We start from the raw sequence: 230,686 nt of genomic DNA, 5'->3' as shown, positions 1-230,686 counted from the left end.
TTTAAACTCAGTCGTTGGTAAAATACGACGCAGGATATCAATTTCTTCCAGACAGGGCGAAAGAAAGTCGTATCCACTTGGTTCCCAGGTAATGGGGCAAGCATTATCTTTTATATAAAACTCGCGGGCCCGTTTTTCGATCAGGCTCATAAGTTCAAGGTCTTGTACTTCTTTTGCATAATCATACGCAAATGTGAGTCCGAATGCCGTATTGGTGTGTTCTCCCACACGAATAGGATACACCAGTTTAGGAAGAAATTCTTTGTAGCGCGCCACAATGAGATCAGATAATGGCTGTAAATTGGTAGCCATTTGTTGCGCTTCAGGATCTTGCCATGTATTTAATTCTTGCTGTAATTTGAGTAGCCAGGCCCACCCATAGGTTCGTTCATAGGATTTATTGATATTTTTTTGAAAATACAGTAGCTCTATTGCAACTTTCTCCTTTGTAAAATTTTCTTTTAATACGCTTTTTGCTTCGGAAGCACGCTCCATTTCGGGGAAGGTTTTTAGTAAAGTAACCATAGACCAATAGCCATGAACGGCGCTATGCCAATCAAAACAACCATAAAATATAGGGTGTAATTGCGTAGGCTCCTGAAGGTCTGATGGACCACTAATGGTTTGCCCTAATTTATTGGGATATTCCGTAGTCACGCAATGTAAGGGAAGTTCAATTAATTTGTTTGCTTCGGAAAGCCCAAAAACGGGGGGCGAATATGTCTTAATTACTTTTTCTTTTTCTGAAGTTTGAACCTCGGCTTTTTTAACTTCCGAAGTACAACTAAGTATTGCAAAACATACTATTGTCAAGGTTATTACTTTTGTCATATGGTGTCATTTATGTTTTAAAGATATTCAATTAAAAACAAAAAGGAGCTGTCTTCCGACAACTCCTTTTATATACAATTTGGATAGTGAAATATTACATCTTCACATCTTCTAATTTTACTTCCTCGCCCTCTTTATCGAGCAAAAGCACTTCATCAAAGCCCATGTTCTTAAACTGAGTATACTGCGTTGCAGCATCTCCTACCACCAAGTAAGCCATTTTAGACTCATCTAGATATTTATTAGCCAAAGCCTTATGTTGTTCTAAGGTCATTCCTTTAATGATCGCCTCTTCCTTTGCAATATAATCTGCAGGTAACTCATAGGTACTCATCTCTTGTAGCATCCCTAATAAGGCAAACTGTGTTTCAAAGCGACGTGCATTTGATTTTACCAAGGCATTCTTTGTAAAATCAAGGTCTTCTTCTGAAATACCATTTTTATACTCTGCGATCTGCTCTTTAAAGATCTCAACCGATTCGCCTGTGGTATTGGTTCGAACACTCGATGAAGCTGTAAACGTTCCTGGCAACTTGCTTCCGCTAAAACCTGTACGGGCTCCATACGTATATCCTTTTTCTTCACGGAGAATTAAGTTGACATTTCCTGAGAAAGAGCCTCCTAATTTATAGTTCATCACTTCAGCGGGGTAAAAATCTTTATCGGTTCTTGGCATAGAGATATACCCAATATTGATCACCGATTGTTTAGCGCCGGGAATATCTACAAAATACAAGCTACTTTTATCACGGTTATTAGCAATAGGATATTCAGGCATTTTAACCTCTTTCGCCGGCCATCTTGATTCAAGATCCTTTAAAGTTGCTAATGCAGCCTTTTTGTCAATTTTTCCAACCACATGAAATTTACTAATACTTGGTGAAAAATTCTTGGTATAGAAATCTTTCAAGTCTTGCATGGTCAATGCTTTAACCGATTCTTCGGTTCCGCTTGTAGGATAGCTAAAGATATGATCTTCTCCATATAATAACTTATTGTATACACGTCCAGCAACAGCGTTCGGATTAGCATCTGAACGTTTAATTTGGTTGATCGTTGCCGTTTTAATACGAGTAAACTCTTCTTCATCCCAACGTGGCTCCAATAAGATCTCTTCAATAAGATCCATTGTTTTATCGAAGTTACGCGTTAATGTATTCCCGCGAATTACAATAGATTCATTGGTAGTATACATATTAATACTTGCGCCAAGCATTTCAATTTCCTCTTCTAATTGCTCTGGTGTTTTGTTGGCTGTTCCCTCCATCATGATGTCGGTCATTAAATTCGCCACACCATTTTTATTTTTGTCGTCTAGTAAGTGACCGCCTTCAATAACAAGACTAAAATTCACTGTAGGAATCTCATTCTGTTCAATTCCGTAGACAACCAAACCATTGGCTAATTCGGCTGTCCAATTTGTTGGAATGTTTAACGCAGGAGCTTCCCCTTGAGCTGGTTCTATAGAACGATCAAAGTTAGAAGGTGTCTTTGCAACCTCTGCCTGCGCATCTTCTACTGTTTTTGTAACATTCTCTTTGATTTCTTCTTCCACCACCGGTGCTTTTGTAGAATTTTCAGCAATAAGATCTAGTTTTCCCTTAGGAACAAAGCTGGTCATGATATACGGTTTCCCTTTAATATAAGTTTCGTATACGCGCATAACATCTTCTTTCGTAACCTTTTTGATATTTTCAATATCATCTTCAATAAATCCTGGATCACCAGTAAATGTGTTATAGCTTGCAAGCTGAAAAGATTTTCCAAGCACACTGCTAATACCATTATAAAAACCGGTTTCTAAACCAGCCTTTACACGTTCAACATCACGATCTGTAATGCCATTGGTTTCAAAAAGAGTAAATGCTTCATTGATACCTGCTTCTACTTCATCTAGATCAACACCGTCATTCGCTGTAATACGAATATGAAACTCTCCAGCAAGTTCTTGTGAGTTATTGTAGGCTGAAGTACGAGAAGTAAGATCTTTATCTTTCACTAACACTTTATACATTGCAGCCTTTTTTCCGCTTGAAAGAATTTCAGCTAAAAAATCGAGTGCATACGCATCTTCAGTGTATTGTTCCACTGTTGGCCAAACCATATTTAATTGAGGAGCAGTTGCAAAATTATCTTCATGATAAAGACGTTTTGTTTCGGCTAAAGTCACACGTTGTGGTTTCATAGGCGCGACTTCCTGACGCTTTTTGATCTCTCCAAAATATTTTTCAACGAGTTGTTTTGCTTCAGAATTTTTGAAATCTCCAGCGATGACCAAGGTGGCATTATTTGGTCCATAAAAACGATCATAAAACTCCCGAACATCCTCTACGGTAGCGCTTTGAAGATCAACCAACTCGCCAATTACTTGCCAGTTATATGGATGTCCTTCTGGATATAAGTTTTTATCTAACACCCAATTTGTGTGACCGTAAGGATTGTTATCAACACGCTGTCTTTTTTCGTTCTGTACTACTTCTTGTTGGTTGTAGAATGCAGATTCTGTCACGGTATTGATTAAAAAGCCCATACGATCGCTTTCCATCCAAAGGATAGTTTCCAGCGCATTGTTTGGCACGATCTCGTAATAAATGGTTCCATCTTTCCATGTACCTCCATTTAGCGTTCCTCCAGCATCTTGTACCTTTTTAAAGAATTGATCCTGCGGAACGTTTTCAGATTCCTGAAAAAGCATGTGCTCAAATAAGTGTGCAAAACCTGTTCTTCCTGTCTTTTCTCGATTTGAACCTACGCCGTACTGAATTGCTACGGAAACAATTGGGTCACTAGTATCTTGATGCAGAATCACATCTAAGCCATTTTCAAGTTCATATTTTTCAAAATCGACTGAAAGCTTCGCGCTTTCGTCGGTGGTAGTTACTTCTTTGTTTTCACATGAAATTATGGTAAGTGCAGATGCAAGAACTCCAGCTGCAATCCATCTTGGAAATTTTTGTAAAGTCATTTTTATTTTTTTTAGGCGAATGTTAAAGATAATATGACCTCTTGTTAGAATTCTTAAAATGGTGTTAAAGTACTTAGTAACTTCCATCTGGACTACCAACATATTTTGCCCGCAAGGTTATTATCACTAATTATAATGATCATTTTAAAAATTAAAAAAGAGACGATACCTATTAAATTAGATGGACGACACATGGATTAAAAATCGTTACGAATTAGTTTAGTACAAGTACTTACCTCATATAACCTCAGGAAAAAACCTTATTAATAACAGGTCTTTTCCTGTTGATTATCAGATAGTTATATCGTACTTTTAAGTATTGCTATTGACAATTTATTCACATCAACGTAATGTGTTTTGTATTGTTCATAAGTACATTTATATAGGTTTTTATAACTATTAAACCTTTCAGTTTGCGCGCAGTGTAATACTATTACACGATGAAAAGTTAGAGGGGAGACTAACTTTTTACTTGCATTTTGGCGGCATTTGATGCCAGATCTTCATACACGTATGTTATCCCCCTTCTTGTTTAGGTGTAAAACCTATGAGGTTAAATCCTCAACATTTAATTATTATTAATTTTTAAACAAACCAAACATGATCAAATTTAAAAATTTACAAAGAACCCTTGTATGTGCTGTAATCTTTTCGGTTACTTATTTTACACATGCACAAGAAATCAATTCTACTGAAGTAAACGAAATTCCATCAGTAATGCTTGAAGGCATGAACGGAAATCGAACTATAAACGGTACTACCACCTATGATGGTTTAAGTGCCGGTACTGTAGGTACAGGAGGATCCTATTTTGGTAACGTTGCCGGAAGAGTCATCACTGCAGCCACTTCCTATAATACCTTTTTAGGATCTTTTACAGGATACTCACAAACTTCAGGTAATAATAATACCTATGTAGGTACTGGAGCAGGTATTTTTGGTACCACTGGTGGTAATAATACAATGATTGGCTTTCTAGCAGGTACAAATAACAGTACTGGAAGTGGGAATGTCTTTTTAGGATATAATGCAGGCTATAATGAGACTACGAGTAATAAGCTCTACATAGATAATTCTTCTACCACAATACCTTTAGTATATGGTGATTTTTCGAGTAATAAACTTGGAATCAACACAAAAAACTTGGTGAATTCTGTTGGAGGTGCCAACACTAGTGCCTATAGCTTATATGTAAAAGGTGGAATTCTTACTGAAGAATTACGTGTTCGAACAGGTTGGGCAGATTATGTTTTTGCAGCTGATTATAATTTAATGCCGCTGAACATGGTAGCAAACTATATTTCTGAAAACGGCCATTTACCGAATGTACCATCTGCAAAGCAAGTAGCAAACGAAGGTATTGAAGTTGGTGATATGACCCGTATTCAGCAAGAAAAAATAGAAGAATTAACACTTTACATCATAGCTCTGGAAAAACAATTGCAAGAACTCGACAAAAAAGTTGATCATTTATCTAAGCAGTAACTGAAGTCTAATCTTAAAAATCAAATGATATGAAAGATTTTATAAAACTTATAAAGTTACTGTCGCTGTGTCTCTTTTCAGTTTCCGTATTTAGTCAAGAAACTATTGACACTAAAATTGACAACTGGAGATATTGGAAGGAAAAAGCCGAACTAGGAATTATACCTCTCAATCCAGATGTAGAAGCGCCGCCTGCTGTATTTGTAGGCGACCAAAATAGAATGATGGATACCCCTGATGTTCTATTAATAGGTGGAGGTTCAACAACACAGAGTGAAAATTCTGTTTTCGTGGACCCTAATAATAATCAAATTGCCTTAAATTCGAATAACTCGACCATTGGAGCATCTGTACAAGGAACAAATGCACTGTTTTCTTTTGACGGCGGACTAACTTGGACTGGCGGTACTGGAGGTGCAGGAGGCAGCAACTCAGGTGATCCTGCAGCTGCCATTAGCTTAGGTGGCACTAGTTATGTTGGTCATATTACGAGCGGTGGCGGTCAAGGTGTCTCCATTTCTAACAATAATGGAACAACATGGAGCGTGTCAACACTACCAAGTAATGGTGGATTTCTTGATAAAAACCATTTATGGGTAGACAATTCTGCTGTTAGTGGATTCCAAGGAAATGTTTATAGCTCATGGACTGCTTTTGGCGGTGTAAACAATAACGACATAGAAATATCTCGTTCTACTAATAATGGTGTAACCTGGTCTACACCTATCAACATTAGTGCCGCAGTTGCTTCTGGTAGTCATGATCAAGGCGTGAACATTCAGACAGGACCCAATGGAGATGTATATGCTGTATGGGCAATTTATGATAGTTGGCCATCACGCGAGAATGCCATCGGTTTTGCCCGTTCTACCAATGGTGGAGTGAGCTTTGGCGCAGCAACCAGAATTCATAATAACATTCAAGGTGTTCGTTGGCAGCCTGGTTTTCCACTAGCAAATCCACATGGTAAAAACATGAGAAGTAATTCCTTCCCAAGTATGGCTGTTGATATTAGTGGTGGCCCAAACAACGGTAAAATCTATGTGGTCTGGTCCAACGTTGGTGTACCTGGCGTTAATACTGGTACGGATGTAAGTGTTTATATCATGAGTTCCACAAATAATGGTGCCACATGGTCTACACCTGTTCGTGTAAATCAAGATCCCGTTGGAAACGTGCAATATTTTCCATGGATAACCTGTGACCCCGCAAATGGTAACCTTAGCGTGATTTTCTATGACGATAGAAACGTTGGTGCGGCACAGGTAGAAACTTGGGTTGCAAATTCAACAGATGGCGGTGTAACATGGGCAGACAACAGAGTAAGCGATGTGTCATTCACACCTACCCCAATTCCTGGTTTAGCAGGAGGTTATATGGGTGACTACTTAGGTATTTCTGCACATGGTGGTATGGTCTATCCCGTTTGGACAGATACACGAAGTGGAACTGCGTTAACGTATACGTCGCCATATATTTTGGGAGGTTGTGCTAATGATCTCGTAATCACAGCTAATGTGCCCAATGGTTCTAGTGATTATCAAGAAGCAATGAATACTATTACGGCTTCAAACACGGTAAACTCTGGCGGAGAAGCTGTGTATCATGCAGGGCTCGAAGTACTATTAGTAGATGATTTCGACGCGCTAAATGGCTCTGTTTTTAGGGCGTATATTGAAGGTTGTACTGGAACATTTCAGAATAGCCCAACAACACTCGTAAGAGCCAATAAGCCGAGATTGAATGAGTACTATAAAGAAGATCCGTTGGCTGTAAGCCTAAATATCTTCCCAAACCCGACTCAAAACATAATCACTATAGCGCTAGATAATAGCTCCTTAATGAATTTCGATGTTAAACTGTTTAGTATGAGTCGTGGCTTGATGTATTCAAACACCTTTGATCAGCAAGATTTGAAATCTTTCCAAATGGATATTTCAAATTTTCCTGAAGGTATCTATATTGTTCAGTTAGTAAATATTAAAACGAACGAAGTTTTCTCTGGAAAAATCATTAAAAATAACTAATGTAATTCTAGTTTAAGTATACTAACCAGTAATGCAAGACCCTTAAAAAAGGGTCTTGTTTTATTTTCTTTCATGACGCAAAACAAGCCCATCAATCTAAGAACGAAGTCATTCATTTACTTCCTCAGAGTTCTCTAGTAGAAACCGATAACTGATCAATGTGATTTTAAAACACTAATTTTTTGTCTAATGTTGAATTATGAACTAATGCAATGTTCTAATCTAACATTATGGGTGAACACAATGTATAAAAACTCAAATCTAAAGATGCCCAATCTATCTTTATACAGCATCCATTAAACGACATCTATCGCATAGGTGCAGAACAAGAATTTTATTTAGTCAATACTAGTTGGCGACCTACGCAGAATTCAGATATGATACTCAAAGCGATTAATGATCCGCCTTTTACCACAGACTTGCCCGCTATAACCTCGAAACTAATGTAGACCCGTATAAATTGGAGGGTAACTGTTTTCAACTACTCGGAAATCAATTAAACACAATAATTGCTAAAACAAGAGAAAAAGCGGAAGCCTTTAACACGAAAGTTGTCCTTACCGGTATTCTACCCACCATCAGTCATGCAGAACTTGAATTTGAGTATATGACACCAAACGCTCGCTATTGGGCACTAAATGACATGCTAAAATCTATTAGAGGTGACAATTATCAATTACATATTCGCAGTGTTGATGAATTATCCCTTTCGCATGATTCTGTACTATTTGATGCCTGCAACACCAGCCTTCATCTTCATTTACAAATTCCGCCCGAAGATTTTATCGCTAGACCGATTACAGTATAACCTCCCTTTTCTTAGCACCATTATTTTATCCATATTTTGATGAATTATGCAATAAAAAAACCAGTTAATAAATCTTTATCTGTCTTAAAGACTTACTAGCTGGCCCTGATATTTTATGTACATCCTAAAAAGATTTTGAAATCGTCAAAAAAAAAACATTTCTTTGTTCTGAAGAACTATTAGCATTCTGCGTCTCTCTTTTTCTGAGCATCTTGTAGTTTCTTTGTTTGTTTTTTAATCGCTGATCTAATATTTGCCATATAATCATCATATTCCTTACTACCCCTTAGAATAATGGTACCATCATCTTTAACTATCTGACCGTCCGTTTTCCATTTTTCTTCTGTAGCTTCTAATCGTGCTAAACTAATAACGACATTGATAATTTCTTGCTGTGCATCAGAACACTCTTTACTTTTAGGTGGTTTGTTACCGCCTCCGCCTGTCTTAGGTGGATTGGTTAGTGTTGGTAATTTTGGAAGTGGTGGCATATCCTGAAAGAACCAATCATAAAACATATAAACTAATCCGGTTCTAAAGCCTTGTTCTACCACAACCACAATATTGGAATCACCAAAATCTACTACATCTTCTTGTGCATTACTCTGGGTAGTCACTCCAAGTAACAAAAGGGATACAATTACTATAAATCTATACTTTTTCATTTCTTTTTGCTTTTTATACATTCTAACGGTTTCATTTTCTTTAATACAGCACCCGTTGTCTTAAAACTGAGGTCCATGGCTTTTTTATATTCTATCTGCGCTGCCATATGTTCTCTACTCCCTGATTTAAAGATTTTAGAGCCAGATTTTGAGACAATCACTAGGTTGGCACCGTTTTTTAGAGCCAGTCCATAATCAACATACATATTAGCAGTATAAATCGTCTGACTGTATAATTCGGTTAAATTCTCACAGTTTACATTCTTAGTATAAGGGATATTCCCTTTACCTAATATCCAATTCGGAATGCCTTCAAGAGACATTAAATAAGACTCCCAATATTTAATGTCGAGCCCTTTTTCCAAGGCTATGACCGATTTGTCTTTTTTACAATCCTGACATTTAAAAACTACTAACCTTTCCTTAATTACCAACTCATCACTCGGTTCTGAAGCATTTAATACATTTATCTTTTTGGGTATTGAAGAAAAATATGTCTTTCCTTCATTTAGAGACATTTTCTTAGTCTTATTGACTTCCGTTTTATGTGTTAGCATAATGGAGAAAAGAAGAAGACCACAACCCAATACAGAGAAAATTAGCGTTCTTAATAATTTGTTTTTTTTCATTATTTTAATATAAAAGATTAAATTTATTTTCTTAAAGCTATTTATAAATACTCACCTATACTAACCTGATAATCAATATGTATGAATTCATCTATATGAATTCATACACTTATATTGTTTTTGTAAAAAGACGGTATTTTACAACAACCTATTTGAAAATAATTAAACATAAAAAACCAGTCAGATTTCTTCGGAATTAACCAAGGAAAAATGACTGGCTTTTAACTTGAACTAAGAGTCTCCGTCTTAATCACATGTAGAATTGCATGTAATTTGAACCTACTAATTTAACAAGCATCTTTGGCTGCTTGCCGTGCCTTCCAGAGCTGATCTGCCAATTTACTTATCTTTCTTTTCAGGTTTGTCATCATATCGTTATACTCTTGAGATCCTGCAGGGACAACGGTTCCATCATCTTTTACAATTTGACCATCTGTTGTCCATTCATGTTCTGTTGCTTCATTTAGTGCAATACTATAAGTAAGATTAACTACCTTCTGCATGGCATCATTACAGGCTTCGCTATCACCGTCGTCGCCACCACCTCCACCACCACCTGACCACGGCGGTAAGTTAAGCACAGGCAATCTTGGAAAAGCGGGTATATAACTATAAAACTCATCTGGGAACCAATAAGCCCATCCTGTTTCCATACCATCACCACTTGCTTCGACTACAATTTCGATTCCCGAATCACCAAAATCAACTACATCTTGAGCATTTGATGAATGTGTTGCCACTAGAAACAACACAGTTACAATTAATAAAGAGATATACTTTTTCATTTTTTCTTACTTTTTATACAGTTAAGTGGTTTCATTTTCTTTAATATAGCCTCTGTAGTTGTAAAACTCAGATTCATAGATCTATATAAGTTTTTCTTTGCTGTTGTATGCTCTGTACTCCCAGGCTTATACGTTTTGGCTCCCGATTTAGAAACCTTCACCAAAGAAGCTCCATTTTTTAAGGCCATCGAATACGTACGATACATATTAGCCGCCATCATCGTCTGACTGTATAACTCAGTTAAGTTTGAACAGTTTACCTTCTTAGCGTAAGGAATAGATCCTTTTCCCAATATCCAAGCTGGAACTCCGTCGCTTTTAAGAATAAAGTTGTTCCAGTCTGCTGTCTTTAAATCGCTTTCTGGAACTAAAGCTACCACATCGGTTTTACAGCCTTCGCATAAAAAGACAACTACCCTTTCTTTGACAAAAGATTCATCATTATAATCTAAACTATATGATGTGTTTAACTCCTTATCTAATGAAGAATACACGTTGTCTTGAAGAATATAAGACATATTCTTAGCGTTGTCTTCCTTGGCGTTATTAAGTAACACCACTGAAAATAAAAAGAGCCCACAACTCAATATCGAGAAGGTGAGAATCCTTAATAATTTGCTTTTTCCCATTGTTATTTTTTTTAAGATTAAACGTACATTTGATTAAAACTATTCATAAATATTCACATGTACTAATCTGATAATCAGAATGTATGAATTCATATACATGAAATCATATACAGAAGAATGTTCAACTGTTTTGCAGGATAAATTTTAATTGTTTTCTATGCGCACATTGGCCAAACTGTTTCTAAATTAGACTCAGTCAAACTTTAAGAAAGTCAGATATTTCAATAGTATTTAACCCATTTCAACTTGTAAAACAGCAGACTACGATATCGCTCTTATATTTAGATCTGCCATACGCGAAACCTCGGGTATTTTACAATTTCGCTTTTGTTATTTTTCTGAAGAAATCAAGAACTGATTAATGTCATTTTAGAAAACTAATTCTTTGTCTATTATTGAGTTATGAACTAATGGAATGTTCTAATCTAACATTATGGGTGAACACAATGTACAAAAACTAGAATCTAAAGATGCGCGTTCTATCTTTATACAGCATCTATTAAATGACATTGAAGCTTTGGAAATAATGCTTCAAAAAAATCTTATCGAAAACGACATCTATCGCATAGGTGCAGAACAAGAATTTTGCTTAGTCGATCAAAGTTGGCGGCCTACGCAGAATTCAGATGTGATACTCAAAGCAATTGATGATCCGCATTTTACCACAGAACTGGCCCGATACAACCTCGAAATTAATCTAGACCCGTATAAATTGGAGGGCAATTGTTTTCAACTACTCGGAAATCAATTAAACACATTAATTGCTAAAGCAAGAGAAAAAGGGGAAGCCGTTAACACGAAGGTTCTGCTTACCGGTATTCTACCCACCATTAGTCATGCAGAACTTGAATTTGAGTATATGACTCCCAATGCTCGGTATTGGGCATTAAATGACATGCTCAAGTCTATTAGAGGTGACAATTTTCAATTACATATTCGCGGTGTTGATGAATTATCCCTTTCGCATGATTCTGTTTTATTTGAAGCCTGCAACACCAGCTTTCAGCTTCATTTACAAATTCCGCCAGAAGATTTTATTGCTAGCTATAATTGGGCACAGGCCATTTCTGCTCCCATTTTAGGCATTGCTGCAAACTCGCCGCTATTACTCGGACGAGAATTATGGAGCGAAACCCGTATCGCATTATTTCAACAAAGTATTGATACCAGAAGTGCTTCTTTTGCCTTAAAAGATCAACAACCTAGAGTAAAGTTCGGAAAAGAATGGGAATCTGGTTCTATCGCAGAAATGTTTAAAGACGAAATAGCCCAACACAAAGTAATTTTATCTAAAGAAATTCCAACAGACTCACTACAAGAACTAGAACAAGGCAGAATTCCGAAACTTCACGCCCTAAATCTACATAACAGCACAATATATCGCTGGAACAGACCCTGTTATGGCGTTGGAAATGGCAAAGCACATATTCGTATAGAAAATAGATATATCCCCTCTGGGCCTTCTACTATTGATGAATTAGCAAATTTTGCATTATGGGTAGGTTTGATGATGGGAAGACCCGCTGAGTTTGACGATATGAAAAAGGTAATGGACTTTCGAGATGTTAAGTCCAATTTCATTAAAGCCGCCAGAACAGGAATAGAAACCATTATTTGCTGGAAAGGAAAAAATATAACAATACAAGAATTAATGCTGAAGGAACTACTTCCTATAGCGCATAACGGACTTAAAAAGGTGGGCATAGATGACGATGATAGGATCCGTTTACTCGGAATTATCGAAGCGAGAGCTAAAACCCAAACCGGAGCTTCATGGATCATCAAGAATTATCGAAATTTAAACAACTCGGTAAGTAAGGATAAAGCTTTACGCCTACTTACAAGAGCTATATATCAAAATCAAACAGAGAATATTCCTGTTCACAATTGGCCAGCCATCGAAAAAGAAGGCTACTTAAAGCAAAACTCACACCTTGTAAGTCATATTATGACCACTGAATTATTCACTGTAAACGAAAATGACCTGGCGAGCTTAGCAACGCAAGTAATGCAATGGAAGGATATTCATCACGTACCCGTAGAAAACGGCTTTGGAAAGCTGGCTGGGCTACTAACCTGGACACACGCACAGAAATTTCAAGAGGATGAAAAAGATCATGCAAATTTTATTGTAGCAGATGTTATGCAAACTGAAGTTACCACTGTTACCCCAACAACGCATATAATTGATGCTATTCGAACCATGAAAAAACATGAGATTGGCTGTTTACCAGTTGTACACAATAAAGATCTTGTAGGCATAATCACTATAAAAGATGTAATCCCCTTCGATAATGACTAAAGATTCAATTACGGCAATAGATTTATCGACCCAAAGACAACGTGTAATAGGCCACTTTAACGGAAGTAATGAAGGCCCTACCCTAGTTTTTGTTGCAGGTATCCACGGAAATGAACCCGCAGGTATCTATGCGCTTCGAAAGGTTTTAGGAAGTATAGAACATTTGAAAAATTCTTATAAAGGTAACTTGTATGCCATAGCCGGAAATTTATCTGCCTTAGAAAAAGGTATCCGCTATAACAAACAGGACTTAAACCGACTTTGGACCAAGGAGAATCTTGAAAATATACAAACCGAAGACAAAACAGAAAAAACTGGTGAACTTCTGGAACTCCATGAGATCTATTTTACGATTCAAGATATATTAAATACAGAGCAAGGTCCCTTTTATTTTTTTGACCTTCATACCACTTCTAGTCAAACCATTCCGTTTATCACTTTAAACGACAGTCTGCTAAACCGAAAATATTCATCACAATACCCCGTGCCTATCATTCTAGGAATAGAAGAGTTTCTTGAAGGTCCATTGCTCTCCTATATCAATGAGTTAGGCTATATCGCTTTCGGATTTGAAGGTGGTCAACATACAGATCCCGCATCTGTAGACCATCATGTCGCTTTTATTTATTTATCCTTAGTCTTCTCAGGCTGCCTTGATAAAACAACTATTAATTTTAAAGATTATTACAATCGCTTGTTTCGATCAACTGAAGGATTTCAGTCTTTTTTTGAAATCATCAAGAGATATGAGATCAAACCTTTTGAGGACTTTGAAATGGCGCCTGGCTTTAAAAATTTTCAAGCTGTAAAGAAAGGAATTCGTATCGCTCAAAGTAATGGAAAGCCCATCTATTCTAACAAGGACAATCGTATATTTATGCCTCTATACCAAGGAAAAGGAAATGATGGATATTTTCTTATTCTGAAAACACCAAAAATATTCTTAAGGATTTCTGCTGTTCTTAGAAAGATACACTTCGACCGAATATTGCCATTACTTCCAGGGGTTAGCTGGTCTTCAGAAACAAAAGATGAACTCGTTGTAAATTTAAAAATAGCACGTTTTTTTACTAAAAACTTCCTTCATTTATTAGGCTACCGAAGCAAACAGCAAGGTAAAACTCATCTGAGGGTCAAAAACAGAGAAGTTGCCTCCAGAGAATCTGAATATAATGGGTATTTTTAGTCTATGTTGAGAAAAAATGGTTTTACTTCTTGACAATACGTTTGGTCATTTGTAAACCGTTTTCTGTATTTATTCTTACAAAATACAATCCGGATGCTAAGTTCGTAAAGTCTAACTTGGTTTGCCCAGTAGCTTCCTTCTGAAACAACAATTTTCCTGTACTGTTATAAATCGATAATCGAAATGCTCCCAAATTAGTCTCCATCCTTGCCGTCGTACTAACAGGGTTTGGAGAAATAGACACAAAGGGCGTTTTATTGCTTTCAGAAATACCCAACGTACCACCAATGATTTGTATCGAGCCGTCTGAACCAAAAGGGTCAGACCATTTTTCATTGGTATAAATATCTGAACCTGTAAGCGTTTTTAAAAAGGCAACAAGCTCTTGCTTTTGATCTTCTGAAAGATTAAGCTGTTGTGGTTCGCCATTGGGCGCTGTTAATCGCACATCCAGATTCGTATTTGCTGGGTCATCGGGAATATTATTATAATGATTAACCACATCCAAAAGACTTGTAAAGCTTCCGTCATGCATCAAAGGCGTGTTTAAACTTCCGTTTGGATTGACAAGGTCTCGAAGTGACGGGGGTTTGGTTACCGATAGATCTATCTCTCCTGGCATTCCAGCAACAGTGATCACCCCGTTGTTTTGAGAGTGTATCTCAATAGAAAATTCTGGTGGTATATGACAATTTACACAACCTACACTGTTTACAAATAATTCCTTCCCCCTATTCTCCTGCGGCGTATAATTTGGAAAAGGTACACTCGTGCTGCTCACTTGCATATACCCTTCATCGAATGGCGAGTCAAAAGATTGTATACTTCTTATAAATTGCGCCAATGCTAATTGCATTCGGTTTTCTGAAATTTCTGAATCCCCAAATGCAAACTCAAAAAGGATATGATAATAGTCAATGCTCTCTAAGTGATTTATTAGGTCTGCCATACTAGGGTCGCCATTGGTTCCACTATACCCCATCTCTATATGATCCTGTATGGGTTGCGTCACTTGAGCTTCTAGAGTTTCAGCGCGTTCATCCCAAAAAAAATGTTCCTCACGTGAAAACCTAGGATTTACAAGCCGCATAGAATGCCGAGCCGTAAGCCCGTTCACTCCAGAACTTTGAACACTCGGATCACTAAAAGCGTTTGCTTGAATATGGCAACTCGCACAGGCAACACTGCCATCGCTAGAAAGATTTTTATCATAGAAAAGCACACGACCTAAGGTTGCAGCCCTATCGTCAATCAGGTTGCTATTGGTATTGTCATGGGAGATATAATCTGGAATATCCTGATTGGCGTAATTGAAAAGGTTATCCAAATCGATGGTCGCACTGATCAAAATCCAGCCTAAAGTCAATAAAAGCAAAAGATTTACTAATCTATTGTTCATAATAGTTTCTTAGTGACAAAGATGGTATTTGTCGACAATATTTGAAATTTCAAGATACTAATTTTAAGACAAAGGAATAAACCGACTCAATAGTAGCAAGTCTAACTCTATAATTCAAGGCATTAACAAGCTATCCCAGCCATCCATCTCTATCTAAGCTTCTATATTGAATCGCTTCGGAAATGTGCGCCCCCGAAACCACTTCTGCACCTTCCAAATCGGCAATCGTTCGCGCAACTTTTAGGATCCGATCATACGCTCTAGCGGACAAATTGAGCCTTTCCATGGCCGTTTTAAGCAATGCCAAGGAAGCTGCATCCAGCTTACAGTATTTCCGAATCTGCTTTACACCCATTTGCGCGTTGTAATGGATATGTTCAAATTCAGCAAATCGTAGCGTTTGTTGTTTTCTCGCTTTGGTCACTCGCTCTCTAATACATAAACTTGCTTCTCCTTTTCGCTCTTCGGAAAGTTTATCGAAAGGCACAGGTGTGACTTCAATATGAATATCGATACGATCTAGCAACGGACCCGAAATTTTACTCAAATACCGCTGCATATCGGCTGGCGAAGACATCACAGGAGCATCGGGATCATTAAAATAGCCACCCGGACTCGGATTCATACTCGCCACCAGCATAAAACTCGCAGGATAGCTTACCGTAAATCGCGCTCTTGAAATAGTCACATCCCTATCCTCAAGTGGTTGTCGCATAACTTCTAAGACACTTCGCTTAAATTCTGGTAGTTCATCTAAAAACAATACGCCGTTGTGCGCTAAGGAGATCTCTCCGGGCTGCGGGTAGGTTCCACCGCCAACCAAGGCCACATCCGAAATGGTGTGATGCGGACTCCGAAATGGCCGTGAGGTCATGACACCTCCTTTGTGCATCGTTCTGCCTGCTACGCTATGGATCTTGGTGGTTTCTAAGGCTTCAGTTAGACTAAGCGGTGGTAATATAGAGGGGAGTCGTTTAGCGAGCATCGTTTTTCCGCTGCCGGGCGGCCCGATGAGTATAATATTATGACCGCCCGCCGCAGCGATCTCCATACAGCGTTTAATAGATTCTTGTCCTTTGACATCAGCAAAATCGAATTCCGGATTCTCGAGATGCTCGTAGAATTCGGCTTCCATATCGATCTGCGTACGCTCCAATGGCTTTTCAGTATTAAAAAAATCGATTACCTCCTTGATGGTCTCAACTCCATAAACTTCCAATCCGTCAACAATAGCGGCTTCTTTGGCGTTTTGCTTCGGAAGAATGCATCCTTTAAAACCATCTTCTTTCGCTTTGACGGCAATGGGTAATGCGCCTCGAATGGGTTGTAATAGTCCATCCAAAGACAATTCACCCATAATAACATATTGATTTAAGGGAAACTTGGCTTCAATTTGTCCTGTAGCAACTAAAATACCAATAGCTAAGGGAAGGTCATAGGCAGCCCCCTCCTTGCGCATATCGGCTGGTGACATGTTGAGAATTAATTTTTTTCCTGGGATTTTGTAGTTGTTGTTCTGAAGGGCAGCCGCAATGCGGTAGTTACTTTCCCGAATGGCATTGTCGGGTAAACCTACCAAATGATAACCTATTCCCTTGTCAACATTGACTTCTACTGTGATGGTTGTAGCATCTACACCAAACACAGCACTTCCATAAACTTTTGTAAGCATGGTTTGCTATTTTACTGGGGGAGTAAAAGCATGCTTAAGATAGTGAATATTTAGAAAATAAAGCGAGTGACTTAAAATTAGAGCCTAGTCCGACCTTCGGCACTATTCCTTCACCACAAAGCTTTCAGAAATTGATACTGGCGCGCCACTATCGGTAAAACCTTCCACTTCCACTACATAGGTTCCTACATTATCTGAAGTGTAAAATGCAAAATCTACTTCCGAAGTATGCATTCTTACATTTGGCATCCAAAGCAACTGATTTCTAAAATCTGGAATTCGTTTGGTCTTATCTTCGTTATCCAACGTATAAACGGGCTTATAGTAGTCTTTTTGGGGTTGTGGTTTAAACAACTCCACTTTCTTTACATAATCCTTATAAACCAAACTTTCATAATCATTTTTGATCGTTTCAAAATCAAGAACACCTTGAAATACTTTAGAACCAAGGTAATATTGATCCTTTAGAATATGTACACGTTGTACTTTTCTTGCGTTGTAATCAACAAAATCATTGTGATCTTGAATATAAACTCCGTCAACTAAAACCAAAGGAAGCGCATTAATATCAAAAGAATTGTCTTGCGCGCGCACTTGAAAAACGCTCTTACCATCGCCTATGTTTTTTACCCATGCATTATCGATAACCTCTAACAACGTCTCCCGAATTGTTGGGAAACGCGTGTAATCATCCAAATTATAACTTACAGAAGGTTTTCCGTAAAAACGATCTACCCTTGGAGCAGGTAAAACGCTGTCCGTCTTAACCGTAAAATAACCGTTCTCTACTTGGTTGTAAATACTGCGTTTCAATAATTTTTCCTGATCCGATTTTTGTAACGTAAATTGATAAAAATCAAGTGTTTTTGTCGCCACAGAAGGAGCTTGGAAAAATAAGATCTCATAGCTGGCTGCCTCTGGATCTAGCACTTGCGCATAAGCATGTGTTTGATCATAAGAGCTATCTAAATTAATATAGAAGGTTCCCGAAGCATCTGTTTCAGCGATCTCAAATAAGTAATTACCTCCTGGAATAGAAAAAGCAATTTCTTTGTTCGGAACTGGCGATCCATTTCGCATTACTTTCCCCGAAATTAGCTCACCCCGTAATTCTGGGAGTGCAATTAAGGTACCTATATTAGGTTTATTCTTTCCATTTTCGGCCGTCACAGCACCGTCAAATGCCGCTGAAATACGCTTCGGAATTCCAGAAATTTCGTCTACTTTTCGTACTGAAATAGAATAATTGCCATTTTCATTTTTTAAGCTACTAAGACTTGCACTCACCAAATTACGGGTTCCGTATTGTTTCGATGACAGTTCCAACTTGATCAAGCTACTTTTTGATTCAGAAGGTACTGATGGCAAGCTATTTTCTTGAGCATTCATCGTTTCCGAAGATTCTACTTTGGGAGCAAGGATGGCCGACTGGTTCTCTTGATACGGATTTATAATACTGATGTCTTGTTGAAAAAAGTTCTTCTTTGAACTATTTGTCATCCATTGCGTATAGCCTAACAACTTATAGTTTCCGGAAGGCAAACTTGGTGGGACAAAAAAATCACCTGACCCCACACCATTGTTCAATAGCACTTTGTGCTTAAAAACTGTTTTTAGATCACTGCCTATTAGCTCAACATATCCAATTTTACTAATGCTTGTAGCTTGTTTCGTTTGTGTATCTAAACAGTAGAGTTTATAATAAAGATATTCTCCTGTAAGCAATAGCGGCGCGTTGTAGTGTACATAGGTGGTTTCCTGCGGAATTGCACTAAAACCAGTAATAGCATCACTTGATTGAAGGGTTGCTTGAGCCTCTGCCTTTAACACACATGCCACACTAAACAAAAGGACTATATAAAATCGTTTCATACTATTTATTTTTATATTATTCTTCCCAAAATTCTGGGACTTCTGGTGTTCCCACCGCAGTACAATCACCACAGAGTCTATACACAACACGATATCCGGTTATTTGCAAAGGCGGTTCTCCAAATTCTTCTTCGTCATAATAAATTAGATTCCTATTACCTACTTGGTAAAAATTATAAGAACAACCTCCACTATCAGATAGCCGAAGGTCAATTGGTGTACAATCTATAAAATATGGAGGTAAAGATTCGCCATAATAGAAATCTGTATAGTTGAAAAATATGCGTTTTTCACTCAGTGTAGCCACCTCAAAAAAACCAATAACCCGTTCTTCAGCATTCGCATCTGCTTTAATATTACCTTCAATATAACCAGTCTGTGTTTGCGAAAAAATACTTCCCCCTTCATCATTGAATTTATCCAGAGTGGCAAAATATGTATTTGCTTCACGTGTTTGAACCAACTGACGAACCAAAATACTATAACGGCTAGCCATCTTATAATTCTCGCTAGAGATAAACCGAACCGAGTGACCAATTATTCGGGAGTCACTAAGGTTACTTACATCCAAAACTCCAGAAGTTTTTCTTGTAGGCGACACAAAACAAGTAAGCTGATCGATCGGTCTTAGAACTGTTCCTACAAAGCAATCTGGAGCATCATCTACTAAAATAATTAAGTCCCTCGTTTTCCACTCAGGTACAATCAACTTATAAGTTTCTTCATACTGAAAACGAAAATATTTGGCCTGATTTGTTGGGTCATTACTATCTACAAAAATTGAAACCCCGTCAAAACCTTGATCATCTGTGATACGGTCTGCGTACACCCTTTCAATGCTCGATACTGCCGGGGTACTTTGAAAACTAGAGGTATACTTTTTACCATCATTAAGGGTGATTTTCAATTGATATTGTCGGTTTGGTTCCACCGCAAATGCATCAACAGCCAAATATGATCCTGCTTCTGTTTCTACAAAAGGATAGGATCTTCCTAGATCATCTATTATCAAAACGGTCGCATTTGTCTCAACGATAGGTTCGTCTTCATCTATGGGATGTGTTTTATACAGAAGCACCTCATGTTGTATCATTTTATCTGTGATCGTGGCTTGAACCACTAAAGCACTTTCAAAGGTTTCGGAATCAAAACTGAACGGCTCAACACATCCTACAAAACAGATGTTTAGTAGAAGGAGAAACATTATACTATTTCTTATCGTTCTTTTCATTTTAGTCTATCCAAAAATTGGGTACCTCACTGTTTCCAAGTGCTGTGCAGTGCCCACAAGGTTTTTGAACCATTAAATACGGTCCGGTTTGATTAGGTATTTGTCCCGTGTTTTCATCCCAATACACAATATCATCCAATATTAAACCCAATATAAGCGAGCCACAAGATGGTGGTAAGCCTGATTGCACAATATTTGGTGCAAAAGGTCTACATGTAGATACATAAGGTGGCAAGTCTTCGTTAGGGTAGAAATCGGTATAGTCAAAAAAGAGTCGTTGTTCACTAACCGTAGTCACTTCAAAAAAGCCAAGAATCTTTTCTTCCGAATTGGCTTCAGAAATCATATTTGTTGGGATATATCCCGCTTGAACCTGTGAAAATAGATTGTCTTCTCCTGCAAATGCCCCTAAAGTCTCAAAGTAAAAGAAGGAATCGGGGTTTTGAACAAATTGTCTAACCAAAATACTATACCGATGTGAAATGATATAATTATCGCTATTAATAAAACGCACTTCATGTTTAGTCACCCGGTCTTCGGTATTGTCATTCAAACTAAATTGGTTGATTGTGTTAGAAAGTACTGTAGCATAGCAAACTTCTTCCCCTGCCGGTCGTGGTACTTCCTCCACCGAACAATCTGGATATTCGGTACCAGTTACTTTTAAGTCAATTTCCTTAAACTCGGGAGCAATGACCTTATAAGTTTCCTCATACATATACCTAAAAAAATCTGCGTTCCCCGTTGGATCAAAACTATCAACATAAATGCCCATTCCATTAATTCCCGCATTATTAGTAGTGCGTTGGGCATAGACATCATCAATTTGAGCAACTTGCGGTGTTTTTTGAGGAGCCGAAATATAACGACGCCCATTTGAAAGCGTTATTTTTAAGACGTATTCTTTACCAACTTGGGCACCGAACTCGATATCTGAACCATATAGCCCCGGAGCTATTTCAGAGAATTCATAAACTAATCCTTCCGTTTCTTCTATACGAACCTGTGCATTCGATTCCATTACAGGGCCTTCGGCATCCAGCATATATGTTCTAGAAAGACGCACTTGCTGTTGTTTCACTTCATTTGTTACTGTGACATCTACAACTAACGCACTTTCAAAAGTTTCTGTTTCAAACTCAAAGGGTTCCACACATCCAATTACGAGCAATAAAATTGCCATTGGCCATAATGAGGTGTGCTTTTTACTAGGTTTTATTTTCATCTTCGGAAACATTAAAACTTAAAGTTATAGGTTATGGTAGGAACAGGTACCGAAAAGATCGAACTCTGATACGCCTTTACTTTTCCTTCTTGTGTCACAAAAAATACGGAGTACGGATTATTTCGACCCAAAACGTTATAAATGGAAATATTCCAAAAACTATGAGCGAATTTTTTGATCTTATGATTACCTTCAATATTAAAACTTAGATCCAAACGATAGTAATCTGGAATCCTAAATTTATTGCGATCACTATAGAAAACATATTCATTTCCATTCAACACATAACTACCAATTGGATATGTTACGGGTCGACCTGTTTGATAAATAAAGTTTAAGGAACCACTAAAGCGTTTCGTAAATTTGTAATTAGACACAAGGCTAAAATCATGTGGCTTGTCAAAATTCGACGGGAAAAATTCCCCATCGTTTACGCGTTCTTCTGGAAACTCGCTGTCTAACTGAAATAAAGCTCTAGAATACGTATAACCTATCCAGCCATTTAATTTACCTTTCGATTTCCGAAGTAATAATTCGGCTCCATAGGCACGCCCATTACCTTGCAGAACTTCCGTTTCAATGCGCTCATTGAGCAATACGTCTGCTCCCACCTTATAGTCAATGATATTTTCTGAAAGCTTATAATAACCTTCCAAGCTCAATTCATAGGTTGCGTCATCTAGGTTTTTAAAGAACCCTAATGAATACTGCTGCGCTTGTTGCGGTTTGATGTTTAGATCCGACAATTTCCATGTATCGGTTGGCGAAACGGTTGTGTTATTAGATAAGGTATGAATAAACTGATACGAGGTATTATACCCTGCCTTTACCGAAAAATCCTTTCCTAAAAGATATCGAAGTGATGCGCGTACCTCTGGACCACCATAATTAGCGATACTTTCATTATTTGCGTAGCTCTTGGTTTCTAAAAGTGTTCCGTCATTCTTAGGCAATCCTTCCTGATAAACATTTTGATCTGAGGGTCCCAAAGCGCTGTAAAATGAATATCTCAGTCCCGCATTTAAGAGCAGCTTATCATTAACCTCCCAAATATCACCAATAAACACAGCAGCTTCCATGGCCTTTTCTTCTGCGAGACTGACCGGCTGAATTATAGACTCTCCTCCGGTTGGCTCTATTGACCCAGGCGAAACATTATAGATCTTTGCCGATGCTCCATAATCAAATTTGTGTTCATTGCTCATGATATACTTCATACGTAACTTCAATTCTGTTTCCGTTACTTTATAGCCTAGCTCAAAATCCTGGTCAAGATCGCCATCGTAATCAATATTAAAACGATATTGACTATTTGACACAATAAGACTTCCTCTATTTTTATCGTTGAACTTGTGATTCCATTGTAGCGATCCCAAACGGTTGCTATAACTATAAATTGAGTCTGAAGTAATGCTGAAAGCATCCCGACTGTAATATGCTGTTGCTTTGATATCATCTTTCTCTCCGATCTTACTATTGAATTTTGCAACTATGTCGAAGAAATTGGCTTTACTATTAGCCAAGGACGGTTCATCCAATTGTTTTAGAATAAGATCTGAATAAGTAGTTCGCCCACCAATTAAGAAGCCGCTTTTCCCTTTTACTATAGGAACTTCAAGTGTAACATTACTGGTCACCGGACCAATAGCTGCCTCTCCCGAAAATTTATCGACATTCGCATCTTTGGTGTTTATATCGAATACTGCAGATAGTCGTCCTCCGTATTCGGCTGGCACACTTCCTTTGTAAATATCAACATCGCCGGTCGTAAATGGATTTAGAGCAGAGAAAATTCCGAAGAAATGCGAGGGATTGTAAATAACACCTTCATCCAATAAAATTAAATTCTGATCTGTCTTTCCTCCACGTACATTATAACCCGAAGAACCTTCTCCTGCAGTGCTAATTCCAGGTAGTATTGTCGCCACTTTTAATATATCACGTTCTCCCAGAACTAAGGGAATGGTTTTGATCTCTTCTACCTTGATCTGCGTAACACCCGTCACTGCCTGTTTGACATTCTGACCTCTGTTAGCCTCCAAAACGATCTCGTCAAGTGACTGAAGATCCTCTCGAAGCTCAAAATTGAGCGTTCCGTCATTGTAAATGATCACATTTTTCTGAATATCTTCATTTCCCAGTGATTTTGTCTCAAGTTGATTGAGTCCTGCTGGAAGTTCGATCTCGTAATATCCTTCGAAATTGGTTGTTGTACCCAAGTTTTTTCCTTTAACCACAATGGCTAAACTAGAAATAGGTTCTCCAGTATCTGGATTTACAGCTACCCCCCTTAAAGTAAATCTTTTTCTTGTATTTGACCTGTCTTCTTTTCCAATACGAACCGTTTGAACTGGTGTGGTTTTACTTGCTTTTTCTTCTTTAACAAATAACGGATTCGTCTTTGTATCTTCTTCATCAATAACAACGGTGCTTTCGTCATTAAAGAAGTTAGTAGGAAGCGAGTCGTAAATAATATTGTTCTGAGTTAAAATAACCTTATTCCCATCCATTACAAAAAAGTTGAGAACAGTATTGGAGAAAAGATCACTTAAGATGGTAGATACATTGGTATCGACATAATTTCCGGAAACGGTTTTATTTGACAGCCATGATGCATCATAAAAAAACTGATAATTTGTTTTTGCTTCAATGCTTTCTATAACTTCTTCAAGACTTTCATCGTTGTAAGCAATTGTGATCTTAGGATCTGTTTGCTGAGCATTGATCCAACCAAAAGTTAAAAGCAATATAAGTGTAATTAATCCTTTCATCTATTTGGTATTAGTTTCGTTAGACAGCAATCCCTTAACCTTTGTTAGGAGATTCTTCAAATAAGTTTCATTGGCATTGGGATCATTCTTGCCGGTTCTTTCCCGAACCGAATTGATCTCCTTTTTATACTGCGGAAAGATCTTGATCAGATCTCTTTTAGAGCTAACTTGCGTAAACTGCCCATTATACTTCAGAAAAAAAACAGGCCGACTGTCCTTGTAAACATAATATGAGCGATCTCCTTCAACTTTATTGCTGCGCCCTTTCTGATATTTTTTATAAAAGGTATAATATGTATTATCCTGAAGAAGTTCATAAAAGCCATTTTTATTGATCGCCTTTACTACACTATCATTAACATGTACAAAATGATGATCACCTATGGTAAAGTTGGTAGTATATGCCTTTACAGGTGTTAAAATTACCTCAGAACCGTCATTTGGGAGTTTAATTACAAGCAGGTCATCCCACACATTGTATTTGATATCCACATTATAATAATGCTGACCACTATACGTCACAGAACCCGTTACAAAACGCGGAGTTTTAAAAAACTTATAATTTTGGGTAGTCGCTCTGTCGAGATCGATATATTCTTTCCCATTAAATAATCCAGAGTTTTCAACGCCCACTTGCGCATCAAACCAATTGTAGTAGCCAATTTCAGTGTTTTGAGATATTCCGAAGACAGGAATCATAAAACAAAGGCATAGCCAGAAAAGTAGATGGTTGGTCTTTTTCATAGATGGTTAGCTTAATGTCTTAAAGGTAGAAAAAAATATGAGGTAGCGAAAAATTCTTGAATAGAATGTGGAATTTCCTATAAACCTTTACCAGATGGCAAATCAAAATGATCTGTAAGTTGCTGCCACTGAGTTCTATTAAAGTCCTGTGTCTTATTAGTTCTCTTTAAAGAAATTTTCTGTGTCCCTAAAATAAGAACTGGATTTTCGGGTCTACGGTCAGGTAAACGGATCGATGTTCCCGCTAACATTGCCATTGCTTTAAACCAAAGATCATCGGCTTTGGGTGCTAAAGCTTTTAACAACTCAACATTTGTAACATCGGCATGTAGTGTTCCAGGAGGATACCAAACGCCAAAAACCCCTAGTTGCATTAAAAAAGTAGCATCTTGTGGCTGTATCTTAACATGCGGCCATTGAACGTAAGGCAAAGGCGTGCCTTCTGTATCAAAACGGATCTCACGTACATGGTTGCTAATTATATCTCTCGGATATTTTTGGTGTGATTCATACAAAAGACGTAAAAAATTGGGAGGATAGATCATATCATCATCTACAGTTACAATATGATCGTTTGGGTATTCCTCTAATGTATGTATAAGCTTTAAGTGCGAGAAGTCGTGAGGTGTATACCTAACTTCAAAATAATCACCTTGTAGTTTCTGCAATGATTTTGGTAGTTTATTCTGAAATCTCTCGTGAAGCCATAAAACAACTTTCTTCGGAAGCAGGTCTTGCGTTAAGATACTTCGAATGGTTATATGAACCACGTTAATCCTACTTTCAATTGTGGTTAGAGAAACAACCACAGGAATTTCGGAAGTCTTATCCCTTTTCTGAAAACGGCTTAGCGGAATGGCTCGCAAACGCAGCGTATGGTATAAATGTGGTGGGATTTCCTTTAACTTCAAACTTGGCTTTTATTGGTTTCTTTTTTCTTCCGAAGAAATCTCATTCAATAATAATAGGAGGCACTAAATTGTTATTGATCGCAAAGATCACCAAACCGGCAATGTTTTTTGAACTGGTTTTATCGAGTAAATTTTTACGATGGACCTCTACCGTGCGCGGACTTATAAAAAGGGCTTCACCAATTTCAGAGGTCTTATACTGTCTACAAATAAGTTCCAGTACATCGCGTTCCCGCGGCGTAAGAAAATCATCATCGAAAACCGTTTTAGATTCAACGGTTCGTTTTGAAACAGACCGTTCATTTAAAACATTTATGACCGTCTTATCATAATAGAATCCATTATAATAAACCTGTTTAATTGTGTGTAACACCTTTTCGGGAGCCGAATTTTTCACCAAATAAGCACTCGCTCCTACGTCGATCATATTGCGAATAAAGGGTTTCGTATTATAGGTAGTAAGCGCAATGATTCCAATTTCTTTATAAGCCTGATTAATTGCTTTGGTAGCTTCTACTCCATTAAGTTCTGGCATCTTAATGTCGGTAATAATAATATCTGGCAGAATCTCAGCCCCCGCTAAATAGTCGAGTAATTCGCGCCCATTACTTGCTTGGAAGACAATATTAATTTCTTCATCTCTCGAAAGTATGTGAGCCATACCAACTCGAAAAAGTTCCTCATCATCAGCAATCGCTAAATTAATTTTCATTATGGTCTGAATTGATTGTAATTAACTGCTTATTTGGTTGCACTAAAAACTATTCTTCTTCAGCGTCTAATTTTACTAGTACACTGAGTTTCATGCCAGCTCCTTCGGAAGTTTCAATCTGTAGGCTTCCATTAAGTATAGCAACACGATTCTCTATCCCGCTCATACCAATTCCCTTTGCTTCCTTTGCCTTTTTAAGATCAAAGCCGCGTCCGTCGTCAACATATTGTAAAGATACAATATCCTCTTGTTTTTCCAACGTAAGTTGTACCGTACTCGCATTAGAATATTTTATAGCATTGCTAAAGAGCTCTTGTGTGATCCTAAATAAGTGTAATTCGCTCGTTTCTGAAAGCGTGTTGTTTGGGTATTCACTGTGATAATCGACTTCAAATTTTTTGGTGTCGGAAAGAGAATCACATAACTCTTCCAAAGCAGATTCGAGTCCGAAATTCTTTAAAGTTGGCGGCAACAGATCATGCGCAATTTGTCTGGAGCTTTCAAGAACTGTTGTTGTCACTTTGAGAATATCGCCCGCTATTTTGTTGGTCTCTTCGGAAGGAATATCGCTCTGCGTTAGCATATTCGCATTTAAAGAAACAATATTAAGTTTTGAACTAATTGCATCATGTAAATCTTGTGCAATACGCTTTCGTTCGGCTTCTTGTGTTATAAGATTGGCTTGAATAACCTCGCGTTGATGTTCAATTTGTAAATTTGCTTTTTCCAGTTCTGATTGAACGATCTTCTTCCGAGAAAAATAGAAAAAAAGCACAACAGCCAAAGCCATAAATATAAGTAACCCTATGGCGCTCAATAAAATATTGAGAACCTGACTGTCTTCAGAAATAATTAAATCCATTCTACAATTTACATATAATTTAGTTCGTCCTTATTTTCGAGATACGATAATTTTTCCACCACTCGACAATAATAAGTATTTCAAAAACGAAATATAATACCGTATTAATATTGGAAAGAAGAGAAGCAATCTTTTTGGCTAAAGCATCCTCAAAAATTAAATTTCCCGCCGCAAAAACAAGTAAACTGGATAAGAAGTAGATGAAAATTCCAATATTTATAATAAGAAAACCCTGGTTATCTGAAAGAGATTTATATAAATAAAGTAGCGAATAGCAAACAATAATAAGGCGTGTAATACTAGATCCTATTGGATTGTACCTAAAATACATACTAGGATCAATGATATACTGCGTTGCAATAAAACCTAGAACCCCAAGAGTGATAATATAAATAGCTTTGAGTTCTAAAAGTTCTTTAAAGAATAATGATAATAAAATAAACTCTGAAACAAAATAATAAATAAAAAAGTGAAGATTTGGCTCCCCTTGATATAGAAAACCATGGATGCGCATACACATTTGCACTAAGGCAACCGCAACTAAATATAAAGTAAAAAATTTAAAGGCTTTGTTATTTACAACAAAGCCTTTAAGATAAAGTATGGGACACAGCACGGAGCCATATACCGTAAGGTCAACTAATACGTTAAGTATTATTTTATCCATAGTTCTAATTCAACGGACTGGTGGTATCACATCTTGGCGGACAAGGATCTGTAAAATCATAGATAGAGCCACCGCCGTTATATTTAGTTCCGTCATCTCCAGTGATCATATCTAGATACACTTGTTGTCCGTTTACAATTCCTCCCGGTTTTGTAGCCACAAGAATTAATTTTTCGGTTTGGGTTGGTGGACTTACATCGTTATTTGTTTTAACTCCAATATACGCTCTAACATAATTAGGGACCATTGAAGGTGGTAATTTATCCATTTCGGCAACTAAGCCCTTTAAATCTGATAATGGAATGATAAACCCACTACACTCATTATATTCATTATAGTCAGATTCTTCAGCGCGCCACGTATTTACCCAGCCTTGAGCTTCGGTTAATCCAATTGTGTTATTAGAGCCGTTGTCGTCTTGTGATTTCATAATTCTTGGTTTTTGATTAATATTCCTTAAAAATAAATAAACCGTATGAAATAATACGCACTCCACTGTAGGATAATTCCAAAAACCTGACAACTAACTGTGTCACAGTTTATTAAACTACAAGCTCACTTACGTATTAAAAGCTAGGAATAAAATTTTTAGCTGTTCTTTACTATTTTTTGAAACAATGCCCGTGTGGAAGGATTATGTAAAATCTCAACATTTTCTGTTTCAATGGCCTTTAGCGTTCCAATCGCAACTTTTTTACCCAACTCAACACCCCATTGATCATAGCTGTAGATATTCCAAATAATACCTTGAACAAACAATTTATGTTCGTACATAGCCAATAAACTTCCCAAATTTTTGGGCGAAAGCTTTTTAATTACCAACGTATTGGTTGGCCGATTGCCTTCAAAATTTCTAAATGCAGATGGGTTATTGTGTTCTGGAGTTCCCTCCATCAACGCTTCAGTTTGCGCCAGACAATTAGCCAGTAATTTGTTTTGATGATCGGTGTCGCCATATAGCGAATCTGCAAAGCAGATAAAGTCGGCTGGAATTAATTTTGTTCCTTGGTGCATTAGTTGAAAGAAAGCATGTTGGGCATTGGTTCCTGTACCTCCCCAAACAATGGTTCCTGTTTGATATGTAACCCGATTCCCGTTCCGATCTATTTGTTTTCCATTACTTTCCATAACGGCTTGCTGCAAATAAGACGTTAGCTTACTCAGATATTCTGTATATGGAATCACGGCTTCACTTTCAGTCTTAAAAAAATTATTATACCAAACAGAAAGCAGCCCAAGAACTACAGGAATGTTTTTATCTAACGGAGTTTCCTTAAAGTGAATATCCATAGTGTGGGCTCCCTGAAGCATCGCTTTAAAATTCTGAAATCCTACACCCAAACAGATTGAAAGTCCGACAGCACTCCATAAAGAGAAACGCCCACCAACCCAATCCCACATGGTGAAAATGTTTGTTGACGCAATACCAAAAGATGCAACAGCCTCTAAATTTGTTGAAACTGCTATAAAGTGTTTTTCGATATGTTTTTCTTCGGAAGTATTACAAAACCAAGTACGTACCGTACGCGCATTCGTTAAGGTCTCCTGGGTAGTAAATGTTTTTGAAACAATCACAAAAAGTGTGGTTTCAGGGTCCACTTTTTTAAGGATTTCGGAAACATGATCCCCATCTACATTCGATATAAAATGAACATTTAAATGATTTTTATAGAATTGTAAAGCTTCCATGACCATACACGGGCCCAGATGACTTCCACCAATACCAATATTTACAACATCTGTGATTGGTTTTCCTGTATATCCCAGATGAGATCCATTAATGATATTTTCCGAAAAACGCTCCATTTTTTCTAGCGTCTCCTGCACTTCCGGTTTCATCTTATCAAAGTCACGTAAGGCAGTATGTAAGACCGCACGATCTTCGGTTTCGTTTATTTTGCTTCCGGAAAATTGTGCTTTAATGGCTTCGGTAAGTCCAACTTCTTTAGCCAGATTCTGCAGCAACTCCATCGTTTTATCATTTACTCTATTCTTTGAGTAATCCAGATAAAAATCTTCCCAACCAATACTCAAGGTTTGCGCACGATCACTTTTTTCGGCAAAAAATTCGCTGAGATGGGTGTGTTCAATTTCAGTAAAATGCTTTGAAAGATTCTTCCAGGCGCTAGTTTCTAAAGGATTAATTTTGGGTAATGACATTGTTATTGTTGAACGGGTTGACTGTTAAATAGTTTAATGGTTCTCCATTCTTGCATCTTCATGCTTCGAGTAACTTTTTTTTGTAATAAGCAATTAAGCCATCTATCGGTCTGCGAATGATCGATCCCAGTTCGAGATGATAGGGTTTCATACAATCCCGTATAATATCCTCACTAAAATGTGCAATTGAGCCAATAAAATGGATAGGAACATGCTGCGCTTCTTTAAAACACAAAATACGATATTCAATAAACTTGAGCATCCCCTCACTTATAAGTTTATAAAAGTAACCATTTACTTCCCCAGTGGAAGAACGTTCTTCAGTTGAATTAAAAATAAATTCGGCAAAGGAGGCCAAATACATATTCGGATTGGGTCTCTGATATAGATTCTGTTTTATTTCATCTGGATCTAAGTTAAACCTGATTTCAAATTCTTTAGATAGAACTTCAGGCATTTTTTTATAGAAATAATCACGAATAAGCCTTTTTCCGAAGTAATTACCACTAGCCTCATCCATTAAAGAATAGCCCAATGCTTCCACACTTTGGTGAATTTCCTTTCCATCAAAATAGCAACTATTAGAACCCGTTCCTAGAATACAAACTATACCGGGCTCACTAGTAGCTGCGTAAACCGCTGCATAGGTATCTTCGCGCACCGAAATCTCAGCCTCCGTAAAAATTTCCGCTAACACTTTTTGTAAGGTCTTAACTGGTGTTTTGGTACCACAACCCGCTCCGTAAAAATGAACCTGCGCTACAGTTTTAAATAAAGGCTGCAGATCTGTGTTTGCTTTAATTCTATTGGAGAGTTCTTCTGCTGGAACAACTGCAGGATTAAGACCAGAAGTTCTTGTTTTTAAAACAACCTCTCCCTTATCATCCAAAAGTATCCAATCGCACTTTGTAGAACCACCATCGGTAATTAAGATCATATTATATGCTTGCTACATGCATGGCTAAGTCGACTAATTTGGCCGAATAACCATATTCGTTATCATACCATGCCACTAACTTAAAGAAATTCTCGTTTAACGCAATACCCGCTTCGGCATCAAAATTACAAGTGTGAGCATCACTAACGAAATCTTGAGACACTACCATTTCGTCGGTATAACTAACTATGCCTTTATAAGCTCCATTGGCAGCATCTTTAAACAATTGCTTGATCTCTTCGGAAGTAGCAGATTTTTCGGTTCGAACGGTTAGATCAACCACAGACACATCTACCGTAGGTACACGAAACGCCATACCCGTAAGTTTTCCTTTTAACTTCGGAATAACTTTGGTTACCGCAACCGCAGCACCCGTACTAGTTGGAATGATATTTACTAAACCACTTCGACCTAAACGATAATTTTTACGAGAAGGCTGATCAACAGTAGACTGAGTAGCAGTAACCGAATGAATGGTTGTCATCAAACCTTCCACGATGCCAAGATTATCATCGATTATTTTTGCCAAAGGCGCTAAACAGTTTGTTGTACAAGATGCATTCGATACAATTGTATCTGTAGCTTTTACATCGGAATGATTTACGCCCATTACAAACATGGGTGCAGTCTTTGAAGGTGCCGAAATAACAACTTTCTTCGCTCCTGCTTTGAGATGTGCGTCTGCCGAATCTAATTCTGTAAAGATTCCTGTACAGTCGAGAATAATCTCAGCTCCCACTTCATTCCATTTTAAATTAGCAGGATCTCTTTCTGCCGAAACACGAATGGTTCTGCCATCGACAACCAATTGGCCATCTTTTACTGATATGGTCCCTGGATATTTTCCGTGAACAGAATCATATTCAAGTAAATATGCTAGGTGATCAACATCGAGTAGATCATTTACGGCTACTACCTCAATATTTTTATTTTGAGATGCAATTCTAAAGGCGATTCGCCCAATACGACCAAAGCCGTTTATTCCTATTTTTATCATATCATTTTTGGCTTAGCGAATTTCGTTTTCGCAATTATTTTTCGTTTTTATATCTACTTACATTTAAATTGATGTAATGTCGGCAACTCGAATTAGATCCTCGTCAATCACATTTTCACCTTTAAGGGATTCTTCAAAAGGAACTGAGATCACTTTGTTGTGTCTAATTCCGATCATAACATCCCGTTCGTTATTTAACAAGGCATCTACAGCCCCAACTCCCAACCTGCTGGCTAGTACTCGATCATAACAACTTGGTGCTCCACCCCGTTGAATATGCCCTAATACAGTTACCTTCACTTCATATTCGCTCATATTTTCACGAATATATTCGGCAAGACCGAAGATATTTTTTCCTATCTGATCACCTTCAGCTACAACAACAATACTTGACGATTTACCTGATTTTTTACTGCGCTTTAAAGATTCTACTAAACGATCCCTTCCCATATTTTGTTCGGGAATCAAAATTTCTTCGGCGCCCGCACCAATACCTGCGTTCAGTGCAATATCACCAGCATCTCGCCCCATCACTTCAACCAAAAACAGCCTGTTATGTGAATTAGCAGTATCTCTGATCTTATCGATAGCTTCTACAACCGTATTTAAAGCTGTATCATAACCAATAGTAAAATCGGTTCCATTAATATCGTTATCTATGGTTCCTGGTATACCTACAATTGGAAAATTGAATTCTTGGTTAAAGACCATAGCTCCAGTAAATGTACCATCACCTCCAATAGCCACCAATGCATCAACTTTTGCATCTTTAAGATGGTTATAAGCAGCCTGTCTACCTTCTTTGGTAAGGAATTCTTTTGATCGAGCCGTTTTTAAAAAAGTTCCGCCACGATTAATAATATTCTTAACAGAACGAGCATCTAATGCCTCAAAATCTCCTTCGATGAGACCTTGATAGCCACGATAAACGCCAACACACTCTAAACCATGGTAGGCGCACGAGCGAACTACAGCACGTATGGCTGCATTCATTCCTGGAGCATCCCCTCCGCTTGTAAGGACTGCTATTTTCTTAATATTTGTATGCATGACCGTAAATATAAACCCTTAATTCTTTAGGCGCAATAGCTTATGAAATCTAAAACGTTTGCGGTTGAAAAATAATTTAAAATTGATGCAAATAAATCCCAATTAAAGGTGTCAAACACCAGCGCTTGTAGTAATTCAAGCAATTTTCAGGCAATTCTACGAAAGAATGTCAATTTGTTATGTTTAGCCGTAATCTCAACCCTTTTTGATTAGTTGAAATACGTTTTGATCTTAATAAGAGTATAAGTTATTGATATATTAAATTGATTTTCAGTAAAATATATACATAAAGACTCGTATACGACTTAAATAAAATTATAGGAAAAATACGTGTTAGCACGTATGGTTTGGCGCGAAGGTGCGTGCTATATTTGAAGTATGAATTAGTGAATCGTATTGAAATTAATTTTTTGTGGGGATAAAAAATTATCGATACATCTAAAATTTACTAAGTTAGGTTTGTTAGAGCGTCCCAAAAAACTTTTTTTGGGACGCTTTTTTTATACCTAAGTCTAAATTATTTCAGCTTTTTAGCCGTTAAAATTTATTTGAAATTTGAGATTCCATCTTCTAGCCAAGCTCTAAAATCTGTAGCTTCTGGCGTATACCCAACAGGCTTGTTTAGGTTTGCTTCTTCGTGATCCATCAACACATAAAAAGGTTGTGCGTTGGCTTTGTAGCGTCTAATTTGAAGATCACTCCATTTATTTCCAATGGTTTTTATTTTCTTTCCAGTTTCTTCACTGGTATACTTCTCGTTTTCTGGTAACGCTCTTTTATCGTCTACGTATAACGATATTAATACCACATCCTTTTTCAGAATATTTAAAATACCATCTTTAGGCCAAACATTTTGCTCCATTTTACGGCAGTTCACGCAAGCCCAACCCGTAAAATCTATCATTACCGGCTTGTTAACTTCCTTTGCATATGCCAAACCTTTGTCGTAATCATTAAACGCTAAAATATCATGAGGTGCTAATAGATGTGCCCCATCTGGCAGATCAGCATGATCTGCAGTTCCTCCCCCACCTAGCTTAGAAAAGCCTACTCCATAAGGAGATTCACTATAATCCTGTGGCGGCGGAAACGCACTAATTAAGTTTAACGGCGCACCCCAAAGTCCTGGGATCATATACACAACAAACGATAAAGTCAATAAACCTAACATTAGACGGCCTACTGAAATATGTGGCAACGGACTGTCATGCGGTAATTTGATCTTTCCGAAGAGATAGAGAGCCAAACCTCCAAATACAGCGATCCAGATCGCAATAAAAACTTCTCTTTCCAAAAGGTGATACTGCATAACCAAATCGGCTTGCGACAAAAATTTAAAGGCTAAAGCTAATTCCAAGAACCCTAGCACCACTTTAACTGTATTCAACCAACCTCCACTCTTAGGAAGCGAATTTAACCAACCTGGGAACATGGCAAAAAGCATAAAAGGTAAAGCAATGGCCATTGAAAAACCTAACATTCCGATCATCGGCGCCATTCCTCCCTCAGAGGCAGAAAGAACAATAATGTTACCTACAAAGGGACCTGTACATGAAAATGATACAATTGCCAAAGCGAGTGCCATAAAAAAGATGCCTACATAGCCTCCTTTATCTGCCTTACGGTCTATTTTATTGGCCCATGAGTTGGGCAACATGATCTCAAATGCACCTAAAAATGAGGCCGCAAAGATCACTAACACTAAAAAGAATATCAGGTTAAAAGCGACGCCAGTAGAGAACTCATTGATAGCTCCTGCCCCAAAAATAGCGACGACAGCTGTCCCTAAAACTACATAGATCACAATAATAGACAACCCATAAATAAGCGCGTTTTTGATTCCAGCAGCCTTGGTTTTACTTTGTTTCGTAAAGAAACTTACCGTCATAGGAATTAGCGGAAATACACACGGCGTGAACAATGCAATCAATCCAGCTCCTAATCCCAGTATAAAAATACCCCAAAGCCCTTTTTGTTCTTCATCTTCAGGAGCGCTTACGTCTTCTGAAGTCGTAGTATTTTCTGAAACCGCTTTAACACCTGGAACTGCAAATTCAAATTCAGCCAACTCAAAAATACATTTTTCATCATCACAGGACTGAAAATCAACCGAAGCAACAATAGTAGCCAACGTAGGATCTACTATTTTAATATTTTGAGTAAAGGTGGCATCATGCTTAAAATAAGACAGATCCATTTCAAAGATCTTATCGTACTTTGTTAGTGATTCGCTTTCAGTAACCTCTCCAACAAGTTCAAATTTTTCTCCAGCTCCTTCAAACGTAAAAGCAGTAGGAATTGGTCCGTCATCGTGAACTTCCTGAGTGTACAAATACCAACCATCAATGATCTCTGCTTTCATGACTAGTTGAAAGGTATCATCACCCGTTTTCTCGATCTTAGATTCCCAAGTAACGGGAACGTCAATTTGTGCGATCGAAGTTAATGTGCTAAAAAAAGTAAAGAGTATGATCAGTCCAGAAAAAAGTTGCTTCATAATGCTGTGGTTACTTGGTCGAAATTTTAAGAATTTGCTTTGTCAGTTCGGTTACTTTAAAACGGTCATCGGCTCTTAGTCCTACTACCCAAACAATTTGGCTAGCGCTACACAAGAGCCAAGTATTCGCTTTAGCCGTTAAAGATAACTTTTCATCTTTAAAAAACTTGCTAATTTTTTTATTTCCTTTCATGCCAAATGGCTGAAAAACATCACCTTCACGCCATTTTCTAAGGGTCAGCGGATAGGTAAGCTTCTCATTGTCAACATAAATGACCTTATCCCCTATTTCACCGATAGAATTAATGATTTGCAGATGTAAATCTATAGGAAAATCTATTCTTTTTGTCTCTTCGGAAATTTTAAAGTTCGTATTGATAGCTTCGGGAGCAATTTTGGTTAAAACGAGCTCGGTTCTGTCCTTCAACAAAGCATGTGTATTTGAAAATACTTGCTTTCCAGATTGCGCCTTTAAGAGCGTTTCAATGGCTCGGAAATCTGTAAATCCGAAACTGTGCAATAACTCGTATAGCAAATCTGAGGTATTGGGGAGATCGTTTAATTTTTCAATATTGAGACGGTAACCTTCCGAAGTTTCAGAAATCACCAAATTATAGACCAATGTCATATAATCGGCAATAAGACGTTCGCTGCCTCGAAGATGTTGTTGCGTATTTTGAAAATTAGCTATAATGGTCTTAGAGATCTTTTTAAAGGGAGGTAATACATTTTTCCGAAGATCATTCCGTAGGTATTTGTCGGAAGCATTACTACTATCTTCCCGCCAGTAAAAGGCTTTCTTTTTGGCATATGCCATGATCTCGTCGCGCGTAAATGGTAGCAATGGACGAATGATATGTTCATTCAATGCTGGGATCCCGGTAAGACCTCGCAGTCCGGTACCACGTGAAAGATTGATAAAAAACGTTTCCAGATCATCATCGGCATGATGTGCAGTCACTACATAATCGTATTTAAAGTTGGTTAGAATTTCAGCAAACCAAGCATATCGAAGTTCACGCGCTGCAACCTGTATAGACATTTTCTCTTCGGAGGCAAACTTTTCGGTATCAAATGATTCGGTAAAAAAAGGAAGATCCAGCCGTTCGGCCAAATGCATTACAAAATTGGCATCTTCATCACTTTCGGAACCGCGTAATGTAAAATTACAATGTGCCAAACCGATCTCGTACCCAAGATCTTTCAGTAAAAAAGAGAGAGAAACACTATCTAATCCGCCGCTACACGCAACAAGAAGACGCTTGCCTTCTAAAAAAGGAAATGAGTTGTCAATATGGCTTTTTAGTTCTTTCTTCATTCGCTTAGGTCATGACCAATGCGCCCAATCCAACGGCGATACCAAAACTAAGCATAGTTCCAATGAGCACGTATTCAGTTTTGAGGGTATCTGTGTCTTTATAACGTAAAACCGATTTGGCAGCGATCAAAAAGCCTACGGCTTGAAATTGCCCAATTAAAATAAAGGTCAGAGTCAAGAGGCGTTCTAAAACTCCTATGATCTTACCCGCGTTGGGCAACTCATGGGTATGAGCTCCTCTACTTTGTTGATCTTTTGCGCTTAGTGCTACGTCGATCTTAGAAACACTAAAAATTTCTTTAATAATGATATTAGCAGGTTTAAGGCATAGCATATAGGCTAAAATGATCAAAAGCGTATGTTCTACTACTGGTGGTTCCCAATAAAAATAAAGCCCATGATATTCAGCAAAAAAATAGGTGACCCCTAGTAAAATAAGCAAATGAAGGCCTTGGTCGATAAAAAAAGCATATAGGCCTAGCTGCTTACTTTTATTTAATTTGGGTTTAAACCCGTCAATTAGATAGTGTGTTATAGCAATAACACCTGCCCCTATAAAAAACTTTATTTGAAATGACAATAGCCAAGACGTTGCAAAAACGATAAGTGTATGCCATACAAGAAACCCACTCTTAAAGCCTTTGTTGTTTTTGTCTACTGCGAGTGCATCTGTTTGGAAGAAGTAATCTGCCAAGATGTGCGCTATGATCTGGAGTATTAAAAATTCAGTAAAACCCATACAATTACGTTAAAGTACTACTATGGAAATATTGAACAGCGGTTTCTATTGCATTCCAGCCCACACTGGTTGAATGGCGGTTTACCACAGATTGATCTATATCCAAGTGTTTTGCAATAGTAGCTTCATCATTTCCTAGTAATTTCAAATATAATACTTCGCTTTGTCTTGAAGTAGCTTTACTAAACAAAACGTCAAGTAAAGCTAGAATGGCTTCCCACTGGGCGTTTAATTTTTCATCTTGAGATGCAAAAAACAAGGTATTTTTTATAACTATTCGCTCTTTATCATAGGTAGAAGTTGCATTATTTATAAGACGTCCCGAAAAATAGATCGCCTCCCCGTCCATTATACCATTTTCAGGTTCATAGCGATCCAGCTCACCGAGGCCAATAGCAAGCCTGATACCGTGTTCTTTGTAAAGTTTAACACGTTTTTTATTTGCGTAGGCACTTATTTCTATTGGAATACTTTTTACAAAACTCTTAATGGCAAGCGCCACCCGCAAGCCTTGTTTAGCATTGGGCACCACACATTCAAGGTAATCACCTTTAATGATCCTTCCGTAGACATCAAAATGTTTTTCAAGATCCTCTAATAGCTTTTTTAAGGAAAGCTCCAGGAGTTGCTTATCTTTAGTATTGAGACTGGTTGACGAAATAATATCACCAGATAATGCCGCATATTTCATAAATACATAATTTAATCAAATATACAAATTTATGCTAAAAATTAAACATAAATATTAAATATGTTCTAAATAGTACATAAAATATATTTATGCTATTTAAAAAACATATTTACGTATTTCCTAATGCCTTTCTCATTGCTTTTCCTTTTAAGAGACATTCTTCATACTCCTTTTCTGGAATTGACTTAGATGTGATCGCTCCACCGACAGAGAAACTAACATACCGTTTTAAAGAATCATACAGTATGCTCCTAATAACCACACTAAAATCGAAATCGCCGCTTGGTGTAAAATAACCAATTGCACCGCTATATACACCTCGTTTCGCATCCTCCAATTTATCTATGATCTTCATGGCCGAAACTTTAGGTGCTCCGGTCATACTCCCCATAGGAAATGTATTTCTAATGATTTGAACCGGGGTGATTCCTTCGTCCACTTTACAACGAATGGTCGATATCATTTGATGTACCTGCTCAAAAGTGTAGATCTTACACAACTCTTCCACTTCTACCGATCCTTTTTTCGCAATTCTGGAAAGGTCATTACGCACCAGATCCGTGATCATAATATTTTCGCTCCGTTCTTTAGGGTCGTTCTCTAAGATCAGCTTCATTTGATCGTCTGCGGCGCTATCCTCTAAACGCCCTGCGGTTCCTTTGATAGGCTGTGAAATAACCACATTTCCTGTTTTCTTTAAATAGCGTTCAGGAGAAGCCGATAGCACATGCCGATCTCCTACTTTTAAATAGCTAGCAAAAGGTGGTGTGGAGATCTCATTAAGATGAAAAAAAGTGTGTAACGGATCAATAGTGGTATCCTCTGCATAAAATTCCTGACAGAAATTAGCTTCATAAATATCACCGCGTTCAATATGCCTAAGCATTTCGTTTACCTTTTCGAAATAAGTATCTTTCGAAGTGCGTAGCTTAATTTTGGGAGGTGTAACGGCTTCGGTAGAAACAGGTGCTTCCGAAGCAATAATCATTTCCCAATCACTTTCTAGTTCGTCATCAATCATATTTAAATAGTGAATATCAACATGATCTTCAGAAAAAAGAAATAACCGTTTTGGTTGAAAAAAATACAAGTCCGGAAATTTAAGTGCATCGTGATTTATTGAAAACAACCGCTCAACATCATTCTTTAGATCATATGTAAGGTATCCGAAGATCCAATCTCCTATAGTTGACTGATATTCCTCTAATTTATCGAAGGCTTTAAAAACGTCGGTTTGAATTACCGTAAAGGCGTCAACTGCCAAAATAGCCTGATAGCTGGTGTGTTTTTGATCATGGGAATTACTATCCAGCCAAGCAACATCATCAAACTGTTGGGCCCAATGCAATAGTTTATGCTTAACATGGGGCGTTAAGCTAACCTCATATTTCTTATGGAAACGTTTCATACAATTAAAAATTCTTAAAAAAAGACTTCAATATGTGCTACCTTTTAAAAACATTGAAAATTCCTACAAAATACAACCATAATTCTATCAAGTATTATTCATTTTATGTATTTCAGCGAATTTAAAGCGTATTTTGGCGAATTTCTTTGATTTGTAAGTGTTTACACGTAGTCCTAATTCAAATTTTTGTCTATTTTTGCGCTAAGATAACCCCAAATTATCTCACTTATGAAAAAAATTACCTACACAAGTATTGTATTGTTCCTGTGCGCCATTGTATCAACATCAGCACAAGTTGGAATTGGAACTACAGATCCAAAGAGTATTTTAGACATTCCAGCAAGCAACACCGCAGCTCCTTCAAATTTAGATGGAATATTAATTCCAAGAATTGATGCTTTCCCTTCAATAGACCCAGGCTCAGACCAAAATGGGATGTTGGTTTTTTTAACCACGCTTAATGGTACAGATGACGTTGGTTTCTACTATTGGGATAACCCTAATACAAGATGGGTTGGTATTGGCGCTGAAGAATGGAAACCCGGCGTAAATTCAACTGGCGATAAATTGATCTATGCTAATCGGGCTAAACTAACAGGAACTGATATGGTTATTACAGATGATGGCCGTATTGGTTTTGGCACGAGTGACCCTATCGAACGGTTCGAATTTAAAGGGCCGGGTGATAACGATATTCAAATAACAAGTGCAAACACCAATCCGCCGAACCTAATTTTTTACAATACGGGAGGAACATTGAGCACTCCTACCAATCTGGCCAATAACGGTGAGATTGGATCATTGATTGTCAAAACTCACGACGGAAATAATATTGTTGAAAATGGTGGATTCCGTTTTTATATGGATGGAATCGCTACTCCAGGAAGCGCTCCCTCAAGATTTGTCATTTCTACAACTCCATCAGGATCTACCTCACAACAACAACGAATTTCTGTGCGAAGCAATGGTAACACAGGGCTTTCTGAGCAAAACCCTACAGCAACCCTTCATATACGAGCTGGAGGCAGTTCAGCTAACTCGGCTCCCTTAAAATTTACAAGCGGAACGAATCTAACGACACCTGAAGCAGGAGCTATGGAATACGACGGCACAAACTTGTACTTTACCCCCGCTACAAATAGTAGACAAGTGTTAATGAAAGGGTACAGCAATACCTCTAGTTTAAATTTTCCATCGATTTCACCGAACAGCTCTGCAGATCTAACAATGACTGTGACTGGCGCAAGCGTTGGAGACAGTTGTTCGTGTTCGCCAAATGGCGGTATTGAAGCTGGTGTTTCCTGGAATTGTTTTGTAAGCTCCTCGAACACTGTTACCATAAGGCTGGCAAATGTTCGGAGTGCAGCTATTGATCCAGCGAACAGAAGTTGGAAAGTGAATGTAATAAAGTAAAAACTATACTAAGATTAAGAAGAAGGTCCCCTGTTAAAAAAAGCCCTCTACAGTAATGTAGAGGGCTTTTATAATTTAATATGTTTCTTAAATTTTAGATATGCAATGAGCGATCATCGGTAGCAGCCAGAGCAGCTTCTTTTACTGCTTCTGCATATGTTGGATGTGCATGACTCATACGAGCAATATCTTCGGCGCTAGCACGAAATTCCATAGCAACCACAGCTTCAGCAATTAGATCGGCTACACGAGCTCCAACCATATGTACACCTAAAACCTCATCCGTTTTTTTGTCGGATAATATTTTTACAAAGCCTTCAGTATCACCGCTAGCCCGGCTTCTTCCTAAAGCACGCATTGGAAACTGACCCGATTTGTATTCAACTTTAGCTTCCTTAAGCTGTTCTTCTGTTTTTCCTACGGAAGCAACTTCAGGCCAAGTATATACAACACCTGGAATTAAATTGTAATCGATATGTGGTTTTTGTCCTGCAATGATCTCAGCGACTAATGTGCCTTCTTCCGAAGCCTTATGCGCAAGCATTGCTCCTTTTACCACATCGCCGACGGCATAAATGTTTTTCACATTGGTCTGTAAATGCTCATTGGTTTCAACCAAACCACGCTCTGTGATCTTGACACCAGCATTCTCAGGTTTTAAACCTTCTGTATATGCATGACGCCCAACACTTACCAAACAATAATCACCTGTAAAGGTAACTTCATTATCTTTTTTATCGGTTGCAGTAACAAACACTTCGTTTTTCTTTCGCTCTACTGCAGAAACTTTATGCGAGACATAAAATTTTACACCTTGCTTCTTCATCGCCTTCATAAGCTCTTTACTCTGAGCGCTATCCATAGTCGGAATAATTCGGTCCATATACTCTATCACAGATACCTCAGCACCTAAACGACGATATACTTGTCCTAATTCCAGACCAATAACACCTCCGCCAATTACAACTAAATGCTTAGGAATCTCTTTTAAACTCAATGCCTCAGTAGAAGTGATCACACGTTCTTTATCAATTTTAATAAAGGGTAAACTCGACGGCTTACTACCTGTTGCAATGATAGTATTTGTAGCCTCAATAGTTTCGTTCTTTTCTCCTTCAATATTGATGTGCGTAGCATCTTTAAACGAGCCAACACCTGTAAAGACATCGATTTTATTTTTACTCATCAAAAACTCGATGCCTTTGGTGGTTTGATCAACAACTGAGACCTTTCGCTCGATCATTTTTTTAAAGTTGATCTTTACTTCCCCTGGAATTTCGATCCCGTGATCCGCAAAATGCTTGATCGCTTCTTCGTAATGATGTGATGAATCTAGTAAAGCCTTACTGGGAATACATCCAACGTTTAAGCAAGTACCTCCCAAGCTATTATACTTTTCAATGAGCGCGGTTTTCATTCCTAATTGGGCGCAACGTATTGCTGCAACATACCCTCCAGGGCCTGAACCAATAACGGCAACATCATATTTTGACATAATTAAGTCTATTTTAAGATTAAAACTGGATCTCCGATTTCTCTTTCTTCGGAAATGAATAACAAAGGTACAATACCCGTAACGAGTTTAAAAGTTTAGACTTTAAAAGTTTGCTATACGTACTGATTTGCTTTGTTAACTTCTTCGGAAACGATTAGGCTTCATAGCCAGGAAACGCCAGCATTTCGCCCATTCCAACTGTAAAGAGCCAATTTCCGTAGAGCGCGTGTTCTATAGTTACCAATGTGGTACTTCGGAATTTTAAATAGGTCATTCCGAAGATAATTCCACCTAAAAAAGTAAGTACTAAAACCAAGGTATTCCTAAAGAACAGATGGGCTAATGAGAATACAATGGCATTGACAAAAATAAGTAGTGACCTACTTTTAAAAAGTGTGTCATACCGCTCAAAGAAAAAAGTGCGGTAGATAATTTCTTGGGGCCAAACTGAGAACACAGAATATACAAATAGTATAAACATGAATAAAAGTGGTTTTGTTTGTGGAACATGAAACAAAACCTTGGGCTGCGTAAACCACACATAGCTTGTTGTTAATAAGCAGATGATCAAAAAACGGATTGCAGTTCTTTTGACAAAAGCCTTCCAATTGATCTTCTTTTTTATTTTAAAGGTGATATTCTCAGCCTTCTTTAACGATAGTATTATGTAGATAAATCCACTGAACGCAAAAACGGCTTTGATCCATAAGGGATAGTCCATGGTAAAACTAATGGGCATGGCAACAAATAGTAGAAAAAATTCAAATCCCAGATTGTAAAATTTACCTTTCATAACGTTAGTGCCGTGGTATATTTAACACGGTTTATAGTGAATGAGCTTTGTGTGCTACCCACATACTGCAAAGAGGTCAACTTATTCACCATAAAAGCACGAAAATGTTCCATGTCGGCTACCACCACCTTTAGCAAGTAATCATATTCACCACTTACGTGAAAACATTCGAGCACTTCATTCAGGTTTGCAATATCTTTCTCAAAATGGGTTATTGCCACTTTAGCATGTTTTTCGAGTTTTACAAGGCAAAAAACGATCAATCCCAAATCAATAGACTTCCCATCAATAATTGCAACATAGCGTTCAATGATTCCTTGACGCTCTAATTTCTTGATCCGTTCATATATAGCAGTAACCGAAAGGTTGAGTTTACTAGATAACTCCTTATTGGTTTGTTTGCAATCGGTTTGCAATTGTTTTAACAGCTCTACATCAATTTTATCTAAGGCCATAAGCGAAATATTTTCGGCAAGATACAAAAGCTTATAAATGTTTTAGAATAGTATTCACTATTTTACATTATTCATAGATTTATTATCTAAATAATATAACATCTATTAAAAAATATACTATGTATTGTTACTTTTGAAAAGTAATCATTCAAACCTAAAATCATGGCTAACAAAGACTTTAAACCCGCAAATAACATTCAAGATCTACAATATTTTGGAGAATTTGGAGGTGTGAACCCATCTATTTCAGACTCATCAACATATACTTTTCTATCAGCAAAGACCATGTTTGACACCTTTGAAGGTAACGCCGACGGTTGCTATCTCTACTCACGTCACTCAACGCCATCTAATCTATATTTAGGTGAAGCTCTAGCGGCTATGGAAGGAACCGAAACAGCAAATGTTGCGGCAAGTGGTATGGGAGCGATCACACCAACGATCTTACAATTTTGCCAAGCAGGTGATCATGTGGTTTCAAGTAGAACCATTTATGGAGGAACTTACGCCTTTCTGAAAAACTTTACACCTCGTTTGGGTATTGAAACATCCTTTGTAGACATTACAAAATTAGATGTTGTAGAAGCCGCCATTACAGAAAATACAAAAATTATCTTTTGTGAATGTGTGAGTAACCCCTTACTTGAAATAGCCGATATTGAAGGCTTATCGAAAATAGCAAAAAAACACGGACTCCAGTTATTGGTAGATAACACCTTTTCTCCTTTGACCATCTCGCCTATCAAACTAGGCGCCGATGTGGTTATGCATAGTCTAACAAAATTCATCAACGGAAGTAGTGACACCATGGGAGGGGTTACCTGCGGAAGTCAGGAGTTAATTGACACCCTTCGCAATGTTAATGATGGCGCCAGCATGCTTTTAGGTGCGTCGATGGACAGCCTTAGAGCGGCTTCAATACTAAAGAATTTACGAACCCTCCACATTAGAATGCAACAACACAGCCACAATGCACTCTATTTGGCCGAACGCTTCGAAAAAGCTGGCTTAAAAACGGTTTATCCAGGTTTGCAATCGCATCCCGGGCATGAATTGTATAAAAGTATGATGAATGAACAATACGGTTATGGAGGAATGCTTACTATTGACGCGGGTGGCTTAGATAAAGCCAATGCACTGATGGAATTAATGCAAGAGCGCAATTTGGGTTACTTAGCTGTTAGTTTAGGTTTTTATAAAACGTTGTTTAGCGCGCCGGGTACATCTACTTCTTCAGAAATTCCAGAAGAGGAACAAGCTGAAATGGGGCTTTCTGATGGCTTGATTCGTTTTTCAATTGGTTTGGATGCCGATATTGAACGCACCTACCAAATGATGAAGCAATGCATGCACGACGTTGGAGTACTATAAACCTATCATCAATGTAACATAAAACCCTCCAAGCCTAGGCAATGGAGGGTTTCTTTTACACTCCTCAAATTGCTGAGCACAGCATCTTCTCATCTCTTGTTGTTTCCTTTAGTTTCCTTCTTTCTCATCAACAGACTTCCTGGCTGAGGACCTTACAGTATCTATAGCATTACTCCATGCCTTAATATTGATCGGACGCTCTTATTTATAAAGCGTTTGAATTTTATTAAATTTTTCAATAGGATTTATACAACGAAAAGGTTCGGTTTAAATAGAAGGCTTTTTCTATCTATTCACAAGTAATTTAGACCTGTTCGCGATCACAGAAAAATGAAATTTGCACAAAGCGTGTTAAAATCGTAACATTACGTTGCCATAAAAATAACACTATGCAGGAAAATAAAAACATGTCCGAAATCGATATCCAGGAGCAACACATTATGGAAAATAAGGAGCTCAGTATTTGGGAAGCTCTTATTCCTGTGGTCATCCTTATGGCACTACTAGCCTATAATATCTTCTTTGTCGACGATCAAGAATGGTTAGGCGGTTACACCAACCAATGGATTCTTTTAATGGGTGGCGGAGTTGCTGCTATTGTAGGTTTTTTTAACAAGGTAAGTATACAGATTATGCTCTCCGAGATCTGGGAAAACTTAAAAAGTATTTTTATTCCTGTTATGATACTATTACTTGTAGGTACACTTGCCGGCACATGGCTAGTGAGTGGTATCATTCCTGCTATGGTATATTACGGATTACAAGTATTGAGTCCTGAAATTTTCCTTCCCGCATCTGTGATAATTGCAGCCATCATCTCTATTGCCACTGGTAGTTCCTGGACCACTTCGGCAACTGTAGGGATTGCCTTGGTAGGAATTGGCACAGCCTTAGGAATCAACCCAGGTATGATTGCTGGTGCCGTGATCTCTGGCGCCTATTTTGGTGATAAAATGTCACCCTTAAGCGATACCACAAACTTAGCGCCTGCCATGGCAGGAACAGATTTATTTACACATATTCGTTATATGGCGATTACTACCGTACCAACGATCTTAATTACTTTGATTGTCTTCGGAATCATTAGTGCTTCGATAGACACAACTGGTGATGCTGATATTAGCGGACTTCTGAATACAATAGACGCTACATTCAATATTACGCCTTGGTTATTTGCTGTACCATTATTGGTTGTTGGACTCATCTTGCTGAAAACAAAACCACTTATTGCACTATCTGTAGGTGTTATTGCTGCAGGAATATTTGCTTTAGTTTTTCAAGCTGATGTCTTAAGCGCTTTAGGCAGCTCAAATATAGGATCTGTATACAATGCTGCTATTTTTGATACGGCGATTATAACCGATAACGATAAACTAAATGATCTTTTTAGTTCAGGAGGATTAATAGGGATGCTTTGGACTATCTTCCTCATTGTTTGTGCAATGGTTTTTGGAGGTATCATGGATGCTATTGGCGCCTTATCGAGAATTACAAAAGTGCTGCTCAAAATGGCTTCTAGTATTTTTGGGTTATTTGCAAGTACAGTTGCAAGTTGTCTCGGACTCAATACTATTGCTTCCGATCAATACTTGGCGATCGTGATTCCTGGCAAAATGTTTAAGCAAGCCTATGAAGATAGAGGTCTTGCGCCAGAAAATTTATCGCGAACCCTAGAAGACAGCGGAACGGTAACTTCGGTGCTGATTCCGTGGAATACCTGTGGAGCATACCAAAGTGGAGTGCTAGGCGTTTCTGTTGCTGAATATTTTGTATTCGCTATCTTTAACTGGCTGAGTCCATTTATGACCTTAATTTTTGCGGCCTTCCGAATTAAAATAAGAATGTTACGCGACACAAAAACCGCCTAATTTAACTTAAGACGCTCGCTTTTAAAGACTTCGGAAAATGCTTCTTCCGAAGACATTTATTTTAACGAAATTTTCATAAAAATTGCTTTCGAAAAGAGGTTTCTTATCGTACTTTTGCACGCTGAAAAAATAATATTAAAATACAGCAATAGTATGGCATTAGTAGGTAAAAAATTTCCAAATTTAGCAGTAGACTCAACCGATAAATCGGGCATAACACAAAAGATCAATATTTTTGACAAGGCAACTTCCGAAGGAAAAAAAGTACTTCTCTTTTGGTATCCGAAAGACTTTACTTTTGTTTGTCCAACAGAACTTCACGCATTTCAAGCAGCGATCGATGCCTTTACTGAGCGCAATACACTTGTTGTAGGAGCTTCTTGTGACACTCCTGAGGTTCACTTCGCATGGTTAAATACACCAAAAAATCACGGTGGAATTGAAGGTGTTACCTACCCTATTATAGCAGATAGCAACCGTAATTTAGCCAATCAATTAGGTATTCTTGACATTACGAACGAGCGCTACGATGAAGAAACGGGTTCACTACTTGTTGACGGTGATAATGTAACCTACAGAGCTACTTATCTTATTGACGAAGAAGGAACCGTATTTCATGAAAGTATCAACCATATGCCCTTAGGTAGAAACGTTGCCGAGTTCATTAGATTAATAGATGCTTACACGCACGTTCAAACCAATGGAGAAGTTTGTCCGGCAAACTGGCAAGAAGGCGCAACTGCCATGAACGCGAACCGCGATGGCGTTGCAGATTATCTTACACAGCATTTGAATTAAGTTAATTCAAAGTTTAGATTTAGTTTTAGTTTAGAAGACCCGTTCGTAACAGAACGGGTTTTTTAATGCATTATCTGAAAACTTGTAACTTAGTTTCGTAATTTTATAACCAAACTAAAAATTAACCATGGCACATATCACCCTAGGTGGAAATCCTGCAGAAACCAACGGAAATCTTCCCAAAACTCATACAAAAGCACCTTCATTTAAATTAACAGCAAATGATCTTTCCACTAAATCGCTATCAGATTATTCGGGAAAACGGAAAATCTTAAACATTTTTCCCAGTGTAGATACAGGAGTTTGCGCTGCATCAGCTCGTAAGTTTAACGAAGAAGCTTCTAAACTTGACAACACACAAGTACTCTGTATCTCTAGAGATCTTCCATTTGCACAGGCGCGTTTTTGTGCTGCCGAAGGGCTTGAAAATGTAGAAATGTTGTCAGATTTTAAACAGAATAGCTTCGGAAATGACTACGGAATTGCCATAACGGAAGGAGCCTTTACGGGTCTACACGCTCGTGCAGTAGTGGTTTTAAATGAAAATGACGAAATAATCTATACCGAACTTGTACCCGAAATTAGTCAGGAGCCAAATTATGCTTCGGCTTTAAATGCTTTGAAGTAATGTGGAACTCTTTTTTAGGAAAGCGCCTTATGGGTTGCAAATATGCTGTAGTAGGTGCTATAAAACTACTTCAAAATGAAGCGAGCATTCAAGTTCAGGCCGTTATTGCCATTTTAATTACTGTTGCTGGGTTCTATTTTGATATTTCCAACACCGAATGGATGATGCAGATCTTTGCCATTGGTTTGGTGATGAGTATAGAAGGCCTTAATACAGCCGCCGAAGAAATTGCAAACTTTGTACATCCCGATTTTCACACCAAAATTGGTTATATAAAGGATGTTGCAGCGGGTGCCGTATTTTTTGCTGCCCTAGCTGCCATAGCGGTCGCTTGTTTTATTTACCTTCCTAAATTGGGTATTATATAATCACCTCGAACGCAAGAGGTTTATCTACTATGATCTATGAAAGCATACCTGCTTATAGTATTTATTTCTTTTTCAATCTTTTCTTGTAAAGAAAAGCAACCGCAAGCTTTTAATAAAGATGGTGTATCCTTTATATGCCCGGAGGATTGGAAAATAACGGACGAGGAAAATTTTGACGACCTTGGGTATTATGTCTCTATCGAAAAAAATGGTTTCGACGCCAGTGGTTTAGCGATTTTCGTCTGGATCAAAGATAGTTTAGATCTTGATGAACATATCATTGAAAATCAAATAGCCTTAAATGAAGATGAAGTTTATAAAAATACAAATTTGACGTTCGAGCCGCTAAAACACAATACTTATAACGGACGCCCTTCTCGATCTTCTCATTATACTTTCAATACAATGGGTATAAAACACCAGGGAACAATGCAGGCTTTTTATGGAGCAAACAGGACGTATTATGTACTTCAACAAGGGGCATTTGAGGATTTAAAGGAAAATAACACAGGTTTTGTTACCTTAGAAACCAGTTTTGAAGAACAATAGACCAACTTAATACGCGCACTATGAAAAAAATAGCCTTACTTCTGGTTTGCTTGATGCTCTCTGGTTGTTCCTATCTCACAGAGTTTTTCATTTATAATAGTACGCTAGAACCCATTTATGTTTCTTATCAGTTTAAGTATCTATGGCACTCAGACGCATTTATTAGCGCTGCTGAAATAAAAAGTTTTAAATCCTTTACCAAAATTAAAGAGGTTGAAGACCAATCGGCATTACGCATTGACAGTATAAGTAAAACCGTTTCCTGTATATTAAAACCAAATGAGGCCCTTTGGATTGGAGCCGATACTAACTTTAGCTTAAAAAACGAATACGATGCCGAAAAACTACGTGCCAATCTTAAATTACTAGAGATTGAGGCCTCTAATCATATTTTCTCCTACGATTCACTTACCGTTCTTCAAAAATTTCAAACTTTCGACTTGAATCATGTGGGCATTTCAGTAGAATAGCGAATGCTATTTTAAATAAAAACCTTGCCGTATTCTTCCGCAGTTCTAAAGAGAGATCAAACACAACCCACAACACAACAGCTTGTCTTATAGTTGTTTATATCTATTTACTTTTGTATTTTCGGAATAACTAACCAAGACTTTTTGGATTAAAATATGCCTTAAGTGTTATTTCTATTTTATGAAAACAATACTCAAACCCGCACGCATTGCCTTCTATTTTTTAATGTTACTTGTTTTTTTTGCCATCGGACTCTACTTCGCGCAATATATTGAAGCTGGCAAAGGTCAAGGACTAGCCGGTGGCGCCATTGTATTGGCCTATGGTGTTGTTTTTGGTGGAATCGCCTTCGTGGCATCTTTTTTTCTTGCCAATATAATACCACATCAAACCTTAAAACGCTCTAACTGGATCTTACTCATGCTCCTTCTAGCCGCTTGGGGCTATAAATGGTATGAACTTCAAGAACGCGATAGATTGCAAAAGGAACGAAATGCACCTTATCAGTCTAAAACCACCGAACCTATATCAACACATCAAGAAAACTACTCACAACCCCTTGCTTTAGCAAACCAAACTTCGCGTTTATTCCTAGCTAAAAATAGTATCCCATTACAGCAAACCGATGAACAAAGTCTCGGGTATTTTAGTCCGAACTTCTTTAATAATCCTACCCTCTATTGCTACGGAAACATCAACCTCGAAAAAAGTTTAATGGATCACCTTCCTACAGACAGCATCACTTTTAAACGCAATCAATTCGATCAATTCGAAATAGCCACGGCCCCTCCTTGGCTGGTTCCAGAGATACAAAAACTAGATTACAATATGCTTTATTTTAAACTTATTGGCATTTCCGAAGATTTTGCAATCATTGTTGGAAATAGTAAAACCGGACAAAAAGTATATGTAGATCGGCATGCGGGAAAAGTGATTTATTGGCCCGATTTTTTACTAACAATCAATTCAGTTGAGTTTCTACCAAATTCAAAGGAGAAAGTTCACATAAAACCAATAACAGCAAGTAGTAACGTTAATGTTGATTATAATTTTATGCGGGTTTTAGCGGTACAGCAAGATTGGGCGCACGTACTTCTTTTAGATGATAATTTTGAAAAGAAAGGTAGTGGCTGGATTCAATGGAAACGTGATGGAAAGCTACTCATTCAATACAATTTATTGAGCTAAGACAAAATAGGCGGTTTTTAAAAATTTTATGTAGATTGAAGCGTTAACAATTTGTACTTTTGTTCAACGACATCTTAACCTTACATGGCCAAAGCAAAGAAAAAACCTACCAAAAAACCAAAAGCACCTCGTAAGCCCATTACGCTAGCGCTGTCTAAACAACAAAAAATAATACTCGGAAGCTTTTTATTCCTTTTAGGGCTGGCTCTTTTATTTTCTTTTGCCTCCTATTTTTTTACATGGCAAGCAGACCAAAGCGAAATAGGATTGATAACCAACCGAGAGGCACCCACCAAAAACTGGCTCAATAAGTTTGGCAGTAACGTGGGTCATTTCTTTATTTATGACGGCTTCGGTATTGCTGCCTTTGCATTGGCTGGTCTCATAACGTTGACCGGTATCTATTTCTTTTTTGATTATACAAAGACACAACTCAAGCGCTTTTGGTTTTGGGGTATTTTATTGATGATCTGGCTTGCTGTTTTCTTCGGATTTTTTACCGAAAAAAACGCCTTACTTAGTGGTGTAATTGGTTTTGAGATCAATGATCTTTTACAAGATTATCTCGGACTCATAGGAGCAATTCTTGTGATGGCTTTTTTAGCGATCATATATTTAGTGGTGCGTTTAAAGGTAACGCCCGAACGTGTAAGTGCTGCTTTTAAAAGAACAAAGGCTGAAGTTGCATCCGATTTTACTTCGGAAACTGCTACGTCTTCGGTTTCTGATGTTTCTTCGGAAGAAAATATCCAAACTAAAAAACCAGTCCAAGAGCAAGTTACATTTGAAGAACCAATGCTCAAAACGATCATTTCCGAAGAGATCGCTTCCGAAGTAATCATAAATCCTTCAGAAAAAATTGTTTTACAATCTTCTGAAGATGATGTTGCTATGGAAGTAGAAGCTGCGGCCGAAGAAGTACCACAGACCGTAAGCGAAAAACTCGTTGAAGATTTTGGTGAGTTTGATCCAACGCTCGAACTGAGTAATTACAAGTTTCCTACCATCGATTTGCTAAAAGATTATACCAAAGGACAAGGCATTACGATCAATCAAGAAGAGCTTGAAGAAAATAAAAACCGAATTGTAGAAACCCTCAATAATTATAAAATTGGGATCGCTAATATTAAAGCTACTGTGGGTCCAACGGTTACGCTTTATGAGATCGTGCCAGAAGCTGGTGTTCGTATTTCGAAGATCAAGAACTTGGAAGATGACATTGCACTATCACTATCGGCATTAGGTATCAGGATCATCGCTCCTATTCCGGGGCGTGGAACCATTGGGATTGAAGTACCAAATAAAAACCCGAAGATCGTATCAATGCGCTCTGCAATTGCTTCGCCTAAATTTCAAAATGCCGAAATGGAACTACCGCTAACGCTTGGTAAAACCATTAGCAATGAAACTTTTGTAGTAGATCTCGCGAAGATGCCACACCTGCTCATGGCTGGTGCCACCGGACAAGGGAAATCGGTTGGTCTCAACGCAATCCTTACTTCCCTACTTTATAAAAAACACCCCGCAGAGGTGAAATTTATTCTGGTTGACCCGAAAAAAGTAGAATTAACGCTCTTCAACAAAATTGAACGTCATTATTTGGCGAAACTTCCTGACACCGAAGAAGCGATCATTACCGACACCACCAAGGTAATTCATACACTCAATTCACTTTGTATTGAAATGGATGCCCGTTATGACCTGCTGAAAGACGCCATGGTGCGAAACATTAAAGAGTATAACGTAAAGTTTAAATCGAGAAAGCTTAATCCAAACGACGGACACCGTTATTTACCGTATATCGTACTTGTAATTGACGAATTTGCCGATTTGATCATGACAGCAGGGAAAGAAGTAGAAACACCTATTGCTCGTTTAGCTCAATTGGCAAGAGCTATTGGAATTCACTTAATAGTTGCAACACAAAGACCGTCGGTAAATGTAATTACCGGTATCATAAAAGCGAACTTCCCGGCACGTATTGCATTTAGGGTAACCAGTAAGATCGATTCACGTACTATTTTAGACAATAGTGGTGCCGATCAATTGATAGGTCGGGGTGACATGCTGTACACACAAGGAAACGATTTAACCCGAGTACAATGTGCTTTTGTTGATACGCCCGAAGTTGCTGATATCACTGACTTTATTGGTTCTCAAAAGGCATATCCCGATGCGTATTTATTACCTGAATACGCTGGTGAAGAAGGTGGCACAAATCTTGATAATAACATCTCAGAACGGGATGCATTATTCCGCGATGCTGCAGAAGTTTTAGTGATTGCACAACAAGGCTCGGCTTCCTTGTTACAACGAAAACTAAAACTAGGCTATAACAGAGCAGGAAGGATCATTGATCAATTAGAAGCTGCTGGTGTTGTAGGACCTTTTGAAGGTAGCAAAGCAAGACAAGTACTCGTTCCAACAATTGAAGCATTAAACCAACTTTTAGACAACGAACAATAAGCAAACATCATGAAAAAAGTAATTTTAGTTTTAGTAGCAATATGTGCCTTCGGATTTACTCAGGCTCAGGATGCGAAGTCACTCCTTAAGGAAGTTTCTACTAAAGTACGGAGCTATGATAATATTGCGATCGACTTTAAATACAATTTAAACAATGCCAAAGAAGGTGTTAATCAAGATACACGAGGCGATGTAACGCTTTCGGGTGATAAATATGTTTTAAATATGCTTGGAACTACACGTATGTTTGATGGAAAGAATATTTACACCATTGTACCAGAAGATGAAGAAGTAACTATTTCTGCTTACAATCCTGCAGATGATAAGGAAATTACCCCCTCTAAGATGCTTACTTTTTATGAAAAAGGATATACCTATAAAATGGATATCGTACAGGATGTAAAAGGTCGTAAGATCCAGTTTGTTAAGCTTTCGCCTATCGACAGTAGAGCAGAGATCAAAAATATTCTTCTAGGTATCGACGCACAGACCAAGCATATCTACAAGTTAATACAAACAGACGCTAAGGGTACTAAGTATACCTTAACAGTAAATTCTTTTAAAACGAATCAACCTGTTTCAAAAACCTTGTTTACCTTTGATGAAGCCAAATATGAAAAAGATGGCTATTATATCAATAAGTTGGATTAATCTCCAGAGGTGAAAATATTAGACCGGTACATATTAACTGCATTTGTGAAGACGTTTTTAAGCGTCTTCATTATTTTATTGATGATTTTTGTATTGCAGGGTATCTGGCTCTACATTAGTGAATTGGCGGGTAAAGACCTAGACCTTCCTATCATTTTAAAATTTTTATGGTTTTATTCACCAAAGATCGTTCCTTTGGTTCTACCGCTTAGTATTCTTGTGACATCTCTGATGGTCTTCGGAAATTTCTCTGAAAATTATGAATTTGCCGCTATGAAGTCTACTGGGATCTCGCTTCAACGTGCTATGCGAAGCTTGATGGTCTTTATTCTTTTACTAAGTATCACTGCCTTCTTTTTTGCAAACAATGTAATTCCGTATTCAGAGTATAAATGGCAGAATCTTCGTCGGAATATCGCACAGGTGAGTCCGTCGATGGTTATTGCTGAAGGGCAGTTTACCGAGATCGGCGATGCCTTTAACATTAAAGTAGCTGAAAAAAGCGGTGATCGTGATCAATTCCTAAAAGACGTGGTCATTCATAAAAAAAATCCAGAAAAACCAAACGGAAACTATACAGTGATGCTGGCCGATAACGGCGAACTTGTTAGCGCTGAAGGCAGTAATACCTTGTCGCTTATTTTAAGGGACGGTAATTATTACGAAGATATCTGGATCAAAGATGTACGGAAAAGAAATAGAAAACCTTTTGCTAAAAGTGCATTTGAAGAATACATTATCAATATTGATCTTACAGAGCTCAATAATACGGATATGGAGAAGGATAATGATTTCAACAACCAAAACATGTATAAAATTAGTGAGTTGGTGGTTGAAATTGATTCGCTTTCCTACAAATTATCTAAAGACATTACCACCTTTGCAGACAATATGTATTATCGTAGCGGCATGTCTAAATTTCAGGAGAATGCCTCCCAAAAAAAGAAGGCACCTGAAGCAGACACTATAACCTCAGTTTTACAAATTTTTGAGCCTGAAAGGCAAAGTGAGATCGCTAACTTGGCGCTTAACAATGTTCGGGGTACGCTACAATCGATAAAATCTAAAAAACAAGACTTCCTTAAAAAGACAAAAAATCTAAATAAACATAAAATAGCGCTTCAGGAAAAGTATGTTCTTGCGGTGGCTTGTATTATTTTATTCTTTGTGGGTGCTCCCCTTGGAGCGATCATTCGCAAAGGTGGTATGGGACTACCAATGGTAATTGCCATATTGCTATTTCTAACGTATCACTTTATAGGCATCTTTGCAAAAAACAGTTCCGAAGATGGTACCCTCCACCCTTTTATTGCCACTTGGTTCAGTACCTTTATTATGCTACCATTGGGTGTCTGGCTTACATATCGCGCAACCACAGATCAAGGTATCTTTGATATTGATTCTTTTACACAGCGATTTACAAGACTTTTTAAGAAGAAGGACAGCTAGATTATTCTGAATTCTACACAATCCGTATCTTTGCACTATAAATTTTTCACTATGATCACCACTCAAAATCAAACTGTCATTAAGCTAGATACAATTCACGAAGCTATTGAAGATATAAAGCAGGGCAAGGTTATTATTGTCGTTGATGATCAGGATAGAGAAAATGAAGGTGATTTTGTTGCTGCTGCGGAAATGATCACACCTGAGATCATCAATTTTATGGCTACACATGGCCGAGGTCTAATTTGTACTCCTTTGACCGAATCACGCTGCAAGGAACTCAATTTACAGATGATGGTAGGTAATAATACCGATCCAATGGAAACAGCCTTTACTATTTCGGTTGATCTAAAAGGTAATGGTGTAACCACTGGTATTTCGGCTGCAGACAGGGCAAAAACAATTCATGCCTTGGTTTCTTCAGAAACAAAACCGCATGATCTAAGTAGACCGGGTCATATTTTTCCGCTAAAGGCTAAAGATGGCGGAGTGCTGCGTAGAACAGGGCACACAGAGGCTGCTATAGATTTTGCAAGACTAGCTGGGCTACAACCCGCTGGTGCTATTGTCGAGATCATGAACGAAGACGGAACCATGGCGCGCTTGCCACATTTGGCAGAAGTTGCTAAAAAGTTTGATTTGAAACTTGTCTCTATTGAAGATTTAGTGGCCTATCGTATGGAGCATGATTCTTTGATCGAAAAAATGGAAGACTTTACAATGAACACTAAGTTTGGTGAATTTCGTTTACGAGCCTATAAACAAACCACCAACGACCAGGTTCATATTGCGCTTACTAAAGGCTTTTGGAAGGAAAACGAAGCTGTTATGGTTAGAATGAACTCTACCTTAGTAAACAACGATATTTTAGGAACTCTCACCAATAATGCCGATAAAAAGCTAGACGATATGTTTCGCGTGATCTCTTCGGAAGGGAAAGGTGCTATTGTGTTTATCAATCAAGAGAGCCAGTCGCTCAATCTACTTCACCGTTTAAAAGAACTGAAAACTAATCAAAAACCAAACGAGGTAGCAAAAGCACCACGCATTGAAATGGACACCAAAGACTTCGGGATTGGGGCTCAGATTCTTCATGATCTTGGGATCCATAAAATTCGTTTAATAAGTAATAGCGATCACACAGAAAAGCGGGTGGGCATGATAGGTTACGGCTTGGAGATTATAGAATATGTAAGTTATTAAACTAGCGTTTCTCGTATTATTTGTTGGATCTTTCTTGCACGGCTCTCTACTTCAGATTTCGCCCATCCTATTTTGATCAACATTGAAACAGTTCTTCCCATCCACGCATCACTTTGTGAAAAGTTGGTTGCATTAAGGTCCTGCATGTTTTCTTTTACTTCGGAAGGAAGCTTCGCCAATGATTTCAGATTCCGAAGGTGCTCCCAACCGTTAATGTAGTGCCAATTATTGGTATACCAATAAAAACAAGCGTCAATCCCACCTTGGCTTAAGGCTGCATGTGCCTTTTTCGCTTTCTCTTCCGAAGGAAGAAAAATACTTAAAAACGAATAATTCTCTACACCTCCGTCTGGTACCCTGCGAAAGGTAACACCATCAACCTCCGAAAGTGCCTCCCGAAGAATCGTATAATTTTCACATTGTTTATTTAAAATTCCATCTAATTTCCCAAGCTGCGCAATGCCTACCGCTGCATGCAATTCAGAAATACGGAAATTATATCCCAAGGTTGGATGTGTCTCCGCACCGCGATCATGACCAATATGGTCATGCCCATGATCCTGATATTGATCGGAATTAATTTTATATTTCTCATTATTGGTGATGATCCCTCCTCCTTCACCACAAGTAATGGTTTTTACAAAGTCGAATGAAAAACATCCCAAATCGCCATAGCTTCCTAGTGGTTTTCCTTCAAAAGTACCGCCAATAGCCTGACAAGCATCTTCAAGGAGTAACAGATCATGTTTCTCACAAATGGCTTTTAAAGCCCTAAGATCTGCCATAGACCCACACATATGCACTGGCATAATACAACGTGTCTTAGGCGTTATTGCTGCTTCTACAGCAGCTGGATCAAGCGTAAGCGTATCGTCAATATCTACCAAAACGGGTATGGCTCCAAGCATCATGATAGATTCAAAGCTGGCAACAAAAGTAAATGTTGGCATGATCACCTCGTCTCCTGCCCCAACACCCGCCGCAGCCAAAGCAACAGTTAGTGCAGATGTACCACTTGATACTAATTGACAATGAGCAGCTTGCATGCGTTCGGCAAAAGCAATTTCAAATTCTTTGGCTTTCCAATGTCCATTTCGCATACCGTCGAAACCGTAACGCATTAAGACGCCACTTTCTAAAACATCGTTCACTTGTTTTCGCTCTTCAGCACCAAAAACTTCAAATCCAGGCATAATTTATCAATCTAAATGAATAAGTCGTAAATATACTAGAAGCCCCCAAATGCTGAAAGTCAATAGCCGTACTTTTTTCAGTATAATCAAATTAAAGTATCACACTATGCGTTTAACATTTTGAAGATTATTTACTAACTTCAATGCATAAATGTGACTAAAATCATAGCTGCGTTTATGCATACTGTGTAATTTTACGGTTGGTAGAAATTTATTTATGGAATACATCGATTATTATAAAGTTTTAGGATTAGACAAAAAAGCTAGTACGGCTGATATCAAAAAGGCCTATCGGAAGTTAGCACGGAAATATCACCCCGATGTGAATCCGAATGACCCCAAATCTGAACAAAAGTTTAAAGAAATAAACGAGGCAAACGAAGTACTTAGTAATCCAGAAAATCGGAAGAAATACGACGAATTCGGAAAAGATTGGAAACATGCTGATGAAATAAAAAAGGCACAAAAAGAGCAACAACAATATCAACGGTCTTATCAAACACAAGGCGGAGGATATGAAAATGCTCAAGGTGGCGATTTTTCAGATTTTTTTGAATCTATGTTCAATAGACAAGGGGGCTCCAAGGGCGGAAGTCCATTTGGTCGGCAAGTAAAATATAAGGGACAAGATTACAACGCCGAACTGCAATTGAATTTGAAGGATGTGTATACAACACATAAACGGACCATTACCGTTAATGACAAAAACATTCGGTTAACGATTCCGGCAGGCGTTGAAAATGGACAGGTAATCAAGATTAAAGGGCACGGCGGACCTGGAGTTCAAGGAGGCCCAAAGGGAGATTTGTACATCACTTTTTCGATTCTCAACAATACCAATTTCCGAAGAGATAAAAATGATCTCTATAAAACGGAGGTTTTAGACCTTTATACCATGATTCTTGGCGGTGAAACAACTGTAGAAACATTTGACGGAAAGGTTAAACTCAAGATTAAGTCTGGGACACAACCAGGAACAAAAGTGAAATTAAAAGGCAAAGGATTCCCTATTTATAAAAAAGAAGGAAGCAATGGTGATCTTTATGTTACCTACGATGTAAAATTACCCACCACACTTTCCGAAAAAGAAAAAGAATTGTTCAACGAGCTTTCAAAATTGCGATCATCATGAAAACAACCCAATATATAGCCGTCACAGAGGTTTCCAAAATTTATAATGTAGAAATTTCCTTTCTTTCAACTTTAAAAGAAATGGGACTTATTGAATGTATTTTAGTTTCACAAACAGAATGTATTCACACAGAGGCAATTCACGATGTGGAGAAAATGATCAGGATGCATCAAGATCTTTCGGTAAATCCTGAAGGTATCGATATCATCTTTAATTTGTTGGCAAAAGTAGATCAGATGGATCGTGAACTAAAAAGATTACATAACAGAATACAATTTCACGAAAATCCTAAGTAAAATAATTATAGCTCCATTATTACTTGAGAGGTTCCGCGCCGCACTTTTTTAAGAGTTGCGTGCAGATCATCTGCAGCTCTATGGCCAACTGGAAGGACTAACACAGATTGTAATCCTTTTTCTTTTAAACCTAAGAATTCATCATACTTTTTTGGCTCAAAGCCTTCAATTGGGCACGCATCTATATCCTCTAACGCGCAAACCGTGAGCAAATTACCGAGTGCCAAATACGCTTGCTTCGTCATCCAATTTAGAATTTGATCTTGTGGTTTTGCTGAAAATTCTTCGATCAAAAATTGCTCAAAAGGTTCTAAAATATGACGCGGTGTATTTCGTGTTTGCTCAACATCATTGAAATATCGCTTGATATATGCTGCATCTAAATTGGTTTCAATACACAAGATTAATACATGCGAAGCATCATTTACTTGTTGTTGTTGCATGGTCATAGGAACCAATTGCTTTTTGATCTCCGAATCACTTATAATTACCATCTTTAACGGTTGTAAACCGTATGAGGTTGCTGTTAGATTAAATGCCTCTTTAAGGATTTCTAGTTTTTCTTCTGAAAGTTTTTTTGAAGCATCAAACTTTTTAGTAGCATAACGCCATTGTAGTTTTTCTATGATATTAGTAGCCATATTGGAGTATCTTTGTAACGCAAAAATAGGAATAGACAGCTGTTTTTATTGCACAAACTCATACTTTATTCCTATTGAATAAAAGGCAACTACTATGACCCAACTGGAAGAACGAAAAGATAAAAGTGAAACCCGAATTTTTAAAGCCGTGTTTCCAAATACTACAAATCATTACGATACTTTGTTTGGTGGAACCACATTACATATGATGGACGAAGCTTCGTTTATTTGTGCAACGCGTTTCAGTAGAAAAAAAGTAGTGACGGTTTCAACAGAGCGTATTGACTTTACAAAGCCAATTCCACAGGGCACTATTATAGAATTAATTGCCCGTGTAAACACTGTAGGTCGCACTAGCTGTGTGGTTAAGGTAGATATTTTTATGGAAGATATGTACAATGAAAAGCGTGATAAAGTTGTGACTGGTTACTTTACATACGTCGCAATTGGTGAGGATAAAAAGCCGATTCCAATTTTAGATTAGTTTTTCTTCAAAATTCTTTTCAGAAACAGAAAAAGGGTAGTATATTTGCCCTCGCTAATGGAGAAATGGCAGAGTGGTCGAATGCGGCAGTCTTGAAAACTGTTGAGGGTCACACCTCCGGGGGTTCGAATCCCTCTTTCTCCGCAAAAGGAAACCTACAACGAAAGTTGTGGGTTTTTTTGTTTTCTGCGAAAATGCAAAATTCACTTCAGCTGTAGAGCGGGAAAACAAGAAACTAAACACAAGAAGTGAGCTACTCTTATCTTAATTTTTTTCGCATTGCTTCTGAAATGTTATGGGCATATACGCCGTAGGCATCTACCAAAAGACCTTTAATCCCTTTTTTTGAAGAAATAGCGTAGAGTACACTATTATCATCTGTACTACTCATTCCTTCAAATCGATACATCTTATCAACATCAAAATCTTCAGGATGTAATTTGAGTTTTAAGGCATTGCTTTCAAGATGTTCGGCCTTCAAATTAAAGTCTACGCTATACCCTTTTGCCTGTAAATAAGCCATAGTTTCTGAAAGTGTATCGAATGATTTCATAGGTTGTTATTTTAAATTGAGCGTTTGGTCAAGTTAATAATAAATTGAACCATTTCTTCTTTTCTGAATATATATTAAGTAGCATTCCGAAGAATACTCAATTATAAAACAATTGGCTTAGAATCATTTGCAATCTAGTTAATGAGTGAGACGAGCATTCGGTTTCTTTTTTTACTTTCAACATACAGATTGTGATATGACCGTATTATACCTTTTACTTATTCCCAATTCATTCGTTGCAATCTAACAGCATTCAAGATGGCCAGCAATGCAACGCCTACATCAGCAAATACAGCTTCCCACATACTCGCTAAACCTCCGGCTCCCAAAATTAATACAACCAATTTAACACCAAAGGCTAATGCAATATTTTGCCAAACAATTTTTCGAGTTGACCGACCTATTTTAATAGCTCTTACTACCTTTGAAGGCTGGTCTGTTTGAATGATCACATCTGCAGTTTCAATGGCAACATCGCTTCCTAAACCTCCCATTGCAATACCAACATGACTTGCGGCTAGTACAGGCGCATCATTTATACCATCACCAATAAACGCTATTTTATTATCAGGATTTTGCTTTAAGATTTCAACCTCATTTAATTTGTCTTCAGGTAATAATCCTCCTTTGGCTATTTTAATGTTTAATTCGGCTGCCACTTTTTGAGTAATCGAGTCCTTATCGCCAGATAGCATGATTAAATTCTTAATCCCTAATTTGCGTAATGCTGTAATAGTCTCTTTTGCATCTTCCTTTAATTCATCAGCAATTACAACATAACCCACGAATAGATCAGCTATCGCCATCAGTACAATAGATTCTACGATAGTTTCGGTCTCCTCTAATACTTGTATGTTATTTGCAGTCATTAAGGCTTTATTACCTACTAATACCTTTTTACCATTTACAGTACCTTTTAGGCCCTTTCCAGCAATTTCAGATACGTCTGAAGCCTTATAATCAGATCCTTCAGCTTTATACGCTAAGACAGCTTTCGCAATAGGATGTGTGGAATTTTCTTCCATAGCCATGAGATACATCATAAATTCTTTCTCTCCCCAATTGACAGCCTTGATCTTTGTGATCTTAAAAACACCCTTGGTAACCGTCCCCGTTTTATCCATGACCAACGTATTTATTTTGGTCATTGCATCTAGAAAAGAAGCGCCTTTGAATAAGATTCCATTCTTAGAAGCTGCACCCAAACCACCAAAATAACCTAACGGAATAGAGATCACTAAAGCACAAGGGCACGATATTACTAAAAAGATCAAGGCACGATAGAGCCAATCCCTAAAAACATAGTCGGCTACAAAAAAATAAGGCAACAAAGTGACACCAATAGCTAAAAAAACGACTATGGGCGTATAGACTCGCGCAAACTGCCTAATAAATAATTCGGTTTTTGATTTACGTGCCGTTGCGTTTTGAACTAGATCTAAAATTCTTGCAATAGAACTGTCTTGATATGCTTTTGTGACTTCTACTTCTATTACGTTTTCTAAATTTATACTACCGGCAAAAACGTTTGTTCCTTTTATAATTGTATCTGGTTTGCTTTCACCAGTTAAAGCAGCAGTATTTAACGAGGCTTTTTCAGAAATGAGAATACCATCTAAAGGAATTTTTTCTCCTACTAGTATCTGAATCTTCGCTCCTATCGTAACTGTTTCAGGTTGGACGCTTATTACTTCCCCATTTCTTAAAACATTTGCTTCTTTCGGACGCACGTCTAAAAGCGCTTTTATATTTCCCTTTGCTTTACTCACTGCAGCATCTTGGAATAACTCGCCCACTGCATAAAATAGCATTACCGCAACCGCCTCTGGATATTCACCAATTCCGAATGCTCCTACCGTTGCAATAGACATCAAGAAAAATTCAGTAAAAACCTCACCTTTTTGAATACTTTTCCAACCGTCTTTGAGAACTGGAAATCCCACAGGTAGATAGGCTATAATGTACCAAGCTAGGCGTAACCAATCTTTAAAAAAAGACACTTCAAAATAATCTAAAGCAATACCTATGGCAAGCGGTAAAAAACTTGCAATTGCTGGGATATAGATCTTAAGCCCCTTATAATTTCCTCCGTGGTGATGACCATCAGTATGATTGTGATCTGCTTCAGAAGCCGACTTAAGATCTCTCAATTTTAATTTTTTCTTTTTCATAGTGTAATTAAATAGGGCTTTTCGAACTGAATTAATCGCTATTATTCTCTATTGTATTTTTTTAACACGTAGTCTAAATCGCTTGAAATAGGGAACCTAGCCAATGCAGCTACATTCGCGCCGCCTGTATTGCCAATCGGCACCCGATCAATAAAAGATTTCCAACCGCCAAAAACCAATCGTATGAGTTGCCCAAATACTTCTTTGGGATTCCGCGCTTTTAAACCTAATTGCAACATTAGATAATGCACCTTGCTATGCTCAAAAGGATAAGATTGCCCTAAAACATGTGCGCGCTCTAGATGGAACCAAGCGCCTGTAAGATTTCCCTTTTTTAGTTCCACCCTATAACAAGCCAACTCGTCTAAAAAATGCTTTTTTAAGCCTTTCGGACAAACTACATTAACACGCATTCAATGAATTTTATTCAAAACTATTCAATTAACACATGCAATGGAAGTGCAATATTAGCTGCTACATTTATCACAAATTCCCTTTACGACCAAATTGACATTTTCTGATATAAAACCTTCTGGAACCTTTATCTGTGGAATCTTATGTTCCGTTAAACAGATGGTTTCATTACAATTGTTACAGTGAAAATGTAAATGAAGATCGGTTTCAATCTCACATCTACAGCCTGCTTCGCATAAAGCGTATTTCGTAATTCCAGTTCCGTCATCAATTTGATGAACAATCGCTTTTTCTTCAAACCTTTTTATCGTTCTATATAAGGTTGTTCGATCGGCTTTTTCAAAAGCATTTTCAATATCACTCAAAGTGACCGCGACTTGTTTCTCAACGAGAAACTTATAGATCAGCAATCGCATGGCCGTTACCCTTATATTTTTCGATTCAAAAAGTTGTTCCATGTTTAGCATAATTAATTTGAATTTTCTGTCTCGCTTTTCTTTTTCTCTGCAATCAAATAACAAGTATTGTTATAATCAAAAATTGCCTTTAGTTCCATTTTCTTCGGAAATTGTGCCGAGCCCGATTATCATCTTCAGCTCCTAATACTACTTCATTGGGTTCAAAACTCCAATCTTTATTATCTCTTTCTACCGGAAAAAACATAAAAATGATCTCCTTTTTTTGAAATTTGCTGAGCGCAACGCTGAAATTGACTTATTAATTCAGTAAAACTTCTCGATTTAAATCATCACGTAAAAAATCACAATTATTAGAATTGAAGATCCTTTTGGGTTCAAAAATGGGTATAGCCATCCTTAAAATTTATATGAATTATACTTGAGGGGGTTGTAAAATAGAACTATTAAAGTCTTTTTCTAAACCGTTAACATATAAAAAAAACCGTGTAGAAATATCACTTGAATACGAAGTTATATCCATTTGATCAAAATAGGTAGCATAAATATGACAACATTGACATTGACAGAAAGGGGAACACAGATCTATTTCGAGATCATCATCTAAATGCTGCATTATTTCAGTGACAATATCATCGCCACCCACCTCATTATCTTCACAAGGTGAGAAATTAAGCACCAGAAAATAAACTGAAAACACGACTGATATTAGTTTCATTGTAACAAATATACAATTATAAGAATGCAATGGTTGTGCAAATTGCCACTTCAATATTATGTTGAAAAGTGTCTTTTCATTGAATCCTAAGAGCATCCTTAGCCGAAGTTTTTAAGGGAAATCAAAGCAACTGATATATATCATTTCAGAAAGCGACAGGAGGGTTTATCTTTAAATACCGTTTAATGATAAAATCTAAAAAAATGAAATCTTTGTTCAATTTAAAAGTACTATTAATAGGTCTATTTCTATTTTTAGGTACAACTGCCACGAATACCTTAGTGGCCCAACAAGTGGTTACTACGATAACCTATCAACATTTCTATGATGGATTATCTCCACATGGTATTTGGATTGATTATCCGGGTTATGGTCATGTTTGGCATCCTTCAGTAGATGGTAACTTTAGACCTTATTTTACAAATGGATATTGGGATTACTCCTATGATGGATGGATTTGGGTCTCTAATTACGAATGGGGCTGGGCTCCATTTCATTATGGACGTTGGCTCTATGACGATCTTTATGGATGGTTATGGATTCCTGGGTACGAATGGTCTCCCGCTTGGGTTATTTGGGGAGATGTTGATGAATTTTATGCATGGGCTCCTTTAATGCCTAGTGTGAACGTAGTGGTATGGTATGGTACTTGGCGGCCAACCCCTATTTACTGGAATGTTGTTAAACGAATCTACATTTATGATCGAGACATAAGCAATCGAGGAAGAAGTAATTTAGATAATGCCTTTGTTGGACGTATAAGAATAGATAATCACCACGCTACAACAAGCTATCACAATCATTACTATGCCAGAGGACCCGAACTAAATGAGGTACAAAGATATGTTCCAAGAAAAATTGTACCTGTGACGATAAGAGATGTAAAAAGAAATGCTCCTTCAGTACGCGATGGAAATGACCTAAAAGTATACCGTCCGAGAATTCAAACGCTCGAACCAAGAACCTATAGAAGTATTGAAAGTATTAATCACAATCCGGTTCGACCTAATGTAGACAGAACCAAAACTGATAGAACCCAGCAAACAAGAAACGTTGAGAGACTTCCAGTTAGAAGGTCGCCAACAAATACATCAAGAACTAAAACAATAAGTACTAAGAAAAGGGGAAATAATGAGTAAGCTTTACGAGTGAATTATGATAAGTTGGTTTGATTAATAGAGCTGACCAAAATCATAGTATCGCTCCTAACATAATTGCACCTTTACACCCTTAATTTAAATCCATAATCTGAAGCAAATGAAAAAGACCGCCGCATATCATCAGCAAAAACAAATTCGCATCGTTGTAGAAAATTCGTTTCTAGACTTAGTAGAATTTAAAAAGAAAGGCGATAAAGAATCTTTCAATCAACAACTTTTAAAGATACTCCCTGAAGTAAAAAATTATATAAACGAACGCTTAGCTACTGCCATTAAAAAAGGCCATTTTTCTAAAGGAAAATACAAGGCCGATGATTTTATAGATCAACTCTTTATTGAAGTTTATGATCATATCGATCAACTTGATAATGAAAAGGATTTCTACTTATGGTTGTTTAAAAAGACCAATGAATTGCTTGATGATACTATCGTAGAAGAAGAATTTGACGATTATTTCTTTAAAAATATTGATGACTACTCAAAACCTGAATGGGATGCGATGGAAGAGAAATATAGCACCGACGGAGATGGCGATCTGTTGATGATTGAGGAGTTAGATGACAGCTCATACAATCACAATGACTATACCTTAAATCATGTTTTTATTGAAAATGACGAAAAGGAGATGACCAAAAAAATCGACGCCGACTTAAGTGAAGAAGCGGTTAGTCGACATATAAACTTGGTCTTACAAAATCTACCTTCAGCAATGCGCGAGGTATTTAACTTATTTACTCGCCAGCAGTTTACTTTGGAAGAAATTGGAGCTATTAGAAAGAGTACCGCTAAAGAGGCTGAAAAGCTTTTAAAAGATGCCCGAAAAGCACTTCAGGTAAGTCTTTTTAATAGATACTCCACAAACTGAAAGTACTGTTAAGTTGTAGGATAAGCAATAAAGAATCTATAGTTACCAAAGAGCGCATATATTGTATTATTAATTGACTTGCTCTTTTTACGTCACAAATAAGGTGCTTCAACCCTATTCTTCTTAAAAGGAAATCTATTTTTCTGGATTTCCTTTTTAAGAGGTTAGACGCATATTTTTAATTTCTCATAACAGAAATAGCTATTTCAAACTGTTAAAAAAACAGCTGTTGTGTAACAACCGTTACACTTGATGATTTTATTTACTCATAAATTTGACTATCAAAATTTAAATTATGACGAAAAAATATCTAGTTTTTATACTAACCATATTTACAGCTGTAAGTCTGTTTGCACAAGAACAATTTACTGTTCAAATTGAACCCTTAGTTATTGAAGATGCACCTAATGTTCATTCGTACTCTTGGGGAGTAACTACAGATGGCAAATGGGTCATTTTAGGTGGAAGAATTGATGGTTTGCATCGGCGACAACCCTTTGCGGCTTTCTTAGAAAGTGACAACAATAAAAATGTTTATGTGGTTGATCCCACAACTAATCAATCGTGGAACACATCCATTAGTGTTTTACCAACCCCTTTATTTGAACAATTACAATCTACAAATCAAGAATTTTATCAACGAGAGAACACCTTATACGTTATTGGAGGTTATGGTTATAGCGCTACACAGAACGACCATATTACATATGATAATCTAACTGCTATTGATATTGATGGATTAGCCAATGCCGTCATGACTAATTCGAGTATCGATCCGTTTTTTAGACAAATTACCGATCCTAATCTTGCAGTTACTGGTGGGCAATTGGGCATGTTAAACGACGTCTTCTACTTGTGCGGCGGACAATATTTTGAAGGAAGATATAACCCTATGGGACCTAACAGCGGACCAGGATTTATTCAGAATTATACGGATGAGATCAGGTCATTTCAAATTAATGATGATGGTACAAATTTATCAATAGCCAACTATTCAGCGCAACACGACACCAATAATTTGCATAGACGAGATTATAATATGGTGTCACAGATTTTTCCTGACGGAACTGAAGGGCTCACCATGTTTAGCGGTGTTTTTCAACATAACGTCAATTTGCCTTGGTTAAACACTGTGGATGTTAAAACAACAGGGTACACAGTAAATAATGTCTTCAATCAATATTTAAGTCAGTATCACAGCGCCACGATGCCCGTATATGATAGCGCAAACAATATCATGCATACCTTCTTTTTTGGGGGTATCAGTCAATACACTTTAGACGCAAACAATAATCTAGTACAAGACAACAACGTTCCGTTCGTAAAAACGATCAGTAAAGTTTCAAGATTCAGTGATGGTGCAATGACCGAAAGCAGTTTAAATATAGAAATGCCTGCTTTTTTAGGTTCTGGAGCAGAATTTATTCCCTTAAATACTAGTCAGAATTATTTAACAGATCAAATCGTTGATCTCAATAATCTTGAAGATGAACTTACGCTTGTTGGCTACATTTTCGGAGGTATTGAAAGTTCTCAAGAAAACATTTTCTTTATTAATAATGGAACACAAAGTAATGCAAGTAACCTAGCTTTTAAAGTATACATCGATAAATCGGTATTGAGCGTAAATGAAGTAGTGTTAAATTCTACGAACATATACAATTTAAAAGTCTATCCAAATCCTTCAAAAGATGGTATCTTTTTGGTTGACGTTTTTATTCCAAATACAGAAAAAACCGCAATCGAAATTTACGATGTTTTAGGAAAAAGAATTTGGTCCATGGAATTTGAAAAAGCAATTGGCTTACAAACGATTCCTATTGACTTAGCAAAACTGGCCAGTGGTGAATACATCTTAGTCTTTAAAAATGACGGAAATAGTATAAAAAAAGCCATTCTAAAGCTCTAAATTTTCATACGTCGATGGCTAGTGTTAAAGTTTGATTTATTGAATAAATCGGATACCAATAATACGTATATTTGTTAACCAAACGGTTAAACCTATTAGTTAGAATGAAAAAAGAAAAGGAAGCCACTACCGAGCAACAGATATTAGATGCTGCCAAATCGGTATTTCAAAGTAAAGGAATGGATGGCGCACGCATGCAAGAAATTGCCAATGAAGCTGGGATTAACAAGGCCATGCTTCATTACTATTACAGAAATAAACAACTACTTTTTGAAGCAGTTTTTAAACAGGCATTTTCATTGTTAGCTCCACAACTTAACGACATTCTTAACGATGATTCTTCGATAGAAGATAAGATCAAAAGCTTTACTGTTAATTACACTTCGTTTATGATGAAGCATCCATATTTGCCTAATTTCATCATTCAAGAACTAAATAGAAATGAAGACTTTATTTTAAAGTTAAAAAAAAATACAGGGTTTCCCAATCTTCAAAAATTTAAGAAGCAAGTAGATTCTGAAATCGATAATGGAATAATACTACCTATTGAGGCAGATCAATTATTCGTGAATATTATCGCTCTCAATATTTTTCCCTTCCTAGGAAAACCATTGATCAAAGCATTTACCGATAAAGATGAAAAGGCGTATAATGACTTCGTTGAAAGCCGTAAATCTGAAGTTGCAAATTTTATTATCAACTCTATAAAACGCTGATAAAATGAAACGATTCATCATTATTGTAGTATTACTATTTTCAGCTTCTGCCATCGCACAAAATTCTATAAGCCTGCAGAAATGTTATGATTTTGCGATCGTAAATTATCCTTTAGCCAAACAATCACATCTACTAGATTCTCAGAATCAACTAGAACGTGAAGTTATTTCAACCTCAAAGCTACCACAGCTAAATTTAGATGCCCAAGCTACATATCAATCGGATGTCATTGAGATCCCCATTCCTAATTCTGCGATTGAACCGCTTAATAAAGATCAATATCGGGTAACCGTTTCAGCAACACAACTCATCTACGATGGCGGCGTCCGAAACGCCACTCTAAACTCAAAATTGGCACAACTAAAAACGAATCAAAAGCAGGTTGAAATTAATCTCTATCAGTTAAAACAAAAGATCAATCAACTTTACTTTTCTATTTTATTGTCTCAGGAAACTACCTCTTTGCTTAAAACCAAAGAAGCACAGCTACAAGCTAAACTAAAGGAAGTGGCATCTGGAATTAAATACGGAGTGCTTTTACCCACTTCCAGTGACATATTAAAAGCTGAAATGCTGAAACTAGATCAGCAACTTTTGGAAATTGACAGCAATAGATCTGTTCTCATCGAAACACTTTCCAGAATCATTGATAAACCTTTAGACGCCTCAACCAAATTTTCTAATTCACTAGTAGAAACAAATATAAGATCAGAATTAAAGCGTCCGGAACTAGAATTATTTCAATTAAAAAAGGAAGAGATAGAACAGAATGAATCATTAATCGCGAAAAAAAACAGTCCAAAACTTCTTGGTTTTGCTACTGGAGGATATGGAAATCCGGGACTAAATATGCTAGACAATTCATTTCAACCTTTTTATATCGTAGGAGTCAAAATAAATTGGAATGTTTTTGATTGGAATGCTAACAAAAAACAACGCGAATCACTGTCCATTGGCAAAGATCTCGTCGATTCAGAAACGGAAACATTCAAACTCAACACCAATATTGAACTTAATCAACAGCTAAAGGAAATAGAAAAGATAAAAGCATTTATTGTTTCCGATCAAGAAATCATTGCACTTCGTAAAGATATCCTCCTGTCTGCCGATTCACAGTTAAAGAACGGTATCATTACATCATCGGCCTATATCACAGAGCTTACCAATCTGTACGAAGATGAAAATACTTTGGTAAAACATAAAATTCAGTTACAACTCGCAAGAGCCAATTATAATATCATTCAAGGACACTAACTTTTAACAGATGAAAAACTCCAAGTATATTCTTAGTATCAGTATCCTAGCCACAAGTTTGTTTTCCTGTAGTTATTCTAACGGAAAAGCAGATGGCTATGGAAATTTTGAAGCAACAGAGATCATTATTTCCGCGGAAAACAACGGAAAATTAATGCAGTTTGATGTTAATGAAGGAGATATCCTTAAAAAAGACCAGCTTATTGGTTATATCGATACAATTCCATTAACGCTAAAACGCGAGCAGCTAAAGGTTGCAAAAGATGTGATCAGCTCAAAATCGAGAGGTGTTCTTTCGCAAATTAAGGTGTTAAACGCCAGAATAAACACAGCCCTCACGAACAAAACCCGAACAGAAAATTTAATTAAAGACAACGCAGGCACCCAAAAACAACTCGATGATATTCTGGGTGAGATCAATGTGCTCAATAATCAAGTAAAAAGCGTAGAAATTCAAAATGCCCCAGTTGTGAACGAGCTTAAATCTATTGATGTGCAGCTTAAACAAATTGATGATCAAATTCAGAAAAGTAAAATTATAAACCCTTTAAACGGAACGGTTCTCACTAAATATGCAGAGCCAAATGAGATAACTGCTTTTGGCAAACCACTATATAAAATTGCAGATTTAGCCACCATGCAGCTGCGTGTTTATATCAGCGAAACCCAGTTGGTTAATTTGACGATCGGTCAAGAAGTAACGGTAAAAATTGATGATGAAGAGGAAATGAGATCATATGTGGGTACGGTTCGTTGGATTGCTTCGGAAGCAGAATTCACTCCAAAAATTATTCAAACAAAGGAAGAACGCGTTGCTTTAGTATATGCGGTCAAAATAGACGTGATCAATGACGGAAGTATAAAAATTGGAATGCCCGCCGAGTTATGGCTCAAAAATGAAAACAATCTTTAATTAAATAATTATGATAAAATCTGTAATTACTATACTGCTCATTGCAATCACCCTACTAACGGGTTGCAATAGCACCGAAAAGCAAAAAGAAACTGAAAATGCTGATATTCAAGCGCAAGTACAGGAACAAGAAGATGATCTGTTAAGCACTCAATGGAAAAAAGATATTCAATTAAACGATGGCGCGAAATGGGCGGCAAATTTAGAAACTACCCAGGGAGTCAAAGAGATGCAAAACATAATAAAGGATCATGCAACATCTACTATGGAAGAATATCACCATATGGCGAATCAACTAAATGAAGTTAAAAATACGGTTGTAAAAGAATGTACCATGAAAGGAGCTTCTCATGACAATTTACACATTTGGTTATATCCACTTATCGAAAAAATTAATGCCTTAGCTGAAACAAATAATCTTGACGAAGCAACATCTATTAAATTAAGTATTGAAGATAATCTAAATGCTTACACCACTTTTTTTCAATAAAAATTAAATTATATCATCATGGAAAGACATAGTTATAATGTTACTATTAATTGGACACAAGACCGAAAAGGGATGATGTGTTCACCCGAGTTAGAAAACACCGAAACCCACGATACTCATTGTATCGAAGTGGCTACACCTCCCGAATTTCCAGGAGGTATGAAAAATATTTGGTCACCAGAGCATTTGTTCACTGCAGCCGTAAGTAGCTGTTTGATGACCACTTTTTTAGCTATTGCTGAAAATTCAAAATTAGATTTTATCAGTTTTAAATGTGGCTCGAAGGGCTTTTTGGAAAAAGTGGAAGGTAAATTTATGATCAGCGAAGTGCTGTTATTCCCTGAAGTAATCATTAAAGACGAATCTCAGCGAGAACGCGCCGAGCGAATCTTAGAGAAATCAGAAAAGGCTTGTTTAATTTCAAATTCAATTATTTCTAAAGTTACTATGGAATCCAAGATCATTGTTCAAAATTAGCGTTAGGTGAGTATTTCTATCAACCATATTAGTAAATCATATAAAAAGGTAAATGCCTTACAAGACATTAGCTTCGACATAAAAGCAGGTGAACTTTTTGGGCTTATTGGTCCGGATGGTGCAGGTAAAACCACTCTTTTCCGAATTTTAACCACCTTATTGATTGCTGATGAAGGTACAGCTACCGTTGCTGGCTTTGATGTGTTTGAAGATTATAAGAAAATTAGGAATAATGTTGGTTATATGCCCGGAAAGTTTTCCCTCTATCAAGATCTAACGGTCAAAGAAAACTTAAACTTCTTTGCAACCATTTTTGGAACTACCGTGGAAGAAAACTACGATTTAATTAAAGATATCTATGTTCAAATAGAACCTTTTAAAAATCGAAGAGCTGGAAAGCTATCTGGCGGAATGAAGCAAAAACTAGCTTTATGTTGTGCATTAATTCATAGACCAAAAGTTCTATTTTTGGATGAACCCACAACTGGTGTTGATCCCGTTTCGAGAAAAGAATTCTGGGAAATGCTTAAACGCCTTCAGAAAAAAGATATCACAATTCTTGTTTCCACTCCTTATATGGACGAAGCCGAACTTTGTGATCGTGTTGCGCTTATTCAAGATGGAAAGATCTTGGAGATCGATACGCCTCAGGCTATTGTAAAGCACTATCCAAAATCAATTTACAATGTTCGCGCAAACAATATGTATCAGCTAATAAGCAGTTTAAAGGCCTATGAATTTAACCATAGCGCATATCCATTCGGCGAGTTTATACATTACACAGATCGTAGAACCGACTTTGATCCAGGGCACTTACTGCAATATTTAAAATCCCGAGATCTTTCAAATATTATAATTGAAAAGACAGTACCTACAATTGAAGATACCTTTATGGAATTAGCCAAATAATGAGCAGCGAAAAAGTAATAGCAGTAGAAAAATTAACCAAAATGTTTGGTGACTTTACAGCGGTTGATGCCATTACATTTGATGTTAGAAAAGGAGAAATATTTGGTTTTTTGGGAGCAAATGGTGCAGGAAAAACAACAGCCATGAAAATGCTGATCGGTATTTCTAAACCAACTTCTGGGATTGCGACTATTGCTGGATTTGATGTATTTAAAGATGCCGAAGACATTAAAAAGAACATTGGATACATGAGTCAGAAATTCGCTTTATACGACGATTTAACCGTAAAAGAGAATATCACCTTCTTTGGTGGCATTTACGGCCTATCAAGAAAAAAAATCAAAGCGAAATCGGATGCACTAATTGAAGAATTAGGCTTAGAGAATGTAGCTAACAAACTAGTAGGCGGTTTACCTTTGGGGTGGAAACAAAAGATCTCCTTTTCAGTTGCCTTACTTCACGAACCAAAAATTGTTTTTCTGGATGAACCAACAGGAGGTGTTGACCCAATTACCAGACGACAGTTTTGGGAAATGATCTATAAAGCAGCACATGAAGGCACCACCATTTTTGTGACCACTCATTATATGGATGAAGCCGAATATTGTGATCGGGTGTCTATTATGGTTAATGGGAAAATTGAAGCATTAGATACACCAAAGAACCTTAAAGCACAATTTGAGGCAGCAACTATGAAAGATGTCTTTATAAAACTAGCCCGAGGATGAAAAGATTTATAGGCTTCGTAAAAAAAGAATTCTACCATATTTTTAGAGATAGACGTTCGTTGTTTATTCTCTTCGGAATGCCTATCGCCCAGATCTTACTATTTGGATTCGCAATTACCAATGAGATCAATAATGTTGATATTGCTATTCTCGATCATTCAAAAGACGCTACCACAACCGAAATAATCAATAAAATAGCTGCCTCGAACTATTTTAGTATCAAGCAAATAATTGATCGCGAAGCAGATATAGCTTCCGTTTTTGAAAAAGGAGAGGTCAAGGCTGTATTAAATTTTGAAAGAAATTTCAGCAAAAACCTGATCACAAAACACAAAGCCACTGTTCAAATTATTACAGATGCTACAGACCCAAACACCGCAAATACAATTAGTAATTATGTAAATGCCATCCTTCAGCAATATCAAAAAGGCTTAAATAAAGACGTTACAATTGTCTATCAAATTATTCCTCAAACCAGAATGGTTTACAATCCCGAGCTAAAAAGTGTTTATATGTTTGTTCCCGGTGTTATGACCATTATTTTAATGTTGGTCTCGGCAATGATGACCTCTATTTCAATTACAAGAGAAAAGGAATTAGGAACAATGGAAATACTGCTAGTGTCACCATTAAAACCCTTTCAGGTGATCATAGGAAAGGTTTTTCCTTATATTTTTCTGTCGATCATAAATGCAGTGGTTATAGTGATGCTGAGCATTTTTATATTTAATATGCCCGTGCAGGGCAGTTTGTTCTTGCTGGCTTTAGAAAGTATCTTGTTTATTATAAGTGCTTTGGCCTTGGGTATACTGATTTCGACCATATCAGCTACACAGCAAACCGCAATGATGATCTCATTAATGGGATTGATGCTTCCCGTAATTTTACTTTCGGGGTTTATTTTCCCTATCACTAGTATGCCCTTACCGCTTCAAGTCATTAGTAATATTATTCCCGCCAAATGGTTTATAATCATAATTAAAGGAATAATGCTCAAAGGTGTAGGCTTGCAATACCTTTGGAAGGAAACCCTAATTTTATTAGGAATGACTGTGTTTTTTATAGCATTGAGTATTAAGAAGTATAAAATTAGATTAGAGTAATGAAAACTATAGTCTATATCATACAAAAAGAGTTTAAGCAGATCTTTCGAAATAAAGGTATGCTACCAATCATTTTTGTATTGCCCCTACTCCAACTTATTATTCTATCAAATGCAGCCACTTTTGAAGTGAAGAATATCAAATTTGGTTATATCGACAACGACCATTCATCAACATCTAGAGCGCTCATAGAAAAGTTTAATGCATCGACTTATTTTGATGTGTCAAGCAGGTTTTCTTCGGAAAAAAAAGCAAGTGAAGCCATGCTCAAGGGAGTTGTCGATGTGATTATAGATGTTCCTCCCTACTTCGAACGCGATCTATTAAAAGAAAAACATACTACTTTGGGTGTTACTATCAACGCCATTGATGGTGCAGCTGCTGGTGTTGAGAATGTTTATATAACACAGATCGTACAACGTTTCAATCAGCTTATAAAAATTGATCTTGGGCAAACTTCCGATAAGCAATTTCAAGTGTCTAATATTGAAACCATTCCATTATTCTGGTACAATGAAACGCTGAATTATAAAACATTTATGGTACCCGGGATTTTAGTACTCTTGGTAACCATGATTACGTTGTTCCTGTCAGGAATGAACATTGTACGCGAAAAGGAAATTGGAACCTTAGAGCAAATTAATGTGACTCCTATTAAAAAGAGCCAATTTATCATAGGTAAATTATTTCCATTTTGGGTCATCGGAATTGGCTTATTGACCATTGGATTGATTATAGCAAAACTCATTTTTGATGTGCCAATGCTGGGTAGTTTAATACTGATGTATTTCTACACGTCTATTTATATTTTGGTGATTTTAGGCATTGGTTTATTCATTTCAAATTTTACTGACACCCAACAGCAAGCTATGTTTATCGCTTGGTTCTTTACCGTTATTTTTATTCTAATGAGCGGTCTGTTCACTCCTATTGAAAGTATGCCAAGATGGGCTCAGATCCTTACCGAATTTAACCCAATAAAATACTTTGTTGAAGTGATGCGAATGGTGATGCTGAAAGGTTCAGGCTTTATGGATATCCTTCCGCAGCTATTAAAAACCTTATTATATGCCCTTATAATGAATGGCTTAGCCGTATGGAGCTATAAAAAAACAAATTGAAAATTTAGGAGCGGCCAAATAAAACAAGCTTTCTAAAGAAGAATTTGAATGCGTAATGAATAAGAGTAGTTCAGGTTTGTGATGATCTGATAAAGAACTTTTACTCCTTATCTTTTTTCTTGGATAATTTAACTGCCAACCAAATAAAACCTACTAAAAAATGAAGCAAGATAATGCCGGCTACAATGTATATCGTGATATTTGAATTATCTTTCATACAACTCTGTTTTACAGCACAAAATTAATCTTAAATTAAAATTACAAGTGTAACCTAAGTTACTGTGCTAATTTAAAATGCCCATTATCTTTAATAAAAATTAAAGTAATGTCAAAAATCGTCATTTTAGGTGCAGGAATCTCTGGCCATGTGGCCGCTGCACATTTACGCAGAAAACTACCTAAAGAACATGAGGTTGTTGTGGTATCGCCAAATAGTAACTACCAATGGATTCCATCCAATATTTGGGTGGGGATTGGAAGAATGAAATCTAAACAGATTTTGTTTCCGCTAGCACCATTGTACAAAAGGAAAGGCATTGGATACAAACAAGCAAAAGCTACTGCCTTTTATCCTGAAGGTGACAAAACAGAGCAAAAACCTTATGTTTTAACCGAATATGTAGCAGGAGAACGAAAAGGGCAGCAAGAAAAAATAACATATGATTATCTGATCAACGCAACAGGTCCGAAATTAAATTTTGAGGCAACTGAAGGATTGATCCCTGGACAAAACAAAACGTATTCCGTTTGTACATATACACATGCCGATCATGCCTGGGCAGGTTTAAAAACCTTGATCGAAGAGATGAAACAAGGAAAGAAAGCTAAAATTTTGATCGGTACGGGGCACGCAAAATCAACTTGTCAGGGAGCTGCTTTTGAATATATCTTAAATGTTGAACAAGAACTTCGGAAACATAAGGTTCGCGAAATGGCAGAAGTGACCTGGATCTCGAACGAATATGAATTAGGCGATTTTGGAATGGATGGGATGCTTTTAAGTTATGGAGGTATGACTATGAAATCTCATGAAATGGTCGAAATGATCTTTGAAGATAGAGATATAAAGTGGATCCTTGGAGCAGGTGTAAATAAGATCGAAGATGGATTAGCATATTATGAAAATCTAGAAGGTGAATACCAAACAGAAACGTACGATTTTGCCATGTTAATTCCGTCATTTTCTGGTCATGGTTTTAAGGCTTACGATAAAAACGAAAACGATATTACTGAAAAACTCTTTAAAGGTTTTATGATCGTGGATGCAGATTATAGCCCGAAAGCTTATGAAGATTGGTCTGTTCAAGATTGGCCGGAAACCTATCAAAATCCGAGTTATAAAAACATTTTTGCCCCTGGAATTGCCTTTGCACCACCACATGCGATTTCAAAACCGAGAAAAAGCAAAAACGGAACTGATATTTCACCTTCCCCGCCTCGTACAGGAATGCCATCTGGTATCACCGCAAAATTGGTGGCAGATAATATAATAGATTCTATAAAAAGCGGCAAAGAATCTTTACATCACAAAGGCAGCATGGGAAATATGGGAGCTGCTTGTATTGCTTCGGCGGGTTATGGTTTAACCACAGGAAGTGGTGTAAGCATCACAACCTATCCCATTGTACCAGATTATCATAAATATCCAAAAACACAGGGAAGACAATTGGGCAAAACCTTTGGTGAAATAGGATTAGCGGGGCATTGGCTAAAACTTGCTTTGCACTACGCTTTTATTTACAAGGCTAAAATGCGCCCTTTTTGGTGGTTAATTCCCGAATAAAAAAACAAAAAATTATGACACAACGTATTTCAAAATATCAAAGATTCAAAATGATGAACCCCATCATTCAGTTCTTCAAGTTCATTTATTTAAGTATAAAAATAATGATCGTGGTAGCTGGAGGGCATGGTGGAACTCGAAAGGCAAACTGATTTGATAGTCAGTTTTTAGTTGGTTGGTTGTTAAAAGGCATTTGTACTTATTATAAATGCCTTTTTTATGTGACATAAAACCAAACAGAGATCTACTACTTGTACAAAAAAGTATAAGCGTTACTCTCACAACTATTGCTCAAACACCCTTTTTAGGGGTGTTTATTTTTATAGGTAACCTATGTTACTTACAAAGGCGTTTATCTGCCGTATTTTTGCATCATAAATAATTATAAAATGAAATACAAACTACTAGTTTTAACCATTACTTTTTTAAGTGTTGTTTCAGTGCTTACTGCGCAAGAGGTTATTCCTATTACAAAGTCTGAAGTTTTAAATAAGGTAACCCAAGACAATACTTCTTTAAAAATCTCTGAACAAGAATTTTTTGAAGCAAAAGCAGATTACAGCCAAACAAATGCTGTTTTTTTGCCAAATATTACGGCGAGCCACACGGGTATAGCTACAACTAATCCGTTGATGGCTTTTGGTTCTAAACTGAATCAGGAGATCTTAACGCAATCCGATTTTAATCCGCAGTTCTTAAACAATCCCGCTCAAATTCAAAATTATGCAACAAAGCTAGAAATACAGCAACCCTTGATCAATTTGGATGGTATTTACCAGCGTAAAGCTGCAAAATCGAAAATGAATGCCATGTCTTTAAAGCAAGAAAGAACAGCAGATTATTTAACATTGGAAGTTGAAAAGGCTTATATGCAGTTGCAATTGTCTTATAAAGGTGTCGAAGTACTAGAAAAAGCGCTACAAACAGCTTTGGAAAATCAAAAATTAGCCAATAATAGTTATGCCCAAGGATATTTACAACGTGCCGATGTGCTAAACGTAGAGGTTCGTGTGACTGAGCTACAAAACCAGATACAATCTGCTAAGAGTAATGTTCAAAACGCTTCCAACTACCTATCTTTTTTAATGAACGATAAAAGCTATGTAATCTATCAACCAAGCGATCTTTTATCTGTAGATACATTTGCTGCGGAAAGCAATAATGGCATTTCAGAAAATCGAGCAGATATTAGAGCGATGCAGCTGGCTAGTAACGCTTATGAAGCTATGAATAAAGCCGATAAAATGGCCTTTTTACCACGTTTGAATGCCTTCGGAAGTTATGAGTTATATGACGACGAAATTTTTCAAGGTGACGCTAATGGTTATTTAATTGGAGCGCAATTAAGTTGGGATCTGTTTCAAGGTTCTAAACGCTTCGGAAAAGCGCAAAAAAGCAAAGCAGAATTTGAAAAATCAAAATTGGAATACGAACAGTATGTTTCGCAAAGTAATTTGGAACTCAAAAAAGCGGAACGGATGCTACTAGACGCAAAAAACAAACTAAACTTAACCACCTTGGCCATGGAGCAGTCTGAAGAATCTTTGCGCATAAGAGGTAATCGGTTTAAAGAGGGACTTGAAAAAACATCCGATCTCTTGCTTGCCGAAACGCAATACGCACAAAAGCAGCTGGAATATTACCAAACTATTTATGAATACAACTACGCTCAGGCGTATTTACAGTTTTTGACCAAAGAATAACCTTGTGATTGCGATCATGATAATAGAACATTGTCGAGTGGAACGCGGTCGAGATCTAAATAAAAAGAATAAAATGAAAAAATATACACTATTATCTATTGTTTTAACAGCCTCACTTTTGATGGCAAGTTGCGGTAATGACACAAAACAGACGGAAGTGGACAACACTCCCGCTGTTCAGGTGCAGGTGAATAAAGTATCTGAAAATAGCAACAGTCCGTTTCTTTCAGTGAGTGGTAAAATTCAGTCTGTTAATAATGCCGATTTAAGTACCAGAATGATGGGCTTTGTTAAAAAAGTACCAGTAAAGGTTGGTGACAAAGTAAAGAAAGGACAATTATTGGTCTCTATCAACAACACAGATCTTCAAGCCAAAAGTGCACAAGTAAATGCAGGCATCACCGAAGCTACCGTAGCTTTTAATAATGCTGAAAAAGATTACACTCGTTTTAAAAATTTATTTGCAGATAACAGCGCCTCGCAAAAAGAATTGGATGATATGACCGCGCGTTATGAAATGGCTAAAGCGCGCTTGGAAGCTGCCAAACAAATGAAAAATGAAGTAAACGCTCAATATGCGTATACCAACATTACAGCTCCTTTTGCCGGTATCATTACGGCAAAGAACGTTGAAGAAGGAGATATGGCTAATCCAGGGCAACCGCTAATTTCGTTAGAGACTCCAGGGAATTTTGAAGTAATGGCAATGGTTCCGGAAACTGAGATCTCTCAAATAACTCAAGATGTTGAAGTTGATGTTTTGATAAAATCAATTCAGAAAACGCTAAAAGGCAAGGTTTCAGAAATAAGTACATCGGCAAAAAATACAGGCGGTCAATATTTGGTAAAGATTTCTTTGGAAAAAACAGACGCAAAGATCCTTTCAGGAATGTTTGCTTCGGTTCAATTTCCTGTAGAGAAAAAATCCTCTGTAGAAATGGTTTTGATACCAACGGAGGCGATCGTCCATAACGGGCAATTATCTGGAGTTTATACGGTAAGCACTAGTAATACCGCTTTATTGCGTTGGTTAAGACTGGGTAGAACTTTTGGGGACCAAGTAGAGGTTTTATCAGGTTTATCACAAGATGAGACTTATATTTTATCTGCTGATGGAAAGCTATACAATGGAGCTAAAATTACAATTCAATAACTAAAGAGACGCGTTAAGGATAGCAGCGGCATCCTTTTTTATGGTCGCATTGAGCGAGAGCGAAATGTGACAAATCATAAAAAAGATATAGCGGATAGCCTGTTAAAACGCCAAAAAAAATATAAACATGAAAGAAGGTATCGCAGGAAAAATTGCAAAGATCTTTATACAATCGAAGCTTACAGTGCTTCTAATGATCGTATTTATGGTCGTTGGCGTATATAGTTCGTTTTTAATTCCGCGCGAGGAGGAACCACAAATTGACGTGCCTATGGCCGATATTTTTGTAGGCTATCCCGGCGCGAGCCCTACTGAGGTTGAATCTCGAGTCATCAAGCCTTTAGAACAATTGATCTCAAACATTAAAGGTGTTGAATATGTGTATTCTACCTCGATGAAAGAGCAAGGTATGGTCATTGTGCAGTTTTATGTAGGTGAAGATATTGAGCGTTCGTTTGTAAAACTCTATAACGAGATCAACAAGCACATGGATCAAATGCCTGATGGTGTGACATTTCCGTTGGTAAAAACACGTGCTATTGATGATGTTCCTATGCTGGGTCTGACCCTGTGGAGTGAAAATTACAACGATTACCAATTGAGTCAGATGGCCCAAGAGTTAGAGGCTGAGATCAAAAAGATCAATGATGTTGCCATTACGCATAAAATTGGTGGGAGAGATCGTCAGTTACGTGTGGTTTTAGACAAAGACAAACTGGCCGCTAGTGGCTTAGATTTTTTGTCTGTTTCTGAAATGATCAAAGCGAATAATGCGCAGTTAAATTCAGGGAGTTTTGATAAAAATGATACCGAATTTTTAGTGAATACGGGTTCTTTTTTAGCTTCCGTGACCGATGTTGAGAATTTGGTGGTAGGCGTGCAGCAAGGCCGGCCTATTTATTTAAAGCAGGTCGCAGCAATCATTGATGGACCTGAAGTGCCACAAAACTATGTAAGTCTTGGTTTTGGGAAAGGAAGTGAAAAAGCTTCGCAGCACACTTCTGAGTATCCGGCCGTAACTATCTCAATTGCAAAACGCAAAGGCGCTGATGCGATGAAGATCTCGGAAGTGATCATTGCTAAAGTGGAGCATTTACGCAAAACATTAATTCCCGATGATGTTCATGTTGAAGTCACCAGAAACTATGGAGAAACGGCGTCACACAAGGTGTCAGAGTTACTTTGGCACCTTATTGGATCCATCTTTGCGGTAACGCTTGTGGTGATGTTAGCCATGGGTTGGCGTGGTGGTTTGGTGGTATTCTTATCTGTGCCCATTACTTTCGCACTTACTTTGTTGAGTTATTATATGCTCGATTATACCTTAAACCGAATTACGCTTTTTGCTTTGGTATTTGTGACGGGGATCGTGGTAGATGATTCTATTATTATTGCCGAAAATATGCATAGGCACTTTAAGATGAAGCGGCTTCCGTTTAAACAGGCAGCCTTGTATGCGATCAATGAAGTTGGAAACCCAACTATACTGGCCACGTTTACAGTAATAGCATCTGTTTTGCCTATGGCTTTTGTTTCAGGACTCATGGGGCCTTATATGGCGCCAATGCCTATTGGAGCATCAATCGCAATGATATTATCCTTATTTGTTGCTTTGACCATTACACCTTATTTGGGGTATATTTTCCTAAGAGAAAAAGAGAAAAAAGGGAAGGTTTCAAAAGCTGAAAAGCCATTGGAGGAAACCTTTATTTATCGCGTTTATAATAAATTTGAACGCCCGTTGATGGAGAGCAAGGCAAAGCGTTGGTTGTTTTTAGGCGGAACCTTTGTACTCTTATTAGGAACCATGGTATTGTTTTTTACCAAATCGGTTGCTGTAAAAATGCTACCGTTTGATAACAAGAACGAATTTCAGGTAGTTATTGATATGCCAGAAGGCACTACACTTGAACGAACTGGTGTTGTTGCGCAAGAGATCTCTCAATATTTATCGACTCGCCCTGAAGTAGTGAACTACCAAAATTATGTGGGTACTTCGGCTCCAATCACATTTAATGGTTTGGTGCGGCATTACGATCTGCGTGGCGGAAGCAATATGGCAGATATCCAGGTTAATTTAACCGACAAAGGAGAACGCAGTGCGCAGAGTCACGATATTGCAAAATTATTACGTCCAGATATTCAGCAGATCGCTGCAAAATACAACGCCAATGTAAAATTGGTTGAAGTCCCACCAGGGCCACCCGTATTATCTACTATTGTAGCCGAAATTTATGGCCCTGATTACAATGAACAAATAAAAATTGCGAATCATGTTCAAACGATCCTAAAAAATACGGATGATGTGGTGGATATTGATTGGATGGTTGAAGCAGACCAGACCGAATATCGATTTAATATAAATAAAGAAAAGGCGATGTTGTATGGGGTTGCACCTCAACAAATTGCTTACACCATGAATATGGCCTTGTCTAACAGACCAATCACAAACTTGTATGACGAAGATGCGTCTAATCAAGTTGGCTTGGTATTGACGTTAGATGAGAAAGAAAAATCGACTATTTCAGATATTTCTCAATTAAAAGTAAGCTCGAAACAAGGCAATATGGTGCCTATTGCTGATCTGGTGGAGATCACCCAAAATACGGCGGCAAAAAGCATTTACCGCAAAAATCAAAAACGTGTGGTATATGTATTGGCCGATATGGCTGGTGATCTTGAGAGTCCGGCCTATGCTATTCTGGGAATGGAAGATAAATTAAAAGAAATAGCGCTTCCTGAAGGATATGGCATAAACGAAATGTATTTGGGTCAGCCAGAATATGAAGATGATTACACGGTGAAATGGGACGGAGAGTGGCAAATTACTTTGGAAGTGTTTCGCGACCTAGGAATCGCCTTTTTAGGCGCCATTATTTTGATATACATTTTAATCGTAGGGTGGTTTCAAAACTTTAAAGCTCCTATTGTGATGATGGTTGCAATTCCTTTATCCTTGATCGGAATTATACTGGGGCACTGGATCATGGGTGCTTTCTTTACTGCTACTTCATTTATTGGAATGATCGCTTTAGCAGGAATTATGGTACGAAACTCTGTATTGCTGATTGATTTTATCAATCTAAGAACAGCCGAAGGCGTACCTTTAAAGCAAGCAGCAATTGAAGCTGGAGCTGTACGAACCACTCCTATTTTACTTACCGCCGGGACGGTTGTAATAGGTGCGTTTGTAATATTATTTGATCCTATTTTCCAAGGATTGGCCATTTCTTTAATGGGAGGAACCATTGTGTCTACGGTGCTTACCCTTTTGGTTGTACCCTTGGTCTATTATATGATCGAAAAGAAAAATTATAAATAATCTATCTGTGCCAGCACAGACAAAATACATGTACTTATGAAATTAGTAATCGTAACGGCAGTTGAGGAGTTTCAAAAAGAGGTTTCGAAGCTCTTTAAAAAAGCAAATATTGAAAATTTTAGCAGTTCAGATATTGATGGGTTTAAAAATGGACCATCTGTTTTGATGGCTTCAAATTGGTTTTCGGGAGAAAAAGCTGGCAATGAATCTCGTCTTTTCTTTTCTTTTACTGAAGATGAACACATTGATTCATTATTTGAATTAATTACTGAATTCAATACAAATCTAGAAACAAACAACCCGATTAAAGCGGTGGTTGTTCCTATTGAAAAATTTATTTAAACTATAAAAAAAAAGAACAAAATGTTAAATACATATTTTAGAGTGATCGTTGGAATTATGATATTACTGAGTGTAGTGCTCAGCGTTTATGTAAGCCCTTATTGGATGTGGTTTACCGTATTCATTGGTGTGAACATGATCCAATCAGCTTTCACTAAATGGTGCTTATTAGAAGTTATATTAAAAGCATTCGGTATTAAAAAATAATACTGCCGCAAGCTGTTCTGTTGAAAAATAAAGCGCCATTTTAAACATAGAAAATAGTCTTTGCGTTGTCGATAGCGCGTATTTTCCATATGAAAATAGCCGATCTCTTTTAGAGATCGGCTATTTGATTTTTACTAAAAAATGCTGGATTAGTCCATCACAAACTTAAAACCAGCGGTAATAATACTTGATGTAAAGGAAGTATCTCTATCGTATTGATAAAACTTTAAGTCGATACTTTTGAGTCCGAAATCCCAAACATGAAACTTTGCAAAGATATCGGTGTATGAAATTCCGAAGCCAAGCTGATTCGCTGCATATTCAGAAAGGTCATAGTCTGAAGTATAAAATTCGTCTGTAGACAATGCGCCTTCGTAGGGTCTAAAATAATCTGCTGCGGTTTGATTGTAAAAACGGTATGACGGATACAGTGTAAACTTATCTGTGATCTTTACTGGCACCTCAACACTTGCGGTATGTGAATTGATTCCCCAGTCATCAAAGTAATAACGATAGAACGTTCTAACGGTTATGATCTCATTGAGATACCAGTTTAAACGCCCCCCAACAGCTACTTTAAAGCGCGCATCTGGCAAACGCTCAATCGCATCGGCCAACTGGAAATCATCAATAAACGAATCTGCTACATCTCCGAAATAGACACGCTGAAAAGGTGTAGATAATAATCCGTCTTGTTGCACAAAATCGAGTGCAAGCGAGCCCTGAACATTTTTGTGTAAGATCTGTGAAAAGCCGAACCCTAAGGAATATGAATTCCGACCTTCGCTGTCGAATGCGGCAAAGCGCGGACTGTAATTAGCATTTCCTGTTATGGTGTTTTGCGTAAACAAACGATCATTGAGCCCACTTCCACCATCTCCAAATGGTCTTAACTCGGTGGGATATATGGCATTCCATGTGTCAATATAAACATTACCATTTACGCTAACTTCTGTGTTTTTTTCGTTGAAGAGCTTGGTATAGCTCCCCCCTACTCCAACAGAAAAATAATCATACTCTGAAGAGATCGACAATTTTGCAGACCATATATCATTTCGATCGTCTGAGCTATGACTATAGCTACCTGTAAGGTTTGCCCAAAGGTCACTTTCTGAGGCCCCAGACGATGCCTGAAACGGATCTGCTGGACTGCTGCCATCAAAGGGGCCAACATTGCTTGAAGATGCAGATGTATATGCAGAAACACCCGCGTCAATGGTTAGTACATCGTCATCGTTTAGCGGAATTGAAACGACAAAGGTTCCGGTAATATCTGTTAGTTCTTCGGTACCAATACCACCACTTACGGCGGCATTATCACCGTCTTGTGTGTAGTAGCTTGTAAGGAAATCTACTTCGGTGGTCTCAAGTACTCGTTTTTTATAAACTTGGGTTGAGTCTTGCGCCAATGAAATTGCAGAGACAAGAAGAGCGCAACCAACTATTATTTGTTTTATTGTCATATTGTATCGGATAAGGGATTGAGCGGTCTGTCTGAACTCTTTTATAACGTTTTACGTTATAAAAAGTGAGTAGTGAAAGCCCGGTCGTGTTCCTTTTTGAACACGATAGCCCATATTTGTTATTAATTACAGCCGCAGCCGCCTCCTGTTTTTCCTCCATTGGCACCTACAGCAGCTTCTCTGTAGGAATGTGCAGTACTTACGTTACGGTCGCATTTTTTTTCTGAAAGCGCCATATCGGGATCATTAATATTTACTTTTTCATACTCTTTGACCACCACGCAACTGGTTAGTGAACCGGCAAGGATTGTGATCATTAAAACCTTTTTTATCATATTTTGTCTATTTCTATATTCTTTGATTTAGTGATATTTCCTGCATCATCTATTATGATGCATTCTATTTGAGGTAGTTGATTGATACGGTCGAGTCCGGTTTCTTTTCCCATGACAAACACAGAGGTTGCGAGTGCATCTGCGAGTTCTGCTTTGGGAGCAAAAACAGTGACACTAATGATTCCGCTGGATGGATATCCGGTACGCGGATCGATAATATGAGTATATCGCTTTCCATTAAAATTGACGTATTTCTCGTAGTTTCCAGAGGTAACTACAGCACCATTTTTTATGGGAAGCAAGGCAAAAACTTTGTTTTTATCCATCGGATTGGTAATGGCCACTTTCCAGTCGGCGCCATTGGGTTGATTCCCCCAGGTATTCATATCTCCCGAAGCGTTAATGATACCAGCGGTGACCCCTTTTGAGGCAAGCAGCGCCTTAGCCTTATCGGCAGCATAGCCTTTCCCGATAGCTCCAAAGCCTATCTTCATACCTTCTAAAGCAAGATAAACGGTACGCTGTTCTCGATCTAAGAGGATATTTTGATATCCAACTTTTGCTACAGAAGCACTAATTTCTTCTTCGGAAGGCATTTGGATCATACTTCCATCAAATTTCCAAATACGATCCATAGAGGCATAGCTAATATCGAATGCGCCATCTGTTAGCTTTGAAATACCAATGGCTCTTTCTATAAGATCGAACAATTCGGCATCAACTTTTATGGGTTTAATTCCGGCATTTCTATTGATCTCGGAGGTTTGCGAATTTGGATCCCAAGACGATATGAGTTTCTCTATTCGTGAGATCTCGGAAACCGCCATATCAATAAATAGATCTCCTTGCTCTTGATCTTTGGCAACCACAGTTATGTCGAAACGGCTCCCCATTAACTTAAGGGTACGTTTATACATTTCCTGAGCGCTACTAAGATTTGAAAGACCTAGAATAAAAATAAGTAGAATGGCTCTCATTTTTATTTGATAAAAGAATTTAGTGTATCTATATACGCTTTAGGCGTTGTCTTTTTATAGCTGGTCTCACCTAAAACATTACCATTGCTATCGAGCACAACGACAAAAGGAAAAACACCGCTTTTATTATAGGTTTCGGCCAATTCTGCATTCGCTTTTGTTTGTGCTGCTGGCAAGGCATTCTTCTTTCTTCTTGGAAAATCTGCTTGTGCCATTATATAGTGATCTTTTGCATATTTTTTAAAAACCTCTGTACTCCACACCTCTCGATCCAGTTTAATACAGGGCGCACACCAGTCTGATCCTTGAAAAACAAGTACAATTGGCTTGTTTTGCTTTCTAGCCATTTCTTTTGCAGTTTCGAAGTTGGTATTCCATTCTTGGGCAAATGTTATTGTAACGCTTACGAACATAAGTGCTACTGCCAATATTGTTTTTTTCATCGTGTTCTATATTAAATTCGTTCTTGCTTAGTCAATGATTACTATAATACCTATCAACGTTTATAGCTTTTTTTTGTTGTTAAAATGAAACCTTTTTTGAACTTATTTCTCTAAAGTTTATACTCCTTTTTCTTTACAGAAGACTATGCGATATTTATATTGAACAAATATCCGATCAAAGCTGTTAATCCCATGGCTAGGGTTCCCCAGAAAGTGATCCTTAAAATTGCTTTTGTAGGGTTGGAACCGCCTGCTCTTGCTGCTATTATCCCTAATATTACTAGAAATAATATAGCGAACGCATATTGGATGTATTCCATATACGCTAACGGCCCAATAAAAGCCACAACGACCGGAAGAAATCCGCCTACAGTAAAAGCCACTCCAGATGAAAGAGCAGCCTGTAAAGGTTTTGCTTCGGTCATTTCTGTGATACCCAACTCATCTCGGGCATGTGCTTCTAGCGCGTTATGTGCAGTTAATTGTTTAGCGACCTCCATGGCCGTTTGAGCTGTTAGTCCTCGTTCTTCATAGATTTTTGATAATTCGACTAATTCTTCTTCTGGGGTATCAATAAGTTCTTGTTTTTCACGAGCCAGATCAGATTTTTCGATATCTGTTTGAGAACTTACCGAAACATACTCCCCTGCCGCCATTGACAAAGCACCTGCAACTAAGCCCGCTACTCCAGCAAGTAAAATGGGTTCACGAGTACTGCTTGCAGCGGCTACCCCAATTATAATACTTGCAGTAGATAGAATACCATCGTTAGCCCCCAAAACCCCTGCTCGTAACCAACCACTACGAATGATATAGTGTTTTTCTCTAGTTTGCTTGTCCATATTTTATTCTCCTAACAGATTAAACGCCCCTTTGGTCAAAAACTGGGTGTTTGGTTTAAAATTATCTCTAATTTCTATGATTGAATATCCATCATAGCTTTCTTTTACAATAACTTCTTGTTGATAAAAGTAGTAGGTATCTCCGTCTTTTTTATCTAAAACCAAAACATGATTGACATCATCCAGTTCAACAAGGGCTTCACTAGGTAGAGCTTTAGTTAAAGTACTTTCGGTAATAATATTCGCATCGACGAACATACCGATCAAGAAATTATGGCTGGAATCATCTTCCAGATGCCCATGTACCTTGATCGTTCTGTTAGCTCCAATTGACGTACCAACAAGATGTACTTCGGCTTTATAGAGTTCTGACGACGCCTCCGGGATTCTAAAATCGATTTCCTGTCCTTTTTTGATCTTCATGATATCCTTTTCAAAAACGGAAAGTTCTAAATGAATATGATCATTATCTATTATTTCTAAAATTTCAGTAGCGGGCGAAACATAGCTCCCTTTGGTCACATTCATCTTGGTAATACTACCCGAAATAGGTGCGTAAATACTCACTTCCGAAGTAATCATACCAGCCTGTACCTGGGAAGGAGATATGTTAAGCATACGCAGTTGTTTGTCTAATCCTTTGTGTCGGGCCACGGCTGTTTTATAGTCGCTTTCTGCTTTTAAAAAGCTTTTTTGAGAAGTTATGTTTTCATTCTTCATTGTTAGCTGCCTCTCGTATTCTGCTTTGAGATAAGTGAGTTGTTCATTCACTTCCATATAGCCCTGTTGTAAGGTAATAAATTCGGGATTTGTAATGGTGACCAGTACTTGCCCCTTGCGAACATGATCACCTACAAGTAGAGGTGTTGTTTTAATATACCCTCCCATTGAAGCACTTACAACGGCTCTATTTTCGGGCGGAACATCGATCATTCCATTGGCTCTAACAATTTTTGGAAATGATTTTTCTTCAAAGCTGCCAAGAACCATATTGTTCTGATCAAACTGTGATTGGGTTACTGTGATTTGCTCCTCTATCAGTTCTTTGTCTTGCACCATCGCTTCTGTTGGTGTCTTCTTTTCCTCACAGCTCATTAGCACAAAAACGACGCTGATTAGTAAAATTTTATATATGTTGGGTTTCATAACGATCTATTTATAGGGTTAGGTAATTCATGGTAATTACAGTTTTATTATACTCATTGAGCTTATCTAAATGGCTCAGTTTAATTTCATAAGCACTTTCTAGACTTAGAATATATTGGTAGAAATCTATCTCACCATTTTTAAAACTTCCATTTGCTGTTTTTAAAATTTCTTCGGAAAGGGTTGCCCCTTCCTTTTCATAATAGATCAATGCCTCCTGAAGCTGGATTAATTCAGTTTTAAGAGCATCCAATTTTGCGTTTAATTGAATTTTATATTCTTTCGATTCAACCGTTGCGATATCTTCTGCAATACGCGCTGCTTTGATCCTTGATGTCTGTCCGCCAAAAAGAAGCGGTATTTTTAAACCTAATTGATAGCCATAGAGATTTCCGTTAAGGGCAGCATTTGTACCCTGAAAGTAGTTAAGACTAATATCTGGCAGTAGTTTTTGTTTTTCAAAACGACGTTCTGCTTGAACGAGGGAAATTCTATTCTCATAATATTTCAGTTCTTCATCGCCATAAACCTCCAACCCCCTCAATGCGATCTTTAGTGAGGTTTCTTGAGCGATACTAAGGGGTTCTTTGGTTTGAATTACCGAAAGTAAGGAACCATAAGCAAGCGTCACTTCTTTTTGCGTTGCCTTATAATTAAGATTGATTTGGCTTTGCTTGGATGCCGCAGTTATTTTTTCGAGATAGTTGGTTTCCCCTAGCTCAAAGCGTCTGGAAGCAATACTTGAAAAATTTGTATATAGACTATCTAATGTCTTGTAGACCTGTTCTTTCTCTCTTGCAATTTGATAATGGTAATAGGCTTCGGTCACCTGGCGTTCTATGCTTTTTTTCTTTATATCGAAGGAACTAGAGCTAAGCTGAGAACGGGCTTTATTTACGGTCTTTTCAGAAAAATAAACCGTAGGAAATTTGAAGTCCTGCTGAATTCCGAAGACACGTAAAGGTTCATTATTTATTGCCAAATTGTTTTCATCAAATTCATAATAAACCTGCGTTTTATCAAAACTAAAAGCACTGTTAATTAAATAATCACCTTGTTCTACTTGCAATTCGGAAGCCTTTAATGCAGCATTATTTTTAAGTGCTATTGGTATTAATTCCTGAAGCGTTTTAGGGGGTTGTTGCGCACTAACATTTATTGAGATCAGCAATAAAACAGCTGTCAGGCCTAGTGCTGCATTCTTTTTGGAGCCTAATTTTCTTTTATTAGGTGTATTTAAATAGGCATAAAGTACTGGTAGAACGACTAGGGTTAGTAAAGTTGCAGTAATTAACCCACCTATAACTACCGTTGCTAAGGGGCGTTGTACTTCGGCTCCGGCATTCGTGGAAATGGCCATAGGCAAAAATCCTAATGCCGCGGCCGATGCGGTTAACAGCACTGCTCTCAATCTGTCTTTGGTTCCCTGTTTAATTAAGTCGTTAATATTAGTGTAACCCTCTTTTTGCAACTCTTTAAAATGTTCTATTAATACAATTCCGTTAAGAACAGCAATACCAAATAGCGCAATAAAGCCCACACCTGCGGAAATACTAAACGGTAAATCACGCAACCATAACAACAATACACCGCCAACTGCGGCAAGTGGGATCGCTGAATAGATCATTAGTGCTTCCTTAACCGAATTGAAAGCAAAATACAAAAGCACGAATATCAATACGAGGGCAATAGGTACTGCGACCATCAATCGTGATTTTGCGCTTTGTAGATTTTCAAACTGACCTCCATAGGTAATTGAATACCCTATAGGTAATTTTACATTCTCACTGACTAATCTTTGAATGTCATTAACTACCGATTGTAAATCCCGATTACGAACATTAACACCTACTACAATTCGGCGTCGCGTATCATCTCGCGAAATTTTTGCGGCTCCTTTTTGATAGCTAATATCAGCAAGTTCACTCAATGGAATTTTTCCTCCGGAAGGTAGATCGATATATAAGTTTTTTAAATTATCGATGTCTTGCCGCTTATCTTTATCGAGTCTTACAACCAGATCGAACCGCTTTTCACCTTCAAACACACTCCCCGCAGATCTCCCCGCAAAGCCCATTGAGATCATATCATTTAGATCTTGAATATTGAGTCCGTATCTCGCAATTTTCGCTCTGTTGTATCGAACACTCATTTCTGGTAATCCTGCAATTTTTTCTACAGAAATATCTGCGGCTCCAGCCACATTTTCAATTAACGAACCGATCTCACTTCCTTTTTTGGCAAGAATATCTAGATCTTCCCCATACACTTTAATTGCAATATCTGCACGTACTCCAGTGATCAACTCATTAAAGCGCATCTCAATAGGTTGTGTAAATTCAACTTCCATTCCAGGAATGACGGCCAATGCCTCCTTAAACTGGTCTGCTAGTTCATCTTTAGATTTAGCGGAGGTCCATTCACTTTTTGGTCGTAAAACGATAATCACATCGCTCTCTTCCATAGACATTGGGTCTGTAGGGACTTCCGCAGCACCTATTCGTGTAACTACTTGTTTGACTTCTGGAAATTCTTTCAACAGTATCCTTTCAATTTCGGTAGTGATCTCAACGGTATTACTTAACGAGGTCCCCGTCTTCAATACGGGCTGAATAACAAAATCGCCTTCGTCTAAGGTTGGAACAAATTCTCCTCCCATAGAAGCATACAAATAGATCGATAGCCCAAGTAGGACAATAGAAAGGCCTAATACCAACCTTTTACTTTGTAAAGCCCAATGAATTATGGGTTCATACATTTTGTTGAGCCATTTCATTAAACGGACTGAAATATTTCTATCAGAGGCTAGTGAGGGTTTTAAGAATATGGATGCTACCACAGGTACGTAGGTGAAACAGAGTAGCATTGCTCCAATCAGTGCAAAACTAAAGGTTAACGCCATAGGTTTAAACATCTTCCCTTCTACTCCACTCAAGGATAGTATGGGAATAAAAACGATTAAAATGATGAGCTGACCGAAGATGGCTGAATTCATCATTTTTGAAGCCCCCGAAAATGTAATGGTATCTTTTAATATTTGTCGATCGGCTTTTGATAATCCATTTATTTCAGCTGATTTTTTAGTAATCTGAAAAGCGATAAACTCGACGATAATGACCGCCCCGTCTATAATAATTCCGAAGTCAATCGCTCCCAAACTCATCAAATTGGCGTCAACACCAAAAACATACATTAATGACAAGGTAAAAAGCAATGCCAGCGGAATGACCGAAGCAACAACAAGCCCAGATCGAAAATTACCTAAGAGTAATACTACTACAAAAATAACGATCAAACATCCTAAAATAAGGTTTTCTGAAACTGTGAAGGTGGTCTTTGCTATGAGCTCACTACGATCAAGAAAGGCATTGATATATACACCTTCTGGTAATGATTTCGATATTTCGGTAACTCGTTCCTTGACTGCCTCAATAACCTGCTTCGAGTTTGCGTCTTTAAGCATCATTACTTGGCCTAATACTTTTTCTCCTTCCCCGTTTCCAGTAATTGCTCCAAAACGAGTAGCACTTCCAAAACCAACAGTAGCAACATCTTTAATATAAACTGGGATGCCATCTTCATTTTTAACAACAATATTGCGGATATCCTCTAAAGAAGTCACTAAACCTTCACCGCGAATAAAAAATGCTTGATTGACTTTCTCGATGTACCCTCCGCCAGAAACACTATTATTCATTTCTAGTGCCGAAAAAACATCGCGTGCTGAAATGTTCATTGCATTTAACTTTTCAGTATCAATTGCAACCTCATATTGTTTTAAAAAACCGCCCCAGGTATTCACTTCAACCACCCCAGGAATACCCGATAATTGACGTTTTACGATCCAATCTTGTATGGTTCTAAGGTCTTCGGCGTTGTATTTATCTTTAAATTCTGGTTTAACATCAAGAATATACTGGTAAATTTCTCCTAATCCAGTAGTAATGGGGCCCATTTCTGGGGTTCCAAAACCTTCGGGAATTTTTTCGGATGCCGATTTAATTTTTTCCGCGATGAGTTGTCTGGGCAAGTAGGTTCCCATATCATCTTCAAACACAATAGTAACAACCGAGAGTCCGAATTTTGAAATAGAACGAATTTCTATAACCCCAGGTAAATTTGCCATTTCCAATTCGACCGGATAGGTTATAAACTGCTCCATATCTTTTGTAGACAGATTCCGGGAGGTTGTGATGACCTGTACCTGATTATTAGTCACATCGGGTACAGCGCCAATAGGGATCTGAGATAGTGAATACAACCCAAATCCTATAATAAAAAGTGTAAATAGGAGAACAATGAACTTGTTCTTTATACTAAAATTGATAATATGTGATAACATTTTTTCATAGAATAATCAATGTGAACACTCCTTAATCAGTAATACGATCAAGAAATTAAAAAAGAGAATAGGTCTGTGAGTATTTATGAAAGCCTAGGTGGCTGAAGAATACCTTCCAAGTACACCGATGAGGAAGGGGCTTGATAGTGAAATGTATGCACTTTAAATTGAAGAAACTCTGGTGCTTTCAAACTTACTTTTTGCTGATGTATGGTAAAGTCTGTAAAGCAAGAGATATGTGATTGATGCTTAAAAGGGAGGTTCTCGTGATCTTCATTTTCTTCTTGCTGTTCTTTATCATGAGCTGCTTTTAACTCACCATAGTGCTTAGAAATAAACACAAAAACATTGTCCCCATATCGTTCACTATGGAATTGTGCGTGCTCAACAAACTCGTCAATTTGAGATACATCACTAACGCTTATCCCAAAACTATGAATTAGGATAAAAAGAGATAATGATATGGAAATTAACTTAATCACGTATGTAAAGATAAGAATTATAGACACTGCTGTATGTAACTTAAGTTACCTAATTTGGAAATTAATCCGCATAATTTTACGTAAAATTAGAATATATGCTGAAAGGAACGAAACTCTACAGTATTGTTAGAATGAAATGCCCGCGCTGCCAAGAAGGTGATTTCTTTGAAGGTCATCCTTACAATTTTAGCACCATGGGTAAAGTGAAAGAACGTTGTCCGAAATGCAACATGAAATTTGAACTTGAAACAGGTTTTTTTCAAGGTTCTTATTACCTGTCGTACGCTTTAGGAGTGGCTTTATTTATCGCGGTAGTTGCTTTAAACTATATTTTTAGAGAAGAAATCACACCCGCTTTTTTAATGCTTTCCTTTATATTAGCATTAATTGTATTATTCCCCCTAATGTTTGCGCTATCAAAAATTATTTGGGCCACCCTCTTTATCAAATATGACAAATCGATTTCCAAAACTATAAGACAAAATAAGAAATGATTCAAGAACTAAAAAAGAGCTACGGACATATATTTGAAGATGAGCTCATCAATGAAATCTTGCAAGTAGGCACTTATAAGGAAGTTCCCGCTGGATTTCAATTGATGGACATAGGCTCCTATATAAAGGGAGTGCCTTTACTAGTTTCTGGGGCCATAAAAATACTTCGTGAAGATAAAAATGGTGATGAATTACTGTTGTATTATTTGGAAAGTGGCGAAACCTGCTCTATGACAATGACATACAGTGTAGGTCATGTTAAAAGTGAAATAAGAGCCATTGCTGAAACCGACGCCAAACTTATCATGATTCCAATACGCAAAATGGAAGAATGGATGGCAAAGTACAAATCTTGGCGCAGTTTTGTTTTTGAAAGTTATCATTCTCGTCTCAATGAAATGTTACTCACCTTAGATAGCATCGCTTTCGATAATATGGACGAAAGATTATTAGGCTATCTTAGAGAAAAAGCAAGAATTGTAAATGACAATACTATTCATAGTACACACCAAGAAATAGCTTACGAATTACATAGCTCAAGGGTTGTTATTTCTCGCCTCCTAAAAAAACTAGAAAATTTAGGAAAAATTGAACTACACAGAAACTATATCCAAATAATCAACTTAGACTAGATATGTAGCGTAGGTTCTGCCTTTAGACATTTATGTAGTTTATTTTATGCTTAAATCGCAAAAAATTAGAAATGGAATTATTAGAAATATTCGGATACGCAAGTGCATTAATTATTGGAATCTCTCTTGGAATTATTGGAGGTGGTGGTTCTATACTTGCTGTACCTGTTTTAGCCTATTTATTTTCAGTAGATGAAAAAGTCGCAACTGCCTATTCTCTATTCATTGTTGGTGCTAGTGCTTTGGTTGGAGGTATAAAACAACATCTAAAAGGATATGTAGATTGGAAAACTGCCGTTGTGTTCGGAATACCTGCAATTATTGGTGTAAGTATTGTACGGCATTACGTTGTGCCAGCATTACCAGAAGTTCTTTTTACTATTGACGACTTCCAATTTACGCGTAGAATGGCAATGTTTGGTTTGTTTGCCGTACTTATGATTCCCGCCGCCTTTTCAATGTTAAAAGAGCGTCAAACTAAAACACAAAAAGGTGATGGAACAGTAAAATACAACTATCCATTAATCTTAATTGAAGGGCTGCTTGTTGGAGGTATTACGGGTATGATAGGTGCTGGTGGAGGGTTTCTCATTATTCCAGCTCTTGTAATATTGGCAAATATTGAAATGAAAGTCGCAGTAGGAACTTCATTAGTTATTATCGCCTTTAAGTCTCTTTTAGGCTTCTTTTTAGGAGATGCATTTACAATGGAGATTGACTGGATGTTTCTCTCTATTTTTACAGGAATTTCTTTCGTTGGAATACTCATTGGCAGTTATTTATCCAATTTTATTGACGGAAAGAAACTCAAAAAAGGCTTTGGGTATTTTATTTTTGTAATGGCCATTTTTATCTTCTATATGGAATTCTTTGTAAAACAATAATAACTCAGCTTAAATCTAGTGTAATTATTTTCTTTACTTACAACCAGAGCATTCGCTTCAATTATTTGTAACAAAATTTGTTAATCTCAGCAACCATCCTTTATTAATTGATTCTACTTATGTAACCTAAGTCACTGTAAAAACCTAAAAATCAGTATAATTTTACCCCATAATTAAAAATGCTTAAAATGAATGTTGAACAAATCTATACGGGTTGCCTAGCACAGGGAGCCTATTATATCGAAAGCAATGGCGAAGTCGCCATTATTGATCCGTTGAGAGAAGTAAAACCTTATTTAGATAGAGCTAAAAAAGATAATGCTAAAATCAAATATATTTTTGAAACACACTTTCATGCAGATTTTGTTAGTGGTCATGTCACTTTAGCGAAACAAACTGACGCTCCTATCGTATTTGGTCCTAATGCAAATCCTACTTTCGATGCTATAATTGCATCTGATGGTCAGGAATTTAAGTTGGGAAATGTGACCATTATAGCTTTGCACACTCCTGGTCACACTATGGAAAGTACCTCTTATCTTTTAAGAGATGAAAATGGTAAAGACTATGCGCTTTTTAGTGGAGACACATTATTCTTAGGCGATGTGGGAAGACCAGACTTAGCTCAAAAAATGGGCGTGATAACAGAAAAAGATCTAGCTGGCTTTCTTTATAATAGCCTACGTGAAAAAATAATGCCTTTGGCCGATGACGTAATTGTATATCCCGCCCATGGAGCAGGATCGGCATGTGGTAAAAATATGATGAAGGAAACTGTAGATACACTGGGGAATCAAAAGAAAATGAACTATGCCCTACGTGCCGATATGACCAAAGAAGAATTTATTGCTGAAGTGTTAGACGGTTTGTTACCACCTCCACAATACTTTCCACTTAATGTTAAGATGAATAAAGAAGGTTATGACGACATTGATGAAGTACTTAAGAGAGGAACCAAGAAACTATCACCAGAAGTTTTCGAAGTTGTGGCAAACGAAACAGGAGCCATTGTTTTAGACGTGCGCCATGAAAATGAGTATGCCAAAGGGCATATTCCTAGATCTGTATTTATTGGATTAGATGGTAATTTTGCTCCTTGGGTAGGTGCGCTAATAGCAGATGTAAAACAACCTATTTTACTAGTGACAGATCCAGGTCGAGAAGAAGAAACCGTAACAAGGTTGTCGCGAGTTGGTTTTGATAATACATTAGGATATCTTAAAGGTGGGTTTAACGCATGGAAAAATGCTTCTAAGGAATATGATGTTGTAAGCTCCGTAAGCGCAGCTGTCTTTAAAAATGAATTAAAGAAAGAAAAAAAACCGGTCTTTGATGTTCGTAAAGAGAGTGAATTCTTTTCAGAACATGTAATCGATGCAAAGAATACACCGCTTGACTTCTTAAATGATCACTTAGCAGAATTCCCAGACAAAACATTTTTTGTTTACTGCGCGGGAGGTTATAGAAGTATGATCGCTGCCTCAATATTAAAGAGTCGTGGTATTCATAACCTAATTGATGTAAAAGGAGGGTTTAAAGCCATACAAGAAGCGGGTGTTCCTGTTTCAGAATATATTTGTCCAACTACCTTATAATTTGAATATGAAAAATATAAATCAAAACGAATGGCAAGAATTAATTTCTAACGATGATGCAGCAATTATAATTGATGTACGAACTCCTAACGAATGGGCAGAAGGCATTCTTAAAGATGCAATAATGATAGATGTTTTAAATGAACAAAACTTTATTACAAAGGCAAAGACACTTGAAAAAGAAAAAAACTATTATGTTTATTGCCGAAGTGGGGCTCGTAGTGCAAGAGCGTGTCAAATATTGGAATCGTTCGGAATCAAATCTACCTATAACCTATTAGGTGGTATACTTGCTTGGCAAGGAAAAACGAATGTACCTGTCTAAGCAAAAAATTTAACAATGCTATCTTCTGATTACAAAAAAAGGGAAGTCTAAAAGCTTCCCTTTTTTACAACAATAACCCATGCAATTTCTGGCTTAATTGGGATTAATATGTAACCTCAGTTACCATAAAAGTTATATTTTCATAATAACTTGCATAAATAAAACTGAAGTATAATGAGAACCTCAATTATAGTACAAAATTTAAAATGTGGTGGATGTGCAAAAACCATCACCTCAAAACTATCAGAAATAAATAATATCTCAGAAGTAGCCGTAGACAATGAGACCTCCACGGTCTCTTTTAGAGCTCAAAGTTCAGAAGATGCGCTCAATGTAAAAGAAAAATTAAAAATTTTAGGCTACCCTTCTATAGACGATCAAAATTCAGTAATAACCAAGGCAAAATCTTTTGTAAGTTGTGCCACAGGTAAAATGGCAAAATAATGAAACAGTTAATAGCATTGCTCATTGTAGGTTTAGTAATCACTAGTTGTGATTCAAATAAAAAAAGTAATTATTCCAATACGGCAGAAGTAGAACTAGAGACTTCCGAGGCCGTAGTTGCACATCCTGGGAAACTATTGATGCAAAATAAATGCTATTTGTGTCATAACCCCAATACAGATCACAAGGGAAGAATCGCCCCGCCAATGGTAGCCGTTAAATCGCATTATCTTAATGATGATACTACAAAAGAAGAATTTTCAAATGCTATTTGGGAATTTGTTCAAAAACCTTCTATAGATAAAACAAAAATGCGAGGGGCAGTAAGACGTTTCGGTATTATGCCTTATCAGGAATTTAAAGAAGAAGAAATTCGACAAATTGCTGAATATATGTACGACTATAAGATAGATGAGCCCGAATGGTTCAAACAACATATTGAAGAGGAAAGTAAAGGAAAAATGCAGTATCGGAATGATGGAAAAAAAGCAGATGAATCACCTTCCGAAGAATCAAAAAAGCTTGAAGATAAAGGCTTACAATACGCACTAAACACCAAAAAGGAATTAGGAAAAAACCTAATGGGTACTATTCAAAAAAAGGGAACTCTAGAAGCGGTTTCTTTTTGCAATATAAAAGCATACCCAATTACCGATAGTATGGCTAATGTTCAAAACGCGCATATACGACGCGTATCCAACAAGCCTCGTAATCCAGAAAACCAGGCAACCAAAAAAGAATTGGGTATTATTGAAAATTTTAAAAAAGCAGTAGCTAATAACGTTGATTACCAAGTAGTCACAGAAGTAATTGACAATAAAGTGCATTTTTATTATCCAATTACTACAAACTCCATGTGTTTGCAATGCCATGGTAAAACAAACGCAGATATTGAACCAGAGGTCCTTCAAACCATTTTAAGTCTTTATCCTAATGATAAAGCCACAGGATATGATGTAAATGAGGTACGAGGCATTTGGAGTATTACATATGACCAATAAATCTGTAAATGAGGGGTCGAATTAATCTACTTCAAACACAATAAAAGAATTCTCTTAATACAATCTCTCGGTTTTTTCACTATATTTCCTATGGATTTTAAAGCTAGAATTGACCGTTATTTGTCTCTTGTGACTTTAGAATTACTCCTTTTAATTGTTCACTAACCAATTAATACTATGAAAAAAAATATGGGCGGTACAGACCGCATTATTCGTTTAATATTGGCCGCTGTTGTAGGGCTACTGTTTTGGCAAGGTATTATCGCAGGTATGCTAGCGTACATATTGTTAGGGTTGGCTGCCATTTTTGTATTAACCAGCTTTGTAAGTTTTTGTCCGCTATATACGCTCTTCGGTTTTAGTTCATGTAAAATCAAAGAGTAAGAATCTTGTTTCACATTACAAGCCGACCTAAATACCTAGTTCGGCTTGTTTAGTTTGCTTCCATATGAAATTACATTATATAGATTATATCCTTGTTGTACTACAAGGTGTTCTGCTAATCCTATATGTATGGGAAGTGCCACTAATGGAGCTAGCCTTACCAATGTATCTCAAGGGAACAGGGCTTGTTATTGCAATTTTTGGTTTTTTGCTGTTTGTCGTTGCATTACTACAGTTAAATAAAAATCTATCTCCTTTTCCAACTCCAAAAAAAAACAGTCAACTGATTCAAAATGGAATTTATAAATATATTAGACATCCTATCTATACAGGTATTTTATTAAGTTGTGCAGGGTATTCTTTATATGTGGATTCATCATTCAAGATTCTAATAACATTTTTACTCCTTCTTCTTTTTAGCATTAAGTCTAAATATGAAGAAAAAAAGCTAATTCAAAAGTTTAAGAGCTACAAAACTTATATGAAAACAACGGGCAGATTCTTACCTCGACTGTTTTAAATGCCTACAATATTAGGGTGCATTCGCTTTCGCGGAAACGTATTCCGCAAATATCACTCTAACTTTGCAAGACATTTTTCTAATGTAACCTGTGTTACTGTAAAAGCCTCTTTCATAGCGTATCTTTATACCATATTAATTAACAATAAATAATATTTATTATGGATAACGAAAATCAATTATCAGAAAAAGTAGTCTCAATGCCTAGAATTGGAGATATCGCACCAGATTTTGAAGCTATTACTACCAAAGGAAATATCAAAATGTCTGAGTTCGCGAAAGATAAATGGATAGTGCTCTTTTCTCACCCTGCAGATTTCACGCCTGTTTGTACCACAGAAATGAGTGGATTTGCTCAGAGAAAAGGCGAATTTGACGCATTAAATGCCGAACTTTTAGGGCTGAGTATTGATAGTATTCACGCACACTTGGGGTGGGTTCAAAATGTTAGAGAAAATACTGGAGTTTATTTTGACTTCCCTATTATCGCAGATATTGATATGAAAGTTTCTAAGTTGTATGGAATGTTGCAACCTAACGAAAGTGAAACTGCCGCTGTTAGAGCTGTATTTTTTATTGATCCTTCAAAAAAGATTCGCCTAGTCATGTACTATCCACTAAACATTGGAAGAAACATGGATGAAATTCTTCGGGCTTTAGATGCACTTCAAATGGCAGACAAACACAAAGTAGCGATGCCCTTAGACTGGAAAAGAGGTGATAAAGTAATTTGTCCATCACCTAAAACTCTCGAGGCGCTAAACGAAAGACTAGCCGATGACACTGTCGAAAAGATTACATGGTATCTGGCTAAAAAAGATGTCTAAATTTAATAGAAGGGTTTTATGTAAATTTGATAAAGCCCTTCTTTAAAAAAAATAGTATGAAAATAAAACAATTTGAATATAAACCTCTAGCACATTTTTCCTATGCCATTGTAAGTAATGGAGAAATGGCAGTGATAGATCCAGAACGAGACCCAAAAGCGTATTATGCTTTCGCAAAAGCGAATAAGGCCAAGATAACAGCGGTGATAGAAACACATCCTCACGCAGATTTTGTAAGCTCTCATTTGCAGATTCACAAAGAAACTGGCGCAACCATCTACAATAGTGTGAAGTTAGGTGCAGATTATCCTCATCAAGCATTTGATGATGGTGACAGCATTAAAATAGGAAACACTGTTTTAAAAGCAATAAATACTCCTGGGCATTCGCCAGATAGTATTACTGTAGTAGCCACTGATGCTAACGAAACTGCCCTTTTTACGGGTGACACCTTGTTTATAGGAGATGTTGGCCGTCCCGATCTACGTGAAAAAGCCGGGAATATGAAAGCAAAGCGTGAAGAGCTAGCCGAAATGATGTATAACACGATTCAAAACAAGTTTAACAACTTACCCGATAATGCGCTGATTTATCCAGCACATGGTGCAGGTTCACTTTGTGGCAAAAACCTAAGTGATGCAAAAAGTAGCACCTTGGGAAATGAACGCATGGGTAATTGGGCTTTTAAGAAACAGTCTAAAAAAGAATTTATGGATACCTTATTAGAAGGTCAGCCATTTATCCCTTCTTACTTTGGATACGACGTAGACATAAATAAAGTAGGCGCAGAAAATCTTGAACCCGCCATAAATAAGGTTTCGTTTGAGAAAGAATCTACGGCTACAGGCCTTATCGTAGATATGCGGGATGAAGCTTTATTTAAAAAAGGCCATTTAAAAGGCAGTATCAATATACAAGCTACTTCGGAAGATGATAAGTTTGAAACTTGGTTAGGGGCACTTGTAGAACCTAATGAAGAATTTACCTTAGTCATAGATTCCGAAGATAATAAAGAAAACATCCTTAATCGCGTGGCTAAAATTGGCTATGAAAAGCAACTAAAACAAATCATTACACTCAAAAAAGAACACTTAATTGAATCGAAAGCATTGAATTTAGATGATTTTAAAAGCCATCCAAACAACTATACCGTTATTGATATTCGAAATACAAGTGAAGTTGAAGAGGAACAGTTTTTTAAAAATGCAAAATCATACCCGTTAAACGATCTGAGAAATAGTGCAAGTCAAATTGCAACAGATAAACCTATTGTTGTTCATTGTGCTGGTGGCTATCGCAGCGCAGCGGGCAGTAGCATTATAGAGCGACAATTAAAGGGTGCCACAGTATATGATCTGAGTGAAGACATTAATATTTTTAAATAAAAAATTATGACAAATACAAACAATATTGGTTTGGATGTTACAGCATCACAAGCCACCGCAAAAGAATTAAATGACTTACTAGCAAATTATCAATTATTCTATATGAATCTAAGAGGATTTCATTGGAACATAAAAGGAAAAAAATTCTTTGAATTACATCTTAAATTTGAAGAGCTCTATAATGATGCCTTACTTAAAGTTGATGAAATTGCCGAGCGCGTACTCACTTTGAGTGCAACACCGCTTCATACATTTAAAAAGTACTTAGAGACTTCAGAAATAAAATCTGCTGAAAATATCACCGATGGTGAAATTGCGATTAGTGGTATTCTGAAGGCTTTAAATATTTTGCTTCGGAAAGAAAGAACCATTTTATCTATCGCTGCAGATGCTAATGACGAAGGAACCGTTGCGCTAATGAGCGATTATATCACCCAACAAGAAAAACTGGTATGGATGCTTTCTGCCTATCAAAATTAGAATAGTAAGCTATAATAAAAGAAAAAGCCCTTTTGACATTTTCAAAAGGGCTTTTTTTATGATTCTTACACTAAAAACCATATTGAACAAAGAGCGAAAAATTTCTTCCAGGATCATTAATTGGCACTCGCGTAAAATCTGCCTGGTTTACAAAAGAAAAATTTAGGTGATTGTTATAAGTTTCATCAAAAATGTTTAAAACCGCAAACCCTATATTTAAATCTTCAATCGGTTCCAAACCAAATTTAACATCTAAGGTTTCATAACCTGCAGTCTCTTGTTCTCCAAAGCTTAAAGCAATTTCGTCTTGCTTTGAAGTAATAGTATAATTCATACTTGCCCAGTAGATATCTTTTTCAAAGCCCAACCCAAGACGCGTTATTAGCGGAGGTGTTAAAGGTAACGATTCATCAAGGTCTTTATTTTTTGTAAATACATACGAAACACTTGTGTTAAGATCAAAATATTTCGCAAAATCAATTCCCAAATTAGCTTCAAAACCAGTTTTATAGGCTTCATCTAAGTTAACAAAACGTTTCACTTCTTGAGGTAATGCATTAGGCATGAATTTACGTTCTAAAGTTGGATCTATAACTGGGACAATATAGTTTTCATAAACCGAATAATACCCTGAGAGCTCGTACTGCAGTGCATCAATTCCTGTGGTAAAAGTCTTCTTGCCTTTTATTCCTATTTCGAATTGGTTGTTAACTTCCGCATCAAGAAAAGGATTTCCCACATATTCATATGGATCCTGCCCTACTGAAAAATGATTAATGTACCGTTCTATCATATTTGCAGAGCGAACACCACGCCCATAAGCTACTTCTAAGGTAGTATTTTCTGAAATTTTATGCTTCATAGACACTGTAGCAGAAATGTTACTCTCTTCACGCTGATCTAAATTTGAATACAACGCTTCAAAATCGGTTTCTGGATCTTGAATGTCTGATACAACAAGATCGTATCGAACACCTGCCGTCAACATTGTTTTATTTGAAAACGCATATTTATTTTCAGCAAAAAGTCCGTAGTCATTGATATATGAATCTTGCCAAATCTTATCTTCAAATACAATAGGTTCAGGTAATATCTCACCCATCATATTGCGCTTTACGACTCTAGTTCTACCTCCATCTCTGGCAATTAACATCGCATCTAAACCGCTGTAAAGTATCCATTTTTCTAGAGGCTTTATTGTCAATTCTATTTTTCCACCTGTAGTTGATGCATCAATGGTTGACAAAGCTTCCGTGGTCATAAACGAAGGTCTATTTTCATTTGACATTATATGGTCTACATAAGAATAATATGCTTTTGTATTTATTTCTTTAATTACCCCTTCTAAGGCTGAAATCTTATAGTCTAACGAAATGATAGAACTATTATCTTCGTTGGTATCCATCGGTAAACCCGCATGCAGTACATCTCGCCCAAAAGATTGTCGCCAATGCGCTTGAACTCTTTGGTTATCGGCAATATTATATCCTAGACGCAGACCGTAATCTAAACTTCTGAAAGATGATGGAATTTCTGTACCATCTCCATCTTCGTAATTACCAAAATCTCGATATCCTGCATTTGCCACTATATCATAGGTATCGGTAACTTGATGTAATTTTACTGAAGAAACTATAGAATTTCCATTAGATTCATATCCAGAGTTTACACTTCCGTGGAAACCATTTTCCATCGATTGCGGTTTTTGCGTTACCAAATTAATTACACCACCAAAAGTGGCCCCATATCGCACTGTATATGGTCCTTTAATCACTTCAATTCTTTCAATTTCTTCCGGAATTACATGGGTTGTAATAGGATCCATTCTATTGGGGCAAGCATGTACGGCTTTAGTTCCACCATCAAATTGAATATTTAGTTGCTCATACTGCGATGCCCTAAATGAAGGATCAATAGCATAATTTCCTCGTTTTATTAGTGAGAAGCCATTAAAGTCGTTAAATAGGTCTGCTACATTTTTGGGTTGTACAACCTTCTTTTTCAGATCTGTTTTTACAACCGTAAGCACTGGATCTGTATTGGTTTTACCCGTAACTATTACCGTGTTTAACTGAACCGATTCTGTCTTAGTTGTATCTTGTTTTATAGTTGCTTCCTGCGCAAAAAACGACACAGGTATAAGTGCGCATAGAAGCGCTAATTGTTTTATTTTCATCTTTATTTTTCAAAATTATTCCACAGTGTTATTGAGATAAAAGCAAGGCTCTTATCTCTAAGTATTGTATTGAAGATCAACTTAAATTTGTGGTGGATGAAAAATAGAATGAAGCGCAGCTTCTTTATAGAGTAATAAATAATAAAAGTTTGCTTTTTGTGAATCGACAAACACAATTTCTTTGTCTAATGATACTTCAGTAAGAGAAAACACAAAAGGATCCCACTGTATTGCAGGCAGGGTTTGTTCCTCTGTAGCGCCTTTGTCATTGGTCATTTTACTTAAATAACACTTCCCATTACATTGTAATTCTGGCTTATCTTTATTCTCACAAAGCTGCTCGATAAAACTATCAACATCTAAGGCGTACCAGCCATAAACCGCAGCAACCTTTAAGCTATTACTGAGCACTAAAAAAGATAATAATAGAATCTGAATGAGTTTCACGATGCAAAATTATTAAATCTTAATCCAATTTTAAGTGACTTAAATCACATAGTGAAAAAAAAGAAAAAAAAACCAGGTCTGTAACTTTTGTTGCTTAACTAAAATGCTTAAATTTTTACTTTTGATTCGAAAAACTAATCAATTATGGATACAGAAATTCTTGCTAGAATCCAATTTGCATTTACCATAGCCTTTCATTACATCTACCCACCTTTAAGCATAGGTTTAGGATTATTGATGGTACTCTTTGAGAGTATGTATATGAAAACCAAAAACAAACAGTATCATACTCTCGCCAAGTTCTGGACTAAGATTTTTGCACTTACCTTCGGAATAGGTGTAGTTACCGGCATTGTGATGGAGTTCGAATTTGGCACCAATTGGGCAACCTATTCGAGATATGTTGGTGATATCTTCGGAAGCGCTTTGGCCGCGGAAGGCATTTTCGCATTCGCTTTGGAAAGTGGATTTTTAGGAATATTGTTATTTGGATGGAATCGCGTCAAACCCTGGGTGCATCTTGTGTCTACCATTGGAGTATTCTTAGGTTCTATGTTTTCAGCAGTGTGGATCGTAGTTGCCAATAGTTGGCAACAAACACCTGCGGGATATCATATCGTTGGCGAAGGAATGAATGCCCGAGCCGAAATTGTAGACTTTTGGGCAATGGTGTTTAATCCGTCAAGTGTAGATAGACTTACACATACTTGGTTTGCTGCCTTTCTTGCTGGTGCATTTTTAGTTCTAAGTGTTCACGCCTATTACCTCTTAAAAGGACGCTATATTTTAATCTCTAAAATGGCTTTTAAAATAGCACTTACAGTGGCTACTATTTTTTCATTGGCACAATTAGTAACAGGACATAGCTCTGCAGATGGTGTTGCTGAAAATCAACCCGCAAAACTCGCTGCACTCGAAGGACATTATGAAGCAAGCGGCCCAGCCGATATGTATCTTTTTGGTTGGGTAAATGACGAAACTCAGGAGGTCACCGGACTAAAAATTCCTGGCGGACTTTCCTTTCTAATTCACCAAGATTTTGATGCTCCCGTTACTGGACTAAATGCATTTCCAAAACAAGACAGACCTGGGCAAATAAACGCCGTATTCCAGTTTTATCATATCATGATAGCAATAGGTATGTTCTTTATTGGTCTCACATTATACGCTAGTTATCTATGGTGGCGAGGTACACTATTCGAAAAGAAATGGTTATTAAAAATATTCGTTTTTTCAGTAATTTTAGCACAAATAGGAAATCAGGTAGGCTGGTTTGCTGCTGAAATGGGACGACAACCCTGGGTCGTTTATGGACACTTACGAACCTCAGAGGCTTTCTCGCAGGCCGTAACTGCAAACCAAATTGTTTTCTCACTTATTCTATTCTTTGTAGTGTATGCTTTGCTCCTTTTCTTGTTCTTATACCTTTTAACAAAAAAGATCAAACACGGGCCCTATAGTGAAGATGATAACGATATGAACGAAAGAAAATTTACGAAAGAGATCTCAAACCAAGTCGCTAAAACCTTAAACGCTTAGATATGGAAACTTTATTTGGAATAGATTATCCAACGCTATGGTATCTCGTTGTTGGCGGTGTTTTTTCTGGTTATGCAATATTAGATGGCTTCGACTTTGGTGCGGGTGCATGGCATTTATTCTTTAAAAAAGAATTGAGCCGGCGCGTGGCCCTAAATGCAGTCGGTCCAGTTTGGGACGGTAACGAAGTATGGCTTGTGATTGGAGGCGGCGCATTGTTTGCAGGGTTTCCTGTTATGTATGCCACCTTCTTCTCTGGTCTATACATTCCCTTTATGTTGTTTTTAATGTTTATTATTTTTCGAGCAATCGCCATTGAATTCAGAAGTAAAGAAGAGTGGCCTTGGTGGCGCAAAATGTGGGATATTGCCTATAGTATAAGCAGTATCATGCTTGCATTTCTGCTTGGTGTTGTCTTAGGAAATGTATTACAAGGAATTCCTATAGGACCCGATCTTGAATACGATGGTAGTCCGTTCTTAGGATTCTTAAATCCATACGCCATTATTACTGGCTTTACCACATTATTCCTATTTATGACCCATGGAGCAATTTATCTCCTTTTAAAAACCGAGGGTAAATTGTTTGATAAATTAGAAGGGCTACTAAAAAAAGGGATTATTTTATTTGTCATTTTCTTTATGATTACTACCCTTTATACCTTGATCTATATTCCTCACCTTTCAGACGATTTTAAGGCTAATCCCGCCTTATTTATAATACCGCTACTTACTTTTTTAAGTATTGCCAATATTCCGCGTTTGGCTCATAAAAAACGTTTTAAACTAGCTTTTTTCTTCTCTGCCTTAACAATTTCTTTAATGATGACACTTGTTGCCATTGAACTATACCCAACCCTCCTCTATTCAACCATAGATCCAGCAAACAGCATTACTATCTATAACGCTGCATCATCAGATAAGTCGTTGGGTATTAGCCTTACCATGGTTGCCATAGGAGCACCATTGGTGCTTGGTTACACCTTTTTTGTTTATAAAACCTTCGCCGGAAAAGTTAAGCTGGATGACCATAGTTATTAATAAGTGGCTCTTTTTACCATTCCCTTAAGGTATAATTACTCCAAAAACGGCATTCAAAATTGCACGTATTGGTTTTTAATATAGCTTCCTATTTGTTAACTTGCTTTAAAGGAATAAAAGAATGACATTACTGCATAGTGATGCTTTTCAAAATTATAAAAGTGCATGAGCAGTAACACACAAGAGGCCTTAGTAGAACGCATCAAAGAGCTTACGTGTCTCTATGAAATCTCGTCGATTATCAATAATGCCGACCCCGAAGCTATGTCAGATACATTACGGGCGATGGCGCTAAGTTTAAAAAAGGCCTTCCAACATCCCAACCAGACAGAAATTTGTATAGAAACACCACTAGACTCATATAAAACCGGGGCAAATAGTGCGACTCAGATTACTTCGGAAATCATCGTTTTTAATAAAACTAAAGGTCTAATCACCGCCTCTCTTAACGAATTACATCACACTTTTTTAAAGGAAGAGAAACCTCTTTTAGACAATGTTGCGCTAAAATTGGGGAATCTATTGGAACGTATTGAAATTCAGAAAAATGAAACATCCCTACGTAGACAAATGGAACGTGCAGATCGATTAGGTATTTTAGGAGAAATCACAGCGGGGATCGCTCACGAATTAAACACGCCACTCGCAAATATATTGGGCTTTACTGAATTACTAAAAGAGGACCTAAAAGAGAATACGCAGTCGTTAAACGACCTAGATAAGATTATTCAAAATGCCATTTTCTCGAGAGAAGTGGTTAAAAAGTTGATGTTTTTTGCTTGTGAAATGCCACAAGAAATGCAATATGTAAACATCGTTCCTAATATTAAAAATGCAATTGCCTTACTGGATGCTTCGTTTAAAAAAGCAAATGTAAAATGCAAAGTAAATATTAAAGAGGAGTCGTTGATATTGCGGGCAGACAACATACAACTCACTCAAATTATTTTTAACCTAATTATCAATGCTATTTATTTCTCTCCTGAAAACGGATCGGTCACTATTGAAGCATATCAAACTGCAAATCATGTCATTTTAAAAATTTCTGATGAAGGTTCAGGCTTGACTGAGGAGGCATTGGATAAAATCTTCCAGCCTTTCTTTACCACAAAACCCACAGGTGAAGGTCTAGGTTTAGGCTTAAGCGTGGTACATGGTATTGTGGCTAGCCATAACGGAACGATAACCGCAGAGAATAATCTAAAAAAAGGCGCCACCTTTACCGTTAAAATTCCAAAATCATAGCTATGCGATTACAAAAGGAAAACATACTGATTGTAGATGACGATATCAACATCTTAGAGTTATTGCAGCGCCATTTACGTTCATGGAACTATCATAGCTATAAGGCTGTTTCTGTTAAAGAGGCCGTCTCTATTCTACGAGATACACATATTGATTTGCTGATAACAGATTTAAAAATGCCCGAAATAGATGGTTTTGAGCTTATAAAGTTTGTCTCAGAGCACTATCCACACTTGCCTAAATTAGTGGTAACAGGTTATCCTTCGGTTCAGGATTCGCTTACATCAATTAAATCTGGTGTAGTAGATTATTTGACCAAGCCGTTTACCAAAGAAGAATTAAAAGCTGCTATTGACAGTTCTTTATTTTCTTCGGAAAAGGTTAAAGACAATATCATGGCAACTTCCGTAGAAAAAAATAAAGCCTACGCCGGTATTATTGGAAATTCGGAAAAGATCCATGAGGTCATTCAAATTATTGAACGTGTAAAAAATAATAAAGCCACAATCTTTATTAAGGGGGAAAGTGGTACAGGAAAAGAACTTGTAGCACGCGCTATTCATTATCAAGGGAAATTTTCGAGAGCTCCTTTTATCGCTGTAAATTGTGGAGGGATCCCTGAAAATCTCTTAGAATCTGAACTTTTTGGTTATACCAAAGGAGCATTTACGGGTGCCGATAAAGATCGAGATGGATTCTTCCAAGCAGCTAATGGAGGTACTATTTTTTTAGATGAAATAGGAAATGCATCGACGGCCGTACAATCGAGATTACTACGGGTACTTCAAGAGAAAGAGGTCGTAAAAGTAGGTGCGCAAAAAGCAGAAAAAGTGGATGTTCGAATCATTGCGGCAACCAATAGCGACCTTAAAGAAATGATCAAAAAGGAAACATTTAGAGAAGACCTTTTTTATCGTCTTACCGTAGTTGAAATTGACGTAGCTCCCTTACGCGAGCGAAAAGAGGACATTCCGTTATTAGTTGAAAAGTTCTTGTTTAAATACGGCGTAGAATACAAAGATAGATTTGTAAAAATAAGTCCGAATGCATTAGCTGTTTTACAACGTTATGACTGGCCTGGGAATATTCGCGAACTTGAAAACATCGTCCAGCGTGCTGTAATAATGTGTGATACTACTATTGAGATTCAACATCTGCCAGACACATTAAAATTCAATATCAATTTTCCTAAAGAGGAATTGCCAACTCTAAAGGAAATAGAAAGACAGTATATCCAGAAAGTTCTGAATACAACCAATAATAATAAAACCAAAGCTGCAGAAATTTTAGGTATTGACCGAAAAACCATCCGTCAGAAACTCTCCGAATAGTCTATTTACAATGGTAGCATTCTACCCGATCGGGTAATTTCACCCCAGTTGCCATCATACTTCTTATTTTTTAAAACAGCGTAAACCCCCTAAAACAGAGGGGTTTCTTGTTTAGGAACTATTCTTAGTTTCTATTGGCATATACATTGCTTTTTGGTATTAGAAATATCAATTATGTATTATGAAATCTAATTCATTCAATCTTTGTCCCACATGCATATACAACATTACATGTGTGCTAACCGATCAGAAGAGTCAAGTATGGTCGTGTAGCGAATACGACGAAGCTGCGGAGGTCAATGATACTTCGCTAGAGCCTACAAAAATAATAACAACAAAACAAGAGCCGAAAATGGCTATGGTTTAAACAGCGTAAATAATAAGCTATGATCTTTAAAACATTAATCACTCCATTTATAACTGGATATTCTAATTCAAAAAAAATGAGACTAGAACTAATTCGTCAGGGAGCTTCTGGAATCTCAAAAAAGCAAAGCTGCCGTAACACAATATGGGTTCAAAAATATTTCAAATAACAAATAGAAGTTCGAAGCACTTCAAAAAATTATAGTTTTTATAAACCAGTAAATACGCTTGCCTTCGATCAATTTCTAAAATGATCCTAACGGCGGCCCACTATTATGACAACAATAACAGAAACACTTACAAAAAAGAAGGTTAAAAAAGCCCCAGTTAAAGGGATGATGGATAACGTGATGGAGCAATTCAATAGCGCCGCAGATCATATTGACCTCCATCCTAATATTAGAAAAATATTAAGCATCACCAATAATGAGATCATCGTTCATTTTCCAGTAAAAATGGATAATGGAGAAGTCGAAATCTTTACTGGTTATCGCGTACAACACAACAATGCTTTGGGTCCTTATAAAGGCGGTTTACGCTATCACCCAACGGTAGATATCGACGCGGCGAGAGCTTTAGCGATGTGGATGACATGGAAGACATCTTTGGCAGGTTTACCTTACGGTGGTGGTAAAGGTGGAATTCAGCTTGATCCTTCAAAATACTCGCAAGGAGAATTAGAGCGTATCACGCGCCGATTCACGTTTGCGTTAGCCGATAATATTGGTCCTGAGCACGATATTCCAGCGCCAGACGTCAATACTAACAGTCAAACAATGGCTTGGATCGCTGATACCTATATGAGTACACGCCCACCAGCCGAACGCACCGCAAATCAGCATGTAGTTACAGGGAAGCCTGAAGGTAGCGGCGGACTTGAAGGACGCGATAGAGCTACAGGTTACGGAGTCTTTTTAAGTATTAAGTTTTGGGCTGAACGAAATAATACAACCTTGAAAGACAAGAAATTCATTGTACAAGGTTTTGGAAATGTTGGCTATTGGGCTTCGTTATTCTTGGAAAAAGAAGGCGCAAAATTAGTAGCGGTTCAGGATGCCTTCGGAAGTATTGAAAATCAACACGGAATAAATGTAGACGACCTTTTCAATTACACCAAAGCGAACAAAGGAAGTCTTGTTGCTTTTCCAGATGCAAGCGCTATGGATAAAAATGATTTCTTCGGAACGGATTGTGATATCTGTATTCCCGCTGCCTTAGGAAACCAGATCACCAAAGACAATGCAAGACAAATAAAGGCAATTTTGATCGCTGAAGGAGCAAACGGTCCTACCAATGTGGAAGGAGAAAAAATTCTCTTACAACGTGGTATCGCTATAATACCAGACATCCTCTGTAATTCGGGAGGTGTTGTAGGCAGTTATTTTGAATGGCTACAAAACCGCAATGGTGAATTGTGGCAATTAGATGAAGTTATAGCAAAACTTGAGAAAAAGATGCGAGAATCCTTTAATAAGGTCTATGAGTATTCGGAAACCGAAGGAATGGATCTACGAACAGCAGCCTATTGTATTGCAATCAAACGAATTGAGAAAGCATATGTTCAACGAGGGATCTTCCCTTAAGCGTTAGTAAAATTAAAATACACTCTTATGAAATACGGAAGTTTAATCTTGGAAAAAAAGGAGTATGTCTTTTTAAAGCGCATACTCAATATCTCTGGCTATGCAGAAGATTTTGAAATTCAGAAGTCATTACAGCGTTTGAGTGATGAATTAAAGAATGCTCAGATTGTGGACGAGGAGAATATGCCAAACGATGTCATTCGTTTTAATAGTAAGATCATGGTGTATTCTGAAACCGGCTGGGAAAAGACACTACAGCTTGTAATTCCTTCTGAAAAGGACGCGAAACAAACAAAAATTTCGGTGCTTACCCCTATGGGCGCTGCACTATTTGGTTACTCGGAAGGTGATACGGTCGTTTGGAATTTTCCAACCGGCGAACAAAAGATAAAAATTGTTGCTGTCACACAAACACGAAACAGCAGTACTAGTAAAATTGATATTTCAATTTAAAAAAAAAGAATAATAATGGAAACTTTGCAAACCGAAATATACAACCACGATAGTGATGTGGATGTAACGCATAAGATCAATACGATCGAGTTAGACAATTGGATCAACCATTTGACCTACATTAAAAAAGAGCTGAATAACTTAATCGGACTTTGTGGAGATGATTTAACTACCAAGTTGGATGATGAATGTGTACTTCAGAAATTTAAGAAGAAAAACACCGAGAACGAAAACCTACTAAATGTGCTTCGGAAGTATATGAGTTCGCGTGTAAATATTGCAGAATGTGAAGACACGCAATGCGATATGGCTTATATCGCAGAGCATCAAAGCTACCGAAGAAGTTATTTGTATCATTTAGATAAATACAGACGCCTTAAAGATGAGTTTTTTAATAAAATACAAGGGAAATTTACTTTATTGAATATTACACCATAACCGCTATTGGAAACCTCTTTACCATACAAAACTGATTATCAACGACGCTTGTGTATCAAAAAAGATCTTATTGAATTAAGTCAGTGGATCGATGTGCTCACAGCATTAAACAATGAATTAGATCAATTAAAACGAATTGAGAAGCAACTATTACACAATGGTCGTATTGAAGCAGATCTGCAAGGTTTAAGACGAAAAAACACCCTAATCATGGGTAGTTTATGTAAATATGAGCAAGAACTTACTGCCGAATATGAATATGGAAAGAGAGCGTATGATGTCCCCAGAGCCAAGGAACATGAAAAAAAACGTGATGTATATTCGGTGGTAATTCTTGAATTCCGAAAGCTGAAAACGCAGATCTATGATGACCTGTTAAAATATCAACGCAAATAAAAACCAAGACTCATGAAAAATATCTTAATTCCAATTGACCTCGTTCATCACAGCCATGATGCCATAGATTATGCTATTAAGTTTTTCGCAAAAGAATCTTGTATTTTTTACTTTCTGAATACTTATGGCTACGATGTTGACAAATTCAATTCTTTACACGTATTACCCGCAGATAATTACTGGTTTGAAAAACCAAAATATGAGTCTGAAACATGCTTAGGACGAGTGATTCAAAAATATACACTCAGCAACACGAATAAGAAGCACCGCTTTAATGCAATTTCGGAGTGTAATAACCTTATTGAAGGCATAAGAAAGACCATTAAAGATATTAACATCGATTTGGTTGTAGTCACCGAAAAAATGTCTATAAATGCACATACCAATAGGTATAGCAGAAATACCAAGCGGATCATTGAAAACGTACGGGAATGTCCTGTAATGATCATTCCAGCAACGGCGTATATGCGCAAGAACCCGGAATTTATCCTGATCTCTAGTTTTGAAGTAGCATTATCAACAACTGAATTAGAAAATTGGTTCGACCTAGTAAAAATTGCAAACGGTAGTATAAAAATAGTGACCCTCGGAACGAAGGAAAGTATGAGCCACATTCAGAAGACAAATCAAAATAAGGTTCGTTTTCAAATTGAGCTACTCGCTAAGGTTTCTGTCACAATTGGTTATTTAGAAACCCCTGAAGAACTTAAAAACTTTGCAAATTATCATTCAGATTATATCATTTGCTTGATGGATAAAAAGCCAGATTTTTGGCGAAAATGTGGCTTAACACATTCACAAATTACAAAACTCGGACCCATGGAACGTACTCCGCTCATTGCCTTACACGGTTAAAATAAAAACGATGAAAAAGCTAAAATTTAATATCGCGATCGGACTCATAGGACTTGCTATTATTGCACTACTATCATGGTTAGTACCTGCGCCTATTTTTTAAATGGAAGAAAATGACCATCAATTCGTTCTACAACAAAACTTTGTAATGGCTTAAAAATCATTTATCGTGATCTCATTCTTTTATTTAACATTAACACTTGCTGTTAAACAATTCTGAATTGTGATTTTTATAGTACTTAATCCATCCAAATCCTTGTAGTTTTAAGGTAAGAAAAATTAAGAACCGCTGATCTATTCAGCTTTAAAACAAAAACCTATGAAAACTACACTTGAAGAAGCTAAAGAAAAAAGTCATGACAATTTGGTAAGCAATCTACAAGGTTTACTAGAAAAGAACTATGACGCCGAAAAGGGTTTTAAAAATGCCCTTGAAAACGCAAAAGACACAAGACTTAAATCGTATCTAAAACAACAGGCTGCTCAACGAGCGCGTTTTGCCACAGAGTTAGATAACGAAATTCGTTCTTTAAATGAAACTCCAAAGGAAAACGGTTCGGTTACCGGAACCTTACACCGTACTTGGATGGATGTAAAGAACGTATTTTCAGGAGACAACGATGAAGCTGTATTGGAAGAATGCATCCGCGGAGAAAAGGCAAGTGTTCATGCTTATGAAGAAACCTTAAAGGAAAATAGCTTCCCTCCTGCTATCGCTGGGAAATTAGAGCGTCAAGCTTCTGAAATTAAAGAAACATTGTCATCGGTAAAACGATTAGAAGACATTGAAGATTCTTGGAGCTAGATTTTATTGCTAGATCCTATTAAAAATGCCTCTGAGATTCAGAGGCATTTTTTTTTCTGTCGCGTTAGGGATAGCAGTGAAAATCCTTTTGGTACAGCCAAAAGATTGAAACGGATAGCCCGACCCAGACCGAGCGCTAGTGACTGGCTGGGGAACGCCCAAATAAATAACCTTTTTAGTTTACTCTTTAACGAGTTTAGTGGCGCTTATCAATTTATTTCCTTCAAGGATAGAAATAGAGTAAAGTCCGGATGCGAGATTGCCAATATCAATAGTGTTCTTCGAAACAGTATACATTTCTGAAGAAATTGTTCTTCCGCTCAAATCTGAAATAACAATATTATACAATGCCAGGTCGGCAGCGGCTACATCAATCATTACCGTGTTTTTAGTTGGATTAGGATAAATAGCAAAACCATTCTTTTGAAAATCGGAAACGCCTAGATCGGCTGCTGGTAATTCTAATAGTGGTCCGCCAACTGGTGTGGCTGCATACAGCCCTAAAGAAGGTCCGTCGAGGTTTTGGGATGGGTCAAAAAAACCAGAGGCCAGTACCGTTAATGCTGCTCCGTTAAAACCCAAGGTTTGCAATGGCGCTTGGTATGCAGCCAAACCTGTATTTCCGTCGGCTGTTCTAATTTCTACGATATAATCTTCGGTAGGCAATTCTAGATAGCCTTCGAACTGAGTATAACTAATATTATCTACAATAGTACCCAAGCCAACTTGTGTTTCAACGACATCAATCGTAGGGGCATCTGTAGAACCGTGATATAAAAGAATATCGACATTGGCTGGATTAGTAGCGGTTTCACGGGCCATTGATTGTATATTCAATTCAAATGGAGGTGATGGATTATATCCTGCAGGGCTTTCTATTCCAGATAAAACACCTACATAGGTTCCTCCATTAACAAGTGTAACAGGCAAAACATAAAAGGCAGATCCTGCATCTGTACTATTTCCTAAAGCAATAGCAATATCTATTTCGATGCCAGCCGGAAGATCTACAAAGGCCGTGGCGTTTCGAAACGTAAAATTATCGACTGCAAGAATGGATTCAACATAAACATCGACGACCTCAACGTTAAAGTCGGCCGAGTTATGAATCAGCTGAACACGTGCTGTTTGAGAGAAAATGGTTGCTGTACAAAAAATGGCAACGAAAGTGAGTACTAGAGTTTTCATAATTGGTTTTTTAGTTATCCAAAGGTAAACTAAAAGCAACAATTATCATGAAACAACTTCTATACCCACATCTTTAATAGCCTTATAACCCCCTGCTACATCAATTGCATTATGAATTCCGCGACTTTTAAGAATAGATGCGGCAATTACAGAACGATAGCCACCAGCACAATGTACATAGAAGGGTTCATCCTTAGGAAATAAGCTTAGGTGAGTATTGATAAACTCTAAAGAGGTATGGGTTGCCTTCGGAATATGTCCCGCAGCAAATTCGCCCTCTTTACGAACATCAAAAATAGGGATATCATTTTCCATGCGATCCTGAAGCGTTTCTGCAGAGATCGATTCCATACTATCTGTTTCTTTGCCAGCTGCTATCCAAGCTTGAATACCGCCTTCTAAATACCCTATGGTATTATCAAAACCAACTCGTGATAATCTAGTGATAACTTCTTCTTCTCTACCCTCTGGGGCGATCAGTAAGATAGGTTGTTTTACGTCTGCGATCAACGCACCCACCCATGGAGCGAATCCACCATCGATACCAATAAAAATACTATTTGGAATATGAGCATCCATAAAATCAACTTGGTGACGAACATCAAGCATGACAGCTCCGGTATCGTTGACCAATTGTTCGAAATCTTTTGGAGCAAGTTTTCGCGTTCCGCGTTCTATCACATCGTCGAGTGCATCATAGCCTTCGCGATTCATTTTTACATTTAGCGGAAAGTATTTAGGCGGTGGTAATAACCCATCAGTAACTTCTTCGATAAACTCTTCTTTTGTCATGTCGGCCCGCAAGGCATAGTTGATCTTTTTTTGGTTCCCTAAGGTATCAACCGTTTCTTTCATCATATGTTTTCCGCAGGAAGAACCTGCACCATGTGCTGGATATACAATAACCTCGTCACCTAACGGCATGATCTTGTTTCGAAGACTATCAAATAATATGCCTGCCAGATCTTCCTGTGTGATCTCATTTCCTTTCTGCGCTAGGTCTGGTCTTCCCACATCACCTAAAAACAAGGTGTCACCGCTAAATATACAGTAGTCGTTGCCTTGCTCATCGCGCAACAAATAGGTTGTACTTTCCATGGTATGACCTGGGGTATGTAACACAACAATAGTAACATCTCCAACTTTAAATTCTTGTAGGTCTTTAGCGATGATCGCGTTAAACGAAGGATTTGCCAACGGACCGTAAACGATCTCTGCTCCTGTTTCTTCAGCCAAAGTTACATGCCCGCTTACAAAATCAGCATGAAAATGTGTCTCGAAAATATATTTTATAGTTACACCATCGCGTTTAGCCCGTTCTAAATAAGGGGTTGTTTCTCTCAATGGATCAATGATGGCGGCCTCACCATTACTCATAATATAATACGCTCCTTGTGATAAACAGCCTGTATAAATTTGTTCAACGATCATGCTTCAAAGTTTTTGCAAATATAGCGATTGTGGAGCTTCGTTTTTTCCTTCGGAAATAGGAAAAGTTCTTTTTCACATAATTTTCACATATCCCCTAGCAAGTTACCGTATCTTTAGACCCGATTAATTAATTCTGAAAAGTTATGAAAATATTTGTTGTTGCAGCAATGACGGTGCTTATCGCCTCGTGCAATGCTACAAAAACCGAAGTTAAACAAAATGATAAAATTGATACAGTAGTATCTCCAGTAAAGTATGCGAATACCATTACTGCAGCCGATTTAAAAAAACATTTATACATCTATGCTGGTGATGCCATGGAGGGTAGAATGACGGGAAGTAAGGGACAAAAAATGGCCGCTGAATATCTTCGGAATTTTTATCAAGATCACAAAATAGAAGCTGCTCTTGAGGAAAACAACTACTACCAATCGATCCCTGCTGAGTATTTTCAACGCCTAGAAGGTTCTGAAGGTTCTGAAAATGTAGTTGCCTTTATAAAAGGTTCTGAAAAACCAGACGAGATCATCGTTCTTTCCGCCCATTTAGATCACGTAGGAATGGATAAGGAAGGCAACGTTTTTAATGGAGCCGATGACGATGGTAGCGGTACGGTTGCGCTTTTGGAAATGGCCGAAGCCTTTAAAAAAGCTGCTGAAGACGGAAATGGCCCTAAACGATCTATCCTTTTCCTCCACGTAACGGGAGAAGAAATTGGTTTACACGGATCGCGCTACTACACCGAAAATCCTATTTTTCCTTTGGAAAATACAGTCGTAAACCTCAATACTGATATGATCGGACGTATTGATCCAGACAAGGCAGAAAACCCTAATTATATCTATCTTATTGGTAGCGATAAGCTTAGTCAGGAATTGCATGACGTTTCCGAAGAGATCAATACCAAATACACGAATCTTGAGTTAGATTATACTTTTAATGACGAAAATGATCCCAACCGATTCTATTACAGAAGTGATCACTATAATTTTGCAAAGAATAATATTCCTGTGATCTTCTATTTTAATGGAGTGCACGCAGATTATCATAAGATCTCAGATACACCAGACAAAATTGAATACGATCTAATGGCTAAACGTACGCAGCTTATTTTCTACACCGCTTGGGAACTCGCCAATAGAGAGGGACGTATTACTGCAGACAAACTAGAATAGCTAGCACATTCGAAAAAAAAACAACTAGAATATACAGTAAAACAAAAAAAGCTTCCCTTATAAAGGGAAGCTTTTGCTTTTTGGGTGGAAGACCGGTTTCGAACCGGCGACCTCTGGTACCACAAACCAGCGCTCTAACCAGCTGAGCTACAACCACCATGGACTCTTTTAAGGACTTTTGTCCTCCATAACCACATATTTTGCAGCGTTGGAGGGTGCAAATATATATCTTTTACGAACTATGGACAATACTTCTATTGAAAATATTTTAGATCAAATCAAAAATTGAAGCTACAGCCGGATAGGTCTCTGTGGTAAAGCCTTCTCCGTATTCAGTTCCTATAAGTCTACCCAAATTTCTATGTCGGTAGGTTAAACTTTCAAACATGTTTTTTGTTGCTGTATGGGTAATAGGCTCTTTAGAGTCTGGATCATAAAACTGCGTTTTATACGCTTTAATCGCCTCAAGCTTTGTTTCCATAAAACCTGATACGTCCACCACAATGTCTGGTGTAATATCTTCCCATTGAATATAGTGAAAAACGTGCTTCGGTCTCCACGCCTCTTGTAACACGCCATCCATAAAAGTTTCTACCTTGCGAAGACCACTTAAAAAACAGGCATCACTCGCTAACGCACTCCCTTTACCATGATCTATATGGCGATCCCTAATGGCATTACAAAAAACAACCTCCGGGCGATACTTTCTCAGCATCGCAATAAGTTTTAACTGTGAAGCCTTATCGTTTACAAAAAACCCATCACCCAGATCCAAATTTTCACGAGCTAAGATCCCTAAAACTTTTGCAGCCGCAGCAGCTTCATTATCTCGTGTTTCAGCAGTGCCACGTGTACCTAACTCGCCTCGAGTAAGATCAACAATACCGGCTTTCTTTCCGTGGGCAATTTCTTTGGCAAGCGTTGCTCCGCAGCTCATTTCAACGTCGTCAGGATGTGCTCCTATGGCTAATATGTCTAATTTCATACTAATTCTTTTTTAACAGCTGTTTCAAAGGCTTGTGTAAGATCGCTTATTAGATCTTTTTTCTCTTCAATCCCAACCGAAAAACGTATGAGTCCGTCGGCAATGCCCTGTCGTTCGCGTTCTTCCGCAGTTAGTAAGGCATGTGAGGTCTTGGTTGGAGAAAGTACTGTAGACTCAACACCTGCAAGGCTCATAGATTGTTTGATCAGCTTTAATGATTGCATAAAACTGTTCGCATCAATACCATTAATTAATTCAAAAGATAACATTCCTGTATAGCCAGACATCTGCTTTTTAGCCAATAAATGATCGGGATGCGATTTTAATCCAGGATAGTGCACTTTTGCCACCATCGCGTGTTTATCTAACCATTTGGCCAAACTTTTAGCATTTTTATTTTGAGCCTTTACACGAAGCGCCATGGTTTTCATACTGCGTTCTAGCAACCAAACGGTGTAATCGCTTAAACTTCCACCTAAATTCTTACCAACATTCCAGATCTTTAGAATATGCTCTTCGGAAGCCGCTACAGCACCCGCGCAAATATCACTGTGGCCACCCATATATTTGGTCGCACTGTGAATCATGATATCGATCCCAAAATCGGCTGGGGTCTGATTGATCGGCGATGCAAAGGTATTATCGATCATTGAAACTAAATGATGTTGCTTTGCAAGACGAGCGATCATTTCTAGATCAGTAATAAGCATCAACGGATTAGAAGGTGTTTCTATATAAATAACCTTGGTGTTTTCTTTTATTTCTGAAGCAAAATCGGTTTCATTAAATCCTTCCGTAAAGGAAAATTCGATTCCGTACTTCGGAAACTCCTCCACAATAAAATTATAGGTACCTCCATAGATCGTTTTTTGAACCACTACATGGTCTCCTTTTTGTAAAAAAGCGAGTAAACATGTGCTTACTGCTGCCATGCCACTTCCGAAGATCATCCCAGCCTCACATTTCTCTAAAGCAGCTACTTTTTTACCCAACGCCTCTTGATTGGGGGTATTAAAATAACGCGGATAGCGCTTTACATCCACATTTTCATATGCATAAGAACTTGACATGTATAAGGGCGATACAGCACCTTGAAACTGCTCATCCTTTATTTCGCCAACGTGCGCACAAACCGTATTTATACCAAGATTTTCTTTTTTCATCCTACTGAAATTTTGAGCCTCTAAGGTAGTATTTCCTTTTAAGGTTTTCTATATTTAGCAAATGAAAAATTGGTTAGCACTGGGTTGTGTCCTTGTATTTTCGCTGAAAACATTCGGGCAGGTCGCTGTTACAAATGAAGACTTTACGCTCGAAATTATATCAGCGCGAAAGATCGGTGCCGTCGCCATTCAGTTTTCTCCAGCCGAAGGCAATGTTCTTGCAGGGAAGGGAGAAAAAAAGATCCAACCACGCGTTCAACTAATAAAACAGACTAGGTGCCATAGATTTCAGATAAACCCAACACACTATGAACGATAATCAAAATCACCTCGATGTCTTGCTCGCCAAACTCGAATCTTTGTCGCAACGACAAGCACTGTTTTCGAAGGAAATTGCAGAGTTACAGCAAGAAATTATTCGTTTAAAGTCTGCGGAAGTAAAACCATCTCAAGCTGAAATCACCGCAACAGTACCACCAATTGCAGAAACCGCAAAATCCGAGGTAATTGTGCAATCTATGGCTTCTTCCGAAGCAACCGTTAAAAAAGAGATGCACCCGCGCCCCTCACAGCCATCAACTTCACAACCACTTCCGAAGAAAAAAAGAAAAGGGAAGTCGGATATCGAAAAATTTATTGGTGAAAATCTCATCAACAAGATCGGTATCATCATTTTAATTATCGGTGTCTCTATAGGGGTTAAATACTCTATTGACAACGATCTAATTAGTCCGTTAACACGTATTATTCTTGGGTTTGTTGCTGGATTGGGATTGCTTGGTATCGGACTCAAATTAAAAAAGAACTATCTCAACTATAGTGCAGTTTTGGTTAGTGGCGCCATGGCAATTATGTACTTCACTACCTTTTCTGCTTATGACTTCTATGCGCTGATCCCGCAAACAGCGGCCTTTGGGTTGATGTTCTTATTTACAGCCTTTACCGTGATCGCTGCTCTTAATTACAACAAGCAGATCATTGCGCACTTGGGTCTTGTTGGCGCGTACGCTGTACCTTTCTTACTTAGCGATGGTTCCGGAAATGCAGCTGTATTGTTTAGCTATATGGCGATCATTAACATTGGCGTATTGATCATTGCATTTACGAAATACTGGAAACCTGTTTATTACGTATCCTTTGCGCTTACGTGGCTTATCTATGCATCTTGGTTTATCATGCAATATGATACAGAGACACAGTTTACTATTGCCTTTGCTTTTGCTACCGTATTTTTTATCATTTTTTATGTCACCTTCCTTGCTTATAAACTAAAACGAAAAGAAGCCTTTGCAACTACAGATGTCATTCTTGTTTTGCTGAATTCCTTTATTTATTATGGATTCGGTTATGCCATTCTAAACGATCATGAAACAGGAATTCAACTTCTTGGTGTTTTCACTTTAGCCAATGCGGTGATCCATTTTATCGTGAGTGCGATCATTTTCAGAAAAAAACAGGCGCATAAAAGTCTACTATATCTTATCGCCATCATGGTGTTAACCTTTATTACCATTGCTATTCCTGTACAATTGGACGGAAATTGGGTAAGCTTGTTATGGGTCGCTGAGGCTGCACTTCTATTTTGGGTGGGAAGAACCAAAGAACTTCCCGCATTTGAAAAGGTTAGTTACGTACTAATGACGTTGGCCATGCTTAGTCTTATGCATGATTGGTATGAAGTCTATCTGGCACACTACTTTAATTATCTCGACAAGATCGAGCCTATGCAATTCTTTGTAAATATTGCTTTTGCAAGTTCGATGATCTTTGTATTGGCCTTTGCGTTTATCAACTATATAGATCATAAAACTAAGACAACGGCGGCGCTTTCAAAAAAGAATGTGCTCAGAATGTTGTTTTCCTTCTTTATGCCAGCCATGCTAATTTTTGCTTTGTATATGGCTGTACGTTTAGAGATCGAATATTACTTTAAATATATGTATCATGCTTCTATGATCGAAACAAACTTAAATGGCGCCAACTACCCAACTACTTCGTATGATCAAGATATAATGACGTATAAATCGGTTTGGATCCTCAACTTCACCCTGCTCTTCTTTAGCTTGCTAGGTCTTGTTAATTTGAAAAAAATCAAAAATAACATCTTAGGCTATATTACGCTAGGGCTTACTATTACTGCGGTATTAGTGTTTTTAGGACAAGGTTTATACGCTATCAGCGAATTACGTGAAAGTTATATCGATCAAGAAGGTGCAGACCTTTACATCCGTAGCAATTTCAATATGATCATTCGGTATATCTCCTTAGCATTTTTAGCTTTGGCGATCTATGTGTCACATCTGTTTATTAAAAAACACATTACTAATCTGGGCTTAAAAATAACTTTTAGCATGATGCTTCAAATTGCACTTATATGGGTATTAAGTAGCGAATTGCTAAGCTGGATGGATCTGAGTGGCTCAAAACAACAATACAAGTTAGGGTTAAGTATCTTATGGGGTGTTTATTCCTTGCTAATGATCGTGATTGGAATTTGGAAAAACAAACAATACTTGCGCATTGCTGCCATTGTATTATTTGCATTAACCCTTATAAAACTATTTTTCTACGATCTCACCTACCTCAATACCTTATCTAAAACTATTGTTTTTGTAGCTTTAGGTATTTTATTATTGCTTATTTCGTTCTTGTATAACAAATTCAAAATTAAAATCTCGAAAGGTAATGAAGATACTGAATAAGCTTTTTTTCCTGCTAATAACTGGGTCTTGTGCTTTTGCACAAATGAACGATTATAATTACAAACAAGAACTGCAAGGTGTAGACCAAACTTGGCACAGCATTATTTTGCCTGATGCTGTCTTCGGAAACACCCAACAAGCGCTAAACGATATTCGCATCTACGGAATTACTTCAGAAAATGACACCATTGAAGTGCCGTATTTACTTCGGAAAAAATCAAAAACCGTAAAGAACAGCAGTGCTTTTGCGAAAAAACTAAATGAAACTAAAAATGCCAAAGGCTATTTCTTTACCTTCCAGATACCTTCCGAAGAACCAATCAATCATATTCACCTTGATTTTGATAACAAAAACTTCGATTGGAAGGTAAAACTTGAAGGTAGTAATGATAATAATGAATGGTTTACTATTGTTGAAGATTATCGCATTGTTTCACTCATAAATGCATCGACAAATTATCAATTTACAGATCTTCAATTTCCTCAGGCAAAATATAGTTATTATAGGCTGAACATTCCAGCAGACAAAAAACCACAATTAACCAAAGGGCAACTATCTTTAAAAGAAATTACGAGTCCGCTTTACAACGAATTTTCAGTAAAAAATATTCAAACTCAAAATAACTCCCAACGCAACGAAACCGTCATCGACATAGATCTAAACCAAACTATTGCCGCAAGTTTTCTGCAGCTAGAAGTTGGTGAGAACTTCGATTACTATCGTCCTATTCATATTCAATATGTTGTTGATAGCGTCAAAACTGAACAAGGCTGGCGCTATAACTACGGCAAGCTCTTTTCGGGGACTCTCTCGTCTGTTGATAAAGGGGGCTTTGATCTTCCTAGCACTTCACTTTACCGTCTACGGGTGATCATTGAAAACAACGACAATGAGCCGCTAACCATCTCGGGAGCAAAAATAAAAGGCTATAAACATGAGCTTATAGCACGTTTTACGAAAGAAGCTACTTATTTTTTAGTGTACGGAAATGACAAGGCACTAAAACCTCGCTACGATATTGAACAATTTACCAATTCGGTTCCCCAAAGTCCCAGTGCACTTAATCTCAGTAGTGCAATTCCGATCCGAAACGTAGAAATAGAAAAAAAACCATCCCTCTTTGAAAATAAAGCATGGCTTTGGGCCATCATGGGGATCATTAGTTTTGTCTTGGGATATTTCTCTTTAAAAATGCTTAAAAAATGAAACTGATCTTAACTAATATAAAGGAACTCATACAGGTTCGTGAAACATCGGTGTTTAAAGTTAGTGGCGCCGAAATGTCACAACTCCCTACGCTAAAAAATGCTTGGCTATTAATTAAGGATGATCGTATAGCCGACTTCGGAAGTATGCCAAACATCCCAAAACTTGAAGCGTTTAAAACGATCGACTGCTCTGGAAAGATGGTATTTCCCGCTTGGTGTGATTCGCACAGTCATTTAGTTTATGCCGGAAATCGTGAACAAGAATTTGTAGATCGTATTAACGGACTCTCTTATCAAGAGATCGCCGAGCGTGGTGGCGGAATCTTAAATTCGGCTAAAACCTTACAACAAACCAGCGAAGATGACCTCTACGACCAATCGGCTGAGCGTCTCAAAGAAGTTATGCGCATGGGTACAGGTGCTATCGAGATCAAAAGTGGCTACGGGCTCACAACCGAAGCTGAACTCAAAATGTTAAGAGTGGCAAAAGAATTAGACCGCGATTTCCCTATTACCATAAAAACTACCTTTTTAGGAGCTCATGCAGTTCCTTCCGAATATAAAGACAATAAAAAAGGCTATTTAGACCTTATCATCAACGAAATGCTTCCAAAGATCGCTGCCGAAAAACTAGCGAGTTATGTAGATATTTTCTGTGAAACGGGCTATTTCAGCGTTGCAGATACAGAGCGCTTATTAAAAGCTGCAAAACCTTATGGACTCATCCCAAAAATACACGTCAATCAGTTTAACGCCATTGGCGGAATCGCAGCAGGCGTAAAAAATGGCGCGTTAAGCGTAGACCATCTTGAAGTACTCACCGATGATGATATAAACGCCTTACAAGGCAGTAAAACCATGCCCGTTGCGCTTCCCTCCTGCTCCTATTTTTTGAGTATTCCCTATACACCGGGAAGACGATTAATTGACGCCGGCTTGCCTTTAGCGCTTGCAACCGATTATAATCCGGGGTCAACACCCAGCGGAAATATGAATTTTGTGGTTGCCACAGCTTGTATTAAAATGAAATTGACCCCAGAAGAAGCTATTAACGCAGCAACAATCAATGGTGCGTATGCCATGGGACTGAGTGATACACATGGAAGTATCACCAAAGGCAAGAAGGCCAATGTTATAATTACCAAACCCATCCCATCATACGGCTATTTACCATATGCCTTCGGAAGTAACTTGATCGATTCGGTATATTTAAACGGAAAAAAAGTATGAGTGTTTTTATTTTTTCTTCGGAAGCAGAAATTGCGAAGCGCGTTGCTAAACGCGCGGGCGAACGTAAGTTCGGCGAGGCCGTAGGCCTTGTTCGCAATTGGGAGGAACTTAAAAAGCACCCAGCAAAATATGTGGTCTTTGGGATCTCGGAAGATATTGGCGTACGCGCTAACTACGGAAACCCGGGAACTTCAAATGCTTGGCATGCCGCATTAAACGTTCTCTGTAATATTCAAGACAATGAACTTACGCAAGCCAAAAACGTTATCATTCTTGGGGAAATAGATTGTTCCGATGAAATGACAAAAGCAGCCAAGAGCACTTCCATGGTCGACCTTGGAGCACTTGTTGAACAAATAGACGCAAAAGTCGCTGAAGTCGTAGCAAAGATTGTTTTGGCAGGAAAATTTCCGATCATCATTGGTGGCGGTCATAACAACAGCTACGGAAACATTAAAGGAACCTCGAAAGCGTTAAACCAACCTATTAATTGCATCAATTTCGATGCGCATACCGATTTTAGAGTTTTAGAACACCGCCATAGTGGCAATGGTTTTAGCTACGCCTTTAACGACGGATTCTTAGATAAATATTTTATTTTCGGTTTACACCGAAATTACACGTCGGAAGCCGTTTTTAAAGACCTCCGAAAACATCCCGAACGCATTCGGTTTAATCTGTTTGAAGCGATTAAAGTAACACAAACCCTGCCCTTTTCCGAAGCCATACAACAATCTAAAGCATTTATAAGCAATGAGCCCTTCGGACTCGAAATTGATCTCGATGCCATTGAGAATATGGGAAGTAGCGCGATGACACCAAGCGGTTTTTCTGTTTCCGAAACCCGCCAGTTTGTTTCACATTTTGCTACCCTTCCTAATTGTAAATATGTGCATTTCTGCGAAGGCAATCCAGACACTGGAATTTTCCAAAACCAAGTAGCAAAAATGATCGCATATCTGGTTTCAGATTGTATTTCAGAAAAAACACTAAAAGCAACCTAATATCCAGTAATGCAAATCGTTCCTTTTCATACAGATTATACACAAGCTTTCTACGATCTTAATGTAGAATGGCTTGAAACTTATTTTTATGTGGAACCTTATGACAGAGAAGTGCTTAGCAATCCCATAAAATACATTGTTGAGCCAGGTGGCCATATTTTCTTCGCGATTGAAGACGATCTTGTACTCGGTACCGTAGCACTTCTAAAACGTAATAAAAATGTATTTGAACTCACAAAGATGGCCGTTTCACCTAACCAAAGAGGTAAACAGATCGGGCAGAAACTCATGCAGCATTGTATCGATTTCGCTAAGTCGGAATCCTTCAGCGGACTCTACCTCTACTCAAATACGCTCTTAGAAAACGCAATTCATATCTATAGAAAATTTGGCTTTCAGGAAGTCGGAATTCCTAAAGACAACCCTTACAAGCGCAGTAATATCAAGATGGATTATCCGCTGTAATTTCTAAAAGCTCTTTTACTTTATTTTTCAATTACAGATCATCGATTGATCTTCTCTGATGCTCGAAATTCTGCCGGAGAGGTTGATTTTGCCTACAAAGAAGTAGAAGAAAATGTAAGTGCCGAGTGCGACCAGTTCTTTTGGGCTAGCGGAAACTACATGCTCCCTAGAAATTTGCCGCTCCATGGTAATCGTGGGTGTGGTTTGCAAGGAATAGCACATTCAGGAAATAATGATGACGACGATCCTATTGGAACGGCCAACCAAGACACCGATATTTTTATTGATCATAACGGAGCTTATTCTTGGGAAGTCAAAGGATCATTGGCGATGTAGAAGTGTTTGATGCCTCCGAATGTTTTAATCTGTGTGATTTTTGAGTGTTAGTTAGTGACAGGGCAGTAAGTTTTTGTTTAATGAGGTTTACTGCTTTTTCTTTTTTCTGAAGAAAGGATAACAATGATAAGCCTTGTTGATATCCTTATAAAAAACAAATAGCATTGCGTTAAAAAATTGTAAAACAGCCTTTTACTCTTCGGAAATGTCACTAACTTTCTGAAAAAAGAAATCGCCATGAAACAGTTAGCCATCATCGCTCTTACCTTATTAAGCTTTACAGCATGTAAAAACAATCAAAATACTTCAGAAGAAACGGCCAAAGTAACTTCCGAAGAAATTTCAGAAGAAGCAACAGAAACCAACTTTAAAGTAACCCCTATATCACACGCAACAATGGTACTTCATTGGGATGGAAAGACCATTTATGTTGATCCCGTAGGCGGTGTAGACGCTTTTAAGGATCAAGACGCCCCAGATCTCATCTTAATTACAGATATACATGGCGATCATTTAAATAATGAAACGCTTAGCGCGGTTAACACTGCCACAACAGGAGTTATTGCACCAAAAGCAGTAGTCGAGAAATTGGAAGAAGAAATACAGCTAAAAGCTATCACTCTTGACAACGGCAATGAAACCAAGGTCGAAGGCTTTCCTGGCTTTACTTTTGAAGCTATCCCAATGTATAACCTTCGGGAAGAAGCGCTTAAATTTCATGAAAAAGGTCGTGGTAATGGTTACGTCATAGAAAAAGACGGCTTCCGTGTATATATTTCGGGAGATACGGAAGACATTCCTGAAATGCGCTCTCTTCAAGATATTGACGTCGCTTTTGTTTGTATGAATCTTCCATACACCATGACTGTTCAAAGTGCCGCGAGCGCTGTAACCGATTTTAAGCCAAAACAAGTTTATCCATATCATTATCGTGGGACAGAAGGCTTAAGCGACGTAGATCTTTTTGCAACACTAATTAAAAAATCAAGTGCTTCTGAAGCTATTGAAGTGGTGCAACTAGATTGGTATCCTAAAGAATAACTGCTTTTAAAAATAACACTTCGATTTAGTTGTTTGATATTCTGCCAATTACAAATTGTAATGTGAGTGGCAAAATTTTTATATATTTAAAAATCAAATTATCACACACTAACCCACTCCTCGCATGCCCCAATTTCCACGCGCAGTACGTTGCATTATTTTTACTTTTTTTTTAGGAATTTTTCTTTCCAACGCACAAAATCCGCTTGATAAACAGATCGAAGTTCTTATTGAACGTTCTAGTCAATTTGCACAATTTCCCGATAGTATAGATCATTACGGAGACCAAATTCTTCAAAAAGCACGCCCTAGCGATCATTTGCGGGGAATGATCAAAGGATATATTTTAAAGGGCTATGCACAATATCGTAAAGGCGAAATGGATCAAAGTATTATATACTGTGATTCAGCCTTATTGTATAAAGAGCGAGGGTTAAAAGATGAATACACCAATATGATGCAGGTGCTTATCAATAGAGCGACCTCGTACGGAAGAAAAGGTGTGGGTGATAGCGCCCAAGCGGGGTTCATGAGGGTGCGTGATATTGCAATGGCAAATCAAGATGTTGAAAACGTTGCCTTAGCCTATAACAGTCTCGGTATAGGTGAAAAAAATAGATCAAATTTTACTGAGGCAATTCGTTATTACGAACAAGCGCTTCATCTATGGGATAGTCTTGGGAGTGATGCAAAAAAGCCTAGTGTTTTAATGAATATTGGTATTGCACAATCTGGACTCGATAATCCAAAGCAAGCTAGTAAAAGCTTTCATGAAGGACTTCGTATCGCGAAAAGATCCAATAATGTGACCGATGAGTACCGAATCTACAATAACCTATCGGTAAATCACAATGTTTTAAAGCAGTATGATTCAGCGCGTTTTTATCTCCAAAAGATCATTCCGCATTACAAAAGTAGAAACCTGAAAAGAGGTGAATATCTGGCATATCAAAATGTGGGACGCACATTTATGAATGAAAATCAGCAGGATAGCGCCGTCTATTACTTTAAGAAGGCCGGTGCAGGTTTTAAAGCCACCAACAATGAAATGGGAACCTGTGATATCTTATTGTTTATGGGTGACAGCTATCTTCAGAAAAAACAATACAGTACCGCCATAAGATATTTGGATAGTAGCGTAGTGATCTCAAAAAAATTAAACCTTCAAAATAAACAAAAAGGCGCCTTTGAATTACTGGCAACTGCACATGAAGCCTCTGGGAATTACAAACGTTCTAACGCCTATTTAAAAGACGTAAAAAAGATAGAAGATCAATTGTTGAAAGCTGAAAATGCCAAAAATCTATCTGAAATAATAACCAAACATCAGGTTAAAGAAAAAGATAAGACCATTGATGGTCTCAATAGTGACAAAGCTTTTTACCAATCGACCACGTTTACCGTGCTTATCGTTTTAGTTATATTGGCGTTGTTTATATTTTTACTTGTCAAGCGAAATAGCGATTCTAAAAAGGAATTGGAAGTGCTTCGGAAGGAGATCAAAACTTTCGGTAAGCAAGATTCAAGTCCGGCTTCCCTCTTGCATCTTAAGAGCAAGGCTGTTCTGAAAACAGATCAACTTCAGTATATCAAATCAGACGGACATTATTTGGAGTATTTTAGCGAAGGAAATGCAAAACCTGAAATTGATAGAGACACTTTGAAAAGTTGTATTGAACATTTACAATCAAAAGGATTTGCACAAATCCACAAGTCGTATGTGGTCAATTTAAAATACATACGAATTATTAACTCTACCAAGATCATGTTAGAAGATGGAACCTGGTTGCCACTGTCAAGAACTTATAAGCCCATCTTAAAAGAAATTTTGCTCAGCAAACCACCTACACAAAACAAGTAGTTCATGACAACAGGTAAAAAACTGCTATGTTATTGGTGATAGAAAACATGTAGTTAGTGACAAACCCTCTGATTTTAGGCACTTAACGACGCTTTTTGCATTAGTTTTAGTATAAATTAAATTACTAACTATTGCAGATCCTTATGAACACTACGCCCCAAATTAACGCACTTCTAAACGATCATAGTCTTCTTACTTCACCACTTAGTTCACAACAAAACGAATTAATATTATTTTTAAACCTTATCTCAGACGAGCAAGTTCGCTATCTACATCAAGAGCAATTTATTTTGTCGAAACTAGAAAAAGTAAACCATTCATATATACGAATGGTACAAAATTTACGCGATAAGGGAATTACTGCAGAACTTATTAAATCTTTAACTACACAGGAGAAAACCATCTTAAAATTGATCGCGGATGGCTTGCAGACCAAAGAGATCGCTTCCTATTTGCACATTTCAAATCATACGGTACAAACACACCGAAAGAATATGTACAAAAAGCTCAACCTAAATACAATTTCAGACCTTGTAAAGCTTTCGCTCTTACTAGAACTGAAGTGAGCATTATTTATATTTCTCAAACCAAGCTAGGGTATGCGCTACCTTTGTAATGAGATTACTAGGTCTTGCAGCAATTCCGTGTGAGGCCTCTGGAATTTCAACCAGAACTGTTTCGATCTTTCTCAACTTTAATGCGTGATAGAGCTGTTTGGCTTCCGAAGGTGGCGTTCTAAGGTCATCCATTCCAACCATAACCATCGTTGGTGTTTCAACATTACCGACTAGCGAGATAGGAGAAAATTTCCAATAATTTTCAAAGTTTTCCCATGGTTGCCCAGGATAACGAGAATCTGCATAGCCGTAATAATTATCGGCCACCAGTGTCTTGCTGATCCAATTCATTACAGGTTTTGCTACCACAGCAGCCTTAAACCTATTATTCTTGCCAATCATCCACGCCGTCATGATACCACCAGCGCTACCACCAGTCACATACAGACGATTCGGGTCTGCTTTCCCTTTAGATAATACATAATCTACACCATCCATGACATCGTGGTAGTCATTCCCCGGATAATTATTGTACAACAAATTTCCAAATTCTTCACCATAACTTGTACTTCCACGCGGATTTGGATAAAAAACCATATATCCAGCTGCCGCATATAATTGTATTTCTGCTGAAAAGCGATCTCCATAATTTAAAATAGGACCTCCGTGATTTTCTACGAGCAACGGATACTTTTTACGTTTATCCCAACGTGGTGGATATACTACCCAACCTTGAATATCACGCCCATCAACACTTGATTTGTACCAAACTTCTTCTACTCGACCTATTTCACAATGTCCTAGTAGATCTTCGTTGATATTGGTTAAAATAGAAGGTTTTTTATTGCCTTTATCAACTATTGCAACATCGGCTGGCCTGTCGTAATGTGAAATAGTATAAGCGATCTTACCATCTTTACTTACTGAAAAACTACCACTCGCATAAGGGCGGCCTAATGTAGTTCCACCTACGTTATTTACAATATCTGTAACCTTCCCATTAAGGGTTATATGAGCTAATTTCGTCTTTCCGCGGTCATCATAAGTAATGTAAAACCCCTTACTATCGGCATCCCAAACGGCATCACTAATACTTCGATCTAAGCTCCCTGAAACCAATCGTTTATTGGATCCGTTGGTACTCATCACTTGTAATTGGCGTAATTGATAGGTCTGCACCTTATCTTCAAAACCCAAATACGCAATTTGCTTTCCATCTGGTGAAACAATAGGAGCACTATCTGGTCCGTTTCTATCAGTTAATGTTTCAAATAATCCTGTAATTAAACTGATTCCATAAATCTCTGAATTTCTAAAGTCATATTCCCAGTCTAGGTTTCTATTTGCTGAAAAATAGATCTTATTCCCGTCAGCAGACCAAGACAAAGATCCGCCGTGATTATAATTCCCTGAAGTAAGTTGACGGGGTGTGCCACCTTCCGAAGGAATCGTAAAAATATGCTTAAAGGCAGGCTTTAAATACCCAGCACCATCGGCTTCATGCTTTAAACGATCTGTGATCCTTGGCTTTTTTGCCCATTTAGCTCCTTTAGGTTTTTCAGGCATTTTTACCAGTACCGGTGCTTTTTCGTTTACATTCATCGTAAACGCGATCTTTTTCCCATCGGGTGACCATGCTAGGTTTGACGGACTGTTATCTAACTGGGTTAATTTGGCTAAAGACCCTGTTTCCATCCAATACATATAGATCTCACTACCTGCTTCCGAAGCACTTACAAAGACAATGCGATCACCACTGGGAGACCATCGAGCATTACTCTCATTCCCTTCACGGATTGTTAGTTTGTGATGTTTTTTTCCATCGGAAGTAATCACCCATAAATTCCCTGCACTTTTATCTTCCATAATATCAAAACCCGTTCTACGATAGACGATCGTCTTTCCGTCTGGAGAGATCTGTGGATCTCCAGTATATTCTAACTGAAAGACATCTAAATACTCGAAAGGCTTTTGAATCTGCCCAAAGACGCTGGAAGTAAAAAGAAAGAAAGACACAAAAAGAATACAAAAAGGAAGTTTCATAGGAACAAATTTTAAAAAGCTAAAGATACTTGTTTTAGACACGTTTTCAAACGGCAAAGGCTTTCCAAACTAATTTTATAAATACCTTATAGCGTTAAATCTTTCGTTTTCGCCTAATTTATAATCGTTTGCGATCACATTTTTCTCAGTATCTATTACATTTGTAGAGAAGGTCTTCCTTCAGAAAAGAACGCTATGAAAACAAATTATACCTTCAGCTCAGTATTTGGCCTATTTGCACTATTTATTTTTACGTGCTTAACGGCTTGCCAAACAGACAAAAAACACGAAACTCAAAAAGAACTTGCTAAAGAATTTCCTAATGAGTGGATGTATAATCAACGAGCGTACCCAAATAACTTTATTAACAAGAAAGCAATGGAAAAGGCCGTTCTGCAAACGCGCGCCATTCTTTCAGAGAGACCAGAAAACCAAGGAACAGACTGGGAATTGGTGGGCCCTCTAAACACTGGTGGTAGAATTACAGATGTGGCTATCTCCCCTAGCGATGACAATACTTTTTTTGTAACAACCCCCGTGGGTGGTGTGTTTAAAACCACAGACCGCGGACAAACTTGGAATGCTGTTTTTGACGGTATCGGGAAACCCTCTATAGGAAATATCGCTATTGCACCCTCTGATGAAAATATTGTATATGTTGGAACTGGTGAGGCCAATGGAAGCGCTACTTCAGGAGCCTTCTTTGGCGATGGTGTATATCGTAGTAGTGATGCTGGCGAAAATTGGACCAATGTGGGTTTACCAAACAGTAATCATATTGGCCGTATTGTTATTGACCCAACAAATCCAGATCGTGTTTTTGCAGCGGCCACCGGGCAGCTATATGGTAAAAATGACGATCGCGGGATCTATAGAACGCTTAACGGTGGCACAGCCTGGGAACGAGTTCTATTTGTAACCGATTCTACAGCAGCGATAGATGTTGCCATGAATCCAGTAAATCCTGATATCCTCTTTGCTGCCATGTGGGAACGAACTCGTCAGCCTTGGCAACGCGATTATGGCGGAGAGACCTCGGCGGTACATCGCTCTGTTGACGGTGGTGATACATGGATCGAGTTAGGAGTAGCAAACGGATTGCCCGCGCCTTCAACAGAACGTGGACGTATTGGTTTGGCCATTTCAGCTGCAGATCCAGCAACTGTTTATGCGCGTTACACCACCAACGAGATCACCAATTCGTTTGACGCCATTTACAAATCAACCGACAATGGTAGTACTTGGAATGAAATAAACACAGCGTCCATCACCTTTATAGATGCTAGTTTTGGTTGGTACTTCGGAAATATTCGTGTAAACCCAAATGACCCAACACAGCTTTGGGTGCTTGGTCAATCTATTTATAGAACAAATAATGACGGCGCACTTTGGAGTCCGATCTCAGGTATGCACGTAGATCATCACGCCATGGAATTTTCAACCAATGATCCAAATATGGTGCTCGCCGGAAACGATGGTGGTGCCTATATTTCTGAAAATGGCGGGAATAGCTGGACGAAATTTACCAACCTTCCTATTACACAGTTTTACAATATTGAAGTTGACAATCTGCAACCTGAACGACTTTATGGCGGTACGCAAGACAATAACACCATTAGAACAACAACAGCAGGCACAAACGACTGGAATTCGATTTGGGGTGGTGATGGCTTCCATGTTCGTGTAGATCCTAACGACAACAATTATATCTATGTTGAGTCACAATATGGAAATATTGGACGCTCTACAAACGGCGGTATTAATTTTAGCTCTGCTACTAACGGTATTGACGCTGCAGATCGCAACAATTGGAATACACCTATTGAGCTTTCAAATTTTGATTCGGAAACAGTTTACTGCGGAACACAACGTTTGTACGTCTCCGATAAAGCTGCCCTATGGTCGCCAATTAGCCCCGATCTCACCGATGGACAACATCCAAGTGGCTCACTATCTTACGGAACCATTACGGCAATTGGAACTTCTCATTTAAATTTAAATACAATTTATACGGGTAGCGACGACGGAAACGTGCAAGTGACTTTTGATGGTGGCGCAACGTGGACTAATAGTAGCAATGGATTACCCGATCGTTACATTACATCTATTGCGGTTTCACCAAATAACGACAATATAGCTTATGTGACCATTTCTGGTTTTGGCGAACTCGATTATGATCCGCATGTGTTTAAAACAATTGATGGCGGACAAACATGGGGATCTATTTCTTCCAATTTACCGAACATTCCTGTCAATGATATTATAATCGATGACACCAGAGGTCTTCTTTTACTGGCAACCGATCTCAACGTTTGGTATTCATCTAATGAGGGCGGTTCTTGGACCATTTTGGGTAACAACCTACCACTCACCATTATTCGTGACTTAAAGCTTCACGAGCCTACTAACACTTTGTATGCAGGTACCTTCGGAAGATCTATGCATCAATATGATATGAACAGTTTGATTTTAAATGTAGATGAAGTATCAGTAACTTCGGAAATGATCGCGATCTATCCAAATCCAGCCAGAGATCAATTTTCGATCAAGCACCAAATATCTTTCGAAGCAAGTATTGAGCTGTTCGATATCCAAGGCAAAAAGATTAAAACACTTTACAACGGAATGTTGAATCCTTCCGAAGAAAAAACCTTTACAATTAGTGATATCAATAGCGGAATCTATGTGGTGCGCATTGTAAGTGGGAAAAAACAATTTACAAAACAACTGATCGTTGAATAACAAATCGGACGCAAATTACTGAGTCAAGAGTAGCGTTTTAGGTCACTATGAATCTTCTTTTATAATTTTATGCCTATTGTAAAATAATAGCATACCTATCAATGCTATCAAGGCAATAAAGATGATAAGCACAGTCTGTGATACGCAAATATTGGTATACAATAAAGGAACACAATCAATTAATGGATCAGGTTCTTCTATTGATTGCACCAGACTAATCGCTAAATAAAAATTTAATGGCGATAGTAGATAAAAGATAATATAGAATAGTCTTTTGCTCATACTTTTAGGCTACATGAGGCATAACCAGTTCTGGAGTCGTTAGACACAGCTTAGCGCACCAATTTCTTGTACTTAATACGTTTCGGCATAAGATCACCGCCTAGGCGTTGCTTCTTATTCTCTTCGTATTCACTAAAGCCTCCTTCAAAGAAATACACTTGACTGTCTCCCTCAAAAGCTAAAATATGCGTACAAATTCTATCTAAAAACCATCGGTCGTGACTAATAACCACGGCACATCCTGCAAAATTCTCCAGACCTTCTTCAAGTGCTCGTAGCGTGTTTACGTCTAAGTCGTTTGTAGGCTCATCCAATAGCAAGACATTTCCTTCTTCCTTTAAGGTCATTGCCAAATGTAAACGGTTGCGTTCTCCACCCGAAAGTAGTTCTACTTTCTTATTTTGTTCGCTCCCGCTAAAATTAAATCGGCTTAAATACGCTCTTGAGTTAACCTGCTTTCCACCCATCATGACCAATTCTTGCTCGTCACTAAAGTTTTGCCAAATTGTTTTACTAGGATCAATATTAGAGTGTGCTTGATCTACATACGCGATCTTAGCTGTCTCACCGATCTTAAATTCACCTTTGTCAGGTTTTTCCTCTCCCATGATCATACGGAAAATGGTAGTTTTACCAGCACCATTCGGACCAATAACTCCCACAATACCAGCTTGAGGCAAATTGAAATTTAGATTTTCGTATAATAATTTATCGTCGTAGCCTTTGCTTACACCAATTGCTTCGATCACATTTGTTCCCAAACGCGGACCGTTAGGAATATAAATCTCTAACTTTTCGTCAAGCTGTTTCTGATCTTGACTCATTAATTTATCGTAATTATTTAAACGCGCCTTTTGTTTAGTTTGACGGCCTTTAGCTCCTTGACGAACCCACTCGAGCTCCCGCTCTAATGTTTTCTGTCTTTTGGATGCTGTTTTACTCTCTTGCGCCATACGCTTTGACTTTTGATCAAGCCAAGAAGAATAATTTCCTTTCCAAGGAATACCTTCGCCACGATCTAATTCAAGGATCCAGCCAGCAACATTATCTAAAAAGTAACGGTCGTGTGTAACCGCGATAACCGTACCCTTGTATTGCGCTAGGTGATGTTCTAACCAGTGAACACTTTCTGCATCCAAGTGGTTGGTAGGCTCATCGAGTAGCAGTACGTCTGGTTCTTGAAGCAATAATCTACAAAGTGCTACACGTCGACGTTCCCCACCAGAAAGTACACCAATTTTTTTGTCGCCATCTGGCGTGCGCAAAGCATCCATTGCGATCTCTAATTTGGTGTCTAGTTCCCATGCATTGGCAGCATCAATTTCATCTTGAAGTACCGCTTGGCGATCCATCAGCTTCTGCATTTTATCTGCATCGCTATAAACTTCCTCCAAGCCAAACATATCGTTGATCTTGTTGTATTCGTCAAGAATGGCCACCGTTTCAGCAGCACCTTCACGTACAATTTCAAGAACTGTTTTATTCTCGTCCAATTTGGGTTCTTGTTCTAAATACCCAACCGAATAACCTGGTGCAAAAACAACATCACCCTGGTAATTCTTTTCTACACCAGCAATGATCTTTAATAGAGTTGATTTTCCACTTCCGTTAAGACCTAAAATACCAATTTTAGCGCCGTAGAAGAAGCTCAGATAAATATTCTTAAGTACTGGAGTTTGTGCGTTCTGAAAGGTCTTGGTAAGACCAGACATAGAAAAAATCACTTTTTTATCGTCAGACATAGTTTGCTTGTTTAATAAGTTAGTTGCTCAATTACATGCGCCCTTTTAACGCATTGAAGACCCAGGCAATTGCAAAAAAGCCGATACCGACCGCCGCAAAGCCCCATCCCGCTACATCGTCGTATCGAAATGCGCCTAAAGCAATTAGACTGCAACCTACTATGATCATGATCAATGTGGCCCAACCTAAAACTGTATTTTTATTCATCATAAGATTTTCTTTTTTTGGCGTTGCCCAGACACCCGCATTTGCTTGATCTCGGCCAGACGCATCACTGTAATATTCATTATTTGAGCTCTGAAGGAGATGCCATGGCATATGCCAAGCATTTATCATCTCCAAATTTCCAAACACTAGATTAGGAATAATTACCGCAAGAATGTATCACTCCGTGCAGGCGAGCCTAATGCAGTGGCAAATATCGCATATTTCTATAAAAAAAGCATCCCTATGGATGCTTAAATATTAGCTAGGAAGAAAACCCATTTTACCCTGCTCATAATCACGCAAAGCTTCCATGATCTCGGTCTGATTGTTCATCACATACGGACCCCAACTTTGAACTTTTTCATGAAAAGGCTCACCTGATAGAAAGAGTAATGTACTCTTAGCATTTCCCTTTATAGAAAATCCTTCGCCGTCTTGTTCAAACCAACTTAACTGATTCTGATTCGTTTTTAGAACTTCGGTATCATTAATGGTCACTTCTCCTTGCAATAAATAGAGCATGGATTGATGACTGTTAGGAACGGGAATATCAAACTGTCCGTCTTCAGCTACTTGAATCATATAAGCATTTACGGGTGTTTGCGTTGCTATTCTTCCGTAGGTTTCATTCAATAATCCGGCGATCACTTGAATTTCTACTTTCCCATCTTCCGAAGAAACCACACGAAAATCCTCATTCGCCACATGCTGATAATTTGCTGGGATCATTTTCTTTTCCGCGGGCAAATTCAACCACAATTGAATTCCTTCTAAGTTTCCACCTTTCTTCACAAACTCTTTGGTTGGACCTTCAGCGTGAATAATACCTCTACCTGCAGTAGTCCATTGTACATCACCCGCTTTAACAACACTTTCGTTTCCCAACGAATCGCGATGCAATTGTTCTCCTTGGATCAAAAAGGTAATAGGCTCAAAACCGCGGTGCGGGTGCGGACCCAGATCAAACGGATTATTAAATTCATTGATGGGGTACGGCCCGTAGTGATGTAACAACACAAAAGGGTCGATTAGCTCGATATCTTGTGTTGGCAATGGTTGGCGCAATTTTATGGGCCCCATATTTACAAAATCACTTCTTCCTATTTTTTTTATGCTATTGTATTTCATCTCTTTTTCTTTCTTTAATAAATATGTTCGTATGTTGAAAATACGTTTTAAATATATGCCCAATACCGAGCACCTTCTTTTTACTTTTCACCGCTCACCGTTCACTAGTATCACCGTATCTTATCGAGTAAATCACTCAATATTTCTGCTTCCTGAACGCTTAGGTTCTTTAAATAATCGTGTTTTAGATCGCTATCGATCTGTGTGAGCAGTTCCAAACCTTGCCTGGTGATCTCAATATGCACCACACGCCTATCGGTTGGGCAAGCCACACGTTCTATCAAATCTTTCGCACACAATTTGTCCATCATGCGCGTAGCATTCGGAGAACGTTCTAACATGCGATCTTTAATGGTTTGAACCGAAATCGCTTCGCCCGCACCTCTTAAAATTCGCAAGACATTGTATTGTTGTGGCGAAATTCCGAAGGGCTTAAAAAACGCATTCTGTTGTCCTTGAATCCAATTGGCTGTATAAATGATATTAAGCAGTGCCTTAACCTTTGCATTCTTGAACGAACTCTGTATGTCTTTTGAAATATCGCCCATTGTTATTGCTTTTCTACTGCTGCTTCAAAATCGGTTAACGCTTTGTCAAAAACGGTCTTTAAGGTCGAATCGGTAATACCCTTTTCTGAAAAATGATCATTAAAACTTGGAAGCGAAAATGATGCAATCACATTTCCACCCATATATGGAAAACGATTTTTCGCGATCTCTAAAACCGTGGCTCCTCCTCTACCTCCTGGCGATGTTGCCATGAGTAGCATAGGAACTCCGCTCCACAATTTGCCGTCAATTCTAGACACCCAGTCGAATACATTTTTAAAAACAGTTGAATAAGCCCCATTGTGTTCGGCTAGCGATATGACGATGCCGTCTGACTCTTTTATGTGCTTTAAAAATGCATGTGCCGGTTCTGGAATCCCATGTTCCTTTTCCAAATCAATTCCGTAGATAGGTAAGTCAAAATCATTTAAATCTAAAATAGTTACCTCCACATCGTGCAGACGACTCGTTGCGTATTCAACCAATTGTTTATTAATGGAAGTGCTACTGTTACTTCCGGCAAAGCCAAGTATTTTTTTCATAGTGTCATTATTTGATAACACAAAGTTATAAAAAATAAATATATATTCCTAGGAAACTACTTCCATGGTGTATAATTATTTTTTGGTTTTATTGATACGAAAGGAAATAGCTATATTTTGTACCTTCGCATCAAACTATAGACACGTGGATATCAACTTCAACAAAAACGAAGATCATAATAAATTATTAGCATCCGATTTGCGCACACGCTTTGCCAAGGTAAAATTAGGCGGTGGAGAAAAACGGATTGAAAAGCACCATGCGAAAGGAAAACTTACGGCTCGCGAACGTATTGATTACCTACTCGACCCAAAGAAGAAATCGATCGAGATCGGTGCCTTTGCCGGTGATGGTATGTATGAAGAACACGGTGGTTGCCCAAGTGGCGGTGTAGTTGTAAAAATTGGATATGTACAAGGAAAACAGTGTATCGTAGTTGCCAATGACGCTACCGTAAAAGCTGGAGCTTGGTTTCCTATTACGGGTAAAAAAAATCTACGTGCACAAGAAATCTCTATTGAAAACCGTCTTCCTATCATTTATTTGGTAGATAGCGCTGGGGTTTACCTTCCAATGCAAGATGAGATCTTTCCGGATAAAGAACACTTTGGACGCATTTTTAGAAATAACGCTGTCATGAGCAGTATGGGGATCACGCAGATCTCGGCCGTTATGGGCAGCTGCGTTGCCGGAGGAGCTTATCTTCCAATTATGAGTGACGAAGCCTTGATCGTTGATAAAACAGGAAGTATTTTTTTAGCAGGTAGCTATTTAGTAAAAGCTGCCATTGGTGAAAGCATTGATAATGAAACCTTGGGCGGAGCGACGACGCACTGTGAAATTAGTGGAGTAACCGACTATAAAGCGTTAGACGATAAAGACGCTTTAGACAAGATCAAAAATATTATTTCCAAGATCGGGGACTATGACAAAGCTGGTTATAATAGAGAAAAAGCCGCGAAGCCTTCCGAAGACCCAAAAGACATCTATGGTATTTTACCTAGATCACGCGCCGATCAATACGATATGCGTGAAATTATTAAGCGCATTGTTGACAACAGCGATTTTGAAGAATATAAAGAAGGGTATGGTAAAACTATCCTTACAGGTTATGCACGCATCGATGGCTGGGCAGTGGGTATTGTTGCCAATCAACGCAAGCTCGTCAAAACCAAGAGTGGTGAAATGCAATTTGGTGGTGTGATCTATAGTGATAGCGCCGACAAAGCCACGCGTTTTATTGCTAATTGCAATCAGAAGAAAATTCCTTTGGTATTTCTTCAAGATGTAACTGGTTTTATGGTTGGAAGTAAAAGTGAGCACGGCGGGATTATAAAGGACGGAGCCAAAATGGTAAACGCTGTAAGTAATAGTGTCGTTCCTAAATTTACGATCATTATAGGAAATTCTTACGGTGCTGGTAATTATGCTATGTGCGGAAAAGCCTATGACCCAAGATTGATCGCGGCCTGGCCAAGTGCTGAGCTTGCGGTGATGAGTGGAAATAGTGCCGCCAAGGTATTGCTACAAATAGAAACTGCTTCGTTAAAGAAAAAAGGAGAAACCATCACTCCTGAAGTGGAGAAAGAATTATACGACCGCATCAAAGCACGCTACGACAAGCAAATTTCACCTTATTATGCTGCTTCGCGTATTTGGACCGATGCTGTGATTGATCCCTTAGATACGCGTACATGGATCTCTATGGGTATTGAAGCGGCTAACCACGCCCCTATTGAAAAGAAATTTAACTTAGGTGTAATACAGGTTTAATTGAAAGTATACTAATTATAACATATAAAAAGGGTCCGTTAGTAATTTACTAACGGACCCTTTAAAAATATAAGTATTTCTAATTAAAACTCGTGTTCACTAGATTATCTAGCACATCTGATGATCATTAAACGATCTCTTCTGCTAATAATTCCAGCACTTACCCAGTCATTAGTCATGTTAGAAACACATGTTCTAAATGCTCCTGAACTACCAGAGTTAGCAGCACATTCTGCGATAAGATCATTTAGTGAGTTACAGTCGATAAATACGTTTGCAACACCAGAGTCACATCCATTCCAGTTTACTGTAGCGTCTGTGTTTGAATTTGGTGTTGGATCAACATTATCAAGACAACCATCACCATCTGCATCACAAGAGATACCACTAGACTGAACAACAAAGTTGTAAGGAGCTCCACAACCTAATACATCATATACAATTAATGTATAAGTACCTGTACTTGGCAATATAAGCCCTGAAACAGCAGGATCACTAAAACAGCTACCAAAAGGATCAGCTACATTATCATCCCAGTCACCTAAATAGGTCATATCTGGACCACCATTACCAAATACATCAATACCATTACTATCTGTAGTAGTACCAAAGAAAAGAGCCATTCCAGGATCCAAACCAGGAGAAGTTCTTGTTACATTAAGAGACACAACATCACCCGCAGTACCATCAAAAGAATAGAAGGCAGCCGCTGCAACGTTGTCAAAGCTATTCAAGCTTGTAGAGCCATTAATATCATCTCCACAAATAACACCTGCATAGCTAATAGGAGCTCTTGTTGCGCTTTGTTGCGTTGACATCTCCTTAATCATTTCTTGTTTCGTGCTCAAGTTCTCTTCTTGAGCCACATCTGTACCTTGATCTTTAGAACAAGATGTTAATAAGCCAAATGCTATAACAGCAGCTAGCAACGAAAATTTTTTCATTTTTTTCATAATAGTAAAATTTAAATATTAGTTAGTATTTCAAATGTAGTATAAATCGTTCAAAATCAACAACTAACGCTTGTAGTATCTTTCCTAGGTAGTAACACGTAGTAAATACCTTACAAAGAATTTCTTTACTTTTAATCGAAGATTTAGGGCACTTTGGGTTTAGGGAGATACCTTAACTTTGACTTTCTTCTTCTGAAAAACAAAATATGCAACAGAAAACGAACAGCATTAAGATTAAAAAAAGACAGTCACTCTACAATATTCTACTCCTTATTCTCGCTGGCGAGGCCGTATTCATCCTCCCTTTTGTACTAGCGCGGGTATTTCGACCAACTGTTTTAGACGTTTTTCAGCTTACCAATGTAGAAATAGGAACTTGCTTTTCTGTCTACGGAACTACCGCCCTCTTCGCCTATTTCTTTGGAGGTCCGTTGGCAGACCGATTTCCGCCACGAAAGCTTATAGCTGTGGCTCTAGTACTTACGGCACTAGGCGGAATTTATTACGCCACCTACCCTTCTTACTTCGGATTAAAAGTTTTGTACGGTTATTGGGGTGTCACCACCATTTTTCTATTTTGGGCAGCCATGATCAAAGCAACGCGCGTCTGGGGTGGCACTGCTTCGCAAGGTAAGGCCTTCGGATTTCTAGACGGTGGGCGCGGCCTCGTGGGCGCCCTATTTGCCTCCCTAGGAGTGCTGATCTTTTCGCTGTTTATTGTTGGTGAAATTTCGGAAGCCGTTCTAAGCCAACGGAAATTCGCATTTAATCAAGTGATCTTAGTGTGTTCGGGCATTGTGGCGGGTATCGGACTCTTGGTTTGGTTTTTTCTGAAGCAATCTCCTTCCGAAGCAACAGAAAAAGAACTACTCCCTGAATTTTCAATAAAACACATCAAAGCCGTGCTGCAAATTCCGTCGGTTTGGTTGCTTATGATCATTATTCTCTGCGCCTATGTAGGCTATAAAACCACCGACATTTTTTCTCAATATGCTGAAGAGGTGATGCTTTACGATGAGATTCACTCCGCCAAAATTGGAACTTTTTTACTATTTATTCGTCCCGTAGTAGGCATTATCATTGGCTTCCTTGCAGATCGCTCTCGAGTGATACTATGGCTTATCATTAGCTTTATCCTCAGTATTGTTGGGGCGCTATTATTTGCTTCAGACGTGTTAAATCCAAACGCAACCTATCTTTTTATACTCGCTGTATTAATTACCGCCACAGGCGTTTATGCCGCGCGTTCCTTGTATTTTGCTACCATGCAAGAAGGAAAAATTCCCCTTGTACTCACCGGAACTGCCGTCGGACTCATCTCTTTGGTTGGTTATACGCCCGACATTTTTGCGGGTCCTGCCATGGGCTATTTATTAGATGGAAATCCAGGCAGGCTGGGGCATCAACACGTATTTATAATGTTGGCTGTTTTTTCGGCAGTAGGATTACTAGCTTCGCTGATCTATTTTCAGATCACCAAAAGGAATTCATGAGTTTTACCACGCAATAGGCTTGATGGCCTCCTGTCTTCCATTTACATAGCGAAAACCTTTTTTTCCGTAGAAACCTGCTTCCTCTAACATAATACGTATGTCTTTATTCCATTCCTTAATAAAAACGGTTGTATTAAGCTCAATAGCGTACACCGTATTATAGTGCAGAGGATAGTCGCCATTTACAGGCACACCGCCCTGTGAATCCCACATTCCCAGCGTGGTACCCGAACTATGTCCGTAGGTTCCTAACGGGTGTGTATAAATAGAAGGACGCAATCCTTCTATTTTGCCTTCGGAAAGTGATTGGGCCAAGATCTCGTTACCCGTCTTCCCTACTTCAAAGTTTCCAGTAAAAATATCTTGTACGCGGTTGCCTTTTTTAAATGCTTCGGAAAGATAAACTGGCACTTCAGTTTCATCTTTTTGAAGAAGATAGGCATGTTGCTGACAATCGGTATTTAAGCCGATGTACGTAATTCCGAAGTCACAATGAAGCAGATCACCCGGAATGATCACTTTTTCGGCATAGCCGTTACTAAACGAATCAATATGACTTTTTAGCGCTTCGCTATCACGCTGCACATCGATCGTAGGGTGAAACCAGGTTTCAAGCCCTAGATCGGTTACCTTTTGACGCATCCACCAAACCACATCGTCTGTTGTAGTTTTTCCAGGGGTAATGACCTTGGCGGAAAACGCTTCATCAATAATATCGTGAGTGATTTGAATTAACGTGTTATAGAGTTGCATTTCCTTTTCGGTGCGGGTTTCAATCCAACCGATCGCTAGTTTTTCGGCGGAGACCAATTTATCTTCTAGTTTTTGAGGAAGCGCTTCTTTTAATTCTGAATAATCGGTTTCCACCAAGCCGTCTGCAATTCCGAAGTGCTTAGAAATATTAATTCCAATCTTTTCAGGGTTTCGTTCCCTGATGATCTCTACCAAGCGCGCCCATTGATCGGGTTGCGTTTCTTTATTCCAAGCAGAAACAATGTTGTCACCCACATTGTAACGCGCTACAGCTAATTTTTCGATGGTATTTTTTTCTTTATTTCGGTAAAAAACCAAAATAGTTCTTCTTCGGGCATTGAGCCAGGTTGCTGGAAGCATGGTTCGCATGACCGGATCTTCGTTGTATTCGCGTGAAATAACCAACCACATGTCAATATCGGCTTGATCCATCAACATCGGAAGAAGGTTGTCAAAGCGATCGGCTAAGAGTTCATCTTTAAGGATTGCGCGGTCCCGTTCTGGAAGGATTTGAGCAGTCGCCGTAAAACTAACTAAAGAGATAACAATAATTATAAGTGTTTGAGCAAGGATAGGTTTCTTCATATCTTGTAAATCTTAATGTAGACGATGAAGCAAATTTCTTTCCTATTTATGCTCCTTTTGATTACGTCGTGTAGTAAAAATACGCCAAAATTTACTGGACAGCAACAAGAAGATGACGATCCTTTAAGTTTAAATACGATCGATATTTTATTTATTGGCAATAGTCTTACCTATTATAATAACGGTATTCCCTTTCATGTTCAAGAATTTTATGAAGCTACTTCTTCCGAAGTAATCAGCAACACTCAAGAGCAAGCATACGGGGGGTTTAAATTACGAGATCATTTAAATAATGTAACTACCCTTCGTGTTATTGACGAAACCTTGTGGGATTATATTATTTTGCAAGAAAATGGCAACGAAGCTGTTACTGACCCAGAAAATGCTCTGGAATCGATTCGTGATTTTCAAGCACTTTTACAGGGCAGACCCATTCGTGTGCTGCTCTATCTAACTTGGGCCTATAAAGATCAACCCGAAATGACCCAACAACTCGTTGATTTTTATACGGAAGCCAATAAGATCACCAATTGGAAGGTTATCCCTGTTGGATTGGGCTGGCGCGATTTTGAAGCAGAGAATGATGACATTCATCTGTTGGGTGAAGATGGTGTACATCCAAGTCTACAAGGGACTTATTTTGCATCAGCAATGTTTTTTGAGGCCTTGTCTGGATTTGATCTACCGAGTAATCCATATGACGCAAACTTAGATTCAGACGATGCGGCTTATATTAAGCAGTATGCGAGCAATGCGTTAAAGTTATATACAGATTAATTGCTCTTAGCGATATTTCTGTAATACTTGCATTACCTCAGCTCTTTTGATCTTACCCGTTTCGGTATACGGAAATTTTGAGATGGTATAAAGGCGTTTGGGTCTTTCGTAAGCATCTAAAATGGTAAATGCTTCTGCATAATTAGGCACTGTGGTATTGTCTTTATATTCAACAATAAGCACGACACGTTCCCCCAAAGCCGCATCTTTTTCCGAAGTAATTATAAAAGGAGTTTCTATAAACGGTGCCAGTTTGGCTTCTATGGTTTCTGGGAATAATTTAACACCACCACTATTAATTACGTTGTCAAATCTGCCTAACCATGTAAATCGTGTGGGAGATTCCAAAAGCACCATATCATTGGTTGTTATGATCTCATCGGCGATTGATGGCGCATCAATTACGAGACAGCCTCTATTATCGGTTGAAAATTTGATGCCTTGCATAGCCGCGAAGCTATCGCTTGCTGCGAGTCCGTTTAAACGTCGAACAGCAACATGTGAACAGGTTTCGGTCATTCCGTAGGTGGCGAACGCTTCCGTAGGAATCGTTTGAAGCTTTGCTTCTAGCGCGGCGGAAACCGCGCCGCCACCAATAATCAGTTTTCTTACTTTTGTTAAGGCGTCAAAGGTGTGATGCACTTGGTAAGGAACCATGGCAACAAAATCATAGTCATTATCGTATTGTGTAAGCGCATCTTTTTCTGGCGCAACAACATGTAAATCCCAACCCATTACGAGGGCACGTACCAGCATCATTTTTCCTGCGATATAGTCGGCAGATAAACACAATAGAGCTTTTGTATTGGGTCCGAGTTTAAAATAACTACAAGTGGCTTTTGCACTTGCAATCATGTGCTCTTTTTTTAGCTCTATTTTTTTTGGGGTTCCTGTAGATCCAGAGGTTTTTACCTGTATCGTTTCACTCTCGCTTAGCCATTTTTTAATAAACTTACCGATACTTACCTCATAATCATCACCTTCTTTTCGGAGCTTTTTGGCGAATTCTAAAAGTTCTTCGGCATTATTATACTCCAAACCATTGAAGGTAAACGAAGTGTGAAAGTAAGGAGAGGTTGGTTTCAAAATGACGGTTTACAGTTGCTAATTACAGTTCTAAAAGCGAATCTGGGTTTGTTTCAACCACAGGCGGTGGTGGAGAAACATTTCCGAAGAGTTTATCCTTCCATCCTTTCCACTTGTAGCGATATGCCATGATCGCAATAAGGATGGGATAAAATATAAGTACTGGGATCAAAACATCGATACCTGCCGATGGTTCTGAAATATCTTTTAAAATAGAATTCGTTTGAAAAACGGTCCAATCTGCCGTAACCAAAAGTGCTGCTATCAAGTTATTTCCAGCGTGAAAACCTAGGGCGAGTTCCATACCCTCATCCATTAGGGTAATAATTCCGAGGAAAAAACCGGTTCCAATATAATAGATCATGATAATGGGACCTAGTTTCGCAACTTCCGGATTAAAGAAGTGGAGTCCGCCAAAAATTACAGAAGTAACAAATAATGGTAAAAACTTACTATTAAACCTTTTGCGGAGATTTTTGTAGAAATTTGTTTTTGTCATTGGCTCAAGAAGGTTCGAAACAATAAGAACAGCCAATAAACCGAAAATTCCAACTGTTATAAGCAAATGATAAAAAGTCGAAATTTGATAAGTGATACTAAAGTAAAAGTATAATGATAAGCTAATAAAAAGATAAATAAATATAAATGCAAAATATTTTCGAATTGATGAAACCCCAATTCCTTGCATCAAATACCCACGAAACAAATATTCTTCAAAACTAGTTTGCAACGGAATCATTACGATGGCAATTACCGCTAGAATGACAAAAGGCACAAGATTAAATTGTATTTCGTAATCCTGTGGATTCATATAATAATCCAGCCCTGTAAAGAAAACTGTTGTAACAGCAATCAAAATAAACCCGAACCAAACACGTCCCCAATCGGTTTTTTTACGTGAGGTGGTTAGTGTCACAAAAGGTTGTTTATGCATCCATTTTACAACAAAATACAGCACAAAAAGACCAACGGCAAAGCTTAAAAGCATTAAAAACAATGTTAGATTCGACTCCAAAATTGTCATGATCATGTTGGGATCTTCCAATTGCGAGATATCGCCTCCTTCACTCATCAATTTCATGGTTGCTGCAATAAATAAAGGAATTGCGCCTAGTTGAGACGCTAAAAAAATGACGATGGCTCCCACCAAATAACGCCACCAATCATGCAAAAATTTATATGCTTGTGCTATATACATAAAGTTACTTTTAGCTATTCTACTCTACTTGTAATCAATTCTGTATTCCAAGATTTAAGGGGATTATACTTTAGATTTCCATGCATAATTTCAAGCGGGGATCTTACATTATTGGTATATAAACTACCGGTTCCTAAACCTTGTGGCAATGTACTATTTTTTGTGAATGTATACTGCGAAATTGCGTTTAAACCCACATTACTCTCTAAGGCCGAAGTGATCCACCAACCCACATTCTTACTCTTAGCGTGTTCGATCCATTGGTCTGCACCTCTAAAACCTCCAATAAAGCTAGGCTTTAAAATTATGTATTGCGGTTTGATGGTGTCTAATAATTCTTGTTTTTCTTCGGAAGGGATTATTCCAATAAGCTCTTCGTCTAATGCAATAGGTAATGGTGTTTTTTCGCAGAGATAGGCCATTTTTTGCCATTGTCCTGCTTTGATGGGTTGTTCGATGGAATGTATCTGCAACTGCGACAAAATTTGAAGTTTTTCTAATGCTTCGGAAGGTGCAAAAGCGCCGTTGGCATCAACGCGTAGCTCAATATCGTTACTTGAAAATTCATTGCGTATATTTTTCAGAAGTGCCACTTCGGAAGCGAAATCGATTGCTCCAATTTTCATCTTGATACACGAAAACCCGGCGTCGATCTTTTCGGCGATCTGCTTTTTCATAAAATCAACATCACCCATCCAAATGAGTCCGTTGATTGGTATCGCTGCTTTTCCACGAGAAAATTCCGAAGGAAATATCTGAAACATATCTTGAGCAGCCAATGATCTAAAAGCGGTCTCTACGCCTATCTGTATTGACGGAAAATTACTTAGAGCGTCATAGAGTTCCTTTTCACCTAGATTAATATTTAGGCAAGTCCAACGCAGCATATCTTCATAATCAGGTCTATCGTCCATGCTGAGTCCGCGTAAGATCCCACACTCACCGATTCCTGTGCTTTCCTCATCTTTAAGTATTAGAAACCAAGTTTCTTTGGTTTTTAGAATACCGCGAGACGTTCCGCTAGGTCGTTTAAAGTTAAGGATATGTTTGTGATAGGAGGCTGTTAGCATTTGGTATGTTGGTAAAATAAAAAATTAGCGAAGAGACGGTCTTAGCTTTGAAAGCATTTTAATGATTATTTCTAAGTCCATAGCTAATTCAACACATTGTATTTCTGTTCTAAAATTATATCTATGCAATGAATAAATCTTATTAAACTACCAACTTATAAATCAATAGACTCTCCTATTTCTAGAAGCATAAGGTCTTTGCCAGCATCATAGAATTTCTTTTTGGCTTCATCGTGATCAATTTCAATATAGCCAAACGTATCATAATGTACACCAAGTACTTTGTCGCATTGTACAAAATCACTAGCAAGAATTGCATCATCAACGCCCATTGTGAAATTGTCACCAATGGGTAAAATTGCAAGGTCGAGTTTAGTGCGCATTGGGATGAGTTTCATATCCATGGTTAGTGCCGTGTCTCCTGCGATATAGATATTTTTGTGCTCTCCCTCGATCACGAAACCCCCTGGTTGTCCGCCATAGCTACCATCAGGAAAAGAGCTTGTATGAATTGCATTTACATATTTCACCCTTCCGAAGTCAAAATTCCAACTTCCACCGTGATTCATAGGATGTACATCAAGGCCCTTTTCTTTATAATGCATAGCGATCTCGTAATTACTTACAAGGGTAGCGCCCGTATTTTTTGCAATGGCTTCTGCATCTAAAATATGATCTTGATGGGCATGTGTAAGTAGAATATAATCTGCCTTAAGATCGAGAATATTCACCTTGTCTTTCGCAAGATCATTTCCTGTAATAAAAGGATCCACTATAATATGGCTGCCGCCAACGATTAATGCAAGTGTATTCTGACCGTAAAATGTAATCTTCATATCTTTTTTTTGAAACCTAAAGATACTAGGAATGTGATTAAAAAGCTAGACCGTGATTAAAAACAATAATGAAAACAAAAAGGTGCTTAGTGCCACCTTTTTTAACTCAGGATCCAATTGCGTAGGTTCTGTATTCTTAAAAACCACACGAATATTCATAAATAATGGGATAAAAGCCAGAAGAGGTATAAAGCGTAACCAACCGCTTTGCTGTAAAAAGAAATATACAGCAGCGCTTAGAAACGCCAACAAAATTAAGGACGCATGATAAAACTTTACCCGATCTCCTCCTAGAACTACCGCCAAGGTGTTTTTATTGACTTTGGCATCAGCGAGACGATCTCTCATATTGTTTAAGTTTAAAACCGCAGTACTCATGAGCCCGATAGTTATTGCTGGTAACACAATATAATTTGTTAAGCTTTGAGTGAATAGAAAGTAGCAACCCATTACTCCAACGAGCCCGAAGAAAACAAAAACAAACAGATCGCCCATGGCGCGATAACCGTACGCTCTTTTTCCAACGGTATAGGTGACGGCAGCAATGACCGCAGCAATCCCAAGATTAAAAAAGATAACAGACAACACAAAGTGCTCATTTCCAAAGGCAACAAAAATGAGCATGCTGGCCAACAATAGTGTTATCATAGCGGTAATTATCATACCATATTTTAACTCTTTGGCGGTTAAAAGACCACTCTGAAAAGCTCGTTTAGGCCCAACTCGATCAGCATTATCAGTGCCTTTAACACCATCTCCATAATCATTCGCAAAGTTGGATAGGATTTGAAAACCAAGCGTGGTAAGTATTGCCAAAACACAAATAGATAAAGAAAATGCCTCAATTAATTTAGCTGCAGCACTTGCTGTTACAATACCAGAAATGGACAAGGGAAGAGTTCGTAGTCTTGCCGCAGAAATCCATGCGCTTACTTTTGTCATTTGTTTTACTTAAGCGACAAAAATACAAGAAAAAAGAAATCCGCTTCCAAAATGGAAGCGGATTCTTAACTGAATCAAAATAAACTAATAAAACTACTTAACAATAAGTTTTTGTGTACTGCCTTGCGCATTCACAATAAAATATATTCCGCTTGGTATTTCGTTGATTGTTAAGACCTCAGTATTCTTCTCTTCTTTAATAAAGCGGCCACTTAGGTCATACATTTTATAATCATCAACAACATTAAAAAACACCTGCCCTTTTGCTGGATTAGGATACATAACAAAGGTAGTTGACTCGAAATTGTAATCATTGACACCTAAAATAATATCAGCTTCAATAGTATAAACCCCTAGAGTTGCACTTACCTCATTTGAGACTATTAACACGCCACGCTCGGTTGAATTATCTTCTGCTGCGATATAAATAACTCCTTCAGGGCCTAAATCTCCCATTTCATTACCTCCTGGGGTAGCATCACGATTGTTTTCGTATTCAACAAAGACAGGAGCAGCAGGGTCTGTTATGTTATAAACCATTACACCACCTATTCGCTCTAACAAGATAAAGGCATATGTCTGACCTTGAATTTCACGAATGGTAACACCTTCAGGTTCTGGTCCTTTGTTGTCACTTCGATTTTTCGGGTTGTTGTTTGAATTGCTTGCATTAAAAATAGCTCCATAGATAGGATCATTTGCAGTAATTACTTCGAAATCATTTCCGCTATCATATACTAATTCACCTGTTTCAGCATTAAATATACTGAAAGACCTTCCGCCGAAAACATGGATCTCATCGTAATCACCGTCATTATCTATATCTCCTGACGCGCTTGTAACGCCGATCTCTCCCAAGTTCGATGCCAATGCTAGCATATCAACATTCGCAAACACCGAAGGATCTAGTGTATAATCGCTATCCCCTATTTTCCGCTCTTCCTCAAAACCACCGTACTCACGTGCATCACCTTCATTTGCGGTTACGATATATGAAGTACCTGCAACTTCGTAAAAAGCGAGGGCATCTGGCATATACATTCCTTTAATTGGCCAATTGGCATCAAAAATAAAGTCGGTTTCATCACTAACATCAATTGTATTTCCTGCAAGGCTGTGATCTTTTAGTCCGAATGACAATATATCCGTGATCGTAAGCGTATTCAAGTCGATAATAGCATAAGCATTATTCTCTTGTAGTGTTACATACGCCTTTTGGCTATCGTTTGAAACTGCGATATATTCTGGTTCTAAATCCTGAGAAACTGTTGCTCCTGGTCCGTAGATACGAACGCCTGCAGCTTCTAGTGTAGCTTGTTGCGCGTCGAAAGCATTAAAATTTAAAGTAGTCACATCTGCCTGGCTAATGTTTCCTAGTCCTCCGGAAACATCAATTACAGACACAGAACCTTCAGGGTCTATAGTATAATCATCGCTTGGTTGTCCTTCGTTGGCAACTAACAATTTTGTTCCGTCTGGAGAGAAAGTAAGCATATCAGGAAGTGAACCTACTTCTAAAGTAACTGTTGATGAGCCATCGGCGTTACTAATTACAACTAGCCCATTATCGGTTGCTGGATCTACAGAAAGTGCTCCTGCAATGAGACCGTTACTAACAGCAATGCTCTGAATTGTTGCAGCTCCAAATGTTGCCACATCAATAGTTGTTACTGAAGTAATATTTAAAGGGTCTGTAAAATCTAGCACCTCTATTTTATCTCCGTTAGTTACAAACAGCTGTTGTGAAGCTGGATCGAAAGCAGAGATCTCTGCTGTTCCTGCAGGATCAACCAAGTAGCTTGTTAGATGTGTTAAACCGATCTCAGCAGCATCTCCAGCCGGTACTAAGGTGTCATCATCAAGAATATACACTGAAAAAATATTATCGCCACCAATCACAGTGTTTATTTCATTCTCTAGCTGTAATACAAAAAAGACATCGCTTCCGTCAACACTATTATCTAAAATAGGAATGTTTATAGTTTGCATATCTGTGCTTCCTATTGGAAAGATTACTGTTTCAGAAGATGCATAGGTAAAGTCTGTCCCTTCAATTGCGCTTCCACCAGCTACAATGGTTACATCTATAGAACCTTCTATTGTTGGCGCTGCGGAAGGAATTAAGCCGATAGTAACATTTCCGTCAGCCTCTGAAACTGCTATAAAATTTCCATCAAATAAAACTGTAGCTTGTGTAGTTGCTGGTCCGTTTCCAGGGGAACCAATATTTGGAACATCATTAGAAGAGCCTCCTTGAGCGATCGTTTCTACAGCACCGTTTGCATTTCCCACGGTACTAAAAGCGGCTAATTGAACATCAAATGATTGTCCGTCGTTAGCTCCAGTATCTGGATAACTTGCTGTATAAATTGGTGAAGTTGTAAGTGGATCACCTAACCATATATTTACGTCATCACCACCACCGCCTAATCCAGCTCCGTCTGTATACCCGATTTCAATTCCTGTAAGGTCAATGACAGGACTCCATACATTGTTAAATGTAGTAATATCATTTACATCACCAGTAACCAATACAATTACAGTAGCGCCTGATTGAATTTCAGTAATACCTTCAATAAGATCGGCATCACTTCCTGAAGCAGATTCATCGTCATAATATAGATCGGCATCTACACCAGAGATCCATGCTTCCGTGCCTGTATTCATAATTTCAAACCAGTCGGCAGTAAGATCTGTTCCCGCTTGTCCGGAGAAAATTTCAGAAACGATCAAATTTGAGGTCGGTGCAGCAACATCTCCTTGAAACAACAGCTTGTCGAGATATAAAGTTTCCGAACCAGAATTTGTACGTACCTCAACAACCACTTGAACCATGGCGTCATTAGGAACAGAAGCAGTGCCAGTGATCCAGGTGTCTTCGATCATTAGGTCATTAATATCGGAGCCTTCAGTGTTTAAAATGTCTATTTCTGTGTTATTGGTAAGATCGCGAACATAAATTCGTATACGGTCGGAACCACTTTCATTTAAGGTTCCATCGCCTTCGTAGCCTGTTCCGTTGACAAAGTAATCGATAGATACGGTATTGTTTTCAAAGCCGGTAAAATCAACGGGATCAAAAGTAAGTATCATATTTCCGTCGATATCTGAAAGCTGATATCCTTGAAGTCCGTCGGTATACGCAGTAACATCGCCAGTAAATGTGCTAGCTCCCACAAAATCTCCATCTGTTAAGCCAACATCTGGAGTGTCATACGGAGCGTAGGTAGCGTCGAAACCAATTTCGTTTCCTACCGTTGTGAAATCGACCATCGATTCACCTGCATTGTTCAAAAGGTCATGTGCAACATTGGCATCACCGGTATCCACATATTGTGCTCCCGCCAGAGGCTCTTCAAAACTAGTTGATTTTACCGTAGTTTGTGCCGTGGTAACAGCAGCTATAAACATAGCTGCAAGTACTGTAATTTGTTTCATAAGTTCGATTTTTAATTGATATCGCAAAACTACTTAGACAATGTCGTAACCGGCTTAGGTAAAGATTAAGGAATCGTAAAAATTTGATTGTACTTTCAGGCTAATTGTTTAACGAAAATCAGCTAATTGTTACGAAATAGTTACGCTGTGTTTTGAGAAAAAAATGTCTATTTTAGTATTCTTAATTAAAACCTACCCCACAATGAAGAAACAGTATGATTTAGGATTACTATTATTACGTGTCGGATTTAGCGCACTTATGTTAACCCACGGAATACCAAAGCTTTTACAATTAATTTCTGGCAATTTTAGTTTTGGAGACCCTATTGGCATTGGCTCAACAGCGTCTTTGATACTCACTGTGATTGCAGAAGCTATTTGCCCTATATTAATTATTATAGGACTAAAAACACGTCTTTCAGCAATTCCAGTAGTTATTACTATGGCAGTTGCGGCCTTTATTGTGCATGGGAATGATCCTTTAGCAACTAAAGAAATGGCACTACTTTACCTTATTGGATTTTTAGGAATCGCGTTAATGGGTGGTGGACGTTTCGGTCTTAGTAGAAGCTAACATTTTAAATCGTATTAGAAAAAAGAGCGTTTGACCTAAATTCTATAAAATACTTAAACTGTTAGTTAAAGATCTTTACCAAGAGTTCTTTGAGAAGATCCGCTTGAGAAACCTGCGCTGCCCCCACGCCTTTACTTTTCATATCGATTTCTCGAATAGCGGCGATAATGGCACTGACCTTTTTCATAGAATAATTAGCTGCCGCGGTTTGGTAATCTTTTACAAAGAATGGGCTTATCCCCAAAACCTTTGGTGCATCGCCCTTATTGGTTAGCGCATGGTATTTCAGTAATTTGGAAAAGAAACTGTACAATAACGCTACCGTCATGATTAGTGGATGATTCTTTTGGTTTTGCCCGAAATACTGAATTATCACAAAGGCTTTTTTAATATTTTTAGTTCCAATAGCATTTTGCAGTTCAAAGTTATTGTAATCCTTACTGATCCCAATGTTCTGTTCAATAAGTTGTGGCGTGATCTGCTCGCCAGGTTTTATGATAAGTTGGAGTTTTTCCAGTTCGTTATTAACCTTACTTAGATCATTTCCTAGAAACTCTGTAAGCATTTGTGCAGCCTTTGGTGTGATAGTATAGCCTTTACCCGCCAACACGCGCCGAATCCAGTCTGGCACCTGATTTTCATATAATTTTTTACTCTCAAAAAGTTCAGCATTTTTCTTTAAAACCTTTGCTAATTTTTTCCGTGCGTCCAGTTTCTTGTATTTATAACAAAAAACCAATACAGTTGTTGGCTGCGGATTTTCGGCGTAGGAAACTAAATTCTCAATGGTTCGCGAAAGATCCTGTGCCTCCTTTACAATAATAACCTGATGTTCGGCCATCATTGGGTATCGCTTTGCATTTCCTACGATATCTTCAATTGATACATCTCTTCCATAGAGAACCACTTGATTAAAACCTTTTTCGGCTTCATCCAAAACGTTTTGTTCAATATAATTTGCAATTCCATCAATATAATACGGCTCCTCTCCCATCAAAAAATATATAGGTTTGAGATTCCCTGTTTTAATATCGTTTATAATGGATTTGGCTTTATCTAAAGGCATAGGTATGTACGTGGTACTATTTCTGCGGAAATCTGCGACATAATTTGTTTCTTTGCGCTATGCTGAAACTGCACTTTCCTGAATATACTTTTCGTTTCAAAAGTAACGAAAACAAACCATTGATTTTTGATGAAATCCGAAAAAAATTTTTGGTATTAACTCCCGAAGAATGGGTTAGACAGCATGTTATTCAATTTCTTATTTCTGAAAAAAATTACCCGATATCACATATCAACGTCGAAAAACTCATTAAACTCAACAATACCTCAAAGCGGTATGATATTGTGGTCTTCAACGCAGACGGAAGCATTCATCTTATTGTAGAATGTAAGGCGCCTCAAGTAAAGATATCGCAAGACACATTTGATCAAATAGCCCGATACAATCTGGTGCTGAATGCCACCTATCTGATGGTTACAAACGGAATGGAACATTACTATTGTAAAATGGATTTCGAAAATGAGCGCTATGTGTTTTTGGAAAACTTGCCGGCATATGGAAGAAAGGCTACTGAATAATTTAATGAAGGAATGAGTTAATGAGTTAATGAATGATTTAATAAGTAAATTCTATTTTAGTCTATGATCTTCGTGCTTCGTTCTTAAAATCTAATCGCTAGCAAACGAAAATTCCGTTTCTTTGCACCTTATGACTATTGCCGTCGTTATACTCAACTGGAACGGACAAGAATTGCTCGCGCAGTTTTTGCCATCTGTGGTGCGATTTTCTGAAGAAGCTACTGTTTATGTTGCCGACAACGCCTCTACCGATTCATCGGTTGCCTATGTTTTAGAGCATTTCCCCAATGTAAAGATCATTCAAAACAACACAAACGGTGGTTACGCTAAAGGATACAATGATGCCTTAAAAGATCTTTCTGAAGACCTTTTAGTATTACTCAATAGCGATGTTGAAGTAACTCAAAATTGGCTCAAGCCATTTTTAAAGGCTTTTCAAAATGATAAAGAGCTTGTCGCTGCACAACCCAAGATCTTAGATTATAAAAACAAGACACATTTTGAGTACGCCGGTGCTGCTGGCGGATTTTTAGACAGTTTAGGCTATCCTTTTTGCCGCGGAAGAATTTTTGACACACTTGAAAAGGATAACGGACAATACAATGATACGAGAACCATTTTTTGGGCAACAGGGGCTTGTCTATTCGTGAGAAGAACATCATTTCAGGCAGTGGGTGGTTTTGATGAAGACTTCTTTGCCCATCAGGAAGAAATTGATCTCTGCTGGCGCTTACAGGCCAATCATGGAATTATTAAATATATAGCCGAAAGCCATGTTTACCATGTGGGGGGCGCAACCCTTTCGGCATCTAACCCTAGAAAAACATTTTACAACTTTCGAAACACCCTGCTGCTGTTGGTGAAAAATGTTTCAGGTAGCCGTGTTTGGTGGATGATATTTAAACGACTTATACTCGACGCAGCTGCGGCTTTACAGTTTTTATTCCAAGGAAAAGGGAAACATGTACTCGCCATTTTAAGGGCTCACTTAAGTTTTTATGGTATGCTTCCTAAATTCCTTCAGAAAAGAAAAAAGCATGCTACAAAATTGAAATACAATTACTTAAACTCAATTGTTTGGACTTATTTTATTCAAAAAAAACGTAAATTTACAAATCTTGACTAATTTTTACTTAAAGTATTGTTAATCGGTTTTTGAGGTACTGCATTATTTATACATTTGGTGTACAAAATCAATTTTGAACAATAATTTTAATACAATTTAACTAACAATATATACTATTATGAAAAAAGTTTTAATTCTTGTTTTATGTTCGGTACTTGTTACGTCTTGTGTTTCGAAAAAGAAATACGCAGATTTAGAAAGTCAGTATAAAAATACTCAGGATCTATTAAATACCGCAACTGTTAAGTTAAACTCATGTTTAACAGAACGCGCAACGGCTATGGCCCAAGTGGACGCTCTTAAGGATCGTTTGGCAGACATGAAGAAAACTAATGACGCATTGATTAGTAGCTCAAAGGACTTAACGGTACTAACAACGAAAGGTGCTGATAACCTTGAGAAATCTTTAGAAAGCTTAAAAGAAAAAGATCTTAAGATCTCTCGTTTACAAGATGCGCTTACCAAGAAAGACTCTGTAACACTAGCGCTTGTTTCTAGTTTAAAGAGAGAAGTGGGTATGAATGATCAAGATATTCAGATCAACGTTGAAAAAGGTGTTGTATTTATCTCTTTAAGTGATAAAGTATTATTTAAGACTGGTAGTTACAACTTATCAACTCGTGCGAATGAGATCTTAGGAAAAGTTGCTACCGTGATCAATGGTAAGCCAGATTTTGAAGCCTTAGTAGAAGGTCACACAGATAATGTATCTTACAGTAGCGGTGTGTTACTTGACAACTGGGATCTAAGTGCTAAAAGAGCAACAGCCGTAGTTAGAAAGTTGGTTGACCTTGGCGCTAATCCTTCGCAGTTAATCGCTGCAGGACGTGGAGAATTTGTTCCACTAGTATCAAATACTACTGCTGAGAATCGTTCTATAAACAGACGAACTAAAATTTATATCCTTCCTAAGATCGATCAATTCTACGAAATGATCGAAAGCGAAATGAAAAACTTAGAAACTGGAGGTCAATAAGAATCTTTGTTGAAATTATAAAACCCGAACACGTGTTCGGGTTTTTTTTTATCTTTAATCGAAATACAAACCCATGACTGCAGTTACAAAGGATCATAACATCATAAAACAATTCTACCAAGCTTTTGAACAGTTGGATGGAGATCACATGGCAGCTTGCTATCATAACCATATTACCTTTACTGATCCTGCCTTCGGAACGCTGCGAGGTGAAGACGCCAAAAATATGTGGCGAATGCTTTGTTTATCTCAACAAGGAAAAGACTTTAAGGTGAAAGCTTCAAATATTCAAATTTCAGAAAACACAGGAAGCGCCCACTGGGAAGCTTATTATTCCTTCGGAAAAGAAAAACGAAAAGTTCACAACATCATCAACGCGCAATTTGAAATTAAAGATGGTAAAATAATTAAGCATATAGACGATTTTGACCTATACCGTTGGTCAAAACAAGCCATAGGAATGAAGGGGTATTTGATGGGATGGACAGGTTTTTTTCAGAAAAAGCTTCAGGAACAAACACAAATACGACTCCAAGATTTTACAAATAAACGCTAACTTTCATAATTATTATTTCTGAAACAAAGCACTGACAACAAAACATTATGAAAAAATTCGCCATTTTACTACTCTTTATTGGATCACAAGCATGGTCACAATCGCTAAGCGAACAAGAAACAGATCTTGCAAATTATGAACTCAACGAAAGCTCGTTACATATGCAGAAAGTGCTTGACGGACTTACGCCAAAACAACTCAACTTCAAACCAAGTCCGGAAGCATGGTCTATCGCTGAATGTGCAGAACATCTAGCCATTGCCGAAACTAACCTCTTCGGTCTCTTACAGAAATCCTTGGAAACGCCCGCAGATCCTTCAAAAAGAAGTGAGGTAAAAATGACAGATGCTGAAGTTGTTCCTATGATCACAGATCGCTCAACGAAAGTTAAAACACCAAAACCTTTTGAACCTAGCGGAAAGTTTGGTTCACATGAGGACACAGTAAAAGAGTTTCTAAACAAGCGCGGCGCAACCATGCGCTTTGTATATGAAACCGAAGCTGATCTTCGGAATCATTATATGGTCATGCCTTTTGGCACCCTCGATGCTTATCAAGGCCTATTGTTTATTGCTGGGCATACCGAAAGACATGTGCTTCAAATGGAAGAAGTAATGGCAAATGAAAACTTTCCGAAGTAATCCAAAAGTAGCTATAAATCATTGAAGGATGTCATCCTTCTTCTTAAGAGAGCCAATAGACATGTAACGGTTTCGTCATCCACGGGAGATGAATTATTGAAAATGAAAATGGTGATTGGTTAATTAAAACATCATAGGCTCGTCTATCAACGGTAAGTTCCCATCGTTCCGATGTTTCCACTATTAAACCATCTCTAACAAGCCAATTACCTCTGAATCCCTCAACCGAAGACTGCCCAATAGCCGACCAATGACCAATGACTGCTTGGATCATTCCTTCAATTAAATCGATTTCTTCTTTAGAAATATCGATCCCGTCTATAACTGGGTGCGTTGGAATGACACCGCATAAAATTTTGTTGAGAACTAGATCATGTTCTTCCGTACGACTTCGACCTGTAGTCACAAATTGTAAATAATGCATGGCCTGTAATTGAGTCGATTCACTAACAAACTGTTTCGCTTCAGTTAGTTTAAGTCTTTCAAACAACATTTCGATATAATTATTCAAGAGAACAATACCTGCATTACGTATTCGTATTCCTTGAAAAAATGGAGTATTGTTTTGATTAGCCATTTGTTATAATAAGTTGTTCATGTGCAATCTCTAAAATATCTACCGCTACCTCGTTAGCATCGGATGCTATATCGGTAGTCGTAATTTTTGTGGGCCAGGCGTTATTAAGTTGCCATTGCATAACTACTGTATTACGTTCATCTAGTAGTTTTATCACAATGGTTCTCTTAGTGATCGTATTCATCTTAATCTGTTCATGCCAATTCCAAAAGGCAGTATCACTAATAAAAACCCCTCGTGTCATAGTCACATTGCCATATTTTACAATTCCTGGCATTTGTTCCGAAGAAAATATCGGACTATTACTTTTGCGATATTCGATAATCTGATTTTCTACATCCATCCCTGAGACTTCCTGAAATGAAACTAGCCCATCGCTAATTCCCAAATCGACTTCAAATTTGAACTTTGGTGTTGGCCAGATCGCGTTTTCGATGTTACTATCTTCTGTGCTCATACATAATATTTAACAGAACGAACTTACAAGAAATTTAATTAGGTACACTTCAGTAAAAATACCTAATAAAATGATTTTCAAGATTTAAATCTCCAAACTCCCCTTACCTTCTCTAATCAGCACAGGTTCATCACCTGTTAGATCGATCACCGTAGATGCGATATTTCCGCCATAACCACCATCTATAACGACATCAACTAATTTTCCCCACTTTTCGTAGATCAATTCAGGATCGGTAGTGTATTCAATCACTTCGTCTTCATCTTTGATCGAAGTTGAAATAATAGGATTTCCCAAAGCATGAACAATAGCCTGTACAATTTTATTATCAGGAACCCGTATACCGACTTCTTTTTTCTTTTTAAAAACGTTTGGCAAATTATTATTACCCGGAAGGATAAATGTATACGGCCCGGGAAGCGATCGTTTCAGTAGTTTAAATGTACTCGAATCGATCTGTTTAACATAATCAGATAAATTACTGAGATCTTCACAAACAAACGAGAAATTAGCCTTTTCCAACTTTACTCCTTTTAACTGCGCAACACGCTCCAAAGCACGGGTATTGGTAATATCACAACCCAACGCATAAACCGTATCACTCGGGTAAATTACGAGTCCGCCCTTCTTCAGAATAGAAACAACACGTTGCACATCTTTAGGGTTCGGGTTGTCTTCATATAGTTTTATAAATTCTGCCATGGTTTCTATATTTCAAAAATTGGTTAACTACTTAGCACGCTCCACTTCTGAGCTTAGCTTTAAAACTTTAGTTCCATCCTCTTGTTCAATATACAATGCTTTATTCTCTTGGTCACCGTGTCTGGTAACTTCCGAACCTTCAATCGTTTTTGTAATGGTTTCGGTATGTGTACCGATCACTTTCCCAGAGGTAGTTCCTTTGCCCCATTTCCATTGTACCTGAGTTCCTTTTCGTATCATTTTCTTTTAAAATTAGCCTATTTTCTTCTGAAATGGAACATCTTTAAATAATTTATAACATAAAAATCACATTTTTACGTTCTCTTCTGAAATCCCTTCTATGAAATTACGTTGGTTCATCCTTTTTCTTGCTTTCGGAATATTTTGGACATCGGTTAGCTGTTCTTCAGACAATAGCCCTTCCGCAGAACAGCAAGACGAGATATTGCCTTTGGAAGCCGCATCGATGCTTGATGTTTCCTATGGAAGCAACACACAACAAAAATACGACATCTATCTTCCTGCCGCACGAACCAAAACTAAGACAAAGGTGATCATTTTGGTGCATGGTGGTGGTTGGACTGAAGGTGACAAAGCCGACATGAGTGGTTATGTTACACTTCTTCAAGAGGTTCATCCAAACCATGCTGTGGTCAATATGAATTACGTGCTTGCCGATGTAAATACCGCCGCTTTTCCAAATCAATATTTAGATCTTCAAGCCGTTATCGCAAAACTCACGGCAGAAAGTGAAACGCTACAGATTTTACCGGAATTCGGACTTATTGGCGTTAGTGCAGGGGCACACATCTCATTGATGTATGATAGCGTTTACGATACAAATAATTCAGTAAAGATGGTATGTGATGTGGTAGGTCCAACCAATTTTACAGACCCATTTTTTACCGACAATCCAAATTTTGAATTTCTGCTTTCCTTATTGGTGGATGAAGCTGCCTATCCCGATGGAACAGACTATGCCGTGGCAAACAGTCCGGCGCTACAGCTATCGTCTACAACGAGTCCGACGATCTTATTCTACGGAAATCAAGATCCGCTAGTTCCGCTTGAAAACGGCCAATTATTAAATGATAATTTAGAGGCTATAAGTATTCCGCATAGCTTCACCATTTACGCTGGAGGACATGGCGATTGGGAACCTGCTAGTTATTTGGATCTTCAGAATAGATTGACCAACTATATCAACGAATTTTTACCTGTTTCGGTTGGCGATTAATCAAGTACGCTCAATTTTGCAAATCGAAGTAATAACTTTTTCATTCCTCCTTTTTCAAAGAGAATTTCGGCTTTGGTATCTGCGCCAACGCCTTCGATCTTAACAATTTTTCCCTTTCCGAAGCGAATATGCTCTACATTGGTTCCTTCTGAAAGGTTTGCTTCAGCAGCATCAAAATTCTTGTCGGCACTACTAGTCACGGGTTTTAGTCGGCGTAACTTTTGCAATTGTTCCTGAGATGGACCTCGCGGCGGACTACCAGCTTGTGGTTTCTTTAACCGAAGTTTACTGCGATCAACCTCATCAAAAATATCAGCATCCAATAAAGGCTTAAAGCGATGTTCGGTAATGGGCGTGAGATATTCTAAGTATTGCTCGTCAATTTCAGAAATAAACCGACTAGGCTCGGCATCGATCAGTTTTCCCCAACGATAGCGCGATTGGGTATATGTTAAATAGGCCTGCTTTTCAGCACGGGTGATCGCCACATAAAACAAACGACGCTCCTCCTCTAGTTCGGCACGCGTATTCATACTCATTCCGCTAGGAAAAAGTTCTTCCTCCATTCCTACAATATAGACATAGGGGAATTCCAATCCTTTTGCGAGATGCACCGTCATGAGAGCTACGCGATCTTCATCGCCTTTTTCATTGTCCAAATCGGTTGCTAATGCAACATCTTCAAGAAACTCTGCTAAGGATCCAGTAGCATCGGCGATCTCTTTTTGTTCTTCCACAAAATCACGCATCCCGTTTAATAACTCCTCCACATTTTCAATGCGCGCAATCCCTTCGGGCGTTCCATCTTTTTTAAACTCTTGCACCAAACCAGTCTTCTTGGTCACATGCTCGGTCATCTGAAAGGCATTATAGCCTTCATTGATGACTTGAAAGCTTTGAATCATGGTAACGAAATTTTGTAATTTCGCCTTAGTCCCGCTATTGATCTTTAGATCTACCTTGTCTAAAACCTGCATTACCTCAAACATGGTACGGCCGTAATGATTGGCAGCTACAATGATCTTCTCTATAGTTGTTTGACCAATACCGCGCGCTGGATAATTGATCACACGCTTTAGAGCTTCCTCATCCTTCGGATTAAGTACGAGTCGTAAATACGAAATGACATCTTTGATCTCTTTTCGTTGATAAAAGCTTAATCCGCCATAAATACGATACGGAATGTCTCGTTTCCGAAGCGCGTCTTCCATAGCACGTGATTGCGCGTTGGTTCGATACAAAATAGCAAAATCACCATTCTTGGATTGTTCATTCATCTTGGTTTCAAAGATATTGCTCGCTACAAACCTACCTTCATCACCATCGGTCATGGTTCTGTTTACCTTGATCTTTGCGCCTTCGTCGTTTGCCGTCCAAACCACTTTATCCAATCGTGTTTTATTCTTTTCAATGATGCTATTGGCGGCATGCACGATATTCTTTGTCGAGCGATAATTTTGCTCCAGACGATAGGTCTTTACATCGTCGTAATCTTTCTGGAAATTTAAAATATTGTTGATGTTCGCTCCGCGGAAAGCGTAAATACTTTGCGCATCGTCCCCTACCACACAAATATTTTGAAAGCGATCACTCAGTGCCTTCACAATTAAATACTGACTGTGATTTGTATCTTGATACTCATCGACCAGGATATACCGAAAGCGATTTTGATATTTTGCAAGTACTTCGGGAAAACGTGTTAAAAGCTCATTTGTTTTCAGCAAAAGATCATCAAAATCCATAGCTCCTGCTTTAAAGCAACGATCTACATAGCTTTGATAGATCTCACCCATACGTGGTACCTTAGCCATGGCATCGGCTTCCATAAGTTCAGGATTGTTGGAATATGCCTTCACTGTGATCAAACTGTTCTTAAAGGAAGAGATCCTCGAATACACCTTTTTATATTTGTAAATATCCTTGTCAAGATGCATATCTTTAATCACCGCACGAATCACACTTTGTGAATCTTGAGTGTCGTAAATGGTGAAATTGCTTGGATATCCCAGCTTAGTGGCTTCACTCCGAAGGATCTTTGCAAACACACTATGGAAGGTTCCCATCCACAAATTCTTGGCCTCACTGCTCCCAACAATCTGCGAAATACGCTTTTTCATCTCACGCGCTGCTTTATTTGTAAAGGTCAGTGCCAGAATATTAAACGGATCGACGCCTTGAGACATAAGGTAGGCGATTCGAAATGTAAGTACACGAGTTTTTCCTGACCCCGCGCCGGCAATGACGATCATTGCGCCGTCTTTCTGTAAAACAGGCGCCAATTGGGCTTCGTTAAGTTGATCTAAGTATTGTTGCAAGGTGTTTCTTCTGAAGTAATTCTAAAACGTGAAAATACAGAAATCCACCCAAAACCACAGACTCAGTTTTCATAATTTATAAACAAAACGAAAGGTTTTTGGTTTGTTGAAATTTAAATATCTTTAACTTCGCTATACTTCGCGAAAGCAAATAAATTAGATACTTATGAAACATTTACTTCCATTATTACTTCTTGCTCTTTTTTCGTCTTCCATATATGCACAGCTCAATACCGCTATTTCTAAGGATATTGACGTCGTTGAATCTAAAGTAATTGATTGGCGTCATCATTTTCATGAAAATCCAGAACTCTCAAACCGAGAGTTTAAAACAGCCGAAATAATTGCAAAACATCTAAAATCTTTAGGCCTGGAGGTGACTACAGGCGTTGCGAAAACAGGTGTTGTGGCTATCTTAAAAGGTGACAATCCTGGTAAAGTAGTTGCGTTACGCGCAGATATTGATGCATTACCTGTAACTGAGAGAAATAACCTTCCGTTTAAAAGTGAAGTAAAATCAACCTTTCTAGGCACCGAAACTGGTGTGATGCACGCTTGCGGGCATGATACACACACGGCTATTTTGATGGGTGTTGCCGAAGTACTTAGCAAGCATAAAGATAAAATTAACGGTACGATCAAGTTTATTTTTCAGCCTGCTGAAGAAGGTCCGCCACCCGGAGAAGAAGGAGGAGCCGCTCTAATGATCAAAGAAGGTGTGCTTAAAAACCCTGATGTTGATGCGATCTTTGGTTTGCATATAAACTCAGCGACCCCAGTTGGAACAATTAAATATAAGCCTGGCGGTACCATGGCAGCAGTAGAACGTTTTGTTGTAAATGTGGAAGGCAAGCAAACACATGGTTCAGCACCTTGGGGCGGTGTAGATCCTATTTATATTTCTGCAAAAATTATTGACGGTTTTCAAAGTATTATTAGTAGAGAATCAAACATCACGAATGAGCCAGCCGTAATCACCGTAGGTAAAATTACTAGTGGTGTGCGTTTTAACATTATTCCAGAAAGTGCAGAAATGATCGGAACAGTACGAACACTTGATCCTGACATGCGTACTCATATCATAAAACGAATGACTGAAATGGCTGCCGATATTGCTAAAGCTTATGGAGGGAAAGCGACCGTAACGTGGCAAAACAATACAGCTGTGACGTATAATGACCCAGAGCTCACGGCAACTATGTTGCCTACCTTACAAAAGATCGCAGGTACTGATCAAGTACAGCTTATGAAAGCATCTACAGGTGGAGAAGATTTTTCATTCTTTCAGGAAGTAGTACCTGGTTTCTATTATTTCCTTGGCGGAATGACCCCTGGAAATACCAATGCATATCCACATCATACACCAGATTTCCAAATTGATGATGCAGGAATGAAGTTAGGTGTTCAAACCCTTACTCAATTGTCTTTAGACTATCTAAACATGAAATAAATCTTACAGCTTAATCAGGAAAGTAAATATGGTATAGGTTTTCTATAAAACCCCAACCAACACCTGAAAGATTCGCTTCGGTGCTCATTATCATGATTACTTGATTGGATTCAACCTCTTGTTGAAGATCTATTTCTTCGACCGACTTTGGTGTACTCAAGTTTTTGCTATGGATCTTTTTATTATAGTACCAAAATTCACCATTTTTAAATATCTGGTCTGGTAAGCCTATGTAGTACATTCCCCAGAAAAAACTATCACCAATCGTTAATAATTTAATATTGGCTGTACTAGCCGTAGAATCAATACTGATTTTAGGATAAGCCATTTCTATATTCGGTATCTTAAAAAGCAGATTCATTCCTTTTTCCAAATCATTATCCGTAAATTTTGAATCCTTGGTGAGCTCTACTTCGTCCCACACAAATCGAGGCAGCTTAACATCGCGCTTATCTTCTATATAAGATATAATGGAATCTGCGGCTATAAGTTCTCCATAACGACTCCAATGAATACCTAGTTTTGGTAATAGAGGATATTTGGCTTTATCTTTCATTGTGAGAAACCACGCATTAGCATCAATTAAATTCAGGTTTTCACGCTGAAATTCTTCGAGATAGTAAATATAGTTGTTGGTAGTTAATTCATTTTTATAATATCGGTCTGGTATATATTCTGGGTAATACATCCCCTTTCCAGGAGCAATAACCATTATTAGGTCTATACCCAGAGTAGCTAGCGTATCTTGAATCCTCTTAATTTTTTTAGTTTTACTAGAGATATACTTTTTATCTTGAGAATGCTTCTTAACATATGAGTTAATATATTTCTCTTCGTACAAATAATTATTCTTACCAACAATAACGCCCTTTGCCCTAGCATCTTTAAATAGCCAATAAGCTATTTGATTATCTAAACGAACTGCTGTATTTCTGAAACCAAAGTTCTCATTAAAATATTTTTCTTCCTGAGATTGATAGTTTGCACTAAGATAACTACCTATTGAAAAGGAAGGCTTCTCAACAGTAGGAGATACTCTATGTAGTTTATCTATGGAAATAGGATGAAATGCACCTTGAATAAGTGGTAAAAAGAGCAAAACTAAAATAGTAGCTGCTAAGATTTTTTTTACGGTATGGTCTTTTGTTTTCTTCATCTAAAATCTGAAATAAATAAACGGATTAAAGCCATAAGCTGTAATTGAACTTAGTGATAGAACGAAAAAAATGATTCCTATGAATGTTAGTAAAAAGTTTGTGCTGATGCTATAACTATCTTTGTTGAAAAGGAAATGTTCAATTTTTTTGTCAAATTTGAAAAACGTAATAAAAGAAAAAATTATTGATAGAATCATTATTGTGTATAACGACGGGATTGTTTCGGGAAGGTAAATGGATTCGAGATCAAAAAGTTTATTAAGGTAAATATTAATACTTGCTATATCCTCTAATCGAAAGACAACCCAACCGATCATGACGATAAAAAATGTAATTATCATACTCGGAAATCTCCCTATCTTATCATAAAACTTCATTAAAAATAATCTATCGAAAATTAAAAACAAACCATGATAGGCTCCCCAAATAACAAAATTCCAGGATGCACCATGCCATAGTCCTGAAAGAAGAAAAACGATCCACAAATTAAAAAACAATCGCGCTTTAGAAGAAACTCTACTTCCGCCGAGAGGAATATAAAGATAATCCCGCATGAAGGTACCTAAGGTGATGTGCCATCTTCTCCAAAACTCTGTGATACTACCAGAGGTATAAGGTGAATTAAAGTTTTCAGGAAATTTAAAGCCCATTATACGTCCCAGACCTATAGCCATATCTGAATAACCTGAAAAATCAAAGTATATCTGGAAAGTATAACAAAGAATCCCTAACCAAGCGGTACTAAAATCGAGAGATGCAAGATCTCCGCCCATTATCAAGTCGGCCTGCTCACCCAAAACGTTCGCTAACAAAACCTTCTTCGCTAAACCTATACAAAATCTATAAAATCCAATAAGTTTGTCGTCTACAGTTTCTACCCTATTTGTAATCTGGTCTGCTACGAGATTAAACCGTACAATAGGTCCAGCAATCATTTGCGGAAATGACATGATATACAGTAAGTAGTCGGTTACCTTTTTCAGGGGTGCATGAACTTTTCTGTATACATCTATTGAATAAGTAAGAGTCTGAAAAGTATAAAAGGAAATTCCTATGGGAAGCGCAACGGATGTCCATTTAATATTTTTCTCGCCAAATGCGGCCAAAACCGTATTCACATTGTCGATAAAAAAGTTCGAATATTTAAAGTAAAGTAATAGTCCTAAGTTTATGAATACAGAACTAAATAGGAGAAGCTTGCGTATATTTAGCTTTTCTGTTCTATAAAGCTTTTGAACAATATAAAAATCTAGTATTGTAGATCCAAGAATTACAAAGACAAATTTAGGCGCACCCCAGCTATAAAAAAATATACTCGCAACAAGGATTACTAAATTTTTGAACTTCTTACTTACTAAATGATAGAGTAATAGAAATACCGGCAGAAAAAAAAGTAAGAAAAAGCTACTGCTAAATATCATTCCCGAAAAATACGTTTAATTCTGAATTGAAAAAAAAAAAAAAAAACTAACACAAATAGTGTTCTCATCCTTAAACATTTATCTAAATAAATTTATCTCAATAGGGCTTTTTACCCTAAAATCGTCTTCAATTCGTTAAATTTGATTTGACAAACATAAGACAAAGCTGGCTACCAGCTTTAATTTTAATCCGTTGTTTATTATGGATCCAATCCTTGATTTTTTAAAAAGTGTCCCTTGGTGGGCGTGGGTATTACTCGTTATCATATTTGTTGCGTTAAAAGACATCATCCAAAGAAAACATACCATTAAACACAACTTCCCTATTGTGGGACATTTTAGATATCTGCTAGAAAGTATTGGTCCGGAGCTACGGCAGTATTTTGTAGCAAACAATAGAGAGGAACTCCCTTTTAATAGAATTGAGCGCGGTTGGGTTTATGCTTCTTCCAAAAATGAAAACAACTATGAAGGCTTTGGAACCGATCGCGACATTTATGCGCATCAGCATATTTTTATCAATAATGCGATGATGCCCTATGAGATTGGCTCTAATCACCCAAATGCTTCCGATAAATACTTTTTACCTTGTGCGAAGGTCATGGGTGCCTATAATAAACGAAGAAGACCGTACAGACCTGCTTCTGTGATCAACGTATCTGCCATGAGTTTTGGATCCCTTTCAGCCAAGGCTGTTGAATCACTAAACAAAGGAGTGAAAATTGCAAATGCATACCATAATACAGGCGAGGGCGGATTGTCTCCCTATCACAGTCATGGAGGCGATGTAGTATTTCACTTCGGAACAGGCTATTTTGGAGTTCGTGCAGAAGATGGCGGATTCTCTATGGAAAAAATGATCGCTCTCGTGGAGAAAAACCCCTTTATAAGAGCTATTGAAGTTAAATTGTCACAAGGTGCTAAACCTGGCAAGGGTGGTGTTTTACCCGGAGCAAAAATAACGCCAGAAATCGCAGCAATTAGAGGTGTTGAAGTGGGTAAAGACGTACTTTCTCCGCCAAATCACAAAGCATTTTCCAACGTGCCAGAGATGGTCGATTTTATCGAAAAACTAGCGGAAGCCACGGGACTTCCCGTAGGAATTAAAGCCGCCATTGGGAAATTAGATCAGTGGGAAGAACTCGCCGATATTATGGTCAAAACCAATAGAGGTCCAGATTTCATTACGGTTGACGGTGGTGAAGGCGGAACGGGTGCTGCTCCTCCAAGTTTTGCAGATCATGTCTCTCTGCCTTGGATGTATGGTTTTGCCGATCTATACCGCCTATTTCAGAAGAAACAGCTTACAGATCGAATTGTATTTATAGGAAGTGGAAAACTAGGATTTCCAGCCAAAGCAGCCATGGCATTTGCGATGGGAGCAGATTGTATCAATGTGGCGCGTGAAGCGATGATGAGTATTGGTTGTATTCAAGCGCAGATCTGTCATACCAATCGGTGCCCTAGTGGGGTTGCAACACAGAAAAAATGGCTTCAAAATGGAATTGATATTCCGTTAAAAAGCGAACGACTCGCACAATATTTTAAGACCTTCCGAAAGGAATTTATCGAAATCACACATGCTACAGGCTATGAACATCCATGTCAGTTTAAGATGAGTGATATTGAACTAAACGTAGATGACCACTTTATTTCAACCGAATTGGATAAAGCTTATCGTTATAAAAAAGACCCTGTTCCGTTTAACGATATGCAAACATTGAGATCTTGTCAATTTTTAGGCGGAAATTACGCAAAGCAAGAGAAAATGCAGGAAACGGTTTAAGTAAATAAAATTACGCGATCCTTAAACTTCGGTTAAGAGATCGCTATTTAAATAAGTTCAAAAATATTTTTCTGTTTGCTTTTGAAATTGGAACTCTATAATTATTTTCCAACACCAAATATCCTTCGTTTTCGAAACTCCGTACTTTTTCCAGATTAATTATATGTGATTTGTGGCATTTAAAGAAAATTTTACTCAACGCCTTCTCAAATTTTCCCAAGTTATAAGAACTCAAGATTTCGCTTTTATCTGTAAGATGAAACTTAGTATACCCCTCATAACCTTCTATATGAAAAACTTCTTGTTGAGGAATAAATGAAAGTCCTTTACTTGTTGGTACTATTATTTTATTGGTGTTTGTAATAGCTTCGGAAAGAATATGGATCAATTTTTCATTGCTTTCACTTTGTTGTTTTTGAGCTATGGCATCCAAAGCTTTTGAAACAGCGTGTTTAAGATCGTTATCATCCACAGGTTTCAATACATAATCTACGGCCGATTGCTTTAAAGCCTTTAAGGCATATTCGTTATATGCTGTCACAAAAATTACTTGAAAATGAAGCTCGTTTAGCGCTGAAAGCAATTCAAAGCCAGTCATTCCTGGCATTTGAATATCCAAAAATAAAATATCGGGATTCTTCTGCTGAATAGCCTTAAGCGCTTCTTTTGGCTTCTGAAATGCCCCTAAAACCGTTATTTCAGGAAACAACTTCTCTACTTTCTGCTGAAGCCCCTTTAATGCCGTAAATTCATCGTCGACTAATATGGTGGTTATCGCTTTCATTTTAACGTTTTTATGGTAAAAATAGCCTTATTGCCTCTGTCGGTTCCTTCCGAAAATGCTTCTTCCGTGGTATAGGTGATCTCCCATTTATCAGATTGATTTAGAAAAAAGAGTCGGTCGCTTAAAATAAGAGAAGAATTTATTTTTCGATCGTTAGGCTTTTTTGTGTTCGCGAAACCTACGCCGTCGTCAATGATCTCAACACCTAATTTATTCCAATTCAAATATTTAAATACAATGGTAATATTTCCGTTTTCCTCTTTGTTGAAGATTCCGTGATTTACAGCATTTTCAACCACAGGCTGCAATAACATTGTAGGAATGATGGTGCTTTCAGCATCAATATATTCATCAATAATAAACTCGAAATTAAGTTTATCTTTAAATCGAAGTTTTTCAATTTCAAGATAATTGGTCAGTAAACTTATTTCTTGAGCCACCGAGATTTCCTCTTCTTTGGTCAATTCAAAAAACCGACGAACTAACTGTGAAAATTTGACGAGATACTTTTCAGAATTGACAAAATCATTCTCGTTGATATAATATTGAATGGCAGCTAACGAGTTAAAAACAAAATGCGGATTCATTTGCGAGCGCAGCGCATGCAACTCGTATTCTGCCAATTTCTTCTGTGTTTGAATCTTCATGAGCTTCTTTGAAAGTTCGTGTTTTCGATACTGAAATAGTAGAAACCCTACCATAGCTAACACGAGTAATATAAAAGCTGCCTTAGTGATATTTCGTTGCCACCACAAGGGTTTTATCACAATAGGAAGTTGTAGTGTCTTTTCTGAATTAAATTGCTTTACCTTCAGAATTAACTGATAGTCTTTAGGCTTTAGATCGTATAAATTCACCTCTCCCGAAACCGTTGTCGTCCATGTTGCTTGATCGGGACTCAGACGATATTGCAAAACATCATTTTCAGTATCAAAAAAATTAACAACGCCAAAATTGACCTTTAAATTTATACCAGAATTATAGCGTAAACTCACGCTATCTTTGCGGAGTTTCTTTCCATTGACGGATACTTCTTTAATATAAAGCGCGTAATTTTCACTTTCGGAAATATCATCGGTATTAATAACGGTAAGTCCTTCGCTGGAGCCTATGTACAAGTGGTTATTGAAAAATAAAACATCGATCACATTGTTTGTAGGAAAACCATTGATCTGACTATATTTTTTAACCGAAAATGGTTCGTTTTCTTTTCTTTCGTAATGAAGTAATGAACCTTCAGATACGGCCCAAATTGAATTTGGATTTTCTATGCTGATGTTCCCAACGATCGCTTGATCTGTAGGGATCAATTTAGTGAGGTTTCCGAAGCTAAAAAGATAGACTCCATCCCCTTCTGTAGCGATATACGTTCTATCACCATCTGTTTTAGCTAATATTACTTTACTGCCAATCTCAACATCTTTATAGACTTTAAACCGATCCATATCCTCCTTGTAATACAGCATCTTTTTAAAATTGAATACAAAAAGTGAATCTGTTTGTTTAAAAAGTCCTTGATACGAAGAATAAGCGGTATATACTTTTTTTGTGCGTTCTGCAAAACCATTTTTACTTATTCCTGAAAATCCTTCGGTAAAGTAAGAGCCACGGTAGTTTATAAGATTTCTTCCGAAGCTAAAAGATTCATCTGTAGGAATTGTTTGCAGAACTCCATCTGTTTCTAAATACACTGTTTTCCAAAGTACTGCCACCACTCCATCCTCTAATTTTGAAATATCATAGAGGCTTGACCCTGCATGAGCCCAAAATTGAGGTTGATCATCAACTAATTTATAGATCGCATCGCCTTCCACACCAACATAAATTTGACCATTAACTTCACTTATCTTAGAAATTACCTTTCCATTAAAAAAATGGGTAAAGTTTTGATAGTGAATAGGAAGTTTATACAATCCATCGAAACTAGTACAGACCCAAATAAAACCATCTCGGTCTTTAAAAGATTGCGTTGAGCCTAAGTGGGCAGGAATTAAATAGGAGGCTCTTTGATCAATTGCTTCATCATAGGTAAATAGCCACTCATTTGCGCTTAATTGGAATTTATCATTGACCAAATTCATCCATACGTTTGTTCTGGCGTTGGATGCTCTGAGCAAGCTAGAGGTAGGTTCCGACTTGATTTGTCCATTTTTTAAATTGACAATATCATAATTGTTTGCACTACAAAACACCAACAGCGAATCTGAATATTGATATACATTTGGATTTCCCAGAAAGCGCTTAAATTCATGAATTACTTTTCCATCCTTATTGATCACCGTTTCATTTTGATTCTGTTTATAGCCTATCTTGATCGGTGTATTTAAAAGTGCTGTGGTACCATTTTCATTTTTTTCGGCTTTCCAAATCGTGTCTTTAAAATGATAGGTAAATCCTCCACTAACGATAGCAATATTGTTGCCCGATTGAAGAATTTTTCCGCTGGGATTCATCATATCCCTATTGGAAGAAAAGAACGAATAAACACTATCATTTTTAATGTACCCCAAACGATCACTTCTTGTAAAGTACCAAACACGATCATCGGGTGTAATGCGGATATGCCAGATCTCATTTATAGGCAAACCTTCTTTAACGGTAAAGTTTTTAAACGTTTTTCCGTCGAATTTACTAATTCCTTTGTCTGTAATAAACCATATAAAACCTTCTTTATCTTGTAACCCTCGATACACGTAATTACTCACTAAACCATCTTTTTCGGTGTAATTCGTATAGTTTTGAGCGTTAGAAGAAAGACCTACAACGAGGAAAAGGAAAAGTATTATATATGGTTGGGGATACTTCAATAGATTGTTTTATCGCTATGGATTAATAATTTCTACTTTTTACTAAAGATAGGAATTAACTCGTATTCTCACTCCTTTTTAAGAACACCTTTTAGACACATATCTTTGACAATAAATACGTTACAATACCGCTTTCAATAGACCTCCTCATTATCTTCAGAGAAATCACTGTTCAACCTTCCCGGTTAAAGCATACGCAACGCTTTCAATTAAGTGAAAGCAAAAACCTTTCAGAAATAGGCACTACTGAAAGGTTTTGACTAGAGTAAAAAACGACTAACTAAATTGTTTTTTAAAAACTTCCGCTTTGATTGATCTTGGTCAAATTACCTCCGCCCGCCTGTGTAATCGTCGTATTGAATGGAGCAGAACCAAATTGTATGATCGTTGCGTCATTACCATTTCCCGTTTGATGGATATTCGCAATATGATTATTTCCAACTTGAACGGTGAGTCCTGTATTGTTATTTCCATCTTGTAACACGTCAGAACAATTCCCATCGCCTATTTGGTATACATCGGAATCGTTATTAATACCATCTTGCAACGTAGTATTTTTGTTGTAATCACCCAATTGCAATACATAACTATCGTTAAATCTTCCTCTTTGTGTGATATCATTAGAGTTACCGTCTCCTTGCTGATAATTGAAATTCTCGTTACGTCTTCCAGATTGAGAGACGGAAGAATAGTTGAAACCTCCTATTTGATCTATATCGGAATTATTTCGTCGTCCGTTTTGCGCAACAAATGCCGCATTATCATCTCCTGTTTGATCTATAGTAGAAGAGTTTCTGTTATTTGTTTGATTTGTTAAAGCAAAATTACTATCACCACTCTGCGCAACCGCTGAAGAGTTTCTATTTCCGAATTGCAATACCTCGGCTTGGTTCGAATCACCAAATTGGTCTATGTCACCATCATTTCTATTACCAACCTGATAGATGTAGGCTAGGTTGTCATCTCCCTGCTGATCGCTATTGGTGTTATTCAAGTTTCCATCTGAATACACCTGGGCATAATTACTATCTCCCTGTTGACTTTGAACATTCGAATTTTGATTTCCTAATTGATCGAAGTCGGCTATATTCGCATCCCCATCTTGGTCTACATCAGAATTGTTTAAATCGCCCTGCTGGTATCCTACGTTAGAGTTAGCATTACCTACTTGATCGACTTCACTATAGTTCGCATCTCCCACTTGCTCAACACAAGAAAAATTGTTGGTTCCTGTTTGATTTAGCAGGCTGATGTTAAAATTTCCATTTTGAATTACTTTTAGATCATTGCCAGTTCCAATTTGATTGGAGTTAGAAATATTGTTTATGCCTGTTTGCACAACATTTGCCGTATTATTCTGTGCGTTTAATGCTAGTGCAAATAAAAGCACAAAAGCAAATTGAATTGAAGTTTTCATAATATGAGATTTTAGATTTAATTGATTTGGTTATTGTCAATAATCCAAATGTATAAGCCCTTCTATGAATCTCAAATAGTCGTTTAAGGAACGGTCGGTTCCATACCACGAATGGTTTATTTGAATCTATAAAGTGTTATTAAAGGTGAAAAAACCTTTCAGATGTGGGGAAAATTCTGAAAGGTCTTTTCTGAAATCAAACTGCTAGCTAATTACATTTGTATAATACATGCCGTGTTTGAAGTCCCTAATTGTAATACCGTTGCAAGATGGGGGCCGTTAGTGATTTGTTCAATTTTTGAGCAATTAAGGTCCCCATTTTGAAGAACATAAGCTTGGTGCATATTTCCAACTTGCAGCGTTTCATTTTTATTGAAATTACCAATTTGCTCCACATCAGTTATATTATCATCTCCTCGTTGATTGACACGGTTGTAGTTCGAATTTCCTATTTGGCTACTTACATTCAAGTTATTATTTCCAATTTGTTTTGAATACGCATAGTTTTGATCTCCCTGCTGTAAACTTTCATACAAATTATAGTCACCTCTTTGTAATGAATAAACATCATTTTGATCTCCTGTTTGGATATTTCTATTTAGATTATTGTTGCCTACTTGTTTCGAATAAGAATTGTTCGTATCTCCTAGTTGATCTACTACAGTAAAGTTTTGATTTCCATTTTGGATCAAGTTTAACGTGTTATCATCGCCATTTTGATCTACGGTAGCTAAGTTTTGATCACCAGTTTGTTTTAAATCCGAAAAATCACTATCGCCGTTCTGTCCAACAGTGGCCGAATTATAACCTCCTACTTGTCGCATCGTACTGGTGTTATTTCCAATTGTTTGTGTGTTTTGCGCGCTGTTAAATTCTCCTTTTTGTATCACGGTAGAAAAATGGCTATCTCCAAATTGAGCAATTATTGCTGAATTATTACCACTACTACTTGAAGTATTATCTTGAAGTACTCGTGCACTATGATTTAGACCCGACTGAACAATTATTGCCAAATCATCACTTTCCCGCTGATCTACATCTACCGTGCTGAAATCTGACTGTTGCGTTATATAGGCCTGATTATAATTTCTATTTTGGAACACATCTGCAGTATTTAAATTACCTGTTTGAGCCACATCTAGAGTATTTGAATCTTTATTTTGTCGAAACTTTGTATAATTTAAGTTACCCGTTTGATTTACGGTAGCCATGTTATAATTTCCAAATTGTTTACCAATAACACAATTGTCATCGCCTGTTTGTTTTACATAGATATTATTATCTAAAACCCATGAATTGTTTCTTCCTTGCTGCACCTCCACACCATTGTCGTTTACGAATTGATAAACATCTGCATTGTTGATTAAACCAAACTGCTTTGTTACCGCATAATCTCGTAGACCTTCTTGCTTTGTGTATGCCGTGTTCGAAAATCCCTTTTGTCTTATTCTTCCGTAGTGAGTGGCTGCGCCTGTAGGTACTTCCGTTTGGTTTATCTGTGCCATATTGAACGAATTTGTTTGATAAATTTCAGCTGCAACAAAGGGCGTGGTGGGACCTGAAGATTTTTGTGCGTAACATACAGTTGCCAATAGCGCCATTGCGCCAAATAGTAAATTTTTCATAATCATTAAGTTTTAAATGAATGCTGGTTAATTAGTTGACGTGAAGGTATACCGCCTAATGCCTATTAATACCCATGATATAACTAACAGCCTGTTTGATATAGCGAAATGCTCCATTGATTCAATGATCCAAATGGATCCCTAAAATTGTTCTTCCGAAGAAATTAATACAGAATATCTTTTAGGTCTCAAAAACTAAAGACGCTTCTCTTGAAATAATAAAAAAAGCAAAACAGGCATCTGTTAGTCTTCATCTATTGTGTTCTTGATATACTACTTTCATTCTTTAGGCGTTTATTTGTTCAAACCCCAAAAATTGGTAAGTTTGTGAACCAAATTAAAGTCGATGGAAGAAGTTACCCAAATACTCAGTTACGCTGCCTACTTATTACCTGCCATTGTTGTAGGGTTAGTTGCTTACTATTTCTTTAAAGGACATACGGCGAACGAAGAAGGCCGAAGACGCTATTTAATTCAAAAGGAAGCACAAAACCAGATGCTACCCATGCGATTGCAAGCCTACGAACGTATTACGCTATTATTAGAGCGTATGGATCCACACAAATTACTTATTCGCGTAAAACCTTATTCAGAAGATGTAGAAGACTATGAAAAATTGTTGGTACGCAATATTGAACAAGAATTTGAGCATAATATCGCACAACAGATCTACCTAACACAAGAATGTTGGAATTTAGTAAATGCCGCTAAAAATGCCACTATTCATGTTATCAGACAAGCAGCAATGCACGAAAAGGACGGCGGAGCAGATAAAATGCGAGAATGGCTCTTGCGTGCTTTTATGGAAGAAGTAACACCATCTCAAAAGGCGTTGATGTATGTTCGCAAAGAGGTTTCAGAGCTTTATTAGTCGATCCCTTTCTTTACAGATTAATTAATTTTCCTTAAGGTTTAAACAAGTCATTGCGAATCGCATACAACACAAGCCCGATACGGTTTTTTACTTCTATTTTCTCGTAGATCGAATTTCGGTAGCCTTCAATGGTCTTCGGACTCAAAAACATCTTATCGGCAATTTCTTTATAGGTCATTTCGGTACAAGCATACCCTAAAAATTCAAGCTCCCGCTCTTTAAAATGTATTTCTGAAGGTTTCTTCTGAAGGGTTCCAACTAAAATTTGAGCGATAGTATTGGTATGATAATATCCCTTCTCAACAACTTGCTGCAAGGCCTCGTGCAAAATCTCCTTCTTGGTATCTTTCATCAAATACCCCTTGGCGCCGGCTCGAAGCATTTTTAGAATGGTATTCTCATCTTCCTCTATAGATAATGCCAACACTTTAACTTGCGGATACTGTTCGGAAAGCATTTGCGTGGTTTCAATACCATTAAGGATCGGCATATTGATATCCATAAGCACCACATCAGGGATGTTATCAGGAATTTTTAGTTTATCCAACAATTCCTGCCCGTTCTTACATAGAAACCGTGTTTCAAAATCTTCGAACTCATTGACCAATCCTCCTATGGCCTGTGAAAGCAATATATGATCGTCAACTACTACTACTGCATGTTTCATTTTTATACATTTTTCTGCGGAATACAATACGTAAGGCGTAATGCGGTTCCTATGTTTTCTTCGGAAGTGATCCGAAGTTGCGCCTCAATAAGTTGCGCCCTATTCTCCATATTTTTAAGTCCGATACCAGCAAATTTCGAATCTTGAGCAAAACCAACTCCATCATCTTTGGCGGTGATCTCAAGGCAAGGTGATTCATACATCAAGACAACATCGAGATGCGACGCTTTAGAATGCTTAATTGTATTGGAAAAGAACTCCTGTAAAATGCGGAATATAATAATTTCTTTTTGCTGATCCATATTGATCGTTTCACCTTCCACAGTAAACGTTGATTTTATAAAATTAAGTCGGTTAAATCGTTCGATCTCCAAATTGATCGCTTCTTTCAAACTTAAACTTTTAAGCGCTTCAGGATTAATTAACTTAGATAAGGCTCTAAGCTCAGTTAATCCCGTACCGATAGTCTCGGCTACCTCATCGAGATTTTCGGGAGACTGACGCGCCATTTGTACTTGTATCTTCGCCAGAGTCATAAGTTGGCCAATGTTATCATGCAATTCCCAACTAATATTCCGAAGAGTTTCTTCCCTAATTTCAATTTGTGTTTCTGCCAGTTCTCTTTCAAACGCTTTTTTGGCCTTTTCTTGTGCTACGATCAACTTATTCTTTCGTTTTAAAAAAACCGTAAACAATACAATGATGACCGCTACCAGCAATAGTAACACCACTGCCATAATAAGCCCAACTATTTCTTCATCTTCCATAGTAAACCTGCGGTAAAACAGCCATATAAAATAATGATTAGCACTTGATGCATGATTAAAAGCGTCATAAAGGTATTCTGTTCGGAAGCAAAGTACAAACGGGTGATCTTCACTGGAATATAGCCCATATAAAAAAGTAATAGACCAATTCCCATCCAAAATAACAGATCTTGTCTTAAAGAAAGTACGCGTGATGAGTTTAGCATTTCCAGAAAGTATAAGATCACGCAAATCACTATTAAACAACCCCCGGTAATATAGGAGTACAAGAGCGACTCATGCACAAAATCAAAAGTGATCAGATCAACGATTAGCGAAATAATAAAAATTCCTACCAATATTACGACACCTTTTTTGTTGCTTCTTTTATGCAGAAAATAATAAAACACATAAAAAAAGAAAAGATAGAAACACAGGTTAAAAATGTTGTAAAAAAGTGCGTTAAAGCCAACGTAATTATATAATTGCCAACCAAAGATCTCAAGCAAAAACATATAGCCTAAGAGTATTGGTAAGAATTTTAAGGCTGTATGCTTATATTTTGAATAGAAAAGAATAGATGCTAAGAGAGCGGTCCCTTCAGCAACTTTACTTAATATTTCTAATATAGCAATTACGGCGTCCATCGCATTTTTTATAGATCAAAATCGGTTGACTGTCGCGGAGGAGGAATTAAACTTCCTTCATTTAAAATTAAGCTGTGTCCTTCATGATGATCCAAAGAATTCATAAAATTAGGGTTCATCATTAAAAACTTCGACCCAAAACCAGCGCTTTGTTGTGTAGTTTGACCACCCTGCTGTTGATTCGGTGCTAATTGTCCTATCACATTACTCAACGGAATTGCCTTCCGTTTATCGCCAGCGCCGTCGGTCATAAAACCAATGTCATTTCCGCCTACATTCATAGTTGGGATAAGCATAAAAGAATTTTGACGTGGGTATTTAACGGGTGCGCCATTACTAAACGTCTGTTTATCTGGATAACTCGTTAAGTAGAATTGAATTCCAGAAACTTCTACATTTGCCAACTTGGCTTCATGCTCGACATAAGCTAGATATTGCTTGATTGTTTTATAATCATACCAACCGTAACGAGTTGGATTAAACGGACTTCCATCGGGATTTGGTCGTTCATATTGCTGAATCAAACCAATACGTCTTTCAGTATATGTATCGTACATTTCATTGGCTTGCTCAAGAGAGATAATTTGTTGTGGAGCTTCATTTGTTGGCTTATCAGGGGTATCAGTTTCTTCGCATCGCAAATAGCCCAAAACGAGCACCGCCATAAGCAATAGAAAAATTAAAAAATTCTTGCCGTTTTTCATGATTTATGTTTTTTGGTTACCCTATAAAAGTAATGCCATTTTACGACATTAGAAAGCTATAAAACTGTTCGTAAGATTCGTAAAAAGTAAAAAACCCTAGTAATAAAGGGCTAAGGCAACGAACGCTCATTCAATTTGAGGGAAAATACTTTCGTAAACGGGTAAATACTCCTTTACCTTGCATGGTTTACCTCTACAGAATATTACCAAATAGTGTAAAAACCTTCCGAAGAAAAATCAAACTTATTAATCATCATCCATTGCTTTGATCTCATTGAGATCTGAGTGCTTGTGCTGTGCATATTCCAATCCGCGTTCCCACCATTGAGACATTAATTTTTTATCAAAAACCAATGAGTTTGTGGTAAGCACCGTAGGCGTGTAATAAAAATTAATAATAGCATCATTCTGGCTTGCAACCAATTTACCAATTCGAATGTTCTGTTTTTCTACACGATCCAGCATAAAAGCATGCATATTGGTAAGCATAGAAAATACGTTGCGCGAAGGCAATCTGTTGTAATAAGTAACTTCGGTTTCTAAAATGATCACATCAACGGTTGTCGCGCCGCGGTTTATCGCCTCTTCAATGGGTACCATACTGCCAAAACCACCATCGGCATACTCGCATCCATTCTTTTTTACCAAACTCATAAACGGCACATAGTTACAAGAGATCCAGATCCAATCACAAAAATCATCATAGCTAAAATCATTTATAGATTTGTATTCAACCTGATTGAGCGATAAATTAGATACGGTCACCACTACATCTTTATTTCCTTTTTGAAGCTGCTGAAATTCTTCTTCAGTAAGTGTTTCTTTGATAAGCTTTCGCAAATTATAACTCTCGCCAAAGGTTTTACTTCCACGGAAGAAATTCCGAAGCACATTAATATGATCAATACTTATCTCTTTACCTCCATACTTCGTTTTTGTCACACGAAACGGTCGCCGATTAAAGATACTATGTTGATTTACCGAAGTATACACCTCTTTGATCTTCGCCACCTTGTTTAAGGCCAAATGCGAAATAAGTAAGCTCCCGGTAGAAGTTCCTACAAAAAGGTCGTACTCTAAAGCTAGATCTTCCGTAAGATATTGCGCAACGCCACCGGCAAATGCTCCTTTACTTCCTCCGCCTGAAATGACTAATGCGCGCATAGATTACCATTTTGATTTTAAATAGTTCAGCTCTTTTTCTGGAAGCTCAGCCTCAATAGACTTTAATGCTCCAACCCATTCTGGCTTTTGAAGTACTAAATCCATAATACTTCTGGCGTTACTTCTAAATCGCCATGTATGATGCACACAGGCATTCACCAAGTTTCTTAGACTTTTAAGATCCCATAAATTCAATTCATTGACATATCCTAGCGCCACTTCTCGAACTTCAAAACTATAGTCTAGAGAGGTGTACGAAAGTAATTCATTTCTAAAATTTTCTTTCTGAAAAGGCTTATACACAGGATCTGCCAGCGCTAACACCAACCATAACTGTCGAACATTTTTATTCTGAAATCCAACAACATCGGCCATTTTATCAAGATATGTACTTCGCTTTTGCGGAAACGCGACAAAAAGATTATAAAGCATAGCTTCCTGCGTAATATAAGATGCATCTAAAAGGAGTTGTTCATATTGCGGCTGTAATTCTGCGATGGGCATATTAGGTGAAAGCGCAATGGCTTGTCGCGTGTATAAATTTCCATCTTTTAATGCAAGCTTGAGCAGTTGTAAAGCATCTGTATTCAAAGAAGAACCATCTAATTGAAAAACAGCTTCCTGACCTAAAAAATCACTATCGGAAATGATAGCAGCTCGTAACAGCGCGACTTTCGATTCGATAGGCTGTTCTCTGAGTGAAACCAATTGAAAATAGCGCAGCATAAAATCTGATCGCTTTAAAGATTCATAAGCTTGTTCAGCTTTAAATGCAGTTTGTTCCAGCCAGTCTTGCTTCCATCCCGAAATATCGACAGTTGTTGCCGCTTGCACTTCAGTTAAAAAATCTTGTGTTGTCACATTTTTAAACGCATATTTCTCTAAATAGTTTTTAACTGCTGTTCTAAAAGCGACATCACCAATGGTCTCACGTAACATATGCAGGGCCCAGGCTCCTTTTTCATAAAAGGTAAGTGAACTCGCTTTTCCATCAAGTAAAGATTCACCTTTTCCCTCATCGCTAAGTGATTGTAATTGTTCGGCCGAATTAAACAACTTCCAATAGTAGTGGTCGGCACCATAAATTTCTCTTTCTGCCAGCAATGCATAATAGGTGGCAAACCCCTCATGCAACCAATGGTGTGTACTTTCGGTCTCTGTTACTAGATTTCCAAACCATTGATGGGCGAGTTCGTGCGCGTTAACCGCAGTATAACTTCTATCATTAAAACCAGTAGAATCTACTACAAATGCTTCCGAAAAGAAAGTTGCGGCGGTATTTTCCATTCCCGCATATAAAAAATCACGTACGGGAACTTGTTTATAATCTTGCCACGGATAAGGTATTCCGATCTCGTTTTCCAAAAATTCGAAAATATCCTTTGTGTAACGGTAGGTGGATTCGGCCTTTTCCTTATTGTCATTGGCCATATACAGTTCTATTTTGACATCAGAAGCTGTATAAAAGCTACTCTTTTGATAATCACCAATTGCCATCGCTACCAAATAACTAGGCATGGGCTTAACCATATCAAACTGCCACAATCTATCTGCTCCCTGTGGCTCTACACTTAACTTCAAACCATTTGCGATCACGGTTTTTTCCTTTGGCGCCACAATACCAAGGTCAAAAACCATTTTATCATTCATGTCATCCAAACTTGGAAGCCAATGAGAGGTATATTTTCCTTGTCCCTGCGTCCAGATCTGATCTCCTACAAAGTACAGCGTTTGCTTTGGTTTTGCATTGTATTTAAAGCTAATCGTATATACTTCACCAGCTCTAAAGTCCGCTTTAAATTGTATTTTATTTTCTTCGGAAATTGCCTCTATTTTCACTTCGGAAGGTCCAGTTCCTTCTTTTAAAACAACTTCAGTTATGCTCATATCAACCGCATCTAAAAATATTTGAGAAGTAGGCTTTAAGATTTCAAACTTTACAGCAACCGAACCCGTGATACTTTCTTCCGAAGCATCTGGCGTTACTACAGCTTGTAATTCAATAAAATCAACTACCTCAGTCTGCTGTCCATGAGCTAGGCTGGTTAGTAAAAGCAATAGAATCAAAACATATCTCATAATAGGGAAACAGCAATTATAGAACCAAAAATAAACAATTACATCCTTAGAACCTCGTATTCGAGGTCTCAGTATTATTTCTGCTTTTAACCGAAATGCTTTACTTTCGTTCTATGAATTCCAATTTTTTACAAACGCCTATAGAATACTTAAAGGGTGTAGGTCCTAATCGAGCTAGTTTGCTAAAAACTGAATTGGGTATTCATACTTTTCAAGACTTACTCAACCTATTTCCAAATCGTTATTTAGATCGCACACAATATCACAAGATAGGACAGTTACCCAACACCAACGCCGAAATTCAAGTCATTGGCAAGATTACCCACATTAAGGTTGTAGAACAAAAACGAGGAAAACGACTTGTTGCCACTTTTATAGATGATACAGGTAAAATGGAACTCGTTTGGTTTCGTGGTCATAAATGGATCCGCGAAAACTTAAAGATCAATCTGCCTTATGTGATCTTCGGAAAAACAAATCACTACAATGGTTCCTTTTCGATGCCACATCCTGAAATGGAATTACTAGAAATACATGAAAAGAAATTTAGATCGGCAATGCAACCGGTTTATCCTTCAACCGAAAAATTAGGCAATGCTGGCATCACAAACCGGGTACTAAATACACTGATGCAACAACTCTTTTTGGAGCACAAAAATAAGTTTGAAGAGACCCTTCCAAAGCACCTATTGGACAGCTTAAAATTAGCATCAAAAAACGAAGCATTATTCAATATCCATTTTCCAAAGAGTCAGGAATTATTGACACGTGCAACATATCGTCTTAAATTTGAAGAACTGTTTTATATCCAATTACAATTACTGCGAAAAAACATGCTTCATAAAGCTAAAATAAAAGGATATCCTTTTACACAGATAGGAGAAAATTTTAAAACTTTTTACAAGGATCACCTACCTTTTGAATTAACGGAAGCACAGAAAAGAGTAGTCAAGGAAATACGAAGCGATTTAGGCAGTAATGCACAAATGAATCGATTACTCCAAGGAGATGTAGGCTCAGGCAAGACCATTGTGGCACTATTATCAATGTTAATAGCTATTGACAACGGTTTTCAAGCCTGCTTAATGGCACCGACTGAAATTTTGTCAGTCCAACACTATAACGGCTTAATTGATTTATGTAAAGAACTAAAAACCAGTGTTTCATTATTAACTGGGTCAACTAAAACTTCAAATCGTAGAGAAATCCACGAAAAGCTGGAAAATGGATCTATTGATATCCTTATTGGCACACATGCGCTCCTCGAAGATAAGGTAAAATTTAAGAACTTAGGCTTAGCGATTATAGATGAACAACACCGATTTGGAGTTGCACAACGAAGCAAATTATGGCATAAAAATAAACTACCTCCACACGTTCTGGTGATGACCGCTACCCCTATTCCACGTACTCTGGCGATGAGCGTTTACGGCGATCTGGATATTAGTGTTATTGATGAACTTCCACCGGGAAGAAAAGACATTAAGACTGTACATCGATATGACGCTAATAGATTGAAGGTTTTTAGGTTTATTCGGGATGAAATTTCGAAGGGTAGACAGGTCTATATTGTATATCCATTAATTCAGGAAAGCGAGGCCTTAGACTACAAAGATCTTATGGATGGTTATGAGAGTATTGTACGTGAATTCCCCTTGCCAAAATACCAAGTCTCAATTGTACATGGACAAATGAAACCTGCCGACAAAGAGTACGAAATGAATCGTTTTGTAAAAGGCGAAACTCAAATTATGGTAGCCACTACTGTAATCGAAGTTGGCGTAAATGTTCCAAATGCAAGTGTAATGGTTATTGAAAGCGCAGAACGCTTCGGACTCTCACAGTTGCATCAATTGAGGGGTCGCGTGGGAAGAGGCGCAGAACAAAGTTATTGTATTCTTATGACCGGTCATAAACTTTCAGCAGACGCTAAAACTAGGATTTCAACTATGACTCGTACTAGTGACGGTTTTGAAATAGCAGAGGTAGATTTAAAACTAAGAGGCCCTGGAGACCTCATGGGCACACAACAGAGCGGCGTTCTCAATCTTCGGATCGCAGATATAATCAATGACACAGCCATCCTTAAGATCGCCCGAAGCTACGCTATACAAGTTTTAAAAACCGACCCCTCATTAAACTTACCAGAAAATCTTCCTATAAAGCGCACATATGCGCAATTAGCTAAGTATAAAAATATTTGGAACTATATCAGTTAGTCTTCCGAAGAAAATCATTTGATCTTGTTATTCCTCCAATAACATAGTAATAAACCGCTCAAAATCCTGAACAAACATATCGTATTCCTTACCCGTTGCGGGTCCATTAAACCCAGTGTGGATCTTTCTTACAACACCTTCTTTATCTATAAAAATAGTAGTGGGATATGACAAGACATGATTAAGCATAGGTAGTTTTTGTTGTGCCTTCTCCTTACTACTGCTTCCGTATTGCGCTAATAACAAGGGATACGTAACCCCTACCCGATCTTCTAATCGCTGTAGTGCCGCGAAGGCTTTCTCTTGAGTTGGTGCGTACTCAAAAGCCAATCCAACAAACGCTAAATCGTCATTCTTCTTTTTCTTGTAATAATTAGACAAAAACTTGGTTTCGTCAAGGCAGTTCGGACACCAAGTTCCCATGATCTGCACCACAACAACCTTGTTCTTAAATTGCTTATCGGCTAAAGAAATCTGCTTTCCTTTAGCAGTAGGAAAAGAAAAGGCTAATTTTTCATATCCTTCTTTAAGGAAAGTCAATGAATCTGGTGACGGAAGCTTATATGCATCATTCCTCTTCGCTGTAAATGGTTCTTTCCAGTGATTTCCACTATAAAAAACACCCTGCATCAAACTATCTTTGACCTCAGCCTCAAATAAAAAGGCATGAGCACCATCAAAGGTAGACAGCTTTAAGGAGTCGTCTTGAATAACACCGTCTAAATAGCGGTAATCGCCCGTGGTTGTTCGAATGGTTCCTGTTACTCGGTTGCCCGTTTGTTCAAAAATAGCCTTCGCTATATAACGATCCTTTGCATTATTCGGACTGAAAACAGTTTCCCAATTCCCAGTAATGATTGTGTTTGGTGCTCCTGTTACATGAAATCGCAAGTCGTTTCCATGCCGCATGCTAAAAGGCACAGTACGATCTAAACTCGGTTTTATAAAATCACCATAAATAGAATCTGAAGTATACTTACCTTTAAAAGTCCCTTCAAAAACAGGATGTTCAATAGTGATTGAGTCGCCTTTTAGAGTAATATCAGTAATTAAAATTTCCTCCTCGGCATTATAAAATACCATGGTAGTATCGGCCTTTAAATCTAATAAAAAAGGTAGTTCCTTCCCTTTTTTAATCTCTAGACTTGCACGCCACGGCCCTGTTTTTAAAGTTTTTTCATTATTCTGACATGAACAAAGAAAAAAAACTAGTGAAACGACACCAACATATTGAAAATACCTAAATGGATTGATCTGACGCATATATTTGAATTCTTTCAAACAAAAATAGGCGTTAGATATCTAACGCCTATTGAATGAAATCTTAAAGTTTCTCTAATTTTTGTCGACTGTAAGCTTCGCTTTTTGCGCATCGATGGTGTTTACCCCCATAGAAAGAGACTCTTCTAATTTTGCGATAAGACCTTCTGCACGCGAAATAGAAGCTTGCTTTTTAGCAATTTCAGCCTCCGTTAAATTTCCTTCCGCAATGGCAGCAGCAAGCCGTAGCTTACTATCAGCTACTTTCTCTTCGGCTTTGGCCACCAAAGAACGTTTACTGTTAATCGCCGTTTTCTTTTGCTCCAAATTAGCCTTTGCCTCATCAATTTTGGCAATTCCTTTTACCACACGTGCATCCTTCTTTTCCACAGAAACGACAGGCTTAGTAGTGCTTGTAGCCGTTCCAGAATTTGAAGCATTAATTTGGGCAGACTTCTCCTCCATAATTTTGCTCATTTCTTCACGTTTCTTTAAAAGCGCCGCCATCATCTCTTCCTTTAATTTAGCTTGGTCAGACGGATTGGCTTTCTCAATACGAGCGTAGTAATCTGCTTTTATTTTAGCATATTCGGCCTCAAGACGCTTTCGTTCAGCGCTTGCAGGATCAATCTTTTGATCTGCATCGTCACTTTTTGCATCTAAAACTCCCTTTTTTTGATCTAAAGCGGCGTTGACATCTTTTTTGACATCTTTTTTTACAGCATTTGCGTCTTGTTTTGCTTTTTCTTTTTCCTTTTGAGCATCGCGCTCGGCATCTGCCTTCTTTTCCATCATCTCCTTTTTCATTTTTTCCGCGGAAGTCGATTGTGCAATAGCACTATTAAGTCCGACGAAAAAAACCAAAAGGCTAGCAATGGCAAATTGTTTTACTGTTTTCATTTCTTATATTTTATGATTAAATACTATCTAAGGCCTTTAATGACTCTTCAAGTTCATTGGCTGTTTTTTCTACTTCTTCGGAAATTTTATCCGCTTCAGCTTCGATACTTTCGATTTGTTCTACGATAACTTCAGTTTCTTCTGCCTCTTTGTTTGTATCACGACACGATGTTGCCGCGAGCACGAATATACAAGCGAAAAGAGTTGCTAATTTTTTCATTTTTATTAAGTGTTTATGTTAAGAATTTTAAATGTACAAATTATGAGCCATAATTTGAATGCTACCCGCAATATTTTATCTTTGCAAACTAATCAAAAGCACTCATGAAGATCTCTTACAACTGGCTTAAACAATTCATAAAATTAGACTGGGAAGCCACAAAAACAGGTGAGCTTCTTACAGATCTCGGACTCGAAATTGAGGGTGTAGAGCCATTTTCGTCTGTAACCGGAGGTCTTGAAGGTGTTATTGTAGGGCATGTTCTCTCTTGTGAGCAGCATTCAAATGCAGATCGGCTTAAGGTAACTACTGTCGATCTTGGTCTAGAAGAACCCGTCCAAATTGTATGTGGTGCTCCTAATGTAGCAAAGGGTCAAAAAGTCCCTGTTGCCACGGTAGGCACAACTTTATACGATGCCGATGAAAAACCATGGGAGATCAAAAAAGGAAAAATTCGCGGCGAAGTTAGTATGGGTATGATCTGTGCCGAAGATGAACTAGGCCTTGGAAAAAGTCATGACGGTATCATGGTCTTAAAAGAAGATCTAGTACCAGGAACACCACTTGCTACAGTACTAGAAGTTGAAAAAGATGTTGTATTTGAGATCGGCCTTACCCCTAACCGCGCAGATGCCATGAGTCATTGGGGCGTTGCCCGTGACCTAAAGGCTGGACTTTTACAACACGAAGTCTCTTTAGAGCTTATTACTCCATCAACTAGTAGCTTTCATATAGACAGCCGAACACTCAAAATGGATGTTTCGGTAGAGGAAAATGAATTAGCACCTAGATATTGTGGCGTAACAATTAGCGGAATTGTAGTTGACGACTCACCTGCGTGGTTACAAAACCGACTCAAAGCGATTGGGCTAACACCCATTAACAATATTGTAGATATTACAAATTATGTTTTACACGGGTTAGGGCAACCTTTACATGCTTTCGACGCAGCTAAGATCAAAGGAAATCAGGTAATAGTTAAAACCCTACCAGCAGGAACTAAGTTTACCACATTAGATGACGTAGAACGTGAACTTCACGAAGAAGATCTAATGATCTGTGATGCAGAAAAACCGATGTGTATTGCTGGTGTTTTCGGTGGAAAGCACAGCGGAGTGACCGAAAGCACGACAAGTATATTCTTAGAAAGCGCCTATTTTAATCCTGTAAGCGTACGTAAAACAGCTAAAAGACATGGTTTAAATACCGATGCTTCTTTCAGGTTTGAACGTGGTATAGATCCAAACACTACAGAATATGCCTTAATGCATGCGGCTATTTTAATTACTGAGATAGCTGGTGGTGAAATTACTAGCGATATTGTAGATATTTATCCGAAGAAAATTGAAGACCACCAAGTATTTTTAAATTTTGAGAATACAGCGCGCCTTATCGGTGAGGAAATTCCGAAAGAAACAATTAAAGAAATTCTTTCTTCTCTTGACATTAAGATGAACAACGTGACTGAAACTGGTATTGGAATGACAATACCCGCCTATAGAAATGATGTCACTAGAGAAGCCGATGTTATCGAAGAAGTACTGAGAGTTTACGGATATAACAACATACAGTTTACAGAAAAACTAAATGCCTCTATGGCAAAAACATTGCCTGTTGAAGATTACTTGGTACAAGACAAGGTGGCTTCACAACTTACGGCTTTAGGCTTTAACGAAATGCTGGCAAATTCATTGACCTCTCCCGAATATACTGCGCTGAGCACTTATTTAAGCACGGCACATCAAGTTGAAATGCTCAACCCATTGAGTAATGATCTTGCAGTGATGCGTCAATCAATGCTCTTTGGCATGTTAGAAGCATTGGCGTATAACAGCAATAGAAGAATGAGTGATGTAAAATTATTTGAGTTTGGCAAAACCTATCATAATTATCCTAGTGGACGAGAAGAGAAAAAACACCTTTCTGTGATTATTTCAGGAGCCTTGCAGCCAGATTCATGGACAAATACAAGTAAAAAGAGCGACTTTTTCTTCGGAAAAGGAATTGTAACCTCCATATTAGATCGCTTAGGAATAGCAGATTATACAGAGAAAGGACTTAAAAATGATGTGTTTTCTGAAGGAATTACACTTTTTAAGAATAATGAGACACTCGTTGAATTAGGAGTTTTAAAGAAAAAAGTAACCAAACATTTCGACGTGGAAGCTGAAACTATTTTCGCCGATTTTAATTGGGATGCGGTTCTAGCAGAAATATCTTCCAAGAGCTTTCATTTAAAGCCTATTCCTAAATTTCCGAAGGTAAAAAGAGATTTTGCCTTGTTGCTAGATAATACTGTAAGTTTTGATTCATTAAAACTTGCTGCGTTTCAAACGGAAAAACAATTGCTTAAAGATGTATCTCTCTTCGACGTGTACACCGGTTCTAAATTACCTGAAGGAAAAAAATCATACGCCCTAAGTTTTACACTACAAGACGAACGTAAAACTCTTACCGACAAACAGATCGATAAAATAATGGGCAAGTTACAGCAGCGATTTGAAAAAGATTTTGGAGCTTCGCTTCGCTAAAAAGGCATAAAAATATAAGCTGCAGCTATCACTTTTTTGAGGCTGGAAACAGCAAACCGTCAACGATGTGAAAATACCCTTTGCTGTGCAAATAATCGGTATCGGTCACGATGGCGGTGTTATTATTATGATCAAACATCACAACTTTCCCGTTTTGTTTTCTAAAACCTATTTTTTCGTTGGAAAGCGTTGTGTAATAAACAGTACCATTATTTCGCTGAATCCCGTCAAGCAAAGCATTACTATCAACACGCCCAGGAATTACGTTTAGTTTAAGCATGTTTTCCATCAAACTCTTATTTCCAACTATAGAATCGCGAGTCTCTTCTGGCATATCTGTAAATGACTTATCACGCACTACAAAAACGGTGATCATTTCTGAAGTTGAAAGCTCGTTTGCAAATTGCTCATCATTTAACAAGTTTGCTATATAGCTGAAATCTTCAGATAAAGACAAATTCTCGGCAAGTGATTTTTCCGAAGAAAAAACAACTTCCTTATACTTTTTGGTTGCCGCTTGTACCGAAGTTGACTCGTATTTTTGAGCGGTTGCAGTGGTTGTGGCAATAAAGATAACAAGAGCAGATAACAGTATTTTAAAACGCATAGATATGATTTTTCGGTATAAAAATAATCAAATACCCTACCAAAACGTGGCTTCCTTAGGATTATTTAATGATAGCATCATTTTAACTTAAAAATTTTGCTTTCAATTGATCTAGCGTGTAATTTTATTAAAAATTGTTTGACGATGTTTGAAAAGACCAATATCGAAGCCAAATTGAGCAAACTTAGAGATAAACGAAGTGCTCCCGCTCAACTTTTAACTGAAGTACATAAAATTTTAAACAGTAATGAAAACGAACGTGCTGCCATCAGAAAGACGCTAAGTAACGCATCTGAAGGAAGAAAAAACACCTTTGATCTTGACTTATTAGTTTCAGAGCGCCTATACCATCTTGACGATATAAAAAAATTATGCGTCACATATAGATTACGATTTTTGGATGCTCGTTTCTTTAAAGGAGAATTTCCTGAGGAAGCGATTTCTCAGATACGCCATCTTGAAAAAACACATAAAACCACTTTAACCGACTTTAAGATCGTTGCACCTGCAAAACTTCTAAAGCTTGAAAACGCAGACGACCCTTTACTTTTTGCTCCAATGGGTAATAATTATTTTTATCTAATACACAAATGGGGGAATGATCTTCATCCACTTCGTAAATTGTTGATGTGGCCTTATAAAAGTTTTGAAAATTTAGTGGCCACCATCTTTTTATTAAGCATCATAATAACCTCAATGATGCCCTTAGATCTATTTTCAAAAACTCACAGCGCACAAGAATATATCATGTTACTCCTGTTTGTTTTTAAAGGCATGGCCGGTATCGCATTATTTTATGGCTTTGCTAAAGGAAAAAATTTCAACGGAGCTATTTGGAACAGTAAATTTTATAACAGCTAACTATGACAGACAAGGCAAAACAAACAACGCGTATTTATACAGGACCAGCTATGCTTGCACAAGGATTGGTCGCTCGGCTTAATGCTATTGGTATTTCTCCTGTTCGACGGGATGACCACGAAAGTGGCATTACCAGTGGCTTTGCTCAAGGTGTCCCTGGGCAGGTTCAGTTATTCATTAGAAATGAAGAACTTGATACTGCACAAGCTGAAATTGATGCTTATTTAAAGGAAATAGAAGAAGACTAATTAAGCCTTTACCCCGTACATAGCATCCCGTTGTTCTTTGATCTTTTTGTCATGCATATACTCGTCGAAAGACATATAACGATCAATAACTCCTGATGGCGTTAACTCGATCACCCGATTACCTACGGTTTGAGCAAACTCATGATCATGAGTTGTAAGCAGAACGGTTCCTTTAAAGTTTTTTAGCGAATTATTAAAGGCTGTAATAGATTCCAGGTCTAAGTGGTTTGTTGGCTCATCAAGCATGACAACATTAGCACGCATCATCATCATTCGGCTAAGCATACAACGTACTTTTTCTCCTCCAGAGAGTACATTACATTTTTTAAGTGCCTCTTCTCCGCTAAACAGCATTTTTCCGAGGAAACCACGAATATAAACTTCTTCGCGCTCTTCCTCTGTTTTAGCCCATTGACGTAACCAATCAACTAAAGACATATTACTTTCAAAAAAACTATGATTATCTAATGGTAAATAACTCTGATTTGTAGTTACACCCCATTGATATTCACCCGCATCTGCCTTTTGATTACCGTTAATAATTTCGTAAAAAGCTGTTGTTGCACGCGAGTCACGTGAAAAAACAACCACTTTATCTCCTTTTGTTAAATTGATATTGATATCTTTAAACAGCGTTTCACCATCTAAAGAAGCAGATAAGTTTTCAACATTTAATATTTGATCCCCTGCTTCGCGCTCGCGCTCAAAAATAATCGCTGGATAGCGGCGACTCGAAGGTTTGATATCGGAAACATTTAGTTTGTCGATCATCTTTTTTCTACTGGTCGCTTGCTTAGATTTTGCCATGTTCGCTGAAAATCTACGAATAAACTCTTCGAGTTCTTTCTTTTTATCTTCAGCCTTTTTGTTTTGTTGTGCACGTTGACGCGCTGCTAACTGGCTACTTTCATACCAAAAGGTATAGTTACCACTAAAGTGATTAATTTTTCCGAAGTCAATATCACTGATATGTGTACATACCGCATCCAAAAAGTGACGGTCGTGAGAAACCACTATAACACAATTATCATAATTTGCTAAAAAATGCTCCAACCAGCTAATTGTTTCATAATCAAGATCGTTTGTTGGCTCATCCATTATGAGCACATCCGGACTTCCAAATAGTGCTTGTGCCAGAAGCACACGTACCTTTTGCTTACCGTCAAGATCGGCCATTAGATTGTAGTGCAGAGCTGCATCTATCCCTAAATTTGATAATAAGGTAGCTGCATCACTATCTGCATTCCAACCGTTCATTTCTTCAAAGATAACCTGTAATTCGCCTATTCGTTCAGCATTGGCATCGGTATAGTCTTCATACAATTTATCAATTTCAGATTTAATACTGAAAAGTTCCTTGTTTCCTCTAATTACAGTCTCTAAGACGGTGAATTCATCATAGGCGTTGTGGTTCTGTTCTAGAACCGACATACGTTTGCCTGGCTCAAGATGCACATGACCTGAGGTTGGATCTTGTTTTCCTGAAATGATTTTTAAGAGGGTCGATTTTCCGGCACCATTTGCGCCAATAATTCCGTAGCAATTTCCTTGTACGAATTGTGTGTTCACTTCATCGAACAACACACGTTTACCAAATTGAACCGATAGATTTGAAACTGAAAGCATGTAAAAAATAAGGTATTAAATTCGGCGCAAAAGTAACCAATAATGAGGGATTGAAGAAATATTAACGTTTATAAATTCCTTTTAACGCTCAATTAACAATATACCACAGTCGTGTAGATTATTTTTGTGGGAATTATGAATCTAAATGTATTGAAGCGAGCGGCTTGCTTAGTAGCCGTGCCCCTGCTCCTATTTTCTTGTAATACTTCCAAGAAAGAAAAGACTGAGATTTGGATTGGCGGAGAAATCGTCAACCCCAAGTCGGATTTTGTTATTCTTTCAAAAGGTAATTGCGTGATTGACACTTTACGTCTAGACGCCTCCAATCATTTTATGTATACTACTACTTCTTTGGAGGAAGGCCTTTACTCGTTTCGTCATAGTGAATTTCAGTATTTCTACATTCAACCGGGAGACAGTTTATTACTTAGGGTAAATACAATGGACTTTGATGAATCTCTTACCTATACAGGAACTGGAGCTGATCGCAATAATTTATTGATGGAATATTTTCTTCTAAATGAGAAGGAAGACCAAAAAGTAGCAACTTGGTACAATTTGAGTCCGGAAGTATTTGAAGCGAAAGTAGATTCACTTCAAGACATTCGTGAGAATATTTATGCCGAATATCGAGCAGATCATGAGGTTTCCAGCAATTTCAGTCAATATGTTGAAGCGAGTAATGAGTATGACATTTATACTATGAAGGAGTACTACGCTTCTGTTAATATCAAGAACGGTAAAGGTGAACGAATTCCGAAGGAATTTTTCAGTTTCAGAAAAAACATAGATTACGGAAATGAAGATTTACGATTCTTCTATTCGTATTACACATTTTTTAGTCCGCACTTTGACAATCTAGTGTATGAAAAGAACAAGGGTAAAGATCAGTTTTACGATAAACGATCTTATGAACACAACGCTGCCAAGATCAATTTAGTAAATGAAAAGATCACCAATGATTCTTTAAAGAATAATCTGTTACGCTCTATTGCTCGCAGATATTTACTTAACGAAAAAGACTCAAAGAATCAAGCTGAGATGGCAATGCTGTTTAATAATTTGAGTACAAATAAGGCGCATAAACAGGAAATAGGTTTATTATCATCTGCTACTATTAGCCTAACCCCAGGCAACAAGATCCCTGAGATCATGATTGTTTGTTCGAATAACGAAACACAACCCTTAGCATCTATTTTAAAGAAACCTACTGTACTCTATTTTTGGTCGGGGCGCTCAACAAAGCACTATAAAGAAATTCATCTTAAAGCATCGGAACTCAAGGGGAAATATCCTGAATACGATTTCGTTGGAATCAATACTGACACTCACTTTAAGAAATGGCGTGCTATGATAATAAGATCTGGTTTTAATAAGGAGTATGAATATCAGTTCGATAATGTTTCTGAAGCGCAACGAAAATTAGTGCTCAACTCTTCAAATAAAGCCTTTATAGTTGATAAAGATGGAGTGATCATCACCAGTAACGGAAATCTCTTTACTGACGAAATGGAATCACAATTACTCGCCTCCCTTAATTAAAAAAGCCTTCCAAAGTAATTGAAAGGCTGTGTTTTAGTATCTGTATTAGACTAATTCCCTTTGTTGTAATCTTCTAAGAATTTTGCTAGTCCTATGTCTGTTAATGGGTGATTTAATAGACCTTCAATAGAAGACAGCGGTCCTGTCATCACATCAGCACCTATCTTGGCGCATTCCAAAATATGCATGGTATGTCTAACCGATGCTGCAAGGATCTCTGTTTCAAATCCGTAGTTATCGTAGATAAGGCGAATTTCAGCAATAAGATTTAAACCGTCTGTAGAAATATCGTCTAACCGACCTATAAAAGGAGAAACATAAGTTGCACCAGCTTTGGCCGCTAATAAAGCCTGACCCGCAGAAAAAACCAACGTACAGTTGGTTCTAATCCCTTTATCAGTAAAGTATTTTATGGCTTTGATTCCTTCTTTGATCATTGGAATTTTAACGACAATTTGAGGGTGTAATTCGGCTAAAGCTTCACCTTCACGAACCATCCCGTCAAAATCGGTTGCAATAACTTCGGCGGAAACATCTCCCTCAACGATATTACAAATCTTCACATAATGCTTTAGGATATTATCGTGACCCGTAATACCTTCTTTGGCCATCAACGAAGGGTTTGTTGTAACGCCATCGAGCACCCCAAGATCTTGGGCTTCGCGAATTTGATCTAAGTTTGCTGTATCAATAAAAAATTTCATGATGTGTTTTAATTAAGATTTCTACAAAAATAAGGAAGTCGGTTACCTATGAGTGTATTAAACCCAAAAAGTTATGAGCGGAGCTGTTGATAAGGTTACGGGTATTTATAGCAAGAGGCATATCTAGCGGAAGCTAACATTTGAGTATGGAGAATGGAATATGGAATATGGAATATGGAATATGGAATATGGAATATGGAGTTTAACTGTTCTGTCCTATTCACTGTTCAACGAAAACTATAACTTATAATGTTTCATCAACATGCGTTCGTACATTTTGTCTGGGAGTATTCGCTTTAAAACGATAGAAAATTTTTGTAATGAAGCACCTACTTTATAATGAATCCGAGGTGAGTCACTCGCAATAACTTTATAGATAGCACGTGCCATATGACTAGGATCTTCTCCTCCACTTACATGCTCATTCATCATCGCCAGCGTATTTCCGTAGTCTTTTTTATACGGTGAGCCTTCTAAAACTGGAGCATGATACCTTCCTGCAGCAATATTGGTCGCAAAATCACCAGGAGCCACATTGGTCATTGAGATCCCAAACTGTTTTACTTCCATACGATACGCTTCCGTGGTAATTTCAAGCGCCGCCTTGGTGGCCGAATAGATCCCACGATATGGCAGTCCCATATAAGCAGCAATAGAAGTAATATTAATGATCTGTCCGTTGCCCTGCTTTCGCATCTGCGGAATTACGGCATGCATCACATGGAGTGGCCCGTGAAAATTGGTGTCAAAAGCTTTTTTGATCTCAGCATCTGGGGTTTCCTCGATAGGCCCAGTAATTCCGACACCGGCGTTATTAATAACGACATCAAGCCTTCCTTCACTAGCAATGATCTTTTCTATCGCCTCAGAAATAGATACAGGTGCTGTTACATCAACTTTCAACAGTGTAAAGGAAACTTCCTCCTTATATTTCTCTGGACTCCTACTGGTGCCATACACCGTCATTCCTTTTTCCTGAAGAAAACTTCCAATGGCTTTACCTATTCCAGAAGATCCTCCGGTAATAAAAACGACTTTCGACATATAAATGAGTTGAAAAGCAAAGATGCATTTACCGCAGTTGTTTTGCAAATAAAGTAGTAGAAATATTGATTGTTGTATGATTGTAGCTTGAAGTACAAAGCGGCAATTGGTGGTTTTAATGCAAATTGAAACCCAGAATTTAGCGCATAAAAAATGGCAAGCTACCTACATCACACCGCTACGACCATCTACCCTTGCTGTGTTCCCACCCTGGGGGATTCAACAGGAGCTGGTTGTGTAGGACTTGCCGCTGCAAATATACGCTCCTTTTAAACTTTTCGCAAGCATTTTAACCATCAATTAATATTAATTATCTTGCAAAAAAAATGAGTGTCCCTTATGAAAACAGCTAAGTTATTCGCAATTATCTGCTTACCTTTTTTAATTGCCAACTGCGGAAGTAATTCCGAAGCAAAAAAGAATCCTTTTAGTCTAAAAATTACTAATGCGAAGACTAAATATGAGACCAAAGATGTTCTTTCAGTAGCACTTAGCAATAAAAAGAATCTGGATATTGACTCGGTTGCATATTATATTGATGCCGAAAGGATCTCTTCGGAAGCAACTACGGCTGCTAAACAAATTTCGCTTGCAGATCAAAAGTTAGGAACGAGAACGATTACGGCTAAAGTCTATTCTGAAGGTGAAAGCTATGACACTGCCGATTCCTTTATTATTGTTTCTTCTATAAAACCGAAGCTGTATACCTACAAGATTTTAGAAACCTACCCGCATGACATTAAAGCCTACACACAAGGAATTGAATTTGCTAACGATACTTTATACGAAAGCACTGGGACCTACGGCCTATCTTCGCTTCGGAAAACTGACTACAAAACAGGAGAGGTAATTCAAAATATCCCTTTAGACGATAAAAAGTTTGGTGAAGGAATTACCATCTTAAACGATAAAATCTATCAACTCACCTGGCGCGAAAACACGGGATATATCTATAATTTAAAAGATCTTAAGCAAACTGGAACCTTTGTTTATGGCGCAAGTCATGAAGGCTGGGGACTATGCAACGACGGTACAAAAATTTATAAAAGTGATGGCACAGAAAAGATCTGGACCCTCAATCCTAATACGCTTGCTGAAGAAAGCTATATCGAAATATATACCAATACGAGTAAAATTAAAAGTGTAAACGAACTGGAATGGATCAATGGTAAGATCTACGCTAATGTTTATGAACAAGGCTCTATTGCTATTATCAATCCTGAAAATGGAGCTGTTGAAGGTGTGATCAACTTAACTTCGCTAAAAGATAAAGTAACACAGCATCCCGATCTAAATGTTCTAAATGGTATTGCTTATAATGGTGAAGAAAATATCCTCTATGTGACAGGTAAAAACTGGGACAAGCTTTTTAAAATTGAAATTATTGGGAAATAGCTGGATGATCAACAACAGAACATGTGTGTTAGTAATTTAGCATTTCGTCCCTATTCCATATTCAACCCTCAATATATATTCTTAAAGTATATTACACCGCTCATTATTCTATATTTTCCCTCACTCAAATGACCCTTTCACTCATTGGTCGTTGTATAGCCCTCTGTATTTATCGTGCTTTGGACTATAAAACGAAACCAAATGAAAAAGTCACTTACCATCCAAATTCCAGAGCCTTGTCATGAAGATTGGGCCAAAATGACGCCAACAGAAAAAGGAAAACACTGTGCTGTTTGTAGCAAAGAGGTTGTCGATTTTACTAGACAATCTGATGAAGCCATTGTAAAACATGTGTTAAAAAACAAAAATGCCTGCGGTAGATTTACCTCCAAACAGATCAATCGCGAACTCGTCTTGGAACGTAAATCGACCGCGAGCTTAGCGCCATACGCCGCTTCATTGTTACTTCCACTCACTTTGCTAAACGGACAACAAGCTCATGCGCACGGAAGCGCTCCTGTAAACGAAAAACCGATGATCTCTCTCGGAATAGGCAGCCATGCTTCAACTGCCCGGGTTCGTGTGACAATCTCAGGGACTGTAACCGATATCCATGGAAATCCGTTGCAAAATGCAGAAGTAACCGTACTTGAAACAAGTATGAGTACGCGTACCGATGCTTCTGGATATTACTCCATAACTACTTTAAATGACAATACACTGATCTTCCAAAAAGGATACTTAGATCAAAAAGACATCCAAATTGGAAGAAAAGACGCCAATATTGATGTTATACTAACTGAAACTTCAAAAACGGTACGCGTTACCGTAGGAAAAATCCGCTCGATTAACGTCCCCAGCACCAAAGAGAATGTCGAAATATGTGATCTTACTTCCGAAGAAGACATTGACGAAGTAGCTTCAGAAGCGGTGATAGAAGAAAAACCTTCCAAAGCCAAGACAATTACCATCTCAGGAACCGTAACCGATGATAATAATATACCGCTTCCAGGAGTCAATGTCATTATTAAAGGTACAAGTACGGGTACCCAAACCGATTTTGACGGGAACTACAGTATGGATGTCGTACCAAACAAAGTACTCCGTTTCAGCTACGTTGGTTTCGAAACGCAGGAAATAACTACAGCGAATATTAATAATAACATTGATGTACGCTTAATTGAAGATTGGGTATTCCTTGGGGAGGTGGTTATGACTGGTGGTATTTCCTTTCAAGATTCGGGTCCATCGGTTGGTTATGCAAAGCCAGAAGCTAACCAAGGCTCTTCCGAACGTCGCGCATGGAAGAAAAAACTCAAGGAAGCACACGACAATGAAATTGAATTCAAACGTATTAAACGTGAACGGAGAAAGAAACGTAACCAATAGAATCTTTCGTTCTCCACAATAAGTAGCTGCATAAAAAGTTATATTTTTACTGAAAATTTACTTGCATGCGATATTTATACGGATTGGGCATACTGTGCTGTTTAGTTTTATGGAGTTCTTGTAGAAACGACTTTGAAAGCGTTCCTAGCACTGGAAATCTTGAATTCTCAAGAGACACAGTGTATTTAGACACCATCTTTTCGGAAATTGGCTCTAGCACCTACAATCTGAAGGTTTACAATCGAAGCGACGAAGACATTAATATTCCTTCTATTCGCTTAGGACAAGGTGAAGAATCTTTTTATCGTTTAAATGTCGATGGATTACCAGGAAAAACATTTCAGGATATCCAAGTCATGGCAAAAGATAGTATTTTCATCTTTGTTGAAACCACAGCCGACATCGAAGTACTTTCAGACACAAGTCTTGAGTTTCTTTACACAGACAAGATTCTTTTTGACACTGACGGAAACCAACAAGATGTCGACCTTGTTACCTTAGTAAAAGACGCTGTTTTTCTCTTTCCAGAGGATCTTGGTGACGGCATGTTTGAAACGCTCAACTTAGGTCCAGACCCCAACAACCCTGATGAAGATGTACTTATTGAAGGCTTCTTTTTAGACAATAGCGAACTTAATTTTACCAACGAAAAACCATACGTGATCTACGGCTATGCCGCTGTAGGCGCTGGAAAAACATTAACAATTGATGCGGGTGCTCGTGTTCATTTTCACGAGGGAAGCGGAATTCTAGTAGGAAATACAGGTTCTATCAAAGTAAATGGCGCACCTAGTAACGATCCTGAATTGATGGAAGGAGAAGTTATTTTTGAAGGCGATCGTCTGGAACCTCTTTTTGAAGATGTTCCTGGCCAATGGGGAACCCTTTGGCTTACCGCAGGAAGTACCGACAATGTTTTTACACATACTACCATTAAAAATAATGTCGTCGGTATTTTAATGGATAGCAATGATGGCGGTACAGACCCAACCCTTACACTAAAAAACGTTCAAATTTATAATGCTGCCAACATTGGCTTATTAGGAAGAACAGCGAATATCGATGGCGAAAACTTGGTGATCAACAACTCGGGGCAAGCTTCTTTGGCTTGTTCTTTTGGAGGTACTTATAATTTTAGACATTCTACCTTCGCTAATTATTGGACCAATAGCTTTAGAACATTTCCAGCAGTGCAATTAGATAACTTTATCGATACGGGAGATGGTATTATTCCTGAAGATCTCCTCGCCGCAAACTTTACCAATTGTATTATCTACGGAAATGAACGCCGCGAATTAGGCCTTGTAGCTAGCGATGACGCACTATTTTTATACAAATTTGAAAATTGTTTGATCCGTTTTGAAGATCCAAATGACGAATTTTTAAACGATCCGTTATATCAATTTGGAGACAATGATCTTTTTCCGGGTCTTGTTCGGAATACAGATCCTGTTTTTCAGAACACTAACCTAAATAATTTTAATATTGAAAGTGGTAATTCTGGCGCCGAAGGCATCGGAAAATCAGGCGTTGCTCCTGCTCAAGATCTCAACGGAACAAGTAGAGACGCTATAAATCCAGACGCCGGAGCTTATGAAGCAACAACTTTTCCAGACGGAGACTAATTATTTTAAAACATATAAGCACAAAAAAAGCCCGATCAAATGATCGGGCTTCTGTTTTCTTAAGAAACTGAAAATTATAGTACTCTTACGTTTACCGCGTTCAATCCTTTTTTTCCTTCTTTAAGCTCAAATTCTACTTCGTCTTCTTCTCTAATCTCGTCGATTAAACCAGAAATGTGTACAAAATGTTCTTTGTTTGTGTCGTCTTCAGTAATAAAACCAAAACCTTTGGTGTTGTTGAAGAACTTTACTTTGCCTGTATGCATTATATAAATTTAAAAATTAATGAATGGCAAATGTAATAGAATAAATCTAGATATTGTAAAAAATCGAAAATATTATTAACAACTAACTATTTTAGGATAACAAGATTACAACTGTTTATTGGTCGATTTTTCAACTGAAGTCGCATGATCCTTAACAACATACCAGCTACCATCGATCTTTTGCAAATCGTAACTTATCACCATTCTATTGTAATAGGGTTTCCCATCTCGCTCTGGTTCACGATACATACTTTCAACAATCACAAAAGCTAAATCCTGCCCTACAGCTTGATCCACAATGGCAGTTTCAAAAGTCCAATTGGGCATTGCAAACCATTCGGTATGATAATCCATAAAAGCATCAACTGTTGTCATTGTTTCAGTTTGTGGTAGAATCAAGAGCATATTTCCTGAAGGTGAAAGTGTTTTCCGCAAGCTCTTTAGGTCGCGACTCGAAACCGCATTCAAATGGGTCTCCATAACCGAAAGACAATCGGCTACGTTTTGTGCCTTCGCTTTTATGGCGTCTTCGGAAGTTTCCGAAGAAATCATTGTATTTGTCTCATCAACCGTATCCTTACATGAAATGGCAACATAAGTTAGTAACGCAATAAACAGGAACCGTAAAGCTTTCATATCGATTGATTTATAAACAAATATAAGGAGTCACCCTTAAAATCAATAAAACTTAGCACTTTAAAAGACAATCATAATTATTGTTTCTACGCTTTGCTGTGATTTGCATCACCTAATAATCACGCGCGTCTGTATCTAAAATAGCATACATATAATTGTCCATCCAACCAGATGCCAACGGAAGAATTTTACGGCAGGTGCCCTCACGCCGCATTCGTAATTTTTCGAGTAACGAAACCGATCGAGAATTTTCAACCGCTACGCCTGCTTCAATTCGGTGTAGATGCAGGTCGCGAAAACTGTAACTTATCAATGCTTTTACAGCTTCCTGAGCATAGCCGCGACCCCAAAATTCTGGAAGTAAACTATAATGTATTTCGCCTTTTTTATACCGATCTGGTGAAAGATTCATCCCCATGGCTCCTAAAAATACATCGCTTCCTTTTTTTGTAATAACCCAACGTTTCCTGCAATCGTCAAGAAGATCGATCTCAAGCAAATGCTTTGTAACTTCAATATCGTTTGGGATACCAATAGTATTAAATCGCGCAACAGCAGGAAAAGAATTCAATTGATGAATATTCTCGAGATCTGTTATACTTTGTTCTTTTAAAATTAAACGTTCAGTTACTATTGATTCCATGAAAATTTACTAGGTTGTAAATAAAAGTAGTTCGTCCTCAGACGTATTGTCAAAGGTATAGGTTCCCTCTTGATGTAGCCCTAATTTTTCCAATAGTTTAATTGAAGCTGTATTGTTAGGAACCGTAAAACCCAGGATCTTTCCATCTTTAAACCAACTTGAAGCGCGGTTCATAACTGCTTTAGCCGATTCATAGCCGTAACCCTTTCCGAGATAATCGGGCAAAAAAGCAAATCCAATGTCTGGATGATCCAAATTATCGCGTTTATAAATTCCACACGAACCAATTTTCGCCCCCGTCTCTTTTAACACAACCAAATAAGACCCAAAACCATTGGTTTCGTAACTTACAAAATGTTTTTCTTTCAGATAGGTCGCCGCCTCTTCCACTGTATGCACATTTCTGTCACCTATATATTTCAGCCAACCCGGACTGTTAAACAGCTCCAAAATAAAGGGTGCGTCTTCCAATGTGTGCTTCCGTAGCAGCAGGCGTTCAGTTTCCAAAGGAATCATAAATGTAGTTTCCATATCTTACAAGTACGTTATTTTTTACTAGTTTTTAGACGGTAGATCGCTCTCGGGTAATCAAGAATATTGACCTTCTCGCCTTGTAATTCTTTTAAAGCATCCCTCGCGATCCACTGTGCCGTCTTGCTATTTTTATTTTCTTCGGAAATTTGAATAGCTGTTTGTATTGCTAACTTCCGTAGATCTTGATTGCGTTTTCCAATACTGCGTAACGCCCAATTGACCGCCTTTTTAACATACAATCGGCTATCGGAAGATTCTCGCAAAAGTATCGGCAGAAATGATGAAAACAATTCATTCCCCGAAGTCTTATCAGCCATGCAATAGGATGCCAAGGTCGCGAAAGCCGCTCGTTTTTCAAATTCAGCTTCGCGTGTTGACCATTCTTGTATTTTTTGAACGGCAAACCGACTCTTAGAAAAAAGTCCCATCGAGAAGCTATCACACATCTCCCAATTCTCAAACGTCACAACCCATTTTTCCATGAGCGCTTCGGTTACATCCTTGGGTTTAAAAACTTTACTACAAAGTAGGCGTGCTTCGTAGATTCCCGTATCGAAAAGCGCTAAGGCAAGCTCGTTATCGCTTCCTATTTCTTTGGCAATGTCCTTTATATCTTTGATATAAATACCCAAGGCATTGTTCGCAATTATCCCAAACTTCTGCTGCTTAAAAAGCACCTTGTCTGAATCGGCAAGAGCGTGAAGACGTGATAAAACTTCTGCCAGAGTCACAACAAAACTATGACGCAAACAAAGGTCGTCCAGCCATCATGGTATGGACTTTCCCAACAATTGCTTCCAATTTGGCATCATCTTCAAAGTTGGTAATTACCTCATCGATAAGTTCCACAATCTCTTGCATATCACTTTCTTTTAAACCACGAGTGGTAATAGCAGCTGTTCCAATTCTAATTCCGCTAGTCACAAAAGGTGATTTGTCATCAAAAGGCACCATGTTTTTATTTACAGTGATCTCAGCTTTACTTAAGGCTTCTTCAGCTTGTTTTCCAGTGATGTTTTTATTCCGAAGGTCAATAAGCATCATATGATTGTCTGTTCCACCACTAATGATCTTATAGCCTTTTTGCACAAAAGCTTCAGCCATGACCGCTGCATTTTTCTTCACCTGAATCATATAATGTAGAAACTCATCTGTCAATGCCTCTCCAAAAGCGATCGCTTTGGCAGCAATGATATGCTCAAGCGGTCCCCCTTGATTACCAGGAAAAATACCGCTGTCTAATAAGGAAGACATTTTACGTAAGTTTCCGTTCTTTAATTTTTTTCCGAAGGGATTATCAAAATCCTTCCCCATCAAGATCATTCCTCCTCGGGGTCCGCGTAAGGTTTTGTGTGTTGTAGTGGTAACTACATGACAATGTGGAATGGGATCACTAATGATACCTTTTGCGATAAGTCCGGCTGGATGCGCAATATCGGCCATGAGCAATGCGCCTACTTTATCGGCGATCGCTCTAAATCTTTTATAATCGATCTCACGGGAATATGCCGAAGCACCGGCAATGATCATTTTAGGTTTCTCTTTAATAGCGATTGCTTCGATCTTATCATAATCAAGCATTCCTGTCGCTTCCTCCACCCCGTAAAAAACCGGATTGTATAATTTTCCGCTAAAATTTACCGGAGAACCATGCGTAAGGTGCCCTCCATGCGACAAATCAAATCCTAAAAAAGTATCTCCTGGCTCTAAACAGGCGGCAAAAACAGCTGTATTTGCTTGTGAACCACTATGTGGCTGCACATTGGCATAATCTGCGCCAAACAATGTTTTGGCACGATCAATAGCTATTTGTTCTACCTCATCAACTATTTCACAACCACCATAATAACGCTTACCAGGATATCCTTCGGCGTATTTATTAGTTAAAACCGAACCCGCGGCTTCCATAACCTGATCACTTACAAAGTTTTCGGAGGCTATTAATTCGAGTCCGTTTAACTGTCTTTGTTTTTCTGCTTCTATAAGCTCAAATATCTGTTCGTCGCGTTGCATAGTTTTATGAAATAGTTAAATAAATTCAAAAATACTAAAAGCTTGTGGTTACTTGTTCAGAAATTATATATTTGATTAACATTTTACCAACAAAAAACAAACCGCTATGCCTTTAACTGCCAATGACCCATCTCGTAAATCGTGGCTGAACGTACCAGAAAATTCAGACTTCCCCATTCAAAATATTCCGTTCGGTGTTTTTTTAACCCGTGATGATATTATAACCATAGGAACCCGAATAGGTGATACTGCTATTGATCTAGGAGCCTTGCACCAATTGGGTTACTTTGCAGGAATTGATCTTACTGAAGACATCTTCCTTCAGGATACACTCAACGATTTTATTGCAGACGGCCGAAAAACTTGGCGTCTAGTACGTAATAGAATTTCCGACATCTTTTTGGAAGGAAATGACGAACTGCGAAAAAACAAACAGCATTGTCTTGACATTTTATTTCGTTTAGATGAAATTGAAATGCAACTTCCTGTGGATGTTGGTGATTATACCGATTTCTACGCGAGCAAAGAACACGCTACCAATGTAGGTTCACTCTTTCGTGACCCAGAGAATGCATTATTGCCAAATTGGTTGCATATTCCTATTGGTTACCACGGAAGAAGTTCTTCCATTATTCCTTCAGGAACACCTATAAGACGCCCTATTGGGCAAACCAAGCCCGGCGAGGATGGCGTACCTAATTTTGGTCCGACGAAATTACTCGACTTCGAACTAGAAATGGCATTCATTACAACAGCTACAAACGACTTAGGAAAACGCATTCCTATTTCCGAAGCAGAAGAAAATATTTTTGGTCTCGTATTATTTAATGATTGGAGCGCCCGTGATATTCAGGCATGGGAATATGTACCTTTAGGTCCTTTCCTCGGAAAGAGCTTTGCTTCCACCATTTCTCCCTGGATCGTTACCCTTGACGCTATACAGGCTTTTAGAACCGACGGACCAAAACAAGATCCGAAACCGCTCGATTATTTGAAGCAAGAAGGTGCTATGAATTATGATATTAAACTGCAAGCAGCTATCAAGCCAAAAGGTAAACTGGAAACTGTAGTATCTAATTCAAATTTCAAGTATATGTACTGGTCCATGGCCCAACAACTTACACACCACACAGTTAATGGTTGTAATGTGCGTAGTGGCGATATGATGGGAAGCGGAACCATTTCTGGACCTACCAAAGATTCTTATGGCTCGATGCTTGAATTAACTTGGCGCGGACAAAATCCAATAAAATTAAGAGATGGATCTGAACGCAAGTTTATTGAAGATGGCGACACAGTCATTATGCGGGCATACTGCGAAAACAAAGGACTTCGCATTGGTTTCGGCGAATGCAGCGGCAAGGTGTTACCTGCAAAAATTTAAGACGAATCACTACTACCCCGGCAACTTGTCGGGGTTTTTTTATAAGTTTGGCACAGCTCTTGGATTATACCATGTGAACCAATATTTCACGTTATGAGAAAATTCTACATTATTCTTACAGCAGCCATCCTTTTGGTAGGATGCAACAGCGCAAAACGCAACGAGAAATTGTTGGCGCGCGGAGATTACGATAAAGCCATTGAGCTTGCAGTAAAAAAACTACAACGCAATAAAGATGGTTCTACCAGCGACACACGTATTGGGCTTTTGGAAGAGGCCTTTCAAAAAGCGATGGAAGAAGACAAACGACGTATCACCTTTTTAAAAAAATCTACCAATCCGTCTGCTTCCAAGGAAATTTACTATACGTATCAAAACATGGAGTATATTCAGGATCAGATCCGTCCATTACTTCCACTATATAGCAAAACCTTGAACAGGAATGCGCGATTTGATATTGTAGATTATAGTGATGCCATTATTTCGGCAAAAGCAAATTATGTAAGTTATATGTATGACGAAGCAAAAAGCTATATGCAGCGAGAAACTGTTATGGACGCACGTACTGCCTACAATGTGCTTTGTGAACTGGATGAATTACAACCTTCCTATAAAGATGTCGTTCAATTAAAACAAGAGGCTCATTTCTACGGAACCGACTTTGTGATCGTAAACTTAAAGAATCGCAGCGGACAAATAATCCCACGCAATTTAGAACGCGAGTTACTCGACTTCAACACCTATGGTTTAGATGATTTCTGGACCGAATATCATAACGAAGCACAACAGCAAATAGACTACAATTATGCTATTGACCTTATTTTTAGACAGATCGCCGTTTCGCCAGAGCGTATTAAAGAAAATGAGGAACGACGCACAAAAAGAATTAAAGACGGCTGGGAATATAAACTAGACAGAAACGGAAACGTAATGAAAGATAGTTTAGGAAACGATATTAAAGTAGATAAGTATATTAATGTCTCTGCCCGAATTACCTTTACCGAACAAACAAAATCGGTTTTAGTTGGTGGTGATGTTTTATATCGGGACTTAGTACGTAACCGGGACATGGATCGTCATCCTATGACCTCTGAATTTATTTTTGAAAACACTTTTGCACGTTTTCGCGGTGATGAACGGGCATTGACATCAGATGATAAAAAATGGCTCCGCAATGATTTTGTACCTTTTCCATCTAACGAACAGATGGTATACGACTCGGGTACTGAAATCAAGGAACGATTTAAAGTGATACTTTCAAACAATTCAATACGATAAAAAAAGGCTTCCAAATGGAAGCCTTTTTTATATAAAATTTTGAAGTTCCTCAGCACGAATACTATGATGAGACGCATGAGCTACTGCAACACCATTTTTGATCACAATGAGTTGCGGACTTTGATGTATTACTTGAAACGTATACCCTACCTCATCTGAAACATCCCGAAATGCTTTTAGATCAAGATAGTACAGCTTCATTTGCTCATCGGTGAGGGTATAAGCTCGTTCAAAATTACGAAGAGCCATCTTGCTAATCCCACAAGTTGTAGAGTGTTTAAAGATGGCAACTGGCTTTCCTTTTGATTGTTCTTTTATTTCTGAAAGTTGCTCTAAACGAGTTAATCTTAACCACGGAACACTTTTTTCTTCCTTTACTTCCGATTCATTTTTGTTTGCTCTTTTTCCGAAGAAACCCATAACTATCTGTTTTTTTTACAAAGATAATGTCAATTTTGGTTAGTTTGGAAGTGATTTCAGTCAATATGTCTGTCGAAACCACCTAAACACCAGCCAATTTGTCCTAAATCGAATCTGGCTCAGCTTTTGAAATATCCCTTCCGAAAACAACAACAAGCACCTTGCGTGCATAACAAATATAATCTATGAACTTTAACAACTTTACCATAAAATCGCAAGAAGCCATTCAACAGGCGCAGCAGATCGCGCAAGGTTTGGAAAATCAGCAGATTGAAAATGAACATATCCTCGAAGCTATTTTTAAAGTCGACGAGCATGTGACGCCTTTCATTCTAAAGAAACTTAATGTAAATGTAGCCATGCTACAACAAATTCTTGCCAAAGAACTACAAAGCTTCCCTAAGGTAAGCGGTGGTGATATTATGCTTTCACGCGAAGCTAATAAAACAATGACTGAAGCTAGTCTCATTGCAAAATCAATGAACGACGAGTATGTTTCAGTTGAACATTTATTGCTCGCTATTTTTAAATCGAAAAGCAATATTGCTCAAACATTAAAAGACCAAGGCGTTACCGAAAAAGGTCTAAAAGCAGCTATCGAAGAACTTCGCAAAGGAGATCGAGTAACTTCGCAAAGTGCTGAAGAAACATATAACGCATTGTCTAAATACGCACGTAATTTAAACGAACTAGCCAGAGAAGGAAAATTAGATCCCGTGATCGGGAGAGATGAAGAAATTCGTCGGATTTTACAGATCCTTTCAAGACGAACCAAGAACAACCCGATGTTGGTTGGTGAACCTGGAACAGGTAAAACAGCTATCGCAGAAGGCCTCGCCCACCGTATTGTAGACGGTGATGTGCCTGAAAACTTAAAAAGTAAAATAGTCTATTCATTAGATATGGGTGCTTTGATCGCGGGAGCAAAATATAAAGGAGAATTTGAAGAACGCCTTAAAGCCGTTATCAAAGAAGTTACTTCTAGTGATGGAGATATCGTACTATTTATTGACGAGATCCATACCCTTGTTGGTGCCGGTGGTGGTCAGGGCGCCATGGATGCCGCAAATATTTTAAAGCCTGCGTTGGCTCGTGGTGAATTGCGGGCAATTGGAGCGACTACCTTAGATGAATATCAGAAATATTTTGAAAAGGATAAAGCCCTAGAGCGACGTTTTCAGAAAGTAATAGTTGACGAACCTGATACAGAAAGTGCTATTTCGATATTACGTGGTATCAAAGAAAAATATGAAGCGCACCACAAAGTTCGAATCAAAGATGAGGCAATTATTGCAGCAGTTGAATTATCGCAACGCTATATAACCAATCGTTTTTTACCAGATAAGGCAATTGACCTTATGGACGAGGCGGCTTCAAAAATTAGAATGGAGATCAACTCCAAGCCTGAAGAACTTGATGTGCTTGACCGAAAAGTTATGCAACTTGAGATCGAGATCGAAGCGATCAAACGTGAAAAAGATGAAGTTAAGCTGAAAACGTTACGATCTGATCTGGCGAACTTAAAGGAAGAACGCAACGAGCTCAACGCACGATGGAAAAGCGAAAAAGAGGTTGTTGATCGTATTCAGAATATCAAAAAAGATATAGAATCTTATAAAGCTGAAGCTGAACGTGCCGAACGTGAAGGTGACTTCGGAAAGGTTGCTGAACTGCGTTATGGTAAGATCAAGGAAGCTCAAGAAGAGCTTTCAGAAATGGAGACACAACTTGCCGAAGATCAAAGTGGCACTTTCTTGATAAAAGAAGAAGTGACCAATGAAGATATCGCCGAAGTTGTAGCAAAATGGACAGGCATTCCAGTAACAAAAATGTTACAGAGTGATCGTGAAAAATTACTTCGACTAGAGACAGAATTACACAAACGTGTGGTGGGTCAAGAAGAGGCGATTGTAGCGGTTAGTGATGCTATTCGTAGAAGTCGCGCAGGTTTACAAGACATGAAAAAACCTATTGGCTCGTTCCTTTTCTTAGGAACAACAGGAGTTGGTAAAACCGAACTTGCAAAGGCATTAGCCGAATATTTGTTTGATGATGATCAGGCGATGACACGTATTGACATGAGTGAATATCAGGAACGACACAGTGTGAGTCGTTTGGTAGGTGCGCCTCCAGGATATGTGGGATATGATGAAGGTGGTCAATTGACTGAAGCTGTTCGCCGTAAGCCGTATTCTGTAGTGTTATTAGACGAAATTGAAAAAGCACATCCAGATACATTCAACATATTGTTACAAGTACTTGATGAAGGTAGATTAACCGATAACAAAGGACGTGTAGCCGATTTCAAGAATACCATTATTATTATGACTAGTAATATGGGTAGTGCGATCATTGAGGATAAATTTGCAACACTAAAAGATCCTGAGACGGCCATGGAAGCAGCAAAAGTTGAAGTGCTCGGTCTCTTAAAGCAAACGGTACGCCCTGAGTTTATTAATCGTATTGACGATATCGTGATGTTCGCGCCATTGACAAAAGATGACATCAAACAAATTGTTGGCCTACAATTAAAAGGTTTAACCAAGATGTTGGCGAAACAACAAATAACGTTAGATGCCACCGATGAAGCAATTGCTTATTTGGCTGAAAAAGGTTATGATCCACAATATGGAGCGCGCCCTGTAAAACGAGTTATTCAAAGAGAGGTACTCAATGCACTGTCAAAAGAAATTTTGTCTGGCAAAGTAACTACAGACAGTATTATACTGTTAGATAGTTTTAATGACGCACTTGTTTTCAGAAACCAAAATGATTTGGTGAAAGACTAAGATATGGGTTGGAGTTGACCTAGTTTTAAAGTAAATTTTCTATCGACTTGATACTGTAAAGCAAACAACTCCGTTTTCATAATTGGTTGGTTAAGACCGTCTGTTTTCCTAATGGGATGCAGGCGGTTTTTTTTTGGAAATGCTTTCCGAAGAAAGAATAAAAAAAACGCTCCTGTGCATATTGACAAGAGCGTTATATAAAATTTTACAATTTCTATTTTTTGATCACCTTAAAAGTGCGAATCCCGGTCTGTGTTGCAACTTTGACCAGATAATTACCAGACATCAACGAGGATAGATCTATAGCTATATCTTTTGTATCATACTGTTTTATAAGTGCTCGCTGCCCCAAAATTGTAAAAACCTCTATCTTCAATATAGGCTCATCATTTGAGATCTTAAGTTGATCAGTCACCGGACTAGGGTAATAGCTCAGATTGATTAGTGATTGATCAATAACATTTAGAATTTCGCTTACCGTAATAGCGAGTAGTTCACTTTCACATGCATTTTCTGTAGAACTTACATAATATGTGGTTCCATCAACCAATACCGTGGTGTCTGGAATTTCATTGGCTCCCGCAGCATCTGAATACCATCTAAGATTGGTACCCGTCACGGCTAGATCGGCTAAAGTTTCACCGCTATTGAATGTCTGGTTACTATCACCTAAAGGTATATCAGTGACATTTACATTCACTATTTCTTCCACTCTATCGGAAGTACAACTTTCTCCAGGGGTAAAAGTCCAGTTATAGAAAAAATAATAGAGTCCGCTATTAGTATCGTTATCGTTAATTGTACCATTAATAACATTTCCTACAGACCCCAATGGATATGGAAACCCTGGGTGTTCTGAAGAAAACTCACGAACCATGACAGGGCTGCTTTCAGCAACAAGGTTATAATCGGTACCTGCTGGTACAAAAAAGTCTAATGTTAAGGTATGCTGAACCGGATTTCCAGCATTTCCTGCCGGAACCGAAATAGTTGACTCTTCTAAAATATTGAGTCCGCTATCTTTTAACTGCATAACTATCGTACCCGGCGTATTGGACGCTAAGAATACGTCGACTGAATTAATGGTGATGTCTTCATTTACATCAAAAGCGAGACCCCAAGGACTCGTCACATTCACTACGGATGCATTAGAATTACTTGCCGGAGCAACGCGTGCAGCACCAGTAACGGGCGTGCCTGTACCTCCATTAACCGATTCTGCCCAAAACGATGTTGTAGCATTAAGTGGCGCTGTAACAAACGGACTTCCAGTGCCAAGAAGATTTCCGCCACTTGCGGCGTCATACCAGTTAATTACCTGCCCGTCGTGCGTAGCAGTAAGCGTTGCCGTTTCTCCACCACAAATAGTGCCGGGCCCAGAAGTATCGGAAACTACAGGATCTACGCAACCCTGAGAGTATGTAGTTGCAATCGATATTAAACCTAAGAACGTAAAACCGAGTAGATTCCTTAAGTTTTTGTTTGAAAAGTATTTATTTTCCATAGTAAGTTTTTTTAATGATGAGTATGCTAATCAAATTAGATTAAAGATACAAAATTCTCATTTTACATCTAAAAGAAGGCCATCGCATAAATTTTGCTGAATCGACCACAAAAAAAAACGTCCTTTGCGTAGTGCAAAGGACGTTTCCTTGAGACAAAAAATAAATTACCAACTAGCAATTTCTTTTTTGATCTCTTCTTTTGTTTTTCCGGTAGCTTCTTGAGCTTTTCCTAACATTTCATCAAATTTACCTTCACTAAATGCTTCATCATCGTTAAACGAGATTCCGTATTGTTGTTTGGCTTTACCTTTGATCTGATTCCATTTTCCTTTAATTTCTGTAGTGTTCATAACGTTTGTTTTTATAAAATGAATGGTCGCCAAATTCATTTCTTGTTAGTAATAGTATAAAGATACAAGCTTCGTTAGGCATCAATACCCAATGAAATATTAAAGTAGACCGTCAGGTTGTTATATATTTGTCAAAGTTTCTTAAAAAGTGTTATTTTCATCTAAATTTCTGAACCTATGAGAACCCTTACCCTTCTATTACTTCTCGTGATCACCACGATTTCTTGTAAAGACACCGCGAAAAAAGACTCGGCTTCTATTTCCGAAGACACCACTACCTATTACCTTATCCGTCACGCAGAAAAAGACCGTAGTAATCCGGAAGATATAGATCCTATGCTGAATGAGGCAGGTGTAGAACGCGCTAAAAAATGGGCGAGTTATTTTGACGAAATTCCACTCACTCAGGTTTTTTCTACAGCTTATAACAGAACACAGCAAACTGCTGCCTATGTAGCGTCTAACAAGAATTTAGATATCGAATTATATGAAGTTGGATCCTTGTACAACGACGAATTTAAAGAGCTTACCAAAGGGCAACATGTGTTAATTGTTGGACACAGCAATACAACACCACAGCTAGTCAATAAGATCATTGGTCAAGATACTTACAACGATATAGCGGATGATGATAATGCGAGTCTATATGTTGTAACCATTTCTGGCGGAAATGCCCGTGTTCAAGTGAAGCGTGTAAATTAGTACTATTTTAAGACGATGAACCGCGATTAATGCTATTTTTGTGCTGCTATGGCTATTCAGAAAAATGTTCAGATAAAAAACAAAAAGGCTAAATTCGAATACGAATTTATTGACACCTACACCGCGGGTATTGTATTGGCAGGCACCGAAATCAAAGCAATTCGCGAAGGAAAGGCTTCCATTGCCGAAAGTTTCTGTGAATTTAGCAATAACGAGCTATTTGTCATTAATATGACAGTGCAGGAATATTCTCATGCCACACATTTCAATCACAATCCGAAGAGCGAAAGAAAACTCCTCTTAAATCGCAATGAACTTCGAAAACTTGAAAAAGAAGTTAAAAACTCAGGTTTAACTATTGTTCCCCTCCTACTTTTTACAAATGACAAGGGACTGGCAAAGATGAAGATCGCTTTGGCCAAAGGAAAAAAAGAATACGATAAGAGAGAGGTTATAAAGGATCGCGACAACAAACGTGACCTTAGCAGGATTAAAAAAGCTTTTAATAATTAGCCTTTTTTTCAAGTTTCATGCGCCGTATACTGTACTGTAAAACCTCCTTTCAAAATAAATTCCTACAAAAGCAACGAAACCCCATTACTTTTCGTCTTTAAAGAAACACGCACTGCATGAAACAATTTTTACTACTCTTATCATTATTTCTTAGTACTACTATACAGGCTCAGATCACAGGAAAAATAACCGATACACAAGGCGAGGCATTGCCTTTCGTAAATATCTACCTTGAAAACACGTATCGCGGAACTACTTCAAACAACGAGGGAATGTTTGAGCTGAATGTTTCAGAAGAAAAAGAATACACCGTTATATTCCAGTTTTTAGGCTATAAAACCGTTGCAAAAAATATAACCATAACGCAGTTTCCGTTCGTTTTAAATATTTCCATGGAAGAGGAATCGGTGAGTCTTAATGAAGTTGTCATTGATGCCAAGGAAAATCCGGCCTACCGTATTATCCGCAATACCATTGCCAAACGCAAAGAAAACATGGACAAAATTTCAGCATTTACAGCCGATTTCTATTCACGTGGATTGTGGCGGGTAGATAGTATTCCTGAAAAGATCTTTGGTCAGGAAGTGGGTGATATGGATGGACAGCTAGATTCTACCCGTACTGGAATTATCTATCTTTCAGAAACAATTAGTAAGATCTCCTATCAAAAACCTGATGATTTTAAAGAAAAGATCCTTGCCAGTAAAGTAAGCGGCAACGATAATGGCTTTAGCTTTAACAGTGCTCAGGATGCTAATTTTTCGTTTTACGAAAACACCATAGACCTCAATGCTGCCATCGTTTCACCAATCGCTAATAATGCCTTGAGTTACTACAAGTACAACCTCGACGGTTTCTTTAAAGAAGGCGACAAACTCATCAATAAAATTAAAGTCACTCCAAAACGCCCTAATGATCGTGTTTGGGAAGGCTATATCTATATTGTTGAAGATGATTGGCAATTGTATGGCGTTGAACTAACAACCACGGGGCAGGCGATCCAAGTGCCCATGATCAAAAAATTAGTATTCAAGCAAAATTTTACTTTTGATGAGACGCGCGATTTTTGGGTAAAGATCTCACAAACCATCGATTTTGGTTTTGGATTCTTCGGATTCAACGGCGACGGACGCTTTATTGCGGTCTATAGCAACTACGACTTTGAGCCTAATTTTGAAAAGCGCTCGTTTACCAATGAAGTGCTCTCTTTTGCTACCGAAGCCAATAAAAAAGATAGCCTTTTCTGGAAAGGCAGCCGACCAGTACCTTTAACGGTTGAAGAAGTTCGAGATTATGTAAAGAAAGATAGTATTCAAATCCTTCGGAAGTCGAAAAAATATCTGGATTCTATCGACATAAAAGGAAATAAATTCAAAATACTAGATCCTATCTTGGGCTATAGCTATGACAATAGTTACAAAAAGTGGAGTTTAAATTATGAAGGGCCTTTTCCGAAGATAAACTACAACACTGTACAAGGTTGGAATGGTGGCGTTGGACTAAATTATTTTAAGAGTTATGATGAAAACCGGACGCGATGGCTTTCTGTTTTTTCAAACGTAAACTACGGAATAGCCGAAGATCGCGCTCGATTTACTGGCGGATTAACCTATAATTTTAATCGTATTAACAGACGCCGAATATCCCTCTACGGAGGAAATACCGTTAGTCAGTTTAATAGTTCAGAACCTATTAGCCCTATTGTCAATACGGTTTCCAGCTTATTTTTTGAGCGAAATTTTATGAAGCTGTTTGATCTTACGTATGCAAAATTAGGATATAGCCAAGAGTTATTTAATGGTTTACGTATGAACGCTATTAGTGGTTATGAGCAACGAAAACCACTGTTCAATAATACAGATTATGTAACCTTACCACAAGACGATATTGCCTATTCATCCAACAATCCATTGAACCCCGCAGATACCGAAAATGCAGCGATCACAGAACATAGCATTTTTAAAACGAGCGTAACTGCTAATATTACATTCGGACAAAAATATATGAGTTATCCCGATGGCAAGTTTAATTTGGGTAATGAAAAATATCCAGCCCTATCAATAACTTTTGAAAATGGTTTGGGTGCAAGTGACACTCGCTACAATTACAGTCAGTTGAGCAGCTCCGTCTATCAATCAATTCAGTTGGGAAATAAGGGAGACTTTACCTATCGTTTAAAAGGGGGAACCTTTTTTGGAGCCGAAGACATATCATTTGTCGATTACCAACACTTTAATGGCAATCAAACGCGCATTGGCACATCGAGCAACTATACCAATGTATTTAATTTACTCCCTTACTACGCATTGAGTACCAATAAAAGCTATGCTGAAGCTCATATTGAACACGATTTTCGGGGTTGGATCTTAGGAAAGATACCCGGAATAAATAAATTGAATTTCAACTTGGTGGCCGGAGCGCACGCCTTGGTAATTGATGGTAATAAACCATACACAGAATTATCTATAGGGATCGATAATTTAGGATTTGGCAAATATCGTTTACTGCGCTTAGACTATGTAAAATCGTTTTATAATGGCGGAAGTGACGGTGCCTTTGTCTTCGGAATAAAATTCTTGGACTTTTTAAACTAGTTAAGTTAGTTTTTATCTTCCAAAAGTGGAACAAATCGGAATTCTCCAAAAGTCTCTTTCTCGAACTCAGTTGCCGAAGTTCGTGTAAAAACAGTCATGATCTGAACGTCGTCGCCAACTGGAATAACAAGCTTCGCCCCTACTTTTAACTGAGCCAAAAGTGGTTTCGGAACATATGGAGCACCTGCTGTTACTATGATTCCATCAAAAGGCGCTTCGGTTTTATATCCAATATATCCATCTCCAAAGATTAGCTTTTTAGGTCGGTAGCCTAACTTCGGAAGGAACAATTTCGTCCTTTTAAACAATTCATTTTGTCTTTCAACCGAATAAACAACTGCCCCCATTTCAAGAAGGACTGCAGTTTGATAACCACTCCCCGTACCAATTTCTAGAATTTTATCATCTTTTTTGACCTCTAACAACTCCGTTTGCCGCGCTACGGTATACGGTTGTGAAATTGTTTGATCTGCAGCGATAGGAAAAGCCTTATCTACATAAGCGTGATCTAAAAAACCAGAATCCATAAAGAGATGTCTAGGGATACGACGTATCGCATCTAAGACCAATTTATCTGAGATCCCCTTCTTTACAAGGGTTTCCACCAATTTATTTCGTAATCCTTTATGGATAAAACTGTCTTTCATAGACCGCAAAGTACGGAAACAAAGCTACATTTCACAAGTAGAAATTTGACTAAATATTTCAAAATTACAAGCTCCTATTTCTGCTTCGGAAATAGCTAAAAATTGATACCTTTGTGCAAAACAAAGACACATGCTTAAAGCCGGAGTTTTGGGTGCCGGACACCTCGGGAAAATTCATCTAAAATTATTACAACAGTCTGAAAAATACGAACTCGTTGGTTTTTATGATGCAAATCAAGAAGCTTCAAAGGCAATTGAAGCTGAATTTGGCTATAAAAGTTTTCCAAGTATGGAAGCACTTATTGAAGCCTGTGATATGGTCGATGTTGTTACCCCAACACTATTTCATTTTGAATGTGCCGAAAAGGTAGTCAAAGCAAAAAAACATCTTTTCATTGAAAAGCCTATTACCCATACTGTTGAAGAAGCCAACACTCTTCGCGATATGGCCAAGGAATACGGTGTACGTGGGCAGGTAGGGCAAGTAGAACGTTTTAACCCAGCATTTATGGCAGTTAATCACATGATTGACAACCCTATGTTCATTGAAGCGCATCGTCTAGCCGAATTCAATCCACGAGGTACCGATGTTTCGGTTGTACTTGATCTTATGATTCACGATATCGATGCTATCCTTAGTGTGGTCAAATCGGAAGTAAAGAATGTACACGCCAGTGGTGTTTCAGTAATAAGTGAAACACCAGATATTGCTAATGCACGTATTGAATTTGAAAACGGTTGTGTTGCTAATTTGACAGCAAGCCGAATTTCCATGAAAAAAATGCGGAAGGCGCGTTTCTTCCAAAAAGATGCTTATATCAGTGTAGACTTTTTAGAAAAAAAGTGTGAAGTAGTTAAAATGAAGGACGCCCCAAAAAAGCCAGATGATTTTGCTATGATCCTTACCAACGCCGAAGGCATAAAAAAACAGATCTATTTTGACAATCCTGAAGTAGAAGCTAATAATGCGATTTTAGATGAACTCAATAGTTTTGCTGATGCCATTGCTGCAGACCGCGTACCGGTGGTAAGCTTAACACAAGGAACAGAGGCTTTACGCGTCGCCATGAAGATCATCGAAAACTTTAAAACGCTTGATGTATAAATCAGTTTTAAAAAGAATATAATACAAAATCAGAATTGAATAAATTCTAATCATAAATCTCTCAAAAAACACCATGAAGAATATAGCAGTTATAGGCGCCGGAACCATGGGTAATGGTATTGCACATACCTTTGCACAATGTGGTTATAAAGTTCAACTTATCGATATTTCACAAGCTTCCATTGATAGAGGTATGGCAACAATTGCCAAAAATCTAGATCGCATGGTGGCAAAGGAAAAGATCTCTGAAGCTGAAAAAACAAGCACTTTAGGTAATATCACCACCTACACCAACATGGAAGAAGGCGTTGAATATGCTGGACTCGTTGTTGAAGCAGCTACTGAAAATGTAGATTTAAAGCTTAAAATTTTTAAAGATCTAGACAGCATGTGTGCAGCAGACACCATTCTTGCCAGCAATACATCTTCTATTTCAATCACGCAGATCGCAGCAGTTACTTCGCGTCCTGAAAAAGTTATTGGAATGCACTTTATGAATCCTGTACCTATTATGAAATTGGTCGAGATCATTAAAGGATATAGCACTAGCGATGAAACCTATCAACTGGTGGCTGAGCTGTCAAAAAAACTGAATAAAGTACCTGTTGAAGTAAACGACTATCCTGGTTTTGTAGCGAACCGCATTTTGATGCCCATGATCAACGAAGCCATTGAAACGCTCTATAATGGCGTCGCAGGGGTGAAAGAAATTGATACTGTAATGATGCTTGGTATGGCACATCCTATGGGACCATTGGCTTTAGCCGATTTTATTGGTCTTGATGTATGTCTTTCTATTTTAAAGGTGATGTACGACGGATTTAAAAATCCAAAATACGCTCCTTGTCCGTTGTTAGTAAATATGGTTATGGCTGGAAAACTTGGCGCAAAAAGCGGCGAAGGCTTTTATGATTATAGCGAAAACCGCAAGGCAGAAGTTGTGTCTTCACAATTTAGTGTTTAAGAAACCGAACCAAAAAGATGAAATCATAGTTTGGCAAAAATAATTCCTTTTAGAGCAGTTCGTCCAACCCGCGACAAAGTTAGTCTGATCGCCTCGCGTTCTTATGACAGCTATACCCCGGAGGAGCGCGAATCGCGCTTACGTGATAATCCTTTTTCGTTTCTGCATATTGTAAATCCAGGGTATAAATACCAAAAGGAGATCAGTGGTGAAGAACGCTACGGCCTCGTAAAGAACCGCTATCAGGAGTTTAAAGAGGATCTAATCTTTATTCAGGATGATTCCCCTTGCTTCTATGTCTATAAAATAGTAAATCGTGACGGCTTGGTTTTTCATGGAATTGTAGCCGCCGCTAGTGCGCAGGACTACGAAGACGATGTGATCAAAAAACATGAAGACACCTTAGAATTTAAGGAAGATATCTTTGTTAAATATCTCAATACGGTTGGTTTTAATGCAGAACCTGTTTTATTGACCTATCCTGATAATAGTACGCTAACCAAGATCATTTCGCGGATCATGAAGGTGCGTGCCGAATACGAATTCACAACTACCTATCGCGACACACATTATCTCTGGCCGGTATGTGATAAGGAAACTATTTCTAAGATTTCCGAAGTATTCTCAGAAATGAAAACCCTTTATATCGCCGATGGCCACCACAGGTCATCATCATCTTATTTGTTGGCCAAACAGAAACAAAGCGAGAATAAAGATCATAAGGGAACCGAAGCATATAATTATTTTATGAGCTATCTCATTCCTGAATCTGACTTAAAAATATATGAGTTTAATAGATTGATCAAAGATCTTAACGGCTATAGCAAAGAAGAGTTTTTGATTCAATTAGACGCCAAGTATCGCATTGAAAATAGAGGTCATGAATATTACAAACCTTCAAAAAAGCATCATTTTAGCATGTATCTTGATGGTGAGTTTTATTCATTATACCTTCGGAAGAATACCTACGACATTGACAATGCCCTTGACGGATTAGATGCACAGATCTTATTCAACACCATTTTAAACCCAATTATGGGTATTGAAGACTTGCGCAATGACACGCGTATTGAATATACTCATGGGAAAAATGATCTTGCATATGTAAAATCTAAAGTCGATAGCGGGGCATTTGCGGTAGGTTTCGGATTGTTAGCCGTAACTACTTCAGAAATGAAAGAAATCGCCAATCAAGGGCTTAAAATGCCGCCTAAAAGCACCTACATTGAACCCAAACTACGAAGCGGCGTGACTATTTACGAATTTTAAATGATGTCTATTTCAGAAAAAATCAATACCTTAAAAGAACAACTTCCTTCAAATGTTACTTTGGTGGCTGTTTCTAAAACAAAACCTGTTAGCGCACTGATGGAAGCCTATGATGCAGGCCAACGTATTTTTGGTGAGAATAAAATTCAGGAGATGACCGAAAAATGGTCTGAGATGCCCAAAGATATTTCGTGGCATATGATCGGGCATGTTCAAACCAATAAGGTAAAATATATGGCACCATTTGTGGACTTGGTTCACGCTGTTGACCGTTTAAAATTATTAAAAGAGATCAATAAACAAGCATTGGCGAACGATCGCATTATAGATTGTTTGCTTCAAATAAAAATTGCTGATGAAGACAGTAAATTTGGAATGACTGAGGCCGATGCCAATTCCTTACTTGATTCCGAAGCATTTAAAAACATGCACAACATTCGTGTTGTTGGACTTATGGGTATGGCTACCTTTACCGATGATATGAAACAAGTAGCTACCGAATTCGATACCTTAAAAAGTTATTTTGATAGTATTGTCGATGCACACAACCTCACTACCCTTTCCATGGGGATGAGCGGCGACTATCAACTTGCTATTAAACATGGTAGCAATATGATTCGTGTTGGTAGCGCCATATTTGGAGAACGAAATTATTAATCTGCTTTAAACAAAGTAACTCAACATATTATATTAAATATTGTACGCAATACTCGACATAGAAACTACTGGAGGTAAATACAATGAAGAAGGTATTACCGAGATCGCTATCTACAAATTTGACGGCCACGAGATCGTGGATCAGTTTAGCAGTTTGGTAAATCCCGAACGCAGCATTCAGCCTTTTGTGGTAAATCTTACCGGAATCAATAGCGAAATGTTAAAAAATGCTCCTAAGTTTTATGAAGTGGCAAAGCGTATCATTGAAATAACAGACGGCTGTATCCTTGTAGCACATAATGCCAAGTTTGATAACCGAATTCTAACCACCGAATTTGATCGCTTGGGCTACGCCTTTGAAAAAGAAACATTGTGTACGGTAGAATTAGCCAAAAATCTTATTCCAGATCTTCCGTCCTATAGTTTAGGTAAACTCGTTCGAACTTTAGGCATCCCTCTAAGTGATAGACACAGGGCTCAAGGTGATGCTAAAGCCACTGTATCCTTGTTTAAATTACTGCTGAATAAAGATACCGACAAGAGTATTATTTCGGCAGCTGTACGCAAAGATCCAAAACGACAACTCGAGCCCAAACTGATCGATATTGTTGCAGAAGCTCCTACAGACACAGGTGTTTACTATATGCACCGTGAAGACGGAACTATTATTTATATTGGTAAAAGTAAGAACATTAAAAAACGGCTTACACAACATTTTACGAACGATAACAAAAAGGCAAAAAGGTTGCAACTAGAGGTAGCGGCTGTCACTTATGAAAAAACAGGGAATGATCTTATTGCACAGCTTAAAGAAAGTGAGGAAATAAAAAATAACAAGCCTCTGTATAATCGCGCATTGCGAAAAACGAATTACACCCATCAATTAGTGTCATTTACTGACGAAAACGGTTATTTGCAGCTAAAAGTTGATCGTGCAAATTTAGACGTACAACCTATTACCACCTTTACCAACTATCAACAAGCTAAGAATTCACTTTATAAGATCACCGAAGAATATCAACTTTGTCAACGCTTAACTGGTCTTCATCAAACCGATGGCAATTGTTTTGCGCATACGATCAAGGAATGTTTTGGTGCTTGTGTTCAGCAAGAATCTCCTAGTGCCTATAATGAACGTGTATATGAATTCCTTGCAAAAAACAGCTATCAAAACCAACATATGCTCATTATTGACAAAGGACGAGATCTTGACGAGCGTTCAGTTATTTTGATCGAGAACGGAGCATACAAAGGTTACGGTTTTTACAACTTAAATTTCCAGATCACAAATTTAGATATCCTAAAATCTATAATAAATCCGATGCATGACAATCGCGATGCTCAACATATCATTCGTGGATATTTACATCGAAATAAAGTGCTTAAGATTGTAAATTTACCTCAAGAAACGGCATTGTAACGAAACTTCGTTAACTTTAGCATTCAAAAGAAAAATCTTTGGAAACAAATTCACGTAGTAACTGGCGTCAAAAGCTTCACATCATTATTGCTGAAGCAGATACTCCAATGGGCAAGCTCTTTGATGTGGTATTACTGATCTTGATTCTATTAAGTGTTGTTTTTGTCATGCTTGAAAGCGTCAAATCGATCGACGCTAAATACCACGAATTACTTCTTATTGGTGAATGGGTTATTACGATTTTTTTCTCGATTGAATATATTGCCCGTATTATTACGGTAAACAAACCTTGGAAGTATATTTTTAGTACTTACGGGCTTATCGACTTTTTATCGACCATCCCTTTGTATTTATCGCTGCTATTCGCCGGAAGTAGTTTCTTGATCACCGTTAGAGCATTACGCCTTTTACGTGTATTTCGTATTTTAAAGGTTACGCGATATGTAGGTGAATCAAACAAGTTAAAAAAAGCACTTGTAGACAGTCGGGCAAAAATACTTGTCTTTTTGTTCGCGGTTTTAATTATCGCAATAATTGCAGGGACCATCATGTATATTGTTGAAGGTGAATCTAGTGGTTTTGAAAATATTCCTGTTAGCGTTTATTGGTGTATCGTAACGCTTACCACAGTAGGATTTGGAGATATTACTCCGGTCACACCTTTAGGTCAATCCATCGCGGCTCTTATTATGATCATGGGGTACGGTATTATTGCTGTTCCAACTGGTATTGTTAGTGCAGCCTATGCACAGAGTCCCAAAAAGCTTTCTCAAGATGATCCTAATTATGTGCATGTAAACACCCAAGCCTGTAGAAATTGTAATGCGTTAAAACATCGTGATGATGCCGACTTTTGCTATCGTTGCGGAACACATCTTCATCCCGAAGATATCATTTCGAAAGAATGACAAAACCATTGCTTATTTGTGTAGTTGGAGCTACGGCCATCGGAAAAACACGGCTAGCAATTCAGTTGGCTCAAGCGTTTTCTACGGAAATTATTTCGGCAGATTCCAGACAGTTCTTTAAAGAAATGACTATCGGTACTGCGGTACCATCTTCGGAAGAACTGGCGGCTGCACCCCACCATTTTATTCAGAATAAAACCATCTTTGAACCGTATACTGTAGGAGACTTCGAAAAAGAAGCCCTTGCAAAACTCACAGATCTCTTCCGAAGCCATCAAACAGCAATTCTTGTTGGTGGCTCTGGTTTATATGTGGATGCTGTGGTACGCGGACTTGATCATTTTCCCGGTGTCCCTGAAAATATACGGGAAGAACTTAATACAACTCTAACCGTTAGAGGGCTGGAAGTACTTCAGCAAGAACTCAAAGAAGTAGATCCTGTGTATTATGAAAGAGTTGATATTCACAATCCGCATCGCGTTATTAGAGCGCTTGAGATCTACAGAAGTACAAAGAAACCTTTTTCGTCTTTCTTGAATCAAGGTGCTTCTAAAAGAAATTTTGATGTGATGTATGTTGGATTAACGGCCAAGCGGGAAGTCATTTACGATCGAATTAATCAACGTGTTGATCTTATGATGGCAGCGGGCTTGTTGGAAGAAGCTAAGTCGCTACATAAAGATAGTTCATTGAACGCGCTTCAAACGGTTGGTTACAGAGAACTATTTCAATATTTTGATGGTTTGATCTCCTTGGAAGGAGCTATTTCAGAAATTAAAAAAAATACAAGACGTTTTGCAAAGCGACAAGGAACTTGGTTTCGTAAAAACGACGCGATATTATGGTTTGATTTTAACACACCTTCCGAAGAAATCATTGCCACTATAAAACAAAAAGCGCCCTAGGAAAGGACGCTTATACTACACTTGTTGTTTTAAATGCGGTTAGTTATCTACTTCGCTCTTTACGACCAAACGGAAACCTTCTCCGTGAATATTAATGATCTCAACGCCGTCATCCTTGCCTAAATACTTACGCAACTTAGCAATATAAACGTCCATACTCCGTGAAGTAAAATAGTTGTCGTCTCGCCAAATTTTGGTCAATGCTAATTCTCTTGGCATCAGATCATTTTTATGCAAGGCGAGTAAACGTAACAATTCGTTCTCCTTTGGCGAAAGCTTAATAGGATCTTCTTTTTTGTACGTTAAAAAGCGCAACTTCGAATTAAGGAAAAAGTTTCCTACTTCAAATTCAAATTGCTTACTATCGGCAATAGAATCTGTTGCTTTACGCTGTATGATCGCTTTTATTTTCATAAGAAGCACTTCACTATCAAATGGTTTATTCAAATAGTCATCTGCTCCTACCTTATAGCCTTTTAGCACATCTTCTTTCATCGCTTTTGCGGTCAAGAAAATAATAGGCACATCTTCATTTTTCTCGCGAATTTCTTTTGCAAGTGTAAATCCGTCTTTATAAGGCATCATTACATCGAGAATACAAAGATCGTAGTCGTCTTTTTTAAATTTTTCAAAGCCTTCCATCCCATTTTTTGCATGGGTAACGTTGTAATCGTTCATGGCTAAGTAATCTTTTAGAACGGTCCCAAAGTTTGGATCATCTTCTACTAGTAGAATTTTTTTGTTTTCGGTTTCCATAATTTATGATATTAAGTGTAGTTTAATGATAAAGGTACTTCCTTTGTCTTTTTCACTTTCAACATATATTTCTGCATTGTGGTCAGACAAAATACGCTTTACGTATGCTAATCCAAGTCCGTGACCTTTTACATTATGTATATCTCCAGTTGCTTCTCTATAAAATTTTTCAAATATTTTCTTCTGAACAGCCTTTGTCATTCCAAGACCTTGGTCTTGAATTTTAAGAATAATGCTGTCTTTAACATTTTCAGTGTAAACATCAACCCTTGGCGGGCCTTCTGAATACTTAATAGCATTGTCTAAAATATTGACCACCACATTGGTCAAATGCGAATCATTTGCCAGTACTGATGATTTCTGGGCGTTCAAATGTGTTTTTATATAACCGTTTCTATCTTCCACGATCAAACTTACGTGAGAAATAGCATCGTCAATCACTTCGTGCAATTTAATGCGCTCCTTAGGCAGATCGAGTTCGTTTTTTTCCAGTTTCGAAATACGCAA

The 230,686-nt window shown here is 37.9% G+C and carries 209 protein-coding genes, 2 tRNA genes and 1 other RNA gene (2 of these 212 only partly in view); 108 read left to right on the top strand and 104 right to left on the bottom strand.

Features of this window, described 5'->3' with window-relative positions; genetic code table 11:
• Positions 1 to 831: the 5' portion of a DUF2891 domain-containing protein gene (locus ACY2RU_RS14090; RefSeq protein ID WP_490139116.1), read on the bottom strand. 294 nt of this gene lie to the left of the window's left edge; 831 of the gene's 1,125 nt are visible here — the first part of the coding sequence; it begins with the start codon at positions 829 to 831; the stop codon falls past the left edge of the window.
• A 94-nt stretch (positions 832 to 925) separates the two neighbouring features.
• On the bottom strand, positions 926 to 3,796 hold the full coding sequence (locus tag ACY2RU_RS14085; RefSeq protein WP_490139115.1) for a M16 family metallopeptidase: 2,871 nt from the start codon (positions 3,794 to 3,796) through the stop codon (positions 926 to 928).
• A 600-nt stretch (positions 3,797 to 4,396) separates the two neighbouring features.
• Here ACY2RU_RS14085 and ACY2RU_RS14080 point away from each other — a divergent pair.
• The 3 genes from ACY2RU_RS14080 to ACY2RU_RS14070 all read left to right on the top strand — a co-directional run bounded on the left by ACY2RU_RS14080 (position 4,397) and on the right by ACY2RU_RS14070 (position 8,116).
• Complete coding sequence (locus tag ACY2RU_RS14080; protein ID WP_490139114.1) at positions 4,397 to 5,281, top strand: hypothetical protein; 885 nt, start codon at positions 4,397 to 4,399, stop codon at positions 5,279 to 5,281.
• A 29-nt stretch (positions 5,282 to 5,310) separates the two neighbouring features.
• Positions 5,311 to 7,308, top strand: a complete 1,998-nt coding sequence (locus ACY2RU_RS14075) for a 3-coathanger stack domain-containing protein (RefSeq protein WP_490139113.1) — start codon at positions 5,311 to 5,313, stop codon at positions 7,306 to 7,308.
• A gap of 460 nt (positions 7,309 to 7,768) precedes the next feature.
• On the top strand, positions 7,769 to 8,116 hold the full coding sequence (locus ACY2RU_RS14070) for a hypothetical protein (RefSeq protein WP_490139112.1): 348 nt from the start codon (positions 7,769 to 7,771) through the stop codon (positions 8,114 to 8,116).
• A 179-nt stretch (positions 8,117 to 8,295) separates the two neighbouring features.
• Here the strand turns inward: ACY2RU_RS14070 and ACY2RU_RS14065 are convergent, their stop codons facing one another.
• The 4 genes from ACY2RU_RS14065 to ACY2RU_RS14050 form a co-directional block, all read right to left on the bottom strand.
• Entirely contained in the window at positions 8,296 to 8,781 is a 486-nt protein-coding gene (locus ACY2RU_RS14065; protein WP_490139111.1) for a hypothetical protein, read from the bottom strand.
• Positions 8,778 to 9,410: a hypothetical protein gene (locus ACY2RU_RS14060; protein WP_490139110.1), complete on the bottom strand. Its 633-nt coding sequence runs from the start codon at positions 9,408 to 9,410 to the stop codon at positions 8,778 to 8,780. The genes ACY2RU_RS14065 and ACY2RU_RS14060 overlap by 4 nt, the downstream gene beginning before the upstream one ends.
• A 287-nt stretch (positions 9,411 to 9,697) precedes the next feature.
• The gene (locus ACY2RU_RS14055; RefSeq protein ID WP_490139109.1) at positions 9,698 to 10,195 is read right to left on the bottom strand and encodes a hypothetical protein; all 498 of its coding nucleotides are present in this window, start codon (positions 10,193 to 10,195) and stop codon (positions 9,698 to 9,700) included.
• Positions 10,192 to 10,824: a hypothetical protein gene (locus ACY2RU_RS14050; RefSeq protein ID WP_490139108.1), complete on the bottom strand. Its 633-nt coding sequence runs from the start codon at positions 10,822 to 10,824 to the stop codon at positions 10,192 to 10,194. Before ACY2RU_RS14050 ends, ACY2RU_RS14055 begins: the two co-directional genes overlap by 4 nt.
• A gap of 433 nt (positions 10,825 to 11,257) precedes the next feature.
• On the opposite strand from ACY2RU_RS14050, the gene ACY2RU_RS14045 reads away from it, so the two are divergent.
• Both ACY2RU_RS14045 and ACY2RU_RS14040 read left to right on the top strand, forming a co-directional pair.
• A complete protein-coding gene (locus ACY2RU_RS14045; protein WP_490139107.1) occupies positions 11,258 to 13,126 on the top strand; it encodes a CBS domain-containing protein in 1,869 nt (622 codons plus the stop codon).
• Positions 13,119 to 14,312: an aspartoacylase gene (locus ACY2RU_RS14040; RefSeq protein WP_490139106.1), complete on the top strand. Its 1,194-nt coding sequence runs from the start codon at positions 13,119 to 13,121 to the stop codon at positions 14,310 to 14,312. Before ACY2RU_RS14045 ends, ACY2RU_RS14040 begins: the two co-directional genes overlap by 8 nt.
• Before the next feature lie 22 nt (positions 14,313 to 14,334).
• On the opposite strand, the gene ACY2RU_RS14035 is transcribed toward ACY2RU_RS14040, so the two are convergent.
• From ACY2RU_RS14035 to ACY2RU_RS13935, 21 genes are all read right to left on the bottom strand, one after another.
• Positions 14,335 to 15,711 (bottom strand): cytochrome c peroxidase, encoded by a 1,377-nt coding sequence (locus ACY2RU_RS14035; protein ID WP_490139105.1) that lies wholly within the window; start codon positions 15,709 to 15,711, stop codon positions 14,335 to 14,337.
• A 130-nt stretch (positions 15,712 to 15,841) separates the two neighbouring features.
• Positions 15,842 to 17,383: a YifB family Mg chelatase-like AAA ATPase gene (locus ACY2RU_RS14030; RefSeq protein ID WP_490139104.1), complete on the bottom strand. Its 1,542-nt coding sequence runs from the start codon at positions 17,381 to 17,383 to the stop codon at positions 15,842 to 15,844.
• A gap of 102 nt (positions 17,384 to 17,485) precedes the next feature.
• Entirely contained in the window at positions 17,486 to 19,255 is a 1,770-nt protein-coding gene (locus tag ACY2RU_RS14025) for a hypothetical protein (RefSeq protein ID WP_490139103.1), read from the bottom strand.
• A gap of 16 nt (positions 19,256 to 19,271) precedes the next feature.
• The gene (locus ACY2RU_RS14020; protein WP_490139102.1) at positions 19,272 to 20,459 is read right to left on the bottom strand and encodes a DUF4249 domain-containing protein; all 1,188 of its coding nucleotides are present in this window, start codon (positions 20,457 to 20,459) and stop codon (positions 19,272 to 19,274) included.
• Positions 20,460 to 20,487: 28 nt separating this feature from the next.
• Complete coding sequence (locus tag ACY2RU_RS14015) at positions 20,488 to 21,711, bottom strand: DUF4249 domain-containing protein (RefSeq protein ID WP_490139101.1); 1,224 nt, start codon at positions 21,709 to 21,711, stop codon at positions 20,488 to 20,490.
• 11 nt (positions 21,712 to 21,722) lie between these two features.
• Entirely contained in the window at positions 21,723 to 24,482 is a 2,760-nt protein-coding gene (locus ACY2RU_RS14010) for a TonB-dependent receptor (RefSeq protein WP_490139100.1), read from the bottom strand.
• Positions 24,483 to 25,226, bottom strand: a complete 744-nt coding sequence (locus ACY2RU_RS14005) for a hypothetical protein (protein WP_490139099.1) — start codon at positions 25,224 to 25,226, stop codon at positions 24,483 to 24,485.
• A 77-nt stretch (positions 25,227 to 25,303) separates the two neighbouring features.
• Positions 25,304 to 26,137: a glycosyl transferase gene (locus ACY2RU_RS14000; RefSeq protein WP_490139098.1), complete on the bottom strand. Its 834-nt coding sequence runs from the start codon at positions 26,135 to 26,137 to the stop codon at positions 25,304 to 25,306.
• Between the two features lie 40 nt (positions 26,138 to 26,177).
• Positions 26,178 to 26,849, bottom strand: coding sequence for a response regulator transcription factor (locus tag ACY2RU_RS13995; RefSeq protein WP_490139097.1), 672 nt, complete (start codon positions 26,847 to 26,849; stop codon positions 26,178 to 26,180).
• Between the two features lie 49 nt (positions 26,850 to 26,898).
• Entirely contained in the window at positions 26,899 to 27,711 is an 813-nt protein-coding gene (locus ACY2RU_RS13990; protein WP_490139096.1) for a sensor histidine kinase, read from the bottom strand.
• A 19-nt stretch (positions 27,712 to 27,730) separates the two neighbouring features.
• Positions 27,731 to 28,378 carry a hypothetical protein gene (locus ACY2RU_RS13985; RefSeq protein ID WP_490139095.1) on the bottom strand — a complete coding sequence of 216 codons (648 nt, stop codon included), beginning with the start codon at positions 28,376 to 28,378 and terminating at the stop codon, positions 27,731 to 27,733.
• Between the two features lie 4 nt (positions 28,379 to 28,382).
• Positions 28,383 to 28,808 (bottom strand): hypothetical protein, encoded by a 426-nt coding sequence (locus tag ACY2RU_RS13980; RefSeq protein WP_490139094.1) that lies wholly within the window; start codon positions 28,806 to 28,808, stop codon positions 28,383 to 28,385.
• A 158-nt stretch (positions 28,809 to 28,966) separates the two neighbouring features.
• Complete coding sequence (gene pgi / locus ACY2RU_RS13975; RefSeq protein WP_490139093.1) at positions 28,967 to 30,538, bottom strand: glucose-6-phosphate isomerase; 1,572 nt, start codon at positions 30,536 to 30,538, stop codon at positions 28,967 to 28,969.
• Between the two features lie 58 nt (positions 30,539 to 30,596).
• Positions 30,597 to 31,475: a BadF/BadG/BcrA/BcrD ATPase family protein gene (locus tag ACY2RU_RS13970; RefSeq protein WP_490139092.1), complete on the bottom strand. Its 879-nt coding sequence runs from the start codon at positions 31,473 to 31,475 to the stop codon at positions 30,597 to 30,599.
• A 1-nt stretch (position 31,476) separates the two neighbouring features.
• Positions 31,477 to 32,472 carry a type I glyceraldehyde-3-phosphate dehydrogenase gene (gene gap, locus ACY2RU_RS13965; RefSeq protein WP_490139091.1) on the bottom strand — a complete coding sequence of 332 codons (996 nt, stop codon included), beginning with the start codon at positions 32,470 to 32,472 and terminating at the stop codon, positions 31,477 to 31,479.
• A gap of 63 nt (positions 32,473 to 32,535) precedes the next feature.
• The gene (gene pfkA / locus ACY2RU_RS13960; protein WP_490139090.1) at positions 32,536 to 33,522 is read right to left on the bottom strand and encodes a 6-phosphofructokinase; all 987 of its coding nucleotides are present in this window, start codon (positions 33,520 to 33,522) and stop codon (positions 32,536 to 32,538) included.
• Positions 33,523 to 34,066: 544 nt separating this feature from the next.
• Entirely contained in the window at positions 34,067 to 36,019 is a 1,953-nt protein-coding gene (locus tag ACY2RU_RS13955; RefSeq protein WP_490139089.1) for a protein-disulfide reductase DsbD family protein, read from the bottom strand.
• 10 nt (positions 36,020 to 36,029) lie between these two features.
• Positions 36,030 to 37,337 carry a tRNA lysidine(34) synthetase TilS gene (tilS, locus tag ACY2RU_RS13950; protein ID WP_490139088.1) on the bottom strand — a complete coding sequence of 436 codons (1,308 nt, stop codon included), beginning with the start codon at positions 37,335 to 37,337 and terminating at the stop codon, positions 36,030 to 36,032.
• A gap of 4 nt (positions 37,338 to 37,341) precedes the next feature.
• On the bottom strand, positions 37,342 to 38,076 hold the full coding sequence (locus ACY2RU_RS13945; RefSeq protein ID WP_490139087.1) for a DUF3307 domain-containing protein: 735 nt from the start codon (positions 38,074 to 38,076) through the stop codon (positions 37,342 to 37,344).
• Positions 38,077 to 38,080: 4 nt separating this feature from the next.
• Complete coding sequence (locus tag ACY2RU_RS13940; RefSeq protein ID WP_490139086.1) at positions 38,081 to 38,767, bottom strand: fumarate hydratase; 687 nt, start codon at positions 38,765 to 38,767, stop codon at positions 38,081 to 38,083.
• A gap of 109 nt (positions 38,768 to 38,876) precedes the next feature.
• Positions 38,877 to 40,175, bottom strand: coding sequence for an anthranilate synthase component I family protein (locus tag ACY2RU_RS13935; RefSeq protein ID WP_490139085.1), 1,299 nt, complete (start codon positions 40,173 to 40,175; stop codon positions 38,877 to 38,879).
• Positions 40,176 to 40,403: 228 nt separating this feature from the next.
• On the opposite strand from ACY2RU_RS13935, the gene ACY2RU_RS13930 reads away from it, so the two are divergent.
• Positions 40,404 to 41,588, top strand: a complete 1,185-nt coding sequence (locus tag ACY2RU_RS13930; RefSeq protein ID WP_490139084.1) for a phage tail-like protein — start codon at positions 40,404 to 40,406, stop codon at positions 41,586 to 41,588.
• 94 nt (positions 41,589 to 41,682) lie between these two features.
• On the opposite strand, the gene lpdA is transcribed toward ACY2RU_RS13930, so the two are convergent.
• From lpdA to ACY2RU_RS13915, 3 genes are all read right to left on the bottom strand, one after another.
• A complete protein-coding gene (gene lpdA / locus ACY2RU_RS13925; RefSeq protein ID WP_490139083.1) occupies positions 41,683 to 43,083 on the bottom strand; it encodes a dihydrolipoyl dehydrogenase in 1,401 nt (466 codons plus the stop codon).
• Between the two features lie 154 nt (positions 43,084 to 43,237).
• Complete coding sequence (locus ACY2RU_RS13920) at positions 43,238 to 43,876, bottom strand: CPBP family intramembrane glutamic endopeptidase (protein WP_490139082.1); 639 nt, start codon at positions 43,874 to 43,876, stop codon at positions 43,238 to 43,240.
• Positions 43,873 to 44,331 (bottom strand): Lrp/AsnC family transcriptional regulator, encoded by a 459-nt coding sequence (locus ACY2RU_RS13915; RefSeq protein ID WP_490139081.1) that lies wholly within the window; start codon positions 44,329 to 44,331, stop codon positions 43,873 to 43,875. The genes ACY2RU_RS13920 and ACY2RU_RS13915 overlap by 4 nt, the downstream gene beginning before the upstream one ends.
• A 162-nt stretch (positions 44,332 to 44,493) precedes the next feature.
• Between ACY2RU_RS13915 and ACY2RU_RS13910 the strand changes: the two genes are divergently transcribed.
• The 12 genes from ACY2RU_RS13910 (at position 44,494) to ribB (ending at position 57,341) form a co-directional block, all read left to right on the top strand.
• Positions 44,494 to 45,702 carry an aminotransferase class I/II-fold pyridoxal phosphate-dependent enzyme gene (locus tag ACY2RU_RS13910; RefSeq protein WP_490139080.1) on the top strand — a complete coding sequence of 403 codons (1,209 nt, stop codon included), beginning with the start codon at positions 44,494 to 44,496 and terminating at the stop codon, positions 45,700 to 45,702.
• A 389-nt stretch (positions 45,703 to 46,091) separates the two neighbouring features.
• Positions 46,092 to 47,570, top strand: coding sequence for a Na+/H+ antiporter NhaC (gene nhaC / locus ACY2RU_RS13905; protein WP_490139079.1), 1,479 nt, complete (start codon positions 46,092 to 46,094; stop codon positions 47,568 to 47,570).
• Positions 47,571 to 47,723: 153 nt separating this feature from the next.
• Complete coding sequence (locus ACY2RU_RS13900) at positions 47,724 to 48,368, top strand: peroxiredoxin (RefSeq protein WP_490139078.1); 645 nt, start codon at positions 47,724 to 47,726, stop codon at positions 48,366 to 48,368.
• A 127-nt stretch (positions 48,369 to 48,495) separates the two neighbouring features.
• Positions 48,496 to 48,996 (top strand): thiol peroxidase, encoded by a 501-nt coding sequence (gene tpx, locus ACY2RU_RS13895; protein ID WP_490139077.1) that lies wholly within the window; start codon positions 48,496 to 48,498, stop codon positions 48,994 to 48,996.
• On the top strand, positions 48,996 to 49,364 hold the full coding sequence (locus tag ACY2RU_RS13890; protein WP_490139076.1) for a diacylglycerol kinase family protein: 369 nt from the start codon (positions 48,996 to 48,998) through the stop codon (positions 49,362 to 49,364). Before tpx ends, ACY2RU_RS13890 begins: the two co-directional genes overlap by 1 nt.
• Positions 49,365 to 49,400: 36 nt before the next feature.
• Entirely contained in the window at positions 49,401 to 49,913 is a 513-nt protein-coding gene (locus tag ACY2RU_RS13885) for a hypothetical protein (protein WP_490139075.1), read from the top strand.
• Between the two features lie 20 nt (positions 49,914 to 49,933).
• The gene (locus ACY2RU_RS13880) at positions 49,934 to 50,383 is read left to right on the top strand and encodes a hypothetical protein (protein WP_490139074.1); all 450 of its coding nucleotides are present in this window, start codon (positions 49,934 to 49,936) and stop codon (positions 50,381 to 50,383) included.
• A gap of 181 nt (positions 50,384 to 50,564) precedes the next feature.
• Positions 50,565 to 51,572 (top strand): hypothetical protein, encoded by a 1,008-nt coding sequence (locus ACY2RU_RS13875; protein WP_490139073.1) that lies wholly within the window; start codon positions 50,565 to 50,567, stop codon positions 51,570 to 51,572.
• Positions 51,573 to 51,656: 84 nt separating this feature from the next.
• Complete coding sequence (locus ACY2RU_RS13870) at positions 51,657 to 54,038, top strand: FtsK/SpoIIIE family DNA translocase (protein ID WP_490139072.1); 2,382 nt, start codon at positions 51,657 to 51,659, stop codon at positions 54,036 to 54,038.
• Positions 54,039 to 54,047: 9 nt separating this feature from the next.
• Positions 54,048 to 54,689, top strand: coding sequence for an outer membrane lipoprotein periplasmic chaperone LolA1 (gene lolA1, locus ACY2RU_RS13865; protein ID WP_490139071.1), 642 nt, complete (start codon positions 54,048 to 54,050; stop codon positions 54,687 to 54,689).
• A 9-nt stretch (positions 54,690 to 54,698) separates the two neighbouring features.
• Positions 54,699 to 56,138 (top strand): LptF/LptG family permease, encoded by a 1,440-nt coding sequence (locus ACY2RU_RS13860; RefSeq protein ID WP_490139070.1) that lies wholly within the window; start codon positions 54,699 to 54,701, stop codon positions 56,136 to 56,138.
• A 51-nt stretch (positions 56,139 to 56,189) separates the two neighbouring features.
• A complete protein-coding gene (gene ribB, locus ACY2RU_RS13855; RefSeq protein WP_490139069.1) occupies positions 56,190 to 57,341 on the top strand; it encodes a 3,4-dihydroxy-2-butanone-4-phosphate synthase in 1,152 nt (383 codons plus the stop codon).
• Here the strand turns inward: ribB and ACY2RU_RS13850 are convergent.
• Positions 57,338 to 58,534, bottom strand: coding sequence for a DegT/DnrJ/EryC1/StrS family aminotransferase (locus ACY2RU_RS13850; RefSeq protein ID WP_490139068.1), 1,197 nt, complete (start codon positions 58,532 to 58,534; stop codon positions 57,338 to 57,340). The genes ribB and ACY2RU_RS13850 overlap by 4 nt on opposite strands.
• A gap of 217 nt (positions 58,535 to 58,751) precedes the next feature.
• Between ACY2RU_RS13850 and ACY2RU_RS13845 the strand changes: the two genes are divergently transcribed.
• Positions 58,752 to 59,666: a DnaJ C-terminal domain-containing protein gene (locus ACY2RU_RS13845; protein ID WP_490139067.1), complete on the top strand. Its 915-nt coding sequence runs from the start codon at positions 58,752 to 58,754 to the stop codon at positions 59,664 to 59,666.
• Entirely contained in the window at positions 59,663 to 59,962 is a 300-nt protein-coding gene (locus ACY2RU_RS13840) for a chaperone modulator CbpM (RefSeq protein ID WP_490139066.1), read from the top strand. Before ACY2RU_RS13845 ends, ACY2RU_RS13840 begins: the two co-directional genes overlap by 4 nt.
• A gap of 5 nt (positions 59,963 to 59,967) precedes the next feature.
• Here ACY2RU_RS13840 and ACY2RU_RS13835 read toward each other — a convergent pair whose 3' ends face one another.
• The gene (locus tag ACY2RU_RS13835) at positions 59,968 to 60,603 is read right to left on the bottom strand and encodes a nitroreductase family protein (protein WP_490139065.1); all 636 of its coding nucleotides are present in this window, start codon (positions 60,601 to 60,603) and stop codon (positions 59,968 to 59,970) included.
• Positions 60,604 to 60,697: 94 nt separating this feature from the next.
• Here ACY2RU_RS13835 and ACY2RU_RS13830 point away from each other — a divergent pair, with 94 nt between their 5' ends.
• Together ACY2RU_RS13830 and ACY2RU_RS13825 are read left to right on the top strand one after the other, a co-directional pair.
• Positions 60,698 to 61,087 (top strand): acyl-CoA thioesterase, encoded by a 390-nt coding sequence (locus ACY2RU_RS13830; RefSeq protein WP_490139064.1) that lies wholly within the window; start codon positions 60,698 to 60,700, stop codon positions 61,085 to 61,087.
• A 59-nt stretch (positions 61,088 to 61,146) separates the two neighbouring features.
• Positions 61,147 to 61,231 (top strand) — tRNA-Ser (locus ACY2RU_RS13825).
• A gap of 115 nt (positions 61,232 to 61,346) precedes the next feature.
• Here ACY2RU_RS13825 and ACY2RU_RS13820 read toward each other — a convergent pair.
• From ACY2RU_RS13820 to ACY2RU_RS13800, 5 genes are all read right to left on the bottom strand, one after another.
• Positions 61,347 to 61,640: a phosphoribosylpyrophosphate synthetase gene (locus tag ACY2RU_RS13820; protein ID WP_490139063.1), complete on the bottom strand. Its 294-nt coding sequence runs from the start codon at positions 61,638 to 61,640 to the stop codon at positions 61,347 to 61,349.
• A 218-nt stretch (positions 61,641 to 61,858) separates the two neighbouring features.
• The gene (locus ACY2RU_RS13815; RefSeq protein ID WP_490139062.1) at positions 61,859 to 63,811 is read right to left on the bottom strand and encodes a heavy metal translocating P-type ATPase; all 1,953 of its coding nucleotides are present in this window, start codon (positions 63,809 to 63,811) and stop codon (positions 61,859 to 61,861) included.
• A gap of 41 nt (positions 63,812 to 63,852) precedes the next feature.
• A complete protein-coding gene (locus tag ACY2RU_RS13810) occupies positions 63,853 to 64,224 on the bottom strand; it encodes a DUF3703 domain-containing protein (protein WP_490139061.1) in 372 nt (123 codons plus the stop codon).
• Between the two features lie 54 nt (positions 64,225 to 64,278).
• Positions 64,279 to 64,692 (bottom strand): Fur family transcriptional regulator, encoded by a 414-nt coding sequence (locus ACY2RU_RS13805; protein WP_490139060.1) that lies wholly within the window; start codon positions 64,690 to 64,692, stop codon positions 64,279 to 64,281.
• 364 nt (positions 64,693 to 65,056) lie between these two features.
• Complete coding sequence (locus tag ACY2RU_RS13800; RefSeq protein ID WP_490139059.1) at positions 65,057 to 65,359, bottom strand: DUF6660 family protein; 303 nt, start codon at positions 65,357 to 65,359, stop codon at positions 65,057 to 65,059.
• 185 nt (positions 65,360 to 65,544) lie between these two features.
• Here ACY2RU_RS13800 and ACY2RU_RS13795 point away from each other — a divergent pair, with 185 nt between their 5' ends.
• The 19 genes from ACY2RU_RS13795 to ACY2RU_RS13705 all read left to right on the top strand — a co-directional run bounded on the left by ACY2RU_RS13795 (position 65,545) and on the right by ACY2RU_RS13705 (position 85,515).
• Positions 65,545 to 66,498 carry a DUF6600 domain-containing protein gene (locus tag ACY2RU_RS13795; RefSeq protein WP_490139058.1) on the top strand — a complete coding sequence of 318 codons (954 nt, stop codon included), beginning with the start codon at positions 65,545 to 65,547 and terminating at the stop codon, positions 66,496 to 66,498.
• A 118-nt stretch (positions 66,499 to 66,616) separates the two neighbouring features.
• Positions 66,617 to 67,384, top strand: a complete 768-nt coding sequence (locus ACY2RU_RS13790) for an RNA polymerase sigma factor (protein ID WP_490139057.1) — start codon at positions 66,617 to 66,619, stop codon at positions 67,382 to 67,384.
• 295 nt (positions 67,385 to 67,679) lie between these two features.
• Positions 67,680 to 69,293 carry a T9SS type A sorting domain-containing protein gene (locus ACY2RU_RS13785; protein WP_490139056.1) on the top strand — a complete coding sequence of 538 codons (1,614 nt, stop codon included), beginning with the start codon at positions 67,680 to 67,682 and terminating at the stop codon, positions 69,291 to 69,293.
• Positions 69,294 to 69,397: 104 nt separating this feature from the next.
• Positions 69,398 to 70,009 carry a TetR/AcrR family transcriptional regulator gene (locus ACY2RU_RS13780; protein ID WP_490139055.1) on the top strand — a complete coding sequence of 204 codons (612 nt, stop codon included), beginning with the start codon at positions 69,398 to 69,400 and terminating at the stop codon, positions 70,007 to 70,009.
• Positions 70,010 to 70,013: 4 nt separating this feature from the next.
• Entirely contained in the window at positions 70,014 to 71,264 is a 1,251-nt protein-coding gene (locus ACY2RU_RS13775; RefSeq protein ID WP_490139054.1) for a TolC family protein, read from the top strand.
• A gap of 10 nt (positions 71,265 to 71,274) precedes the next feature.
• Positions 71,275 to 72,177 (top strand): HlyD family secretion protein, encoded by a 903-nt coding sequence (locus ACY2RU_RS13770; RefSeq protein ID WP_490139053.1) that lies wholly within the window; start codon positions 71,275 to 71,277, stop codon positions 72,175 to 72,177.
• A gap of 10 nt (positions 72,178 to 72,187) precedes the next feature.
• The gene (locus ACY2RU_RS13765) at positions 72,188 to 72,667 is read left to right on the top strand and encodes a hypothetical protein (RefSeq protein ID WP_490139052.1); all 480 of its coding nucleotides are present in this window, start codon (positions 72,188 to 72,190) and stop codon (positions 72,665 to 72,667) included.
• Between the two features lie 18 nt (positions 72,668 to 72,685).
• Complete coding sequence (locus ACY2RU_RS13760) at positions 72,686 to 73,144, top strand: OsmC family protein (protein ID WP_490139051.1); 459 nt, start codon at positions 72,686 to 72,688, stop codon at positions 73,142 to 73,144.
• A gap of 6 nt (positions 73,145 to 73,150) precedes the next feature.
• Positions 73,151 to 74,053 carry an ABC transporter ATP-binding protein gene (locus tag ACY2RU_RS13755; RefSeq protein WP_490139050.1) on the top strand — a complete coding sequence of 301 codons (903 nt, stop codon included), beginning with the start codon at positions 73,151 to 73,153 and terminating at the stop codon, positions 74,051 to 74,053.
• A complete protein-coding gene (locus ACY2RU_RS13750; protein WP_490139049.1) occupies positions 74,053 to 74,781 on the top strand; it encodes an ABC transporter ATP-binding protein in 729 nt (242 codons plus the stop codon). Before ACY2RU_RS13755 ends, ACY2RU_RS13750 begins: the two co-directional genes overlap by 1 nt.
• Positions 74,778 to 75,884, top strand: coding sequence for an ABC transporter permease (locus tag ACY2RU_RS13745; protein WP_490139048.1), 1,107 nt, complete (start codon positions 74,778 to 74,780; stop codon positions 75,882 to 75,884). The genes ACY2RU_RS13750 and ACY2RU_RS13745 overlap by 4 nt, the downstream gene beginning before the upstream one ends.
• Positions 75,884 to 77,005, top strand: coding sequence for an ABC transporter permease (locus ACY2RU_RS13740; RefSeq protein ID WP_490139047.1), 1,122 nt, complete (start codon positions 75,884 to 75,886; stop codon positions 77,003 to 77,005). Before ACY2RU_RS13745 ends, ACY2RU_RS13740 begins: the two co-directional genes overlap by 1 nt.
• A 325-nt stretch (positions 77,006 to 77,330) precedes the next feature.
• Positions 77,331 to 78,788 (top strand): NAD(P)/FAD-dependent oxidoreductase, encoded by a 1,458-nt coding sequence (locus ACY2RU_RS13735; protein ID WP_490139046.1) that lies wholly within the window; start codon positions 77,331 to 77,333, stop codon positions 78,786 to 78,788.
• A gap of 14 nt (positions 78,789 to 78,802) precedes the next feature.
• A complete protein-coding gene (locus ACY2RU_RS13730; protein WP_490139045.1) occupies positions 78,803 to 78,940 on the top strand; it encodes a hypothetical protein in 138 nt (45 codons plus the stop codon).
• A gap of 237 nt (positions 78,941 to 79,177) precedes the next feature.
• Positions 79,178 to 80,491 (top strand): TolC family protein, encoded by a 1,314-nt coding sequence (locus tag ACY2RU_RS13725; protein WP_490139044.1) that lies wholly within the window; start codon positions 79,178 to 79,180, stop codon positions 80,489 to 80,491.
• A 73-nt stretch (positions 80,492 to 80,564) separates the two neighbouring features.
• Positions 80,565 to 81,644, top strand: coding sequence for an efflux RND transporter periplasmic adaptor subunit (locus ACY2RU_RS13720; RefSeq protein ID WP_490139043.1), 1,080 nt, complete (start codon positions 80,565 to 80,567; stop codon positions 81,642 to 81,644).
• A gap of 127 nt (positions 81,645 to 81,771) precedes the next feature.
• Complete coding sequence (locus tag ACY2RU_RS13715; protein ID WP_490139042.1) at positions 81,772 to 84,966, top strand: efflux RND transporter permease subunit; 3,195 nt, start codon at positions 81,772 to 81,774, stop codon at positions 84,964 to 84,966.
• A gap of 36 nt (positions 84,967 to 85,002) precedes the next feature.
• A complete protein-coding gene (locus ACY2RU_RS13710; protein WP_490139041.1) occupies positions 85,003 to 85,308 on the top strand; it encodes a hypothetical protein in 306 nt (101 codons plus the stop codon).
• A gap of 21 nt (positions 85,309 to 85,329) precedes the next feature.
• Entirely contained in the window at positions 85,330 to 85,515 is a 186-nt protein-coding gene (locus ACY2RU_RS13705; RefSeq protein WP_490139040.1) for a YgaP family membrane protein, read from the top strand.
• Between the two features lie 149 nt (positions 85,516 to 85,664).
• Here the strand turns inward: ACY2RU_RS13705 and ACY2RU_RS13700 are convergent, their stop codons facing one another.
• The 8 genes from ACY2RU_RS13700 to ACY2RU_RS13665 form a co-directional block, all read right to left on the bottom strand.
• Complete coding sequence (locus ACY2RU_RS13700; protein ID WP_490139039.1) at positions 85,665 to 86,978, bottom strand: DUF3570 domain-containing protein; 1,314 nt, start codon at positions 86,976 to 86,978, stop codon at positions 85,665 to 85,667.
• A gap of 122 nt (positions 86,979 to 87,100) precedes the next feature.
• Positions 87,101 to 87,313 (bottom strand): DUF4266 domain-containing protein, encoded by a 213-nt coding sequence (locus ACY2RU_RS13695; protein WP_490139038.1) that lies wholly within the window; start codon positions 87,311 to 87,313, stop codon positions 87,101 to 87,103.
• Entirely contained in the window at positions 87,310 to 88,290 is a 981-nt protein-coding gene (locus tag ACY2RU_RS13690; RefSeq protein ID WP_490139037.1) for an FAD:protein FMN transferase, read from the bottom strand. The genes ACY2RU_RS13695 and ACY2RU_RS13690 overlap by 4 nt, the downstream gene beginning before the upstream one ends.
• A 2-nt stretch (positions 88,291 to 88,292) precedes the next feature.
• Entirely contained in the window at positions 88,293 to 88,733 is a 441-nt protein-coding gene (locus tag ACY2RU_RS13685) for a thioredoxin family protein (RefSeq protein ID WP_490139036.1), read from the bottom strand.
• Between the two features lie 143 nt (positions 88,734 to 88,876).
• On the bottom strand, positions 88,877 to 89,575 hold the full coding sequence (locus ACY2RU_RS13680; RefSeq protein WP_490139035.1) for a VIT1/CCC1 transporter family protein: 699 nt from the start codon (positions 89,573 to 89,575) through the stop codon (positions 88,877 to 88,879).
• A 3-nt stretch (positions 89,576 to 89,578) separates the two neighbouring features.
• On the bottom strand, positions 89,579 to 90,721 hold the full coding sequence (locus tag ACY2RU_RS13675; protein WP_490139034.1) for an efflux RND transporter periplasmic adaptor subunit: 1,143 nt from the start codon (positions 90,719 to 90,721) through the stop codon (positions 89,579 to 89,581).
• A gap of 10 nt (positions 90,722 to 90,731) precedes the next feature.
• Positions 90,732 to 95,063: a CusA/CzcA family heavy metal efflux RND transporter gene (locus ACY2RU_RS13670; RefSeq protein ID WP_490139033.1), complete on the bottom strand. Its 4,332-nt coding sequence runs from the start codon at positions 95,061 to 95,063 to the stop codon at positions 90,732 to 90,734.
• Between the two features lie 83 nt (positions 95,064 to 95,146).
• The gene (locus ACY2RU_RS13665; RefSeq protein WP_490139032.1) at positions 95,147 to 95,545 is read right to left on the bottom strand and encodes a hypothetical protein; all 399 of its coding nucleotides are present in this window, start codon (positions 95,543 to 95,545) and stop codon (positions 95,147 to 95,149) included.
• Positions 95,546 to 95,640: 95 nt separating this feature from the next.
• Here ACY2RU_RS13665 and ACY2RU_RS13660 point away from each other — a divergent pair, with 95 nt between their 5' ends.
• From ACY2RU_RS13660 to ACY2RU_RS13605, 12 genes are all read left to right on the top strand, one after another.
• On the top strand, positions 95,641 to 96,039 hold the full coding sequence (locus ACY2RU_RS13660; protein ID WP_490139031.1) for a DUF983 domain-containing protein: 399 nt from the start codon (positions 95,641 to 95,643) through the stop codon (positions 96,037 to 96,039).
• Positions 96,036 to 96,671 (top strand): Crp/Fnr family transcriptional regulator, encoded by a 636-nt coding sequence (locus tag ACY2RU_RS13655; protein ID WP_490139030.1) that lies wholly within the window; start codon positions 96,036 to 96,038, stop codon positions 96,669 to 96,671. The genes ACY2RU_RS13660 and ACY2RU_RS13655 overlap by 4 nt, the downstream gene beginning before the upstream one ends.
• 71 nt (positions 96,672 to 96,742) lie before the next feature.
• Positions 96,743 to 97,555 carry a sulfite exporter TauE/SafE family protein gene (locus ACY2RU_RS13650; protein WP_490139029.1) on the top strand — a complete coding sequence of 271 codons (813 nt, stop codon included), beginning with the start codon at positions 96,743 to 96,745 and terminating at the stop codon, positions 97,553 to 97,555.
• Between the two features lie 188 nt (positions 97,556 to 97,743).
• Positions 97,744 to 99,150: an MBL fold metallo-hydrolase gene (locus tag ACY2RU_RS13645; RefSeq protein WP_490139028.1), complete on the top strand. Its 1,407-nt coding sequence runs from the start codon at positions 97,744 to 97,746 to the stop codon at positions 99,148 to 99,150.
• Between the two features lie 7 nt (positions 99,151 to 99,157).
• A complete protein-coding gene (locus tag ACY2RU_RS13640; RefSeq protein WP_490139027.1) occupies positions 99,158 to 99,475 on the top strand; it encodes a rhodanese-like domain-containing protein in 318 nt (105 codons plus the stop codon).
• Positions 99,476 to 99,649: 174 nt separating this feature from the next.
• Positions 99,650 to 99,919 (top strand): heavy-metal-associated domain-containing protein, encoded by a 270-nt coding sequence (locus tag ACY2RU_RS13635; protein WP_490139026.1) that lies wholly within the window; start codon positions 99,650 to 99,652, stop codon positions 99,917 to 99,919.
• Positions 99,919 to 100,920, top strand: a complete 1,002-nt coding sequence (locus tag ACY2RU_RS13630; protein ID WP_490139025.1) for a c-type heme family protein — start codon at positions 99,919 to 99,921, stop codon at positions 100,918 to 100,920. The genes ACY2RU_RS13635 and ACY2RU_RS13630 overlap by 1 nt, the downstream gene beginning before the upstream one ends.
• A gap of 177 nt (positions 100,921 to 101,097) precedes the next feature.
• Positions 101,098 to 101,304 carry a YgaP family membrane protein gene (locus tag ACY2RU_RS13625; RefSeq protein ID WP_490139024.1) on the top strand — a complete coding sequence of 69 codons (207 nt, stop codon included), beginning with the start codon at positions 101,098 to 101,100 and terminating at the stop codon, positions 101,302 to 101,304.
• A 64-nt stretch (positions 101,305 to 101,368) separates the two neighbouring features.
• Entirely contained in the window at positions 101,369 to 101,824 is a 456-nt protein-coding gene (locus ACY2RU_RS13620) for a methyltransferase family protein (protein WP_490139023.1), read from the top strand.
• A 161-nt stretch (positions 101,825 to 101,985) separates the two neighbouring features.
• The gene (locus ACY2RU_RS13615) at positions 101,986 to 102,651 is read left to right on the top strand and encodes a peroxiredoxin (protein WP_490139022.1); all 666 of its coding nucleotides are present in this window, start codon (positions 101,986 to 101,988) and stop codon (positions 102,649 to 102,651) included.
• Between the two features lie 56 nt (positions 102,652 to 102,707).
• On the top strand, positions 102,708 to 104,036 hold the full coding sequence (locus ACY2RU_RS13610) for an MBL fold metallo-hydrolase (protein WP_490139021.1): 1,329 nt from the start codon (positions 102,708 to 102,710) through the stop codon (positions 104,034 to 104,036).
• Between the two features lie 6 nt (positions 104,037 to 104,042).
• Complete coding sequence (locus ACY2RU_RS13605; protein WP_490139020.1) at positions 104,043 to 104,516, top strand: Dps family protein; 474 nt, start codon at positions 104,043 to 104,045, stop codon at positions 104,514 to 104,516.
• Positions 104,517 to 104,586: 70 nt separating this feature from the next.
• On the opposite strand, the gene ACY2RU_RS13600 is transcribed toward ACY2RU_RS13605, so the two are convergent.
• Together ACY2RU_RS13600 and ACY2RU_RS13595 are read right to left on the bottom strand one after the other, a co-directional pair.
• Positions 104,587 to 106,692 carry a TonB-dependent receptor domain-containing protein gene (locus ACY2RU_RS13600; protein WP_490139019.1) on the bottom strand — a complete coding sequence of 702 codons (2,106 nt, stop codon included), beginning with the start codon at positions 106,690 to 106,692 and terminating at the stop codon, positions 104,587 to 104,589.
• A gap of 81 nt (positions 106,693 to 106,773) precedes the next feature.
• Positions 106,774 to 107,139: a hypothetical protein gene (locus ACY2RU_RS13595; RefSeq protein ID WP_490139018.1), complete on the bottom strand. Its 366-nt coding sequence runs from the start codon at positions 107,137 to 107,139 to the stop codon at positions 106,774 to 106,776.
• A gap of 144 nt (positions 107,140 to 107,283) precedes the next feature.
• Here ACY2RU_RS13595 and ACY2RU_RS13590 point away from each other — a divergent pair, with 144 nt between their 5' ends.
• The 10 genes from ACY2RU_RS13590 to ACY2RU_RS13545 all read left to right on the top strand — a co-directional run bounded on the left by ACY2RU_RS13590 (position 107,284) and on the right by ACY2RU_RS13545 (position 117,190).
• Complete coding sequence (locus tag ACY2RU_RS13590) at positions 107,284 to 108,678, top strand: cytochrome ubiquinol oxidase subunit I (RefSeq protein WP_490139017.1); 1,395 nt, start codon at positions 107,284 to 107,286, stop codon at positions 108,676 to 108,678.
• 2 nt (positions 108,679 to 108,680) lie between these two features.
• The gene (gene cydB, locus ACY2RU_RS13585; protein ID WP_490139016.1) at positions 108,681 to 109,718 is read left to right on the top strand and encodes a cytochrome d ubiquinol oxidase subunit II; all 1,038 of its coding nucleotides are present in this window, start codon (positions 108,681 to 108,683) and stop codon (positions 109,716 to 109,718) included.
• 165 nt (positions 109,719 to 109,883) lie between these two features.
• Positions 109,884 to 110,963, top strand: coding sequence for a sensor histidine kinase (locus ACY2RU_RS13580; RefSeq protein ID WP_490139015.1), 1,080 nt, complete (start codon positions 109,884 to 109,886; stop codon positions 110,961 to 110,963).
• Positions 110,964 to 110,965: 2 nt separating this feature from the next.
• Entirely contained in the window at positions 110,966 to 112,294 is a 1,329-nt protein-coding gene (locus tag ACY2RU_RS13575; protein WP_490139014.1) for a sigma-54-dependent transcriptional regulator, read from the top strand.
• A 641-nt stretch (positions 112,295 to 112,935) separates the two neighbouring features.
• Positions 112,936 to 114,243, top strand: a complete 1,308-nt coding sequence (locus ACY2RU_RS13570) for a Glu/Leu/Phe/Val family dehydrogenase (RefSeq protein ID WP_490139013.1) — start codon at positions 112,936 to 112,938, stop codon at positions 114,241 to 114,243.
• A gap of 27 nt (positions 114,244 to 114,270) precedes the next feature.
• Positions 114,271 to 114,696, top strand: a complete 426-nt coding sequence (locus ACY2RU_RS13565) for a GreA/GreB family elongation factor (RefSeq protein WP_490139012.1) — start codon at positions 114,271 to 114,273, stop codon at positions 114,694 to 114,696.
• A 15-nt stretch (positions 114,697 to 114,711) separates the two neighbouring features.
• Positions 114,712 to 115,134, top strand: coding sequence for a hypothetical protein (locus ACY2RU_RS13560; RefSeq protein WP_490139011.1), 423 nt, complete (start codon positions 114,712 to 114,714; stop codon positions 115,132 to 115,134).
• A 6-nt stretch (positions 115,135 to 115,140) separates the two neighbouring features.
• Entirely contained in the window at positions 115,141 to 115,530 is a 390-nt protein-coding gene (locus ACY2RU_RS13555) for a hypothetical protein (RefSeq protein WP_490139010.1), read from the top strand.
• A gap of 12 nt (positions 115,531 to 115,542) precedes the next feature.
• Positions 115,543 to 116,385, top strand: coding sequence for a universal stress protein (locus tag ACY2RU_RS13550; protein ID WP_490139009.1), 843 nt, complete (start codon positions 115,543 to 115,545; stop codon positions 116,383 to 116,385).
• Positions 116,386 to 116,704: 319 nt separating this feature from the next.
• Positions 116,705 to 117,190: a ferritin-like domain-containing protein gene (locus ACY2RU_RS13545; protein ID WP_490139008.1), complete on the top strand. Its 486-nt coding sequence runs from the start codon at positions 116,705 to 116,707 to the stop codon at positions 117,188 to 117,190.
• A 180-nt stretch (positions 117,191 to 117,370) separates the two neighbouring features.
• Here ACY2RU_RS13545 and ACY2RU_RS13540 read toward each other — a convergent pair whose 3' ends face one another.
• Together ACY2RU_RS13540 and ACY2RU_RS13535 are read right to left on the bottom strand one after the other, a co-directional pair.
• On the bottom strand, positions 117,371 to 118,378 hold the full coding sequence (locus ACY2RU_RS13540) for a T9SS type A sorting domain-containing protein (protein WP_490139007.1): 1,008 nt from the start codon (positions 118,376 to 118,378) through the stop codon (positions 117,371 to 117,373).
• A 45-nt stretch (positions 118,379 to 118,423) separates the two neighbouring features.
• Positions 118,424 to 119,809, bottom strand: a complete 1,386-nt coding sequence (locus tag ACY2RU_RS13535) for an MBL fold metallo-hydrolase (RefSeq protein WP_490139006.1) — start codon at positions 119,807 to 119,809, stop codon at positions 118,424 to 118,426.
• Between the two features lie 143 nt (positions 119,810 to 119,952).
• Between ACY2RU_RS13535 and ACY2RU_RS13530 the strand changes: the two genes are divergently transcribed.
• The gene (locus ACY2RU_RS13530; protein WP_490139005.1) at positions 119,953 to 120,984 is read left to right on the top strand and encodes a M28 family metallopeptidase; all 1,032 of its coding nucleotides are present in this window, start codon (positions 119,953 to 119,955) and stop codon (positions 120,982 to 120,984) included.
• 82 nt (positions 120,985 to 121,066) lie between these two features.
• On the opposite strand, the gene ACY2RU_RS13525 is transcribed toward ACY2RU_RS13530, so the two are convergent.
• The 3 genes from ACY2RU_RS13525 to ACY2RU_RS13515 all read right to left on the bottom strand — a co-directional run bounded on the left by ACY2RU_RS13525 (position 121,067) and on the right by ACY2RU_RS13515 (position 123,132).
• Positions 121,067 to 121,142: transfer RNA gene (locus ACY2RU_RS13525), tRNA-His, on the bottom strand.
• A gap of 110 nt (positions 121,143 to 121,252) precedes the next feature.
• Positions 121,253 to 121,969 (bottom strand): bacillithiol biosynthesis deacetylase BshB1, encoded by a 717-nt coding sequence (bshB1, locus tag ACY2RU_RS13520; protein ID WP_490139004.1) that lies wholly within the window; start codon positions 121,967 to 121,969, stop codon positions 121,253 to 121,255.
• Positions 121,966 to 123,132 carry a trans-sulfuration enzyme family protein gene (locus ACY2RU_RS13515; RefSeq protein WP_490139003.1) on the bottom strand — a complete coding sequence of 389 codons (1,167 nt, stop codon included), beginning with the start codon at positions 123,130 to 123,132 and terminating at the stop codon, positions 121,966 to 121,968. The genes bshB1 and ACY2RU_RS13515 overlap by 4 nt, the downstream gene beginning before the upstream one ends.
• A gap of 308 nt (positions 123,133 to 123,440) precedes the next feature.
• Between ACY2RU_RS13515 and ACY2RU_RS13510 the strand changes: the two genes are divergently transcribed.
• From ACY2RU_RS13510 to ACY2RU_RS13470, 9 genes are all read left to right on the top strand, one after another.
• On the top strand, positions 123,441 to 125,834 hold the full coding sequence (locus ACY2RU_RS13510; RefSeq protein ID WP_490139002.1) for a DUF2339 domain-containing protein: 2,394 nt from the start codon (positions 123,441 to 123,443) through the stop codon (positions 125,832 to 125,834).
• Complete coding sequence (locus ACY2RU_RS13505; protein ID WP_490139001.1) at positions 125,818 to 127,041, top strand: DUF3999 family protein; 1,224 nt, start codon at positions 125,818 to 125,820, stop codon at positions 127,039 to 127,041. Before ACY2RU_RS13510 ends, ACY2RU_RS13505 begins: the two co-directional genes overlap by 17 nt.
• Positions 127,038 to 128,273, top strand: a complete 1,236-nt coding sequence (gene hutI / locus ACY2RU_RS13500; RefSeq protein ID WP_490139000.1) for an imidazolonepropionase — start codon at positions 127,038 to 127,040, stop codon at positions 128,271 to 128,273. Before ACY2RU_RS13505 ends, hutI begins: the two co-directional genes overlap by 4 nt.
• Positions 128,270 to 129,277 carry a formimidoylglutamase gene (locus ACY2RU_RS13495; protein ID WP_490138999.1) on the top strand — a complete coding sequence of 336 codons (1,008 nt, stop codon included), beginning with the start codon at positions 128,270 to 128,272 and terminating at the stop codon, positions 129,275 to 129,277. The genes hutI and ACY2RU_RS13495 overlap by 4 nt, the downstream gene beginning before the upstream one ends.
• Positions 129,278 to 129,286: 9 nt before the next feature.
• Positions 129,287 to 129,742 carry a GNAT family N-acetyltransferase gene (locus tag ACY2RU_RS13490; RefSeq protein ID WP_490138998.1) on the top strand — a complete coding sequence of 152 codons (456 nt, stop codon included), beginning with the start codon at positions 129,287 to 129,289 and terminating at the stop codon, positions 129,740 to 129,742.
• A gap of 45 nt (positions 129,743 to 129,787) precedes the next feature.
• Positions 129,788 to 130,078: a hypothetical protein gene (locus ACY2RU_RS13485; protein WP_490138997.1), complete on the top strand. Its 291-nt coding sequence runs from the start codon at positions 129,788 to 129,790 to the stop codon at positions 130,076 to 130,078.
• A gap of 237 nt (positions 130,079 to 130,315) precedes the next feature.
• Positions 130,316 to 131,119 (top strand): MBL fold metallo-hydrolase, encoded by an 804-nt coding sequence (locus tag ACY2RU_RS13480; RefSeq protein WP_490138996.1) that lies wholly within the window; start codon positions 130,316 to 130,318, stop codon positions 131,117 to 131,119.
• Positions 131,120 to 131,243: 124 nt separating this feature from the next.
• Positions 131,244 to 132,980 carry a LytTR family transcriptional regulator DNA-binding domain-containing protein gene (locus ACY2RU_RS13475; protein WP_490138995.1) on the top strand — a complete coding sequence of 579 codons (1,737 nt, stop codon included), beginning with the start codon at positions 131,244 to 131,246 and terminating at the stop codon, positions 132,978 to 132,980.
• A 143-nt stretch (positions 132,981 to 133,123) separates the two neighbouring features.
• Positions 133,124 to 133,546: a response regulator transcription factor gene (locus ACY2RU_RS13470; protein WP_490138994.1), complete on the top strand. Its 423-nt coding sequence runs from the start codon at positions 133,124 to 133,126 to the stop codon at positions 133,544 to 133,546.
• Positions 133,547 to 133,549: 3 nt separating this feature from the next.
• Here ACY2RU_RS13470 and ACY2RU_RS13465 read toward each other — a convergent pair whose 3' ends face one another.
• Positions 133,550 to 135,580: a S9 family peptidase gene (locus tag ACY2RU_RS13465; protein WP_490138993.1), complete on the bottom strand. Its 2,031-nt coding sequence runs from the start codon at positions 135,578 to 135,580 to the stop codon at positions 133,550 to 133,552.
• Positions 135,581 to 135,775: 195 nt separating this feature from the next.
• On the opposite strand from ACY2RU_RS13465, the gene ACY2RU_RS13460 reads away from it, so the two are divergent.
• On the top strand, positions 135,776 to 138,322 hold the full coding sequence (locus ACY2RU_RS13460) for a T9SS type A sorting domain-containing protein (RefSeq protein WP_490138992.1): 2,547 nt from the start codon (positions 135,776 to 135,778) through the stop codon (positions 138,320 to 138,322).
• Between the two features lie 332 nt (positions 138,323 to 138,654).
• Here ACY2RU_RS13460 and ettA read toward each other — a convergent pair whose 3' ends face one another.
• From ettA to ACY2RU_RS13435, 5 genes are all read right to left on the bottom strand, one after another.
• Positions 138,655 to 140,346, bottom strand: coding sequence for an energy-dependent translational throttle protein EttA (gene ettA / locus ACY2RU_RS13455; RefSeq protein WP_490138991.1), 1,692 nt, complete (start codon positions 140,344 to 140,346; stop codon positions 138,655 to 138,657).
• Positions 140,347 to 140,377: 31 nt separating this feature from the next.
• Positions 140,378 to 140,554 (bottom strand): CAL67264 family membrane protein, encoded by a 177-nt coding sequence (locus ACY2RU_RS13450; RefSeq protein ID WP_490139274.1) that lies wholly within the window; start codon positions 140,552 to 140,554, stop codon positions 140,378 to 140,380.
• Between the two features lie 258 nt (positions 140,555 to 140,812).
• Positions 140,813 to 141,682 (bottom strand): pirin family protein, encoded by an 870-nt coding sequence (locus tag ACY2RU_RS13445; RefSeq protein ID WP_490138990.1) that lies wholly within the window; start codon positions 141,680 to 141,682, stop codon positions 140,813 to 140,815.
• Positions 141,683 to 141,792: 110 nt separating this feature from the next.
• The gene (locus tag ACY2RU_RS13440; RefSeq protein ID WP_490138989.1) at positions 141,793 to 142,230 is read right to left on the bottom strand and encodes a MarR family winged helix-turn-helix transcriptional regulator; all 438 of its coding nucleotides are present in this window, start codon (positions 142,228 to 142,230) and stop codon (positions 141,793 to 141,795) included.
• Between the two features lie 2 nt (positions 142,231 to 142,232).
• Entirely contained in the window at positions 142,233 to 142,772 is a 540-nt protein-coding gene (locus tag ACY2RU_RS13435) for an NADPH-dependent FMN reductase (protein WP_490138988.1), read from the bottom strand.
• A 145-nt stretch (positions 142,773 to 142,917) separates the two neighbouring features.
• Between ACY2RU_RS13435 and ACY2RU_RS13430 the strand changes: the two genes are divergently transcribed.
• Entirely contained in the window at positions 142,918 to 144,546 is a 1,629-nt protein-coding gene (locus ACY2RU_RS13430) for an acyl-CoA carboxylase subunit beta (RefSeq protein WP_490138987.1), read from the top strand.
• 104 nt (positions 144,547 to 144,650) lie between these two features.
• Here the strand turns inward: ACY2RU_RS13430 and ACY2RU_RS13425 are convergent, their stop codons facing one another.
• Positions 144,651 to 145,490, bottom strand: coding sequence for a hypothetical protein (locus tag ACY2RU_RS13425; protein WP_490138986.1), 840 nt, complete (start codon positions 145,488 to 145,490; stop codon positions 144,651 to 144,653).
• Between the two features lie 215 nt (positions 145,491 to 145,705).
• On the opposite strand from ACY2RU_RS13425, the gene ACY2RU_RS13420 reads away from it, so the two are divergent.
• A complete protein-coding gene (locus ACY2RU_RS13420; protein WP_490138985.1) occupies positions 145,706 to 146,992 on the top strand; it encodes an MFS transporter in 1,287 nt (428 codons plus the stop codon).
• Between the two features lie 3 nt (positions 146,993 to 146,995).
• Here ACY2RU_RS13420 and ACY2RU_RS13415 read toward each other — a convergent pair whose 3' ends face one another.
• A complete protein-coding gene (locus ACY2RU_RS13415) occupies positions 146,996 to 148,330 on the bottom strand; it encodes a M24 family metallopeptidase (protein WP_490138984.1) in 1,335 nt (444 codons plus the stop codon).
• 24 nt (positions 148,331 to 148,354) lie between these two features.
• On the opposite strand from ACY2RU_RS13415, the gene ACY2RU_RS13410 reads away from it, so the two are divergent.
• A complete protein-coding gene (locus tag ACY2RU_RS13410; RefSeq protein WP_490138983.1) occupies positions 148,355 to 149,107 on the top strand; it encodes a hypothetical protein in 753 nt (250 codons plus the stop codon).
• 6 nt (positions 149,108 to 149,113) lie between these two features.
• Here the strand turns inward: ACY2RU_RS13410 and ACY2RU_RS13405 are convergent, their stop codons facing one another.
• The 6 genes from ACY2RU_RS13405 to ACY2RU_RS13380 form a co-directional block, all read right to left on the bottom strand.
• Positions 149,114 to 150,193, bottom strand: coding sequence for an AMP-binding protein (locus ACY2RU_RS13405; RefSeq protein WP_490138982.1), 1,080 nt, complete (start codon positions 150,191 to 150,193; stop codon positions 149,114 to 149,116).
• Between the two features lie 22 nt (positions 150,194 to 150,215).
• Positions 150,216 to 151,391, bottom strand: a complete 1,176-nt coding sequence (locus ACY2RU_RS13400) for a CPBP family glutamic-type intramembrane protease (RefSeq protein WP_490138981.1) — start codon at positions 151,389 to 151,391, stop codon at positions 150,216 to 150,218.
• Positions 151,392 to 151,405: 14 nt separating this feature from the next.
• Positions 151,406 to 152,461: an o-succinylbenzoate synthase gene (locus ACY2RU_RS13395; RefSeq protein ID WP_490138980.1), complete on the bottom strand. Its 1,056-nt coding sequence runs from the start codon at positions 152,459 to 152,461 to the stop codon at positions 151,406 to 151,408.
• Positions 152,462 to 152,616: 155 nt separating this feature from the next.
• Positions 152,617 to 153,297 carry a metal-dependent hydrolase gene (locus ACY2RU_RS13390; protein WP_490138979.1) on the bottom strand — a complete coding sequence of 227 codons (681 nt, stop codon included), beginning with the start codon at positions 153,295 to 153,297 and terminating at the stop codon, positions 152,617 to 152,619.
• Positions 153,298 to 153,342: 45 nt separating this feature from the next.
• Positions 153,343 to 154,239: a 1,4-dihydroxy-2-naphthoate octaprenyltransferase gene (gene menA / locus ACY2RU_RS13385; protein ID WP_490138978.1), complete on the bottom strand. Its 897-nt coding sequence runs from the start codon at positions 154,237 to 154,239 to the stop codon at positions 153,343 to 153,345.
• A 93-nt stretch (positions 154,240 to 154,332) separates the two neighbouring features.
• Complete coding sequence (locus ACY2RU_RS13380) at positions 154,333 to 157,677, bottom strand: choice-of-anchor I family protein (RefSeq protein ID WP_490138977.1); 3,345 nt, start codon at positions 157,675 to 157,677, stop codon at positions 154,333 to 154,335.
• A gap of 202 nt (positions 157,678 to 157,879) precedes the next feature.
• Here ACY2RU_RS13380 and ACY2RU_RS13375 point away from each other — a divergent pair, with 202 nt between their 5' ends.
• Positions 157,880 to 158,251 (top strand): DoxX family protein, encoded by a 372-nt coding sequence (locus ACY2RU_RS13375; RefSeq protein ID WP_490138976.1) that lies wholly within the window; start codon positions 157,880 to 157,882, stop codon positions 158,249 to 158,251.
• Between the two features lie 61 nt (positions 158,252 to 158,312).
• Here ACY2RU_RS13375 and holA read toward each other — a convergent pair whose 3' ends face one another.
• A complete protein-coding gene (gene holA, locus ACY2RU_RS13370) occupies positions 158,313 to 159,317 on the bottom strand; it encodes a DNA polymerase III subunit delta (protein WP_490138975.1) in 1,005 nt (334 codons plus the stop codon).
• A gap of 59 nt (positions 159,318 to 159,376) precedes the next feature.
• Between holA and ACY2RU_RS13365 the strand changes: the two genes are divergently transcribed.
• The 5 genes from ACY2RU_RS13365 to ACY2RU_RS13345 all read left to right on the top strand — a co-directional run bounded on the left by ACY2RU_RS13365 (position 159,377) and on the right by ACY2RU_RS13345 (position 163,134).
• On the top strand, positions 159,377 to 159,835 hold the full coding sequence (locus ACY2RU_RS13365) for a type I restriction enzyme HsdR N-terminal domain-containing protein (RefSeq protein WP_490138974.1): 459 nt from the start codon (positions 159,377 to 159,379) through the stop codon (positions 159,833 to 159,835).
• Between the two features lie 130 nt (positions 159,836 to 159,965).
• Positions 159,966 to 160,961 carry a glycosyltransferase family 2 protein gene (locus tag ACY2RU_RS13360; protein WP_490138973.1) on the top strand — a complete coding sequence of 332 codons (996 nt, stop codon included), beginning with the start codon at positions 159,966 to 159,968 and terminating at the stop codon, positions 160,959 to 160,961.
• 118 nt (positions 160,962 to 161,079) lie between these two features.
• Complete coding sequence (locus ACY2RU_RS13355) at positions 161,080 to 161,937, top strand: OmpA/MotB family protein (RefSeq protein ID WP_490138972.1); 858 nt, start codon at positions 161,080 to 161,082, stop codon at positions 161,935 to 161,937.
• A 73-nt stretch (positions 161,938 to 162,010) separates the two neighbouring features.
• Positions 162,011 to 162,493: a nuclear transport factor 2 family protein gene (locus ACY2RU_RS13350; RefSeq protein WP_490138971.1), complete on the top strand. Its 483-nt coding sequence runs from the start codon at positions 162,011 to 162,013 to the stop codon at positions 162,491 to 162,493.
• Positions 162,494 to 162,540: 47 nt separating this feature from the next.
• Positions 162,541 to 163,134 (top strand): DinB family protein, encoded by a 594-nt coding sequence (locus ACY2RU_RS13345; RefSeq protein WP_490138970.1) that lies wholly within the window; start codon positions 162,541 to 162,543, stop codon positions 163,132 to 163,134.
• 43 nt (positions 163,135 to 163,177) lie between these two features.
• On the opposite strand, the gene ACY2RU_RS13340 is transcribed toward ACY2RU_RS13345, so the two are convergent.
• The 4 genes from ACY2RU_RS13340 to ACY2RU_RS13325 form a co-directional block, all read right to left on the bottom strand.
• Positions 163,178 to 163,711, bottom strand: coding sequence for a contractile injection system tape measure protein (locus tag ACY2RU_RS13340; RefSeq protein WP_490138969.1), 534 nt, complete (start codon positions 163,709 to 163,711; stop codon positions 163,178 to 163,180).
• Entirely contained in the window at positions 163,704 to 164,168 is a 465-nt protein-coding gene (locus ACY2RU_RS13335) for a phage tail protein (RefSeq protein WP_490138968.1), read from the bottom strand. Before ACY2RU_RS13335 ends, ACY2RU_RS13340 begins: the two co-directional genes overlap by 8 nt.
• Before the next feature lie 84 nt (positions 164,169 to 164,252).
• Positions 164,253 to 164,870 (bottom strand): L-threonylcarbamoyladenylate synthase, encoded by a 618-nt coding sequence (locus tag ACY2RU_RS13330; protein WP_490138967.1) that lies wholly within the window; start codon positions 164,868 to 164,870, stop codon positions 164,253 to 164,255.
• A 27-nt stretch (positions 164,871 to 164,897) separates the two neighbouring features.
• Positions 164,898 to 165,110, bottom strand: coding sequence for a hypervirulence associated TUDOR domain-containing protein (locus ACY2RU_RS13325; protein WP_490138966.1), 213 nt, complete (start codon positions 165,108 to 165,110; stop codon positions 164,898 to 164,900).
• A gap of 100 nt (positions 165,111 to 165,210) precedes the next feature.
• Here ACY2RU_RS13325 and ACY2RU_RS13320 point away from each other — a divergent pair, with 100 nt between their 5' ends.
• Positions 165,211 to 166,107: an alpha/beta hydrolase fold domain-containing protein gene (locus tag ACY2RU_RS13320; RefSeq protein ID WP_490138965.1), complete on the top strand. Its 897-nt coding sequence runs from the start codon at positions 165,211 to 165,213 to the stop codon at positions 166,105 to 166,107.
• Here ACY2RU_RS13320 and ACY2RU_RS13315 read toward each other — a convergent pair.
• Positions 166,104 to 168,422 (bottom strand): ATP-dependent helicase, encoded by a 2,319-nt coding sequence (locus tag ACY2RU_RS13315; RefSeq protein ID WP_490138964.1) that lies wholly within the window; start codon positions 168,420 to 168,422, stop codon positions 166,104 to 166,106. The genes ACY2RU_RS13320 and ACY2RU_RS13315 overlap by 4 nt on opposite strands.
• A 166-nt stretch (positions 168,423 to 168,588) precedes the next feature.
• Here ACY2RU_RS13315 and ACY2RU_RS13310 point away from each other — a divergent pair, with 166 nt between their 5' ends.
• Positions 168,589 to 169,872 carry an amidohydrolase gene (locus ACY2RU_RS13310; RefSeq protein ID WP_490138963.1) on the top strand — a complete coding sequence of 428 codons (1,284 nt, stop codon included), beginning with the start codon at positions 168,589 to 168,591 and terminating at the stop codon, positions 169,870 to 169,872.
• Between the two features lie 10 nt (positions 169,873 to 169,882).
• On the opposite strand, the gene ACY2RU_RS13305 is transcribed toward ACY2RU_RS13310, so the two are convergent.
• Both ACY2RU_RS13305 and ACY2RU_RS13300 read right to left on the bottom strand, forming a co-directional pair.
• Positions 169,883 to 171,028 (bottom strand): alginate O-acetyltransferase AlgX-related protein, encoded by a 1,146-nt coding sequence (locus ACY2RU_RS13305; protein ID WP_490138962.1) that lies wholly within the window; start codon positions 171,026 to 171,028, stop codon positions 169,883 to 169,885.
• Entirely contained in the window at positions 171,029 to 172,147 is a 1,119-nt protein-coding gene (locus tag ACY2RU_RS13300; RefSeq protein WP_490138961.1) for an MBOAT family O-acyltransferase, read from the bottom strand.
• Between the two features lie 505 nt (positions 172,148 to 172,652).
• Here ACY2RU_RS13300 and ACY2RU_RS13295 point away from each other — a divergent pair.
• On the top strand, positions 172,653 to 174,236 hold the full coding sequence (locus ACY2RU_RS13295; protein ID WP_490138960.1) for an FMN-binding glutamate synthase family protein: 1,584 nt from the start codon (positions 172,653 to 172,655) through the stop codon (positions 174,234 to 174,236).
• A 43-nt stretch (positions 174,237 to 174,279) separates the two neighbouring features.
• Here the strand turns inward: ACY2RU_RS13295 and ACY2RU_RS13290 are convergent, their stop codons facing one another.
• From ACY2RU_RS13290 to ACY2RU_RS13275, 4 genes are all read right to left on the bottom strand, one after another.
• Positions 174,280 to 175,020 (bottom strand): LytR/AlgR family response regulator transcription factor, encoded by a 741-nt coding sequence (locus ACY2RU_RS13290; protein WP_490138959.1) that lies wholly within the window; start codon positions 175,018 to 175,020, stop codon positions 174,280 to 174,282.
• Positions 175,017 to 177,827, bottom strand: a complete 2,811-nt coding sequence (locus ACY2RU_RS13285; RefSeq protein ID WP_490138958.1) for a sensor histidine kinase — start codon at positions 177,825 to 177,827, stop codon at positions 175,017 to 175,019. Before ACY2RU_RS13285 ends, ACY2RU_RS13290 begins: the two co-directional genes overlap by 4 nt.
• Before the next feature lie 292 nt (positions 177,828 to 178,119).
• Positions 178,120 to 179,244, bottom strand: a complete 1,125-nt coding sequence (locus ACY2RU_RS13280) for a hypothetical protein (protein WP_490138957.1) — start codon at positions 179,242 to 179,244, stop codon at positions 178,120 to 178,122.
• A 212-nt stretch (positions 179,245 to 179,456) separates the two neighbouring features.
• Positions 179,457 to 180,869: a hypothetical protein gene (locus ACY2RU_RS13275; RefSeq protein ID WP_490138956.1), complete on the bottom strand. Its 1,413-nt coding sequence runs from the start codon at positions 180,867 to 180,869 to the stop codon at positions 179,457 to 179,459.
• A 346-nt stretch (positions 180,870 to 181,215) separates the two neighbouring features.
• Here ACY2RU_RS13275 and ACY2RU_RS13270 point away from each other — a divergent pair, with 346 nt between their 5' ends.
• Positions 181,216 to 181,740: a DUF7935 family protein gene (locus tag ACY2RU_RS13270; protein WP_490138955.1), complete on the top strand. Its 525-nt coding sequence runs from the start codon at positions 181,216 to 181,218 to the stop codon at positions 181,738 to 181,740.
• 34 nt (positions 181,741 to 181,774) lie between these two features.
• Here the strand turns inward: ACY2RU_RS13270 and ACY2RU_RS13265 are convergent, their stop codons facing one another.
• The 6 genes from ACY2RU_RS13265 to ACY2RU_RS13240 form a co-directional block, all read right to left on the bottom strand.
• Positions 181,775 to 182,410 carry a response regulator gene (locus ACY2RU_RS13265; RefSeq protein WP_490138954.1) on the bottom strand — a complete coding sequence of 212 codons (636 nt, stop codon included), beginning with the start codon at positions 182,408 to 182,410 and terminating at the stop codon, positions 181,775 to 181,777.
• Positions 182,411 to 182,412: 2 nt separating this feature from the next.
• Positions 182,413 to 183,177 carry a sensor histidine kinase gene (locus tag ACY2RU_RS13260; protein ID WP_490138953.1) on the bottom strand — a complete coding sequence of 255 codons (765 nt, stop codon included), beginning with the start codon at positions 183,175 to 183,177 and terminating at the stop codon, positions 182,413 to 182,415.
• Positions 183,159 to 183,803, bottom strand: a complete 645-nt coding sequence (locus tag ACY2RU_RS13255; protein WP_490138952.1) for a hypothetical protein — start codon at positions 183,801 to 183,803, stop codon at positions 183,159 to 183,161. The genes ACY2RU_RS13260 and ACY2RU_RS13255 overlap by 19 nt, the downstream gene beginning before the upstream one ends.
• A gap of 8 nt (positions 183,804 to 183,811) precedes the next feature.
• On the bottom strand, positions 183,812 to 184,507 hold the full coding sequence (locus ACY2RU_RS13250) for a hypothetical protein (RefSeq protein WP_490138951.1): 696 nt from the start codon (positions 184,505 to 184,507) through the stop codon (positions 183,812 to 183,814).
• Between the two features lie 246 nt (positions 184,508 to 184,753).
• On the bottom strand, positions 184,754 to 185,671 hold the full coding sequence (locus ACY2RU_RS13245; RefSeq protein WP_490138950.1) for a patatin-like phospholipase family protein: 918 nt from the start codon (positions 185,669 to 185,671) through the stop codon (positions 184,754 to 184,756).
• 3 nt (positions 185,672 to 185,674) lie between these two features.
• On the bottom strand, positions 185,675 to 187,750 hold the full coding sequence (locus ACY2RU_RS13240; protein ID WP_490138949.1) for a M1 family metallopeptidase: 2,076 nt from the start codon (positions 187,748 to 187,750) through the stop codon (positions 185,675 to 185,677).
• Positions 187,751 to 187,863: 113 nt separating this feature from the next.
• Here ACY2RU_RS13240 and recG point away from each other — a divergent pair, with 113 nt between their 5' ends.
• Complete coding sequence (recG, locus tag ACY2RU_RS13235; protein ID WP_490138948.1) at positions 187,864 to 189,969, top strand: ATP-dependent DNA helicase RecG; 2,106 nt, start codon at positions 187,864 to 187,866, stop codon at positions 189,967 to 189,969.
• A 27-nt stretch (positions 189,970 to 189,996) separates the two neighbouring features.
• Here recG and ACY2RU_RS13230 read toward each other — a convergent pair whose 3' ends face one another.
• Genes ACY2RU_RS13230 through ACY2RU_RS13220 form a run of 3 tightly spaced genes read right to left on the bottom strand, consistent with a single transcriptional unit; the run spans position 189,997 to position 192,349 of the window.
• A complete protein-coding gene (locus tag ACY2RU_RS13230) occupies positions 189,997 to 191,250 on the bottom strand; it encodes a TlpA disulfide reductase family protein (RefSeq protein ID WP_490138947.1) in 1,254 nt (417 codons plus the stop codon).
• 54 nt (positions 191,251 to 191,304) lie between these two features.
• Positions 191,305 to 192,129 carry a hypothetical protein gene (locus ACY2RU_RS13225; RefSeq protein ID WP_490138946.1) on the bottom strand — a complete coding sequence of 275 codons (825 nt, stop codon included), beginning with the start codon at positions 192,127 to 192,129 and terminating at the stop codon, positions 191,305 to 191,307.
• Positions 192,130 to 192,145: 16 nt separating this feature from the next.
• Positions 192,146 to 192,349, bottom strand: coding sequence for a hypothetical protein (locus ACY2RU_RS13220; protein WP_490138945.1), 204 nt, complete (start codon positions 192,347 to 192,349; stop codon positions 192,146 to 192,148).
• 104 nt (positions 192,350 to 192,453) lie between these two features.
• Here ACY2RU_RS13220 and pheT point away from each other — a divergent pair, with 104 nt between their 5' ends.
• Positions 192,454 to 194,880: a phenylalanine--tRNA ligase subunit beta gene (gene pheT, locus ACY2RU_RS13215; protein WP_490138944.1), complete on the top strand. Its 2,427-nt coding sequence runs from the start codon at positions 192,454 to 192,456 to the stop codon at positions 194,878 to 194,880.
• A gap of 28 nt (positions 194,881 to 194,908) precedes the next feature.
• Here the strand turns inward: pheT and ACY2RU_RS13210 are convergent, their stop codons facing one another.
• Entirely contained in the window at positions 194,909 to 195,487 is a 579-nt protein-coding gene (locus ACY2RU_RS13210; RefSeq protein ID WP_490138943.1) for a fasciclin domain-containing protein, read from the bottom strand.
• A 144-nt stretch (positions 195,488 to 195,631) separates the two neighbouring features.
• Between ACY2RU_RS13210 and ACY2RU_RS13205 the strand changes: the two genes are divergently transcribed.
• Both ACY2RU_RS13205 and ACY2RU_RS13200 read left to right on the top strand, forming a co-directional pair.
• The gene (locus tag ACY2RU_RS13205) at positions 195,632 to 196,348 is read left to right on the top strand and encodes a hypothetical protein (RefSeq protein ID WP_490138942.1); all 717 of its coding nucleotides are present in this window, start codon (positions 195,632 to 195,634) and stop codon (positions 196,346 to 196,348) included.
• A 2-nt stretch (positions 196,349 to 196,350) separates the two neighbouring features.
• Positions 196,351 to 196,596 carry a DUF2007 domain-containing protein gene (locus ACY2RU_RS13200; protein WP_490138941.1) on the top strand — a complete coding sequence of 82 codons (246 nt, stop codon included), beginning with the start codon at positions 196,351 to 196,353 and terminating at the stop codon, positions 196,594 to 196,596.
• Here the strand turns inward: ACY2RU_RS13200 and ACY2RU_RS13195 are convergent, their stop codons facing one another.
• A complete protein-coding gene (locus tag ACY2RU_RS13195; RefSeq protein WP_490138940.1) occupies positions 196,597 to 198,222 on the bottom strand; it encodes an ABC-F family ATP-binding cassette domain-containing protein in 1,626 nt (541 codons plus the stop codon). It lies immediately after the preceding gene.
• Between the two features lie 135 nt (positions 198,223 to 198,357).
• Between ACY2RU_RS13195 and ACY2RU_RS13190 the strand changes: the two genes are divergently transcribed.
• The gene (locus ACY2RU_RS13190) at positions 198,358 to 199,764 is read left to right on the top strand and encodes a TlpA family protein disulfide reductase (protein WP_490138939.1); all 1,407 of its coding nucleotides are present in this window, start codon (positions 198,358 to 198,360) and stop codon (positions 199,762 to 199,764) included.
• Between the two features lie 50 nt (positions 199,765 to 199,814).
• Here the strand turns inward: ACY2RU_RS13190 and fsa are convergent, their stop codons facing one another.
• From fsa to ffs, 3 genes are all read right to left on the bottom strand, one after another.
• Positions 199,815 to 200,468 carry a fructose-6-phosphate aldolase gene (gene fsa / locus ACY2RU_RS13185; RefSeq protein ID WP_490138938.1) on the bottom strand — a complete coding sequence of 218 codons (654 nt, stop codon included), beginning with the start codon at positions 200,466 to 200,468 and terminating at the stop codon, positions 199,815 to 199,817.
• A gap of 237 nt (positions 200,469 to 200,705) precedes the next feature.
• Positions 200,706 to 201,512, bottom strand: a complete 807-nt coding sequence (locus ACY2RU_RS13180; RefSeq protein ID WP_490138937.1) for an SDR family oxidoreductase — start codon at positions 201,510 to 201,512, stop codon at positions 200,706 to 200,708.
• Positions 201,513 to 201,663: 151 nt separating this feature from the next.
• Positions 201,664 to 201,762, bottom strand: an RNA gene (ffs, locus tag ACY2RU_RS13175) — signal recognition particle sRNA small type.
• Between the two features lie 89 nt (positions 201,763 to 201,851).
• Here ffs and ACY2RU_RS13170 point away from each other — a divergent pair.
• The 3 genes from ACY2RU_RS13170 (at position 201,852) to ACY2RU_RS13160 (ending at position 205,921) form a co-directional block, all read left to right on the top strand.
• Entirely contained in the window at positions 201,852 to 202,907 is a 1,056-nt protein-coding gene (locus tag ACY2RU_RS13170; RefSeq protein WP_490138936.1) for a glutaminyl-peptide cyclotransferase, read from the top strand.
• Between the two features lie 201 nt (positions 202,908 to 203,108).
• Positions 203,109 to 204,296, top strand: coding sequence for a carboxypeptidase-like regulatory domain-containing protein (locus tag ACY2RU_RS13165; protein ID WP_490138935.1), 1,188 nt, complete (start codon positions 203,109 to 203,111; stop codon positions 204,294 to 204,296).
• Positions 204,297 to 204,361: 65 nt separating this feature from the next.
• Entirely contained in the window at positions 204,362 to 205,921 is a 1,560-nt protein-coding gene (locus ACY2RU_RS13160) for a hypothetical protein (RefSeq protein WP_490138934.1), read from the top strand.
• 74 nt (positions 205,922 to 205,995) lie between these two features.
• Here the strand turns inward: ACY2RU_RS13160 and ACY2RU_RS13155 are convergent, their stop codons facing one another.
• From ACY2RU_RS13155 to glyA, 6 genes are all read right to left on the bottom strand, one after another.
• Positions 205,996 to 206,187: a cold-shock protein gene (locus tag ACY2RU_RS13155; protein WP_490138933.1), complete on the bottom strand. Its 192-nt coding sequence runs from the start codon at positions 206,185 to 206,187 to the stop codon at positions 205,996 to 205,998.
• A gap of 105 nt (positions 206,188 to 206,292) precedes the next feature.
• A complete protein-coding gene (locus ACY2RU_RS13150) occupies positions 206,293 to 206,823 on the bottom strand; it encodes a YybH family protein (RefSeq protein ID WP_490138932.1) in 531 nt (176 codons plus the stop codon).
• A 112-nt stretch (positions 206,824 to 206,935) separates the two neighbouring features.
• On the bottom strand, positions 206,936 to 207,466 hold the full coding sequence (locus ACY2RU_RS13145; RefSeq protein ID WP_490138931.1) for a GNAT family N-acetyltransferase: 531 nt from the start codon (positions 207,464 to 207,466) through the stop codon (positions 206,936 to 206,938).
• A 9-nt stretch (positions 207,467 to 207,475) separates the two neighbouring features.
• On the bottom strand, positions 207,476 to 207,997 hold the full coding sequence (locus ACY2RU_RS13140; RefSeq protein WP_490138930.1) for a GNAT family N-acetyltransferase: 522 nt from the start codon (positions 207,995 to 207,997) through the stop codon (positions 207,476 to 207,478).
• Between the two features lie 14 nt (positions 207,998 to 208,011).
• Positions 208,012 to 208,731 carry a DNA alkylation repair protein gene (locus ACY2RU_RS13135; protein ID WP_490138929.1) on the bottom strand — a complete coding sequence of 240 codons (720 nt, stop codon included), beginning with the start codon at positions 208,729 to 208,731 and terminating at the stop codon, positions 208,012 to 208,014.
• 7 nt (positions 208,732 to 208,738) lie between these two features.
• A complete protein-coding gene (glyA, locus tag ACY2RU_RS13130; RefSeq protein ID WP_490138928.1) occupies positions 208,739 to 210,013 on the bottom strand; it encodes a serine hydroxymethyltransferase in 1,275 nt (424 codons plus the stop codon).
• A gap of 106 nt (positions 210,014 to 210,119) precedes the next feature.
• Here glyA and fahA point away from each other — a divergent pair, with 106 nt between their 5' ends.
• Both fahA and ACY2RU_RS13120 read left to right on the top strand, forming a co-directional pair.
• Positions 210,120 to 211,397, top strand: a complete 1,278-nt coding sequence (gene fahA / locus ACY2RU_RS13125; protein ID WP_490138927.1) for a fumarylacetoacetase — start codon at positions 210,120 to 210,122, stop codon at positions 211,395 to 211,397.
• 93 nt (positions 211,398 to 211,490) lie between these two features.
• Complete coding sequence (locus tag ACY2RU_RS13120) at positions 211,491 to 212,675, top strand: hypothetical protein (protein WP_490138926.1); 1,185 nt, start codon at positions 211,491 to 211,493, stop codon at positions 212,673 to 212,675.
• A gap of 27 nt (positions 212,676 to 212,702) precedes the next feature.
• Here the strand turns inward: ACY2RU_RS13120 and ytxJ are convergent, their stop codons facing one another.
• Complete coding sequence (gene ytxJ, locus ACY2RU_RS13115; RefSeq protein WP_490138925.1) at positions 212,703 to 213,095, bottom strand: bacillithiol system redox-active protein YtxJ; 393 nt, start codon at positions 213,093 to 213,095, stop codon at positions 212,703 to 212,705.
• Between the two features lie 185 nt (positions 213,096 to 213,280).
• Here ytxJ and clpB point away from each other — a divergent pair, with 185 nt between their 5' ends.
• On the top strand, positions 213,281 to 215,884 hold the full coding sequence (gene clpB / locus ACY2RU_RS13110) for an ATP-dependent chaperone ClpB (RefSeq protein ID WP_490138924.1): 2,604 nt from the start codon (positions 213,281 to 213,283) through the stop codon (positions 215,882 to 215,884).
• Positions 215,885 to 216,098: 214 nt separating this feature from the next.
• Here clpB and ACY2RU_RS13105 read toward each other — a convergent pair whose 3' ends face one another.
• Positions 216,099 to 217,388, bottom strand: a complete 1,290-nt coding sequence (locus ACY2RU_RS13105) for an Ig-like domain-containing protein (RefSeq protein WP_490138923.1) — start codon at positions 217,386 to 217,388, stop codon at positions 216,099 to 216,101.
• Positions 217,389 to 217,553: 165 nt separating this feature from the next.
• Positions 217,554 to 217,739, bottom strand: coding sequence for a CsbD family protein (locus ACY2RU_RS13100; RefSeq protein WP_490138922.1), 186 nt, complete (start codon positions 217,737 to 217,739; stop codon positions 217,554 to 217,556).
• A gap of 177 nt (positions 217,740 to 217,916) precedes the next feature.
• On the opposite strand from ACY2RU_RS13100, the gene ACY2RU_RS13095 reads away from it, so the two are divergent.
• From ACY2RU_RS13095 to ACY2RU_RS13085, 3 genes are all read left to right on the top strand, one after another.
• The gene (locus ACY2RU_RS13095; RefSeq protein ID WP_490138921.1) at positions 217,917 to 218,441 is read left to right on the top strand and encodes a SixA phosphatase family protein; all 525 of its coding nucleotides are present in this window, start codon (positions 217,917 to 217,919) and stop codon (positions 218,439 to 218,441) included.
• Between the two features lie 48 nt (positions 218,442 to 218,489).
• Positions 218,490 to 218,954 carry an SsrA-binding protein SmpB gene (smpB, locus tag ACY2RU_RS13090; protein ID WP_490138920.1) on the top strand — a complete coding sequence of 155 codons (465 nt, stop codon included), beginning with the start codon at positions 218,490 to 218,492 and terminating at the stop codon, positions 218,952 to 218,954.
• A gap of 116 nt (positions 218,955 to 219,070) precedes the next feature.
• Positions 219,071 to 221,548, top strand: a complete 2,478-nt coding sequence (locus ACY2RU_RS13085) for a DUF5686 and carboxypeptidase regulatory-like domain-containing protein (RefSeq protein WP_490138919.1) — start codon at positions 219,071 to 219,073, stop codon at positions 221,546 to 221,548.
• A 5-nt stretch (positions 221,549 to 221,553) separates the two neighbouring features.
• Here ACY2RU_RS13085 and ACY2RU_RS13080 read toward each other — a convergent pair whose 3' ends face one another.
• The gene (locus tag ACY2RU_RS13080; RefSeq protein WP_490138918.1) at positions 221,554 to 222,195 is read right to left on the bottom strand and encodes a protein-L-isoaspartate(D-aspartate) O-methyltransferase; all 642 of its coding nucleotides are present in this window, start codon (positions 222,193 to 222,195) and stop codon (positions 221,554 to 221,556) included.
• A 130-nt stretch (positions 222,196 to 222,325) separates the two neighbouring features.
• Here ACY2RU_RS13080 and ACY2RU_RS13075 point away from each other — a divergent pair, with 130 nt between their 5' ends.
• From ACY2RU_RS13075 to miaA, 7 genes are all read left to right on the top strand, one after another.
• Positions 222,326 to 223,300, top strand: a complete 975-nt coding sequence (locus tag ACY2RU_RS13075; RefSeq protein ID WP_490138917.1) for a Gfo/Idh/MocA family protein — start codon at positions 222,326 to 222,328, stop codon at positions 223,298 to 223,300.
• 73 nt (positions 223,301 to 223,373) lie between these two features.
• Complete coding sequence (locus ACY2RU_RS13070; protein ID WP_490138916.1) at positions 223,374 to 224,264, top strand: 3-hydroxybutyryl-CoA dehydrogenase; 891 nt, start codon at positions 223,374 to 223,376, stop codon at positions 224,262 to 224,264.
• Positions 224,265 to 224,294: 30 nt separating this feature from the next.
• A complete protein-coding gene (locus ACY2RU_RS13065; RefSeq protein ID WP_490138915.1) occupies positions 224,295 to 225,533 on the top strand; it encodes a DUF1015 domain-containing protein in 1,239 nt (412 codons plus the stop codon).
• Between the two features lie 3 nt (positions 225,534 to 225,536).
• Positions 225,537 to 226,190: a YggS family pyridoxal phosphate-dependent enzyme gene (locus ACY2RU_RS13060; RefSeq protein ID WP_490138914.1), complete on the top strand. Its 654-nt coding sequence runs from the start codon at positions 225,537 to 225,539 to the stop codon at positions 226,188 to 226,190.
• Positions 226,191 to 226,230: 40 nt separating this feature from the next.
• Entirely contained in the window at positions 226,231 to 227,610 is a 1,380-nt protein-coding gene (locus ACY2RU_RS13055) for an exonuclease domain-containing protein (protein ID WP_490138913.1), read from the top strand.
• 38 nt (positions 227,611 to 227,648) lie between these two features.
• Entirely contained in the window at positions 227,649 to 228,518 is an 870-nt protein-coding gene (locus ACY2RU_RS13050) for an ion transporter (protein WP_490138912.1), read from the top strand.
• The gene (gene miaA, locus ACY2RU_RS13045) at positions 228,515 to 229,423 is read left to right on the top strand and encodes a tRNA (adenosine(37)-N6)-dimethylallyltransferase MiaA (RefSeq protein ID WP_490138911.1); all 909 of its coding nucleotides are present in this window, start codon (positions 228,515 to 228,517) and stop codon (positions 229,421 to 229,423) included. The genes ACY2RU_RS13050 and miaA overlap by 4 nt, the downstream gene beginning before the upstream one ends.
• Positions 229,424 to 229,462: 39 nt before the next feature.
• On the opposite strand, the gene ACY2RU_RS13040 is transcribed toward miaA, so the two are convergent.
• On the bottom strand, positions 229,463 to 230,179 hold the full coding sequence (locus ACY2RU_RS13040) for a response regulator transcription factor (RefSeq protein WP_490138910.1): 717 nt from the start codon (positions 230,177 to 230,179) through the stop codon (positions 229,463 to 229,465).
• A gap of 3 nt (positions 230,180 to 230,182) precedes the next feature.
• Positions 230,183 to 230,686, bottom strand: the end of a protein-coding gene (locus ACY2RU_RS13035; protein ID WP_490138909.1) for a sensor histidine kinase. It continues 1,059 nt past the right edge of the window; only the last 504 of its 1,563 coding nucleotides appear in the window; the start codon falls outside the window, past its right edge; its stop codon occupies positions 230,183 to 230,185.

This window comes from Ulvibacter sp. 2305UL32-6, assembly GCF_058148545.1.
This window is presented reverse-complemented; position numbering and strand designations above follow the sequence as displayed.

Coding starts and splice junctions, on each gene's coding strand:
- ACY2RU_RS14085 (WP_490139115.1), bottom strand. CDS start 3,796: ATGACTTTACAAAAATTTCCAAGATGGATTGCAGCTGGAGTTCTTGCA.
- ACY2RU_RS14080 (WP_490139114.1), top strand. CDS start 4,397: ATGATCAAATTTAAAAATTTACAAAGAACCCTTGTATGTGCTGTAATC.
- ACY2RU_RS14075 (WP_490139113.1), top strand. CDS start 5,311: ATGAAAGATTTTATAAAACTTATAAAGTTACTGTCGCTGTGTCTCTTT.
- ACY2RU_RS14065 (WP_490139111.1), bottom strand. CDS start 8,781: ATGAAAAAGTATAGATTTATAGTAATTGTATCCCTTTTGTTACTTGGA.
- ACY2RU_RS14060 (WP_490139110.1), bottom strand. CDS start 9,410: ATGAAAAAAAACAAATTATTAAGAACGCTAATTTTCTCTGTATTGGGT.
- ACY2RU_RS14055 (WP_490139109.1), bottom strand. CDS start 10,195: ATGAAAAAGTATATCTCTTTATTAATTGTAACTGTGTTGTTTCTAGTG.
- ACY2RU_RS14050 (WP_490139108.1), bottom strand. CDS start 10,824: ATGGGAAAAAGCAAATTATTAAGGATTCTCACCTTCTCGATATTGAGT.
- ACY2RU_RS14045 (WP_490139107.1), top strand. CDS start 11,258: ATGGGTGAACACAATGTACAAAAACTAGAATCTAAAGATGCGCGTTCT.
- ACY2RU_RS14040 (WP_490139106.1), top strand. CDS start 13,119: ATGACTAAAGATTCAATTACGGCAATAGATTTATCGACCCAAAGACAA.
- ACY2RU_RS14035 (WP_490139105.1), bottom strand. CDS start 15,711: ATGAACAATAGATTAGTAAATCTTTTGCTTTTATTGACTTTAGGCTGG.
- ACY2RU_RS14030 (WP_490139104.1), bottom strand. CDS start 17,383: ATGCTTACAAAAGTTTATGGAAGTGCTGTGTTTGGTGTAGATGCTACA.
- ACY2RU_RS14025 (WP_490139103.1), bottom strand. CDS start 19,255: ATGAAACGATTTTATATAGTCCTTTTGTTTAGTGTGGCATGTGTGTTA.
- ACY2RU_RS14020 (WP_490139102.1), bottom strand. CDS start 20,459: ATGTTTCTCCTTCTACTAAACATCTGTTTTGTAGGATGTGTTGAGCCG.
- ACY2RU_RS14015 (WP_490139101.1), bottom strand. CDS start 21,711: ATGAAAATAAAACCTAGTAAAAAGCACACCTCATTATGGCCAATGGCA.
- ACY2RU_RS14010 (WP_490139100.1), bottom strand. CDS start 24,482: ATGAAAGGATTAATTACACTTATATTGCTTTTAACTTTTGGTTGGATC.
- ACY2RU_RS14005 (WP_490139099.1), bottom strand. CDS start 25,226: ATGAAAAAGACCAACCATCTACTTTTCTGGCTATGCCTTTGTTTTATG.
- ACY2RU_RS13995 (WP_490139097.1), bottom strand. CDS start 26,849: ATGAAAATTAATTTAGCGATTGCTGATGATGAGGAACTTTTTCGAGTT.
- ACY2RU_RS13990 (WP_490139096.1), bottom strand. CDS start 27,711: ATGGATTTAATTATTTCTGAAGACAGTCAGGTTCTCAATATTTTATTG.
- ACY2RU_RS13985 (WP_490139095.1), bottom strand. CDS start 28,378: ATGGATAAAATAATACTTAACGTATTAGTTGACCTTACGGTATATGGC.
- ACY2RU_RS13980 (WP_490139094.1), bottom strand. CDS start 28,808: ATGAAATCACAAGACGACAACGGCTCTAATAACACAATTGGATTAACC.
- pgi (WP_490139093.1), bottom strand. CDS start 30,538: ATGTCATTACCCAAAATTAATCCTTTAGAAACTAGCGCCTGGAAGAAT.
- ACY2RU_RS13970 (WP_490139092.1), bottom strand. CDS start 31,475: ATGATCTTAATTACCGATGGTGGTTCTACAAAGTGCGATTGGATACTT.
- gap (WP_490139091.1), bottom strand. CDS start 32,472: ATGATAAAAATAGGAATAAACGGCTTTGGTCGTATTGGGCGAATCGCC.
- pfkA (WP_490139090.1), bottom strand. CDS start 33,522: ATGCATACAAATATTAAGAAAATAGCAGTCCTTACAAGCGGAGGGGAT.
- ACY2RU_RS13955 (WP_490139089.1), bottom strand. CDS start 36,019: ATGAAGCAACTTTTTTCTGGACTGATCATACTCTTTACTTTTTTTAGC.
- tilS (WP_490139088.1), bottom strand. CDS start 37,337: ATGAAGAAAGAACTAAAAAGCCATATTGACAACTCATTTCCTTTTTTA.
- ACY2RU_RS13945 (WP_490139087.1), bottom strand. CDS start 38,076: ATGGGTTTTACTGAATTTTTAATACTCCAGATCATAGCGCACATCTTG.
- ACY2RU_RS13940 (WP_490139086.1), bottom strand. CDS start 38,767: ATGAAATATGCGGCATTATCTGGTGATATTATTTCGTCAACCAGTCTC.
- ACY2RU_RS13935 (WP_490139085.1), bottom strand. CDS start 40,175: ATGAAACGTTTCCATAAGAAATATGAGGTTAGCTTAACGCCCCATGTT.
- ACY2RU_RS13930 (WP_490139084.1), top strand. CDS start 40,404: ATGAAAAAAATTACCTACACAAGTATTGTATTGTTCCTGTGCGCCATT.
- lpdA (WP_490139083.1), bottom strand. CDS start 43,083: ATGTCAAAATATGATGTTGCCGTTATTGGTTCAGGCCCTGGAGGGTAT.
- ACY2RU_RS13920 (WP_490139082.1), bottom strand. CDS start 43,876: ATGAAAGGTAAATTTTACAATCTGGGATTTGAATTTTTTCTACTATTT.
- ACY2RU_RS13915 (WP_490139081.1), bottom strand. CDS start 44,331: ATGGCCTTAGATAAAATTGATGTAGAGCTGTTAAAACAATTGCAAACC.
- ACY2RU_RS13910 (WP_490139080.1), top strand. CDS start 44,494: ATGGCTAACAAAGACTTTAAACCCGCAAATAACATTCAAGATCTACAA.
- nhaC (WP_490139079.1), top strand. CDS start 46,092: ATGCAGGAAAATAAAAACATGTCCGAAATCGATATCCAGGAGCAACAC.
- ACY2RU_RS13900 (WP_490139078.1), top strand. CDS start 47,724: ATGGCATTAGTAGGTAAAAAATTTCCAAATTTAGCAGTAGACTCAACC.
- tpx (WP_490139077.1), top strand. CDS start 48,496: ATGGCACATATCACCCTAGGTGGAAATCCTGCAGAAACCAACGGAAAT.
- ACY2RU_RS13890 (WP_490139076.1), top strand. CDS start 48,996: ATGTGGAACTCTTTTTTAGGAAAGCGCCTTATGGGTTGCAAATATGCT.
- ACY2RU_RS13885 (WP_490139075.1), top strand. CDS start 49,401: ATGAAAGCATACCTGCTTATAGTATTTATTTCTTTTTCAATCTTTTCT.
- ACY2RU_RS13880 (WP_490139074.1), top strand. CDS start 49,934: ATGAAAAAAATAGCCTTACTTCTGGTTTGCTTGATGCTCTCTGGTTGT.
- ACY2RU_RS13875 (WP_490139073.1), top strand. CDS start 50,565: ATGAAAACAATACTCAAACCCGCACGCATTGCCTTCTATTTTTTAATG.
- ACY2RU_RS13870 (WP_490139072.1), top strand. CDS start 51,657: ATGGCCAAAGCAAAGAAAAAACCTACCAAAAAACCAAAAGCACCTCGT.
- lolA1 (WP_490139071.1), top strand. CDS start 54,048: ATGAAAAAAGTAATTTTAGTTTTAGTAGCAATATGTGCCTTCGGATTT.
- ribB (WP_490139069.1), top strand. CDS start 56,190: ATGATCACCACTCAAAATCAAACTGTCATTAAGCTAGATACAATTCAC.
- ACY2RU_RS13850 (WP_490139068.1), bottom strand. CDS start 58,534: ATGCCTGGATTTGAAGTTTTTGGTGCTGAAGAGCGAAAACAAGTGAAC.
- ACY2RU_RS13845 (WP_490139067.1), top strand. CDS start 58,752: ATGGAATACATCGATTATTATAAAGTTTTAGGATTAGACAAAAAAGCT.
- ACY2RU_RS13840 (WP_490139066.1), top strand. CDS start 59,663: ATGAAAACAACCCAATATATAGCCGTCACAGAGGTTTCCAAAATTTAT.
- ACY2RU_RS13835 (WP_490139065.1), bottom strand. CDS start 60,603: ATGGCTACTAATATCATAGAAAAACTACAATGGCGTTATGCTACTAAA.
- ACY2RU_RS13830 (WP_490139064.1), top strand. CDS start 60,698: ATGACCCAACTGGAAGAACGAAAAGATAAAAGTGAAACCCGAATTTTT.
- ACY2RU_RS13820 (WP_490139063.1), bottom strand. CDS start 61,640: ATGAAATCATTCGATACACTTTCAGAAACTATGGCTTATTTACAGGCA.
- ACY2RU_RS13815 (WP_490139062.1), bottom strand. CDS start 63,811: ATGAAAAAGAAAAAATTAAAATTGAGAGATCTTAAGTCGGCTTCTGAA.
- ACY2RU_RS13810 (WP_490139061.1), bottom strand. CDS start 64,224: ATGCGTGTTAATGTAGTTTGTCCGAAAGGCTTAAAAAAGCATTTTTTA.
- ACY2RU_RS13805 (WP_490139060.1), bottom strand. CDS start 64,692: ATGCTAAACATGGAACAACTTTTTGAATCGAAAAATATAAGGGTAACG.
- ACY2RU_RS13800 (WP_490139059.1), bottom strand. CDS start 65,359: ATGAAACTAATATCAGTCGTGTTTTCAGTTTATTTTCTGGTGCTTAAT.
- ACY2RU_RS13795 (WP_490139058.1), top strand. CDS start 65,545: ATGATAAAATCTAAAAAAATGAAATCTTTGTTCAATTTAAAAGTACTA.
- ACY2RU_RS13790 (WP_490139057.1), top strand. CDS start 66,617: ATGAAAAAGACCGCCGCATATCATCAGCAAAAACAAATTCGCATCGTT.
- ACY2RU_RS13785 (WP_490139056.1), top strand. CDS start 67,680: ATGACGAAAAAATATCTAGTTTTTATACTAACCATATTTACAGCTGTA.
- ACY2RU_RS13780 (WP_490139055.1), top strand. CDS start 69,398: ATGAAAAAAGAAAAGGAAGCCACTACCGAGCAACAGATATTAGATGCT.
- ACY2RU_RS13775 (WP_490139054.1), top strand. CDS start 70,014: ATGAAACGATTCATCATTATTGTAGTATTACTATTTTCAGCTTCTGCC.
- ACY2RU_RS13770 (WP_490139053.1), top strand. CDS start 71,275: ATGAAAAACTCCAAGTATATTCTTAGTATCAGTATCCTAGCCACAAGT.
- ACY2RU_RS13765 (WP_490139052.1), top strand. CDS start 72,188: ATGATAAAATCTGTAATTACTATACTGCTCATTGCAATCACCCTACTA.
- ACY2RU_RS13760 (WP_490139051.1), top strand. CDS start 72,686: ATGGAAAGACATAGTTATAATGTTACTATTAATTGGACACAAGACCGA.
- ACY2RU_RS13750 (WP_490139049.1), top strand. CDS start 74,053: ATGAGCAGCGAAAAAGTAATAGCAGTAGAAAAATTAACCAAAATGTTT.
- ACY2RU_RS13745 (WP_490139048.1), top strand. CDS start 74,778: ATGAAAAGATTTATAGGCTTCGTAAAAAAAGAATTCTACCATATTTTT.
- ACY2RU_RS13740 (WP_490139047.1), top strand. CDS start 75,884: ATGAAAACTATAGTCTATATCATACAAAAAGAGTTTAAGCAGATCTTT.
- ACY2RU_RS13735 (WP_490139046.1), top strand. CDS start 77,331: ATGTCAAAAATCGTCATTTTAGGTGCAGGAATCTCTGGCCATGTGGCC.
- ACY2RU_RS13730 (WP_490139045.1), top strand. CDS start 78,803: ATGACACAACGTATTTCAAAATATCAAAGATTCAAAATGATGAACCCC.
- ACY2RU_RS13725 (WP_490139044.1), top strand. CDS start 79,178: ATGAAATACAAACTACTAGTTTTAACCATTACTTTTTTAAGTGTTGTT.
- ACY2RU_RS13720 (WP_490139043.1), top strand. CDS start 80,565: ATGAAAAAATATACACTATTATCTATTGTTTTAACAGCCTCACTTTTG.
- ACY2RU_RS13715 (WP_490139042.1), top strand. CDS start 81,772: ATGAAAGAAGGTATCGCAGGAAAAATTGCAAAGATCTTTATACAATCG.
- ACY2RU_RS13710 (WP_490139041.1), top strand. CDS start 85,003: ATGAAATTAGTAATCGTAACGGCAGTTGAGGAGTTTCAAAAAGAGGTT.
- ACY2RU_RS13705 (WP_490139040.1), top strand. CDS start 85,330: ATGTTAAATACATATTTTAGAGTGATCGTTGGAATTATGATATTACTG.
- ACY2RU_RS13700 (WP_490139039.1), bottom strand. CDS start 86,978: ATGACAATAAAACAAATAATAGTTGGTTGCGCTCTTCTTGTCTCTGCA.
- ACY2RU_RS13695 (WP_490139038.1), bottom strand. CDS start 87,313: ATGATAAAAAAGGTTTTAATGATCACAATCCTTGCCGGTTCACTAACC.
- ACY2RU_RS13690 (WP_490139037.1), bottom strand. CDS start 88,290: ATGAGAGCCATTCTACTTATTTTTATTCTAGGTCTTTCAAATCTTAGT.
- ACY2RU_RS13685 (WP_490139036.1), bottom strand. CDS start 88,733: ATGAAAAAAACAATATTGGCAGTAGCACTTATGTTCGTAAGCGTTACA.
- ACY2RU_RS13680 (WP_490139035.1), bottom strand. CDS start 89,575: ATGGACAAGCAAACTAGAGAAAAACACTATATCATTCGTAGTGGTTGG.
- ACY2RU_RS13675 (WP_490139034.1), bottom strand. CDS start 90,721: ATGAAACCCAACATATATAAAATTTTACTAATCAGCGTCGTTTTTGTG.
- ACY2RU_RS13670 (WP_490139033.1), bottom strand. CDS start 95,063: ATGTTATCACATATTATCAATTTTAGTATAAAGAACAAGTTCATTGTT.
- ACY2RU_RS13660 (WP_490139031.1), top strand. CDS start 95,641: ATGCTGAAAGGAACGAAACTCTACAGTATTGTTAGAATGAAATGCCCG.
- ACY2RU_RS13655 (WP_490139030.1), top strand. CDS start 96,036: ATGATTCAAGAACTAAAAAAGAGCTACGGACATATATTTGAAGATGAG.
- ACY2RU_RS13650 (WP_490139029.1), top strand. CDS start 96,743: ATGGAATTATTAGAAATATTCGGATACGCAAGTGCATTAATTATTGGA.
- ACY2RU_RS13645 (WP_490139028.1), top strand. CDS start 97,744: ATGAATGTTGAACAAATCTATACGGGTTGCCTAGCACAGGGAGCCTAT.
- ACY2RU_RS13640 (WP_490139027.1), top strand. CDS start 99,158: ATGAAAAATATAAATCAAAACGAATGGCAAGAATTAATTTCTAACGAT.
- ACY2RU_RS13635 (WP_490139026.1), top strand. CDS start 99,650: ATGAGAACCTCAATTATAGTACAAAATTTAAAATGTGGTGGATGTGCA.
- ACY2RU_RS13630 (WP_490139025.1), top strand. CDS start 99,919: ATGAAACAGTTAATAGCATTGCTCATTGTAGGTTTAGTAATCACTAGT.
- ACY2RU_RS13625 (WP_490139024.1), top strand. CDS start 101,098: ATGAAAAAAAATATGGGCGGTACAGACCGCATTATTCGTTTAATATTG.
- ACY2RU_RS13620 (WP_490139023.1), top strand. CDS start 101,369: ATGAAATTACATTATATAGATTATATCCTTGTTGTACTACAAGGTGTT.
- ACY2RU_RS13615 (WP_490139022.1), top strand. CDS start 101,986: ATGGATAACGAAAATCAATTATCAGAAAAAGTAGTCTCAATGCCTAGA.
- ACY2RU_RS13610 (WP_490139021.1), top strand. CDS start 102,708: ATGAAAATAAAACAATTTGAATATAAACCTCTAGCACATTTTTCCTAT.
- ACY2RU_RS13605 (WP_490139020.1), top strand. CDS start 104,043: ATGACAAATACAAACAATATTGGTTTGGATGTTACAGCATCACAAGCC.
- ACY2RU_RS13600 (WP_490139019.1), bottom strand. CDS start 106,692: ATGAAAATAAAACAATTAGCGCTTCTATGCGCACTTATACCTGTGTCG.
- ACY2RU_RS13590 (WP_490139017.1), top strand. CDS start 107,284: ATGGATACAGAAATTCTTGCTAGAATCCAATTTGCATTTACCATAGCC.
- cydB (WP_490139016.1), top strand. CDS start 108,681: ATGGAAACTTTATTTGGAATAGATTATCCAACGCTATGGTATCTCGTT.
- ACY2RU_RS13580 (WP_490139015.1), top strand. CDS start 109,884: ATGAGCAGTAACACACAAGAGGCCTTAGTAGAACGCATCAAAGAGCTT.
- ACY2RU_RS13575 (WP_490139014.1), top strand. CDS start 110,966: ATGCGATTACAAAAGGAAAACATACTGATTGTAGATGACGATATCAAC.
- ACY2RU_RS13570 (WP_490139013.1), top strand. CDS start 112,936: ATGACAACAATAACAGAAACACTTACAAAAAAGAAGGTTAAAAAAGCC.
- ACY2RU_RS13565 (WP_490139012.1), top strand. CDS start 114,271: ATGAAATACGGAAGTTTAATCTTGGAAAAAAAGGAGTATGTCTTTTTA.
- ACY2RU_RS13560 (WP_490139011.1), top strand. CDS start 114,712: ATGGAAACTTTGCAAACCGAAATATACAACCACGATAGTGATGTGGAT.
- ACY2RU_RS13550 (WP_490139009.1), top strand. CDS start 115,543: ATGAAAAATATCTTAATTCCAATTGACCTCGTTCATCACAGCCATGAT.
- ACY2RU_RS13545 (WP_490139008.1), top strand. CDS start 116,705: ATGAAAACTACACTTGAAGAAGCTAAAGAAAAAAGTCATGACAATTTG.
- ACY2RU_RS13540 (WP_490139007.1), bottom strand. CDS start 118,378: ATGAAAACTCTAGTACTCACTTTCGTTGCCATTTTTTGTACAGCAACC.
- ACY2RU_RS13535 (WP_490139006.1), bottom strand. CDS start 119,809: ATGATCGTTGAACAAATTTATACAGGCTGTTTATCACAAGGAGCGTAT.
- ACY2RU_RS13530 (WP_490139005.1), top strand. CDS start 119,953: ATGAAAATATTTGTTGTTGCAGCAATGACGGTGCTTATCGCCTCGTGC.
- bshB1 (WP_490139004.1), bottom strand. CDS start 121,969: ATGAAATTAGACATATTAGCCATAGGAGCACATCCTGACGACGTTGAA.
- ACY2RU_RS13515 (WP_490139003.1), bottom strand. CDS start 123,132: ATGAAAAAAGAAAATCTTGGTATAAATACGGTTTGTGCGCACGTTGGC.
- ACY2RU_RS13510 (WP_490139002.1), top strand. CDS start 123,441: ATGAACGATAATCAAAATCACCTCGATGTCTTGCTCGCCAAACTCGAA.
- ACY2RU_RS13505 (WP_490139001.1), top strand. CDS start 125,818: ATGAAGATACTGAATAAGCTTTTTTTCCTGCTAATAACTGGGTCTTGT.
- hutI (WP_490139000.1), top strand. CDS start 127,038: ATGAAACTGATCTTAACTAATATAAAGGAACTCATACAGGTTCGTGAA.
- ACY2RU_RS13495 (WP_490138999.1), top strand. CDS start 128,270: ATGAGTGTTTTTATTTTTTCTTCGGAAGCAGAAATTGCGAAGCGCGTT.
- ACY2RU_RS13490 (WP_490138998.1), top strand. CDS start 129,287: ATGCAAATCGTTCCTTTTCATACAGATTATACACAAGCTTTCTACGAT.
- ACY2RU_RS13480 (WP_490138996.1), top strand. CDS start 130,316: ATGAAACAGTTAGCCATCATCGCTCTTACCTTATTAAGCTTTACAGCA.
- ACY2RU_RS13475 (WP_490138995.1), top strand. CDS start 131,244: ATGCCCCAATTTCCACGCGCAGTACGTTGCATTATTTTTACTTTTTTT.
- ACY2RU_RS13470 (WP_490138994.1), top strand. CDS start 133,124: ATGAACACTACGCCCCAAATTAACGCACTTCTAAACGATCATAGTCTT.
- ACY2RU_RS13465 (WP_490138993.1), bottom strand. CDS start 135,580: ATGAAACTTCCTTTTTGTATTCTTTTTGTGTCTTTCTTTCTTTTTACT.
- ACY2RU_RS13460 (WP_490138992.1), top strand. CDS start 135,776: ATGAAAACAAATTATACCTTCAGCTCAGTATTTGGCCTATTTGCACTA.
- ettA (WP_490138991.1), bottom strand. CDS start 140,346: ATGTCTGACGATAAAAAAGTGATTTTTTCTATGTCTGGTCTTACCAAG.
- ACY2RU_RS13450 (WP_490139274.1), bottom strand. CDS start 140,554: ATGAATAAAAATACAGTTTTAGGTTGGGCCACATTGATCATGATCATA.
- ACY2RU_RS13445 (WP_490138990.1), bottom strand. CDS start 141,682: ATGAAATACAATAGCATAAAAAAAATAGGAAGAAGTGATTTTGTAAAT.
- ACY2RU_RS13440 (WP_490138989.1), bottom strand. CDS start 142,230: ATGGGCGATATTTCAAAAGACATACAGAGTTCGTTCAAGAATGCAAAG.
- ACY2RU_RS13435 (WP_490138988.1), bottom strand. CDS start 142,772: ATGAAAAAAATACTTGGCTTTGCCGGAAGTAACAGTAGCACTTCCATT.
- ACY2RU_RS13425 (WP_490138986.1), bottom strand. CDS start 145,490: ATGAAAAAATTTTCGTTGCTAGCTGCTGTTATAGCATTTGGCTTATTA.
- ACY2RU_RS13420 (WP_490138985.1), top strand. CDS start 145,706: ATGCAACAGAAAACGAACAGCATTAAGATTAAAAAAAGACAGTCACTC.
- ACY2RU_RS13415 (WP_490138984.1), bottom strand. CDS start 148,330: ATGAAGAAACCTATCCTTGCTCAAACACTTATAATTATTGTTATCTCT.
- ACY2RU_RS13410 (WP_490138983.1), top strand. CDS start 148,355: ATGAAGCAAATTTCTTTCCTATTTATGCTCCTTTTGATTACGTCGTGT.
- ACY2RU_RS13400 (WP_490138981.1), bottom strand. CDS start 151,391: ATGTATATAGCACAAGCATATAAATTTTTGCATGATTGGTGGCGTTAT.
- ACY2RU_RS13395 (WP_490138980.1), bottom strand. CDS start 152,461: ATGCTAACAGCCTCCTATCACAAACATATCCTTAACTTTAAACGACCT.
- ACY2RU_RS13390 (WP_490138979.1), bottom strand. CDS start 153,297: ATGAAGATTACATTTTACGGTCAGAATACACTTGCATTAATCGTTGGC.
- menA (WP_490138978.1), bottom strand. CDS start 154,239: ATGACAAAAGTAAGCGCATGGATTTCTGCGGCAAGACTACGAACTCTT.
- ACY2RU_RS13380 (WP_490138977.1), bottom strand. CDS start 157,677: ATGAAACAAATTACAGTACTTGCAGCTATGTTTATAGCTGCTGTTACC.
- ACY2RU_RS13375 (WP_490138976.1), top strand. CDS start 157,880: ATGAAGAAACAGTATGATTTAGGATTACTATTATTACGTGTCGGATTT.
- holA (WP_490138975.1), bottom strand. CDS start 159,317: ATGCCTTTAGATAAAGCCAAATCCATTATAAACGATATTAAAACAGGG.
- ACY2RU_RS13365 (WP_490138974.1), top strand. CDS start 159,377: ATGCTGAAACTGCACTTTCCTGAATATACTTTTCGTTTCAAAAGTAAC.
- ACY2RU_RS13360 (WP_490138973.1), top strand. CDS start 159,966: ATGACTATTGCCGTCGTTATACTCAACTGGAACGGACAAGAATTGCTC.
- ACY2RU_RS13355 (WP_490138972.1), top strand. CDS start 161,080: ATGAAAAAAGTTTTAATTCTTGTTTTATGTTCGGTACTTGTTACGTCT.
- ACY2RU_RS13350 (WP_490138971.1), top strand. CDS start 162,011: ATGACTGCAGTTACAAAGGATCATAACATCATAAAACAATTCTACCAA.
- ACY2RU_RS13345 (WP_490138970.1), top strand. CDS start 162,541: ATGAAAAAATTCGCCATTTTACTACTCTTTATTGGATCACAAGCATGG.
- ACY2RU_RS13340 (WP_490138969.1), bottom strand. CDS start 163,711: ATGGCTAATCAAAACAATACTCCATTTTTTCAAGGAATACGAATACGT.
- ACY2RU_RS13335 (WP_490138968.1), bottom strand. CDS start 164,168: ATGAGCACAGAAGATAGTAACATCGAAAACGCGATCTGGCCAACACCA.
- ACY2RU_RS13330 (WP_490138967.1), bottom strand. CDS start 164,870: ATGGCAGAATTTATAAAACTATATGAAGACAACCCGAACCCTAAAGAT.
- ACY2RU_RS13325 (WP_490138966.1), bottom strand. CDS start 165,110: ATGATACGAAAAGGAACTCAGGTACAATGGAAATGGGGCAAAGGAACT.
- ACY2RU_RS13320 (WP_490138965.1), top strand. CDS start 165,211: ATGAAATTACGTTGGTTCATCCTTTTTCTTGCTTTCGGAATATTTTGG.
- ACY2RU_RS13310 (WP_490138963.1), top strand. CDS start 168,589: ATGAAACATTTACTTCCATTATTACTTCTTGCTCTTTTTTCGTCTTCC.
- ACY2RU_RS13305 (WP_490138962.1), bottom strand. CDS start 171,028: ATGAAGAAAACAAAAGACCATACCGTAAAAAAAATCTTAGCAGCTACT.
- ACY2RU_RS13295 (WP_490138960.1), top strand. CDS start 172,653: ATGGATCCAATCCTTGATTTTTTAAAAAGTGTCCCTTGGTGGGCGTGG.
- ACY2RU_RS13290 (WP_490138959.1), bottom strand. CDS start 175,020: ATGAAAGCGATAACCACCATATTAGTCGACGATGAATTTACGGCATTA.
- ACY2RU_RS13280 (WP_490138957.1), bottom strand. CDS start 179,244: ATGAAAACTTCAATTCAATTTGCTTTTGTGCTTTTATTTGCACTAGCA.
- ACY2RU_RS13275 (WP_490138956.1), bottom strand. CDS start 180,869: ATGAAAAATTTACTATTTGGCGCAATGGCGCTATTGGCAACTGTATGT.
- ACY2RU_RS13270 (WP_490138955.1), top strand. CDS start 181,216: ATGGAAGAAGTTACCCAAATACTCAGTTACGCTGCCTACTTATTACCT.
- ACY2RU_RS13265 (WP_490138954.1), bottom strand. CDS start 182,410: ATGAAACATGCAGTAGTAGTAGTTGACGATCATATATTGCTTTCACAG.
- ACY2RU_RS13260 (WP_490138953.1), bottom strand. CDS start 183,177: ATGGAAGATGAAGAAATAGTTGGGCTTATTATGGCAGTGGTGTTACTA.
- ACY2RU_RS13255 (WP_490138952.1), bottom strand. CDS start 183,803: ATGGACGCCGTAATTGCTATATTAGAAATATTAAGTAAAGTTGCTGAA.
- ACY2RU_RS13250 (WP_490138951.1), bottom strand. CDS start 184,507: ATGAAAAACGGCAAGAATTTTTTAATTTTTCTATTGCTTATGGCGGTG.
- ACY2RU_RS13245 (WP_490138950.1), bottom strand. CDS start 185,671: ATGCGCGCATTAGTCATTTCAGGCGGAGGAAGTAAAGGAGCATTTGCC.
- ACY2RU_RS13240 (WP_490138949.1), bottom strand. CDS start 187,750: ATGAGATATGTTTTGATTCTATTGCTTTTACTAACCAGCCTAGCTCAT.
- recG (WP_490138948.1), top strand. CDS start 187,864: ATGAATTCCAATTTTTTACAAACGCCTATAGAATACTTAAAGGGTGTA.
- ACY2RU_RS13225 (WP_490138946.1), bottom strand. CDS start 192,129: ATGAAAACAGTAAAACAATTTGCCATTGCTAGCCTTTTGGTTTTTTTC.
- ACY2RU_RS13220 (WP_490138945.1), bottom strand. CDS start 192,349: ATGAAAAAATTAGCAACTCTTTTCGCTTGTATATTCGTGCTCGCGGCA.
- pheT (WP_490138944.1), top strand. CDS start 192,454: ATGAAGATCTCTTACAACTGGCTTAAACAATTCATAAAATTAGACTGG.
- ACY2RU_RS13210 (WP_490138943.1), bottom strand. CDS start 195,487: ATGCGTTTTAAAATACTGTTATCTGCTCTTGTTATCTTTATTGCCACA.
- ACY2RU_RS13205 (WP_490138942.1), top strand. CDS start 195,632: ATGTTTGAAAAGACCAATATCGAAGCCAAATTGAGCAAACTTAGAGAT.
- ACY2RU_RS13200 (WP_490138941.1), top strand. CDS start 196,351: ATGACAGACAAGGCAAAACAAACAACGCGTATTTATACAGGACCAGCT.
- ACY2RU_RS13195 (WP_490138940.1), bottom strand. CDS start 198,222: ATGCTTTCAGTTTCAAATCTATCGGTTCAATTTGGTAAACGTGTGTTG.
- ACY2RU_RS13190 (WP_490138939.1), top strand. CDS start 198,358: ATGAATCTAAATGTATTGAAGCGAGCGGCTTGCTTAGTAGCCGTGCCC.
- fsa (WP_490138938.1), bottom strand. CDS start 200,468: ATGAAATTTTTTATTGATACAGCAAACTTAGATCAAATTCGCGAAGCC.
- ACY2RU_RS13180 (WP_490138937.1), bottom strand. CDS start 201,512: ATGTCGAAAGTCGTTTTTATTACCGGAGGATCTTCTGGAATAGGTAAA.
- ACY2RU_RS13170 (WP_490138936.1), top strand. CDS start 201,852: ATGAAAACAGCTAAGTTATTCGCAATTATCTGCTTACCTTTTTTAATT.
- ACY2RU_RS13165 (WP_490138935.1), top strand. CDS start 203,109: ATGAAAAAGTCACTTACCATCCAAATTCCAGAGCCTTGTCATGAAGAT.
- ACY2RU_RS13160 (WP_490138934.1), top strand. CDS start 204,362: ATGCGATATTTATACGGATTGGGCATACTGTGCTGTTTAGTTTTATGG.
- ACY2RU_RS13155 (WP_490138933.1), bottom strand. CDS start 206,187: ATGCATACAGGCAAAGTAAAGTTCTTCAACAACACCAAAGGTTTTGGT.
- ACY2RU_RS13150 (WP_490138932.1), bottom strand. CDS start 206,823: ATGAAAGCTTTACGGTTCCTGTTTATTGCGTTACTAACTTATGTTGCC.
- ACY2RU_RS13145 (WP_490138931.1), bottom strand. CDS start 207,466: ATGGAATCAATAGTAACTGAACGTTTAATTTTAAAAGAACAAAGTATA.
- ACY2RU_RS13140 (WP_490138930.1), bottom strand. CDS start 207,997: ATGGAAACTACATTTATGATTCCTTTGGAAACTGAACGCCTGCTGCTA.
- glyA (WP_490138928.1), bottom strand. CDS start 210,013: ATGCAACGCGACGAACAGATATTTGAGCTTATAGAAGCAGAAAAACAA.
- fahA (WP_490138927.1), top strand. CDS start 210,120: ATGCCTTTAACTGCCAATGACCCATCTCGTAAATCGTGGCTGAACGTA.
- ACY2RU_RS13120 (WP_490138926.1), top strand. CDS start 211,491: ATGAGAAAATTCTACATTATTCTTACAGCAGCCATCCTTTTGGTAGGA.
- ytxJ (WP_490138925.1), bottom strand. CDS start 213,095: ATGGGTTTCTTCGGAAAAAGAGCAAACAAAAATGAATCGGAAGTAAAG.
- clpB (WP_490138924.1), top strand. CDS start 213,281: ATGAACTTTAACAACTTTACCATAAAATCGCAAGAAGCCATTCAACAG.
- ACY2RU_RS13105 (WP_490138923.1), bottom strand. CDS start 217,388: ATGGAAAATAAATACTTTTCAAACAAAAACTTAAGGAATCTACTCGGT.
- ACY2RU_RS13100 (WP_490138922.1), bottom strand. CDS start 217,739: ATGAACACTACAGAAATTAAAGGAAAATGGAATCAGATCAAAGGTAAA.
- ACY2RU_RS13095 (WP_490138921.1), top strand. CDS start 217,917: ATGAGAACCCTTACCCTTCTATTACTTCTCGTGATCACCACGATTTCT.
- smpB (WP_490138920.1), top strand. CDS start 218,490: ATGGCTATTCAGAAAAATGTTCAGATAAAAAACAAAAAGGCTAAATTC.
- ACY2RU_RS13085 (WP_490138919.1), top strand. CDS start 219,071: ATGAAACAATTTTTACTACTCTTATCATTATTTCTTAGTACTACTATA.
- ACY2RU_RS13080 (WP_490138918.1), bottom strand. CDS start 222,195: ATGAAAGACAGTTTTATCCATAAAGGATTACGAAATAAATTGGTGGAA.
- ACY2RU_RS13075 (WP_490138917.1), top strand. CDS start 222,326: ATGCTTAAAGCCGGAGTTTTGGGTGCCGGACACCTCGGGAAAATTCAT.
- ACY2RU_RS13070 (WP_490138916.1), top strand. CDS start 223,374: ATGAAGAATATAGCAGTTATAGGCGCCGGAACCATGGGTAATGGTATT.
- ACY2RU_RS13060 (WP_490138914.1), top strand. CDS start 225,537: ATGTCTATTTCAGAAAAAATCAATACCTTAAAAGAACAACTTCCTTCA.
- miaA (WP_490138911.1), top strand. CDS start 228,515: ATGACAAAACCATTGCTTATTTGTGTAGTTGGAGCTACGGCCATCGGA.
- ACY2RU_RS13040 (WP_490138910.1), bottom strand. CDS start 230,179: ATGGAAACCGAAAACAAAAAAATTCTACTAGTAGAAGATGATCCAAAC.